Annotated in this window: 153 protein-coding genes, 1 tRNA gene, 1 pseudogene and 1 riboswitch (1 of these 156 cut by a window edge); of the genes and pseudogenes, 58 read left to right on the top strand and 97 right to left on the bottom strand. The window is 71.9% G+C overall.

Annotated elements, in window-relative coordinates; translation table 11 throughout:
- The 7 genes and pseudogenes from LRP67_RS15145 to LRP67_RS15115 all read right to left on the bottom strand — a co-directional run.
- Positions 1–415: pseudogene (locus LRP67_RS15145) on the bottom strand (HNH endonuclease); the annotation flags it as partial.
- Between the two features lie 358 nt (positions 416–773).
- Positions 774–1,352 carry a hypothetical protein gene (locus LRP67_RS15140; protein WP_231270988.1) on the bottom strand — a complete coding sequence of 193 codons (579 nt, stop codon included), beginning with the start codon at positions 1,350–1,352 and terminating at the stop codon, positions 774–776.
- A gap of 89 nt (positions 1,353–1,441) precedes the next feature.
- Positions 1,442–2,350, bottom strand: coding sequence for a universal stress protein (locus LRP67_RS15135; protein WP_231270986.1), 909 nt, complete (start codon positions 2,348–2,350; stop codon positions 1,442–1,444).
- A gap of 27 nt (positions 2,351–2,377) precedes the next feature.
- Entirely contained in the window at positions 2,378–5,695 is a 3,318-nt protein-coding gene (gene cydD / locus LRP67_RS15130) for a thiol reductant ABC exporter subunit CydD (protein WP_231270985.1), read from the bottom strand.
- Positions 5,692–6,711: a cytochrome d ubiquinol oxidase subunit II gene (cydB, locus tag LRP67_RS15125; protein WP_231270984.1), complete on the bottom strand. Its 1,020-nt coding sequence runs from the start codon at positions 6,709–6,711 to the stop codon at positions 5,692–5,694. The genes cydD and cydB overlap by 4 nt, the downstream gene beginning before the upstream one ends.
- Before the next feature lie 15 nt (positions 6,712–6,726).
- Entirely contained in the window at positions 6,727–8,178 is a 1,452-nt protein-coding gene (locus tag LRP67_RS15120; protein WP_231271003.1) for a cytochrome ubiquinol oxidase subunit I, read from the bottom strand.
- 125 nt (positions 8,179–8,303) lie between these two features.
- Entirely contained in the window at positions 8,304–9,266 is a 963-nt protein-coding gene (locus tag LRP67_RS15115) for a hypothetical protein (RefSeq protein WP_231270983.1), read from the bottom strand.
- Between the two features lie 139 nt (positions 9,267–9,405).
- On the opposite strand from LRP67_RS15115, the gene LRP67_RS15110 reads away from it, so the two are divergent.
- Both LRP67_RS15110 and LRP67_RS15105 read left to right on the top strand, forming a co-directional pair.
- Positions 9,406–10,065 (top strand): response regulator transcription factor, encoded by a 660-nt coding sequence (locus tag LRP67_RS15110; RefSeq protein ID WP_231270982.1) that lies wholly within the window; start codon positions 9,406–9,408, stop codon positions 10,063–10,065.
- Positions 10,066–10,097: 32 nt separating this feature from the next.
- A complete protein-coding gene (locus LRP67_RS15105; RefSeq protein ID WP_231270981.1) occupies positions 10,098–11,849 on the top strand; it encodes a GAF domain-containing protein in 1,752 nt (583 codons plus the stop codon).
- Between the two features lie 4 nt (positions 11,850–11,853).
- Here LRP67_RS15105 and LRP67_RS15100 read toward each other — a convergent pair whose 3' ends face one another.
- The 5 genes from LRP67_RS15100 to LRP67_RS15080 form a co-directional block, all read right to left on the bottom strand.
- On the bottom strand, positions 11,854–12,687 hold the full coding sequence (locus tag LRP67_RS15100) for a hypothetical protein (protein ID WP_231270980.1): 834 nt from the start codon (positions 12,685–12,687) through the stop codon (positions 11,854–11,856).
- Positions 12,688–12,740: 53 nt separating this feature from the next.
- Positions 12,741–14,192: an SDR family NAD(P)-dependent oxidoreductase gene (locus LRP67_RS15095; protein WP_231270979.1), complete on the bottom strand. Its 1,452-nt coding sequence runs from the start codon at positions 14,190–14,192 to the stop codon at positions 12,741–12,743.
- Positions 14,193–14,280: 88 nt separating this feature from the next.
- On the bottom strand, positions 14,281–15,276 hold the full coding sequence (locus LRP67_RS15090) for an SGNH/GDSL hydrolase family protein (protein WP_231270978.1): 996 nt from the start codon (positions 15,274–15,276) through the stop codon (positions 14,281–14,283).
- An 88-nt stretch (positions 15,277–15,364) separates the two neighbouring features.
- Positions 15,365–15,868, bottom strand: a complete 504-nt coding sequence (locus LRP67_RS15085; protein ID WP_231270977.1) for a cupin domain-containing protein — start codon at positions 15,866–15,868, stop codon at positions 15,365–15,367.
- Positions 15,869–15,877: 9 nt separating this feature from the next.
- A complete protein-coding gene (locus LRP67_RS15080) occupies positions 15,878–17,008 on the bottom strand; it encodes a glutamate--cysteine ligase (RefSeq protein ID WP_231270976.1) in 1,131 nt (376 codons plus the stop codon).
- A 69-nt stretch (positions 17,009–17,077) separates the two neighbouring features.
- On the opposite strand from LRP67_RS15080, the gene LRP67_RS21930 reads away from it, so the two are divergent.
- Positions 17,078–18,679 carry a phospholipase D-like domain-containing protein gene (locus tag LRP67_RS21930; protein ID WP_231270975.1) on the top strand — a complete coding sequence of 534 codons (1,602 nt, stop codon included), beginning with the start codon at positions 17,078–17,080 and terminating at the stop codon, positions 18,677–18,679.
- 219 nt (positions 18,680–18,898) lie between these two features.
- Here LRP67_RS21930 and LRP67_RS15070 read toward each other — a convergent pair whose 3' ends face one another.
- The 8 genes from LRP67_RS15070 to LRP67_RS15035 form a co-directional block, all read right to left on the bottom strand.
- Positions 18,899–19,684: a UbiA family prenyltransferase gene (locus LRP67_RS15070; RefSeq protein WP_231270974.1), complete on the bottom strand. Its 786-nt coding sequence runs from the start codon at positions 19,682–19,684 to the stop codon at positions 18,899–18,901.
- A complete protein-coding gene (idi, locus tag LRP67_RS15065; RefSeq protein WP_231270973.1) occupies positions 19,681–20,265 on the bottom strand; it encodes an isopentenyl-diphosphate Delta-isomerase in 585 nt (194 codons plus the stop codon). The genes LRP67_RS15070 and idi overlap by 4 nt, the downstream gene beginning before the upstream one ends.
- Positions 20,262–21,284 (bottom strand): NAD(P)/FAD-dependent oxidoreductase, encoded by a 1,023-nt coding sequence (locus tag LRP67_RS15060; protein ID WP_231270972.1) that lies wholly within the window; start codon positions 21,282–21,284, stop codon positions 20,262–20,264. The genes idi and LRP67_RS15060 overlap by 4 nt, the downstream gene beginning before the upstream one ends.
- Entirely contained in the window at positions 21,277–21,813 is a 537-nt protein-coding gene (locus tag LRP67_RS15055) for an isoprenylcysteine carboxyl methyltransferase family protein (protein ID WP_231270971.1), read from the bottom strand. The genes LRP67_RS15060 and LRP67_RS15055 overlap by 8 nt, the downstream gene beginning before the upstream one ends.
- On the bottom strand, positions 21,810–22,874 hold the full coding sequence (locus tag LRP67_RS15050; RefSeq protein WP_231270970.1) for a type III polyketide synthase: 1,065 nt from the start codon (positions 22,872–22,874) through the stop codon (positions 21,810–21,812). Before LRP67_RS15050 ends, LRP67_RS15055 begins: the two co-directional genes overlap by 4 nt.
- A gap of 75 nt (positions 22,875–22,949) precedes the next feature.
- On the bottom strand, positions 22,950–23,858 hold the full coding sequence (locus LRP67_RS15045; protein ID WP_231270969.1) for a sucrase ferredoxin: 909 nt from the start codon (positions 23,856–23,858) through the stop codon (positions 22,950–22,952).
- Positions 23,855–24,982, bottom strand: a complete 1,128-nt coding sequence (locus tag LRP67_RS15040; RefSeq protein ID WP_231270968.1) for a cupin domain-containing protein — start codon at positions 24,980–24,982, stop codon at positions 23,855–23,857. The genes LRP67_RS15045 and LRP67_RS15040 overlap by 4 nt, the downstream gene beginning before the upstream one ends.
- Positions 24,983–24,984: 2 nt before the next feature.
- Positions 24,985–25,161 (bottom strand): hypothetical protein, encoded by a 177-nt coding sequence (locus LRP67_RS15035; RefSeq protein ID WP_231270967.1) that lies wholly within the window; start codon positions 25,159–25,161, stop codon positions 24,985–24,987.
- 210 nt (positions 25,162–25,371) lie between these two features.
- Here LRP67_RS15035 and LRP67_RS15030 point away from each other — a divergent pair, with 210 nt between their 5' ends.
- The 6 genes from LRP67_RS15030 to LRP67_RS15005 all read left to right on the top strand — a co-directional run bounded on the left by LRP67_RS15030 (position 25,372) and on the right by LRP67_RS15005 (position 30,069).
- Positions 25,372–26,481 (top strand): alpha/beta fold hydrolase, encoded by a 1,110-nt coding sequence (locus LRP67_RS15030; RefSeq protein ID WP_231270966.1) that lies wholly within the window; start codon positions 25,372–25,374, stop codon positions 26,479–26,481.
- Positions 26,482–26,503: 22 nt separating this feature from the next.
- Complete coding sequence (locus LRP67_RS15025; RefSeq protein WP_231270965.1) at positions 26,504–27,280, top strand: IclR family transcriptional regulator C-terminal domain-containing protein; 777 nt, start codon at positions 26,504–26,506, stop codon at positions 27,278–27,280.
- Positions 27,281–27,347: 67 nt separating this feature from the next.
- Positions 27,348–28,529 (top strand): thiolase family protein, encoded by a 1,182-nt coding sequence (locus LRP67_RS15020; protein WP_231270964.1) that lies wholly within the window; start codon positions 27,348–27,350, stop codon positions 28,527–28,529.
- Complete coding sequence (locus LRP67_RS15015; protein WP_231270963.1) at positions 28,526–29,191, top strand: 3-oxoacid CoA-transferase subunit A; 666 nt, start codon at positions 28,526–28,528, stop codon at positions 29,189–29,191. The genes LRP67_RS15020 and LRP67_RS15015 overlap by 4 nt, the downstream gene beginning before the upstream one ends.
- Complete coding sequence (locus tag LRP67_RS15010; RefSeq protein WP_231270962.1) at positions 29,188–29,817, top strand: 3-oxoacid CoA-transferase subunit B; 630 nt, start codon at positions 29,188–29,190, stop codon at positions 29,815–29,817. Before LRP67_RS15015 ends, LRP67_RS15010 begins: the two co-directional genes overlap by 4 nt.
- A gap of 9 nt (positions 29,818–29,826) precedes the next feature.
- Complete coding sequence (locus tag LRP67_RS15005; protein ID WP_231244544.1) at positions 29,827–30,069, top strand: hypothetical protein; 243 nt, start codon at positions 29,827–29,829, stop codon at positions 30,067–30,069.
- Here the strand turns inward: LRP67_RS15005 and LRP67_RS15000 are convergent.
- A complete protein-coding gene (locus LRP67_RS15000) occupies positions 30,066–30,776 on the bottom strand; it encodes a hypothetical protein (protein WP_231270961.1) in 711 nt (236 codons plus the stop codon). The two genes, LRP67_RS15005 and LRP67_RS15000, sit on opposite strands and share 4 nt — an antisense overlap.
- Positions 30,773–31,150 (bottom strand): nuclear transport factor 2 family protein, encoded by a 378-nt coding sequence (locus LRP67_RS14995; protein WP_231270960.1) that lies wholly within the window; start codon positions 31,148–31,150, stop codon positions 30,773–30,775. Before LRP67_RS14995 ends, LRP67_RS15000 begins: the two co-directional genes overlap by 4 nt.
- Positions 31,151–31,200: 50 nt before the next feature.
- Between LRP67_RS14995 and LRP67_RS14990 the strand changes: the two genes are divergently transcribed.
- Positions 31,201–31,671 carry a GAF domain-containing protein gene (locus tag LRP67_RS14990; protein WP_231270959.1) on the top strand — a complete coding sequence of 157 codons (471 nt, stop codon included), beginning with the start codon at positions 31,201–31,203 and terminating at the stop codon, positions 31,669–31,671.
- A 6-nt stretch (positions 31,672–31,677) separates the two neighbouring features.
- Here the strand turns inward: LRP67_RS14990 and LRP67_RS14985 are convergent, their stop codons facing one another.
- A complete protein-coding gene (locus LRP67_RS14985) occupies positions 31,678–32,925 on the bottom strand; it encodes a DUF1501 domain-containing protein (protein WP_231270958.1) in 1,248 nt (415 codons plus the stop codon).
- Between the two features lie 7 nt (positions 32,926–32,932).
- Positions 32,933–34,507 (bottom strand): DUF1800 domain-containing protein, encoded by a 1,575-nt coding sequence (locus tag LRP67_RS14980; protein ID WP_231270957.1) that lies wholly within the window; start codon positions 34,505–34,507, stop codon positions 32,933–32,935.
- 231 nt (positions 34,508–34,738) lie between these two features.
- On the opposite strand from LRP67_RS14980, the gene LRP67_RS14975 reads away from it, so the two are divergent.
- From LRP67_RS14975 to LRP67_RS14915, 13 genes are all read left to right on the top strand, one after another.
- Positions 34,739–36,085 carry a hemolysin family protein gene (locus LRP67_RS14975; protein ID WP_231270956.1) on the top strand — a complete coding sequence of 449 codons (1,347 nt, stop codon included), beginning with the start codon at positions 34,739–34,741 and terminating at the stop codon, positions 36,083–36,085.
- Positions 36,082–37,143, top strand: coding sequence for a hemolysin family protein (locus tag LRP67_RS14970; RefSeq protein ID WP_231270955.1), 1,062 nt, complete (start codon positions 36,082–36,084; stop codon positions 37,141–37,143). Before LRP67_RS14975 ends, LRP67_RS14970 begins: the two co-directional genes overlap by 4 nt.
- A gap of 106 nt (positions 37,144–37,249) precedes the next feature.
- Positions 37,250–37,852, top strand: a complete 603-nt coding sequence (locus LRP67_RS14965; RefSeq protein WP_308189760.1) for a CDP-alcohol phosphatidyltransferase family protein — start codon at positions 37,250–37,252, stop codon at positions 37,850–37,852.
- Entirely contained in the window at positions 37,845–38,756 is a 912-nt protein-coding gene (locus LRP67_RS14960) for a DUF881 domain-containing protein (RefSeq protein WP_231270954.1), read from the top strand. Before LRP67_RS14965 ends, LRP67_RS14960 begins: the two co-directional genes overlap by 8 nt.
- Positions 38,753–39,085 carry a small basic family protein gene (locus LRP67_RS14955; protein ID WP_231244554.1) on the top strand — a complete coding sequence of 111 codons (333 nt, stop codon included), beginning with the start codon at positions 38,753–38,755 and terminating at the stop codon, positions 39,083–39,085. The genes LRP67_RS14960 and LRP67_RS14955 overlap by 4 nt, the downstream gene beginning before the upstream one ends.
- Entirely contained in the window at positions 39,078–39,815 is a 738-nt protein-coding gene (locus LRP67_RS14950) for a DUF881 domain-containing protein (RefSeq protein ID WP_231270953.1), read from the top strand. Before LRP67_RS14955 ends, LRP67_RS14950 begins: the two co-directional genes overlap by 8 nt.
- Before the next feature lie 69 nt (positions 39,816–39,884).
- Positions 39,885–40,271: a glycine cleavage system protein GcvH gene (gcvH, locus tag LRP67_RS14945; protein WP_231270952.1), complete on the top strand. Its 387-nt coding sequence runs from the start codon at positions 39,885–39,887 to the stop codon at positions 40,269–40,271.
- A 123-nt stretch (positions 40,272–40,394) separates the two neighbouring features.
- On the top strand, positions 40,395–40,940 hold the full coding sequence (locus LRP67_RS14940) for an FHA domain-containing protein (protein ID WP_231244557.1): 546 nt from the start codon (positions 40,395–40,397) through the stop codon (positions 40,938–40,940).
- 2 nt (positions 40,941–40,942) lie between these two features.
- Positions 40,943–41,692 (top strand): MerR family transcriptional regulator, encoded by a 750-nt coding sequence (locus LRP67_RS14935; RefSeq protein ID WP_308189759.1) that lies wholly within the window; start codon positions 40,943–40,945, stop codon positions 41,690–41,692.
- A gap of 62 nt (positions 41,693–41,754) precedes the next feature.
- Positions 41,755–42,231: a bifunctional nuclease family protein gene (locus LRP67_RS14930; protein WP_231270951.1), complete on the top strand. Its 477-nt coding sequence runs from the start codon at positions 41,755–41,757 to the stop codon at positions 42,229–42,231.
- 174 nt (positions 42,232–42,405) lie between these two features.
- Positions 42,406–43,008, top strand: coding sequence for a MerR family transcriptional regulator (locus LRP67_RS14925; RefSeq protein ID WP_231270950.1), 603 nt, complete (start codon positions 42,406–42,408; stop codon positions 43,006–43,008).
- A 233-nt stretch (positions 43,009–43,241) separates the two neighbouring features.
- Positions 43,242–43,394: riboswitch (glycine riboswitch) on the top strand.
- A gap of 85 nt (positions 43,395–43,479) precedes the next feature.
- Positions 43,480–46,347 carry an aminomethyl-transferring glycine dehydrogenase gene (gene gcvP, locus LRP67_RS14920; protein ID WP_231270949.1) on the top strand — a complete coding sequence of 956 codons (2,868 nt, stop codon included), beginning with the start codon at positions 43,480–43,482 and terminating at the stop codon, positions 46,345–46,347.
- Positions 46,344–47,609: a serine hydrolase gene (locus LRP67_RS14915; RefSeq protein WP_231270948.1), complete on the top strand. Its 1,266-nt coding sequence runs from the start codon at positions 46,344–46,346 to the stop codon at positions 47,607–47,609. The genes gcvP and LRP67_RS14915 overlap by 4 nt, the downstream gene beginning before the upstream one ends.
- A gap of 58 nt (positions 47,610–47,667) precedes the next feature.
- Here the strand turns inward: LRP67_RS14915 and LRP67_RS14910 are convergent, their stop codons facing one another.
- The 8 genes from LRP67_RS14910 to pepN form a co-directional block, all read right to left on the bottom strand.
- A complete protein-coding gene (locus LRP67_RS14910; protein ID WP_231270947.1) occupies positions 47,668–48,063 on the bottom strand; it encodes a hypothetical protein in 396 nt (131 codons plus the stop codon).
- A complete protein-coding gene (locus tag LRP67_RS14905) occupies positions 48,060–48,611 on the bottom strand; it encodes a hypothetical protein (RefSeq protein ID WP_231270946.1) in 552 nt (183 codons plus the stop codon). Before LRP67_RS14905 ends, LRP67_RS14910 begins: the two co-directional genes overlap by 4 nt.
- Positions 48,612–48,720: 109 nt before the next feature.
- Positions 48,721–50,115 (bottom strand): metallopeptidase TldD-related protein, encoded by a 1,395-nt coding sequence (locus LRP67_RS14900; RefSeq protein WP_231270945.1) that lies wholly within the window; start codon positions 50,113–50,115, stop codon positions 48,721–48,723.
- A complete protein-coding gene (locus tag LRP67_RS14895) occupies positions 50,115–51,674 on the bottom strand; it encodes a TldD/PmbA family protein (RefSeq protein ID WP_231270944.1) in 1,560 nt (519 codons plus the stop codon). Before LRP67_RS14895 ends, LRP67_RS14900 begins: the two co-directional genes overlap by 1 nt.
- A 180-nt stretch (positions 51,675–51,854) precedes the next feature.
- Entirely contained in the window at positions 51,855–54,689 is a 2,835-nt protein-coding gene (locus LRP67_RS14890; protein ID WP_231270943.1) for an AAA family ATPase, read from the bottom strand.
- A complete protein-coding gene (locus LRP67_RS21925; protein WP_231270942.1) occupies positions 54,689–55,861 on the bottom strand; it encodes an exonuclease SbcCD subunit D in 1,173 nt (390 codons plus the stop codon). Before LRP67_RS21925 ends, LRP67_RS14890 begins: the two co-directional genes overlap by 1 nt.
- Positions 55,862–55,930: 69 nt before the next feature.
- On the bottom strand, positions 55,931–56,764 hold the full coding sequence (locus tag LRP67_RS14880; RefSeq protein WP_231270941.1) for a formate dehydrogenase accessory sulfurtransferase FdhD: 834 nt from the start codon (positions 56,762–56,764) through the stop codon (positions 55,931–55,933).
- 1 nt (position 56,765) lies between these two features.
- Entirely contained in the window at positions 56,766–59,213 is a 2,448-nt protein-coding gene (gene pepN, locus LRP67_RS14875) for an aminopeptidase N (RefSeq protein WP_231270940.1), read from the bottom strand.
- 113 nt (positions 59,214–59,326) lie between these two features.
- On the opposite strand from pepN, the gene LRP67_RS14870 reads away from it, so the two are divergent.
- The gene (locus LRP67_RS14870) at positions 59,327–61,060 is read left to right on the top strand and encodes a SpoIVB peptidase S55 domain-containing protein (protein ID WP_231270939.1); all 1,734 of its coding nucleotides are present in this window, start codon (positions 59,327–59,329) and stop codon (positions 61,058–61,060) included.
- A gap of 177 nt (positions 61,061–61,237) precedes the next feature.
- Here LRP67_RS14870 and LRP67_RS14865 read toward each other — a convergent pair whose 3' ends face one another.
- Complete coding sequence (locus LRP67_RS14865; RefSeq protein ID WP_231270938.1) at positions 61,238–62,236, bottom strand: NADP-dependent oxidoreductase; 999 nt, start codon at positions 62,234–62,236, stop codon at positions 61,238–61,240.
- A 210-nt stretch (positions 62,237–62,446) separates the two neighbouring features.
- Here LRP67_RS14865 and LRP67_RS14860 point away from each other — a divergent pair, with 210 nt between their 5' ends.
- Both LRP67_RS14860 and LRP67_RS14855 read left to right on the top strand, forming a co-directional pair.
- On the top strand, positions 62,447–62,908 hold the full coding sequence (locus tag LRP67_RS14860) for an OsmC family protein (protein ID WP_231270937.1): 462 nt from the start codon (positions 62,447–62,449) through the stop codon (positions 62,906–62,908).
- Positions 62,908–63,795, top strand: coding sequence for an oxidoreductase (locus LRP67_RS14855; protein WP_231270936.1), 888 nt, complete (start codon positions 62,908–62,910; stop codon positions 63,793–63,795). The genes LRP67_RS14860 and LRP67_RS14855 overlap by 1 nt, the downstream gene beginning before the upstream one ends.
- A 117-nt stretch (positions 63,796–63,912) precedes the next feature.
- On the opposite strand, the gene LRP67_RS14850 is transcribed toward LRP67_RS14855, so the two are convergent.
- Positions 63,913–64,596 (bottom strand): peptidylprolyl isomerase, encoded by a 684-nt coding sequence (locus tag LRP67_RS14850; protein ID WP_231270935.1) that lies wholly within the window; start codon positions 64,594–64,596, stop codon positions 63,913–63,915.
- 74 nt (positions 64,597–64,670) lie between these two features.
- On the opposite strand from LRP67_RS14850, the gene LRP67_RS14845 reads away from it, so the two are divergent.
- Genes LRP67_RS14845 through chrA form a run of 3 tightly spaced genes read left to right on the top strand, consistent with a single transcriptional unit; the run spans position 64,671 to position 67,652 of the window.
- On the top strand, positions 64,671–65,540 hold the full coding sequence (locus LRP67_RS14845; protein WP_231270934.1) for an LLM class F420-dependent oxidoreductase: 870 nt from the start codon (positions 64,671–64,673) through the stop codon (positions 65,538–65,540).
- Between the two features lie 3 nt (positions 65,541–65,543).
- The gene (locus tag LRP67_RS14840; RefSeq protein ID WP_231270933.1) at positions 65,544–66,269 is read left to right on the top strand and encodes a sortase domain-bontaining protein; all 726 of its coding nucleotides are present in this window, start codon (positions 65,544–65,546) and stop codon (positions 66,267–66,269) included.
- A gap of 24 nt (positions 66,270–66,293) precedes the next feature.
- Positions 66,294–67,652: a chromate efflux transporter gene (gene chrA / locus LRP67_RS14835; protein WP_231270932.1), complete on the top strand. Its 1,359-nt coding sequence runs from the start codon at positions 66,294–66,296 to the stop codon at positions 67,650–67,652.
- Between the two features lie 66 nt (positions 67,653–67,718).
- Here the strand turns inward: chrA and LRP67_RS14830 are convergent, their stop codons facing one another.
- A complete protein-coding gene (locus LRP67_RS14830; RefSeq protein ID WP_231270931.1) occupies positions 67,719–69,872 on the bottom strand; it encodes an MMPL family transporter in 2,154 nt (717 codons plus the stop codon).
- A 190-nt stretch (positions 69,873–70,062) separates the two neighbouring features.
- Between LRP67_RS14830 and LRP67_RS14825 the strand changes: the two genes are divergently transcribed.
- On the top strand, positions 70,063–71,265 hold the full coding sequence (locus LRP67_RS14825) for a sensor histidine kinase (protein ID WP_231270930.1): 1,203 nt from the start codon (positions 70,063–70,065) through the stop codon (positions 71,263–71,265).
- Positions 71,262–71,969: a response regulator transcription factor gene (locus tag LRP67_RS14820; RefSeq protein WP_231270929.1), complete on the top strand. Its 708-nt coding sequence runs from the start codon at positions 71,262–71,264 to the stop codon at positions 71,967–71,969. The genes LRP67_RS14825 and LRP67_RS14820 overlap by 4 nt, the downstream gene beginning before the upstream one ends.
- A 337-nt stretch (positions 71,970–72,306) precedes the next feature.
- On the opposite strand, the gene LRP67_RS14815 is transcribed toward LRP67_RS14820, so the two are convergent.
- Entirely contained in the window at positions 72,307–73,281 is a 975-nt protein-coding gene (locus tag LRP67_RS14815) for an EcsC family protein (RefSeq protein ID WP_231270928.1), read from the bottom strand.
- Positions 73,282–74,491: 1,210 nt separating this feature from the next.
- On the opposite strand from LRP67_RS14815, the gene bsh reads away from it, so the two are divergent.
- On the top strand, positions 74,492–75,463 hold the full coding sequence (gene bsh / locus LRP67_RS14810) for a choloylglycine hydrolase (RefSeq protein ID WP_231270927.1): 972 nt from the start codon (positions 74,492–74,494) through the stop codon (positions 75,461–75,463).
- 31 nt (positions 75,464–75,494) lie between these two features.
- Here bsh and LRP67_RS14805 read toward each other — a convergent pair whose 3' ends face one another.
- From LRP67_RS14805 to LRP67_RS14780, 6 genes are read right to left on the bottom strand one after another with little or no spacing between them, the layout of a single operon-like run.
- Positions 75,495–76,448, bottom strand: coding sequence for a glycoside hydrolase family 130 protein (locus LRP67_RS14805; RefSeq protein ID WP_231270926.1), 954 nt, complete (start codon positions 76,446–76,448; stop codon positions 75,495–75,497).
- 43 nt (positions 76,449–76,491) lie between these two features.
- Positions 76,492–78,537, bottom strand: a complete 2,046-nt coding sequence (locus LRP67_RS14800) for a hypothetical protein (protein WP_231270925.1) — start codon at positions 78,535–78,537, stop codon at positions 76,492–76,494.
- Positions 78,538–78,571: 34 nt separating this feature from the next.
- Positions 78,572–79,456 (bottom strand): carbohydrate ABC transporter permease, encoded by an 885-nt coding sequence (locus tag LRP67_RS14795; protein ID WP_231270924.1) that lies wholly within the window; start codon positions 79,454–79,456, stop codon positions 78,572–78,574.
- 1 nt (position 79,457) lies between these two features.
- Positions 79,458–80,411 carry a carbohydrate ABC transporter permease gene (locus LRP67_RS14790; protein ID WP_231270923.1) on the bottom strand — a complete coding sequence of 318 codons (954 nt, stop codon included), beginning with the start codon at positions 80,409–80,411 and terminating at the stop codon, positions 79,458–79,460.
- A gap of 9 nt (positions 80,412–80,420) precedes the next feature.
- Entirely contained in the window at positions 80,421–81,701 is a 1,281-nt protein-coding gene (locus tag LRP67_RS14785) for an extracellular solute-binding protein (RefSeq protein WP_231270922.1), read from the bottom strand.
- Positions 81,698–82,750, bottom strand: coding sequence for a LacI family DNA-binding transcriptional regulator (locus tag LRP67_RS14780; RefSeq protein ID WP_231270921.1), 1,053 nt, complete (start codon positions 82,748–82,750; stop codon positions 81,698–81,700). The genes LRP67_RS14785 and LRP67_RS14780 overlap by 4 nt, the downstream gene beginning before the upstream one ends.
- A 110-nt stretch (positions 82,751–82,860) precedes the next feature.
- On the opposite strand from LRP67_RS14780, the gene LRP67_RS14775 reads away from it, so the two are divergent.
- Positions 82,861–83,589: a VOC family protein gene (locus LRP67_RS14775; protein WP_231270920.1), complete on the top strand. Its 729-nt coding sequence runs from the start codon at positions 82,861–82,863 to the stop codon at positions 83,587–83,589.
- 281 nt (positions 83,590–83,870) lie between these two features.
- On the opposite strand, the gene LRP67_RS14770 is transcribed toward LRP67_RS14775, so the two are convergent.
- Positions 83,871–86,228: an excinuclease ABC subunit UvrA gene (locus LRP67_RS14770; RefSeq protein WP_231270919.1), complete on the bottom strand. Its 2,358-nt coding sequence runs from the start codon at positions 86,226–86,228 to the stop codon at positions 83,871–83,873.
- A 168-nt stretch (positions 86,229–86,396) separates the two neighbouring features.
- Here LRP67_RS14770 and LRP67_RS14765 point away from each other — a divergent pair, with 168 nt between their 5' ends.
- Entirely contained in the window at positions 86,397–86,852 is a 456-nt protein-coding gene (locus tag LRP67_RS14765) for a VanZ family protein (RefSeq protein ID WP_231270918.1), read from the top strand.
- A gap of 12 nt (positions 86,853–86,864) precedes the next feature.
- Here the strand turns inward: LRP67_RS14765 and LRP67_RS14760 are convergent, their stop codons facing one another.
- On the bottom strand, positions 86,865–87,635 hold the full coding sequence (locus LRP67_RS14760) for a phospholipase A2 (protein WP_231270917.1): 771 nt from the start codon (positions 87,633–87,635) through the stop codon (positions 86,865–86,867).
- 397 nt (positions 87,636–88,032) lie between these two features.
- Entirely contained in the window at positions 88,033–89,049 is a 1,017-nt protein-coding gene (locus tag LRP67_RS14755) for a zinc-dependent alcohol dehydrogenase family protein (RefSeq protein WP_231270916.1), read from the bottom strand.
- Between the two features lie 93 nt (positions 89,050–89,142).
- Between LRP67_RS14755 and LRP67_RS14750 the strand changes: the two genes are divergently transcribed.
- On the top strand, positions 89,143–90,669 hold the full coding sequence (locus tag LRP67_RS14750; protein WP_231243451.1) for a UDP-N-acetylglucosamine 1-carboxyvinyltransferase: 1,527 nt from the start codon (positions 89,143–89,145) through the stop codon (positions 90,667–90,669).
- A gap of 202 nt (positions 90,670–90,871) precedes the next feature.
- Here the strand turns inward: LRP67_RS14750 and LRP67_RS14745 are convergent, their stop codons facing one another.
- Positions 90,872–91,135 carry a zf-TFIIB domain-containing protein gene (locus tag LRP67_RS14745; protein ID WP_231270915.1) on the bottom strand — a complete coding sequence of 88 codons (264 nt, stop codon included), beginning with the start codon at positions 91,133–91,135 and terminating at the stop codon, positions 90,872–90,874.
- 182 nt (positions 91,136–91,317) lie between these two features.
- Here LRP67_RS14745 and LRP67_RS14740 point away from each other — a divergent pair, with 182 nt between their 5' ends.
- The 3 genes from LRP67_RS14740 (at position 91,318) to LRP67_RS14730 (ending at position 94,072) form a co-directional block, all read left to right on the top strand.
- Positions 91,318–92,130: a glycerophosphodiester phosphodiesterase family protein gene (locus LRP67_RS14740; RefSeq protein ID WP_231270914.1), complete on the top strand. Its 813-nt coding sequence runs from the start codon at positions 91,318–91,320 to the stop codon at positions 92,128–92,130.
- Positions 92,127–93,482: an MFS transporter gene (locus LRP67_RS14735; RefSeq protein WP_231270913.1), complete on the top strand. Its 1,356-nt coding sequence runs from the start codon at positions 92,127–92,129 to the stop codon at positions 93,480–93,482. The genes LRP67_RS14740 and LRP67_RS14735 overlap by 4 nt, the downstream gene beginning before the upstream one ends.
- A gap of 203 nt (positions 93,483–93,685) precedes the next feature.
- The gene (locus LRP67_RS14730; protein ID WP_231243455.1) at positions 93,686–94,072 is read left to right on the top strand and encodes an RNA polymerase-binding protein RbpA; all 387 of its coding nucleotides are present in this window, start codon (positions 93,686–93,688) and stop codon (positions 94,070–94,072) included.
- A 76-nt stretch (positions 94,073–94,148) separates the two neighbouring features.
- Here the strand turns inward: LRP67_RS14730 and LRP67_RS14725 are convergent, their stop codons facing one another.
- The 7 genes from LRP67_RS14725 to LRP67_RS14695 all read right to left on the bottom strand — a co-directional run bounded on the left by LRP67_RS14725 (position 94,149) and on the right by LRP67_RS14695 (position 101,143).
- A complete protein-coding gene (locus LRP67_RS14725) occupies positions 94,149–94,664 on the bottom strand; it encodes an FxsA family protein (protein WP_231270912.1) in 516 nt (171 codons plus the stop codon).
- A complete protein-coding gene (locus LRP67_RS14720; RefSeq protein WP_231270911.1) occupies positions 94,661–95,428 on the bottom strand; it encodes a polyprenol monophosphomannose synthase in 768 nt (255 codons plus the stop codon). The genes LRP67_RS14725 and LRP67_RS14720 overlap by 4 nt, the downstream gene beginning before the upstream one ends.
- Positions 95,425–96,963, bottom strand: a complete 1,539-nt coding sequence (gene lnt, locus LRP67_RS14715; protein ID WP_231270910.1) for an apolipoprotein N-acyltransferase — start codon at positions 96,961–96,963, stop codon at positions 95,425–95,427. Before lnt ends, LRP67_RS14720 begins: the two co-directional genes overlap by 4 nt.
- A gap of 430 nt (positions 96,964–97,393) precedes the next feature.
- Positions 97,394–97,789 carry a hotdog domain-containing protein gene (locus LRP67_RS14710; protein ID WP_231270909.1) on the bottom strand — a complete coding sequence of 132 codons (396 nt, stop codon included), beginning with the start codon at positions 97,787–97,789 and terminating at the stop codon, positions 97,394–97,396.
- Positions 97,789–98,541 carry an OAM dimerization domain-containing protein gene (locus LRP67_RS21920; protein WP_231270908.1) on the bottom strand — a complete coding sequence of 251 codons (753 nt, stop codon included), beginning with the start codon at positions 98,539–98,541 and terminating at the stop codon, positions 97,789–97,791. Before LRP67_RS21920 ends, LRP67_RS14710 begins: the two co-directional genes overlap by 1 nt.
- Complete coding sequence (locus tag LRP67_RS14700) at positions 98,538–100,112, bottom strand: lysine 5,6-aminomutase subunit alpha (protein WP_231270907.1); 1,575 nt, start codon at positions 100,110–100,112, stop codon at positions 98,538–98,540. The genes LRP67_RS21920 and LRP67_RS14700 overlap by 4 nt, the downstream gene beginning before the upstream one ends.
- The gene (locus LRP67_RS14695; RefSeq protein WP_231270906.1) at positions 100,109–101,143 is read right to left on the bottom strand and encodes an L-erythro-3,5-diaminohexanoate dehydrogenase; all 1,035 of its coding nucleotides are present in this window, start codon (positions 101,141–101,143) and stop codon (positions 100,109–100,111) included. Before LRP67_RS14695 ends, LRP67_RS14700 begins: the two co-directional genes overlap by 4 nt.
- Before the next feature lie 143 nt (positions 101,144–101,286).
- Here LRP67_RS14695 and LRP67_RS14690 point away from each other — a divergent pair, with 143 nt between their 5' ends.
- Positions 101,287–102,741 carry a KamA family radical SAM protein gene (locus LRP67_RS14690; RefSeq protein ID WP_231270905.1) on the top strand — a complete coding sequence of 485 codons (1,455 nt, stop codon included), beginning with the start codon at positions 101,287–101,289 and terminating at the stop codon, positions 102,739–102,741.
- 118 nt (positions 102,742–102,859) lie between these two features.
- Here LRP67_RS14690 and LRP67_RS14685 read toward each other — a convergent pair whose 3' ends face one another.
- A complete protein-coding gene (locus LRP67_RS14685) occupies positions 102,860–103,315 on the bottom strand; it encodes an Lrp/AsnC family transcriptional regulator (protein ID WP_308189758.1) in 456 nt (151 codons plus the stop codon).
- Between the two features lie 68 nt (positions 103,316–103,383).
- Here LRP67_RS14685 and LRP67_RS14680 point away from each other — a divergent pair, with 68 nt between their 5' ends.
- Together LRP67_RS14680 and LRP67_RS14675 are read left to right on the top strand one after the other, a co-directional pair.
- The gene (locus tag LRP67_RS14680) at positions 103,384–104,286 is read left to right on the top strand and encodes a 5'-3' exonuclease (RefSeq protein ID WP_231271000.1); all 903 of its coding nucleotides are present in this window, start codon (positions 103,384–103,386) and stop codon (positions 104,284–104,286) included.
- A gap of 34 nt (positions 104,287–104,320) precedes the next feature.
- On the top strand, positions 104,321–104,980 hold the full coding sequence (locus LRP67_RS14675) for an NAD(P)H-binding protein (RefSeq protein ID WP_231270904.1): 660 nt from the start codon (positions 104,321–104,323) through the stop codon (positions 104,978–104,980).
- Between the two features lie 192 nt (positions 104,981–105,172).
- Here LRP67_RS14675 and LRP67_RS14670 read toward each other — a convergent pair whose 3' ends face one another.
- The 14 genes from LRP67_RS14670 to dop form a co-directional block, all read right to left on the bottom strand.
- Positions 105,173–107,995: an RNA helicase gene (locus tag LRP67_RS14670; protein ID WP_231270903.1), complete on the bottom strand. Its 2,823-nt coding sequence runs from the start codon at positions 107,993–107,995 to the stop codon at positions 105,173–105,175.
- Entirely contained in the window at positions 107,992–108,867 is an 876-nt protein-coding gene (locus tag LRP67_RS14665) for a diacylglycerol kinase (protein ID WP_231270902.1), read from the bottom strand. Before LRP67_RS14665 ends, LRP67_RS14670 begins: the two co-directional genes overlap by 4 nt.
- A gap of 27 nt (positions 108,868–108,894) precedes the next feature.
- Positions 108,895–109,305: a hypothetical protein gene (locus LRP67_RS14660; RefSeq protein ID WP_231270901.1), complete on the bottom strand. Its 411-nt coding sequence runs from the start codon at positions 109,303–109,305 to the stop codon at positions 108,895–108,897.
- Positions 109,302–110,138: a twin-arginine translocase subunit TatC gene (gene tatC, locus LRP67_RS14655; RefSeq protein ID WP_231270900.1), complete on the bottom strand. Its 837-nt coding sequence runs from the start codon at positions 110,136–110,138 to the stop codon at positions 109,302–109,304. The genes LRP67_RS14660 and tatC overlap by 4 nt, the downstream gene beginning before the upstream one ends.
- Positions 110,139–110,166: 28 nt before the next feature.
- Positions 110,167–110,460, bottom strand: a complete 294-nt coding sequence (locus tag LRP67_RS14650) for a Sec-independent protein translocase subunit TatA (protein WP_231270899.1) — start codon at positions 110,458–110,460, stop codon at positions 110,167–110,169.
- Positions 110,461–110,495: 35 nt separating this feature from the next.
- On the bottom strand, positions 110,496–111,482 hold the full coding sequence (locus LRP67_RS14645; RefSeq protein WP_231270898.1) for a YafY family protein: 987 nt from the start codon (positions 111,480–111,482) through the stop codon (positions 110,496–110,498).
- The gene (locus LRP67_RS14640; RefSeq protein ID WP_231270897.1) at positions 111,479–112,447 is read right to left on the bottom strand and encodes a YafY family protein; all 969 of its coding nucleotides are present in this window, start codon (positions 112,445–112,447) and stop codon (positions 111,479–111,481) included. The genes LRP67_RS14645 and LRP67_RS14640 overlap by 4 nt, the downstream gene beginning before the upstream one ends.
- 10 nt (positions 112,448–112,457) lie before the next feature.
- On the bottom strand, positions 112,458–113,390 hold the full coding sequence (locus LRP67_RS14635; protein ID WP_231270896.1) for an FKBP-type peptidyl-prolyl cis-trans isomerase: 933 nt from the start codon (positions 113,388–113,390) through the stop codon (positions 112,458–112,460).
- Between the two features lie 166 nt (positions 113,391–113,556).
- The gene (gene pafA / locus LRP67_RS14630; RefSeq protein ID WP_231270895.1) at positions 113,557–114,918 is read right to left on the bottom strand and encodes a Pup--protein ligase; all 1,362 of its coding nucleotides are present in this window, start codon (positions 114,916–114,918) and stop codon (positions 113,557–113,559) included.
- Between the two features lie 94 nt (positions 114,919–115,012).
- On the bottom strand, positions 115,013–116,020 hold the full coding sequence (locus LRP67_RS14625; protein WP_231270894.1) for a hypothetical protein: 1,008 nt from the start codon (positions 116,018–116,020) through the stop codon (positions 115,013–115,015).
- Between the two features lie 176 nt (positions 116,021–116,196).
- Positions 116,197–117,117 (bottom strand): proteasome subunit alpha, encoded by a 921-nt coding sequence (prcA, locus tag LRP67_RS14620; protein WP_231270893.1) that lies wholly within the window; start codon positions 117,115–117,117, stop codon positions 116,197–116,199.
- Entirely contained in the window at positions 117,114–117,968 is an 855-nt protein-coding gene (gene prcB / locus LRP67_RS14615; protein ID WP_231270892.1) for a proteasome subunit beta, read from the bottom strand. The genes prcA and prcB overlap by 4 nt, the downstream gene beginning before the upstream one ends.
- The gene (locus LRP67_RS14610; RefSeq protein ID WP_231270891.1) at positions 117,965–118,162 is read right to left on the bottom strand and encodes a ubiquitin-like protein Pup; all 198 of its coding nucleotides are present in this window, start codon (positions 118,160–118,162) and stop codon (positions 117,965–117,967) included. The genes prcB and LRP67_RS14610 overlap by 4 nt, the downstream gene beginning before the upstream one ends.
- A gap of 105 nt (positions 118,163–118,267) precedes the next feature.
- The gene (dop, locus tag LRP67_RS14605; RefSeq protein ID WP_231270890.1) at positions 118,268–119,776 is read right to left on the bottom strand and encodes a depupylase/deamidase Dop; all 1,509 of its coding nucleotides are present in this window, start codon (positions 119,774–119,776) and stop codon (positions 118,268–118,270) included.
- Positions 119,777–119,996: 220 nt separating this feature from the next.
- Here dop and LRP67_RS14600 point away from each other — a divergent pair, with 220 nt between their 5' ends.
- Positions 119,997–120,626: a class I SAM-dependent methyltransferase gene (locus tag LRP67_RS14600; protein WP_231270889.1), complete on the top strand. Its 630-nt coding sequence runs from the start codon at positions 119,997–119,999 to the stop codon at positions 120,624–120,626.
- Between the two features lie 95 nt (positions 120,627–120,721).
- Here LRP67_RS14600 and arc read toward each other — a convergent pair whose 3' ends face one another.
- From arc to LRP67_RS14580, 4 genes are all read right to left on the bottom strand, one after another.
- Positions 120,722–122,479, bottom strand: a complete 1,758-nt coding sequence (gene arc / locus LRP67_RS14595) for a proteasome ATPase (RefSeq protein WP_231270888.1) — start codon at positions 122,477–122,479, stop codon at positions 120,722–120,724.
- A 281-nt stretch (positions 122,480–122,760) separates the two neighbouring features.
- Complete coding sequence (locus LRP67_RS14590) at positions 122,761–123,492, bottom strand: glutamine amidotransferase (RefSeq protein ID WP_231270887.1); 732 nt, start codon at positions 123,490–123,492, stop codon at positions 122,761–122,763.
- Positions 123,489–124,472, bottom strand: coding sequence for a tRNA (adenine-N1)-methyltransferase (locus tag LRP67_RS14585; RefSeq protein WP_308189756.1), 984 nt, complete (start codon positions 124,470–124,472; stop codon positions 123,489–123,491). Before LRP67_RS14585 ends, LRP67_RS14590 begins: the two co-directional genes overlap by 4 nt.
- A 26-nt stretch (positions 124,473–124,498) precedes the next feature.
- Positions 124,499–125,632, bottom strand: a complete 1,134-nt coding sequence (locus LRP67_RS14580) for a site-2 protease family protein (RefSeq protein ID WP_231270886.1) — start codon at positions 125,630–125,632, stop codon at positions 124,499–124,501.
- A 99-nt stretch (positions 125,633–125,731) separates the two neighbouring features.
- On the opposite strand from LRP67_RS14580, the gene LRP67_RS14575 reads away from it, so the two are divergent.
- The gene (locus LRP67_RS14575; RefSeq protein WP_231270885.1) at positions 125,732–126,610 is read left to right on the top strand and encodes a PD-(D/E)XK nuclease family protein; all 879 of its coding nucleotides are present in this window, start codon (positions 125,732–125,734) and stop codon (positions 126,608–126,610) included.
- Here the strand turns inward: LRP67_RS14575 and LRP67_RS14570 are convergent.
- From LRP67_RS14570 to metH, 8 genes are all read right to left on the bottom strand, one after another.
- Positions 126,607–127,689 carry an ABC transporter ATP-binding protein gene (locus tag LRP67_RS14570; protein WP_374107424.1) on the bottom strand — a complete coding sequence of 361 codons (1,083 nt, stop codon included), beginning with the start codon at positions 127,687–127,689 and terminating at the stop codon, positions 126,607–126,609. The genes LRP67_RS14575 and LRP67_RS14570 overlap by 4 nt on opposite strands.
- 29 nt (positions 127,690–127,718) lie before the next feature.
- Positions 127,719–128,759 (bottom strand): ABC transporter ATP-binding protein, encoded by a 1,041-nt coding sequence (locus LRP67_RS14565; protein ID WP_231270883.1) that lies wholly within the window; start codon positions 128,757–128,759, stop codon positions 127,719–127,721.
- 4 nt (positions 128,760–128,763) lie between these two features.
- Entirely contained in the window at positions 128,764–129,723 is a 960-nt protein-coding gene (locus LRP67_RS14560) for an ABC transporter permease (RefSeq protein ID WP_231270882.1), read from the bottom strand.
- Positions 129,720–130,724: an ABC transporter permease gene (locus LRP67_RS14555; RefSeq protein ID WP_231270881.1), complete on the bottom strand. Its 1,005-nt coding sequence runs from the start codon at positions 130,722–130,724 to the stop codon at positions 129,720–129,722. The genes LRP67_RS14560 and LRP67_RS14555 overlap by 4 nt, the downstream gene beginning before the upstream one ends.
- 42 nt (positions 130,725–130,766) lie before the next feature.
- Positions 130,767–132,431, bottom strand: a complete 1,665-nt coding sequence (locus tag LRP67_RS14550) for an ABC transporter substrate-binding protein (RefSeq protein ID WP_231270880.1) — start codon at positions 132,429–132,431, stop codon at positions 130,767–130,769.
- A gap of 226 nt (positions 132,432–132,657) precedes the next feature.
- Positions 132,658–133,368 (bottom strand): HAD family phosphatase, encoded by a 711-nt coding sequence (locus tag LRP67_RS14545; RefSeq protein ID WP_231270879.1) that lies wholly within the window; start codon positions 133,366–133,368, stop codon positions 132,658–132,660.
- Between the two features lie 132 nt (positions 133,369–133,500).
- Positions 133,501–135,594, bottom strand: coding sequence for an MDR family MFS transporter (locus LRP67_RS14540; RefSeq protein WP_231270878.1), 2,094 nt, complete (start codon positions 135,592–135,594; stop codon positions 133,501–133,503).
- Positions 135,595–135,699: 105 nt separating this feature from the next.
- Positions 135,700–139,437, bottom strand: a complete 3,738-nt coding sequence (gene metH, locus LRP67_RS14535; protein WP_308189755.1) for a methionine synthase — start codon at positions 139,435–139,437, stop codon at positions 135,700–135,702.
- A 213-nt stretch (positions 139,438–139,650) separates the two neighbouring features.
- Between metH and LRP67_RS14530 the strand changes: the two genes are divergently transcribed.
- Complete coding sequence (locus tag LRP67_RS14530; protein ID WP_231270877.1) at positions 139,651–140,511, top strand: PAC2 family protein; 861 nt, start codon at positions 139,651–139,653, stop codon at positions 140,509–140,511.
- 112 nt (positions 140,512–140,623) lie between these two features.
- On the opposite strand, the gene mshC is transcribed toward LRP67_RS14530, so the two are convergent.
- Genes mshC through LRP67_RS14510 form a run of 4 tightly spaced genes read right to left on the bottom strand, consistent with a single transcriptional unit; the run spans position 140,624 to position 143,988 of the window.
- Complete coding sequence (gene mshC / locus LRP67_RS14525; protein WP_231270876.1) at positions 140,624–141,862, bottom strand: cysteine--1-D-myo-inosityl 2-amino-2-deoxy-alpha-D-glucopyranoside ligase; 1,239 nt, start codon at positions 141,860–141,862, stop codon at positions 140,624–140,626.
- Between the two features lie 23 nt (positions 141,863–141,885).
- A complete protein-coding gene (locus tag LRP67_RS14520) occupies positions 141,886–142,677 on the bottom strand; it encodes an SCO1664 family protein (protein WP_308189754.1) in 792 nt (263 codons plus the stop codon).
- Entirely contained in the window at positions 142,674–143,258 is a 585-nt protein-coding gene (locus LRP67_RS14515) for a DUF3090 domain-containing protein (RefSeq protein ID WP_231270875.1), read from the bottom strand. The genes LRP67_RS14520 and LRP67_RS14515 overlap by 4 nt, the downstream gene beginning before the upstream one ends.
- A 10-nt stretch (positions 143,259–143,268) precedes the next feature.
- Positions 143,269–143,988 carry a histidine phosphatase family protein gene (locus LRP67_RS14510; protein ID WP_231270874.1) on the bottom strand — a complete coding sequence of 240 codons (720 nt, stop codon included), beginning with the start codon at positions 143,986–143,988 and terminating at the stop codon, positions 143,269–143,271.
- Positions 143,989–144,021: 33 nt separating this feature from the next.
- Between LRP67_RS14510 and corA the strand changes: the two genes are divergently transcribed.
- A complete protein-coding gene (corA, locus tag LRP67_RS14505; RefSeq protein ID WP_231270873.1) occupies positions 144,022–145,002 on the top strand; it encodes a magnesium/cobalt transporter CorA in 981 nt (326 codons plus the stop codon).
- Positions 145,003–145,127: 125 nt separating this feature from the next.
- On the opposite strand, the gene LRP67_RS14500 is transcribed toward corA, so the two are convergent.
- On the bottom strand, positions 145,128–145,952 hold the full coding sequence (locus tag LRP67_RS14500) for an undecaprenyl-diphosphate phosphatase (protein ID WP_231270872.1): 825 nt from the start codon (positions 145,950–145,952) through the stop codon (positions 145,128–145,130).
- Between the two features lie 72 nt (positions 145,953–146,024).
- On the opposite strand from LRP67_RS14500, the gene LRP67_RS14495 reads away from it, so the two are divergent.
- Together LRP67_RS14495 and LRP67_RS14490 are read left to right on the top strand one after the other, a co-directional pair.
- Positions 146,025–146,975, top strand: a complete 951-nt coding sequence (locus LRP67_RS14495) for an aldo/keto reductase (RefSeq protein WP_231270871.1) — start codon at positions 146,025–146,027, stop codon at positions 146,973–146,975.
- Entirely contained in the window at positions 146,972–147,190 is a 219-nt protein-coding gene (locus tag LRP67_RS14490; protein WP_231270870.1) for a DUF5703 family protein, read from the top strand. The genes LRP67_RS14495 and LRP67_RS14490 overlap by 4 nt, the downstream gene beginning before the upstream one ends.
- A 111-nt stretch (positions 147,191–147,301) precedes the next feature.
- On the opposite strand, the gene LRP67_RS14485 is transcribed toward LRP67_RS14490, so the two are convergent.
- On the bottom strand, positions 147,302–147,697 hold the full coding sequence (locus tag LRP67_RS14485) for a tetratricopeptide repeat protein (protein ID WP_231270869.1): 396 nt from the start codon (positions 147,695–147,697) through the stop codon (positions 147,302–147,304).
- A 3-nt stretch (positions 147,698–147,700) separates the two neighbouring features.
- The gene (locus LRP67_RS14480) at positions 147,701–149,035 is read right to left on the bottom strand and encodes a M20/M25/M40 family metallo-hydrolase (RefSeq protein WP_231270868.1); all 1,335 of its coding nucleotides are present in this window, start codon (positions 149,033–149,035) and stop codon (positions 147,701–147,703) included.
- 77 nt (positions 149,036–149,112) lie between these two features.
- Here LRP67_RS14480 and LRP67_RS14475 point away from each other — a divergent pair.
- Positions 149,113–149,198 (top strand) — tRNA-Leu (locus LRP67_RS14475).
- Positions 149,199–149,316: 118 nt separating this feature from the next.
- Here the strand turns inward: LRP67_RS14475 and LRP67_RS14470 are convergent.
- A complete protein-coding gene (locus LRP67_RS14470) occupies positions 149,317–150,009 on the bottom strand; it encodes an NADPH-dependent F420 reductase (protein ID WP_231270867.1) in 693 nt (230 codons plus the stop codon).
- A complete protein-coding gene (locus LRP67_RS14465; RefSeq protein WP_231270866.1) occupies positions 150,006–150,614 on the bottom strand; it encodes a TetR/AcrR family transcriptional regulator in 609 nt (202 codons plus the stop codon). The genes LRP67_RS14470 and LRP67_RS14465 overlap by 4 nt, the downstream gene beginning before the upstream one ends.
- A 32-nt stretch (positions 150,615–150,646) precedes the next feature.
- Here LRP67_RS14465 and LRP67_RS14460 point away from each other — a divergent pair, with 32 nt between their 5' ends.
- Positions 150,647–151,417: an SDR family oxidoreductase gene (locus LRP67_RS14460; RefSeq protein WP_308189753.1), complete on the top strand. Its 771-nt coding sequence runs from the start codon at positions 150,647–150,649 to the stop codon at positions 151,415–151,417.
- 117 nt (positions 151,418–151,534) lie between these two features.
- Here the strand turns inward: LRP67_RS14460 and LRP67_RS14455 are convergent, their stop codons facing one another.
- Positions 151,535–152,062: a potassium channel family protein gene (locus LRP67_RS14455; RefSeq protein WP_231270864.1), complete on the bottom strand. Its 528-nt coding sequence runs from the start codon at positions 152,060–152,062 to the stop codon at positions 151,535–151,537.
- 274 nt (positions 152,063–152,336) lie between these two features.
- Here LRP67_RS14455 and LRP67_RS14450 point away from each other — a divergent pair, with 274 nt between their 5' ends.
- The 4 genes from LRP67_RS14450 to LRP67_RS14435 all read left to right on the top strand — a co-directional run bounded on the left by LRP67_RS14450 (position 152,337) and on the right by LRP67_RS14435 (position 155,037).
- Positions 152,337–152,579, top strand: coding sequence for a hypothetical protein (locus tag LRP67_RS14450; protein ID WP_231270863.1), 243 nt, complete (start codon positions 152,337–152,339; stop codon positions 152,577–152,579).
- Positions 152,580–152,752: 173 nt separating this feature from the next.
- Positions 152,753–153,169 (top strand): pyridoxamine 5'-phosphate oxidase family protein, encoded by a 417-nt coding sequence (locus LRP67_RS14445; protein WP_231270862.1) that lies wholly within the window; start codon positions 152,753–152,755, stop codon positions 153,167–153,169.
- Positions 153,170–153,235: 66 nt separating this feature from the next.
- On the top strand, positions 153,236–154,147 hold the full coding sequence (locus tag LRP67_RS14440) for a universal stress protein (protein ID WP_231270861.1): 912 nt from the start codon (positions 153,236–153,238) through the stop codon (positions 154,145–154,147).
- 110 nt (positions 154,148–154,257) lie between these two features.
- A complete protein-coding gene (locus LRP67_RS14435) occupies positions 154,258–155,037 on the top strand; it encodes an isocitrate lyase/phosphoenolpyruvate mutase family protein (RefSeq protein WP_231270860.1) in 780 nt (259 codons plus the stop codon).
- Positions 155,038–155,168: 131 nt separating this feature from the next.
- On the opposite strand, the gene LRP67_RS14430 is transcribed toward LRP67_RS14435, so the two are convergent.
- Positions 155,169–156,137, bottom strand: coding sequence for an NAD(P)H-binding protein (locus LRP67_RS14430; protein WP_231270859.1), 969 nt, complete (start codon positions 156,135–156,137; stop codon positions 155,169–155,171).
- Between the two features lie 76 nt (positions 156,138–156,213).
- Between LRP67_RS14430 and LRP67_RS14425 the strand changes: the two genes are divergently transcribed.
- Complete coding sequence (locus LRP67_RS14425; protein ID WP_231270858.1) at positions 156,214–156,798, top strand: LysR family substrate-binding domain-containing protein; 585 nt, start codon at positions 156,214–156,216, stop codon at positions 156,796–156,798.
- Positions 156,799–156,884: 86 nt separating this feature from the next.
- Here the strand turns inward: LRP67_RS14425 and LRP67_RS14420 are convergent, their stop codons facing one another.
- The gene (locus tag LRP67_RS14420; protein WP_231270857.1) at positions 156,885–158,324 is read right to left on the bottom strand and encodes a GuaB1 family IMP dehydrogenase-related protein; all 1,440 of its coding nucleotides are present in this window, start codon (positions 158,322–158,324) and stop codon (positions 156,885–156,887) included.
- A 22-nt stretch (positions 158,325–158,346) separates the two neighbouring features.
- Between LRP67_RS14420 and galK the strand changes: the two genes are divergently transcribed.
- On the top strand, positions 158,347–159,450 hold the full coding sequence (gene galK, locus LRP67_RS14415) for a galactokinase (RefSeq protein WP_231270856.1): 1,104 nt from the start codon (positions 158,347–158,349) through the stop codon (positions 159,448–159,450).
- Here galK and LRP67_RS14410 read toward each other — a convergent pair.
- Entirely contained in the window at positions 159,437–160,744 is a 1,308-nt protein-coding gene (locus LRP67_RS14410) for a DUF2252 domain-containing protein (protein ID WP_231270855.1), read from the bottom strand. The genes galK and LRP67_RS14410 overlap by 14 nt on opposite strands.
- A 115-nt stretch (positions 160,745–160,859) precedes the next feature.
- On the opposite strand from LRP67_RS14410, the gene LRP67_RS14405 reads away from it, so the two are divergent.
- Positions 160,860–161,150 carry a YiaA/YiaB family inner membrane protein gene (locus LRP67_RS14405; RefSeq protein ID WP_231270854.1) on the top strand — a complete coding sequence of 97 codons (291 nt, stop codon included), beginning with the start codon at positions 160,860–160,862 and terminating at the stop codon, positions 161,148–161,150.
- A gap of 606 nt (positions 161,151–161,756) precedes the next feature.
- Entirely contained in the window at positions 161,757–162,476 is a 720-nt protein-coding gene (locus tag LRP67_RS14400) for a hypothetical protein (protein ID WP_231270853.1), read from the top strand.
- Between the two features lie 69 nt (positions 162,477–162,545).
- On the opposite strand, the gene LRP67_RS14395 is transcribed toward LRP67_RS14400, so the two are convergent.
- Positions 162,546–163,763 carry an acyl-CoA dehydrogenase family protein gene (locus tag LRP67_RS14395; RefSeq protein WP_231270852.1) on the bottom strand — a complete coding sequence of 406 codons (1,218 nt, stop codon included), beginning with the start codon at positions 163,761–163,763 and terminating at the stop codon, positions 162,546–162,548.
- Positions 163,763–165,127 (bottom strand): acyl-CoA dehydrogenase family protein, encoded by a 1,365-nt coding sequence (locus LRP67_RS14390; RefSeq protein ID WP_231270851.1) that lies wholly within the window; start codon positions 165,125–165,127, stop codon positions 163,763–163,765. Before LRP67_RS14390 ends, LRP67_RS14395 begins: the two co-directional genes overlap by 1 nt.
- 149 nt (positions 165,128–165,276) lie before the next feature.
- On the opposite strand from LRP67_RS14390, the gene def reads away from it, so the two are divergent.
- A complete protein-coding gene (def, locus tag LRP67_RS14385; protein ID WP_231270850.1) occupies positions 165,277–165,798 on the top strand; it encodes a peptide deformylase in 522 nt (173 codons plus the stop codon).
- A gap of 132 nt (positions 165,799–165,930) precedes the next feature.
- Here the strand turns inward: def and LRP67_RS14380 are convergent, their stop codons facing one another.
- Complete coding sequence (locus LRP67_RS14380) at positions 165,931–166,734, bottom strand: RNA methyltransferase (protein WP_231270849.1); 804 nt, start codon at positions 166,732–166,734, stop codon at positions 165,931–165,933.
- 9 nt (positions 166,735–166,743) lie between these two features.
- Positions 166,744–167,471, bottom strand: partial view of a uroporphyrinogen-III C-methyltransferase gene (cobA, locus tag LRP67_RS14375; protein ID WP_231270848.1) — the 3' portion only. It continues 496 nt past the right edge of the window; only the last 728 of its 1,224 coding nucleotides appear in the window; its start codon lies off the right edge, out of view; the stop codon is at positions 166,744–166,746.

Genomic DNA, 167,471 nt, shown 5'->3' with positions numbered 1-167,471 from the left:
GCACATCGTCGGGGAGGGCGTCGACGGCCTCGACGACGACCTGGGCCTGGTCGGTGAGGATCACCCCTCCCGCGAGCGCGGCGGCGACGGTGTCGTGGCGCTCGAGGGCTTGGGCGAGCTTCATCGCTGCGGCGGTGGCACGTGGGGTCTGGCGGGTGGTGTTGGCCCAGTAGACCGCGGTCGAGGTCGCGCCGGTCTCGACGCCGACCCGGGTGGCGTCGGCGTGTGCGGCCAGGCGCAGCGTCAGCTCGTCGGCCTGCGCGCGCAGCCGGGTCGCGTCGGCCAGCGCCTGAGCGGTCTCGGTGGGGGTCATCGACCACACCGGGGTCTGGTTGAGGTCGGCGACCTGCTCCCGCAGCCGTGCCACTCCGGCGGCCACGGGGTGGCTCGCGGTGGGGGTGGCGGGGCTGCTCATAGGTCTACTCAAGCACCCGCCACCGACAGTGGCAGGGTCGAGAATCCCCTTTATGCACAGGGCATTCGCGAACATTCGGCACCTCGGTGGTCGAGGCCTTTCGGTGGTCGAGGTGCGAAGGCGCCCTGGCGCCTGAGCCTCGAGACCTGGTGACGTGACTGGCGACCTGACCGGGGTACTCGGGGCTGCTTGTCGGCTCACCGGGTCTCGAGGCTCGTCGCTAGCGCTCCTCGCACCTCGACCACCGAAGGGACGGGCTCGTCGCTGGCGCTCCTCGCACCTCGACCAACGAGAGTGGCGACGGTCGGGACGCAGAAGAGCCCGCCACCTCGAGGAGGTGGCGGGCCGGCGAGGGGGATCAGCGGAGGATGGGGTGCTTCTGGACGATGTCGGTCTTGTTCCAGACCTTGCCCAGTCCCCAGGTGGTGCCGGCGCCGAGGGCGGTCAGGGCGACCAGGGTGATGGCTCCGAGGATGTGCTCGTCAATGAGGGGGTTGGTCTCCGGAGGAAGGGCGACGGTCCACATCATCACGTAGAGCAGGGCGCCGGCCGCGCCGGCGGCGCGCATCCCAATCCCGAGGGTGAGGGCGAGGCCGATGCCGAGGAGGCCGAGCATGAAGCCCCAGTCGGCGAACCAGGTGCCGGCGATGGAGTTGTAGAAGCCCTTGAAGGGGCCGTCGGCGCCGAAGGTCAAGAAGCCCTCGGTGGGGCTGCCGCCGTTGATGAACGCCGCGTCACCGAAGCGGTCGAGCTGTCCGGCCTGGTCGTAGCCGGTGTGGAAGCCGAGGGCGAGCAGCTTGTCGAAGAAGGCCCACAGGAACGTGAAGCCGAAGCCGATGCGCAGGGCCGCCAGCGCCTTGCGGGCGAAGGGGGTCTGGACGACGTCGATCTCGGCCAGGACCTGGTGGTCGTGAGCCGGGCGGTGGATGGTGGTCATGGCACTGCTCCTTCTTGCTTTCCTTGAGTGGTCTGTTGTTGTTGTCTTCAGCCTGGTCGACCCGGGGGTCCCGCCGCGAGAGGCGATGGTCATCTGTGCCGCGGGACGTTGGTCCCAGCGAGGATCGGAGCCACGGGAACGACGGCCACGGGGCACGCCGCGTGCTCCACGACGTTGGCGGCGACCGAGCCCAACAGCAGGTTGCCGATCCGGGATCGGTCGTGTCGGCCCACGACGACGAGGTCCAGGTGGTCGGCCTCGGCGAGCAGGGACGCCGCGGGCTGGCCGCGGGAGATGACCTGCTCGACGTGGACGTCCGGGTAGCGCTCGGCGAAGCCCGCCAGCGACTCCGCGAGCCGCAGCCGGGCGTCCTCGCCGGCCGGGTGCGACTTCGGGAGTGCGTGCGAGCGGGTGGTGTCGACGATCGAGTCCCAGACACTGTGCAGGACGGTCAGCGGCAGGCGGTGGCCCGAGGCGAAGCGGAACGCCTGCTCCAGGACCGGCGCGGAGTCGGCGGTCCCGTCGTCGCCGACCAGCACGCCCCTACGGACGAGGCCGGGGTGGTGGGGCCGGACGACCACGACGGGACAGGCGGCCTCGCGGGCGAGGCCGACACTGACCGATCCGAGCAGCACGCTGCGCACCGGGCCGTGGCCGCGCGAGCCCACGACGAGCAGGGCGGCGCGCTCGGCGAGGTCCAGCATCGCCTGGCGGGGGTGGGCCGTGCGCAGCGCGGTGTGCACCGAGAGGTCGGGGTGCAGGGTCACCAGCCGGGTCCGTGTGGCCTCGACGAGCTCCCGACCGGCGACCTGGAGCTCGTGGATCACCGTGCCGGCGTAGGGGTCGACATCGAGGAGGATGCCGGTCCCGTGGGCGAGCACGAGCGGCCGCCCGGTCAGGTGCGCCTCGTGGGCGGCCCAGGCGACCGCCCGGTCGGAGTGGTCGGAGCCGTCCACTCCTACGACGACGGCGCCTGCGGGGAGCGAGTTGGTGTCCATGCCCTCGACCCTGGCTCCCCGCACGGGTCAGCGGGAGCGGCGGAGTACCCGACCCGGAGGGACCAAGGACCCGAGCTCGACGGTGCGGTCGACCAGGTCCAGACCCACCGGCTCATGGGTGATCCACAGGACGCTGCGACCGTCGGGCGCGCCCAGCACCTCCGCGGCCAGCTCGACGGCGGTGGCGTGGTCGAGGTGGGCCGTCGGCTCGTCGAGCACCAGCACCGGCTGGTCGGCCAGGATCGAGCGGGCGACCGCCAGCCGGGCCCGCTCGCCTCCGGAGACCTGGGCGTGTCCGTCGCCGAGCCAGGTGTCGAGCCCCTCGGGAAGGGCCTCCAGCCAGGGGCCGAGCCGGGCTCGGCGCAGCGCCACCTCGACCTCGTCGTCGGTGGCCGACGGTCGCGCGAGCCGGACGTTCTCCACCAGGGTCGTCGCAAAGAGGTGGGGATCGTCGTCGACCAGGCCGACGCGGCGGCGTACGTCGTCCAGCGCCAGGTGGTCGAGCGGCTCGCCGCCGAGTGCCACCTCGCCGCTCGACGGGTCGAGGAAGCGCAGCATCAGCGCGGCCAGGGTGCTCTTTCCGGAGCCGCTCGGGCCGGTCACGGCGACCCGGTCCCCGGGCGCGAGGTCGAAGGAGAGGCCCTCGACGCACGGCTCGGCGTCCCAGCCGACGCTCACCTCGCGGACCGTGACGGCCGACGACTCCGGCAGCCGGTGACCGACGGTGTCCCGGACCGCGGGAGTACGGCGGTCCAGGAGCCGCAGCCGGGCCGCCGCGGCGTCGGTGCGGGCGGAGAGTGCCCCCGCGTCGGCGACCATCGTGGCGGGCTCGGCGAGCGCCAGGGGGACGAGCACCAGGAGGGCGGCCATCGGTGCCGACAGCCGGCCCTCGGCGACCGCGGGGGTGGCGAGCCAGGCCATGGCGGCCACGCCGGCCCCCGAGGACACGAGGACGGCGCCGCGCGCCGCACCCAACCACCGAGCCGAGCGCACACCGGCGCCGGTGAGGCGCCCACCGATGCTCGAGACTCGGTCGACGGCGGCCTCGGCGGCGCCCCACATCACCAGCTCGGTGGCGACCTGGGCGCTCTCGACGACCGCGGCGGAGAGCTCCGCGCGCAGGCCGACGGCGGCCCGCTCCCGCCGGCCGGCGCCGAGCCGGGCCAGCGCGAACCCGGCGCCGGCGCCCACGAGCGCCGTGACCACGACGACCGGCACGGCCGCGGGGAGCACGATCGCGGTGACCAGCGTGGTGAGCACGACGACGCCCACGTAGCCCAGGATCGGCAGCCGCACGCGCAGCTCGCGGTCCACGACGCTGTCGACGTCGTCCACGATGGACGTCAGGACGTCACCGCGGCGGCGGCCGAGCCGACCGGGGACCAGCGGCACGATCGCGTCGTAGACCCGGACGCGACGCTCGGCCAGCATCCGCAGCGCGGTGTCGTGGGAGCGCAGGCGCTCGGCGTAGCGCAGCACCGGGCGCGCCAGGCCGAAGAGCCGGACCCCCACCACGGCCACGAGCAGGGTGAGCACGGGGGGTTGCGTGGAGGCCTGCACGATCAGCCAGCCTGCGGTCGCCGTCAGTGCGACGCCGGAGGTCGAGGCGAGCGAGCCGAGCGCGACGCTCGTCCAGAGTGCCGCCGGGCGCGCCGGCGTGACCTCGTCGTCCGCGGGCGCGAGCGCTGGCCGACGCCGTCGCTCGGCCCGGGCCGTCGCGGGTGCCGTCGCGGGTGCGGGGACTGGGCGTGCGAGCGTCAGCACGTGGTCGGCGAGCGACACGACGGCCGGCCGGTGCGCCACCACGAGGACCGCCGATGTGCGACCGAGAGCCACGATGGTGTCGGCGATGACCTGCTCGGTGAGCTCGTCCAGGTGGGCCGTCGGCTCGTCGAGGAGCACCCAGGGGCGGGCGGCGAGCACCACGCGCGCGAGGGTGAGGCGGGCGCGCTCGCCCGCGGAGAGGCTGCCGCCGTCCTCGGAGACCGGGGCGTCCAGGCCGCCGGGGAGCAGCCGCACGCGCTCGGCGAGCGCCACCTGCTCCAGCGCCGCCCACAGCGCGTCGTCCGAGGCGTCGGGCGCGGCCAGGCGCAGGTTGTCGGCCACGCTGCCGGCGAGCAGCACCGGGCGCTGGGGCAGCCACGCCACCTGGTCGCGCCAGCCCGGACCGACCGGCGTCCCGCCGACCGTGAGTGTGCCGTCGGCCGTGACCAGCCCGGCGACGGCGCCCAGCAGGGTGGACTTGCCGCATCCCGACGGCCCGGTGACGACCGTGACGCCGCGCGCGGGCACGACCGTGCTCAGCCCCGTCAGGGCCGGCTGCGTGCGTCCGGGGTAGGTGACGCTGAGGTCGCGGACGACCAGGTCGCCCTCGCCGTACGACGTGGACGGTGTCTCGTCGTGCGCGGAGGCGAGCAGCTCGGTCACCGCCTCGAAGGTCGCCACGCCCTCGGCGGCCGCGTGGAACTCCGCACCGACGCGCCGCAGGGGCCAGTACGCCTCGGGGGCGAGCAGCAGCACGAACAGGGCCGTCTCGAGGCCCACGTCGCCGTGCGCGAGCCGCACCCCGATCACCACGGCCACGAGCGCCACGCTGAGCGTGGCGACCAGCTCCAGCACGGCGGAGGAGGCGAAGGCGAGGCGCAGCGTCGCCTGCGAGGCGCGCCGGTACCGGTCGGTGACCCAGGCGATGCGCGCCGACTGGGCCCGCGCCCGTCGATGAGCGACCAGGGTCGGCAGCCCCTTGACGACGTCCACGAAGTGGCCTGACAGCGCGGCCATGGCGGCCCATTGCTCCTGAGCCCGGTCGCGGGTGGCCAGGCCGACCAGCGCGCCGAAGACCGGCACCAAGGGAAGCGTGAGCGCCACGATCAGGGCGCTCCACCGGTCCTGGGTGGCGATCACGACCAAGGTCAGCAGGGGGAGCACCATGGCGAGGACCGCCGCCGGCAGGTAGCGCGTCAGGTACGGCTCCGCTGCGGCCACACCGCGCGTGGCGAGCACGGAGAGCTCGCCCGAGGACCCCTCGCCGGTGATGGCGGCGTTGCGCTGGAGCACGACGCGGACGACCGACTCGCGCAGGTGGTCTCCGACCTGGGCGGCCGCGCGCGCGGAGAGCACGTCGGAGGACCAGGAGACCAGTGCCCGGGCGGCGAACAGCGCCAGCACGCTCACCGTCCACCGTGTCAGCGGCTCGTCGCGCACGACCGCCACGACCAGGCCGGTGACCGCCCAGGCCTGGGCGATCACCAGCACCGCACCCACGACGCCCGAGGCCACGACCCCGATCAGGGGCCGCCTCGCGGGCGCCAGGTACGGCCGCAGCCTCGGGTCGGTGGGCCTCACTGGCCGGTGGGGGTGGGCAGGGGAGCGGGGATGTGGTCGACCGAGATGCGCCGGCGGAACACCCAGTAGGTCCATGCCTGGTAGGCCAGGACCAGCGGCGTGAAGATCACCGCGACGACGGTCATGATCTTGAGCGTGTACGCCGTCGCGGCCGCGTTCGTGGTGGTCAGCCCGGTCCCGTCGGCGAGCGTCGTCGGCATCACGTCGGGGAAGAGGGCGAGGAACAGGCCGCCGACGCCCAGGCCGATGGCCAGGAAGGTGCCCACGAAGGACCACCCGTCGCGGCCCGACAGCACCGCCAGCAGCCCGAGGAGCAGGGCGACCGCGGCCGCCGCGAAGGCGACGGCCGACGCCACCGTGCCGGTGTCGAGCTGGGTCCAGCCCAGGAAGACGACGGTCACGACCGCGGCGGCCGCGCCCAGCCGGGTCGCCAGCCGGCGGGCGTGCTCACGCACCCGGCCGGACGTCTTCAGCGAGATGAAGACCGCTCCGTGCGTGAGGAACAGCAGCAGGGTGGCAGCCCCGCCGACGAGGGCGTAGGGGTTGAGCAGGTTGAAGAAGCCGCCGGTGTACTCCATGTCGGCGTCGATCGGCACGCCGCGCAGGATGTTGGCGAAGGCGACGCCCCACAGCACCGCGGGCACCGCCGAGCCGATGATGATCGCGAGGTCCCACCGGCGCTGCCACTGGGCGTCGTCGCGCTTGTGCCGGTACTCGAACGCGACGCCGCGCACGATCAGCGCTACCAGGATCAGCAGCAGGGGCAGGTAGAAGCCGCTGAACAGCGTCGCGTACCACTCCGGGAAGGCGGCGAAGGTCGCGCCGCCCGCGACGAGGAGCCACACCTCGTTGCCGTCCCAGACGGGACCGATGGTGTTGATGAGGACCCGGCGCTCGGCATTCGAGCGGCCGATGACGGGCAGCAGCATGCCGACTCCGAAGTCGAAGCCCTCGAGGACGAAGTAGCCGATCCACAGGATCGCGATCAGGCTGAACCAGACGGTGGTGAGCTCCATGACGTTCTCCGGGTCTCAGTAGGCGAAGGCGAGGGGGCGGTCGGGGTCGTTGTCCGGCCGCTCCGGCGGCAGGTCGTCGTCCTCGATCTTGTCCGCGCCGTGGCGCGCGTAGGTGAGCAGGAGCTTGACCTCCACGACCATGAGCGCGCCGTAGAGCAGGGTCAGCACGACCAGCGAGATCAGCGCCTCGGTCGGGGAGACGCTCGGCGACACCCCGTGCTGGGTCGTCATCAGGCCGAACACGACCCACGGCTGGCGACCCATCTCGGTGAAGATCCACCCGAAGGAGTTGGCGAACAGCGGCAGCAGCGGCAGCGCCACGGCCGACGCGAGCAGCCAGCGCCCACTATTGGGACTGCGCCCTCGGCGCGTGGCCCACAGGATCCAGGCCGCGATCCCGGCGGCGGCCATGCCGAGCCCCATCATCAGGCGGAAGCTCCAGTAGGTCAGCGGGATGATCGGCGTGTAGTCGCCGGGGGAGTAGTATTCCGCGCCCGGGTCGGACCCGTACTCCTCGGTGTACTGCGTGCGCAGCTCGTCGATGCCGACGACCTCGCCGTCGAAGGTGCCCGTGGCCAGGAAGGACAGCAGCCTGGGGATCTTGATCGAGAACTTCTCCTCGGAGCCGTCCAAGCTGCCGATGGTCAGCACCGAGAAGTCGGCCGGTTCCTCGGTCTCGTAGAGCCCCTCCGCGGCAGCCATCTTCATCGGCTGGACCTCGGTCATGATCTTGCCCTGGATGTCACCCGAGACGGCGACCCCGATGCCCGCCACCAGGACCACCCAGGCGCTGCTCCGCACGGCTGCGCGGTACATCGACCGGTCCTCCTCGTCGCGGGCCTTGCGTACGAGCTGCCAGAACGCGACACCGACCACGAAGGCGGCACCGGTCATGTAGGCCGCCAGCACCGTGTGCGGGAAGGTGACCAGCTGGACCTTGTTGAACATCACCGCGGCGAAATCGGTCATCTCGGCGCGGCCGGTCTCGGAGTTGTAGCTGTAGCCGACCGGGTGCTGCATGAAGGAGTTGGCGGCGAGGATGAAGTACGCCGAGAAGAGCGTGCCCAGGTGCACCAGCCACATGCACGCGGCGTGCAGCTTGGCCGGGAGCCGGTCCCACCCGAAGATCCACAACCCGAGGAACGTCGACTCCAGGAAGAAGGCCAGCAACCCCTCGATCGCCAGCGGGGCGCCGAAGACGTCCCCGACGAAGCGCGAGTAGGCGCTCCAGTTCATCCCGAACTGGAACTCCTGGACGATGCCGGTCACGACGCCGATGGCGAAGTTGATCAGGAACAGCTTGCCGAAGAACCGCGTGAGCCGCAGCCAGCGCGGGTTGCGCGTGCGCACCCAGGCCGTCTCGTAGCCGGCCACCATCGCCGAGAGGCCGATCGTGATCGGGACGAACAGGAAGTGGTAGACGGTCGTGATGCCGAACTGCCAACGAGCGATGTCCAGAGTGTCCAGATCCACGTGCTCTCCTGTGATGGTGGGGCGGGCACGCTCACGCTACGGACGCGTCTCGCCCTGCGGCACGGTCGCGGGTCCTGTCCCCTGGGGGACGAAGGTCCCGAGAAGCCGGGCGGCCCGGGTCAGGTGAGGAGGACCTCGTCGACCGGACGGCGAGGGGTGCGGGGCAGCTGGCTGCGGCCGATCTCCTGCCAGCCGATCCGCACGATGATCTGGGGGACGGTCATGCCGCCGAACACCTCGGTCTCCAGGGAGAAGCGGGTGCTGGCGACCTCGATCACCTGGCTCAGGGGCACGACGGACAGGCCCTCCACGGTCGCGGCGAGCCACAGCTCGCTGAGCGCCTCCCCGGCCTGGAGCCAGTCGCCCGGGGCATCGGTGTCGGTGCACAGCGCCAGCAGCCCGTCCGGGCCTTCGACGAGGTCGGGGGCGGCGGGGGCGGCGTGCCCTCGGGACGGAGGCTGCTGGGCGGCGAGCTCGGGGAGGGCGGCCGACGGCATGCCCTCGAGGGGGCTCCGGTCCACCCACGCCCGCTGCTCGGCGGCCAGGCGGGGGTCGTCCAGCTGCCTGTCGCGCGCGCGGTTGACCAGCAGCTCCACGCGGAACCGCAGGGAGGGCTCCACCAGCGGCAGCACCCGCACCCCGCTCCGCTTGACGGAGGCGGCCAGGCTCGCCAGCCGCTCCTCGGGCACCGGCCAGGATGTGAAGCGGCGACGGTCGGTGGCCCGGCGGCCCAGGGCGCTGAGGTGCTCGATCGCGTCCGGAGGACGGGGGCCGGGGCGCAGCTGCAGCGTCGCCAGGTGGTCCACGTCGAGCGGGTCGGGCATCCGCACCACCTCGGCGGGCATCCCGAGGGCGGTCGCGGCGACCCGCGCGTAGTGCAGCGCCGCGCCGCACGAGATGGTCAGGTTGCGCCCCGTCGGGTCGGAGAACGGCAGCTGCCGGCTGCGGTCGGCGTACAGGTCGATGCGTGAGCCGGAGACCCGCCACAGCCACGGCTGCGTGTTGTGCACGCTCGGGGCGCCGCAGGCGAGCTCGACGACGCGGCGCGACGCGCCGTCGGGCAGCGGGGGACGGGGATGCATTGCCCCAGACTGCGCGAGCGCACGTCGTTGCACCAGGGACCAAGGTCCCAGCCCTGCGGGCCATCGGGGTCGAAGCGGGACCAGGCGGGCCCCGGTGGGGCCCCCGGTGGAGGAAGGCAAAGACCTCTAGGCTGGGCACATGACCGACGACGCTGCCTCGCGCGAGCCGATCAGGGTGTTCCTCCTCGACGACCACGAGATCGTCCGGCGCGGGATCAAGGAGCTGCTCGAGAGCGAGCCGGACATCGTGGTCATCGGCGAGTCGAGCTCCGCTGTCGAGGCCGTCAGCCGGATCCCGGCACTGCACCCCGACGTGGCGATCCTGGACGGCCGGCTTCCGGACGGCAGCGGCATCGACGTGTGCCGCGACGTGCGCTCGGTCGATCCGAGCATCCACGCCCTGATCCTGACGTCCTACGACGACGACGAGGCGCTGTTCGCCTCGATCATGGCCGGCGCCGCCGGGTACGTCCTCAAGCAGGTGCGCGGCGGCGACCTCATCGACACCGTCCGCCGGGTGGCCGCAGGACAGTCGATGCTCGACCCGGCCGTCACCGCCCAGGTGCTGGAGCGGGTGCGCAACGGCCCCCGGGTGGACCCGAGCCTGCAGCAGCTCACGTCCCAGGAGCAGCGAATCCTCGAGCTGATCGGGGAGGGCATGACCAACCGGCAGATCGCCTCGACGCTCTTCCTGGCCGAGAAGACGATCAAGAACTACGTGTCCTCCCTGCTGGCCAAGCTGGGCCTGAGCAGCCGCACCCAGGCGGCGATCTTCGCCACCAAGCACCCTCACCCCTGACCGGCGACCGGACACCTCGATAGCGTCGGGCCATGAGCGACTTCGAGCGCCCTGCTCCCTCCCCTGATCCGAGCGCCGCAGCCGCGGCGGATCCGGCGGCCGCTCTGGCCGAGACCGGCTTCGATGACCTGCTGCGGGAGGTGCTGGGGCGGGTCCAAGGCGTCCTCGACGAGCAGGCCCGCTGGCAGCTGCTCCTGGACGCGGTCGTCACCATGGCCGCGGATCTCACCCTGGACGGGCTCCTGGCCCGGATCGTGCGCATCGCGAGCGACCTGGCGGGTGCGCAGTACGCCGCGCTGGGGGTGCTCGGCGACGGCCCGGACAAGCGGCTGCGGCTGTTCGTCACCCACGGGGTGGAGGAGGCCCAGATCCAGGAGATCGGCGACCTCCCGACCGGCCACGGACTGCTCGGCCTGATCATCGACCACCCCGAGCCGCTGCGTCTGCACGACATCAAGGAGCACCCGGCGTCGTTCGGCTTCCCCCCGAACCACCCGCCGATGTCGTCGTTCCTCGGCGTGCCCGTGCGGATCCGAGACACCGTCTTCGGCAACCTCTACCTCACGGGGAAGCTGGGTGGGGAGGACTTCACCGAGCAGGACGAGGCGATCGTGGTGGCCCTGGCCGCCGCCGCAGGCGTGGCCCTGGAGAACGCCCGCCTGCACGAGGAGGCCGGCCATCGTCAGCGCTGGCTGACCGCCTCCGCGGAGGTGGCCAGTCTGGTCGCTCGCTCGTCGGTCACGGCGGAGGCCATGCAGGTCATCGCCGATCGCGCGCGCGAGGTATCGGGGGCGGACCTGGCGTGGGTGGCCTCCGGCGCCGACGTCGAGAGCCTGCGGCTGCGGGCCGTGGCCGGTGCCCGGCCCGACGTGCACGCCATGGCCGAGGTCGCCCTCGAGCACTCGCTGTCCAGCGAGGTGCTGCGCACCGGTCAGCCCGTGGCGGTGGCCGACATCGTGACCGACCCCAGGGCGCTGGACATGGGTCGCCGCCTCGGCTGGCCGGTCGTCGGGCCGGCGCTCGCGGTGCCGCTGCACAGCTCCGAGGGGGCCGAGGGGGTCCTGGTGATGGCATGGGCACCCGAGCGCGCCGGTGCCTTCCATGCCGTCGATCCGACGCTTCCGGCCAGCTTCGCGGAGCAGTGCGCCCTGGCGCTGCAGGTCGCCGCCGGACGTGAGGACCAGCAGCGGCTGGTGCTGTTCGAGGACCGCGACCGGATCGGGCGCGACCTGCACGACCTGGTGATCCAGCGGCTGTTCGCCATCGGGCTCGGTCTCGAGAGCGTCTCGCGACAGGTCGACCGTCCGGCCGTGCGCGACCGGCTGAGCCAGGCCGTGGACGACCTCGACGCGACCATCAAGGACATCCGGCGCTCGATCTTCGCGCTCGGCTCGATGGAGGATGCGACCGATGTCCAGGCCGAGGTGACCCGGATCGTGGAGCGCGCAGGGGCGACCATGAAGTTCCGCCCGACCCTGCGCTTCACCGGCCCCGTCCGCACCAGGATCCCGGCCGCCGTCGTGCCCGACGTACTCGCGGTGCTGGGAGAGGCGCTGTCCAACGCCGCACGCCACGCCCAGGCCAGCGCGGTCGACGTCGAGCTGAGCGCGACCGACGACATCCGGCTCACGATCTGCGACGACGGGCGCGGTGTCCCCGAGGGTGTGCTGGAGAGCGGACTGTCCAACATGCGCCAGCGCGCCGACCGTCTCGGCGGGCAGTGCCTGATCCGCTCGGTGCCCGGCGAGGGGACCACCGTCGAGTGGTGGGTGCCGGCCGGCTGAGCATCTACGCGCAGTTGTCGCAGACCCCGGTCGCGGGCAGCTGCATGTAGCAGTTCGGGCAGGTCGGGATCTCGCGCTCCTGGTAGCGGAGCTTGCGCTCCCGGCCGCGCGCCGCGGCGAGCTTGGGCGTGAGGGCGGCGACGCCGCCTCCCGCCGGCAGGTCGGCGCCGTAGCGCTGGTGCGCCAGAAGCCGCTGCTGCGCCGCGTGCTCGTCGGCGTCCTCGGGGGCCGTCCCGGTCGCGGCCAGGACGGCGGGAGCGTACGAGGCCCCGACGCTGCCGTCGGCGTTGACGCAGAAGGCGGTCAGCATCGGCTCGTCCTCGCGGGCGCAGCGGGCGGCGACGCGGGTGAGCACGTCGCCCAGCCAGTAGTGGGTCTGCTGCTGGGTGCGGATGCCGGTGCGGTTCTGCACCTGCACGGCGAGCTCCTTGGTCGTCAGCACCCGGTGGTAATGCTCGGCGACCTCGAGCAGAGCGGCGTGCGCGGCCTGCGCCCACGCGTCGCGGGACTCGTCGAGCGCGAGGTCGGCGGCGTCGCGCCACTCACCACTCATGGGCTGGTCGACGAGTCCGGAGGCGTCCACCTGGGTCACGTCGAAGCCCAGGTGGGTGAGCAGGCGGCCCGCGCCGTCGAGGCTGCGGGCGAGGTGGGCCCGCGAGGCCGCCTTGCCGGTGGCGTACTTGTGGGCCACGCCCAGGACGGCGTTGGCGTCGTAGCTGTTGCCCTCGTGCCAGACCACGTAGTCCCGGCTCCCGCCGAACCCGTAGGTCCTCAGGAACGCCGCGCTGCCGCGCTCGTCGTACTCGGAAAGGGCGTCAAGGACGTGGTCTCGGGTCACTGCTGCAAAGTCGGGCACATGCTCGACCTTAGGCCCGACGGTCGAGAAACCCGTCACCAGGGACTGGGACGGTAGTCCTTGACGAAGCAGCCGTACAGGTCCTCGCCGGCCTCGCCGCGGACGATCGGGTCGTAGACGCGCGCAGCCCCGTCGACCAGATCCAGCGGTGCATGCCAGCCCTCCGCGGCGATCCGGAGCTTGTCCTGATGGGGTCTCTCGTCGGTGATCCAGCCGGTGTCGACCGCCGTCATGAGGATGCGGTCCGTGTCGAACATCTCACCGGCACTGGTGCGCGTGAGCATGTTCAGTGCGGCCTTGGCCATGTTGGTGTGCGGGTGGCCGGCGCCCTTGTAGCGCCGGGAGAACTGGCCCTCCATCGCCGACACGTTGACGACGTAGCGCCGCCGCGCCTGCGCCGCCCGCATCGCCGGGCGCAGCCGGGAGATCAGCAGGAACGGGGCGATGGAGTTGCACAGCTGCACCTCGAGCAGCTCCAGGGGGTCGACGTCATCGACCTTCTGCGTCCATGAGTTGACCGTCTGCAGGTCCGGGAGCAGCCCGCCGGCGTCGACCGCCGTACCGGCCAGGTGGGCCTCGAGCGAGGCGTGCCCGGCACTGAGCGCGAGGGCGGTCATCGAGGCGGCCGACTCTCCCAGGTGGTGGGCCACGGGGTGGTCGCGCAACGTGCCGGCGATGGAGGCGGGGTGCAGCTCGGAGACTCGGTCGAAGGTGACCATCTCGGGCAGGGCGAGGTCGGTCGGGAGCGGCGCGAGCTCGGCCTCGACGAGCGGGGCGTAGGCGCCGGGGGAGCGCCGCACGGTCTGGCAGGCGTTGTTGATCAGGATGTCGAGGGGCCCGGCGGCCGCGACCTCGTCGGCGAGCGAGATGACCTGGGTCGGGTCCCGCAGGTCGATGCCGACGACGACCAGCCGGTCGATCCAGTCGGCGGCGTCGGGCATCGCCGCGAACCGGCGTACGGCGTCCTTGGGGAAGCGGGTCGTGATCGTCGTGTGCGCGCCGTCGCGTAGGAGGCGCAGGGCGATGTACATCCCGATCTTGGCGCGCCCGCCGGTGAGCAGCGCGCGGCGCCCCGTCAGGTCGGTGCGCTGGTCGCGCTTGCCGTGCGAGAAGGCCGCGCAGGTGGAGCAGAGCCAGTGGTAGAACGCGTCGACCAGGGTGTAGTCGCTCTTGCAGATGTAGCACCCGCGGGGGTTGATCAGCTCGCCTGCGAAGGCGCCGAGCGCCCGTGAGACCAGCGCGATGCCCTCGGTCTCGTCGTCGATCCGCATCGCCGACCCGGTCGCGGTCAGCTCGGTCACCGCTCGGTCGGCGGCCAGCTCGGCCGCGCGCTTCGCCGCCCGCCGCTCGCGCTTGAGGGCCTTGTACATGTGCGAGGCCGCGCGCTTGACCGTCGTGAGGTCGGGGTCGTCGTCCGGCAGCTCGTGTAGCCGGCCCAGGACCCGTACCGTCGTCGCAAGTTCGTCTGGGTCGATGCCGGAGGTCACCGGCGAATGCTACGGGGGCCTCGGCGCGCACGAGGGCCGGCCCACCCGCGGAGGTGGACCGGCCCTCGTGGTCTCGTCGTCGGTCGGGTCAACCGGCCTGACGTGCTCCGGAGCCCACCGGCGGCTGCGCGAAGGCGTGGCCGGGGGCCGTGCCGCCTCCGGTCAGCTGGCGGTAGATCTCCTGGGCGGCCGCACGCATCCCGCGGCGGAACGGGTGGAAGTTGGCGGCGCGCACCGGCTTCAGCGTGCTGCCGTTGATCCAGGCCTCGCTGCCGGCACAGGCGTCGTGGCCGCGCGAGGCCGGGTACAGGTTGACGTACGTCGCCCCGTTGTTGGCCGCCGCCAGGCGCAGGGAGCGGTTCAGCCGACGCTCGACGCGGTCGCCCCAGCGGTAGTCGCCGGCGGCGAACTTCACGGCCTTGCAGGTGCCGCGCTCGGGGAGCAGGCGCGGGTAGCCCACGACGTACACCTCGGCACCGGGGGCGCGGCGGGCGACGGCGCGCAGGACCCGCCCGACGCTCTTCTGGATCCGCGTCGCATCGCGCATCTTGGTGTCGACGCCCTTGGCGTTGGTGAAGTGGCGACGGCAGGGCGCACCCCGGGGAGCGAGGTCGGCGACGGTCTCGCACACCTCGATCATCGAGCCGAACAAGGTGTAGTCGTTGCCGCCGATGCCCACCGTGACCAGGTCCGTCTCGTCGCTGAGGGCGTTGAGCTGAGGGGCCGGCTTCGGCCCGGGCAGGATCGTGGTCTGACGCCGTCGGTCGAGGTCGTCGGTCTCGGCGCCCGAGCAGGTCACGTCGCGGTAGGTGCGCACCCCGAAGTAGCCGGCGAGGTAGGCCGGGTAGTTGTTGGTCGAGCGCAGGCAGCCGAGCGGGTCGGCGCGCTGAGCCGGGATGAGCGGGCCGGCGCTGTAGGAGTCGCCCAGTGCGACGTAGTCGATCGGCTCGTCCCCGGTGACCACCTCGCTCGGAGCGCCGGCGCCGGCGGGAGCCGCTGTGCCGGGGGCGACGAGCGCCGTGAGCGCGAGGGCGGTCGCGGCCGCCAGCGCCGATCGGAGTCGACGGGGACGAGCAATGGTCATGGAGGCCTCCAGGGCATGGTGAGACGACGGCCGGCTGGCCGTACCGACGAGTAAGTACCCCGGTATTAGCCCGGTCACACCCGAGCTCTCAGACGTAGAGGTTGTCGTGTGCCTCCAGGAACGCCTGCAGCTCCTCGTGGGTGGGCTCCCACCGGCCCTCCGCCATGGCGACGAGCCCCTCGAAGTAGGCCTCGCGCGGGGCGCCGGGAGCGAACAGGATGAGCAGCGACGCCGGGACCCCCGACACGTTGCGGAAGCCGTGCACGCCACCCTCCGGCACATAGGCGAAGTCGCCGGGCGCCGCGTCGCGCCAGTCGCGGCCGTCGAAGAGCTGCAAGGCGCCGGACAGCACGAAGAACGACTCGCTGATCGTCCGGTGGAAGTGCGGCTGGGCGCCGGCGGGCTCGGCTCCCATGTCCCAGCGGTACAGCCCGAACCGGCCGTCGGTGGTCGCCCCGGTGGCGAGGTAGTGCGCGGCGCCGCTGCCTCGTGGCAGCTCCGGCGGGGTGTCGACCGAGCGGAACCGGGCGGTGACCTCGCCCCCCTCGCCCAGGTAGGTCTGGGGCGGGTAGGCCGGCGCGGGGAACGTCATGTGGGGACGCTACTCCTGCCAGGTCCGCTCGGTCCGGACGACGAGGTCGTCCACCACGCCCTCCACGCTGCCCGACCGCTCGTACGCCGTGCGCTGGCGGGCGGCACCGCCGCCCTGGAGGACCCGGTCCACCCCCTCGCGGACCAGGTCCAGGTCGCCGGACTCGTCGAGCACCCCGCTGAGGTGGTCGACGGTGTCGCGCAGGACGTCCTCGGCCTTGGTGAGGTGGCGCTCCACCGGATGCATCAGGGTGCCGCTCAGGCCGTAGCGGGCGGCGCGCCAGTGCGCGGCCCGCAGCAGCTCGGCCCGCCAGGGAGCGCGCTCCTCTCCACGCGACCAGGACCGGGCACCGGTCTCGACCAGGGCTCGCACCAGGGCTGCGACCAGCACCCCGTCGGCCGGGTCGGTGCAGACGTCGGCGACCCGGACCTCCACCGTCGGGTGCTCGGCGGCCAGGCGGGCGTCGAAGTAGAGCATCCCCGGGTCGCGGGCGGCACCGGACTCGATGAGGGCGCGCGACACCTCGCGGTAGGTCTCGAGGTCGCCGAAGGCCTCGGTCACCCCGGCGCTGGGCCAGCTCGACCACATCCGGGAGCGCCAGGACGCGTAGCCGGTATCGCGACCGTGGGCGATCGGGGAGTTCGCGCTCACGGCCAGCACCAGCGGCAGCCACGGGGCGAGCCGGTCGATGACCGCGACGCCCTCCTCGTCGGAGGAGATGGCGACGTGGACGTGCATCCCGCAGGTGCCGGCCGAGCGGGCGATCTCCCCGAAGGTCTGCACCATGTCCTCGTACCGGTCGTTGCGCGTCACCTGCGGCTCGGTCAGCGGAGTCGGCGACACCCCGGTCGCGACCACGGCCAGGTCCACATCACTCGCCGCCTCTCCTGCCGTACGCCGGGCCAGGCGCAGCTGCTGCAGGGTGTCGGCGAGGTCGGTGGCGGGATCAGTCCGGGTCTCGACCTGGTGACGGAACAGCTCCTGGTCCAGCTCGTCGGTCGCGGCACGCGGCAGAGTCCGCTGCCCCTTGCCGTGCTCGCGGAAGCGCTTGATGACCTGCTGGGAGCGCGGCGACGCCAGACGGGTCTCGGGGTCGACGAGGAGGAGCTCCTCCTCCATGCCGACGGTGCGTGGGCTCATGCGCCCAGGTACCCAACGGGTCGTGCCGCCCCTCTCCCCGGGAGGTGACGACCGTGGCAGGGTGGTCGCGTGGCTCTCTCGCGGACGGTCCGTCCCGCCGACTGGCTCCTCGACAAGGTCGAGCGTGGCAACCCCAGCACCCGTCTCGACGAGCCGCACCCCGGCGATCGGGCCTGGTCGCTGGGCAACCGGGTGCGGCCGCTCGTGCACGGCGCGACGTACTTCGCCGAGCTTTTCGAGCGGATCGAGGCCACGGCGGAGGGCGACCTGATCTTCTTCACCGACTGGCAGGGCGATGCCGACGAGCGGCTCACCGGGGAGCCGGGGAGCGAGGTGGCCGAGGTGCTCGGGCGCGCCGACGAGCGGGGTGTCGACGTGCGGGGCCTGGTCTGGCGCTCGCACAGCGCGCTGCTGGGCTTCACCGCTGGGGAGAACCTGCGCCTGGGTGAGGATCTCCAGCGTCGCGGCGCCGAGGCCCTGCTCGACATGCGCGTGCGCCACGGCGGCTCGCACCACCAGAAGATGCTGGTCATCCGGCACGGTGACGACCCCACCCGCGACGTCGCCTACGTCGGCGGGATCGACCTGTGCCACTCCCGGCGCGACGACGCCGAGCACCTGGGCGACCCGCAGGCGCTGGACTCCATGTCCGACGACTACGGGGAGACCCCGCCGTGGCACGACATGCAGGCCGCGATCAGCGGGCCGGCCGTGTACGACGTCGAGACGGTCTTCCGGGAGCGCTGGGAGGACCCGACGCCGCTCAGCCGCAGCCCGATCTTCTGGCTGCGGGACCGGATCCTGCGCCTCGACCTCAGCCCGGACCCGCTGCCCGAGCAGGCGCCGCCGCCTCCCTCGCCCGACGGCGGCACCCACGCGGTGCAGCTGCTGCGCACCTACCCCGACCTGCGCCTCAACCGCGACTACCCCTTCGCCCCGGGTGGCGAGCGCAGCGTCGCGCGTGGCTACACCAAGGCGCTGATGAAGGCGCGGCAGCTGGTCTACGTCGAGGACCAGTACCTGTGGGGAAACCACATCGGCGACGCGTTCGTGCAGGCGCTGAGCGCCCGCCCCGAGCTGCACGTCGTCGCGGTGCTCCCACGCGTCCCCGACCTGGACGGGCTCTCGCGGGTGCCTGAGCTGCTGGGACGGCGGCGCGCCATGGTGGAGATGATGCGCGTCGCCCCCGACCGGGTCGCGGTCTACGGGCTGGAGAACCGTGCCGGCACCCCCATCTACGTACACGCCAAGTGCTGCCTGATCGACGACACCTGGGCCACAATCGGCTCCGACAACTTCAACCGCCGCTCGTGGACCCACGACTCCGAGCTGTCCGCCGTGGTGATCGACACCGACCCGGATGACCCGCACCGCTATGCGCGCACGCTGCGCCTCGACCTGGCGCGCGAGCACCTGGACCGGGAGGACGACGACCCGATGGACGACTGCACCGACCCGGCCGGGATGTTCGCCGCGTTCGCACAGAGCGCCGCCCGCCTCGATGCCTGGTACGACGGCGGCCGGGTCGGCCCCAAGCCGGCCGGCCGGCTGCGGCGGCTGGCGCCACCGCGGCTCGGGCCGGTCGCGCGGGCGCTGGCCCTCGCGCCGTACCTGGTGATGCACGACCCGGACGGCCGTCCGCCCGCCCTGAGGCGAGTGGACGGCTTCTGACCGGCTGACCGGCTACTGAGCGGTGCCGCACCGGGCACGTCGGGTCGCTCTCCAGCAGGGAGCGGCCCCAGCTGTTGCCGGGTCCGGTCTCCGGGGTCACCTCGTCGAACGACGCAGGTCGCGGAAGCCGAGCGTCATCCGAATGCGCTCGTGGTCATCGCGCCCCCCCTGGGGGTGGTCGACGGGCCGGCCGGGCCTTGCGTCTTGCATCGGCGTGCCTCATCGAGCGGCGAGGAGCGCCACGGCATCGACCACCGCGATCGCGACGGCGGCGAGGAAGGGGGTCCGCCCGCGACCGACGAGCGCCACCCCGGCGAGGAGGGCCACGCAGCCCAGCGCGACGACCGAGGCGAGCGTGAACCGGGTGCCGACCGCCACCGCCACTGAGCCGGCGACCAGGACCGCGGTCGCCGCGGCCGGGAGCCGGCTCGTCCCGATCCGGTGCGGCAGGCCGTGAACGCCGGTCGCGGCGTCGTCGGCGAGGTCCGGGAGCACGTTGACCAGGTGGGCCCCGACACCGAGCAGGGCCGCCGCGATGGGCACCCAGGCCGGGGGCGCCTCCGGCGGCGCTCCCGCGAGCGCGACCACCACGGGCAGCAGGCCGAACGACACGGCGTACGGGAGCCACGACCAGGCCGTCGCCTTGAGCCCGAGGTTGTAGGTCCAGGCCGAGGCCACCAGGGCCAGGTGGGCGAGCCCCGAGGCGAGGCCGCACGCCAGCGAGAGCGGCAGCGTGGCCGCGAGGGCCAGGGCGCACGCGATCCGCACCGTCCGCGGCCGGAGCGCGCCCGACGCGAGCGGCTTGTCGGTGCGGCCCACGGCCCGGTCCCGACCGGCGTCGATCAGGTCGTTGGACCAGCCGACGCTCAGCTGGCCGGCCAGCACCGCGGCCCCCACGAGCAGGACCCGTCCGGGCTCCAGCCGCTCGGCCACCGCGAGCAGGACCGCCAGCAGCGTGACGGCACCGGCCGGTCCGGCGTGCGCCGCCCGGACCAGCGCCGTCACGGCCGGCGGGCGGCAGGCGGCAGGGCGGAGTCCCGCTCCGGCGCGGCGGTGAGCGGGTCCGCGGGCAACAGGGCCACCTGCTGCCGGCACCAGGGGCTGATCTCGCGGCTGCCGTCGAGCACGCTCGCCCGGAAGGCGGTCCAGTCGACCCACGTCACGTCGTCGACCTCCGCCGGGTCGGGGGCCAGCGGACCGTCGGCGGCGGCGACGAAGACCGGGCACATCTCGTTCTCCACGACCCCGTTGGGCATCACTGCGCGGTAGCGGAAGGCGGGCAGCATCAGCCGGACGTCGCGGGCCAGCACTCCGACCTCGTCGCGCACCCGGCGGCGTACGGCGTCGGCCACCGGCTCCCCGGGTCCCGGGTGGCCGCACACGCTGTTGGTCCAGGCCCCGGGCCAGGTGGGCTTGGACAGCGCGCGCCGGGTCATCAGGAGCCGGCCCTCGGGGTCGAACAGGTAGCAGGAGAAGGCGAGATGCAGGGGGGTCTCCCGGTGGTGGACGCCGAGCTTGGGGGTCGTGCCCGTCGCGTTGCCCGCCTCGTCCAGGAGCACCACCAGCTCCTCGGTGGTGGCGCTCATGCGGGTCTCGCGAGCTGGTCGACGGCTGCACCGAAGGCCCGGGGCCACGTGGCTGCCGCGGGCACCAGGTGCCGGCGCACGCGGCGGTGGCGCGTGGCCGCGAGCAGGCTCTGCGTGAGGAGCTCGTGGCGCCGGCCGATGCGGGCGGCGGCACGCGGGTACGCCGTCGGGTCCCCGCCGGCGAGGGCGGCCACGGCGGCCCTGGCCTGCGCCAGGCCCAGCGCGATCCCCTCGCCCGTCAGGGCATCGACGTACCCGGCCGCGTCGCCCACCAGGAGCACCCGACCGGCCGCGAGGCGGCGGGCGCGCTGGCGCAGCGGGCCGGCGCCGCGCACGGGACCGAGCGGCACGTCGGCCAGTCGCTCCGTCAGGGCCGGGAAGCCGCCGAGGAGGTCGGTGAACGATCGGCGCGCCTCCGAGAGCACCGCGACACCGACCCGGCCCTGCCCGACGGGGGTCACATAGGCCTCGGCTGCGTCGGACCAGTGCACCTCGACCAGCGAGGTCCAGGGAGCGAGGTCCACGTGGCAGCGCTGGCCGTAGCGGCGATGGCGCCGCGCGGGGGAGTCCAGGCCGAGCATGCGGCGGACGGGGGAGTGCAGCCCGTCGGCGGCCACGAGGTACCGAGTCGGCTCCCCGTCGACGAGCAGGTGGTCGCCGCAGTCGACGACCTCGCGGACGGCCCGGGGGTCGGTCCTCACCCCTGCCGCCAGCACCGCCGCGGACATCGCACGGTGCAGCCTCGTACGGCGCACGCCGCGGCCGGGCCCGTGGCGGAACTCCGCCTGCGCGCGTCGCGAGCCGTCGAGATAGCGGATGCCGGTGATCTCGGGGCCGTCGAGCGCCACCCCCAGGTCGCTCAGGGCGGCGACGGCGCCGGGCATGAGCCCCTCGCCGCAGGCCTTGTCGATCGCTCCCGCGCGAGGCTCGACGACGCCGACGTCAAGGCCGGCCCGGGCCGCGTAGAGCGCGGTGGCGAGCCCGACCGGGCCGCCGCCGGCGATCAGGAGGTCACGCACCGGCCGGCTCCCGCGGCAGGGTCCGCAGGGCGGCGTTCTCGGTGGAGATCCGGACCCGCAGCAGGGCCGCGTTGGCGAGGGTGAACACCAGGGCGGTGATCCAGGAGGCGTGCACCAGGGGGAGGGCCGCCCCCTCGACGACGACCGCCACGTAGTTGGGATGCCGCATGATCCGGTAGGGCCCCGAGGTGACCGCCGGGAGCCCGGGCACGACGATCACCCGGGTGTTCCACCGCCGCCCCAGCGTGGCGATGCACCACCAGCGCAGCGCCTGGGAGGCCACGACGAGCGCGAGCATGGACCAGGCGAGCGCCGCCGGCACTTCGGGGCGGCGGACCCAGGCCTCGACCAGCATCGCCACCAGGAAGCCACTGTGGAGCACCACCATGAACGGGTAGTGACCCTGGCCCGTCTCCCGACCGCCCCGCTCGAGGCTCCAGGCGGCGTTGCGCTGGGAAACGACGAGCTCGGCCACCCGCTCGAGCGCCACCAGCACGACCAGGACCGTGAACGCTGTCAGCGTGGTCATGCCGCCTCCCCCGTCGCTCGCACCAGCACCAGCTCGGAGCAGAAGCCGGGGCCCATGGCCAGGACGATGCCATACGACCCCGACGGCGGCGGGCGCTCGCGCAAGGTGTCCTCCAGGACGTGCAGCACCGAGGCCGACGACAGGTTGCCGACGCGGGCCAGTGAGTCCCAGGTCAGCTGGACGGCGGACCGCGGCACCTGCAGTGCCTCCTCCAGCGCCTCGATCACCTTCGGTCCTCCGGGGTGGCATACCCACCAGCCCATGTCGGCGCGGCTCAGGCCGAGGTCGGCGAGGAAGGCGTCGACGTCGCCGCGCAGGTGCTGCGCCACGAGGTCGGGCACCTGAGCGTCGAGCACGATGCGCAGCCCGCCGTCGCCCACGTCGAAGCCCATCGTGCGCTCGGAGTCCGGGTAGAGCCGGCTGCGGGTGCCGAGCACCTCCGCGCTGCCACCGCGACGCGAGCCACCGCGCGCGACGAGGGCCGCGCCCCCGTCGCCGAACAGGCCGCTGGCCACCAGGTTCGGCATGGACACGTCGTCGCGCTGCACCGTCAACGAGCAGAGTTCGACGGCCACCAGCACGGCGACGTCGGCAGGGTGTCCGATCAGGTAGTCGTGCAGGCGCGCGATCCCGGCCGCGCCGGCCACGCAGCCCAGGCCGACCAGCGGCAGGCGCTTGACGTCCGGCCGTAGGCCCACGACCGCGGCGATGCGGGCGTCGAGGCTCGGCACCGCAAGGCCGGTCACCGTCGCCGACACGATCAGGTCGACGTCCGAGGGCGTGAGGCCGGCCGCCTTCAGCGCGTCCACGACGGCCCGGGATCCCAGCTCCACGGCGTGCTCGAGGAACAGGTCGTTGGCCTGGCCGAAGCCGGTGAGCCCCCCGTACGACTCCAGCGGCAGGACCAGGCTGCGCTGCTCGACACCGGCGTTGGCGTGGAAGCGGCGCAGCAGCCGCTCGTCGAGGCCCCCGTGGGCGACCACCCGGGCGAAGGCATCGGTGATCTCGTGCTGGGGGTAGGCGTGCTCGGGCAGGACCCCGCGCACCGAGAGGATCTCCATGGCGCCACTCCTTCGTCACTGGCGGTGCCGTGGCGCCGCTGTGCCGCAGCCGGTACCCACGCCGGCCCGGAGCGATCAGTCCAGGCGGCGCAGACCGAGCAGCTCGTGCTGGGGGACCGGGTTGTCCCGCGCGGCCTTGCAGGTGAGCTGCAGCAGCTCGGCGCCGGGCGCGGTGCGCACCCGGACCTCCCAATGGTCGGCGCCCACGGCGAACACGGCGTCGGTGATCCCGTCCCTTATCTGCCGCGAGACCAGTCGCACGGCGGCGTCGCGGGTCTCGCCGAGAGAGCGACGCAGGGCGATCTCGGCGAACTGGACCGGCATCGCGTACGCCGATCTGCCGCGCAGGTGCTCCAGGTCGACGTGGCCGGCGGCGTGCCCGTCGGCCACCGCGAGCGCGGAGACCGCATCGAGGCGCCCGTAGTAGAGGCCCTGCGGCAGCACCAGCAGGTTGCCCGCGAACCGGTCGCCGCCGATGTGGGAGACCTCCCAGGTCTCCTCGGGGTGTGCGGCCGCGAGGGCGGCCACGACGGGGCGACCCCGCTCCGCGCAGCAGGCGTCGTGCCGGCCGTGGGTGCAGACGCACAGGAGCGGGGCGTCGTGCGGCGTGAGGCCGGGGGACCGGCCCGCGCCCAGGGCCGCCAGGTCGAGGTCCAGCAGCTGGTGCGGGTCGGCCAGGATGGTCGTCTCCACGAAGGAGCGGGTGGGATGCGCGAAGGCGGCGAAGACCCGCAGCCCGTCGTGATGGGTGCGCCGGTCGGGCCGCCGCACGAGCAGCGGGCGGACCAGGGCCGCGGCGGCCGCCCGGGCCACGGAGTCGCCGAGCCCGTCGGGCAACCGGGCGTCGCGCAGCGCGTCGACGCCCCAGGGGCCCGGGTGCTCGATCAGCAGGAAGGCGCGCACGGTGGAGGCGGTGCCGGCAGCCGGGTCGTTGCGGAGCGTGCTGGCCCTCGAGCAGCGGAACGCGGGGTCGCGTGAGGTCACGAGACGACCTCGAGCAGCCCTTCCCGGACGAGGCGTCGGCAGAGCACGAGCCGGCTCTGCGGGTCCAGGTCGCGCAGGTCGCCGGGTATCAGCTCGCGGCGGGCGCGGAGCTCGTCGAGGGCCGGTCGCAGCCAGGCCGGCATGTCGATGGAGCGGTCGCCGAGCAGCACCTCCATCCGGTCGCCGCGCGGGAGCACGACGCAGGGGTGGCCGGGGCGGCGGCGCAGTCGGGTCTCGTCGGAGATGTCGCGGGCCGCGAGCACGTCGCGCAGGCCACCGGCGAGGCGGGGGCTGCGGGTGGTGAGGAAGCGGCGTACCTCGGCCTCGACGGCCCTCGACGCGTCGAGCCCGCGGACCTCGGCGGCCAGGGCCTCCAGCCGGTGGTCGAGCTCGTCGGCCAGCGCGGCCGGGTCGTCCAGGTAGCCGGCGGGCAGGTGCTCGTCGGGCACGGCGGCCACGAGGGAGGCCAGGCTGCGCTCGACGAGTCCGCGCCACGTCAGCTGGTTGATGCCGAGGGTCACGTGCAGTGAGACGGTCTCCTGGGCGCGGGCCGCGTGGGGAGTCCCCGTGGGCAGGTACATCGACGCCCCCGGCCCGAGCAGCACGTCCTCGACCCCGTCGGGGCCGTGGACCTCCCACTGCTTGGACCCGGCGGTCTGGAGGACGAAGACGTCGTGGGCGTCGGAGTGCACCGCGAAGCCCTGGGCGCCCGGGGGCGTCAGGTAGGCGTTGGCCTGACACGGGTGCCCGAGCTCCAGCTCGAGCTCGGCGACCAGGCGCGTGATGGGCTCCCAGTAGCGATGCAGGCCCTGCAGCACGACGGTCGCCCCACCCTCGAAGAGTGCGAGCGCCCTGCGCGGGTCGACGAGCCCGGTCAGCGGGCGCCCGGCGAGCGTCGCGCCTCGCGTGTACGACGACTCGGGCAGCACGGCGCCGTCCTGCGCCAGCCGGACCGACGGGGTCCGGATGGCCGAGGACGTGAGCAGGGCGTCCACGTCGTCGAGCGACAGCAGGGCGACCAGCCGCTCGGGATCGGCGCGGTGCAGGTGCGCCCGGGACGCCCAGACCTTCGTCACGAAGGTCTGGGCGTCACCGCTGAGCAGGTCGAGCGCGGAGGCCGTCACAGTCAGGACGCGTCGCCGTCCGTGCCGTCGGAGTCGGTGCTGTCGGTGCCGTCGGAGTCGGTGCCGTCCGCGTCGCCGCCATCGGTGCCGTCGGCGTCGGTTCCGGGCGGGGTGGGGTCGCCCGCGGGGCTGGTGGTCATGTCGTCGTCGCCGAGCGGCTCTTCCGGGGTGGTCGTCATGCGTCCTCCTGTGTCCGAAGTGGCGAGCCGCCCCGACGGGGCGGCTCGGGTGCAGTCTGCTGCGGCCTCCCCCCGCCCGACAAGGCCGGTGGGCGCCACGGCGCGGCCCGGTACCCGGGGCCCGCCCCCCTCACTCAGCCCCGGCGGGGAGCCCCCGGGGTGCCCCGGGCAGGCTGGTCGGCGACGTCCGCACCCCAGCCAGGAGGCCCCATGATCCCCGCCGTCACCGCCGTTCGGATGAGCGGCGCCGCGCACCGCGCCGAGCTGCCGCTGCTCGTGCTCGGCCCCTCCCTGGGCACGACCGCCGCCACGTTGTGGGGCGAGGCGGCCACCCACCTCACCGACGCCTTCGACGTCCTGGCCTGGGACCTGCCCGGCCACGGGCACAACCGCCCGGTGCCCGAGGAGCCCTTCGACCTGGCCGCGCTCGCGGCCGGCGTGCTGTCGGTCGTCGACGAGGTTCTGCTCCAGCGCGACGAGGTGGGCGCGAGCTTCTCCTACGCCGGCGACTCGGTCGGCGGGGCCGTGGGGCTACAGCTCCTGCTCGACGCTCCCGGGCGGGTGCGCGACGCAGTGCTGCTCTGCACTGGCGCCCGGCTGGGGGAGCCCGCGATGTGGCGCGGCCGGGCCGCCCAGGTCTCGCTGTCCGGGACCCAGGTCCTGGTCGCCGGGTCGACGGAGCGCTGGTTCGCGCCCGGGTTCACGGACCGCCGCCCCGAGGTGGCCTCGGCCCTGCTGCGTGCGCTGTCCGAGACCCAGGACGAGGGCTACGCCGCGGTGTGCGGCGCGCTGGCGACCTACGACGTGCGCGACCGGCTGGGCGAGATCGCCGTGCCGGTCCTCGCCGTCGCCGGGTCGGCCGACCCGGCGACCCCGCCGGCCCTGCTGCGCGAAGTGGCGGAGGGCGTGCGCGACGGCCGGTTGGTGGTGCTCGACGATGTCGCCCACCAGGCGCCCGCCGAGGCACCGGAGCGGGTCGCCCGGCTGGTACGCGAGCACGCGCTGGGCGAGGCGCCGGCGTCGCCCGCCTTCACGCGTGCCTTCCAGGAGCTCCTGGGTGAGTCCGGCTGGGACGCCGTCTGGGCACGCCCGGGCCTGGACCGGCGCAGCCGCTCGCTGATCGCCCTGACGGCCCTCGTGGCGCGCGGGCATCACGAGCAGCTCGCAGAGCACGTGCGCGGCGCCCTGCGTGACGGGCTCACCGTCGGCGAGCTGGAGGAGCTCCTGGTCCAGACCGCGGTCTACTGCGGCGTGCCCGACGCCGACGCGGCGTTCCGGGTCGTGCAGCGGGTCCTGCTGGGGGAGGGCCACGAGCCGTAGGGGCCGGTCTAGGCTCGCGCCCATGACCGAGCAGCCGCCCGCGGGGGAGATGTTCGTGCGGTCACTGGCGCGGGGGCTCGAGGTCATCACCGCGTTCGACGCCGAGCACACCACGATGACGCTCAGCGAGGTCGCCGCCCGGACCGGGCTCAGCCGGGCGGCCGCCCGGCGCTTCCTGCACACCCTGCGCGCGCTCGGCTACGTGCGCCTCGACGGCGCGCACTTCGCGCTGACCCCGCAGGTGCTGCGGCTCGGGACGGCGTACCTCTCGGGGCTCGGCCTGCCGCAGGTCGTGCAGCCACACCTGGAGCGGCTGACCGGCGAGGTCGGGGAGTCGACGTCGGCGGCCGTGCTCGACGGCCCGGACATCGTCTACGTCGCCCGGGTCGCGACCCGGCGCATCATGACGGTCGGGATCACGGTCGGCACCCGCTTCCCGGCGTACGCCACCTCGATGGGCCGGGTCCTGCTCGCCGACCTTCCCGACGCTGACCTCGACGCCTACCTCGCCGCCACGCCGCTGGTGCCGTTGACCGAGCGGACCCTGGACCGGCCCGACGCGCTGCGCGCCGAGCTGCGCCAGGTCCGGGAGCAGGGCTGGGCGGCCGTCGACCAGGAGCTCGAGGCCGGGCTCTGCTCCGTGGCCGCGCCGGTCCGCGACGCGTCGGGTCGCGTGGTGGCGGCACTCAACATCTCCACCTCGGCGGTGCGCTCCGGGTCCCTGCCCGAGGCCTACGTCACCCGGGTGGTCGACACCGCCCGCGCGGTCTCCGACGACCTCGCCCACGCCGGCCGCTGACCCGGCTTCCGCTATTCTGTTCGCGAAGCGGACATGGGTTCGCCTGTCGAACAACCCGGGGAGACTCATGTCCGGCTCGTACCTGTACGCCGCCGCGCGTACGCCGTTCGGCCGCTTCGGTGGCGCGCTCGCCGACGTGCGGCCCGACGACCTGGCCGCGGTGGCTCTGCGCGGGGCGCTGGCAAGGACGCCCGGCCTCGACCCGGCCGCGATCGCGGACGTGGTGTGGGGCAACGCCAACGGCGCGGGGGAGGACAATCGCAACGTCGGCAGGATGGCGGTGCTGCTCGCCGGGCTGCCGGTCTCGGTGCCGGCCACGACCGTCAACCGGCTGTGCGGATCGTCGCTCGACGCCGCGATCATCGCCTCGCGCCAGGTCGAGTCCGGGGACGCGGAGGTCGTGGTCGCCGGAGGAGTCGAGTCGATGACCCGGGCCCCGTGGGTGCTGCCCAAGCCGTCGCGCGCCTACCCGGCCGGCAACCTCACCGCGGTGTCGACCACGCTGGGCTGGCGCCTCGTCAACGAGCGGATGCCGGCCGAGTGGACCGTCTCGCTGGGCGAGGCCAACGAGCAGCTGGCGGAGCGGTTCGGGATCGACCGCGACCGGCAGGACGAGTTCGCGGCCCGCTCCCACCGCCTGGCCGACGAGGCCTGGACGGCCGGCTTCTACGACGATCTGACGCTCGCCGTGCCCGGGGTCGAGCTGGCCCGGGACGAGAGCATCCGCGCCGGCTCCACCCCGGAGCGGCTCGCCGCCCTCACGCCGTCGTTCCGCCCGGACGGCACGATCACCGCCGGCAACGCCTCGCCTCTCAACGACGGCGCCGCGGCGCTCGTCATCGGCTCGGAGGCGGCCGCCGACACGATCGGCGCCGCGCCGCTCGCCCGGATCGCCGGACGGGGCGTCCACGCGCTGGAGCCGCAGGGCTTCGGCTTCGCCCCCGTCGAGGCCGCGCACCAGGCGCTCGCGCGCGCGGGCATCGCCTGGGAGGACGTGGCCGCGGTCGAGCTCAACGAGGCGTTCGCCGTGCAGTCGCTCGCCTGCATCGACGCATGGGGGATCGACCCGGAGATCGTCAACGCCAAGGGGGGTGCGATCGCGATCGGCCACCCGCTCGGCGCCTCCGGAGCCCGGATCCTCGGCACGCTGGCGCACCGGCTGCGCGAGACGGGCGACCGCTGGGGCGTGGCCGCCATCTGCATCGGTGTCGGCCAGGCGCTCGCGGTGGTCCTGGAGAGCCAGGCATGACGCTGCTCTTCGCGGGCCAGGCGGGCGCCGACGAGGCGGTCGCGGACGTGGCGGACGGCGCGACGGTCCTGATCGGCGGGTTCGGGATGGCCGGCATGCCCGTCGACCTCGTGGACGCGCTGATCCGTCAGGGCGCCACCGATCTGACCGTCGTCTCCAACAACGCGGGCAACGGCGACACCGGGTTGGCCGCGCTGCTCGCCCGGGGTCGGGTGCGCAAGGTGGTCTGCTCGTTCCCGCGGCAGCACGACTCCTGGGTCTTCGACGGCCTCTACCGCTCCGGCCGCATCGAGCTCGAGCTCGTGCCCCAGGGCAACCTCGCCGAGCGCCTGCGTGCAGCGGGTGCTGGGATCGGCGCCTTCTTCTGCCCGACCGGGGCCGGTACGCCGCTCGCGGAGGGCAAGGAGACGCGCGAGATCGGCGGGCGCACCCACGTGCTGGAGTACCCGATCAAGGGCGACGTCGCCCTCGTCGGCGCCCACCGCGCCGACCGCGCCGGCAACCTGGTCTACCGCAAGACGGCCCGCAACTTCGGGCCGGTCATGGCGACCGCCGCCACCACGGTGGTGGCGCAGGTCTCCGGCGTGGTGCCGACGGGCGCCCTCGACCCGGAGTCCGTCGTCACTCCCGGCATCTACGTGGACCGGGTGGTCGTGCGATGAGTCTCAGCAAGCGCGAGATGGCGCAGGTCGTGGCCCGCGACATCGCGCCGGGCTCGTTCGTCAACCTCGGCATCGGCCAGCCCACCATGGTCGCCGACCACCTCGCCCCGGACTCCGGAGTGGTGCTGCACACCGAGAACGGCATGCTCGGCATGGGTCCCGGGGCGACGGGCGACGACGTCGACCCCGACCTCACCAACGCCGGCAAGCTCCCGGTGACCGAGCTGCCCGGCGCCGCGTACTTCGACCAGGCCGACTCCTTCGCGATGATGCGCGGAGGTCACCTCGACGTCTGCGTGCTGGGTGCCTTCCAGGTGTCGGCGGCCGGCGACCTCGCCAACTGGCACACCGGCGCGCCGGACGCCATCCCGGCGGTGGGTGGCGCCATGGATCTCGCCGTCGGCGCGAAGCAGGTGCTCGTGATGATGACGCTGTTCGCCAAGGACGGCACCCCCAAGCTCGTGTCCGAGTGCACCTACCCGCTCACCGGCCTGCGCTGCGTCGACCGCGTCTACACCGACCTGGCGGTCTTCGACCTCACCGCGGACGGCGTCCGGGTGCGCGAGACGTTCGGCATCGGCCGCGAGGAGCTGGCCGCGCGCCTCGCCGTCCGGGTCGCGGAGTAGGTTCCTCGCATGAGTGAGCCCTCCGCGGACGAGTCCGCCGACGAGACCCGCATCGACCGGCGCGCGACGCTGCTCCCGGAGGAGCAGGACGCCGGCAGCGACGACCCGCACGCCCAGGCCGAGGCGATCCTGGCCGAGTCCGACGAGCGCACCAACGCTCCCGAGGAGACCCGCCACGAGTCGACCCAGACGCCCGACGACCCGCAGGCCACGCCCGGTCACCAGGCCGAGGCCGCCGCCGAGACGGACTAGCCGCCCGGCGGCGTCACGAAGAAGTACGTCGTCAGCGCGTAGCCCGCGGCGCTCAGCAGCTCGGCGAGCGGCTGGTCGGTCGGCCTCTGGGTCACCACCGAGACGGTCGCGCCCCGGCGGGCTGCGGACTGCTCGGCGTCGCGCAGTGCGTCCGCGCCGGCCACGGCGGTGATCAGCAGCACCGGGCCACCGGGATCGTGGACCGGGGGAGCGGGCACCAGCTGGGCCTCGGCGCCTGAGATGGACAGGCGCGGGTCCTCCGAGACCACGTTGAGCCCGGTGCCGGGCTCCAGGTCGCGGTGCCACCACATCTCGGCCGGCTCCAGGCCCAGATCGAGCGCGGCGTCGAGGCGCTCGCTCTCCATGGCCGGCACGACGAAGCGCACGGGCGCCAGGGCGGTCGCCGCGCGCAGGAGGGCCACCCCCTCCGTCGCCCAGCGCTCGACCGGGTCGACCACCATGTCGTCGACCATCAGGTGAGGTCCTGGGTGCAGCGCCACCAGGAAGCCGTGATCGCTGCGCAGGGTCAGCGTGGCGGCATCGTCGATCAGATGGGAGAGGAAGGCGCGGTGGCGCTCGACCGCGTCGGCGGCGGGCCGCCAGAACCGAGGGGCGTGCGGAGCCAGACGCGCCCGGCGGGCACGGGTGAGCTCGACCGCCCAGTCGAGGTCGTCCTGGGTGAGGGGTCGTACGTCGTCGGTGCTCACTCCTCGACGACGACGTCCTCGTCGGACCAGAAGGCGCGCATGCTGAGGATCCTGCCATCGTCGTCGAAGGTCATGACCTCCAGGGGTGCCAGGTGGTGGCGCTGCTGGCCGAGCTGGGTGACGATCTCGAAGTGGAACGCCGCCTGTCCGGCGCACGCGCGCAGCGTCACGAGCTCGGTCGTGAGGTCGAGTCCCTCGAGGCTGGCGTAGAGGGAGCCGATCTCCTCGTGCCCGCGCCGCACCGGCGACCCGACCGGGTCCTCCACGGTGGCGTCCTCGGCGTACAGGGCCAGGATCTCGGACGGCGTGCCCGTCGCCACCAGGTCGACGTAGCGCCGCACCATCGAGCGGATGTCTTCGTTGGAGGCCACCATGCGGGCATGTCTACAACAGGCTCCCGTCCGGCGCCACCTAGGCTTCGACGATGCAGGACCCCGGCGTCTTCCGCGCCCCGCTGCGCTCACGACGCGACGACGTCGACCACGCCTTGGCCGTGGACCACGCCTTGACGCTCGGGATCTGCGGTGTCGGCGGCGTTCTCGGCCAGAGGCCGGCCACCCTGGCGGACGCGCTCGTCGCCGTCGACGCGGCGTACGGCGAGCGGGTGGCACGCCGGCTGGAGCGCTTCGCGGCCGCCCCCGACGAGGCGCAGGTCTGGACCCGTCGGCCCGCCGGCCCCTTCCACCGGGGCTGGCTCACCGGTCCCTGGAGCTACGACGTCCGCCCGGCGGCGGCGACGCTGGACCTGCCCCACGTCCGGCCCTGCGACTGGGACCCCGAGCCGTGGGAGGAGCACCGGGTGCCGGCGTCCGTGGCCCACACCTTCCGCCGCGGCGGGCGCAACTTCCAGCGCATCCGCGCGGCGACCTACCAGCCGCCGGGGCGCAGCGGCTAGCTCCGGCTAGGTCGAGGTCATCAGCCCGACCGCGGTCGGGGTGAAGCCCGGGAAGACGGTCGTGGTCGACGAGCCGAAGCGGCTGGAGACGACCTCGCTGAGCACGCTGCGGTAGTCGGTCGTGACCCGCAGGTCGGCGTCGTCGTCGCGGGTGAGACCGGGCCAGGTGCCGTAGACCTTGCCGCCCTTGACCCCGGCGCCGGCCACGAACATCACGTTGCCGTAGCCGTGGTCGAGGCCGTAGTTGTCGTTCTCGACGGTCCGGCGCCCGAACTCGCTGAGCACCACGAGCGTCACCTTGGCCGCCTGGCTGCCCAGGTCGGCCAGGAACGCCGCGACGGAGCGGGCCAGGTCGTCGGTGTTGTCGATCATCCGGCCCCAGTCCAGCGTCCCGAGGTCGCTGTGCATGTCCCAGTCGCCCTGGTCGACCGTCAGCACCTCGACCCCGACGTCGCCCCGGATGATCCGGGCGACCGACGCGAGCGCGCGACCCAGGTCGCTGCGGGGGTACGACGCGCTGTTGTCCGCGGCGCGCACCACGGGCTGGAAGGCGCCCAGCGCCGAGAACGTCGAGCGCATCGCGGTGCCCAGCGGGCTGCGATCGGCGTCCCACATGGTGTGCAGGGAGCGCTTGCGCCCGTCGCGGACGACCCATTCGTCGTCGCCGGGGAGCACCATGTCCTTGACCGAGTCGCTCGACATCACCGGCTCGCCGCCGAACAGCGAGGCCGGAACCACCCCGGTGCCGATGCTGAACCCCTGCAGCGGCGAGGAGCCCGGACGGGTGCCGATCAGCCGGTTGAGCCAGCCGACTCGCTTGGTGCAGCCGGGATCGGCGTCCTCCACCTCCTCCATGGCCGCGAAGTGCGAGCGGTTGGGCGCGGGCAGCCCGGTGGCCTGGACGGCCGCGAGCCGACCGGAGGTCCACAGCGGCACCAGTGGGGCCAGCCCGGGGTGCAGCCCGAACATCTCGTCGGCGGCGAGCAGCTGCGCCTTGGGGATCGCCAGACGAGGACGGGCCTGGTAGTAGACCGGGTCGCCGTGGGGGACGACGAGGGAGAGGCCGTCGGCGGCACCGCGCAGCGAGAGCACCACGAGCACCGAGGAGGCGGTGGCCGCGGCCGCCGGGGCGGCCGTCACGACCGCGGAGCCGATGGCGGTCGAGGCGCCCGCGAGCGCGATCGCGCCGGAGAAGAGCCCCCGGCGCGAGACCGCCCGGAACTCCTCGCAGCAGGCGTCGCTCGGTTCGGTCATGGCCTCGTCACTTCCTGAGGTGGTAGGGCGAGTCGAGCAGGGTCGTCAGCAGTCGCGGCATGCTCCACCTCACCAGGTCGTGCTCGCGGGTGATGACCTCCCGGCGGCCGACCCCCACGGCCTCGCTGCAGGCCTTGAGCAGGGTGGCGGTGGAGCGGCGGCCGAGCAGCTGCTGGCAGAGGTGGTCGACCAGCACGTCGAAGCGGATCCGCCGACGGGGCAGCCACTGGCCGGGCCGCCGGTAGCCGGTGCCGGCCGTGGGCCACCAGCCGCCGCTCATCGTGTAGTGCAGCTCGAACGAGGCGATCATGCGCGAGGGCGAGGACCACGAGGCGCTGTCGACGGGCTGGCCGTCGGCGCGGGGCCACTCGAACGGTGTCGTCCCGAGGGCTGCGGTCTGCCACAGGATCGCGTTGGCGGCGTACTGCTCCCCGCGCTCGCCCTCAGGCGGCCGGGCGATCGCGACCCGCAGGGCGCGGTAGGTGGAGACGGCGTCCTCACCGGGGTCCTTCACCTTGAGCCCGGCCGACGCGCGGAACGCGCGGTGGGCGACCAGCGCGCGCAGGACCGGCTTGATGGCGGTGTCGTGGGCGAGATAGACCCCGGCCAGGTGGTCGACCAGCGACTGGGGCGGGTCGTCGCGCACGAACTTGCAGGCCAGCTTGCGCGCGATCCGTTGGGCGGTCGCGGGGTGGCGCGCGAGGTAGCGCAGGTAGCGGTGGGTGAGCTCGCGACCGTCAGCGGCGGCGTTGGCATCGTGGAACCCCATGACCCGGACGGGGCCCGTCCAGTGCTGCTCGGGCTGGTACGACGCCCTCCAGGTGCGCCACAGGTCGACACTCCAGCCCGTGAGGATGCGCGCCGAGGACTTCACGTCGTCCTCGGTGAACCTGCCGCGACCGACGGTGTGCAGCTCGAGCAGCTCGCGGGCGAGGTTCTCGTTGGGCCGCCGCTTCGTCGACACGGCCTGGTTGAGGTAGACGAGCATGGCCGGGTGGGTGATCGTCTCGCGCAGAAGGTCCTCGTAGGTGCCCAGCGCGTGGCGTCGCACCAGGTCGCCGTACGGCACCCGGTGGGTGAACTGGGCGTCGCCGTTGACCGGCACATGGAGGTGGTTCTCCCAGAACTCCGTCATCACCTCCAGCACCTGGTGTTGGCCGCGGGTCCGGCGCAGCAGCACGTATCGCTGGTAGTCCTCCATGACCGCCCAGCCGTACTCGATCTCGCTCGTCTGGCGCGACCACAGCTCCTGGGCGCCGCGGTCCAGGCCCGACCACCACGTGCGCAGCGAGCCGACGGCCGGGTCCGGGATTCGCCCGGGCGCCAGCTGCCACTCGAACCATCGGCGCGCACCGCCCCGGCGCCGCACCTGTGCCGCGAGTGCCGGGGTCAGCCCGTAGGAGAAGCGGCCGACCAGGTGCCGGTCGGGGGCGGCGAGGAGCTTGGCCCCCTTGAAGCGCGCGGGAGTCCAGGGCCCGGCGTGCGCCGGAGCGGCCACGGCGCCGCCGAGCGCTCCCGCGACGCCCAGCGCACCGGCACCGCCGAGCAGGCTGCGGCGGGTCGGGGCGGGCAACGAGCTCATCGACTCTCCTGGCTGCCCCGAACCGAGTGCGGGGACCGGCTCAGGATAGGCAGAGAGGCGACCACGGCGCGCCGACACGGCGAAGTCGCCCCGGGCAGCAGCGCCGACGCGCACGCGCGCCCGTCCTGCGTCTAGGATTATGCGCTCCCCGGCCCTCGACCCCTAAGGACCCTGAGCTCCCGCCATGGACGGCTCTCAAAGTAGCTCGCTCTCCTCCCACGGAGAGCGCCCGTGACCCCCCTGCTCCTGCTCGCGATCGCCCTGCTGCTGATCGTGATGTGCGGCATCTTCGTCGCCGCCGAGTTCGCCTTCGTGACCGTCGATCGTGGCCAGGTCGAGCGGCTGGCCGCCGAGGGCGACGCGAGCGCCCAAGGCCTGCTCAGCGGGTTGCGGTCGCTCTCCACCCAGCTCTCGGGCGCTCAGGTGGGCATCACCGTGACCAACCTCGGCGTCGGCTTCCTCGCCGAGCCGGCCATCGCCGACCTCATCGACGGTCCGCTGCACGACGTCGGCGTCCCCGACGGCGCGGTGAGCCCGGTCGCGATCGGCATCGGCCTGGTGACCGGCACCGTCCTGACCATGATCTTCGGGGAGCTGGTGCCCAAGAACCTGGCCATCGCGATGCCCCTGGCCACCGCCCGGGCCACCCAGCGGCCGATGCGCTGGTGGACGGCGGTCAACCACTACCCGATCAGGCTCCTCAACGGCTCGGCGAACGCCGTCGTGCGCCGCTTGGGCATGGAGCCTCAGGAGGAGCTGCGCTCGGCGCGGAGCTCCACCGAGCTCGCCTCGCTGATCCAGCGCTCCGCCGACATCGGGACCCTCGACGCCGACACCGCCGAGCTGATGGAGCGCTCGGTGGAGTTCGGGACCCGCACCGCGGGCGAGATCATGACCCCTCGCGTGCGCACCCGCAGCCTGGAGGCCAACGACCGGGCGAGCGCGGTGATCGAGCTGACCCGTCAGACCGGGCACAGCCGGTTCCCCGTGCTCGACGCCGACGACGCCGTCGTCGGCACCGTCCACGTCAAGAACGCTGTCGCCCTACCACTGCACGAGCGGGCCACCACCAAGGTCAAGCACCTGATGGCCAAGCCCATCGTCGTGCCCGACTCGCTGCGCCTGGACCCACTGCTGGCGCTGCTGCGCGAGGACGGCTTCCAGATGGCCGTGGTCCTGGACGAATACGGCGGCCACGCCGGGATCGTGACCCTGGAGGACGTGGTCGAGGAGATCGTGGGCGACATCGCCGACGAGCACGACCGCCTGGGCGCTCGTGCCCGGCAGCGTCGCGACGGCAGCTGGTCGCTCTCGGGGCTGCTGCGCCCCGACGAGGTGGAGGACCTCACCGGCGTCGCGCTGCCCTCGGACGAGGACTACGACACGATCGCCGGCCTGGTGCTCAAGGTCGTGGGCCGAGTGCCGGAGAACGGCGACATCGCCGAGGTGCCCGTCCCGGACCTGGGCGATCCAGACGAGCCGCGCGAGCAGCTCGCGGTGCTGACCGTGGAGCACATGGACGGCCTGCGGATCGACCGGGTCGGGCTGCGCGTGCTCGAGGGCGAGGACGAGTCATGAGCGACACCGCGGCCCTGCTGGTCGCCGTCCTGCTGCTCGCCGCCAACGCGTTCTTCGTCGGCGCCGAGTTCGCCATCATCTCCGCTCGCCGCACGCAGATCGAGCCGCGCGCCCACGCGGGGTCCCGCATGGCCCGCACGACCCTGCGCGCCATGGAGAACGTCTCGCTCATGATGGCCGGCGCCCAGCTCGGCATCACGATCTGCTCGCTCGGCCTCGGTGCCATCGGCGAGCCTGCGGTGGCGCACCTGCTGGAGCCGGCGTTCGAGGCCCTCGGCGTCCCGCACGACCTGCTGCACCCGGTCGCGTTCGTCCTGGCGCTCCTGATCGTGGTGTTCCTGCACGTCGTCCTCGGCGAGATGGTCCCGAAGAACATCGCGCTGGCCGGCCCCGACCGGGCGGCGCTGGTACTCGGTCCGCCGCTGGTCGGCATCGTCACGGTCCTGCGCCCGCTCATCGTCGGCCTCAACTGGATCGCCAACACGACGCTGCGGCTGATCCACGTGGAGCCGCGCGACGAGGTGACCTCGACTTTCACGCGGGAGGAGGTGGCCGCCCTCGTCGAGGAGTCGCGCGGGGAGGGACTGCTCGCTGAGGGGGAGTACGACCGGCTGTCCGGCGCGCTGGGCTTCACCGAGAAGACGGTCGCCACGGTCGTACTGTCTCCCGACACGCTGACCACCGTGCTGCGCGGGTCCACCCCGGCCGACGTGGAGGCGCTGTGCGCCAGCACCGGCTTCAGCCGGTTCCCGGTGGCGAGCGAGGCCGGTGAGCTGATCGGCTACCTGCACATCAAGGACGTGCTGGAGCCCGACGAGGCACGGCGCGAGGTGCCGATCGAGGACAAGTGGATCCGGCCGTTCGCTCCGGTCACGGCCGACGACCAGCTGCAGGACGCGCTCGAGACGCTGCAGCGTCGCGGCGCCCACATGGCACGGGTGGTCGACGCCGAGGGCACGACCCTCGGCCTGGCCACGCTCGAGGACGTGATCGAGGAGCTGGTCGGCGAGATCCGGGACGCGGCGCACCACGACGCGCCTCAGGAGACGGCCGGCTAGACCGGCGTCACGTCCGGGCCCAGCCCTCGACGGGGAGGGCGGGTCCGGCGGCTAAAGTGTCGGCCACCAGGCTTACTCAAGCACCTCGACAGGAATGCAGGCACCAGTGGCGGACGACTCGGCGCGCGAAGGCCGCGTCTGGACGGTTCCCAACCTGCTCAGCGCCATGCGGCTGGCGGGGGTGCCGGTCTTCCTGTGGCTGGTCCTCGGCCCGGAGGAGGACGGCTGGGCCTTGGCCCTGCTGATGGTCTCCGGCCTCACCGACTTCCTCGACGGCTGGCTGGCGCGACGGCTCAACCAGCAGTCGCTGGTCGGCCAGATCCTCGACCCGGTGGCCGACCGCCTCTACATCCTCGCCGTCGTCGTCGGCCTCGCGCTGCGCGACGTGATCCCGTGGTGGATGGCCATCTCGCTGCCGCTGCGCGACCTCCTCATGTGGGGGCTGGTGCCGTTGCTGCGGACCCGCGGCTACAGCGCCCTGCCCGTGCACTTCCTCGGCAAGGCGGCCACCTTCAACCTCCTCTACGCGTTCCCGCTGCTCCTGCTCGGCGACGGGGAGGGGACCGTCGCCGTCCTGGCCCAGGTGTGTGGGTGGGCGTTCGCCTTGTGGGGCATCGGCCTCTACTGGTGGGCCGGCGTCCTCTACGCATGGCAGGTGAGGAAGCTGCTGCTCACGACCGAGCGTCGTGAGGCGGTCCACGATGTCTGAGCCCTCCGAGCTGCCGCCGCGCGTGACCCTCCCGCTGCTGGACCTCATCCAGCGCCAGGCACTGGACGAGGACTACCTGCTCGCGGCCGAGCGGCGCGTCGCCCAGGCTGAGGAGGGCCGGCCCGCCGAGGGCGGCGCCGGGTCCCCCGCGACGACCGGAGCCACCCGAGCGCCGGGGCCGCGCCGCGTGGCCGCCGTCGCCGTGGCCGTGTTCGGGATCATGGCCGCGACCGCGGCGGTACAGACCCAGCGCAACGCCGGCGTACGCGACGAGGGGCGCGCCAGCCTGGTCGCGCGGATCGAGGACCAGAACGAGCGGGTCTCGCGCATGCAGGTGCGCATCGCGGACCTGCGCGAGGAGAACGCCGACACCGAGGACGAGCTGCGCCGCCTCGCCGAGCGCGAGCAGGCACTCACGCCACGGCTGCGCCGCCTCGGCGTACGCACCGGCTTCACCCCCACGCAGGGGGAGGGCATCCGGGTCACCGTCGAGGACGCCGAGACCGGCGACCTCGACGGCACGGTGCGCGACGAGGACCTCGCCCTCCTGGCCGACGGACTCTGGGCGGCCGGCGCCGAGGCCATCGCGATCAACGGACAGCGGCTGACCGCGCTCAGCGCCATCCGCACCTCGGGCGTGCCGATCGAGGTCAACGGGGTGGGCATCGCCTCTCCGTACACCGTCCTGGCGATCGGAGACCGCGGCAGCCTGCAGGCCACGCTGCTCGAGACCAGCAGCGGGATCGCGTTCGACAGCCTGTCGCGACGCTTCGGGTTCACCTACGACCTGCAGAATGAGGAGGACATGTCCCTGGCCCCCGGTCCCCGCTCCTTCCTGCTGCTCCGCTCGGCGGCCGAGGACACGGGCCAGGACCGCCCCCAGCCGAAGGAGTCACCCTCGTGATCGCCGTGCTCGGCCTGGCCGTGGGCATCCTCCTCGGCATCTACCTCAAGATCGACGTGCCGCTGGGCTTCGAGCAGTACCTGCCGATCGCGGTGGTGGCGGCGCTCGATGCGGTCTTCGGGGGGCTGCGCGCCTATCTCGACGGCATCTTCGACGACAAGGTGTTCGTCGTCTCGTTCGTCAGCAACGTGGTGATCGCCGCGGGGATCGTCTACGTCGGCGACCAGCTGGGCGTCGGTGGCCAGCTCTCGACCGGTGTGATCGTGGTCCTCGGCATCCGGATCTTCTCGAACGTCGCGGCCATCCGAAGGCACCTCTTCCATGCCTGAGCCGGACACCTCGCCGGGGCGTCAGCGGCTGTGGCAGGCGCTGACCACCGCGTCGCGCCGCCAGGTCGTGGTCGCGGTGCTGCTCGGCCTGGTGGGCTTCGGCGCGGTCACGCAGGTGCAGAGCAGGGGCGTGGACGACTCCTACTCCGCGCTGCGTCAGCAGGAGCTGATCGACCTCCTCAACAGCCTCGCCGGCACGACCCAGCGCGGTGAGGCCCAGATCGCCCGGCTGGAGGCGACGCGCGAGGACCTGCAGTCGGCGACCAGCCGGCGACAGGCCGCGCTGGAGCAGGCCGAGTCCGAGGTGGACACGCTCTCCATCCTCGCCGGGCGGGTCCCGGTCACCGGGCCCGGCATCCGGATCACCATCACCGAGGTCGACGGGCAGGTGCAGGTGGCCTCGCTGATCGACACGATCCAGGAGCTGCGCACCGTCGGTGCCGAGGCGATGCAGGTCAACGGCGAGGTGCGGCTCATCGCGCAGTCGTCCTTCACCGACGTGTCCGGCGGCATCGCCATCGACGGCGTGACCGTGGAGTCGCCCTACGTCGTCGACGTCATCGGCGATCCCGACGTGCTCGCCGGCGCGATCACGTTCCCTCTCGGGCCCCGCGCCAAGCTCAAGGCCGACGGCGCCGAGCCGGAGGTCGAGAAGCTGACCTCGCTGGACATCGAGTCGGTGGTGGAGCCGGTGCAACCGGAGTACGCCGAACCCGGCAACGGGCAGTAACCTGCAGCACGACCACCCAGGCTGTTTCCGCGCCCGAGGGCTCGGGCCTCGACCGGAGGAGATCCCGCTTTGTACCCCGATGACCTGAAGTACACCGTCGAGCACGAGTGGGTCCGGTCTCCCGGCGAGCACGAGGGCTCGGTGCGGATCGGCATCACCGACTTCGCGCAGGACGCCCTGGGCGACATCGTCTACGTCTCGCTGCCCGACGTCGGCGACACCATCGAGTCCGGCACCACCTGCGGTGAGCTGGAGTCGACCAAGTCGGTCAGCGACATCTACGCCCCCGTCACGGGCGAGGTCGTCGCGCGCAACGAGTCGCTCGACGCGACCCCCGAGCTGGTCAACAGCGATCCGTACGCCGGCGGCTGGCTGTTCGAGGTGGTCCCCTCGGACCCCGCGCAGCTCGACGACCTGCTCGAGGTCGACGCGTACGTCGCGACCCTCGACGGCTGATCCGCGGACCGGGACGGATCGACTTGATCCGCGCTCGCCGACTGATAGGTTCGTTGACCAACCGTCAACCTCAGCCCTGCCTTGAGGGTTATCTGGGTACGACGCCGACCGGAGGATGATTCGATGCCGTTCTGCACCGCGTGTGGCAGGCAGAACCCGGACGACGCCCGCTTCTGCGCGCAGTGCGGCACCAGGCTGGTGAGCGTGGACAGCAGCGGCGTGTCCACCGACTCCTTCCCGGGGCCCGGCGAGTCGGTGGGGGACTCCACCGCCACCATCCAGATCGGCACCGCAGGCGAGCGTGCCGAGACCTCCGACCGCCAGCTGAACCCCGTCGACGCCGCCGCGGTCGACGCGCTGCCGACCGGCCACGCGCTGCTCGTCGTGCAGAAGGGCCCGGGGTCGGGCAGCCGCTTCCTCCTGGACGCCGACGTGACACACGCCGGCCGGCACCCGGACAGCGAGATCTTCCTGGACGACGTCACGGTCTCGCGCCAGCACGCCGTCTTCGACCGGACCTCCGAGGGCTTCACGGTCAGCGACGTCGGCAGCCTCAACGGCACCTACGTCAACCGCGACCGGATCGAGAAGGTCCAGCTCAAGGACGGCGACGAGGTGCAGATCGGCAAGTACCGGCTGGTCTTCTTCTCCGGGCACGAGGACGCCTGAGCGTGTCTGCCTCCTCGGCGCCGGGCAGCGCGGCCGGTGGCTCGCGCGCGCGCATGAACATCGGGCAGGTGCTCGACCAGCTCCGCGCCGACTACCCCGGGATCACCATCCCCAAGATCCGCTTCCTGGAGGACAAGGGGTTGATCAAGCCCGAGCGCACCCCCTCGGGCTACCGGAAGTTCTCCGCCGACGACGTCGAGCGGCTGCGCTACGTGCTGCGCATGCAGCGCGACCACTACCTGCCGCTGAAGGTCATCGGCGAGCACCTCGACGCCATCGACCGCGGGCTGGAGCCGCCGCCGATCGAGGCGGTCGTCCCGACGGTGCCCACGGTCGCGCTCGCGGCCGACGGCCTGCCCAGCGCGGAGTCGTTCGCCCGCCGGGACTCACTGCGCCTCTCGCGCCGTGAGCTGGTCAAGATCGCGGGCATCACCGACGAGCTGCTGGTGCAGCTGGAGCAGTTCGGCCTGGTGAGTCCGCGCACCGGCACGGGACACTTCGACACCGACGCGCTGGTCATCGCCCAGACCGCCCGCGAGCTGGCCGAGTTCGGCTTCGAGCCCCGACACCTGCGCGCGTTCAAGACCTCCGCCGACCGCGAGGTCGGGCTCGTCGAGCAGGTCGTGGCTCCCCTCAAGAACGGCCGCGACGCCGCCGCGCGCGCCCGGGCAGACGACGCCGTCTCCGAGATCGCGGCCCTCTCCGTGCGGCTGCACGCGACGCTGGTCAAGGCCGGCCTGCGCTCGACCTGAGCGCCGTACCCCTGCCGGTGCTGGGCGTTCCGGCCTGTCCGGGGCGGGAGTAGGGTGGTCGTATGCGGGAAGTCGATGTCATGGGAGTCCGGGTGGAGATGCCCTCCAACCAGCCGATCGTCCTGCTGCGGGAGGTCTCGGGGGAGCGCTACCTGCCGATCTGGATCGGGGCCGTCGAGGCCACGGCGATCGCGTTCGCCCAGCAGGGCGTCGTACCTCCACGACCGCTGACGCACGACCTGATGAAGAACGTGCTCGAGGCCATCGGCACCGAGCTGACCGAGGTCCGCATCACCGACGTCAAGGACGGCGTCTTCTTCGCGACGCTGGTCTTCGCCACCGGCACCGAGGTCAGTGCCCGTCCCTCCGACTCGATCGCCCTCGCCCTGCGCACCGGCACCAAGATCGTGTGCGCCGAGGAGGTGCTCGACGAGGCCGGCCTCGCCGTCCCGGCCGAGCAGGAGGACGAGGTCGAGAAGTTCCGCGAGTTCCTGGACCAAGTCACGCCTGAGGACTTCGAGTCCACGCCGGAACAGTAAGTCTCAAGTAGAGGTTGAGGGTTGCGACACGCCGCGGTTGTCTTTGACCGGCCCGGCGTTCGGGCTTACCTTGGGATGTCTCTGTTGTAACTCCACCGTTGTGGTTGTGCCCTCCCGGGTCGGCCCGTCCTTCCCCGGAGCTACGTTCAACGGAGTAGACCCACGGAGGACCGTGTGAACGAGCACCAGCCTGAAGCCGGCACGAGCGCGGACGTAGTCGAGGCCGTCGAGGCCGCCGAGGAGCAAGGCCTCCTCTTCACCGACGACGTCTCGCCGCTGCCCAGCGACCTGGGCTATCGCGGTCCGACCGCGTGCAACGCCGCCGGCATCACCTATCGCCAGCTCGACTACTGGGCCCGCACCGGCCTGATCGAGCCCACCGTGCGCGGTGCCACCGGCTCCGGCTCGCAGCGGCTCTACTCCTTCCGCGACATCCTGATCCTCAAGGTCATCAAGCGCCTGCTCGACGCCGGCATCTCGCTGCAGCAGATCCGCACCGCGGTCTCGCACCTGCGCGAGCGCGGCACCGACGACCTGACCCGCGTCACGCTCATGAGCGACGGCGCCTCGGTCTACGAGTGCACCAGCAACGACGAGGTCATCGACCTGCTTCAGGGTGGCCAGGGCGTCTTCGGCATCGCCATCGGCGGGGTCTGGCGCGAGATCGAGGGCACCCTCGCCGAGCTCCCCAGCGAGCGCGCCGCCGACGACGCGGGCGCCACGCCGTCGGCCAACGACGAGCTCGCCGCCCGCCGCGCCGCCCGTCAGACCGGCTGACTCCTCCGTCCCAGCTCCGGCGGACTCGCCACCCTCGAGGTGGCGGGTCCGTCGTCATTTCACGCGCGTTCGCCGGCCGGTCGGCCTGCGGTTTGGTCACAAACCGCGCGAACCGGCGAGTAGGACGTGCGGATTGTGACCAAACCACGGGCCGGACCCCACCTCGCGCTCCCAGCACACGAGACGAGAAGTCCAGGTGGGGAGGGCCGGGTTGGTAGGCTGGTCCAGCTGACTGATCCCGCACGGGAGAGTCTTCGCTCGCCGGCCAGGCACCACCGCGTCACCCAGGCACCACCAGCACCGTCGTACGACGGCCGTCGGGAACGGAGCGCCGAAGGGGCAATTCCTCCCCGGAACCTCTCAGGCGCCAGGACCGTGCGGAGCAGGCAACTCTGAAGGGCGACGCCGTCCCGACAGAGGGGGAGGGCGCAGGTGCATGACGACCTCGACCCCGCTGCCTGAGGAGACCCCGTGTCCGACCACCCCAGCCTCACCGACCTCGACGGCGCCCTGCCGTTCGTGGAGCGGCACATCGGCCTGCGCCCCGCCGACGAGCGGGCGATGCTCGACCGCCTCGGGTTCGGCTCCCTCGAGGAGCTGATGGAGGCGGCGGTGCCGGGCGGGATCCGCGCGGCCGCCGAGCTGGATCTGCCTGCGGCGCTGAGCGAGGAGGCGGTGGGCAAGGAGCTGCGCAAGATCGCCGCCGCCAACCGGCCCGGCGAGGCGATGATCGGCCTGGGCTACCACGCCACGATCACCCCGCCGGTGGTCCGGCGCAACGTGCTCGAGGACCCGAGCTGGTACACCGCCTACACGCCGTACCAGCCGGAGATCTCGCAGGGGCGGCTCGAAGCGCTGCTCAACTTCCAGACCGTCGTGGGCGACCTCACCGGCCTGCCGACGGCCAACGCCAGCCTGCTCGACGAGGGCACCGCCGCCGCCGAGGCCATGACGCTGGTACGACGCGGCAACCGCAAGGCGGCCGGCCCGTTCGTGGTCGACGCCGACGCCCTGCCGCAGACCATCGACGTGGTCCGCACCCGCGCCGAGGGCATGGGCATCGAGGTCGTCGTCGCCGACCTCACCGGCGGGCTGCCCGAGGGCGAGCTCAGCGGGGTCCTGGTCCAGTACCCAGGCGCCTCCGGACGGATCCTCGACCCCAGACCCCTGATCGAGGCCGCGCACGAGCGCGGCGCGCTGGCCGTCGTGGCCGCCGACCTCCTCGCGCTCACGCTGCTCGAGGCGCCGGGCGCGATGGGCGCCGACGTGGTCGTCGGCTCCTCCCAGCGCTTCGGCGTCCCGCTCTTCTACGGCGGTCCGCACGCCGGCTTCATGGCCGTCGGCCAGGGCCTGGAGCGGCACCTGCCCGGCCGGCTGGTCGGGGTGTCGGTCGACGCCGAGGGCCGCCCCGCCTACCGCCTCGCCCTGCAGACCCGCGAGCAGCACATCCGCCGCGACAAGGCGACCTCCAACATCTGCACCGCCCAGGTGCTGCTGGCCGTCGTCGCATCGATGTACGCCGTCTACCACGGCCCCGAGGGCCTGCGCGCCATCGCGACCCGCGCCCACCGCTACGCCGCGGTGCTGGCTGCGGCGCTGCGTCAGGGCGGCCTCACGGTGGGCCACCAGGAGTTCTTCGACACCGTGACCGTCGTCGTGCCGAGGCGCGCCGCCGAGGTCCAGGCCGCCGCCCGCGCGCTGGGCATCTACGTCCGCCTGGTCGACGAGGACACGGTCGGCATCTCCACCTCCGAGTGCACCACGGGCTCCACGATCGGCAGCCTGCTCCGGGCCTTCGGGCTCGCCGTCGACATCGACGCGGTCGACCAGGCCACCGGTGACGCGCTGCCCGAGGCGCTGCGGCGTACGACGCCGTACCTCACGCACGAGGTGTTCTCGAGCCACCACAGCGAGACCCAGATGCTGCGCTACCTGCGCAGGCTCTCGGCACGCGACTACGCGCTGGACCGCGGCATGATCCCGCTGGGCTCGTGCACGATGAAGCTCAACGCCACCGCCGAGATGGAGCCGATCTCGTTGCCCGGCTTCGCCGACCTGCACCCGTTCGTGCCGGCCGAGGACGCGCTGGGCTACCGCAAGCTGGTCGACCAGCTCGAGGGCTACCTCGCCGAGGTCACGGGCTACGACCGGGTCTCGATCCAGCCCAACGCCGGCTCCCAGGGCGAGCTCGCCGGCCTACTCGCCATCCGCGGCTACCACCGCGCCCACGGTGAGGCGGCCCGCGACGTCTGCCTCATCCCGTCGTCGGCCCACGGCACCAACGCCGCCTCCGCGGTGATGGCCGGCATGCGGGTCGTCGTGGTCAAGGCCGCGGACGACGGCACCGTCGACCTCGACGACCTGCGCGCACAGTGCGAGCGGCATGCCGCCGATCTCGCCGCGATCATGGTCACCTACCCCTCGACCCACGGCGCCTACGAGGACACGATCACCGAGCTCTGCGAGATCGTGCACGCTCACGGCGGACAGGTGTACGTCGACGGCGCCAACCTCAACGCGCTCCTGGGCTACGCCAAGCCCGGCGAGTTCGGCGGCGACGTCTCCCACCTCAACCTGCACAAGACCTTCTGCATCCCGCACGGCGGCGGCGGCCCGGGCGTCGGCCCGGTCGCGGTGCGCGCGCATCTCGCGCCGTACCTGCCCTCCCACGCGATGCACCCCGAGGAGGACAAGCGCAGCGGCATCGGCCCGATCAGCGCGGCGCCGTACGGCTCGGCGGGCATCCTGCCCATCTCGTGGGCCTACATCCGGCTCATGGGCGGCGCCGGGCTCACCCGTGCCACCGCCAGCGCGGTGCTGTCGGCCAACTACGTCGCGGCGCGGCTGGGCGAGCACTTCCCGGTGCTCTACCGCGGCCACGGCGGGCTGGTCGCCCACGAGTGCATCCTCGACGTGCGCGGCCTGACCAAGCAGACCGGGGTCAGCGTCGACGACGTCGCCAAGCGCCTGGTCGACTACGGCTTCCACGCCCCGACGATGTCGTTCCCCGTCGCCGGCACGCTGATGGTCGAGCCCACCGAGTCCGAGGACCTCGCCGAGATCGACCGGTTCTGCGAGGCGATGATCGCCATCAAGGGCGAGATCGACCGGGTGGGAGCGGGGGAGTGGTCCCCCGAGGAGTCGCCGCTGCGAGGAGCACCGCACACCTCGCGTGCCCTCGTCGGCGACTGGGAGCGCCCGTACTCCCGCGAGCTCGCGGTCTTCCCCACCGGCATCGACCCGGACAAGTACTGGCCGCCGGTGGCCCGCATCGACCAGGCCTACGGCGACCGCAACCTGCAGTGCTCCTGCCCGCCGCTGGAGGCCTTCGCCGAGTGAGTGCCGACCGGCAGGCCCGGCTGGCCGCCGTGCAGGCGGCCGGCCGCCTGCCCACGGTCGTGGCCGGGGTGCTCCGGGAGGGCGAGCTCGCCTGGACCGGGACGGTCGGCGGGTCGCTCGCCGATCGCTACCGGATCGGGTCGGTCACCAAGACCCTCACCGCGGTGGCGGTCCTCCAGCTGCGCGACGAGGGGCTGCTGTCCCTCGACGACCCGATCGGGGCCGTGATCCCCGAGACCGGGTACGCCGCCGCGACGGTGCGCGAGCTCCTGGCGCACACGTCGGGCATGCAGAGCGAGCCGGTGGGCTCCTGGTGGGAGCGCTCACCCGGGGTGGACTTCGCGACCCTGGTCGCCGCCAACGACGGTTCGGGCGCCGTGCTGCCGCCTGGGGAGTTCCACTACTCCAACCTCGGCTACGGCCTGCTCGGCGAGGCGGTCGCCCGGCTGCGTGGCGAGCCCTGGTGGGACGTGGTGTCGCAGCGGGTCCTGGCGCCGCTGGGCATGACCGACACGACGTACGCCGACGAGGTGCCCGCCGCGCAGGGCTGGAGCGTGGACCACTTCGCCGGCACCCTGACGCCCGAGCCGCACCACGACACGGTGGCGATGGCGCCGGCCGGCCAGCTCTGGAGCACGGTCGCGGATCTCGCCGCGCTCGGCGCCTTCCTCGCCGCCGGCCACCCCGACGTGCTGGCCCCTGTCACGCTGCGCGAGATGGCCGAGCCCACCAGCCAGACCTACGGCCTGGGGCTGTGGCTGGCCGACCAGGACGGGCGTCGCTGGGTCGGGCACCCCGGGTCCATGCCCGGCTTCCAGGCCGGTCTGTTCGTGGACCCGGCTACCGGGGACGGAGTCGTGGCGCTGTCGTCCTCGACGACCGGGCTCGACGCGCGCCGGCTCCCGCACCTGCTGCTCGGTGAGGATCCGCTGCCCGACGCAGCGCGGTGGGTGCCCTCGAGAGCCGTACCCGACGTGGTCGGGGAGCTGCTCGGCCTGTGGTTCTGGGGCAACAGCGCCCAGGAGCTGCGCTGGCACAACGACACCCTGCACCTGCGCAGCCTGGCCGCCGGCGAGCTCACCGACGTGTTCGAGGTCCGCGACGACCGGATCGTCGGCGTCGCCGGCTACCACCGCGGGGAGACCGTCGAGGTGGTGCGGCGTCCGGACGGGTCCGTCTGCCATCTTGTGTGCGCGACGTTCGTCTACACCCGCACCCCCTACGACCCGCAGGCCCCGATCCCGGGCGCCCGGTCCGGCTGAGGAGTTCTCCCACGCCAGTACGCCGACCGACTGACCCGAGGGGCAAGAAGCGAGACCCTCAGGAGGATCGGAGTCCCTTCGGTGGCGGCGGTCGAGACCGGTCCCCGAGGGCGGCGACGACCGAGGCCAGGCCGAGGACGAGGGCGAGCGCGACCAGCACCCACGACCAGCGGTCCACGAGGTGGCCGGCGCGGGCCTGGGCGCCGACCAGACTGGCCAGCTGCACCGTCACGGCGACCACCCACGGCCACGGGGTTCGGCCGACGGCCAGTGCGGTCGCGGCGAGCACGACGGGCGAGAGCGGGACCCAGGCCAGCCAGGCCGCGTAGCCGGGGTGGCCGTGGCGGCGCAGCCACTGCGCCAGCTCGACCACGTCGGCTCCGCTGTCGAGGAGCGCGTACGCCGTCAGCGCGGCGATCGCCACGAAGGCCGCGGCGCTCAGCCGGAAGATCAATCGCCGTCCTCGCCGACCATCTGGCCGTCCTTGACCCCGGCGATGCAGGAGCGGCCGTCATCCTGCTCGACGAGCAGGACCAGGTCGAGCGTCCTGCCCTGCAGCGCCTCCTCATCGCTGGTGGCTCGCACCCGGAAGCTGCCGGTCGCGTCGCCTTCGACATGGCTGATCACGTAGTCCATGTCGGGGTCTTCTGTGCCGGCCTCCTGCTGGCCCTCGGCGATCAGGAACTCGAGCTGGGCGCGCTGATTCTTGGTCGGGGCCTTGCAGAGCAGGTCGATGCCGGCGCCTACATCGAGGTCCTCGGCGGCCTCGACCGCCTGGTCGGCGACTTCCTGGACGCTCGATGCCTCGCCGCCGGTGAAGGCGAAGACCGCACCGCCGATGCCCAGCATCAGCACGAGCACGCCGCCGGCGACGTACCAGCCGAGCCGCGAAGGCGACGACGGTGGGGGACCGGCCGGCGGTGGCCCGGCCGTCGGCGGCCCGGAAGGCGGGGGTGGCGGAGAGCCGGCGGGCGGCGGGCCGGGAGGCCGGGAGTCGGACATGTCCTGCATGGTGCCGTCTCCCGCCGCTCCTCAAACGTGCCGGCTCAGCGGTGAGCGTCCCAGAGCCGCTCGGCACGCGGCGGCCGGGGGGACGACGCGATCGGACGACCTACATCGCCTGGGAGACGCTCGACATGTTGAAGTCCGGGACCCGCAGGGCGGGCGTGGCGGTGCGGGAGAAGTAGTCGTCGCCCCACTCCCTGCTGAAGCTCGGGACGGTCGCGGAGGCCGCGGTGAAGCGCCGCAGCAGGTCGACCGGGCTCTCGTTGAAGCGGAAGTTGTTCACCGAGCCGGTGATCTCGCCCCCCTCCACCAGGTAGACCCCGTCGCGGGTCAGGCCGGTGAGCAGCAGGCTCTGCGGGTCGACCTCGCGGATGTACCACAGGCAGGTCAGCAGCAGGCCGCGCTCCGTGCCGGCCACCAGGTCCGCCACCGACCCCCGGCCGCCCTCCACATCGAGCACCAGGTTGTCGACGATCGGTGTGACGGGCTGGTGGGTCATGCCGGCGCTGTGGCGGGTCTGGAGCAGGGAGGTGAGCTCGCCGTCGCGCAGCCAGTCGGTGCGCGCGAGGGGCAGGCCGTTGTCGAAGACCGACGTCTCGTTGCCCGAGGAGGAGGCCACCACGAACGGCGCGCACTCCAGACCGCCGTACGCCGGGTCGGAGTAGAGGTGCACGCCGGGGGAGGTGAGGCGCTCGCCGATGCGGGTGCCGCCACCGCGCCTGCTGAAGACCGACTGGCCCTCCCACGCGACCCGGGCTCCGGCGGACCAGTAGGCGTCGATCATCAGGTCGGCCACGGCCGTGGGCGGCAGGATCGTGTCGTAGCGGCCGGCCGGCAGGTCCACCCGGCGCGAGCCCCAGGCCAGCCGGCGCTCGAGCTCGGCGTCGATCGCGAGCGCGTCCACGCCGGCGAAGTCCCGCGTGGCGCCGCCGACCCAGGCGCTCTCGGTGAGCGCGGCGTTCTTGCCTGTGCACCCGTAGTGGCCGGTCGGCTGCACGTGGCGCAGGCGCAGGCCGGTGGTGGAGCCGAGGTACGTCGTCGTCAGCTCGTGGTTGACGAACCCGTACAGCACGCGACCCGCCGCGGTCGCCCGCCCGAAGGCCTCGCCGAGGGCGGGGGCAAAGGTGTCGTAGACGTGGACGTCGGTCGGTACCGGCGCGTCCTCCCAGTCGGGGGAGGCGGCCCCGCGGACCAGGTCGGCGGCGTCCTCCGCGGGTGACGACGCGCGCGCGGCGGCGTCGGCCTTCTCGACCAGCGCCGTGACCTGGGCCTGGGTGCTGGCCGCCCCGCTGACCGACGCCGTCGCCACGCCATCCGGGGTGCGGATGAACGACACCACGGTGGCGGTGATGCCATGCATCACGCCGTTGGTGGTGAGCGTGTTGTTGGCCCAGCGCAGGTTGGCGCTGGTCGCGTCGCGGACGATGACGACGCAGTCGTCGGCGGTGGTGACCGCGAGTGCCTGCTCGACCAGGGACTGGGGGGTGGCGAGCGTGGTCATCAGTGGCCTGCCTCGTCGTTGGTGTTGAGGATCCGGACGCCGCGGAACAGCGACGTGGGGCAGCCGTGGCTCACCGCCGCCACCTGCCCGGGCTGGGCCTTGCCGCAGTTGAACGCGCCGTGCAGCTCCCAGGTCTGGGGACCGCCCACCGCCTCCATGGAGCCCCAGAAGTCGGTGGTCGTGGCCTGGTAGGCCACGTCGCGCACCTGGCCCACCAGCTCGCCGTCGGCGATCCGGTAGAAGCGCTGCCCGGTGAACTGGAAGTTGAAGCGCTGCATGTCGATCGACCAGGACTTGTCGCCGACGACGTACAGACCCCGCTCGACGCGGCCGATCAGCTCCTCGGTCGACGGGCCGTCGGCCGCGGGCTGCAGGGACACGTTGGCCATGCGTTGGATCGGGATGTGGCCGGGGGAGTCGGCGTAGGCGCAGCCGTTGGACCGGCCGCCGGGATGATCGGGGCCGGCGAGCTCCGGCTTCATGCGCGCCATGGCGCGGTCGAGCTGGTAGCCCACGAGCACACCGTCGCGGACCAGGTCCCAGGACCGGGTCTGCACGCCCTCGTCGTCGTAGCCGATGGTCGAGAGACCGTGCTCCACGGTGCGGTCGCCCGTGACGTGCATGACCGGGGACCCGTAGCGCAGGGTGCCGAGCTGGTCGTAGGTCGCGAACGAGGTGCCGGCGTAGTTGGCCTCGTACCCCAGGGCCCGGTCGAGCTCGGTCGCGTGACCGATCGACTCGTGGATGGTCAGCCACAGGTTGGACGGATGGATGACCAGGTCGTAGGTGCCCGCCTCGACGCTGGGCGCCTTGAGCTTCTCCGCCAGCAGCTCGGGCACCTGCTCGATCTCGGCGTCCCAGTCGTGGCTGCCGTCGGTGAGGTACTCGTAGCCGCGCCCCACCGGCGGGGCGATCGAGGCCATCGAGTCGAAGGTGTCCGCACCAGCGCCCATCGCCTCGAAGCCCGGCTGCAGCCGGATCCGCTGCTGCGTGGTACGGGTGCCGGCCAGGTCGGCGTAGTACTTGTTCTCCTGGACCTGCAGCAGGTACGCCGACGCGTGGTCCACCGCGGCGCCCGTGCGCAGGCGCTCGGTCCAGTCGACGAGCAGTGCTGCCTTCTCCGCCACCGGCACGTCGAGAGGGTTGGTGACGTAGGAGGACACCCAGGTGACGTCGTCGTACACGGGCTCGGGCGCCATCTCGACCGGCGCGGCGGTCATCGCCGCGGCCACGCGGGCCACGGCGACCGCGGTCTCGGCGACGGCCGCGGCCCCCGCCGGCGTCAGGTCGACACCGGAGGCGAAGCCCCACGCCCCCTGATGGATCACGCGGACCGCGAAGCCGAGGTCCTCGGTGTCGCTCGCGCCCTGCAAGGCCCCGTCGCGCACGCCGATGCGCTGGTAGCGCACGCGCTCGAAGCGGAAGTCGGCGTGCGCGACCCCCAGCTCGCGTGCGCGGCTGAGCGCCGCATCGCCGAGACTGCGATAGGGCAGGGAGCTGAAGGTCGGGTCGAGGCGGCCGGTGTCGCCGGCGTCTGCGATGCCGCTGGTGCCACTCATGGAGCGAACCTATCCGACCGCGCGACCGGTTTTCGCGCGCAGTGGTGGGGTACCGGCCGCTCCCACCGCCTGAGGAGATCCATGACCGAGGACGGTGACCAGCGGCGCCTGGTCGAGCTGACCGACGACATCCCGATCGCCATGGCTTTCGACGCCGACCACGCGACGGTCAGGACCTGATCACTTTCGCAGCGCGAGCGTGGAGCCGAGGCGCGACTTGCTGACGACGAGCTGGGTCGGGATGCGGTCGCGGAGCTCGGCCACGTGGCTGACGACGCCGACGACCCGGCCGCCGTCGCGCAGGGAGTCGAGGGTGTCCATCACGTCGTCGAGGGTGTCGGCGTCGAGGGAGCCGAAGCCCTCGTCGACGAAGAGGGTGTCCAGCGCCGCGCCTCCGGCCTCCTGGGTGATCACGTCCGCCAGACCGAGCGCCAGGGCAAGCGACACCACGAAGGTCTCGCCCCCCGAGAGGGTCGCCGGGTCGCGGCTCTCCCCGGACCAGTCGTCGCGCACCAGCAGGCTCAGGCCGCCGCGGGTCTCACCGGCGCCGCGGTCGCCGGTGTGGACCAGGGAGTAGCGCTGGTCGCTCATCCTCGACAGCCGCTCGTTGGCGGCGGCGACCACCTGGCCGAGCCGGTAGGCCAGGACGTAGGCCGACAGCCGCATGCGCAACCGGTTGTCGGGGGACTTCCCCTCGACGAACGCCGCCAACCGCGAGGTCAGCTCGTGCTCCGCGCGCAGCGGCGTCCATCGGTCGAGCGCCACCTCCAGATCGGCGCGCAGGGCCGTGAGGCGCTCGCGACGGCGCGACCACTGGTCGAGTCGCGCCCGGCCGCGCGCCAGCCTCGCCAGTGCGTCGGCGTGCGCGGCGGCGAGCGGCCCCAGGTCCGGCGCCTCGAGCGTCTCGAGCTCGTCGGCTCCCGGAGCGGCCAGCACCTCGGCCACGGCGGCGAGACGCCGGTCGTGAGCGGCCAGCGACGCTGCGAGCGCGTCGACGCGAGAGGGGTCCAGGAAGGCGGCGGCCGCGTCCGCAGGGGAGGCGAAGCCGGCGTCTTGCGCAGCCTCGTCGACCGCGCGCTGCGCCTCGCTGAAGGCGCACTCGGCCCGGTGCAGCGCTTCCAGCGTGGCCAGCGCCCGTCTCTCCTGCTCGGCGCGCGCGGTCTCCGCGGCCAGCAGCGCCTCGAGGTCGGCGCAGCCGCTGCCGGCCAGGACCAGGTCCAGGGCGTCGCGGAGCTCGTCGGTCTCGCGGACCAGCTGGTCGAGGCGGGCGCGCGCGTCGGCCAGCTCGGCCTCCAGCCGGCGTCGGTGCTCCTCCAGGTCGGTGCCCGGCCGGGCCGCGCCGGCGCCGTCGAGCTCGGCCAGCACGACGGCGCGGTCCGCGCGCAGGTCCGGGAGCGCCCGGTCGCCGGTCCGCGCCTCGAGCGCGGCCCGCCGGGTCGACAGGTCACGCAGCTCTACGTCGCGCAGGTGCTCGGTGGCCTTGGCGTCGTCGACCTCGCGCAGCGCGGCCTTCTCCGCGGCCGCATCGGGTGCTCCGGGAAGCGGTGCCGCCTTCAGAGGGTGCTCGGCCGACCCGCACACCGGACAGCAGGCGCCGACGGCCAGGGCGCCCGCGATCTCGCCGGCCATGCTCTCCAGCCGCGCCTCGCGCAGGGCGAGCAGCCGCTCCTGCAGGCCCAGAGCGGTCTCGCGGGCGGCGTTCCACGCCTCGTGAGCGACCAGGAGCTGCGCGGACACGGTGGCCAGCTCCTCGTGGACCGCGATCCGGGCGCTCACGTCGGCTAGCCGGAGGCGCGCGTCGACGAGCCCCAGCTCGCGGCGCAGCGCCGCGGCGTGCGGCTCCAGGCGCGCGGCCTCACGGGCCGCGGCGCGCAGGCGCAGCGAGGCAGGCTCCAATGCCCGCACCCGGGCCACCGACTCGACGGCCGCGTGGAGGCGCCGCGCCGCCTCGTCGGGGTCGCGCACCTCGAGCCGGGCCGCGGACTCCGCGGCCCGGTCGCGCTGCGTGCGCGCCTGGGCCGCCAGCCGCACCAGCGGCGCGACCGCGGCGGCCCGGCGTGCGGCGTCCAGACGCACCCGCGCCTCGGCCACCTCCTCGGCCCGCGCCTGCAGCGCAGCGCACTCCTCGCGGGCCGCCCGGTGGCGGGTGAGCCGTTCATGGGCCGCCCGGGCCGCCTCGACCGCACGCCGTCCGTCGGCCTCGGCAGCCGTCGCGGCGTCCGCCTCGGCGGCGGCCTCCACCGCCGCGCGCCTCGCCTCGCTCAGGAGGCCGTCGGCCCAGTCCGGCAGCGCCCCCTCGGCCGCGGAGTCGGTGAGGTCGCGGATGTCCCAGGCCTCGGGCAACGGGGTCCCCGCGGTCTCGCTGATCCGGCTCACGAGGTCCGCGACCCCCTGGTGGGCCTCGTCGCAGGCCCGTCGCAGCGCCACGCGTCGCTCGCGCAGCCAGCGCTCCGCGTCGGCGAACCGGCCGGTGCGGAAGAGCTGCTGCAGGACCGCGTGGCGCTCCTCGGAGCGCGCGCGCAGGAAGGTCTGGAAGCGACCTTGCGGGAGCATCGCGACCTGGGTGAACTGGGTGACGTTCATGCCCACCAGGCGGCCCACGAGGTGGCCGGTCTCGTCGAGACGCCCGGACAGGTGACGCCACTCGCCCCCGACCCGCTCGAAGAGGGCGACGCGGGACTGCTCGGTGGTGGTGCCGGTGCCGCGCTTCTTGGGGCGCTCCCACGCCGGCGAGCGGACGATCCGGAAGCGCCGGCCGGACAGGGTCGCCTCGAGCGTGACCTCCGGGGCCACCCCGGGGTCGGCCTGGTCGGAGCGGAGCCGGCGCGCAGCGTTGCGCTCGCCCGGGACGTCGCCGTAGAGCGCGAAGCAGACCGCGTCGAGGACGCTGGTCTTGCCGGCGCCGGTGGCTCCCGAGAGCAGGAACAGGCCCGCCTCGGAGAGGCTGTCGAAGTCGACCGAGACGGTGCCGGCGAAGGGGCCGAAGGCGGTGGCGCTGAGGTGGTGCAGCCGCATCAGCCCGCACCGTCCTCGCGCAGCAGGGCGTCGACGTCGGAGTCCTCGCAGCAGGCGTCGACCGCCTGGGAGAGCAGTGCCGCCTCGGCCGGGTCGGGTGGGCCTCCGCGCATGTCGACCATGAACTCCAGCGCGATGTCGCGGTCGGTGCGGGCATGGGTGGCCAGGGCGGGCAGCGCTCCCAGGGCGGGGGTCGCGGCGTCGAAGCGCAGCACGAGCGTGTGCGGGAAGCGTCGCTGCAGGCGCTCCATCGCCCGGCTGGGGCGCGCGTTGTCGGTGAGCGTGGCCTCGATCCAGGCGTGCTCGTGCTCGGCCAGCCGCGGGTCGGCCAGGAGGGTCTCGAGGTCGCCTCGCAGCCGCGTGACCCGCCGCGGCACCGGGGCCTCCAGGAAGTGGGCGCCGGCGAGACCCTGCGCGTCGAGCTCGACCAGCCATGATCCCTTGCGGTGGGCGGCCTCCGAGAACGAGTAGGCGAGGGGCGAGCCGCTGTAGCGGACCGAGTCGGTGAGGCTGTGCGCGCCGTGCAGGTGGCCCAGCGCCGCGTAGTCGACGCCGTCGAAGACGCTGGTGGGCACCAGGGACACCCCACCGACCGAGATGTCGCGCTCGGAGTCGCTCGGGGGGGCCCCGGCGACGAACGCGTGGGCCAGCACCACCGACCGCGTCCCCGCCGGCCGCGTGGAGAGGTCGGCTCGCACCCGCGCCATGGCATGGCCCAGCGCCGCCTCGTGGGAGCGTCGTGGCAGGCCCCATGGCTCCATCAGCGCCGTCGGGTCGAGGTAGGGCAGGCCGTAGACCGCGACCGGACCGTGCGCGTCGCCCAGCAGCACCGGGGCGGCGCACCTGGCCGCGTCGGTGCGGATGTGAACCCCGGCGGCGGCGATCAGGCGCGAGCTGAACCCGAGCCGCCGTGCCGAGTCGTGGTTGCCGCTGGTGAGGACGACGTGGGCGCGAGAGGCGGCCAGCCGGACCAGCGCGTCGTCGGCCAGCAGGACGGCATCGACACCGGGCAGCGCGCGGTCGTAGACGTCGCCGGAGACGACGACCACGTCGACCCGCTCGGACTCGACGACCTCGAGCAGGTGGTCGACGAAGCCGGCCTGGTGCGCGAGCATCCCCTCGCGGTGGAACGACCGGCCGAGGTGCCAGTCGGAGGTGTGGAGGAGGCGCACACGACGAACCTAGGCGGCGTCGCCGACACCTCGGCCGCCCCACGCCGCAGCGGGCGCGAGAGCCCGGTCTCACCCGGTGTAGCGCACCGCCCGCCTCTCGCTGGTGAAGCCGTACAGGAGCAGTCCCGCGCGCCGCGCCAGGGCGACCGACAGGCTGGTGGGCGCGCCGACCGAGACCAGCGACCCGACCCCCGCGCTGACCGCCTTCTGTACCAGCTCGAATCCCGCCCGCCCGCTCACCACAAGACACGCGGCGGAGGGGGAGGAGCCCGACAGGAGCCGGGCGCCGGCGGCCTTGTCGACGGCGTTGTGCCGCCCGACGTCCTCGCGCACGACCAGCGCCTGGCCGTCCGCGGTGAAGAGACCGGCCGCGTGCACCCCGCCGGTGCGGTCGAAGAGCGGCTGGTGGTCGCGCAGCAGGCCGGGCAGGCGGCGTACGACGTCGGGGGAGGGCAGCTCGCCGTCCCACGGCCGCCCCGCGGTCACCGCCAGCGCCTCGCTGACGCTGTCCTTTCCGCAGACCCCGCAGGCCGACGAGCCGGCCGAGCGCGCGTCGTGGCGGTGACCCGGGTCCGTGGACGGAGGGCTCGACAGGGTGACCGTGACGACGTTGAACTCCTGCTCGGCGGTGAGGTCGGTGTCGGTGCAGTAGGCGACCCCGGCCACCTGGCCCGGCCCCGCGAGCCCCTCGTGCAGCAGCCAACCCGCCGCGAGCTCGAAGTCGTGGCCGGGGGTCCTCATGGTCACCCACACCCGGCGCGCCGGAGCCCCCGGCCAGGCGAGCCGGATCTCGAGGGGCTCCTCGGTGGCGAGGCGGTCCTCGCGGCGGCGTACGGCGTCGGCGCTCAGCTCCTCCACGCGGGTGCGGGTGGTGGGGCCGGGACGCCGGGCGAGCTCGGACACGTCAGCTCCTCGGGTACGCCGCCCGGACGGCGAGCATCCGGCGCAGCTGGTCGGCCCGGTCGCTCAGGCGCCGCCGCAGGGACAGGTCCAGGTCGGCGCGCGAGAGCAGCGCCTCGGTGCGGGCGAGGGTGTCCTCGTCCAGGGCGCCCTCGGGGAAGAACGCGTCGCCGGCCTGGGCGAGGACCCAGCCGGCGCGCACCGCGACCGTGCCGGGAAGGTCGTCGAAGTAGCGCGCGACGTAGGGCGCCGTGAGCTGCTCCTGGCCCGCGCGCCACATACCCAGCCCGGCAGCCTCGAGCTCGTAGTTGGGGACGTCGACCTCGCCGGTGAAGCGCGACCAGGCGTACTCCTTGGCCTCCGCGGTCGGCAGGGAGGCCCGCGCCCGGGTGTGCTCGACGCGCGACACCGTCGTCGGCTCGTCGGCGAGGGCGGCGTCCAGGGTGGCGGCGTCGGTCGCTCCGAGGGCGGCCAGGCGCACCAGCACCCGCCACCGCAGGTCGAGGTCCGGCTCGATCCCCTCGGGCAGGCTGCCGGCGAGCCAGGTCTCCAGCCGCTGGGGGTCGGATCCGGAGGCGACCGCCGTACGCAAGGCGGCGAGCTGGATCTCCGAGCCCGCCGGTGAGGTCTCGAGACGGCGCAGAGCTGCCGCGTGGACACGGGCGAGCGCGTCGCCGCCGGCCAGCGGCACCACGGTCGAGAGCACCCAGGGCAGCGTGTGGCGCGCGGTGAGCTCGGTGTCCTCGACCGGGAGCCGAGCCTCCACCAGGTCCATGACGTCGGCGGGGTCGATCGCCGCGGTGTGGAGCGCGCTGCGCACGGCGTTCCACACGCCCGCGAGCAGGGCGCCGTCGGCGATCGAGGGGAGCAGGGTCTTGAGCGCTCCGACGGTCAGCCGGTCGGGCGGGAAGACGCCCCAGCTGTCCTCGTAGGGGTCGATGATCACCGGGTGGTCGCCGGCGTCGAACGGCGTCTCCGGACCTTCGATGCGGACCTCGGTGGTCCGCCACGTGCCCTTGTCGGCGCGGGCCACGCGCAGCACGTGGGCGCGGTCGGCGGGGTGCTCCGGCGGCGAGGTACGGCGCAGGGTCGCGGCGGGCCGGTCGAGCGCGACCGTGTCCGGGCCGGCGGTGCGCAGCCACCCGGTCGTGAAGGAGCCGAGGTCCGGTGCGCCCGCCTTCTCCCAGCTGGAGAAGAGGTCCTGCATCGTGGCGTTGTCGAACCGGTGCCGGTCGAGGTGGTCGATGACGCCGTCGAAGAACACCCGGTCGCCGAGCCGGGCGTTGAGCTGCTTGAGCACGCTGGAGCCCTTGGCGTAGGAGATCCCGTCGAAGTCCTGGAGCGCCGCGACCGCGTCGACGGCGCCGTTGCCGGCGACGGGGTGGGTGCTCGGGCGCTGGTCGGCGACCAGCCCCCACTGCCGCCGAGCCCAGGCCTGGTGCACCCAGGCGTCGTCGTACTGGGTGACGTCGGCGGTGACCCGGTTGCCCATGTACTCGGCGAAGGACTCGTTGAGCCACAGGTCGTCCCACCACTGGGGGGTCACGATGTTTCCGAACCACTGGTGCGCCATCTCGTGGGCCACCGTCGTCGCGCGCAGGACGCGCGCGCCGCGGGTGACGCGGGAGGTGAAGACCAGCTGGTCGCGCAGGGTGACGCAGCCGGGGTTCTCCATGGCCCCGGCGTTGAACTCCGGCACGAACGCCTGGTGGTAGTCGCCGAAGGGGTAGCGGATCCCGAACAGCCGGTGGAACTCGTCGAAGCACTGCCGGGTCATCGTGAAGAGCTCGTCGGCGTCCTTGTCGAGGTCGGCGGCGAGGCTCGCGCGGGCGCTGAGACCGAGCGGGATGCCGTCGTGCTCGTCGCGGAGCAGGTGGTAGGGGCCGGCGACGAGGGTGACGAAGTACGTCGACAGCGGCGGCGTGGTCGCCAGCTCCCAGACCCCGGGCTCGGGGTTGGTCGCCGGGGCGTTGCCGAGGACGACCCAGTCGTGCGGCGCCCGCACGTGGAAGGTGTAGGGCGCCTTCAGGTCCGGCTGGTCGAAGCAGGCGAAGATGCTGGGCGCGGCGTCCATGAAGGACATGCCGTAGACGTAGTGGCGTCCGTCGGCCGGGTCGACGCTGCGGTGCAGGCCCTCGCCGTCGTTGCGGAAGGGCATCACCGCGTCGACGACCAGCTCATGCTCTCCATCCTCGGTGTCGAGGGGCAGACGGCCCCGGTCGAGCAGCGCCGGGTCGACCCGGCGCCCGTCCAGGGTCACGGCCTTGACCCGGACCGGCTTCAGGTCCACGAACGTCGGCCCGCCGTGGCTGGTGAAGCGCACCGTCGTCACCGAACCGAACGTCTCCTCCTCGGAGGCGAGGTCGAGGCGGATGTCGTAGGAGGTCACGGAGAGCAGAGCCCGCCGCTCCTGGGCCTCGGTGCGCTGCAGGCTGCGGCTCTGGCTCGTCATCTCGACAGCCTATGTCCCACTTTCCAGCCCTCGGAGGGCAACCGGGGGCCGCGCGGAGGCGTCTTAGAGACAGGCGCGCGTGTGCGTGCCGTCCTCGGGAGGAAGGCCCCGCCATGTCACTACCCACCGTCCAGCGTCGAGGGGCCACCCTGGTCGCCTTCGCGTCCACCCTCGGGCTGCTCCTGGCCGCCCCGCTCACGACGTCCCCGGCGGCCTCGGTGCCGCCTGCCGGCGACTGCACCGCGGCGTTCCCGCTCGACGAGGTCGCGGCCGGCCAGGTCGTGCGAGGGCTCACCGTCGAGGCCGGCGTCACCCCCGAGCCGTTCGACGGCGAGGTGCTGGGCGTCCTCGACGACGGCATCGGCGCCGGCGTGGACATGATCATGATGAGCCTCGACTCGCCGGCGATCGACCGCGCGGGCGGCATCTGGCAGGGCATGTCCGGCTCACCCGTCTACGACGCTGCGGACGGCCGCCTCATCGGCGCCGTCGCCTACGGCCTCTCCTACGGCCCCTCGCCGATCGCCGGGATCACCCCCTTCGAGGACATGGACGACTACCTGGCCGCGCAGGCCCAGGCACCCGGTCGGGTGCGGATCGGCCCGGCGATGGCGAAGCGGATCGCTCAGCACAGCGACGTCACCGCCCGACAGGCCGCGCAGGGCGCGCGCCACCTGCCGATGCCGCTCGGCGTCTCCGGCGTGAGCGCGCAACGGCTCGCCGCGGCGAAGCAGCTGCCTTACGTCACCAAGGACGCCTACGTCGCCGGACGCGCGAGCTCGGCCGCCGTGCCCGCCGACATCGTCGCCGGTGGCAACATCGCGGCCTCGGTCGCCCACGGCGACGTCACCCTCGCCGGTGTCGGCACCGCGACCCAGGTATGCGATGGCCGCGTGGTCGGCTTCGGGCACCCGATGTACTTCAGTGGCCCGGCCTCGATGAGCATGCACCCGGCCGAGGCGATCTACGTGCAGCCCGACTCCCTGGGCGCGCCCTTCAAGGTCGCCAACCTGTCCGCGCCGGCGGGCACGATCACCGACGACCGGCTGACCGGCATCACCGGCACCTACGAGGTCCTTCCCGAGGCGACGACGGTCACCTCGGACCTCACCATGGGTGCTCGCCACCGCGTGGGGTCGACCGAGGTGACCGAGCGGCGCGCGGCGGCGGAGGCGACCTTCTACCAGCTGGTCGGCAACCACGACCGGGTCGTCGACGGGATCGTCGCGGGCACCGAGACCCAGTCGTGGAGGATCACCGGCCGCGACGCCTCCGGCAAGCCGTTCGGCATCACGGTCGGCGAGCGCTTCACCTCGCGCGAGGACATCACCTACGAGTCCAGCGTCGCGCTGGCCGACCTCGTCTACGCGTTCACCACGCTGCCCGACGTGACCGTGGACGCGGTCACCTCCACCGGTGTGGTCACGACCAGCACGGCGACGTACCGGCTCCGGGGCGTGCAGCAGCTGCGCAAGGGCACCTGGGTGCCCTTGGGCCGCAAGGAGCCGGCTCTCGCCAAGGCCGGTCGCAAGCTGTACCTGCGGGCGGTGCTGTCCGGGCCCGCCGGCCAGAAGCTGGTGCGCAGCACCTTCATCGTGCCCAAGCGCGCCGGCGGGATGCGCGGGGTGGTGATGTTCGAGGGTGGAGGCTCGACCTACTCCGAGGGCGTCTCCGCCGAGTCGCTGCCGGGGCTGCTGAAAGAGCTCAAGGGCGCGGTGCGCAACGACGAGGTGAAGGCCGCCCTGGGCCTGGCCGGCCGCGGCCCCGGGATCGAGCGCTCGCACGTGCTCGGGCCGGTCGACCTGGTGGTCGAGGGCTTCCGGCAGGTGCGGGTGATCGTGCGCTGACACAGCGCGCCTGACCCGCCGCGCCCGGGCCCGCCGTTCGGTGGGTCCGGGCGCGCGAGGTTTGGTCACAAACCGCATGCGCGGGGCAGTGGAGCCTGCGGTTTGGTCACAAACCCGCGGTACTGGGCAGTAGAACCTGCGGTTTGTGACCAAACCGCGCGGGCTCGGACCCGGGGACTACAGCCGCACGAGCATCTTGCCGACGTTCTCACCGGAGTACAGGCCGCGGAAGGCGTCGATCATCGAGTCCAGCCCGTCGAGGAACGTCTCGCGGTAGACGAGATCGCCGGCGGCCAGCCAGCCTCCGGCGTCGCGGTAGAAGTCCGAGGCGGCCTCCTGGTGGTCCGAGACGATGAAGCCGCGCAGGGTGAGGCGCTTGGCGACGACCATCATCAGGTTGCGGGGACCCGGCTCGGGAGCCTCGGCGTTGTAGCCGGCGATCGCCCCGCACGCCGCGATCCTGCCGAAGTCGGCCATGTGGAAGATCGCACCCTCGAGGTGCTCGCCACCGACGTTGTCGAAGTAGACGTCGATCGGCGCGTGCTGCGCCAGCTGCTTGGCCACCGGTCCGTCGTGGTAGTCGAACGCCGCGTCGAACCCGAGCTCGTCGACCAGCCAGGCGACCTTCTCCGGGGTCCCCGCCGACCCGACCACCTTCCCGGCGCCGAGCAGGCGCGCGACCTGCCCCGCCACCGAGCCGACGGCTCCGGCCGCACCGGAGACGAAGACGGTGTCGCCCTCGCGCATCTCGGCGATCCGGGTGAGCCCGACGTACGCCGTGAGGCCGGGCATGCCGAGGACACCGAGGTACGCCGACGCAGGGACCCGCTCGGTGTCCAGGCGTCGGGCGTGGGCGGCGGGCAGGACGGCGTGCTCGCGCCAGCCGGCCATGTGCAGGACGGTGTCACCGGGGTGGAGCCGCTCCGAGCTCGACTGCTCGACCACGCCGACGGCGCCGCCCTCGAGCGGGGCGTCCAGCGCGAAGGGTGGGGTGTAGGACTTCACGTCGTTCATGCGACCGCGCATGTAGGGGTCGACGGAGAGGAACGTGTTGCGCACCAGCACCTCGCCCTCCCCGGGGTCCGGCAGGTCGACCTCCACGATGGTGAAGTGCTCAGGCCCCGGAAGTCCGGAGGGGCGGGCCGACAGGTGGATCTCACGGGTGTGCGTGGGCATGGACTCGATCCTGCCAGGGCGGCGCAGGCCCCGGCTGGTGGCGGGGATGCCGCGGGCGCGCACGGCGTCGCGGTCCCGCGGCCTGCCTACGGTGTAGGGACAGGCCTGGGTCCCTGGCCGTGACCGAGGCCGCGCGACGTGGAGCGCCGCTCGGCGACGTTGAGGCCGGCCGCGGCCCCAGCGCCGCGGGGTTCTGGCAGGGTGGGCGTCATGACGACGCAGCCCACCCCGGAGACCGGCCCCGACACCCGGCGGGGGGTCGAGCTCACCCGCATCGGCGAGGGACGCTACAAGGCCACCAACGCCCGTGGGGGACTGGTGCCGATCGGCAGCGGCGGCGACGATCCCGACTTCACCCCGGTGGAGCTGCTCCTGGCCGCTCTCGCCGGGTGCGCGGCCGTCACCGTCGACGAGGTCACCAGTCGTCGCGCCCAGCCGCTGTCCTTCGACATGACCGCTGAGGGCCACAAGGTCCGTGACGACGACGGCCAGCACCTCGTGGGACTCAAGGTCACCTTCGACGTCACGTTCCCGGAGGGGGAGGCCGGCGATGCGGCACGTGCCTTCCTGCCGGTGGCCGTGCGACAGACGCACGAGCGCATCTGCACCGTCTCTCGCACCGTGGAGCTGGGTACGCCGGTGGCGTACACCCTCGCCGAGCCTCACGGCTGATGGCAGCTCCCCGGGTCCCTCCCTGGACCCAGGTGCCCCGCCAGGACGGCAGGCGCTTCGTCGTCACCGGGGCCAACAGCGGCATCGGCTTCGAGACCGCCAAGGCCCTGGCCGCGCGGGGCGCCAGCGTCGTCCTCGCCGTGCGCGATCGGGCGAAGGGGATGGGGGCCGCCGCGCGCATGACGGGCGACGTCGAGGTCCGCGACCTCGACGTCTCCGACCTGGGCTCGGTGCGTGCGTTCGCCGCCGACCTCGGCGAGGTGGACGTGCTGGTCAACAACGCCGGCATCCTCGGCGTCCCCTTCGGGCTGAGCCCCGACGGCGTCGAGCTGCACCTCGCGACCAACCACCTCGGCCACTTCGCGCTGGCCAACCTGCTGCTTCCCCGGCTGAGCGACCGGGTCGTGGTGGTGGGCTCCCTCTCGCACCGCTCCGGGGTGCTGGACCTCGAGGACCTGGACTGGCAGCGTCGCGGCTACGCGCCGTACGCCGCGTACGCGCAGTCCAAGCTCGCCAACCTGCTGTTCCTCGCCGAGCTCCAGCGCCGGCTGACGGCTGCCGGCTCGACGCGGCGGGCGACCGGCGCCCACCCCGGGTCGAGCGCCACCGCCATCACCGCCAGCACCGGCAACCGGCTCACGACCTGGGTCGGCTCATGGGGTCACGGCCTGGTCGGCATGCCGCCCTGGCGGGGAGCGCTGCCGGTCCTCTACGCCGCCGCCATGGACGTCCCCGGCAACACCTACCTCGGCCCGCACCGGCTCCGGGAGATGAGCGGTTGGCCGGTCAGCGTCGGGCGCAGCCGCAGCGCCACCGACCCCGACCTCGCCAAGGCCCTCTGGGAGGTCTCCGAGTCGCTCAGCGGGGTCACCTTCCCGCTGGCCTGACCCCGTGGTTTGGTCACAAACCGCATGTCCGGGCGGGCAGGACCCGCGGTTTGTGACCAAACCGCACGGCAGACCGCCGGGCCGCGGAGGCCGACGCCCCGCACGATCAGACGCGCATCACTCGACGGTGATGTCCTCGATGACGACGGGGACGACGGGCTGGCCTTCGGGGGCGCCGCCCGCCACCCCCTTCTCGGCGATGTCGGTGAGGATGTCGAGGTCGTCCTCGTCCACTTGGCCGAAGACCGTGTAGTCGCTGGGGATGGCCCAGCGGCCGTGGACGAAGAAGAACTGCGACCCGTTGGTGTCGGCTCCGGCGTTGGCCATCGCCATCGTGCCGGGCGGGTACTCCTCGTCGCCGCTCAGCTCGTCCGCGAAGCTGTATCCCGGCCCGCCGCTGCCGGTGCCGGTCGGGTCGCCGCACTGCAGCACCTCGACGGCCACGGCGTCCCCGACGGTCAGCCGGTGACAGGACGTGCCGTCGTAGTAGCCCTGCGCCGCCAGCGAGGTGAACGAGTTGACCGTGCACGGCGCCCGCTTCGCGTCGAGGGTCACGTGCAGGTCCCCGGCCGAGGTGACGATCGTCGTCTCGACCTCCCCGTCGTACGCCGCCTCGTCGGCCGGCAGGTCGACGGAGGACGACGCGCCGGGGGCAGGCTCGTAGGTGCACGGCGTGCCGTCGGCATTGGTCGGCTGCGTCGGGGAGTCGGAGGCGTTCTCGTTCCCCGTGTCGTCACCGCATCCGGCGAGGCCGGCCATCAGGACTGCGGCCGCGAGGGCAGCGAGGGGTCGCGTGAGCATGGGCACGATCGTAGGGGAGGGGTCCGGCGCCGCGATCTCCCCCGTTCGTTGGCATCCCGGCCTAGGTTGTGGGCATGCAGCTGGGAGTGCACTACGCCAACTTCAGCCACCCCGACTGGGAGCACCGGCTCGAGGACCGGCTCACCGAGACCGCCCGCGTGGCCGACCAGGGCGGGGTCTCGCTGTTCACCGTGATGGACCACTGGTTCCAGATGGAGCAGCTGGGCGGCCCGCCCGAGCCGATGCTCGAGGGCTACACCACGCTCGGCTACCTCGCCGCCGTGACCGAGCGGATCCGGCTGAGCCTGCTGGTCACCGGGGTCACCTACCGGCACCCGGGCCTGCTGGCCAAGACCGTCACCACGCTCGACCGGCTCTCGCGCGGCCGGGCCGTGCTCGGCATCGGCGCCGCCTGGTACCAGCGCGAGCACGACGGCCTCGGCGTGCCGTTCCCCAGCACGGGGGAGCGGTTCGAGCGCCTTGAGGAGACCCTGCAGATCTGCCGCCAGATGTGGGGCGACGACGACGGGGCCTACGACGGCACCCACTACCGCCTCGCGGAGACCGTGTGCGTCCCGCCGCCGGTGCGCCCCTCGGGCGTGCCGGTGCTGATCGGAGGCTCGGGGGAGCGCAAGACCCTCCGCCTGGTCGCGCGGTACGCCGACGCGTGCAACCTGTTCGGGGAGCCGCCGGAGGTCGTGCGCCACAAGCTGGACGTCCTGCGCCGCCACTGTGACGATGCCGGCCGCGACTACGACGCGATCGAGAAGACGATGGTCGCCACCGCCGACCCGGCCGGCGAGACCGACGACTTCCTCGCCGCCATGGAGGAGTACGCCGCCCTCGGGATCAGCCTGGTCACCATGGTCCCGGCCGCCGACGACCCGGTCGCCTGGACCAGCGAGGTCTGCGAGCGGGTCCTTCCCCGGCTGGCCGAGCTCTGAGCCATGCCGTCGCACCGGCTGAGCCTCGGTGGCGCGCTGCTGCTCGCCGCCCTGGTGGTGAGCGGGTGTGACGGCTCGCGCGGCGCCGAGGGTTCGCAGCCGCGCCGCACCAGCAGCCCAGGGGGCTCGCCCGCCCCTCCCACGAGCAGCGCCACGCCCACCCCCACCACGTCCGCGGACGAGCCCGAGCCGCCGTACCAGGTCAGCGACGGGCGCCCCCGGCGGGCGACGATGACCATCCCCGCACTGGGACTGCGCCAGCTCCGCGTGGTGCCCTACCGCGGCGCCACCGACGACGCGCCCGGCACCGAGATCCAGAACCGCGGACACGCCGCCAGCCCGTTCGGCCCGCGCGGGGGAGTGGGACCGGGCGGCGTCGGCAACTACCAGGTCACCGCGCACCGCACCTCGTCCACCCGGGCCTTCGAGCGCCTGCCCGAGGTCCGCCGCGGCGACCGCGTGGTCGTCCGCGCCGGAGGGGTCGACTACGTCTACCGGATCACCGGCACCCGGGAGACGTCGTTCCGCTCGCCGAGGTCGCTGCGCGAGCAGCGCGCCGCCGTGCCGGGGCGCCCGGGCCTCACCGCGACCCGGGCGATGATCACGCTGTCGACCTGCGCGACGCAGGAGGACCACGCCGTGGGGAACTACTGGGCCGACGAGTTCGACAACCCCGAGCACCGCATCGACAAGATCGGCGTCCTGGTGCAGAGCCGCCGCCCGGGGTGAGCGAGTGGCGCTAACGTGCCGCGCATGGCCCCGCGCCCCGGCGACGTCGTCCCGCTGCGCGAGGCGACCCGCGCCTGGTTCCTGATCTCGCTGCAGACCTTCGGCGGCCCGGCCGGCCAGATCGCGGTGATGCAGCGCACGCTGGTGGAGGAGCGCCGGTGGATCGGCCAGCAGCGGTTCCTGTTCGCACTGTCCTACTGCACCCTGCTGCCCGGCCCCGAGGCCCAGCAGCTCGCGACGTACGTCGGCTGGCTGCTCAACGGCGTCCGCGGGGCCCTGGTCGCCGGGGCCCTGTTCGTGCTGCCGGGCGTCGTCGCGCTGTTGGGCCTCTCGGCCATCTACGTGGCCTACGGCGACACCTCGGTCGTGGAGGCGGTGTTCCTCGGGCTGGCGCCCGCCGTCGTCGCCATCGTGCTGCAGGCGGTCTTCCGGCTCGGCTCCAAGGGGCTCACCCACCCGGCGCTCGCGGCCGTGGCGGTGCTGGCCTTCGTGGCCCTGACGGTCTTCGGCGTGCCGTTCCCGCTGGTCGTGCTCGCCGGCGCGGTCATCGGCTGGGTCCTGGGACGCGTCGTGCCCGGGGTCGGCACGCCCAGGCCGGTCGCCGCCGACGAGGGGCCGGCACCGCTCATCAGCGACGACGCACTGCACACCGAGCGCCCCTCCGGTCGGCGGTCCGCGGCCGTGCTCACCGCAGGTGTGGTCCTGTGGACGCTGCCGGTCCTCGTGGCCGGGCTCCTGGCGGGTCGCGAGAGCGTCTACGTCGACCAGGGGCTCTTCTTCTCCGGCGCCGCCGTCGTGACCTTCGGCGGCGCCTACGCGGTCCTGGCCTACGTCGCCCAGCAGGCCGTGAGCGTCCACGGCTGGCTGGCCCCCGGCGAGATGGTCAAGGGCCTGGCGCTGGCCGAGACCACGCCGGGCCCGCTGATCATGGTCGTGCAGTTCGTCGCCTTCGTGGGTGCCTACCGCGACCCCGGCGGGGTGGACCCGTGGGCGGCGGCCGTGCTGGCGTCGCTGCTCACCACGTGGGTGACGTTCGTGCCGTGCTTCGTCTTCATCCTGCTTGGCGCTCCGTACGTCGAGCGGCTGCGCGGCAACAGGTCGCTCTCCTCGGCACTGACCGGCATCACCGCCGCCGTGGTCGGCGTGATCGCCAGCCTGGCGGTCTACTTCGCGGTCCACACGCTGTTCGCGGACACACGACGCGAGACCTCCGGTCCGTTGGCCCTCGACCTGCCCGTCCTCGCGTCGCTTCAGTGGTCCGCGGTGGCCATCGCGGCGCTCGGCTGCGTCCTGGTGATCGGCCGCAGGTGGTCGGTGCTGCCGACGCTGGCGGTGTGCACGGCGGCCGGGCTGATGTGGAGCCTGGCCACCGGTCGCCTGTGACCGACCACCCGCGCCGCCCCGATGCTGGGTGAGGGCCGCCGCACCGGGTAGGTCGCCGGCCCCGGTTCAGCCGTGGCCGGCCGGCACCGGGCCTGGGCTGGGTGTGGACTCGGCAGCACCCTCGACGTCCAGCCGCGGGAGTGCCCGCTCGAGCCACCGCGGCAGCCACCATGCCCGCGCGCCGAGCAGGCGCATGGCGGCCGGGACAGCCAGGCAGCGGATCACGAGGGCGTCGAGCAGCACGGCGACGGCCATGGCCAGCCCCATCTCTTGCAGCATCCGGTCGGGAGACAGGACGAACGACCCGAACACCATGACCATGATCGCCGCAGCCGCCGTGATCACCCCTCCGGTGTGCGCGATCCCCTCTCGGACCGCCGCGCGGGCGTCACCGGTGCGCAGCCACTCCTCGCGCATCCGCGAGATCAGGAAGACCTCGTAGTCCATCGACAACCCGAACACGATCGCGAAGACGAAGACCGGGAGGAACGCCTCGATCGGCCCGGGCTGAGCACCGAGGCTGCCGTCCTGGAAGACGAGCTTGAGCACGCCGAACGCGGCCCCGATCGAGAGCACGTTGAACACGGCCGCCTTGACCGGGATCCAGACCGAGCGGAAGACCAGGACCAGCAGCAGCCCGGACAGCACGATCACGACACCGACGAAGATCGGGAACCGCTCGGCCATCTCCGCCGAGAAGTCCACGTACGTCGCGGTCGCTCCACCGACCAGGCGCCCGTCCCCGAGGTCGTCGCGCAGGGTCGTGACCAGCTCGGCAGTCGCCTCGTCCTGTGGCCCGGTGGTCGGCTCCGCCCAAGTCAGGAACAGCCCGTCGCCGACGGGGGCGGGCGGGCTGACCCGGTCGGCGACGATACCGGGCGCGCGGCGCAGCGCCTCGGCAGTCGCCTGCGCCCGCGCCTGCGTCCCTTCGGTCAGGACGAGCATCCGTCCGTTGGCGCCTGGCCCGAACTCCTTGCTGATCAGCTCGTACGCCGCGCGTGAGGTCGTGCCTTCCTCGTCGGTTCCGGCGTCGCTGAACCCGAGTTGCATGCCCACGGCGGGGACCGCGAGCGCCGCCAGGGCGGAGACCGCCGACGCGAGCGCCAGCCACGGTCGGCGCTGGACCAGTGCGGCCCACCGCCGCCAGGACCTGCCGGACTCGCGCTTGCCCTTCACTGCGTGCTTTCGGATGCGCCTCTCGATCCGCGCCCCGAACAGCCCGAGCAGCGCCGGCAAGAGCGTCAGCGAGGCGAGCATCGTCGTCAGCACGGTCAGGGCGACAGCGGTCACCGAGCCCTCGTAGGCGTCCACGCCCAGGGTGAACAGACCGCCGAGCGCGATCATCACGCTGGCTCCCGCGAACAGCACCGAGCGACCGGCGGTGTCCAGTGCCGTACGCGTGGCCTGCGCCGGGTCGGCGCCGCTCAGCAGCTCACTGCGGTAGCGGGTGAAGATCAGCAGTGCGTAGTCGATGCCCACACCCAGACCGACCAGGGCCAGCATTGCGGTGGAGAAGTCCGGGATCGTCAGCACGTGCGAGAGCAGCGCCGCCACGCCGAACATCGACCCGACCGCGAGCAGCGCCGTGATGAGCGGGAGGCAGGCGGCGAGGACCGAGCCGAACATGAGGACCAGGATCACCAGCGCCGCCAGCAGCCCGACGCCCTCCGCCATGCCGCCGCCTCCGCTCTCCACCTGGCGGATGCCGTTGCCCGAGAGCTCCACCAGGGTCTGTTCGCCACGATGGGTCTCGGCGACGTCGATGAGGTCCTCGAAGGTCGTCCGCGGGGTGTCGCCCTGCGCCCCCTCCAGTGCGACCTCCACCAGCGCGGTGGTGCCGTCCTCGGAGACGGTGCCCAGCCCGGCCTCCGGGCCGGTGACCTCCTCGACGTGGTCGACGGCGCTGAGGTCCCCGGTCAGCGCAGCCTGGTCGAGACCCGCGTCCCACCCCCGTCGGTCGTGCACCACGACGGTGACGGCGTCGCCGGAACGGGCAGGTGCGTTCTCCTCCAGCAGCTCGGCCATCTCCTGGGACTGGGTGCCGGGCAGGGTGAAGTCGTTGTCGTAGCTCGAGCCGACCGCCTGCCCGGCGAACGTGGTCGCCCCCAGCACGGCGACCCAGACGAGCAGCGCGCTCCAGCGGTGGCGTTGGGCGAAGCTCGCCAACCGCTCCATTGCGCTGGGGGAGGGGCGGTCGGCGGTGATGGGCCGGTCGGACATGGGGATGCCTTTCGTCGGTCGTCGAGATCATCGATCGTCGCCGCGGCTCGGCGACGGTGTCGTCGGCCGAGAGTCGGCCGGCGGCACGGCGCGGAGCGGCCTTGCCGCGCTGGCGGCCTACGCTCCTCGACGTAGCCGGCCACGCTCCTGGGCGGAGCCGCGATCGGCCGGGGCCCTCTAGAGTCGGCTCATGCCGGGCACCAGCGGGCTCCGCCTGCCGCCACGAGTCGGTGACCTGCTCCTCGCCGCGTTCGTCACCGTCATGCAGGTACAAGGGACGGTCGTGCGCAACGACGGGGAGCCGGTCCTGCGCTCGCTGAGCGACCTGGGCGGCCTCGGCTACGTGCTGCTCGTGGCGAGCGGCGTCGCCCTCGTCGTACGGCGCCGCTGGCCGGTCCCGGTGTTCGTCGGCACCGCGCTGGCCAGCCTGGGCTACTACGTCCTCGACTTCCCCGACGGACCGGGCTGGCTGGCGCTGTTCGTCGCGACCTACACGCTCACCGAGCGTGGTGACGGGAGCCGGTCCCTGGTCCTGGCCGGTGTCGGTGCCACGGTGCTGGCACCGGTGTGGCTGGTGGCGGCCGCCGACGTCGAGCCGCGAGCGACCATCGGCTGGGTGTTCTTCCGGATCGGGGCGCTCGGGATGAGCGCGGCGCTGGGGGAATCGGTGCGGTCGCGCCGGGTGATCGCGGCGGAGGCGCTCGAGCGGGCCGAGCTGGCCGAGCAGACCCGTGAGGAGGAGGCCCGGGCGCGGGTGGGCGAGGAGAGGCTGCGGATCGCGCGCGACGTCCACGACACTGTGGCGCACGCGATCGCGGTGATCAACGTGCAGGCCGGCGTGACCGCCTACGTCCTGGATCGGCGCCCGGAGCAGGCACGCGCGACGCTCGAGGCGATCGAGCGCACCAGCTCAAGCGCCCTGGAGGAGATGCGCACCATCCTCGGCGTGCTGCGCGAAGACGGCGGGCGGACGCCCCAGCCGGGGCTCGAGCAGCTCGGCGATCTCGCAGCGCGGGCTCGGGACGCGGGGCTCGACGTCGCCGTCCACACCGCAGCTTCGGCGCTCGAGGTGCCCAGTGCGGTCGGCGGTGCCGTCTACCGGATCGTCCAGGAGTCGATCACCAACGTGATCCGCCACGTCGGGCCGACCCGGGTGAGCGTCGAGGTTGCCTTCGATGCGGACGGCGTCGCGGTCCGAGTGAGTGACGAGGGCCCGATGGAGGAGCGGGCAGTGTCGCGCGCCGGTGCTGCGTCCGTCCCCGGCCGCGGCTTGGTGGGCATGCGTGAGCGCTGTCAGCTCCTCGGGGGCGACCTGACTGCGTCGAGGACGACGACCGGCTTCGAGGTGGCGGCGTGGCTGCCCCTGAGCCACGGCGAGCCGGCCCCGGCATGAGCCTCGCGCCGCCACCGTCACCGGGCCCGGTCCGGGTCCTGCTCGTCGACGACGAGGCGCTGGTCCGTTCCGGGTTCCGGCTGCTGCTCGAGCTCGAGGAGGACATCGAGGTCGTCGGCGAGGCGACCAACGGCGAGGAGGCGGTGGAGCGGGCCCGCGCGACGCGGCCCGACGTCGTCCTCATGGACATCCGGATGCCGAGGCTCGACGGGATCCAAGCGACCCGTGAGATCGCCTCAACACCGGGGCTGCAGCACGTCCGAGTGCTGATCTTGACGACCTACGACACCGATTCCTACGTGTTCGACGCCCTGCAGGCCGGGGCCAGTGGGTTCCTGCTCAAGGACACGGGCCCGGCCGAGCTGCTCCACGCGATTCGGGTGATCGCCGTGGGGGAGGCGCTGCTCGCGCCGCGGATCACGCGTCGACTGATCGCGCAGTTCGCGACGCAGCGCACCTCGGCGGCGCGGGCCGAGGAGCGGCTCGCGGTGCTGACCCACCGCGAGTGCGAGGTGCTGGCGCTGGTGGGTCGGGGGTTGACCAACGAGGAGATCGGCGCCGCCCTGTTCCTGAGCCCTGCCACCGCCCGTACGCATGTCAGCCACGCGATGGGCAAGCTCGGTGCGCGGGACCGGGCGCAGCTGGTCGTGATCGCGTACCAGACCGGCCTGGTCGAGCCAGGCGATGGAGGAGTGGACGTGTGAGCCGTCAGAGCCCTCTTCTTCGCTCTACTTGACATAATGTCAGTTATCGGCGGTATCTCGGGTGGAGTGGAGAGGGGCGTGGCGCGCTGGCCGATTCGCACACAGGCGCTCGGCGGCTCGGCGGCCCGAGACGCAACGCAGACCACGGCGACCCCGCCCAACCGAGGCACTCAGTCCTTGGTGTTCGTCGCCTCGTGGGCCGCTTCACAGTCGCAGGGTCCGTCATGGCCGGGTTCGCGGCGACAGAAGAACCAGTACGGCTGGCCGGTCAGGTGCGGCGGGTGGAACCGGCGGTCGCAGTAGGTCTCACTCCAGTGGTCAGTGCCACGCTTCGCCATCAGATCGTCTCCTCAGACGCCTGCACCAGGTTGCCGGGCATCGGGAGGCCGTACTTCTCCGACAAGTACACCGTCTGGCTGTACCGAAGCGAGGTTTTCGCCAGTGAGCCCAGCACCGTGCTGTTGATCCCTGCGGCCGTGACGACAGCGAGCCCAGGCAATTTCGACACGACCTTGTCGATCGGAACGTGCTTGCCGCCGCCGACCTGCTTCATCAGGTTCTCCAACGCCGCCGCGATCCGATGGTCCTGACGGAACTTCTGGCTCCATCGCACCCGTCCAGCGCCCTCTCGGAAGGCGTTGTGTGCGCTGTTGATGGTTCCCGACTTGGGGGCCTGCGTCAGCCACGCCTTTCGTAGCATCCGGTCGAGGTGATGACGCTCCTCGTCGCTCGTCGGGTCAATCCCGTACGCGTGGGCTGCCTTGGTCGCAATCGCGGTCGACAACGCGTGCATGACGACCAGGTCAGCGGGGATGGCGGCGACCGATCCTGCGACGGGGATGAACGTGAGCGCACCCATGGCACCGCCCTCGACGGCCCCGACGGTCCGCCACCGTAGCGCCAGCGTGCGGGTGTAGCGGTCCAGTTCCTTCATGTCGATCCGGCGGAGGTCTTCGAGGCACCCGACTTCGTGTCCCTTGGAACGGTGATACCCGAAGACACTCTCGACGTTGTTGGCCTCCTGGACCCAGTCGGTGACGAGTTCGAGAAGGCCGACCACCGCCTTCACCGTCGGTTCCAGCGCACGGTCCAGCACAACACCACCCGCGTCCTTGACGGGCTGGGGTGTCACATCACTGACGAAGTCGCCGGTGGCGGAGGCAGCGTTCTTGACCTTGGCCGAGGTCCTCTCCAAGGCCTTCTTCGCCTTGGGCGGGAGTTCGCGCCGCTCGGACTTCTTCGCCCAGTACTTCTGCAGGTCGGCCCAGGCCCTCGCCTCGTAGGACGACATCTCGGTGACACCGGTACTCATGACACACACAGAACCACACCCATCCGACTCTGAGGCGAGGTTCGTTCGCATCCGCTGCCTGAGCGGGGCCACCTGAGGCGCTATTCCACGTTCTCGCCAGTTAGGAAGCGCATCGGTGACCTGCGCCAATCGGACCTCCCGTCGGAATACCGGCACGTGAGCGGACCGGCCGCGCTTTAGAGCCCGCACCCGATTCACGCTCAGGTCGGTCGCCAAAATTCGTGTGGTCTCGTACCGCGTCACCAGCACCCCGTGTGGAAACGTCCGTGTCACCCGAAAGCGGGAAGCCGACCCGTGATGACGCCCGATCCCGGCGGCACTGGTGCCCGCCCCGTGCCGATGAGGGCGGCATCAGGGTCGGTCCACGTGGTCGGCACAGGCTGGTCAGCCAGCGCCTCGACCGTCGCCCGAGCCAGCCTCAGAGCGCTGGCAGGCACAGGCCCGTCGGAGAGGAGGTCGAGCTGATGCACGACGACTTCGACGGCCCAGACCGTGAGGAAGTCGCCGGCCGTGAACACCTGCCCTTGCCATAGGTATCGCCTGTCTTGGCACGTCATGCAGCTGGGCGGTCGCCAAGGACGGTCGCGCGTACGCCGCGCTTCGTCGGCGCTGGGACATCAGCGTTGGCACCGGGTCGTCCGTTGCGTACTGGGTCGCGAAGGCGGACCAGTAGGTCGCGGCGTCGACAGTTGGCTCTGATTCACCCACTGAGACCAGTCCACCGAGCATCTCCTGCCATCCGGCCAGCACGTGCACCGCCACGTCCAGGCGGGTCCGCCCGTGACATCGAGAGACGTCGAGGAGGTCGTACTCGCTGAACGCGTCGACCGCCCGCACGAACGCCTTGATGGACTCTGTGCAGGCGGTGCGACCCTCGTCGAGGGCAACGGTCAGTCCCACAGACGCACCTTAGCCGTCAGGCTGTCCGAGCACCTTCCGGTGTGCGCGCTGAAGACGTCCACCGCAGCGACGCCGTCGCCGCCGAGCGAGCCGACTGCGACGAGCGAGGCGACCGCCACCTCGCGCGTCCGTACGCCGCCGACCATCCTGGCCCCGAGGACCCGGGCCATTCGGCGCAGATGGCCCTGCTCGTCAGGGCCGAACTCCCCTGTCCGTGCCGAGGTGCGCGTCCTAGCGTCGACGTACGCCCACGCCGCATTCCGTCGTGGGCAGGACCAGCCGAGCCGGACGACAGCGTGGAGGCCGCACCGTGTGCACTGCAACGAACTACACCGCCAAGGACCACTACTTCGGGCGCAACCTCGACCTGGAGTTCTCCTACCACGAGTCGGTCACCATCACTCCGCGCAACTACGAGTTCCCGTTCCGTCAGGTCGACGACCTGACGACCCATCACGCCATCATCGGGATGACGACCGTCTCCGACGGCTATCCCCTGTACTACGACGCGACCAACGAGAAGGGGCTGAGCATGGCGGGGCTGAACTTCCCCGGCAACGCCGACTACAAGCCCGAGACGCCGGGGAAGAACAACGTCACGCCGTTCGAGTTCATCCCGTGGATCCTCGGGCAGTTCGAGACGGTCGCCCAGGCCAGAGAGGCTCTGGACGAGATGGTGCTGGTCGACATCCCCTTCAGCCCGGAGTTCCCGCTCTCCCCCCTGCACTGGATCATCTCCGACCGCGAGGAGTCGATCACGGTCGAATCGGTCAAGGACGGGCTACGGGTCTACGACAACCCGGTGAACCTGTTGACCAACAACCCGACCTTCGACATCCAGCTGTTCAACCTCAACAACTACGTGAGCATGTCAACCACCGAGCCGGAGAACCACTTCTCCAAGGAGCTGCACTTCGACACCTACAGCCGAGGCCTGGGGGCGGTCGGTCTGCCCGGTGACCTCTCCTCGATGTCTCGGTTCGTCAAGGCGGCGTTCACGGCGATGAACTCGGTGTCCGGTGAGACCGAGTCCGAGGCCATCAGCCAGTTCTTCCACATCCTCGGCTCGGTCGAGCAGCAGCGGGGCTGCGTGGCGCTCGGGGACAAGTACGAGATCACCATCTACTCCTCGTGCTGCAACACCGACAAGGGCGTCTATTACTACAAGACCTACGAGAACAGCCAAGTCACGGCGATCGACATGCACCGCATCGACCTCGACTCCGACGCCCTCGCGACGTATCCGCTGGTGACCGGGCAGCAGATCCTGGAGCAGAACTAGCGGCGCTCGGGCGGGTCAGGGATCAGGAGGGTCAGGGGCCGACAGCTGAGTACCGATCCCCCACGCGGTAGGTCGCCACGCCCAGCGTGGAGTCGCTCTGGCCGTAGTAGGCGAACCACGTGTCCTTGAAGTGGACGAGTCCCTCGACGAACGTCACGTTGGAGACCAGGCCGTGCCGGTCCTCGTACGTCGAGGGCTCCAGCCAGGGACGCTTCATCTCGGCGAGGATCGTCCCGGGATCGGCCGGATCGAGCAGCAGCTGGCCGGCGGTGTAGCGCACGGTGCCGTCGTCGAACGCCACCGCCGCGTTGTGGATCAGCAGGATCAGGCCGTTGTCGGTCACGATCGGCGGGGGCCCCACCTCCACGAGGAAGTCTCCGAACGTCCCGGCCGGCGTGGGGACCATCACCGGCTCGTCCTGAGAGCACGGCTCCCAGTGCAGCAGGTCCTCGGACCAGGCGTAGTAGATCGACCCCTCCCCGAAGTACATGAGGTAGCGCCCGTCCACCGGCTCGGCCAGGATCCCGCCGGCCTTGCTCCACGGACCGGGCACGCCGTTGCCCTGTGGCAGGAAGGTGTTGAAGTCGGCGAACATCGCGCCGTGCTTGGTCCAGGTCACCAGGTCCGTCGACGTCGCCAGGCATAACCGGGCGTTGATCCGGTCCCATCCGGTGTAGGTGAGGTAGTAGGTGCCGTCCACCTCGGTGACGCGCGGATCCTCGGCGCCGTAGCGGTCGTAGTCCTCGCTCGGCGAGAGCACGGGCTCGGGGTGCCGCTCGAAGTGGAGGCCGTCGTCGCTGGTCGCCAGGCCGACGTGGGAGACGATGTCCTCGGCGTGGGCGCGGTAGAGCAGCGCGACCCGGCCGTCGCGCACCACCGCCGCGGGGTTGTAGACGCTGGCGGACTCCCAGCCGTCCCCCTGGGGACGCAGGATCGGGTTGCGCTCGTACGGCGTGAACGGGCCGAGCGGGAAGTGCGTGCTCATGTCTCACCTCGCAGGTCGACGGTACGGCGGTCCGGCGGAGGGCTCAGCGCACGACCAGGGCGAATCCCCCGGCCGGTACGACGACCCGCACCGCCCGCGCCCGGGTCCACCGCAGGGCCACGAGCCCGCCGCGGCGGTCGTAGGAGCGCACCACCGCACGGCCGCGACCCGCCACGCGGACCACGACGCGCTCAGGGCGGCGCGAGACGCTGGACAACAGGGCGGTGCCGTGGGCCCGGCTGCGCAGCACCAGCCTGGACACGACCGGCACGACCATGACGGCGTCCAGCCTGGCGGGGGCGCCGTCGGTCGCCGTCCTGGCGGTCAGCCGGGTAGCGCCGGCGGACAGCAGGCGCGGCATGGTCACCGGCAGGAGCGCGCCGGGGGCCGGTGAGGCGCCCTGGCGTCCGACCCGGCCGGAGTGGGCCTTGCCGAGCACCGTCCGGCCGGCGCGAAGCGTGGTCACCGCGTCGCTACCGCGCCGCAGGTCGAGCACCGGCAGCACCAGCGACCGGCCGAGACGCCGTACGTCGAAGCGTGCCGTGCCGCCGTCGCCGAGCGCGGCGTAGCCCGTGCCACCGTAGAGCGACTCCCCGGTCCACAGTGACTCGGGGGTCCGCACCGTCGCGTCCCCCGTCAGTGACGCGTCCTCCGCCTCCAGCGTGCGAGTCCCGCGTCGCCCGGTGATCGTCGCGACCCGGGCGGCCGCCCGGATCCGCGGGTGCGCGTCGAGCGCGATCATCGACAGCAGGCCGTGGATCGTGGACTCGGCCCCGGAGTTGCGGTTGATCTCGCCGGTGGCCGAGATGCCGTCGAAGGTGCGCCCCGTGGCCGGGTCGTACATCCGCTCACCCGCCGGGTTGGCCCCGAAGTACCAGGCCGCGACGACGCCGGCCAGGTCGCCCGCGGCTCGCCGTCCGGTGGCGTCGCGCGTCGCGAGCAGCGACTGCAGTCGCGAGTCTGCTCCGTAGGCGATCTGGGAGGCGTCGCCGCGGGTGGGCATCCGCCCGTTGTCGGGGCCGCCGGAGGTGAGCAGCCAGGGGTCGAAGCCGAACGAGTCGGAGGCCGCGACCCTGGCGAGCCTCGGGTCTTCCAGCGCCCGAGAGGCACGGGCCAGGGCGGCCGGCATCTGGGAGCCCCAGGCGTGCCAGAGCGAGCGGGACAGCGCCCAGGGGCGGACGCCGCCGAACGGCCAGGTCCGGGCGTCTCCCCCGCGCAGCATGGCGACCCCCTCGGCGAGCTTGGCCAGGGCGGCGCGGGCGCGGCCCGCTCGGGCGCGTCCCACCGCCTCGACGTACGCCGCGAGCCCGAGCACGGCCTCGGCGCTGGCGTCGGCTCCGTCGGCGATCAGCCAGGCCGGGGCGCGCTGCCCGTCGACGACCAGGCGGTCGCCGTAGCGGTCGAGCACCTGACGCCGCACTGCGTCGACCGAGAGCAGCAGTCGTCGGCGCAGGAACGCCGCGAACGCACGGTCCTCGCCGGCGAAGGCGGCGTACCCCTCCCCCAGCGCCCAGATCGTCCGGGCCACCCAGTACGACGCGTCGCTGTCGGAGGGGTCCGGGAGCTCGACCGGCTCGGCGCTCGGGTTGAGGGTGCCGTCGGGCTGCATCCACAAGACGACGTTGCCGGCGTCGGGGCCGCTGGCGGTCTGCAGGTAGGTGAGGCCGCGCAGCATCGCGTAGGCACGGTCGCGGCTGTCGTCGTCGCCGGTCTGTCGCCAGTGGCGCAGGTAGACGACCGCTGCGCGGCTGACATCGTCGGCGTTGAACGCGCCCTGCCCCCAGGTGTCGGTGGCCGCGTCGTAGTCACCGCCGCCGACGTGGCGGTAGCCGCCGTCGCCGTTGGGCTCGGCGTAGGTCCACAGGACGCCGACCTCCGGCTCCTTTGCGAGGCGGTACGTCGTGTGTCGCGGCTGGGCGGGCGGCGCCACCTTCACGCTCAGCCAGTCGAGGTGGTCGAGGTTGGTCAGCCGCGTCGCCGCAGGCCGGGCGACGGGTGCCGCCTCGGCCGAGGCCGGCGGCACCGCAGCGAGGGTGGCCAGCGTGGCGATCGCCGCCAGGGCCGCGGAGGCCTTCGTCGGTGTGGTCATCGTGACTCCTCGCGGGTCGGTCGTGCGTCGGGGCTCACCCCTTGACCCCCGACCCGAGGTCGGAGGAGGTGAACCGCTTCTGGAAGGCGACGAACAGGGCGACCGCGGGTGCCGCCAACACGACGGAGCCGGCGAGGATCGCGCCGTAGGGGTTGGCCGCGCGGCCGGCGACGTTGCTGATGTAGTTGGCCAGGGACACCGCCAGCGGCTGCATGCCGGTGTCCTTGGTGACCAGGAACGGCCACAGGAACTCGTTCCAGGGGCCGATGAAGGTGAGCAGGACCGCCGTGACCAGGGCGGGCCGGACCAGCGGGAGGGCGACCGACCATAGGATGCGCAGCTCGCTGGCGCCGTCCAGGCGTGCCGCGGAGAACAGGTCCTCGGGCAGTTGGCGGAAGAACTGGCGGAAGATGAACACCGCGGTGGAGTTGATCGCGAACGGCAGGATCATCCCCAGGTAGCTGTCGGCCAGCCCGTAGTTGCGCACGATCATCACGTAGATCGGGATGATCAGCAGCTGGAACGGGATGATCTGCACCATGAGCATCGTCGCGAACAGCGTGCCCTGCCCGCGGAACTCGAGGCGGGCCAGGGCGTAGCCGGCCAGGACGCCGAACACGACCGTGCCGAGCAGCACCCCGCCGGTGAAGATGCCGGAGTTGACCAGCGACTGCACGAGGTCGACCCGCTCGTTGATCTGGGTGTAGTTGTCCAGGGTGAAGCCCCCGGTGGGGAACGCGCCCCCGAGCGAGGTGTCGGGCTCCTTCTGCAGGGACCCGACCACCATGTAGTAGAAGGGGAAGAGGAAGACCAGCGCGCCGGCGTAGAGGACCAGGTGGCGTAGGACCCTCCTCCCCCGGCTCCGCTCGCCGGTCGCCCCGGTGGCTCGAGTTGCGGACGGTACGTCTGCGTGGGCCACGTCAGTCCCTCTCCAGCAGGCGGCGGTTCACGAGCGAGATCACCAGCACGAGGATCACCAGGATCACGCCGATCGCGGCCGCCGTGTCCGGGTTGCCCTGCTCGATCCCGCGCTGGTACATCAGCAGCACCGGGGAGGTGGACGCCCCGTTGGGTCCGCCGCCGTTGGTGAGCAGGTAGGGCTCGGTGAAGAGGTTGGCGCCGGTGATCGTCGCCAGGATCACCACCAGCAGCGTGGCCGGCCGCACCCCCGGCACGGTGACGTGCAGGAACGAGCGGAACCTCGACGCGCCGTCGGTGGACGCCGACTCGTAGAGCTCCTTCGGGACGTTCTGCAGCGCGGCGAGGTAGAGCAGGATGAAGAACCCCAGCTGCTTCCAGGTGACGAAGAGCGCGATGACCGGCATCGCCAGCGTGCTGTTGACCAGCCAGGAGGGGTCCGGAGCCAGCGGCCCCAGAATCTGGTTGACCATCCCGTCGCTGCTGAACAGGAAGAGCCAGACCGCCACCAGCGCCACGCTGGCGGCGACGTAGGGGACGTAGTAGGCCACCCGCAGGAACGTGCGCCCCCGGATCGCGCCGTTGAGCGCGGTGGCGAGGACCAGCGCCAGCACCACCGTCAGCGGCACGTTGATGACCAGGAAGACGCCGACGTTGACCAGCGACTCGCGCACGTCCGGGTCGGAGAGCACCGTGCGGTAGTTGTCGAGACCGACGAACGGCCGCTCCACCTCGGCCCCCGGCGCGGCGAAGAAGTAGTCGTGGAAGCTGATCCACACCGCGAGGCACAGCGGCCAGGCGAAGACGAGGGCGAGGAACACGGCGTACGGCGCCGCCAGCACGATCCCCACGGGGTGGCGCCCCACGAGGCTGGCGACCCAGGAGGGCGCCGCCTTCGACGGACGCGTCGCCCTCGACGGGGGCGGTGCCTCGGGCGGCGCCTGCAGCGTGCTCACGCGGCTCGCCTAGCCCTGTCCGGCCAGGTCCGTGACCTCGCCGGCGGCTCCGCCCAGTGCGTCGTCGACCGGCTCCTCGGCGAAGATCACCGACGAGCTGTAGGCGTCTCGGAAGGCCTGCCAGATCTCAATGGAGTTGGGCACGTTCGGCACCTCGACGGTGCGGGATGCCTGGTCGGCGAAGGCCTCGTACTCGGGGTGCTCCGCGAAGTACTCCGGGTAGGTGCCGGCCAGGTCCTCGCGCATCGGCATCTGTCCGGTCGTCTCCAGGAGCGCCCCGTCCTGCTCCTCGCTGGTCGCGAACTCGAGCACGTCGTAGGCGGTGCCCTGGTTCTCGCAGGCCGAGTACAGGGCGATGTTCTTGGCGTCGGAGAACGTGTAGGTCTCCTCGGCGGGTGTGCCCTGGGAGGTCGGGACGGGCACGGCGCCCCAGTCCACCGACTCCCCGTAGACCGCGATGGCCCACGGCCCGACGATGGACATCGCGGCCTTGCCGTCCGCGAAAGCGTCGCCGTTGTAGACCTCCTGCTGGGCCAGCCCGTCCTCGTACATCGTGGCCCAGAAGTCGGCCACGGCCTGACCCTCCTCGGACTCGAAGGTGGCCTGGTCGTCCTCGACCAGCTGCGCGCCGCCGGTCTCGGCGGCGTAGAGCGGGTAGAAGTCGAACCACGACTGGAAGAACTCGCTCGTGGGTGCCGGCCAGATGGCCGCCTGGGCGGCGCCGCTTTCGACGATCTTCCTGCTGGTGGCGAGGAACTCGTCGTAGGTCGCGAGCGGCGGGTCCTCCGGGTCGACGCCCGCCTTCTTCATCAGGGCCTTGTTGTAGAAGATCATGACCGGGTTGGCCTTCCACGGGATCTGGTAGAACTGCCCGTCCGGCGACTGGTACTGCTCGGCGACCTCCCCCGACCGCTCCTCGACGTAGTCGGCTCCGCCGTCGAAGGCATCGAGTGCCACCAGCCCGCCCTGCTTCTGGAACTGCGGCACGGCCGCGGGCGAGGTGTTGAAGACCAGGCACGGCGCGTTGCCGGCGGTGATCGCGGCGCCGATGACCTCCTCGGAGCTCTGGCCGGCAGGGACCTCCTGGGCCTCGATCTCCTCGTCGGGGTGCGCGTCGTTCCAGGCCTTCACCATCGCCTCGCCCCAGGCGATCTCCTCGGGGTTGTTCGAGAGCCAGACCTTGATCGGGCCGCGGTCGTCGTTGCCCGAGGACCCCTCCCCGTCTCCCCCGCACGCCGCCACCGTGAGCGCCAGCGCACCGAGCGTCGCCGCCATCGTCTTCGTCTTCATGGTCTCTCCTTGGTCGAGCTGTCGGGTACGTCGTGCGGCGCCGGTCCGGTGGAGCCCCGCACCACCAGGCGGGGTGTGCTGAGGACGGGCTCGGTGGGCCGGCGCTGCTCGACCAGGTCGAGCAGCCGGGTGGCGGCCGCGCGGCCCCAGCCGGTGACGTCGGTCGTGACGGTCGTGAGGGGCGGTTGCAGGTAGGCGGCGAGCTCGGTGTCGTCGTACCCGGCGATCGAGAGCCGTCCGGGCACGTCGATGCCGCGGGCGACCGCCACGGCCAGGCCGGCCATCGCCATCAGGTCGTTGGCGTAGACCACCGCGGTGGGCGGCTCGGCGAGGTCCAGCAGGGACGTCGTCGCGGCGGCGCCGCCCTCGGCGGAGAAGTCCGACTCGACGAACGGCCCCGGAGCCAGGCCGGCGTCTGCGAGGGCGGCCGCCCACGCGTCGCGGCGGGACCGGCCGTGGACCATGACCGCGGGTCCGCCGACGTGGGCGATGTGCGTGTGGCCCAGCGACACCAGGTGCTCCACGACCGCTGCGATTCCGGGGCCGTCGTCGACCCCGACCGCGGGCCACAGCCCCTCCCCCAGGTCGGGGCCGACGACCACCGCCGGAAGATCCACCTCGGCGAGCAGCGCCGGGCGGGTGTCGTCGACGTGGAGGTCGGTGAGCAGGACGCCGTCGACGCGCCCCTGCTCGGCGAGGCGCCGGTAGGAGGCGTGGCCCTCGTCGTCCTCGGGGACCAGCTGCAGCAGCAGCGCGTAGCCGCTCTCGGCCAGCACGCTCTCCACCCCGGCGATGAAGGAGGGGAAGAACGGGTCCGCGCGCAGCGTCTCCGGGGGCCGGGCGATCACCATCCCCACCGCGAGCGCCCGGGACACCGAGAGCGCCCTCGCCCGCGAGCTCGGCGTCCAGCCCATCGCACGAGCGGTCTCCAGGATCCGCTCCCGGGTCTCCGGAGCGATCCCGGGGCGGTCGTTGAACGCGAACGACACCGCGCCCTTCGACACGCCGGCCTTGCGGGCGACGTCGTTGATGGTGGGACGAGGTGTCACGCACGTCACTAAACCGGTTTAGGACGGGCCGGTCAAGGGTGGACGGGGAGGCTTTGCCCCCACGGGAAATCGGCTTGTGCCGCCCGCCTGGGCCGCCTAGCGTCCACGAGATGACGCCAGAGTTGCATGCGCTCACCTTCGACGCCGACGACCCGGCGGCGCTGGCCACCTTCTGGGCCGCATTCCTCGGATGGGAGACCACCAACGATCCCGACGACCCCGAGGCGCTCGCGTTGCTGCCCGACGACGACACCGGCTTCCGCCTCCGCTTCCAGCCGGCCGACCGGCCCAAGTCCGTCCCCAACCAGATGCACTTCGACCTGACCAGCACGTCGCTCGAGGACCAGGACCGCACCGTGGCGCGCGCCCTCGCCCTCGGCGCCCGCCGCCTCGACATCGGGCAGGGCCCCGATGCCACGCATGTGGTGCTCGGCGACCCCGAGGGCAACGAGTTCGACGTGATCGAGCCGGGCAACAGCTTCCTCGCCGACGGCGGGTTCATCGGCGCGCTCGCCAGCGACGGCACCCAGGAGGTCGGCTACTTCTGGAGCCGGGCGCTGGACTGGCCGCTGGTCTGGGACCAGGACCAGGAGACCGCCATCCGCTCACCCCGGGGCGGCCCCAAGATCACCTGGGGCGGTCCCCCCATCGACCCGAGGCCCGGCAAGAACCGGCTGCACTTCGACCTGGTCCCGCCTCCCGGCGGTGACCAGCACGCGGCCGTCGACCGGCTGCTCTCGCTGGGTGCCACCCGCATCGACATAGGGCAGGGAGACGTCGACTGGGTGGTGATGGCCGATCCCGACGGCAACGAGTTCTGCGTCAAGGCGCCGCGCTGACAGGCCGCGGAGGTGCCGTCGAGGCGTCCGCCTGCGGCGCGGCGCCGCAGGGCCACGAAAGCCTGCGGTTTGGTCACAAACCGCAGGCTGGCACCCGTCGAACCTGTGGTTTGTGACCAAACCGCACGTTCCCGAAGGTCCGGTTACGCCGAACGGTGTCGCGGCACCCTCGTGGCGCTGCCCGAGCCCGGGCGCGGTCGTCTACCGCCGGGTGATGATCGACCGGCCGCTGGCCGCCACGCGGCCCCCCGGCTCGTCGAGACGGTGCTTGGCCCGCCGGCCTAGGCCCCGACGTACGCCGCCAGGTGCTCGCCGGTGAGCGTCGAGCGCCCGGCGACCAGGTCCACCGGGGCGCCCTCGAAGACGACCGTGCCCCCGTCGTGGCCCGCGCCGGGTCCCAGGTCGATGATCCAGTCTGCGTGCGCCATCACGGCCTGGTGGTGCTCGATCACGATCACCGACTTGCCGGAGTCGACGAGCCGGTCGAGCAGGCCGAGCAGGTTCGCGACGTCGGCGAGGTGCAGGCCGGTGGTGGGCTCGTCGAGGACGTAGACATCGCCCCTCTCGGCCATCTGCGTGGCCAGCTTCAGACGTTGCCGCTCGCCGCCGGAGAGGGTCGTGAGCGGCTGCCCGAGTTTGAGATAGCCCAGGCCGACGTCCTCGAGCCGCTCCAGGACCTTGTGGGCCGCCGGGGTCTTGGCCTCGCCGTCGGCGAAGAATTCCTCGGCCTCGGCCACCGACATCGCCAGGACGTCGGCGATGTTCCTCCCGCCCAGCGTGTACTCGAGCACGGCGGCCTGGAAGCGTCTGCCCTCGCACTCCTCGCATGGCGACTCGACGGTCGCCATGACGCCGAGCTCGGTGAAGATCACGCCGGCGCCGTTGCAGGTCTGGCAGGCGCCCTCGGAGTTGGAGCTGAAGAGGGCGGGCTTGACGCCGTTCGCCTTCGCGAAGGCCTTGCGGATCGGCTCCAGCAGTCCGGTGTACGTCGCCGGGTTGCTGCGACGTGAGCCCTTGATCGCGCCCTGGTCGATCACCACGACGCCCTCGCGCTGCGCGACCGAGCCGTGGATCAGCGAGCTCTTGCCCGACCCGGCGACGCCCGTGACCACGCACAGCACGCCGAGCGGCACGTCGACGTCGACGTCGCGCAGGTTGTGGGTGGCGGCACCCCGGACCTCCAGGGCCCCGGTGGGCTCACGCACCCCCTCCTTGAGCACTGCCCGGTCGTCCAGGTGCCGGCCGGTGACGGTGTCACTGGTCCGCAGTCCCTCCACGCTCCCTTCGAAGCACACCTCGCCGCCGCCGGAGCCTGCTCCCGGTCCCAGGTCGACGACGTGGTCGGCGATGGCGATCGTCTCCGGCTTGTGCTCGACCACGAGCACGGTGTTGCCCTTGTCGCGCAGCTGGAGCAGCAGCTGGTTCATCCGCTCGATGTCGTGGGGGTGCAGACCGATGGTCGGCTCGTCGAAGACGTAGGTGACGTCGGTGAGGGACGACCCGAGGTGCCGGATCATCTTGGTGCGCTGGGCCTCTCCCCCCGACAGCGTGCCGGCGGGCCGGTCGAGCGAGAGGTAGCCCAGCCCGATCTCGGTGAACGAGTCGAGCAGGTGGCGCAGCCCCTTCAGCAGCGGTGCGACCGACGGCTCGTCGAGCGCGCTTACCCAGGGGGCCAGGTCGCTGATCTGCATCCGGCAGAGGTCCGCGATGCTCTTGCCCTGGATCTTGGACCGCAACACCTCCTTGGTCAGCCGCGTGCCCTCGCACTCGGGGCAGGTCTGGAACGTGACGGCCCGCTCGACGAAGCGCCGCACGTGCGGCTGCATGGCCTCGGGGTCCTTGGACAGCATCGACTTCTGGATCCTGGGGATGATCCCCTCGTGGGTCAGGTTGACGCCCTCGACCTTGATCTTGGTCGGCTCGGCGTAGAGCAACGTGTCGAGCTGCTTCTTGGTGAACTTCACGATCGGCTTGTCCATCGGCAGCCCGGCGCCCTCGAAGAGGCGCCCGTACCACCCGTCCATCGAGTAGCCGGGGATCGTCAGTGCCCCCTGACTCAGCGACTGGGACTCGTCGTAGAGCGCGGTGAGGTCGATGTCGCTGACGTGGCCCATGCCCTCGCACCGAGGGCACATGCCGCCGAGGTAGACCTCGTCCTTGACGACGCTCTTCTCCACCCGTCCGCCCTTGTCCGTGCTCATCACCCCGCTGGCCTTGCGGGTCGGCACGTTGAACGAGTACGCCGTCGGCGGACCGACGTACGGCCTGCCCAGGCGGCTGAAAAGGATGCGCAGCATGGCGTTGGCGTCGGTCGCGGTGCCGACGGTGGAGCGGGGGTTGGCACCCATGCGCTCCTGGTCGACGATGATCGCCGTCGTCAGGCCCTCGAGCAGGTCGACCTCCGGGCGGGTCAGCGTCGGCATGAAGCCCTGCAGGAACGCGCTGTAGGTCTCGTTGATCATCCGCTGGGACTCGGCCGCGATGGTCGCGAACACCAGCGAGCTCTTGCCGGAGCCGGAGACACCGGTGAACACCGTCAGTCGGCGCTTGGGGAGCTCCACGCTGAGGTCACGCAGGTTGTTGACCCGCGCGCCCTCCACGCGGATGAGGTCGTGACGGTCGGCGGGGTGGGTGCTCATGGGTTCTCCCTCGGTCGTGCCGGCTCGGGCGCGGCGCCCAGACTAGGGCTGACCGGTGACCCCGGTCGTCCTCATCGCTGACGCGGCCAGGCGAGAGTGTGTGACATCGCACGCTCTCGCGCCGTACGTCGGACGGCGGTGTTCGCTCATCACCGGCACACTGGCGGGGTGCTGCACCGACACCCCTTCCTGAGCCTGCTGACCGGTGGCTACCTGGTCTTCGTCGCCTGGCTCACCCTGACGCCGCAGCCGATCGGCCCCGACGACCAGGATCTGATCATCCGGGCCCTCGAGGCGCTGCACCGGCGCGGCTACGCCGAGTCGATCGACTACAACCGGCTGGAGTTCCTGGCCAACATCGCCCTGTTCGTGCCGATCGGGATGTTCCTGCTGCTCCTGTTCGGCGCCGGGCAGTGGTGGCTGGCCGCCATCGGCGCGTTCCTGCTGACGTCGTTCATCGAGACGGTGCAGCAGCAGATCCCCGGCCGAGTCTCCGACGACCGCGACCTGATCGCCAACACCCTGGGCGGGCTGATCGGGATCGTGGTCGCCCTGGTGCTCACCCTGCCCGCCACGCTCCGGCGGCGCCGCGCACGACGCCGACGCGCCGCCGGGGTCGCGTGACGGGCGGGCGGCTCAGCAGCCCGGCCTGGCCGCGCTCAGCTCGTCGTTGAGCCCGTCGAAGCTGCCGAAGTCCTCGACGGCGCCGGCAGCCACGCAGCGAGTGCTGCCGCCGTAGCCCGGGTCCTCGTAGACGCGCCAGGCGCCGGGCTCGCGGTTCCAGACCGACTTCACGTTGTCGTTGAGGTCGCCGCCGGCGAAGTCGTGGAAGTCCGCCGAGCGCCGGGCGAGCTGGACGCGCCAGCCGCCGCGATCGTCGTCGTCGTACATGCAGAAGTAGCCGACGTCGCAGGTGTCGTCGTAGAACGCCGCCGCGCCGTTGTTGAGATCGTTGACGAAGTGGAAGTACGTCGCGACCGCAGCGCCGCAGCCGTTGGGGTCGCCCTGGTTGTCGCATTGGCGGTCCATGTCGGCGCGGAAGGCGGTGTTGATCCGCAGTCGCATCTGCTCCGAGGGCCGCAGCTGCAGGCCGTTGCCGTAGTTGCGGAAGCCGAAGTCGTGGCGCACGCAGGAGCGCCGGAAGTTGTCGGAGAACGGGTTGGGCGGCCCGCTGCAGCCGTCGTCGGTCCAGTCGAACTGCGTGTCGATGCCCGACTTGGCGGTGTTCTTGACGCGCATGAACTGCGCCAGCGTCATGTCGAACATCAGCGTGTTGGCGCGGGCGCGCAGCTGGGACTGGGTGTACGCCGCGGCGGGGGCCGGGCCGGCTGCCTGGACGGGCGCGGGCGGCCACGCGCCGGCCAGGCAGGTGAGGGCGGCCAGAGTGGTCAGCAGGAGACGCTTCATGGGGGGTCCTTCCGAGACATGACAGGACCGACGCCCCCCGAGCCGAATCCCTTGGGTGTGGTTGGACGCTAGTCCCACGGCCGCCTCGCCCCCGCCATGCCGACGGGCCATTTCCCCTAGTCATTTCGGACTAGCCCGCGCGAATCGGCCCCAGGCCCCGGCCGTCAGCACGTAGCGTCGTGGGCAACGACTTCACGGGGGCGACGACATCATGTGGGACACCGTTCCGAGCAGCACTCACCAGCTCAGCCACGACATGCCGTGCGCTCGGTGCGGGCACGCGAGGCACACCTTCCTCGCGTGCAGCGACTCCTGCGAGTGCGCGCCGCTCGCCGCGCCGCCCGCGCGCGCGCTCGCCCGAGCCTGAACCCTTGAGCCGAGGCCCGGCCGGGGCCGCTCAGGGCTCCAGCAGCACCTTGACGGCGCGACGCTCGTCCATCGCGCGGTAGCCGTCGGCCGCCTGCGCGAGCGGCAGGGTGAGGTCGAAGACCAGCCCGGGCTCCATCCGGCCGGCCAGCACGTGGTCGAGCATCTCGGGGAGGTAGCGCCGCACCGGCGCCATGCCGCCGCGCAGACCAACGTTCTTCTGGAACATCCGGCGCACGGGCAGCTCCACGCCGTGCGGGACGCCGACGAAGCCCACCGTCGCGCCCGGGCGGGCCACGGCGAAGGCAGTGCCCATCGCGTCGTCGGTGCCGACGCACTCCAGCACCGCGTCGGCCCCGATCCCGCTGGTGATCTCCTTGACCTCCGCCGCGCCCTCCCTGCCGCGCGCGGCGACCAGGTGGGTGGCGCCGAAGGCCGTGGCGATCTGCTGGCGCGACTCGTGGCGCGACATGGCGATGACCCTCTCGGCCCCCATGACCGACGCGGCCAGGACGCCGCACAGCCCGACGGCGCCGTCCCCCACGACGACGACCGTGCCGCCCTCGGGGACACCGGCGGCGACGGCCGCGTGCCACCCGGTGGGCATCACGTCGGAGAGCGCCAGCAGGGACGGCACGAGGGCCGGGTCGGGCTCGCCGTCGAGCTTGACCAGGCTGCCCTCCGCCTGGCCGACCAGCGCGTACTCCCCCTGGCCGCTCGTGGTCATGCTCAGGTTGCTGCAGGCCGACTGCACGCCGGCCTCGCAGTGAGCGCAGGTGTTGTCACAGTGGCAGAACGGGACGATGACGAAGTCGCCCGGACGGAAGGACGCCACCTCCGAGCCCACCTCCTCCACCACGCCGATGCACTCGTGGCCGATGGTGGCGCCGGGCGTGATGTCGTTCTCGCCGCGGTAGGGCCACAGGTCCGAGCCGCAGATGCAGCCCGCGGTGACCTTGACGATGGCGTCGGTGGGGCTGGTGAGGACCGGGTCGGGGACCTGCGAGACACGGATGTCACCGGGTCCGTGGATGGTGGTGGCGCGCATGTGTGCCATCCTCGCACTGGCCCGGGCCGGCCCCACGACCCGCCGTCGCGCCGGTGGTTTGCGTTATCTCACATGTGAGTTACCTTGGAAAACATGGCATTGGACTACAAGGGCCGGATCGGTCATCTGATCCGCGACGCACGCAAGCACCGCGGCCTCACCCAGCACCAGCTGGCCGCGCTGCTCAACACGAGCCAGAGCGCGATCAACCGGATCGAGAAGGGCCACCAGAACCTCTCCCTGGAGATGCTGGCCCGCATCGGCGAGGCCCTGGACTCCGAGATCGTGGCGCTCGGCGCCGGACCGACGCACCTGCGCGTGACGGGCCCGACCACCCTGTCGGGCAGCATCGACGTCAAGACCTCGAAGAACGCCGGCGTCGCGCTCCTGTGCGCCACGCTGCTCAACCGTGGCCGCACCACGCTGCGCAAGGTAGCGCGCATCGAGGAGGTGAACCGGCTGCTCGAGGTGCTCAACAGCCTGGGCGTGCAGACCAAGTGGCTCAACGACCAGAACGACCTCGAGATCATCCCGCCCAAGGAGCTCGACCTCGGTCACATCGACGAGGAGGCGGCCCGCCGTACCCGCTCGATCATCATGTTCCTCGGCCCGCTGCTGCACCGCTCCGACGCCTTCGACCTGCCGTACGCCGGCGGCTGCAACCTCGGCACCCGCACCGTCGAGCCGCACATGTCGGCGCTGCGGCCCTTCGGCCTCGAGGTCAAGGCGACCGAGGGCTCGTACCACGCCCAGGTCAACCGCGCCATCGAGCCGGGGCGACCGATCGTCCTCACCGAGCGTGGTGACACCGTCACCGAGAACGCGCTCATGGCCGCCGCGCTGCACCCCGGGACCACGATCATCCGCAACGCCTCGTCCAACTACATGGTCCAGGACCTGTGCTTCTACCTGCAGCGTCTCGGCGTCGAGGTCGAGGGCATCGGCACCACGACCCTCACCGTCACCGGCAAGTCCGTCATCGACGTCGACGTCGACTACTCCCCCAGCGAGGACCCGATCGAGGCGATGTCGCTCCTGGCCGCCGCGATCGTCACGAAGTCGTCGATCACGATCCGCCGCGTCCCGATCGAGTTCCTCGAGATCGAGCTGGCCCTGCTCGAGGAGATGGGGTTCAGCTACGAGCGGACCGAGGAGTACGTCGCGGCCAACGGCGCCACCCGGCTGGTCGACCTCACGACCCGGCCCTCTGAGCTGCACGCCCCGCTCGACAAGATCCACCCGATGCCCTTCCCGGGCCTCAACATCGACAACCTGCCGTTCTTCGCGGTCATCGCGGCCACCGCCGAGGGTCAGACCTACCTGCACGACTGGGTCTACGACAACCGCGCCATCTACCTCACCGACCTCAACAAGCTGGGCGGCCACGTCCAGCTGCTCGACCCGCACCGGGTCATGATCGAGGGCCCGACGCACTGGACCGGTGCCGAGCTCATGTGCCCTCCGGCCCTCCGGCCCGCCGTCGTGGTGCTCCTGGCGATGCTCGCCTCCCGCGGCACCTCTGTCCTGCGCGGCACCTACGTCATCCACCGCGGCTACGAGGACCTCGCCGAGCGCCTCAACCAGCTCGGCGCCTCCATCGACACCTTCCGCGACATCTGAGGCCTCTGCCGCGACGGTCTGCGGTTTGGTCACAAACCGCAGATCCCGGCCGGTCCGGACCGCGGTTTGTGACCAAACCACGTACCTCGGGGCGCGTGACGCCGTGCGGCCGGCTGAGTCGCGGTTTGGTCACAAACCGCAGATCCGAGCCGTCGCAGCCTGCGGTTTGTGACCAAACCACGGGCGCGACGCGCGCACCGACTCAGTCGAACAGCGTCTCGACCCACGCGCGGGCCGGCGGGCGGGAGGAGACGGGCGCCTGCGCCATGTCCGCCGTGATCCGCGGCAGCGGGGCGGTGTGCTGGCCGGCGTGCCGGTGCCAGTCGAGCTCGGACTCGGTCAGGGCGCCGAGGTCGGCACGCGAGAGGAAGACGCCGTGCCCGTCGGGGCACTGGCTCACCTCGCCGTCACCGAGCCCTCGCGACACCATCTCCGCACCGCAGCGAGGACAGCTCAAGGTCTCCATGCTCCGACGGTAGACCTGCGCCGGCATGGGTGGCGGACGCGCGCCGAGATACTGCCAGCTGGTCCCGACACCCACCTCCCCGCGGGGCCGGGGCGGAGCGGTCGGGCTCGGCGTACGGCGTGGCGGGGTCGGTGCGGCACGGGGCGCGGTGGATCGGGGTCGCGGGGTGGATACTGCACCCCGTGACGTCACCGCTGACGGGGTTCGCCTACCTCGACGAGCCTCAGGCGCAGCCGGGGTCCGTGCTGGCGTTCGCGCACCGCGGCGGCGCCTACCACCCGGAGATCGAGGGTCTCGAGAACACGGTCGCGGCCTTCCGGCACGCGGTGCAGCTCGGCTACGAGTACCTCGAGACCGACGTCCACGTCACCAGCGACGGCGTGCTGCTGGCCTTCCACGACGACGTGCTGGACCGGGTCACGGACCGGACCGGCAGCCTGGCGACCTCGACGTACGAGGAGGTACGGCGGGCGCGGGTCGGCGGCCGCGAGCAGGTGCCCACCCTGGAGATGCTCTTCGACGAGTTCCCCTCCGCCCGATTCAACATCGATCTCAAGTCCGACGGGGCGGTCACCGCCCTGGCCGACTTCCTCGCCGCGCGCGACGCCTGGGACCGGGTGCTGGTCGGGTCGTTCAAGGTACGTCGGCTGAGGCGGTTCCGGGCGCTGACCCGAGGTCGGGTCGCGACCTCCGCCCACCCGCTCGAGGTCGCGGCGTACCGGTTGCTGCCCAGCGGCCGCCTGGCGCGACTCCTGACGCGTGGGCGCCTCGCCGCCCTGCAGATCCCGCACCGGCGCGGCCGGCTGGTCGTCGCCACCCGCGGCCTCGTACGCCGAGCCCACGCGGCCGGCCACCACGTCCACGCGTGGACCATCGACGACCCCGAGGAGATGGACGAGCTGCTCGACCGCGGTGTCGACGGCCTGTTCACCGATCGCACCGACGTGCTCAAGACCGTGCTCCAGCGGCGCGGACAATGGAGGGAGACCACATGACGACCCAGCCCAGCGGTGTCGCCGATCTCGGACCGCTCAACAGGGCCCGGGAGCAGAAGGCCTGGTACTTCTACGACTGGGCCAACAGCGCGTTCGCCACCACGGTGGCCGGAGTGCTCTTCGGGCCCTACCTGATCGCGATCGCCGAGGAGGCCGCGGTCGACGACCGCGTCTCGCTGCTGGGCATCTCGGTGGACCCCGGAGCCCTGCCCGCCTACGTCATCACGGCCTCGACGCTCATCTCGGCGATCCTCCTGCCGCTGCTGGGAGCGGTGGCCGACCGCACCTCGCGCAAGAAGGACCTGCTCGCCGGCTTCGCCTGGGCCGGTGCCTTCTTCGCCGCACTGCTCTTCTTCATGACCGGCGACAACTGGCAGTTCGGCGCCATCACCTTCGTCATCGCCAACCTGTGCTTCGGTGCCTCCGCGGTGGTCAACGACTCCATCCTGCCGTTGATCTCCGACGAGTCCGAGCGCGACCGGGTCTCCTCCCGCGGCTGGGCCTACGGCTACGCCGGCGGCGGGCTGCTGCTCGCGCTGAACTTCGTGCTGGTCAGCTTCCACGACACCTTCGGTCTGACCGAGGGCATGGCCGTCCGGATCTCGCTGCTCTCGGCCGCCGTGTGGTGGGCGGCGTTCACATTCATCCCGTGGCGAGGTCTGCGCAACCACCCGCCCGCCGATGTCGAGCATGTCGAGGGCGGCGTCCTGCAGCGCAGCTTCGGGCAGCTCTGGCTCACGCTCAAGGACATGCGCAACTACCCCGTCGCGCTCACGTTCCTGTTGGCCTACCTGTTCTTCAACGACGGCATCCAGACGGTCATCAGCCAGGCCTCCGTCTACGGCGTGGAGGAGCTCGGCTTCGAGCAGGGGACGATGCTCGGGGTCTACCTGCTCGTGCAGTTCGTCGCGGTCGGCGGGGCGCTGCTGTTCGGTCGCATCGCCGCCACGAGAGGTGCGAAGAACACGATCCTGGGCGGCCTGGTGATCTGGATGCTGATCGTCACCGCCGGCCTGGTGATGCCGGATGAGTCCCTCCTCCCGCTCCTGGGCCTCGGGGCGGCCATCGGCCTGGTGCTCGGCGGGACCCAGGCGCTGGCGCGCTCGTACTTCTCGCTGCTGATCCCCCGGGGCAAGGAGGCGGAGTACTTCAGCTTCTACCACGCCATGGAGCGGGGTACGTCATGGTTCGGCACGCTCGTCTTCGGGCTCGTCTACACGTTCACCGGCTCCTACCGACCCGCCATCTTCGCCCTCATCCTGTTCTTCATCGTCGGCGGGCTACTGCTGATGCGTGTCGACACCGCGCGCGGCATCCGGGAGGCCGGCAACGACCTCCCGGGCGTCTACTGACGTCGCCTCGGCGGCGTGAGGGATCGCGCATCGATCTTTGCGACGAACCCGTGATTGCCGGAATCTTTGAGCGGCTCGCTAACGTTGAACGAGTACGGGGGTCCCAGCTCCCATCGGTCCAGACCGGTTTTGGTCAGGTGCCGATCGGGGTACTGCTCCCCTGACTGAATCCCACGGGGAAACACTAGTTTGGAGGTGCCTCAATGGCGGAGCGCACATTGCGTGGCGCACGGCTCGGAGGCCAGAGCTTCGAGGACGAGCGCGGGATCGAGTTCGCGGCCCGGCAGCAGGTGGGCTACCGCTGCCCGCAGGGCCACACGTTCGAGATCACGATGTCGGTCGAGGCGGACGTCCCGGCGATCTGGGAGTGCCCGCGCTGCGGTGCCGAGGGGCTCAGCACCGACGGAATCGAGAAGGTGGAGAAGGCCGAGAAGCCGGCGCGCACCCACTGGGACATGCTCCTGGAGCGGCGCTCGGAGAAGGAGCTCGAGGACATCCTCAAGGAGCGCCTCGACCTGCTCCGAGGTGGCGAGATCGGCCCCGCCCACCTGCACCGCGCCAACGCGAAGAAGCGCAAGGCCACGGCCTGAGCGCACCCGCACCACCACGCCCCGATCCGGTCTCGCCGGGTCGGGGCGTTCTCGTTGTCCCGGAAGGCGGAGCCGCTCAGCGCGGGGGTGGATCGATGACGTCGCCCTGGACGACGTCACCCGGACCGCCGGAACCGCCCGGGCCGCCGCCCGCGCTCCCCGGGCCTCGCGGAGCGGTGCCACCCGGCGGACGGCGCGTGGAGACGACCAAGACCCGCCGGGCGACGAACGCCGTCAGCAGGCGCCGGAAGACCGGCCTGGTGACGGGCAGGATCAGCAGGATGCCGAACGCGTCGGTGACGAATCCCGGGCTGAGCATCAGCGTGCCGCCGATGAGGATCAGCGCCCCGTCCGCCAGCTCCCGGGTGGGCATCGTGCCGGTGCCGATGGCGCCGTTGAGCGCACGCCAGGCCCGCGCTCCCTCGCGCCGGATCAGCCAGCCGCCGAGGATGCTGGCGGCCACTAACAGCAGGATCGTCCACCAGGCTCCGATCACCTGACCCACCTGGATCAGCACGTAGAGCTCCAGGAGCGGGACGACGACCAGGGCCAGCACCAGCACCCAGCCCAGGCGGCTGCGTCGGGGGCTCATCGCGGCGCCCCTCCGCGCCGCCGCACCGCGTGGCGTACCTGCTGGGCGCGCTCGTCCAAACCCCACCGGGTGATGCGCACGAGCGACTCCCGCGCGACCTCCGGGGTCATCTTGGAGTCGCCGCGCACCCGCTCCACGAACTCGATCGGCACCTCGCGCACCGTCAGTCCCGCGTGCAGGGTCCGGAACACCAGGTCGGTCTGGAAGACGTAGCCGGTCGAGCGGACCTGGCCGAGGTCGATCTTCTCCAGGGCGCTGCTGCGGAAGAGCCGGAAGCCGGAGGTCGCGTCGTGTACGTCGATCCCGAGCAGCACGCGCACGTAGAGGTTGCCGCCGCGAGACAGGGCCTGGCGCGAGCGTGGCCAGTTGACCACCGAGCCGCCGGGGATCCACCGGGACCCGATCACCAGGTCCGCCCCGACGATCGCGTCCAGGAGCCTGCCGAGCTCCTCGGGCTGGTGGGAGCCGTCGGCGTCCATCTCCCCGATGACGTCGTAGCCCTCCTGCAGTGCCCAGCGGAACCCCTCGACGTACGCCGCGCCGAGCCCCGCCTTCGCCCGGCGGTGCAGCACCCGCACCTGGGGGTCCTCGGCGGCGAGTTCGTCGGCGAGGGCGCCGGTCCCGTCGGGGGACGCGTCGTCCACCACGAGGATGTCGACCGCCGGCTGAGCACGGCGCAGCCGCTGCACGATCCAGGGCAGGTTGGCCGCCTCGTTGTACGTGGGCACGACCATCACCACGCGCCCGACGTCGGCGATGCTCATGTCAGTACCTCGTCACGCGCGGGCTCGGCCGGTGCCGGCTCGTGGCCCCCGGTCCTGGGCCTCCGACGATACGCGAGGGCACCCAGCACCAGCACCGCCGCGGTGGCCACCGCGCTGCCCCGACCGATCCACGGTGCGAGACGGACGCCGGGCGTCACCCCGCCCCTCAGCGCGACCTCCTCGACGAGTACCGCGCGGGTGCGGGGATCGGCGGTCGCCACGACCTCGCCGTCGGGCGAGATGACCCCGGAGATGCCGTTGGTCGAGGCGACCACCAGCCACTTGCCGGTCTCGACCGCGCGCAGCCGGGTCATCGCGAACTGCTGGTCGATCTGATCGGTGAAGATGAAGCTGGCGTTGCTGGTCTGCACGGTCAGGAGCTCGGCTCCCCGCGTGACCTGGTCGTAGATGCCGTCGTCGTAGGCGATGTCGAAGCAGATCGAGTCGGCGATCTCCACGCCGGCGACCCGCAGCGGGGTCTGTCGGGTTCCGCTGAGCATGTCGCGCGGGATGAGCGCGAGCTTGCCGAAGGTGCCCGAGAGGTACTTGCGGAACGGGATGTACTCGCCGTACGGCACCGGGTGGCGCTTGGTGTAGCGCTCCCCCGCGCCGGTCACGGGGTCCCACACGATGCCCTGGTTGAGGACGTGGTCGGGCCCGGAGTCGACGATCCCGCCCACGAGCACCGGCACTCCGATCGCCGCCACGGCCTCCCGGATCCCGGCATTGACGCTCGGGTCGGTGAACGGGTCGCTCGCCGTGGAGTTCTCCGGCCAGAGCACGAAGTCGGGGCGCGGCGCGGTGCCAGCCTCCACCTCGGCCGCGAGGTCCACCGTGGCATCGACGTGGTTGCGGGTGACCTGCTCGGCGTCGTAGAGGATGTCGTTGCCCGGGCCGGGCACGTCTCCTTGCACTGCGGCCACCGTCACTGTGCCGGTCTCCTCCAGGGAGTACGGCATCAGGGCCGGCAGCAGCGTGAGGGCTAGCAGACCGACCGCGACCCCGGCGGCGACGAGACGCTGACGAGCACTGGCCACCACCACCCACGCCAGCAGGCTCCCGAGGCCGGCGAGCAGCAGGCTGACGCCGACGGCGCCCACGTAGGCCAGGGCGGGCGCCACCGGCGTGTCGACGACCGCGAAGGAGAGCCGACCCCACGGCATCCCGCTGAACGGCCAGCCGCTGCGCACGACCTCCATCGTCACCCACGCCGTGGCCGTCCACAGCGGCCACAGCCGGCGGCGGTGGAGGGCGGCGGTCACCGAGCCGAGGAGGCCGTAGAACGCCGCCTCGATGCCGGCCAGGGCGCCCCAGGCGTCGACCCCGACCGAGTCGCGCATCCACCAGATGTGGGTGAAGTAGAAAGCGACGCCGAAGGCCAGTCCGGGCACCCAGCCCGAGCGGGCCCGCAGCCCGCGGGTGCTGAGGACGAACCCGGCCACCGCCACGGGGAGCACGACTGGCCAGGCCACGGGCTCGAACGCTGCGGAGAGCAGCAGGCCGGCGGCCAGCGCGAGAAGGATCCGCTGCAGCACACCATGAAAACTACCGGGTGCCGTCGACCGGCCACGATCCGCAGGTCCGGGAGGGCCCCAGGCCCCGTCGGCCATCCCGGGTCACGACAGGCTGCCGAGGTCGGGAAGTTGTCTAGGGGGCAAGGGGCCCTTCCGGGTCCGCTCTCGTGAGGGCGGACCGACCTCCGCGAACCACGTCGGACAGGTGAGTGGCGCCTTCACCCTCCGACCCGGCCACTCGGACGTCGGTACGCCGGCCACGATCTGCGTGAGCGGACGGCCCGACCTTCGTCCCCAGGCCCGGGACTGTCAACTGGCTGTTGACCTGCGCAAACGCGTGAAAGCGCAGGTCAGGACCGCGACTCGCTCGAGGAAAATTATTGGCAAATTCCCGGCCGTCGCGGCGTGTCGCCCGGCGGCACGCCGGACCGGATCGGGCCGCGCCCGTGACTCAGGGGACGACCACGGTGCCCGTGGCGGTGGTCGCGAGTACCGGGGGTTCCAGCAGGGCCGCGGCGCCGGGGCGATCGGGGGTGGCCGCGCCGCGGGCTACGACGAGGACGGCGAACTCCATCACCCGCGATCGGGTCCCCGCACCGACGAGCTCGCAGGTCACCTCGAGCACGTCGCCGGCGCGCACCGGCGCTCGGAACTGCACGTCGGAGTAGGAGGCGAACAGGCCCTCGTCGCCGTCGGTGCGGATGCACATCTCGGTGGCGACGTCGCCGAAGAGCCCCAGGCTGTAGCTCCCGTCGACGAGGTTGCCGGCGTAGTGCGCGTGCGCGTAGGGCACGTAGCGCCGGTGCACCACCCGGGTGCCGACGAGCCCGTCGTGGGGACCGGTCATCAGGAGGCCTTCCTCTGCGTGAGCTGGTGGACGAGGTACGACGCCACCTCGCCGGGCGTCGTTCCGCGGCCGAACACCCGGTCGACGCCGAGCTCCCCGGCCATCGCCTCGTCGAAGCGCGGGCCGCCCACGATCAGCAGCGGCCGCCGGTCCGAGGGGTAGGACTCCCGGAACGCCGCGGACATCTCGCGGGTGTTGAGCAGGTGCGCGTCGCGCTGGGTGACGACCTGGGAGACCAGGACGGCGTCGGCCCGCTCGGCCCGGGCGCGCTCGACCAGCTGCGGCACGGAGACCTGGGCGCCGAGGTTGAGCACCCTCAGCTCCCGGTAGTACTCCAGGCCCTTCTCACCGGCGAAGCCCTTGATGTTGAGGATCGCGTCGATGCCCACCGTGTGGGCGTCGGTGCCGATGCAGGCCCCGACGACGGTGAGGCGGCGCCGGAGCGCACGCTTGATCGCCGCGTTGGCCTCCTTGGGGGTGAGCAGCGGGTAGTCCCGCTCCACCACCACGACCTGGCTGGTGTCGACGAGGTGGTTGACCCGCCCGTAGACGACGAAGAACGTGAAGTCCGGCCCCATCGGCTTGGCGTGCACGACGAGCGCGGGGTCCATGCCCATCTTCTGGGCCAGCTGCGCCGCGGCGCCCTCGGCCACCTTGGAGTGGGCGAGCGGGAGGGTGAAGCTGAGCTGCACCATCCCGTCGCCGGTCGTGTCGCCGTACGGGCGCACGAGGTGCGGGGTCTGCTCGCTCACGCTTCCTCCAGGATCTCGGATGCGGGGTTGTAGTAGCCGCCCGACTTCGGCGCCACGCCGTCCAGCCCTCGCCCGGCGTCGGCGGGGCGCTTCATGAGCCCGAACGTGCCGTCGGCGATCGCGTCCAGGAGCCCGTGGTCGTGCTCGAGGATGCGGTCCATCAGCTCGATCGACTCCCCCAGGACCTGGCGCGCGCGCTGCACGATGAAGCCGTCGGGCTCGGGACGGAAGTCGCGGTGGAGCTCGCCGGCGGCGTTCATCACGTAGCGGACGTTCTGCAGGGCCAGATCGCGGTCGGAGAGCCAAGGGGTGACCACGGCCTCGGTCATCATGCCGACCAGCAGGATGCCCTGACCGGTCAGCGCGCCCACCAGGTTGAAGAACCCGTCGAGCAGGTAGCCGCGGAACACGTCGCCGGTCATGTGGCGCGTCGGCGGCATCCACTTCAGCGGCGCGTCGGGGAACAGCTCCCGTGCGAGCAGCGCGTGGGCCAGCTCCATGCGGAAGGAGTCGGGGGTCTCCGGGTCGATCTCGAAGGCGTGGCCCAGCCCCAGCTGCCAGTCCTCGAGACCGGCCTCCTTGGCGAAGTACTCGTTGAGCAGCTGGCTGGTCGTGACCGTGTGCGCGGCCTCGACCGCGTCGGCGGTGGTGAGGTAGTTGTCCTCGCCGGTGTTGATGATGATGCCGGCGCGCGCGTGGACCTGGCGGCTGAAGCGCTGGTCGACGAAGGTGCGCACCGGGTTGATGTCGCGAAACAGGATCCCGTACATCGAGTCGTTGAGCATCATGTCGAGCCGCTCCATGCCGGCCAGCGCCGCGATCTCGGGCATGCACAGGCCCGAGGCGTAGTTGGTCAGCCGGATGTAGCGCCCGAGCTCCTTGCCGGACTCGTCGAGCGCGGCGCGCATCAGGCGGAAGTTCTCCTGGGTCGCGTAGGTGCCGGCGAAGCCCTCGCGGGTCGCACCCTCGGGCACGTAGTCGAGCAGGCTCTGCCCGGTCGAGCGGATCACCGCGATGACGTCGGCGCCCTCGCGGGCGGCCTGCTGGGCCTGCGGGATGTCCTCGTAGATGTCCCCGGTCGCCACGATCAGGTAGATCCACGGCGTGCGTGGCGCGTCGCCCTGGCGTCGGATCATCCGCTCCCGCTCCGCCCGACGCTGGTCGATCCGCTTGATGCCGCGCGCGACCTGGCGCCGGCTCGCCGTACGCGCGCGCTGGGCGTCCTTGCCCTCGGGGAGGCGGAAGGTGACCGACCCGACCGACGCCTTCTGCGCCAGCGTGGGGAGGTCGTCGGCCTCGCCACGGACCAGCGCGTCCCAGACGGGCAGGGCGACGCCGTGCTCCAGCCCGGTGTCGGCGCGCACGACGTCCATGAGCCGGTTGACCCAGGGGGTGCCCTCGGCGTCGGCCCCCTCGAGCCCGGCCAGCCTCAGCGTGGCGCGCTCGACGGCGACGGTCGTGTGCTTCTTGGCGGTGGTGACGATCGGCCGCCCGACCTTGCGGGCCAGCGACCGGGCCTGTCGGACGGTGGCGGGATCCAGGTCGAGCTTGCCGCGAGGCCGGGGGCTCATCCGAGCCTGCTCTCGAAGAGGGCGCGTACGCCGTCGTGCTCGCGCAGCAGCTGCAGGGCGTAGGCGGCGTGGCCGGGCACGTAGCCGTTGCCGACGAGCATGGTCACGTCGGCAGCCAGGCCCTCGGCGCCGAGCGCCGCGGCGGAGAAGGAGGTGGCCATGGAGAAGAACACGACCGTGCCCCCCTCGGCGGTGGCGAGGATCGCGCCGCCCTCGCAGCCGGGGACGTCCACGCACACGACCGTGACGTCGGCCGGTCCCCCGGCCTTCTCGACGGCCTCACGCAGCGCGACCGGGTCGCGGGCGTCGGCGACGACGACCTCGTCGGCCAGCCCTGCCGCCCGCAGGCGCTGCGCCTCGGCCTCGTGGGGGACGACGCCGACCAGGTGACGGCCGCCGGCCGCGCGGGCCGCGGCGAGGCTCAGCGACCCGGACTTGCCGCCGCCGCCGATCACGACGACCGTGGCATCGGCGTACCCGGCGACGACCCTCGCGGTCAAGGCCGGTGCCCCGCAGACGTCCATCACCGACAGGCTCAGGGCGGTGGGCAGGTCGTCGGGCAGGACCGCGGCGATGGAGCGCCCGAAGAGGATCGCGTAGCCCTCGCACGGGACCTGCTCGCCGCGGCCGTCCCAGTCGGCCAGGCCGTCCTCGATGACGAGCGGGGTCAGGGTCAGGGAGACGAGCGTGGCGACCCGGTCGCCGACCGCCAGGCCCAGGGGGGAGGCCGGGCCCACCTCCTCGACGACGCCGACGAGCATCCCACCGGAGCCGGTGTCGGGGTTCTGCATCTTGCCGCGGCTCCGCACGATGTCGAGGACGGCGGCGCGGACGGCGTTGCCGTCGCCGGCGTGGGCGCGCTCGAGCTGGCGGTACGACGCGGCGTCGAGGTTGAGCCGCTGGACGCGTACCCGGACCTCGTCGGGCCAGAGCTCACGACGGGTGTCGAGGCGCTGCGCCGCCTGTGGGAGGACGACGACGTCGTCGAGGACCCGGTGCAGGCCGGTCGGGTCGGCGTCACGGACCGTCATTCGGGCTGTCCTCCGTCTTCACTGGGCAACTGCAGGAAATCATCCGGCGCGGCGGTGTGCGAACGGGATGATCTCCACGTAGTCTACGCAGGAGTGTGGCGTGGCCCACCCCGACTCGCCGCCGACGACCCCCGGGAGCACCCATGAGCATCGAGACCGCCATCGACCTGGAGTCGGGCCAGCCCTACCCCTACCAGCGGGTGGAGCTGGTGGAGCCCGACTGGACCCGCTTCCCGGGGTGGCACGAGGTCACCCCGATGGAGTGGGCCTCGGTGCAGTGGCAGCGGGCCCACTGCGTCAAGAACGTCCGCCAGCTGCGCGAGCTCATGGGCGACCTGGTCGACGAGCGGTTCTACGCCGACCTGGAGCGCGACCAGGGCGAGCGCGCGACCATGTCGATGCTGGTGCCGCCGCAGATGATGAACACGATGCTGCCCCACGCCGTGCCGGCCGGCCCGGGATCGCTCACCGAGGAGCTGTACGCCGACCCGGTGCGCCACTACATGATCCCCGTGTTCTCCGACCGCCGTACCGACTGGTCCTCGCACCCGCACGCGACGCGCGACTCGCTGCACGAGCACGACATGTGGGTCGCCGAGGGCCTCACCCACCGCTACCCGACCAAGGTGCTCGCCGAGCTGCTGCCGACGTGCCCGCAGTACTGCGGCCACTGCACCCGCATGGACCTGGTCGGCAACTCCACGCCGGTGATCGAGAAGCTGAAGTTCACGGCCAAGCCGGTGGACCGGCTGGACGCGATGATGGACTACCTGCGGCGTACCCCGTCGGTGCGCGACGTCGTGGTCTCCGGCGGCGACGTGGCCAACATGCCGTGGCCGCGCTTGGAGGACTTCCTCACGCGGCTGCTCGAGATCGACAACATCCGCGACATCCGGCTCGCCACCAAGGCCCTGGTCGGCCTGCCCCAGCACTGGCTGCAGGACGAGGTGCGCGCCGGCGTCGAGCGCGTCGCGGGCCTCGCGCGCTCGCGGGGGGTGTCGATCGCGATCCACACCCACGCCAACCACGCCAACTCGATCACCCCGCTGGTGGCCGAGGCCTCGCGCGCGATGCTCGAGGCCGGGGTGCGCGACGTGCGCAACCAGGGTGTGCTGCTCAACGGCGTCAACGCCGACCCGCACGCGCTGCTCGACCTGTGCTTCCGGTTGCTCGACGGGGCGCAGATCATGCCCTACTACTTCTACATGTGCGACATGATCCCGTACTCGGAGCACTGGCGGGTCTCGGTCGCCGACGCCCAGCGGCTGCAGCACCACATCATGGGCTACCTGCCCGGCTTCGCCACGCCACGGATCGTCTGCGACGTGCCGTTCGTCGGCAAGCGCTGGGTGCACCAGCTGGCGTCGTACGACGAGGTCCGGGGCATCTCGCACTGGACCAAGAACTACCGGACCTCCATCGAGGCCACCCAGGCCGAGGCCCTGTCGCGGACCTACGAGTACTACGACCCCATCCACACCCTTCCCGCCGAGGGCCAGGCCTGGTGGGCCCAGCACGCCGAGCTCGACTCCTCCGCGCTCAAGGCCGCCGAGGTCGCCGAGGCCTCCCGCCGCCTGGCCGCCCTCCAGGCGCACTGAGGCCGGCCGTCCCCGGGCGCTGCCGGGTCGCCGACCCCGCGGTTTGGTCACAAACCGCGCGAACCGGCGAGTAGGACCTGCGGTTTGTGACCAAACCGCGGCCCCCGCCGCGCGGGACTCAGCCGGTGACAGGCCGGTTGTCGTACGGCGTGGACAGCACGATCGTGGTCCGGGTGGAGACGTTGGCGGCCGCGCGGACGCGCGCGAGCAGGTCCTCCAGATCGGCCGGTGTGGGAACCCGGATCTTGAGGATGTAGGACTCCTCCCCCGCGACCGACCAGCAGCACTCGATCTCCGGGATGTCGCGCAGCCGCTCCGGCGAGTCGTCGGGCTGGGAGGGGTCGATCGGCCGGATCGAGATGAACGCCGTCAGCGGCAGGCCGATCTCGTCGTAGTTGATGGTCGCGCCGTAGCCGAGGATCAGTCGGCGCTGCTCCAGCCGTTTGACGCGCTGGTGCACCGCGGACGTCGAGAGACCCGTCGCCTTCCCGAGGTCGGTGAAGGACATCCGCCCGTCGCGGGCCAGGAGTTCGAGGATCTTGCGGTCGGTTGCCTCGAGGTCGGTCGCTGCCACGCGGCACAGACTAGACCCAGCGCCGTGGCAGGATGCGCGACGTGACCAGCCAGCAGAACGGCCGTTTGATGCTCCTCGACACCGCCTCGATGTACTTCCGGGCCTTCTACGGCGTCCCGGAGATCACCGGGCCCGACGGGACGCCGGTCAACGCCGTGCGCGGACTGATGGACTTCATCTCCCGGCTCGTGGACCAGTACCGCCCCACCGACCTGGTCTGCTGCTGGGACAACGACTGGCGCCCGCAGTGGCGGGTGGACCTGCTGCCGTCGTACAAGGGGCACCGCGTCGTGGAGGAGGTAGCCACGGCTCCGGACGTCGAGGAGGTGCCCGACCCTCTCCAGGTGCAGGTGCCGATCATCTTGGAGGTCCTCGAGGCGTTCGGGATCCGGGTGATCGGTGCCGACGGCTACGAGGCCGACGACGTCATCGGCACCCTTGCGACGGCTGCCGGGCAGCCGGTGGACATCGTGACCGGCGACCGGGACCTCTTCCAGCTGGTCGACGACGACGCGGACGTGCGGGTGCTCTACATCGCCCGCGGCGTGGGCAACCACGAGCGGGTCACCAACGACTGGGTGCGCTCGAAGTACGGCGTCGACGCCCGCCAGTACGCCGACTTCGCGACCATGCGTGGCGACGCCTCCGACGGGCTGCCGGGGGTCCCCGGGGTCGGCGAGAAGACGGCCGCGACCCTGCTCGGCCGGTTCGGCGACATGGACGGCATCATCGCGGCCGCCCAGGACCCCACCAGCGACATGGGTCCCGGTCCGCGCGGCAAGATCAAGGCGGCCGCGGAGTACCTCGCGGTCGCGCCTCAGGTGGTCGCCGTCGCCCGGGACCTGCACCTCGAGCGAGGCGGCTGGGCGCTCCCCGCAAGCGCCGCCGACCCGGAGCGGGTGGCCGCCCTGGCGGCCCGGTACGGGCTGGAGAGCCCCACTCAGCGGCTGCTGGCGGTCCTGGCCGGCTGAGAGCCGCGCTGGCTCGCCGCCGTACGGTGGGGACATGTCCCGCATCGCCATCGTCGGGGGCCACGGAGCCGTGGCCCGACACCTGCTGACCGTCCTGCGTCGTGCCGAGCACACACCGGTAGCGCTCGTGCGCCGCGAGGAGTACCGCGAGGAGCTCGAGGGCCGCGGCGCCGAGGTGCACCTGCTCGACATCGAGCAGCAGGGCGCCGAGGCGTTCGCGGAGGCCTTCGAGGGGTGTGACGCGGTGGTCTTCGCAGCGGGTGGCGGCCCGGACGGCAACGTCGAGCGCAAGCGCACCGTCGACCTCGAGGGGTCGCTGAAGTCGATCCAGGGCGCGAAGCAGGCCGGCATCTCCCGGTTCGTGCAGGTCTCCGCCATCGGCGTCGACGAGCCGCTCCCCGCCGACACCGCCGAGGTCTGGGCGGCGTACGTCGTCGCCAAGCGCGACGCCGACGCAGCGCTGCGCGACAGCGGGCTGGCGTGGACCATCCTGCGCCCCGGACGCCTCACCGACGACCCGGCCACCGGCCTGGTCGCCCTCGGCCCCGAGGTCCCCCGCGGTGACGTCACCCGCGCCGACGTCGCCGCCGTCATCGCGGCCGTGCTCGACCACGACGCCTCCATCGGACACCAGTGGGAGCTCGTCAACGGCTCCACGCCCGTCCACGACGCCCTCGCCGCCGCCACCCGCTGACCCGTCGGGTCGCGGTTTGGTCACAAACCGCAGACCGGGGTGCTCGTCGCCTGCGGTTGGTGACCAATCCGCACGCCGGTAGCCGACCTAGCGTGGTCGGGCGTGCAGACGCGGTTTGGTCACAAACCGCGCCCTTCGGAGGCCCGCGCCTGCGGTTTGTGACCAAACCGCACGCCTACGGGCGGGCCGACCTCACTCGGCGAGGCCGGAGTAGGCGACGACACCGCGACGGAGGGCCCGAACCAGGTCGCGGGAGGTGGCGCGGAGCGGGGAGTCACCGGCGGCGTCGGCGACCTGACCGGCCAGGTCGAGCAGCTGCTTCATCCACCGCACGAAGTCGCCGGCAGCGAGCTCGGAGCCGCCGAGGACCTCGTCGAGGTCGTCGCCCTCGGCCCACCGGTAGGCGATCCAGGCGAAGCCGAGGTCGGGCTGGCGCAGGAAGTCGAGCTTGTGGGCGCGCTCGAGCTCGTCGAGCTCGGCCCACAGCCGCACCATCTCCGCGACCACGTCCTTGACCACCCCACCAGGCAGCCGGGGCGCGCTGGCGTCGTCGGGCCGACGAGCCTCGAACACCAGGGTCGAGAGCACCGCCGCCAGCTGGGACGGCGAGAGGTCGTCCCAGAGGCCGCGCCGCAGCGCCTCGGCGGCGACCAGGTCCATGTCGGAGTACAGGCGACGCAGGTGCCGGCCGCGGGGCGTCACGTCGTCCCCCTCGAGGTAGCCGAGCGACGTGAGCACCTCGCACACCCGGTCGAACTGGCGCGCGACGGTGTTGGTGCGCTGCTCGACGCGCCGGCGCAGCGTGGCGGCGTCGCGGTGCAGCTTGAACCACCGCTCAGCCCACCGGGCGTGGTCCTCGCGCTCGGGACAGGCGTGGCAGGGGTGCGCCTTGAGCTCGGCCCGCAGCGTGTCGATCTCGTCGACCACCGCCGGCGGCAGTCCGCCCCCGGCGCGCCGTCCGGTCGCGGACGGCGGCGGCGCGGTCAGGTCGTGGGTGCGCGATCGCAGCGCCGAGGCCAGGTCGCGGCGCATCTGCGGGTTGCGGGGGTTGAAGCTCTTCGGCACCTTGAGCCGGGTCAGCGCCGACACCGGGACCGGGAAGTCGATCATCGCCAGCCGGCGGGCCTGGCGGTCGGCGGTCACGACGTACGGACGCGGGCCGTCGGGCGAGTAGCCGGGGTCGACGACGACCGCGAAGCCGGCGAACTTGCCGGCCGGCACCTGGATGACGTCGCCCACCTTGAGCTCCGCGAGCGAGGCCAGCGCCTCCTCGCGCCGGTCCGAGCGCCGGGCCCGGCTGGCGTTCTTCTCGGCGTCGCTGATGGCGCGACGCAGCCCGGCGTACTCCATGAAGTCGCCCAGGTGGCAGGTGGCCGCCTCGACGTACCCGTCCAGCGCCTCCTCGGCCTTGCGCAGCTGCCGGGCCAGCCCGACGACGGCCTTGTCGGCCTGGAACTGCGCGAACGACTGCTCCAACAGCTCCCGGCTGCGCTCGCGGCCGAACTGGTGGACCAGGTTGACCGCCATGTTGTACGACGGTCGGAACGAGGACCGCAGCGGGTAGGTCCGGGTCGACGCCAGGCCGGCGACCTCGCGCGGGTTCATCCCCGGCTGCCACAGCACGACGCCGTGCCCCTCGACGTCCAGGCCGCGGCGGCCGGCGCGACCGGTGAGCTGGGTGTACTCCCCCGGCGTGATGTCGGCGTGCGTCTCGCCGTTCCACTTCGAGAGCTTCTCGATCACGACGGTGCGCGCGGGCATGTTGATGCCCAGCGCGAGGGTCTCGGTCGCGAAGACCACCTTGCACAGCCCGCGGACGTAGAGCTCCTCGACGCACTGCTTGAACGCCGGCAGCATCCCGGCGTGGTGGGCGGCGACGCCACGCGTGAGTCCGTCGAGGAAGTCGTGGTAGCCCAGGACGTGCAGGTCGTCCTCGGGAAGGTCGCGGCAGCTCGCCTCGACGAAGGCGAAGATCTCGTCGCGCTCCTCGCTAGTGGTCAGGCGCACCCCCGCGTTCAGGCACTGGGTCACCGCGGCGTCACAGCCCACCCGGCTGAAGATGAACACGATGGCCGGGAGCAGCCCCTCGCGGTCGAGCCGGTCGATGACGTCGGGGCGGCTGGGGATCCACACGCGGCGCCCGTTGCCGACCTGCCGAGGCCCGCCGGTGCGGCCGCCGCGGCCCCGTGGCGTACGGCGGTCCTTCATCCGCGCCGACGCCCAGTCGTCACGGGCGATCCGGTTGAGCTCGTCGTTGACCGGCGCCCCCTCCTTGACGAACCCGGCTGCCGCGTCGACGTCGGAGGAGGCGAACAGGTCGAGCAGCCGCCGGCCGACCATGACGTGCTGGTACAGCGGCACGGGGCGCCGCTCCTCGACGATCGTGGTCGTCTCCCCGCGCACGGTCGCGAGCCACTCGCCGAACTCCTCCGCGTTGGACACCGTCGCGGACAGGGAGACCAGCGCCACCGACTCCGGCAGGTGGATGATCACCTCCTCCCAGACGGCGCCGCGGGCGCGGTCGGCGAGGTAGTGGACCTCGTCCATCACCACGAAACCGAGGCCCAGCAGCGTCCGGGAGCCGGCGTACAGCATGTTGCGCAGGACCTCGGTGGTCATCACGACGATCGGCGCCTCGCCGTTGACGGTGTTGTCGCCGGTGAGTAGGCCGACCTGCTCGGTGCCGTAGCGCGCCACCAGGTCGTGATACTTCTGGTTCGACAGCGCCTTGATCGGGGTGGTGTAGAACGCCTTGCGGCCCGTGGCCAGGGCCAGGTGGATCGCAAACTCGCCGACGATCGTCTTGCCCGACCCGGTCGGCGCGGCGACCAGGACGCCGCGACCGTCCTCGATCTCGCGACAGGCGCGGTCCTGGAAGTCGTCCAGCGGGAAGTCGTAGTGCGCGGCGAAGTCGCGCAGCACGGGGTGCCGGCGGTCCTTGCGCTGGGCCGCGTAGCGCTCCGCCGGGCCGGACTCGGCCGCGGGCTGGGTGCGCGAGTGATCGGAGGTGGTCATGACAGCAGGCTCAGGGCTCCTGGGACGCTTTCGATGGTGAGGGGCAGCGGACCGAACCGCTCCCCGTCGGCGTACCCCACGATGCCAGGTGCCGCAACCGTGACCCGGCGGGCCCGGTGCCGCTCGTACTGCGGGTGGCTCGTGTGAGTGCCGGTGAACAGTCTCGGGTACGTGCGGACCAGCTCCAGCCGGCTGATCGGCTTGATGACGATCACGTCGAGCAGGTCGTCGTCGAGCAGCGCGCCCTCCGCGATCCGCAGGCCGCCGCCGAACGACGGGCCGTTGCCGATCGCGACCAGCATGGCGGGCAGCCGCAGGACCGTGCCGTCCAGGTCGAGGGTGTAGTCGAGCGGCCGAAAGGTACGCAGCTCCGCGAGGGTGGCCACGTTGTAGCGCATCTGCCCCCGGGGCCAGGTCATGCGGTTGGCTCGCTCGTTGACCACGGCGTCGAACCCCGCGGCCATGACGGTGACGTAGTAGCGCCCCTGGCACTGCGCGAGGTCCATCGTCATGGTCCGGCCGGTCACGACGCGGTCGGCCGCCGCGACGGGGTCGGCGGGCAGGTCGCCGTAGCGGGCGACGTCGTTGCCGGTCCCCGCCGGGATGATCCCCAGCGGGGTGCCGGTGCCGGCGACCGCCTGGATCCCGAGATTCGCCATGCCGTCCCCGCCCACCACCACCAGCGCGTCGACGCCCTCGGCGACCATCGCGTGGGCCAGGTCGAGGGTTTCGTCGGCGTCGCGCCCCTGCGCGGCCCGGACGTCGTGGCCACGGCGGCGAAGCCGTTCGAGGGCCGCGGCGCTGTGGCGTGCGCCCTTGCCCCTGCCGGACGTGGGGTTGGTGAGGAGCGCGATCACCCGGGTGCCGGCCACCCTCGGGAGCCTAGTGCGTGCGCACGGCTAACGGTGGCCGATCCGCAGGTGCACGGCGTAGCGCTCCGGCGGTGCCCCGACCGCCATCGCCAGGCGGGCCAGCGCCTCCAGGACGAGGTCGGCGTCGAAGGAGGTGCCGGGGACCAGCAGGGTGAGGCGACCGTCGTACGTCGCCAGGTGCAGCTGCCCGTGGCGCCAGCTCTGGTGGGCTCGCGAGCGCAACGGGGTCTCGGTGACCGGCTGTGGGTAGGCCTCGTCGACCGCCAGCAGGTCGCAGGGGAGCACGGGCGCCGCCTCGGGGCCGCTGCCGGTGAGGCGCCCGGCGACGAGGTGGCCCGTGCGCAGTCCGACGTCGGAGGACCAGGTGACCTCCCCCTCCCCCAGCCAGTCCGGCAGGTCGAAGGGGTCGACGTCGAGGACCGTGACGGCCGCGCTCACAGGACCGACGCCTCGTCGGGTGACAGCCCGGCGTTGGGGTCGCTCCTGGCCCGGCGGCGGTCGTTGTAGCGGGCAATCTGCTCGGCGAGGAGAAACAGGAGCACCATCGGGACGGCCATGAACGTCATCGTGAAGGGGTCGGCCGAGGGGGTGGCCACCGCCGCGAACACGAACACCCCGACGATGATCCAGGGCCGGTGAGCACCCAGCCCCTTGCCAGTCACGACGCCGGCGAGGTTGAGCAGCACCACGAACAGCGGGATCTCGAAGGCGATGCCGAAGACCAGCAGGGTCCGGCTGAAGAACGTGAGGTACTCGTTGAACTCGACCAGGTTGGTCAGCCCGTCCGGGGTGAAGCCGATCAGGATCTCCAGGCCCTTCGGCAGCGTGACGTAGCCGAGCAGCACGCCGGCGATGAACAGCGGCCCGGCAATGGCCGCGAAGATACGCGACCAGCGCTTCTCCTTGTCGTGCAGCCCGGGCAGGATGAACGCCCAGATCTGGTACAGCCAGAACGGGCTGGTGGCGACGACGGCTGCGAGCCCGCAGAGCTTGAGGTAGAGCATCAGGCCACCGCCCGCGCCGTTGGTCGTGGCCTCGGTGGCTCCGTTGGGCAGCGACTTCTGCGCCTGCAGGTAGGGGTCGTAGACCAGCTCGAACAGCGGGTCGAAGTAGACCAGGGCGACCGCGAGTCCGAGCAGGACGACCAGCGTCATCTTTAGGATCCGCGCACGCAGCTCCCGCAGGTGGTCGGACAGGGCCATCCGGCCGTCGGGGCCGACCGGGTGGACCGGTTTGCCCACGAACCACTGGACGACGCCGGAGATGGACACGCGGTGATGCTCTCAGGCCGCCGCGCGCTCAGACGTTGCGGGTGTCGGACTGCTCGGTGCTGGGCGGCTGCGGCTGAGAGACCTGGGGGCCGGCGGGGGGCGGGACGGGAGGCAGCTCGGCCGACGGGGTCACCGGCGGCGTGGTCGGGTCCTGCGCGTCGTCCTCGCGCAGCCCCTTGGTCTCGGCCTTGAAGATGCGCAGCGACTGGCCGGTGCTCCGGGCCAGAGCGGGGAGCTTGGCCGCACCGAAGACCAGGATGACGATGGCCAGGATGATGAGCCACTCGGCTCCAGCCGGCATGCCAATCAGCGGGTAGGACATCGGGACCTCATTCGTCGGGGGCGTGCGTCACTAGCCTACGCCGGGGGTGGCAGGTACAGGCGGAGGGCGTCGCTGGCCTCCGCCCGGAACGCCTCGCCGTAGGCCGCGGGGGCGACGACCTCCGCGTGCGGGGCCAGGCGCAGCAGCAACCGGGTCAACCAGCGCTCGTCGGCCACCTGGAGGTCCACCTCGAGGCCGCCGTCGTCCTGGGGACGCACCGCCTCCATCGGGTAGTACTCGGTCACCCAGTGCGCCTCGGGCCGCAGTCGCAGCGTCACCGGCGTGGTGTCGGAGGAGGAGGTGAACAGCCCGTCACCGAGGTCGCGTGGCTCGGTGTCCGGGCGGGAGACGGGCGTCTCGAGGGTCTCCGCCTGAGCGATCCGGTCCAGACGGAACAGGCGCGGGGCCTCCGCGCTGTGGCACCAGGCGTCGAGGTAGGCGAGGCCGCGGTGGGTGATGACGCCGTGCGGGTCGACCACGCGCACGGACTCCTCGTCGCGGGCCGGCACGTAGTAGGTCAGGCGGACCTGACGACCGAGGTCGGCCGCGGCGCGCAGCCGTACGGCGAGCAGCGCCTGGTCGGCGTCGGCGGCGTTGACGCCGGGGTCGATCTGCAGGGACGCGGAGGCCTCGGCGGCGGCCGCCTCCAGCTTGGCCAGCGCGCGGTCGACGACCTCCCGGGTGTCGTCCTTGGCGCCGCTGCGCAGGGCGCGCAGCGCCACGATGATCGCGCTCGCCTCGGTGGGGGTGAGGCGAAGCGGGCGGGCGAGGTAGTCGGCGTTGGAGACCCGGATGACCCCCGCCTCGAGGGCGTCGAGGTCGACGTCGATGAGGTCGTCGGGGTAGCCGCCCGGCAGCCCGCACATGAGCAGCACCTTCAGGTCCTTGACCAGCTGCTCCTCGGGGACCCCGAGCGCCGCCGCGGCGGTGTCGATGCGGACCTGACCGTGGGTGTGCAGGAACGGCACCAGCGTGAGCAGCCGGGCGACCTGGTCCTTGGCGCCGGACGGGCTGATGCTCATGCGGCACCCCCGACTGCGCTCAGGCGCGACACGACCGCGTCGCGCAGCTCGGCCGGCTCCTCGACGTACACGTCGGCACCGTAGCCGAGCAGCTCGTCGGCCAGCCCGGTCGCGGTGCGGGTGAGGACCAGGCGGTCCCACGACGTGCGGTCGTCGGGTCCGGTGACGCCGGGGGTCACCTCGTCGGCCTCCCGCCGCAGCGGCAGGCCGGCGCCGGCACGCGCGAGGACCACAGCGCGCTCGTGGCGCGGTGCCGGGGCCAGTCGGCGCGCGACCTCGCTGACGTCGGTGCCGGGCGGGACCTCGTAGGCGATGGCGGGACCGACCTTGCGAGCGCGGCCGCGCACCCGGGAGAGCCGGAACAGGCGCTCGGCGTCCCGGTCGAGGTCGTGCCCGACGACGTACCAGCGACCGGCGTAGCGCGCGACGCCCCAGGGGTGCAGGCGTCGCCGGGAGACCTCGCTCTGGCCGGACCGGACGTAGTCGAACTCGACGGCGCTGCGCTCCTGCACGGCCTCGAAGAACACGTCGAACGACGGCTCGTCCGCGCTGAGCCGAGGCTGGACGATGTCGAGCGCGGAGACGTCGAGCGGCACGCCCAGGGCGGTGAGCTTGCGCACGACCTCCGTGGTCGCCTCGGCGAGTCGAGCGTGCTCCCACACCTTGGTGGCCAGGCCGATGATCGCGGCCTCGTCGGGCTCGAGGGCGATGTCGGGCAGCGCGAACTCGTCGGGACGGATGCGGTAGCCGGGCTCGTCGGCGAAGAAGGCGTCCATCTGGCCGACCTCGATCGGCACCCCCAGGCTGCGCAGCTCCTCCTTGTCGCGCTCGAACATCTTCTCGAACGCGTCCGTGCTGGAGTCCGGGTAGAGCAGGCTGCGGATGCGCTCCTTGGGCACGAAGTGACGCTGGACGAGCAGCATGATGAGCAGGTTCAGCAGTCGCTCGCTCTTGCGCTCGTTCACGACGGGCAGGCTACTTGGCCGAGATGATGTCGACCACGAAGTACAGGGTGCTGTTGGCCGGGATGTTGGCCTGCTCCTGAGGGCCGTACCCGAGGCTCGGGGGGATCGCGAGCAGCACGCGGCTGCCGACCTTCACCCCGTCCAGGCCCTGGGTCCAGCCGCCGATGACCTCGGTCAGCTTGAACGTCGCGGGCTCCTTGGAGAAGCTCTCGTCGAAGGGCTTGGCGCCCTCGTAGACCGAGCCCAGGTAGTCGACGGTGAGCTCCATGTCCTTGGTGACCGGCTTGCCGGTGCCCTGCTTGACGATGGTGCGCAGCAGGTTGCCGTCGACGGACGGCTTGTCGATGCCGGAGAAGTCGAACCCGGTCGGCTGCCCGTCCTTCTCGACCAGCGCGGGCTGGCGGGCCGCCGAGACGTCCTTGAGCTGCGGCGTCCGCGGCGGCTTCATCAGGTCGAGGATGAGCAGCACGGTGTCCTTGTTGCCGATGCCCAGGCCGGGGTTGCCCATCTCGCCGAAGGCGTCCTTCGCCGACGACGTCACGGCCACGCGGGAGCCGATGGTCTGGCCGAGGAGAGCGTCCTTGAACGCGGCGGTGACCTCGTCGGACACCGGCACCGTCTCCGGCGCGCCGCTGTCGTAGGTGCTGTACGTCTTCTGCTGGGTGAAGCCGTTGCCGACCCAGTAGTTGACCGACACCTCGTCGCCCTCGGCGACCTCGGCGCCGTCGCCCTCGCTGAGGACCTCCATCTCGACCTCGTCGGCGACCAGCTTGTCCTTCCAGGTCACCTCGGGCTCCTCGCCGTACTCGCCGGAGATCTCCACCGCGGCGAGCCCCTCGAGCCCGTCAGCATCCTCCGCGGAGTCATCACCACACGCGGCGAGGACGGACAGCAGGAGCGCGGAGACGGCCAGGGTCGCGGCACGACGACGACGTGAGAGCAAGAGATTCACCTTCTGGAGCGGAGCATGACAGCGCGGTCACCCTACAAGCCGCGGCTGAGAGAACCCCAAGCCCCGGGGTCGCACGGGTACGCGGTTTGGTCACAAACCGCAGGCCCCGGCCACCACATGGCGCGGTTTGTGACCAAACCGCGGCCGCGCGGACGGCTCACATGCCGTCGATCAGCCGCTGCACCCGCTCGTCGTAGGCGCGGAAGGGGTCCTTGCACAGCACGGTGCGCTGGGCCTGGTCGTTGAGCTTGAGGTGCACCCAGTCGACGGTGAAGTCACGCCGACGCTCCTGGGCCTTGCGGATGAAGTCGCCGCGCAGCCGGGCGCGGGTGGTCTGCGGCGGGAGCGACTTGGCCTCGAAGATGCGCAGGTCGGTGGAGACCCGGGCGACGGCGCCGCGCTTCTCCAGCAGGTAGTAGAGCCCGCGGCCGCGATGGATGTCGTGGTAGGCCAGGTCCAGCTGGGCGATCCTGGGGTGGCCGAGCGGGAGCCCGTGCTTGGCGCGGTAGCGCTCGATGAGCTTCCACTTGATGACCCAGTCGATCTCCCGGTCGACCAGCCCCAGGTCGTCGGACTCGACAGCCTTGAGACCCCGCTCCCACAGGTCGAGGGCGCGTTCGATCAAGGGGGTGCTGATCTGACGACGATCCACGAAGTCGCGCGCCTTGGAGAGGTACTCACCCTGGATTTCCAGGGCGCTCGCCTCCCGACCGTTGGCGAGGCGGACCTTCCGGCGACCCGTCACGTCATGGGAGATCTCACGGATGGCGCGGATCGGGTTCTCCATCGTGAGGTCCCGCATGACCACGCCCTCCTCGATCATGCGCAGGACGAGGTCACAGGTGGCGACCTTCAGCATCGTCGTGGTCTCGCTCATGTTGGAGTCGCCGACGATGACGTGCAGCCGCCGGTACTTCTCGGCGTCCGCGTGCGGCTCGTCCCGGGTGTTGATGATGGGACGGCTCCGGGTGGTGGCGCTGCTGACGCCCTCCCAGATGTGCTCGGCACGCTGGGAGATCGAGTACGACGCGCCGCGCGGCGTCTGGGTGATCTTGCCCGCCCCGACGATGATCTGCCTGGTCACCAGGAAGGGGATCAGGATGTCGGCCAGTCGGCTGAACTCACCGGCGCGCCCGACCAGGTAGTTCTCGTGGCAGCCGTAGGAGTTGCCGGCGGAGTCGGTGTTGTTCTTGAACAGGTAGATCTCGCCCTGGATGCCCTCGTCGTGCAGCCGCTGCTCGGCGTCCAACAGCAGGCCCTCCAGGACCCGTTCCCCCGCCTTGTCGTGGGTCACGAGCTCGGCGATGTCGTCGCACTCCGGTGTCGCGTACTCCGGGTGACTCCCGACATCGAGGTACAGCCGCGCCCCGTTGCGCAGGAAGACGTTGCTCGAGCGGCCCCAGCTCACGACCTTGCGGAACAGGTACCGGGCGACCTCGTCCGGGCTGAGGCGTCGTTGACCCTTGAACGTGCACGTGACGCCGTACTCGTTCTCGATGCCGAAGATCCGCCGGTCCACACCTAAACCCTACGGTGCCCCTGCGCAGACGTCCGCACGTCTCCGGTGCGGCGCGGCCGCGGTTTGTGACCAAACCACGATCTCGGCGACGCCCTCAGGCGACCCGGGACCAGTCGATCACGCCGGTCGCGCGCTGCCAGCGCAGGAGCAGCCGCCTTCGACACGACGCAAAGTACATCGAGTTCTCGACCAGGACGCGCCACCTGGTCAACCGTGAGCTCTGGTGTCCGCGTCCCAGGGTGCGGTCGATCTCGTGCATGGTTGCCGCCGGGTGATTCAGCAGGTCGTCCAGGGTGAAGCCTCGGCGCGTGTACGTCGGCGCGAGGCCGCGTTCGCGCCTCAGATCGGTGCGCTGCTGCACCTGGCCGCGGTGGTGCTCCCCGTCGTACTCGTGCACCAGGCGCGTGCCCGAGACGAGCAGGTCGACGCGCCCCAGGAATCGGCCCGACTCGTCGATGATCCGGACCTGCGGCTCGACGGGCACCCCGATCGCCCGGTGGAAGAGCTGAAGGATCGTCTCCCCTGCCGACTCCGCCCTGCGGTCGGCCAGCAACCAGGCCGTGCGCAACTGGCGCACCCCCGGGCGACGGCTGCGGAGAAGGGCCTCCATGCGGTCCGGGTCTATGTCGGCGAGGCGCAAGGCCGAGTTGATCATGATGACCAGGTCCAGGACGCCCAGGTCGCGGGCGGCCCGGAGCAGGATCTCCTCCGCGCCCTCCACAGGGAGCCCGTGCCTCACCTCGGCCGGCGAGTCACCCACCAGCCGTGCGCACAGGAGTCCCGGTCGTCGAGGGCGGCGTTGCCCCGTGCGCACCGCGGCGAACACGGGCAGGTCGTCGGGCAGTCGCGGCAGTGCCCACCCCCGGAGCATGGCCCCCGTCAGGTGCGTGAGGACCGCTCCTGCGGGCAGCACCAGCAGCCAGGCAGCCAGGTCGAGCAAGAGCTCCGTCCAGGCGTCGCTGTCGGTGCTCGGTCGCTGCAGGCCGTGGCTGACCCGGCGCATCCCGGCAAGTCGCACCTCGCCCCTCGACGCACCTGCGGCCTTGATGGCCGCCGCCGCCACCTGCTCCACCGCCGCGCCGTTCGCCTGCTTCTCCGACATACCCTCCAGCCTGGGTCGCTCGAGTCGGTCTGAAACTCGCGCCGCCCCGCCTGTGGACGAGCGCCTGAGCGGGTGACGGCGCGACGCACCCCCTCGCGGTTTGGTCACAAACCCCTTGAGAGAGGCGCCCGCAGCTGCGGTTGGTGACCAAACCGTGGGGCGCGGCCACGGCGAGGTCAGAGCGGCGAGTTGGGCCCCGGAGCGGGTGGCGCGACGGGCGGCTCGGGGTCTTGGTCGGCCCCTCCTCCACTGGCCGGCTCACCGGTGAGCGGATCCTCCAGCGGAGCGACGTGACCGCTCGACTGGTCGGTGGGGTCGGCGGGGTCGTCGGGGCTGGCGTCGTTCGATGCCGGCCCCGCCTGGGTGTCCTCTGGGGAGGGGGCCCCGGGAGAGGAGGGTCCGCGCTCGCCGAGGAGCCCCTGGAGGCGCCCTGGAGCGAGCCGCACGAACTTGCGGGGCTGCGTTCGGGTGCGGTCCAAGATCGCGACTTCGAGGTCCTCGACGTCGATGACCCGGTCCTGGTCGGCCGTGTGTCCCAGGGCAGCGACGGCCAGCCGAACGACGTCCTGCAGGCTCGAGTCGGTGACGTAGTGCTCCCGGATGTAGGCCGCGACCACGTCGGAGGCCCCGCCCATGACGGCGAAGCCCTGCTCGTCGGCGACCTGTCCGTCATAGGTGAGCCGGAAGATCTGGTCGTCGGCGGCTGTGTCGCCGACCTCGGCGACGAAGATCTCCACCTCGTAGGGCTTCTCGCCGCCGCTGGAGAAGATCGTCCCGAGGGTCTGGGCGTAGGCGTTGGCGAGGCCGCGACCGGTGACGTCACGACGGTCGTAGGCATACCCGCGCATGTCCGCCAGGCGGACGCCGGCGATGCGCAGGTTCTCGAACTCGTTGTAGCGACCTACCGCGGCGAACGCGATGCGGTCATAGATCTCCGAGACCTTGTGCAGTGCCTGCGAGGGGTTCTCGGAGGCGAACAGGATGCCCTCGGCGTACTGCACGGTCACGACGGAGCGCCCGCGGGCGATGCCCTTGCGGGCGAAGTCCGCCCGGTCCTTCATCAGCTGCTCGGGCGAGACGTAGAAGGGCATGCTCATCGCTGGCCCCCCGTCGTACCGCCGGTCAACGGGGCGCCCGGTCCATCGGGTCGGATCATGCGGCCGGCGATGACACGGTCGGCGATCTGGGCCACGTCGTCGTCTAGCAGGCGGCGACCGCCGTCAGCGGTGATCACCCGGACCACAGGGAAGATCCTCCGCGCCATGTCGGGGCCGCCGGTGGCGGAGTCGTCGTCGGCGGCGTCGTACAGGGCCTGGATCACCGCGGTCACGCACTCCGTCTCGTCGAGGTCCTCGCGGTAGAGCTTCTTCAGCGACCCCTTGGCGAACAGTGAGCCCGAGCCCACCGAGTAGAACGCGGTCTCCTCGTAGCGCCCACCGGTCACGTCGTAGCTGAAGATCCGGCCCTGGCTGTGCCGCAGGTCGAACCCGGCGAACAGGGGTACGACGGCCAACCCCTGCATGGCCATCCCGAGGTTGGCCCGGATCAGGGCAGCGAGACGGTTGGCCTTGCCGTCCATCGACAGCGTGGTGCCCTCGATCTTCTCGTAGTGCTCGAGCTCGGTCTGGAACAGGCGCACCATCTCGACCGCGAGACCGGCGGTCCCAGCGATTCCCACGGCGGAGAACTCGTCAGCCGGGAAGACCTTCTCGATGTCGCGCTGGGCGATGATGTTGCCCATCGTGGCGCGGCGGTCCCCAGCCATGACTACGCCTCCAGGGAACGTCGCGGCGACGATGGTGGTCCCGTGAGGAGCCAGCTCACCGGCCTGCCCCTGGGGTAGCGCACGGCGGCTCGGCAGCAGCTCGGGCGACTCCGCCGCGAGGAAGTCGCTGAAAGATGAGATACCGGGCTGGAGGTACGAGGCCGGCAGGCGCGGATCGTTCACTGGCCACCCTTCTGGATGAACGACTTCACGAAGTCCTCGGCGTTGGACTCCAGCACCTCGTCGATCTCGTCGAGGATGGCGTCCACGTCGTCGTCGAGCGCTTCCTTGCGTTCGGCCACGTCGGTCTCCGGGGCGACCTCCGTCGCCTCCTCGGTCTCCGATGACTTGCGCGGTTGCTTCTGCTCCTGGGCCATGACTCGACCTTATCCAGTAGCGCCAGCGACTTCGTGGTTTGGTCACAAACCGCAGGCTCCGGCGGTTCGCTGACGCGGTTTGTGACCAAACCACATCCCGCCGACTCAGCGCGTGAGCACAGCGAACAGCTGCTCGGCGGTCTCACACCGGTCCAGGAGCTCCCCGACGTGGGCGCGGCTGCCCCGGAGCGGGTCGATGGTGGGCACGCGCTGGAGGGACTCCCGGCCGGGAAGGTCGAAGATGACGGAATCCCAAGACGCCGCAGCCACATGGTCGGCGTACTGCTCCAGGCACCGACCGCGAAAGTAGGCCCGCGTGTCCTCGGGCGGGTCGTGCATGGCTCGGACGATGGTCTTCTCGTCCAGAAGGCGCTCCATCCGGCCCGAGGCGGCCAGGCGGTTGTAGAGCCCCTTGTCCGGTCGGATGTCGGAGTACTGCAGGTCGATCAACGCCAGCTTGGCGTCGTCCCAGTCCAGCCCGTCGCGCTCGCGGTACTGCTCGAGCAGCTTGAGCTTGGCGACCCAGTCCAGCTCGGTGGCGCATAGCATCGGGTCCCGCTCCAGCCGGTCGAGCACCGACTCCCAGCGGGCGAGTACGTCGAGCGTCTGTGGGTCCGCGTCGGCTCCCAGACGGTCTTCGACGTACTTCTTGGCCAGGTCCAGATACTCCAGCTGCAGCTGCACGGCCGTGATGGTGCGGCCGTCGGTGAGCGTCAGCGTCTGGCGGAGCGTGGGGTCGTGGGAGACCGAGCGCAGCGCGGCAACGGCGCCGTCCACGGTGAGGTCGGGGCCGATGAAGCGGTCCTCGATCATCGCCAGGACCAGCGAGGTGGTGCCGACCTTGAGGTAGGTCGACACCTCGGAGAGGTTCGCGTCGCCGATGATGACGTGCAGGCGTCGGTACTTCTCCGGGTCCGCGTGCGGCTCGTCGCGGGTGTTGATGATCGGTCGCTTCAGCGTGGTCTCGAGGCCCACTTCGACCTCGAAGAAGTCGGCGCGCTGGCTCACCTGGAAGCCGTGCTCACGCCCGTCCTGGCCGATGCCCACCCTGCCGGCGCCGCACACCACCTGCCGGCTGACGAAGAACGGCGTGAGGTGGCGCACGATGTCGCCGAAGGGCGTCGAGCGCCGCATCAGGTAGTTCTCGTGGGCACCGTAGGAGGCGCCCTTGTTGTCGGTGTTGTTCTTGTACAGCGCAATGGGGACGCCGTTGGGCAGGGCCCCGGCCCGCCGCTGGGCGTCGAGCATCACCTGCTCCCCCGCCTTGTCCCAACGCACGATGTCGAGGGGGTTGGTCACCTCGGGCGTGGAGTACTCCGGGTGGGCGTGGTCGACGTACAGCCGGGCCCCGTTGGTGAGGATGACGTTCGCCAACCCCATGTCCTCATCGGTCAGCTGCGAGGGGTCGGCGACCTGGCGCGCCATGTCGAACCCGCGCGCGTCGCGCAGCGGGGACTCCTCCTCGAAGTCCCAGCGAGCGCGCCTGGCCCGTACGGTCGCCGACGCGTAGGCGTTCACCACCTGCGAGGACGCCACCATCGGATTGGCCAGGGGCTGCCCCTGGACCGAGATGCCGTACTCGACCTCCGTCCCCATGACCCGCCGTACGCTCATGGAACGAGCCTACGCGGCCGGCCAGCGCCCGTTCTTCAGCGCTTGCGGAGCACCATTTGAGCGAGGTAGACGATGACGAGGACGACGACGATGATGACGAGGATCTTGATCATGAGTGGCTCCGGGGGTGCGGGCCGTCCGCGGTGGACGACGCAGAAGCCATGACTAGCACACCGCGGGCCGCGCTGTGCGGCTCCGACGCGCCGGTGGGGCCGTCGAGATGAGGTGGTGGGAGGAGCGCGTCGTCCCCAGGCTCGTCCAGGCGTCGCTGCGTGGGGAGGAGCTGGCCCCCCACCGCGACCGTGCCTGTGCCCAACTGAGCGGCGCGGTGCTGGAGCTGGGCTTCGGCAGTGGTCTCAATCTGGCCCACTGCCCGCCCGGCATCGTCCGGATCGACGCCGTGGAGCCCTCCGACCTGGCCTGGCGGCTCTCTCAGGACCGGCGCGCGGCCACCTCTGTGCCGGTCACGCGCGTGGGTCTCGACGGCCAGCGGGTCGACGCCGACGACGCGACCTACGACGCGGTGCTCTCGACGTTCACGTTCTGCACGATCCCCGACCCCATGCGCGCCTTGAGCGAGGTGCGGCGAGTGCTTCGTCCGGGGGGTGCCCTGTTCTTCCTCGAGCACGGTTTGGCGCCCACGGCGACGGTGCGGAGGTGGCAGCGCCGGTGCGAGCCCGTCCAGCGCCGCGTCGCCGGCGGCTGCCACCTCACCCGGGACCTGCCGGACCTGGTGACGGCCGCCGACTTCGACATCACCGACCTCGAGCAGGGCTACCTGCCCGGACCGCGTTTGACTCGGCCGTTCACGTACTGCTCCGCCGGCCGGGCCGTCGTCCGTACCGGCTAAGTGCGGGGGTTTCACTGCGCGGTTTGGTCACAAACCGCGCGTTCCGGGCGCGTGCTTCCACGGTTTGTGACCAAACCGCGCGCCAATGGACCGGGCTACAGGTACTGCCCCGTGTTGGCGACGGTGTCGATCGAACGTCCGGGCTCGGTGCCCTGCTTGCCGGTGATGAGGGTGCGGATGAAGACGATCCGCTCGCCCTTCTTGCCGGAGATGCGCGCCCAGTCGTCGGGGTTCGTGGTGTTGGGGAGGTCCTCGTTCTCCTTGAACTCGTCGACGCACGCCTGCAGCAGGTGCGAGACGCGCAGACCGCGCTGCTGGTGGTCGAGGAGGTCCTTGATCGCCATCTTCTTGGCCCGGTCGACGATGTTCTGGATCATGGCGCCGGAGTTGAAGTCCTTGAAGTACAGGACCTCCTTGTCTCCGTTGGCATAGGTGACCTCGAGGAAGCGGTTCTCCTCGGTCTCGGTGTACATCCGCTCCACCGTGGCGCGGATCATCCCGGCGACGCAGGCGTTCCGGTTGCCGCCGAACTCCTCCAGGTCATCCGCGTGAAGCGGCAGACTCGGCGTGAGGTACTTCGAGAAGATGTCGCGAGCCGCCTCGGCGTCGGGGCGCTCGATCTTGATCTTCACGTCCAGCCGGCCGGGGCGCAGGATCGCGGGATCGATCATGTCCTCGCGGTTGGACGCTCCGATGACCAGCACGTTCTCGAGCAGTTCGACACCGTCGATCTCACTGAGCAGCTGCGGCACGATCGTGTTCTCGACGTCGGAGGAGACGCCGGAGCCACGGGTCCGGAAGAGCGAGTCCATCTCGTCGAAGAAGACGATGACGGGGGTGCCTTCGCTGGCCTTCTCCCGCGCACGCTGGAACACCAGGCGGATGTGCCGCTCGGTCTCGCCGACGTACTTGTTGAGGAGCTCGGGGCCCTTGATGTTGAGGAAGTACGACTTCCCCTCCTGGCCGGTCTTGGCGGCGACCTTCTTGGCCAGCGAGTTGGCCACGGCCTTGGCGATCAGGGTCTTGCCGCATCCGGGAGGCCCGTACAGCAGGACCCCCTTGGGGGGTTTCAACTCGTGCTCGAGGAACAGCTCGGGGTGCAGGTAAGGCAGCTCCACTGCGTCGCGGATCTGCTCGATCTGCCCGAACAGGCCTCCGATGGACTCATAGTCGATGTCCGGTACCTCTTCGAGGACGAGCTCCTCGACCTCGGACTTGGGCACCTTCTCGTAGACATAGCCCGCGCGCGAGTCGAGCAGGAGGGAGTCGCCGGCCCGGATGGTGTCGCTGAGCAGCGGCTGCGCCAGGCGCACGACGCGCTCCTCGTCGGCATTGGCGATCACCAGGGCGCGCTCGCTGTCGGCAAGCAGCTCCTTGAACATCACCACCTCCCCGACCTTCTCGTAGTCGAAGGCGGCAACGACGTTCAGGGCCTCGTTGAGCATGACCTCCTGGCCGCGACGCAGGTCGTCGAGCTGCACCGACGGGCTGACGTTGACCCGCAGCTTGCGCCCCCCGGTGAAGACGTCCACGGAGTCGTCCTCGTTGCGAGCCAGGAAGGTTCCGAAGCCGGCGGGTGGCTGGGCGAGCCGGTCGACCTCTTCCTTCAGCTTCATGATCTGGTCGCGCGCCTCGCGCAGCGTCTCCGCGAGTCGCTCGTTCTGAGACGTGACAGCCGACAGCGAGCGCTGTGCGTCTGCCAGCCGCATCTCCACCCCATGCGAGTGCGTCGGCACCTCGTTGAGCCGGCGGCGCAGGTCGGTCACCTCGGACTCGAGGAAGCGCACCTGGCTCTCGAGCTCGTCGGGACTCCGACCGCTACCGCTGCTGGACACACCATCTGACATCGACATGAGGCCCACCTCCTGTACGTGCGACCCTACCCGGGCATCACACCAACGGAAGTCTCTGAGCCACGGTGTTGGTCACGATTTGGGACAGGGTCGGTCCCCCGGAGGGCCCGTGGTTTGGTCACAAACCGCACGTCGGAGGGGCGGCGGGTTGCGGGTTGTGTCCCAACCACCGGGGGGCCGCGTCCCCCCCGGGGGGTTCCCCACCCCCCGCGGGGGGGGGGGGGGGGCGTTGGGGGTTTCCCCCCCACACCACGGGTGGACGACGTCCGCCCGCGGGGGGGTCAGCGGGCGTAGCGGCGGGCGAAGTTGCGCAGGAGGGTGCCGGGATGGGAGACGGTGACGGCGCGGGCGGCGTCGCGCAGGCGGTCGGCGTCGGCGGGGTCGAAGTAGCCGTGCGTCGCGTAGACCGAGATGCGGGTCAGCAAGCCGGGCAGGTCGAGCTCGGGGTGGAACTGGGTGGCGTAGACGTGCTCACCCACCCGGAAGGCCTGGACCGGGCAGGCCCCGGACGTCGCCAGCAACGTGGCGTGGGCGGGCAGGAGCGACAGCGCCTCCTTGTGACCGCCGTACGCCGTGAAGTGGCGCGGGACGTCGGCGAACAGCGGGTCCGCGAGACCGGCGTCCGTGAGCGTCACCGACAGCGGGCCCACGGGCTCGGGGTGGTTGGTGTCGACCACCCCGCCCTGGTGGCTGCCCAGCGTGCCGATTCCGTAGCAGGCGCCCAGGAAGGGGAAGTCGGCCGCGACGACCGCGTCGAGCAGTACGGCGAGCTCGTCCTCGGTGCGGCGCTGGGCCTCCGACTTCAGCGGCTGGGGGTCCGACACGGTGAACGCGCCGCCGCCGAGCAGGATGCCGGACCAGTCATCGAGCGCCACGTCCCCCAGGGGGCCGGAAGCCAGGGACCGGGTGTGCAGCTCGGCCGGCGAGACCTCTAGGAATCGGCAGAATGCGTCGTACTCCTCCCGCGCCGCCGCCTCCTCGGCGCGGATGGACAGGAGCAGGAACGGCCTCACTCGCTCTCGGCCTCCCCGACCGCCTCACCGGACACGTCCTCGACGACCTCGGCGCGCGGCCCGGTGTAGTCGGGACCGTAGGCGCCAGGGGCGGGACGGCGGCGCTTGAGCGGAGCCCTCTGGCCGGGCGCCATGCGACGGGCGGTCACCAGGAAGGCCGTGTGCCCGATCATCTTGTGCCCGGGCCGTACGGCGAGCCCCTCGACGTGCCAGTCGCGCACCAGCGACTCCCACGCCTGCGGCTCGGTGAAGCCGCCATGTAGCCGCACGGTCTCCATGAAGCGCGACAGCTGCGTGGTGGTGGCGACGTACGCGCACACGATGCCGCCGGGCCGCAGCGCGTCGGCGGTGGCGTCGAGGCACTCCCAGGGCGCGAGCATGTCGAGGATGACTCGGTCGTAGCGCTCCCCGCTCGCCGGCAGCTCCTCGGCGAGGTCGCCCAGCCGCAGCGACCAGGCCGGGTGGGTCTCGCCGTCGGGCGCCCCGAAGAACTGGGTGACGTTCTTGCGCGCGACCTCGGCGAACTCCTCACGACGCTCGTACGACGTCACGCGCCCGAACGGGCCGACCGCCCGCAGCAACGAGCAGGTGAGGGCGCCGGAGCCGACCCCGGCCTCGACCACGTCGGCCCCGGGGAAGATGTCGGCCATGGCCACGATCTGGGCGGCGTCCTTGGGGTAGACGACCGCCGCCCCGCGAGGCATCGACACCACGAACTCCGAGAGCAACGGCCGGAAGACGAGGTACTCGCCGCCCGACGTCGAGGTGATCGTGAAGCCCTCCTCCCGCCCGATCAGGTCGTCGTGGGACATCCCGCCGCGATTGGTGTGGAAGGTCTTACCGGCCTCGAGGCAGATGTTGTGCTTGCGCCCCTTGGCGTCGACCAGTCGCACCCACTCGCCCTCGCGCAGGGGCCCGCGGTGGACACCGGACCAGGCCTGGGGGGCGACATCGTCGTCGTGCGGTTGGGTCGAGGACACCGCGGAACCTTACTGGGGCCGGGCACTCACTGGCGAAACGCTCGGTCGACGTCGGCGGTGGACAGCACGCCGTAGACGCTCCCGTCCTCCTCGACGAGCACGTACTCCGCCGCCGGAGTGCGGTTGATCGCCATGACCAGCTCCTCGCCGTCGATGCCGACCGGAAGCTGTAGACCCTCGTCGAGGGTGCGGGCGACGGTGGACACCGCGACCCACGGGCGCCGCTCCGGCGGAGTGGCCAGCAGCGCGGCCTCGTTGACCACGCCGACAGGGCGCCCCCCGGTGGTGACGGTGACGATGCTGCCCGCCTCTGCCTCCTGGGCACGGCGGACGGCCTCGGCCAGCGGAAGGTCGTCGGGCACGGCGAGGGTACGGCGGGCGAGCTCGCGGGCGCGCAGCGCGGGCAGTCGCGCGCGCAACCGGGCCGAGGCCATCGCGGCGGTGGCACCCGACCACAGGAAGGAAGCGATGACGATCGCGAGCACGAAGTCGATGACGTCGGGGGGCCGCCCGAGAACCTCTTCCTGGAAGAGCGGCCACAGCAGGACCAGCCCGGCCGTGATCCGGCCGCCCCAGCCTGCCGCGAGGGTGCCACGGTGCACGTTTCCGGTGGCGCGCCACACGGCGGCCTTCAGCACCCGACCTCCGTCGAGCGGCAGTCCCGGCACCAGGTTGAGGATCCCGACCAGAAGGTTCGCGCCGGCGAGGCCCTGCACGGCCATCAGCAGCAGCCCGTCGGGGGTGACGAACCACAGGCCCACCCCGACGGCACCGACCGCCAGCGAGGTCAACGGCCCCACGACGGCGATCCAGAACTCCTGGCGCGGCGTGCGTGCCTCCCCCTCGATCGAGGTCATGCCGCCGAGGAAGTGCAGTGTGATCGACTGCACCGTGAAGCCGTAGCGGCGCGCCATGAGCGCGTGCGAGGCCTCGTGGAGCAGGACCGACCCGTAGAGGATCACCGCGAACGCGAGGCCGGCGACGTACTTCCCGGCGCCCAGGCCCGGTTCCACCAGCTCGACCTGGGGGGCCATCAAGATGGCGATCAGTCCGGCGATGAGGAACCACGACGAGGACACGAGGACCTCGCTGCCCGCGATCGTGCCCAGCTTGAAGGTCCCGGGGGGCCGGGGAGCAGGGCGCGGGACGGGGTCGGACACACCTCGAACCTAGCCGACCCTCGTTCGCCGTCGGCGTGCGGCGTCGCCTTCCCGCGGGCTGTCGGCGCCCTCGCCTAGGGTCGAGCTCGTGAGGTCACGATGACGGTCCAGGCAGCGGCGGGCGCCTCCCCGGCGGAGCGGGTCTCCACCCCCGTGGACGGGGTGGACGTGCTCGGCGCGCTCTCCCCCAGCCGCGCCGGCGACTTCCTGACCTGTCCGCTGCTCTACCGCTACCGCACCATCGATCGGCTCCCCGAGCCCTACTCGGCTGACGCCGTGCGCGGCACGGTGGTCCATCGGGTCCTGGAGAACCTCTTCGACCTGCCGGCGCGCGAGCGCACCCCGGAGCGCGCGCGCGGACTGCTCATGCCGGCCTGGGACGAGCTGCTCGACGCCGAGCCCGGCGTGGCCGAGATGTTCGGCACCGAGGGCCCCGACGTGGCCGCGTGGCTGACCTCGTGCCGCACCGTCCTCGACCGCTACTTCTCCCTCGAGGACCCCCAGCGCATCGAGCCCGCCGAGCGAGAGCTGTACGTCGAGGCGCTGCTGGACTCCAAGCTGCTGCTGCGCGGCTTCGTGGACCGGATCGACGTCGCCCCCGACGGCGCGATCCGGGTGGTGGACTACAAGACGGGGCGCTCGCCGACCGAGGGGTTCGAGGCCAAGGCCCTGTTCCAGATGAAGTTCTACGCCCTCGTCATCTGGCGCACCCGCGGGGTCGTGCCCGCCATGCTTCAGCTGATCTACCTGGGCAACGGCGAGATCCTGCGCTACGTGCCCGACGAGCGGGACCTGCTCGCCACCGAGCGCAAGGTCGAGGCCGTGTGGCAGGCGATCCGCCACGCCACCGAGAGCCGCGACTGGCAGGCGCGCCGCAGCCGGCTGTGCGACTGGTGCGCCCACCAGGCCATCTGCCCCGAGTGGGGCGGCACTCCCCCGCCGCTGCCCACCCCCGACGACGGCGAGGACGCGCGCTAGGCGGGCAGCTCGGCCTCGGCCGCCTCGACGGACTCGGCCGTGACCTCGTGCGGCTTGATCCGACCGTCCCGGATGTCCTCGGCGTAGTGGCAGGCCACCAGGTGGTCCGCCCCGCCCAACAGCCGCAGCGGGGGCCGCTCGGTGTCGCAGCGGGTCTCCTGGCGAAACGGGCAGCGGGTGTGGAAGCGGCAGCCCGGGGGCGGCGCGGCCGGAGACGGCAGGTCACCGGCCAGGACGATCCGCTCGCGGCCTGCCTCGACCTTCGGGTCGGGCACGGGGACGGCCGACATCAGGGCCTTGGTGTAGGGATGCAGCGGCTCGGCGTACAGGTCGTCGCTCGAGGCCTGCTCCACGATGCCGCCGAGGTACATCACCGCGACCTCGTCGGAGACGTGTCGGACGACGGCGAGGTCGTGGGCGATGACCAGGTAGGTCAGGTTGAGCCGCTCCTGCAGCTCGTCGAGCAGGTTGAGCACCTGCGCCTGGATCGAGACGTCGAGCGCGGAGACCGGCTCGTCGGCGATCACGAAGCGGGGCTCGAGGGCGATCGCTCGGGCGATGCCGATGCGCTGCCGCTGCCCGCCGGAGAACTCGTGGGGGTACTTCAGCGCCGCCGAGGCAGGCAGGCCCACCTGGTCCAGCAGCTCGCGGACCCGGTCGCGGCGGTCGTAGGCGATCCCGTGCGCGCGCAGGGGCTCGGTGAGGATGGTCTCGACGCTCTGGCGGGGGTTGAGGCTGGCCAGCGGGTCCTGGAAGACCATCTGCATGTGCTGGCGCATGCGGCGCAGGCTCTCCCGGGGCAGGGCCGCGACGTCGGTGCCGTCGTAGATGACCCGGCCCTCGGTCACGGGCGCCAGTCTGAGCACCGCCTTGCCCAGCGTCGACTTGCCGCAGCCCGACTCACCGACCAGACCCAGCGTCCGGCCGGCGGGGATCGAGAGGTCGACGCCGTCCACGGCCTTGACGGCTCCCACCCGGCGGCCCAGCAGGGCGCCACTGCGGATCGGGAAGTGGACCTTGAGTCCTTCGATGCGCACCAGCGGCTCGGGCCGCTCGGCTGGCGGCAGGTCCTCGGGCATCTCCTGCGCCACCGCGCTGGGGCTCTCGCTCATCGCGTCTCACCTCTCGCCGGGCGGGATGTGTCCAGGGGGTTGTGGCAGCGCACGTGGCGCACGCCCTCGTCGGTCAGCTCGGGGGTCTGCGTGGTGCACACCTCGAGGACGTTCTGGCAGCGCGGAGCGAACGCACAGCCCTGCGGCCACGGCAGGACGTTGGTCGGCGAGCCTGGGATGGCGGTCAGCGGCTCCCCGCGCGGCGAGTCCAGTCGCGGGATGCTGCCGAGCAGGCCCCCGGTGTAGGGATGACGCGGCTCCTCGAAGAGCACGTCGCGGGTGGTCGACTCGACGATGCGGCCGGCGTACATCACGTTGACCCGGTCGCACAGGCCGGCGACGACGCCGAGGTCGTGGGTGATCATCAGCAGCGCCGCGCCGGTGTCGGCCACGAGCTCCTTCAGCACCTCCAGCACCTGGGCCTGGATCGTGACGTCGAGGGCCGTGGTCGGCTCGTCGGCGATCAGGAGCCGGGGTTGGCACGCGAGCGCGATCGCGATCAGCACCCGCTGGCGCATGCCCCCCGAGAGCTGGTGGGGGTACTCCTTGAGCCGGCGCACGGGGTCGGGGATCCCGACCTTGCGCAGGAGGTCGCCGGCGCGGTCCCGGGCCTCCTTGCGGGTGACGTCGTTGTGGCGGCTGATCACCTCGGCGATCTGGACGCCGACCGTGACCACCGGGTTGAGCGAGGTCATCGGGTCCTGGAAGACCATCGCGATGTCGCGCCCGCGCAGCTGGCTCATCTCGTTGCGGGACAGGGACATCAGGTCGACGTCGCCGTAGCGGATCTCCCCCGACGTGCGGACTCCGCGCCGCGGGAGCAGTCCCATGATCGCGAGCGAGGTCACCGACTTGCCGCTGCCCGACTCCCCCACCAGGCCGACGTGCTCGCCGGGCCGGATGTCGAAGGACACCCCGTCCACCGCGCTGGTACGGCGTTGTCCCCGCAGCCCGAACTCCACCCGGAGGTCGCGCACGGTGAGCAGTGGCTGGCGGCCCGGGTGGACGCTGACGGCGTCGTGCAGGGACATGGTCATGCCGTCACCTTCGAGATCGGGGGTCGAGGGCCTCGCGCAGCGCTTCACCGAAGAGCGTGAAGCCGAGTGCGGTGATGGCGATGGCGACGCCCGGGTAGATGGCGAGTCGCGGGTCGGCCTGGAAGCGGTCCTGGGCCGCGACGAGCATGCGTCCCCACTCCGCCACCGCCGGATCGGCCTCGCCCAGCCCGAGGAAGGACAGGGCAGCGACCTCGATGATGGCCGTGGCGAGGTTGAGGGTGGCCTGGACGATCGTGGGTCCCAGCGAGTTGGGCAGGATGTGGCTCATCACGATGCGCCGCTTGCGCAGGCCCAGGGACGAGGCGGCCAGCACGTAGTCAGAGCGGCCCTGCGACAACATCGACCCGCGCAGCAGCCGCGCGAAGATCGGCACCTGCACGACGCCGATGGCGATCATGATCGCGTAGGCGTTCTTGCCGAGGATCGCCGCGATGCTGACGGCCAGGAGCAGGCTCGGGATCGAGAGCATGATGTCGACCAGCCGCATGATGGCCGTGTCCACCCAGCGGCCGAACCGGCCGCCGACGCTGCCGAAACCGCCGGCCAGGAGCCCGAGCGTGGCGCCCACGGCGAGGCCGATGGCGGTGGAGACGATGCCGTAGATGAGCGACTGCCGGGCCCCGTAGAGCATCTGGGTCCACATGTCCGAGCCGAAGGAGTCCAGGCCCAGGAAGTGATCCTCGCTGGGGCCAGGCACCTTGCTGGGGGTGATCTGGCCGGCCCACTCCGGCGACGCCGGCTCGTAGGACGTCAGCAGCGGCGCGATGATCGCGATGACCACGAACGCCAGCACGATCAGGGCGCCGAGGATGGCCGAGGGGTTGCGGCGCAGTCGACGCATCGCCCCGCGCCACAGGCTCACCCCGTGCTCCTCCGGGGCGCCGCCCGTAGCCGGGTCCATGCCCGCCGGACCCGGCGCGGCCGGCATCAGCGGGATGCTCATGCGACCCTCAGCCTCGGGTCGATGACGCCGTAGAGAAGATCGACGGCGAGGTTGATCAGCGAGTAGATGATCGCGATGAAGATGATGTAGCCCTGCAGGACCGGGTAGTCACGGTTGGTGATCGCCTGGAACAGGTAGGAGCCGATGCCGTTGAAGCTGAAGACGGTCTCGGTGAGCACGGCACCGGAGAACAGCAGCCCGGTCTGGAGGCCGATCGTGGTCGCCACCGGCAGCATCGCGTTGGGCAGGACGTGACGGCGCGAGATGACGCTGCGGGCCAGGCCCTTGCTCTCGGCGGTGCGCACGTAGTCCTCCTGCATGACGTCGGCGACGGAGGCGCGGGTGATGCGCACGATGATCGCCAGCGGGATGGTGCCCAGCGCGACGGCCGGCAGCACCAGGTGGATCACGGCGTCCCACGAGGCGTCCCACTCCTGGGTCAGGAGTCCGTCGAGCACCGCGAAGCCGGTCACGTCGGTGGAGTCCATGCGCGGGTCCTGTCGCAGCGCGGTCGGGAACCAACCCAGCCAGTCCGCGAAGACCAGCTTGAGCAGGATCGCCAGGAAGAAGACCGGGGTCGTGACCCCGAGCAGGGAGCCGGAGACGACGAAGGTGTCGAGCAGGCGGCCCTGGTGGCGCGCGGCGAGGTAGCCGAGCGGGATGCCCAGGACCACGGCGAAGAGCAAGGCCGCGAGGGCCAGCTCGATCGTCGCGGGGAAGCGGCTCAGGAAGCTGTCCAGCACCGGCTGGCCGGTCTGGATGGAGTTCAGGAAGTCGCCCTGCAGGAGGCTCTTGAGGTACGTCAGGTACTGCTGCAGCACCGGCTCGTCGAAGCCGTAGGCCTCGGTGACGCGACGCAGGCTGTCCTCGTTGGCGCGCTCGCCGAGCAGCGCCCGGGCCGGGTCGCCCGGCAGGGCCCTCACCCACACGAAGAGGAGGATCGAGAGCCCTGCCAGGACCGGCACCATCTGCGCCAGGCGGCGGAGGGTGAGACGAAGCATCTCCCTACCGCCGCCCGGACGCTGACGCCCGGTGGGACCCGATCACTCGTTCGAGACGGTGATCAGGTTCCAGACCTCGTCCTGCACCGGACTCGGCTCGTAGCCCTCGACACCGGGCGCGAACCCGAGCGACGGCACCGGGTGCGCGATCGGCACGCCGGGCAGGTACTCCATGACCTGGCGGTTGATCTCCTCGTAGAGCGGGGTCTGCTCCTCGACCGTCGGGATCCCGCGGGCCTCGTCGAGGCCCTGGAAGATCTCGGCGTTCTTGAAGCCCCACTCGTTGGACTCCTGACCGAAGAAGACGCCGAGGAAGTTGTCGGTGTCGTTGTAGTCACCGGTCCAGCCGAGCAGGTGGATGCCGTGCTTGTCGGTGCCCTGGATCTTCTCCAGGTAGTCCGGGTCCCACTGGTCCGCGGTGGGCGTGATCTTCAGGCCGACGGCCTGGAGCTGGGTCCGGATGATGTTGAAGGTGCCCTCCGGGTCGGGCATGTACGGGCGCGAGACTCCGGTCGGGTAGTTGAACTCGATGGTGGCGCCGGCGGCGCCGGCGTCCTCCAGGAGGGACTTGGCCTTGGCCGGGTCGTAGTCGTAGGTGGTCACGTCGCTGGCGTAGCCGTTGACGACCTCGGGGATGAACTGCGTGGCCGCCTCGGTGCCCTCGGGCATCGAGGTGCTGATGACCTCCTCGAGGTTGATCGCGTGGGCGATCGCCTGGCGCACCCGCAGGTCGTCCAGCGGCTTCTGCTTCTGGTTCATGCCCAGGTAGAGCACGTTGAAGGCGGGCCGGTTCTCGATCTGCATGCCCGCATCCTCGAGGGGGCCAAGGTCGGCGGGGCCGACGAGGTCGAAGCCGTCGATCTCCTCGTTGGTCAGCGCGTCCGCGCGGGCCTTCGGGTCGTCGATCGCGACCACGACCGCCTTGTCGATCTTGGCCTTCTCGCCCCAGTAGTCGTCGTTGCGCGCGAGGGTGACGTTCTCCTCGCGGTTCCAGGCCTCGAAGACGAACGGGCCGGTGCCGGTCGGGTGCGCGGTGGAGTACTCGGTGTTGCGCGGGTTCTCGGCGGCGTCGTCTTGGAACTCCTCGAGGGCCGAGGGGCTCTGCATCGAGAAGGCAGGGAGCGACAGGGCCGCGATGAAGCCGGCGAAGGGCTTCTTCAGGACGATCGTCGCCGTCGCGTCGCCGTCGGCGGTGCACGAGTCGTAGACCGCGGCCTTGGAGTTCTCACCGGTGGCGAAGCCGCGGAACAGTGCCCCGTAGTAGTAGGTGAGGTCCTCGGTCTGCGCTGTCTCGGGCATGTTGTACCAACGGTCGAAGTTGGCGCACACCGCCTCGGCGTTGAAGTCGGTGCCGTCGTGGAACTTCACGCCGGTCTCGAGATCGAAGGTGTAGGAGAGACCGTCGTCGGACACCTCCCAGCTCTTGGCGAGCAGCGGGGCGGGGTCGGCCGTGCCGGGCACGGTGCCGACCAGACCCTCGAAGATCTGCCGCGCCACGCGGAAGCTCTCGCCGTCGGAGACGAAGAACGGGTCGAGCGCCACCGGCTCGGCCGACCCGGCGAACACGAACGTGCCCCCGGCCTCGCTGTCGCCGCCACCCCCGTCCCCGTTGTCGCGGTCGCTCTCCGCGCATCCGGCGAGGACGAGTGACCCCGCAACCAGGCCGGCGAGAGCGCCGGCTCGTAGACGATTCCTCTTGGTCCGCACGATTCACCTCATGGTCGACACGTTCTCGCAGAGCCCCGGATGCTGCCGTGCTCGTAGAGCGAACGCAGGGAACATACTCGGCCGCCGGGCCCGTGGCTACCGGACATCCCGCGGCCGATGGTCGCGATCTGGCAACGATCTGAACGCGAGACACCCTCTCGCGGGCAGCCTTACGCCACCACGACCTCGAGTCGATGGGCTCTCGTGGGTCGTAGGTGGCGGGAGGCTACCGGTGTGCTGAGCCCGCCAGACGCCACTCGTGCGACGGACGGCCGACCAGGTCGACCAGCGACGACAGGAATACCCGGGCTGGCCCAGGCGGCACCGCCACGTGGTGGGGGACGACCAGCACCGTGCAGCCGGCCGCCTCGGCGGACGTGGCCCCGGTGGCGGAGTCCTCGACGGCCAGACAGTCCTCGGCCTCGACGCCGAGCGCCGCGGCCGCCGTCAGGTAGGGCTCGGGGTGGGGCTTGCCGTGTCCGACCTGGTCGCCCGTGACCACGACATCGAACGTGTCGGCCGGCAGCTGGTCGAGGATGGGCTCGACGAATCGCGTGTAGGACATCGTGACGAGGGCGCAGGGCACGGCCTCGGCACGCAGCTCGGCGAGGAGCTCGCGCGCACCGGGACGCCACGGCACCTCACCGCGGACCCGGTCCACGACCCCGTCGAGCAACCGCTCCACGATCTCCTCCGCGGTGAGCGGCAGGCCGAGCTCCTCGCGCATGTAGCGCCCCGACGACAGCAGGTCGTTGCCCACGAGCCGCATCGCGTGCTCGTGGCTCCAGGTCGCCCCGAACTCTGCGGCGAGCGCGTACTCCGCGTCGATCCAGTACGGCTCGGTGTCGACCAGCGTCCCGTCCATGTCCCACAGCACGGCCTGGGGAAGCCAGCCGGTGACCTCGGGGGCCGCATCCGCTGCGACGGGCTGTTCCACGGTGCTCAGAATGCTCTCCCCATTCGGTGACTGCTGGTCGACGTCGGTCTCCAGTATCCGCCCTGCGGCGCGTGGTCGCACATCGGCGCGCGCGCTGACCTCGAAGCGGCAAGCGGCCCTGGCCGCGAGGCGCTACTGGTGGCCTCTCCGCGGCGATCCGGCTCGTCCGCCGGCTCGGTGGTCAGCGGCAGCCGCCGCGCTCGGCGGACCCGGCGGGGTCTCGGCACGCTCCACCACGATCCTCCGGGCCACCGACGCGACGGTGAGCCGGACCCCCTCCGGCGTCTGGTCGTCCATGCCCTCGAGATGCGCCAGGATCCACTCCGCCAGGTCGTCTCGCAGCCGGGCGACGGCCCGGAGGCCGTGGGCACTCAGCACGAGGTCGTCCATGTCGCCCTCGATGAGCCCCCGATCGGCCACCCGACGGAAGACCGGCTCCAGGACCGCGGGCGGGAGGCTCCGCGACGCACTTATCCGGGCGACGTCGGCGGTGTGGCCCGAGGCGGTCAGCCCGTAGACCTGGACCAGGGCCCAGATGCCCGCCGCGTCGAGGTCCGGCGTGCCGGCCTCGAGCACCTCGAGCACCCGATCGCCCTCGCGACCGTAGAGCAGGTTCCCGATCCGACGGGACAGGACCTCTTGGCTTGGCGGTGCCTCCGGCGCGCCGAAGCCCGCCCCGAGGTCGCTCGCCCCGTGCGCCAGGCTGTCGACCAGATGCACCTGCGGAAGCAGCAGTGCGAGGACGAACGCGACCATCGCCACGGGGGCGGCCCACAGGAACACCTGGCTGAGCGCGTCGGCGTACGCGTCGACGATCGGGGCGATGACGCTGTCCTTGAGCCTGTGGAGCGCGCTCGGGGTGGCCAGGTCGGCGGAGGTGACGCCGGGGCTCTTGGCGATGGCTGCGGGAAGCCGGTCACTGAGGAAGTTGGCGTAGAGAGTCCCGAAGATGGCGGCGCCGAAGGCACTGCCCATGGTGCGGAAGAAGGTGACGCCCGACGTCGCGACCCCGAGCTGGGCGTAGGACACCGAGCCCTGCACGATGATCGTGAGCACCTGCATGCTCAACCCGATGCCCAACCCGAGGACGAACAGGTAGAGCGACGACAGCGCCAGCGGGGTCGACGCATCCATGCGCGAGAGCAGGGCCAGCCCGAGCGCCATGACCAGGCTGCCCACCACCGGGAAGACCTTGTAGCGCCCGGTCTTGCTCACGATGTTGCCACTGATGATCGCCGTGAGGAGCAGACCGAGCACCAAGGGCAGCATCCGCATCCCGGAGTCGGTGGCCGAGACGCCCTCGACGTACTGGAAGAACGTCGGCAGGAACGTCATCGCGCCGAGCATCGTGAAGCCGACGACGAAGCTCAGGGCGCAACAGTCGGCGAACACCCGCGACCGGAACAGCCGCATGGGCAAAATGGGCTCCGTCGCGCGTCTCTCGATGAGCACGAACACTGCGAGCACCGCGACGCCGCCGACGAGCAGGCCCACGATCTGCCATGACCCCCAGCCGTAGGTGGTGCCGCCGAGGCTGGTCGCCAGCACGAGCATCGAGGCGCCGAGCGCGACGGTGGCCATGCCCGCGTAGTCGATGCGATGCCGGGCTCCGCCGGGGATGTGGGGAATGGTGAAGCGGGCCGCGACGATGACGACCGCGGCGAGCGGCACATTGACGTAGAAGCACCAGCGCCAGCTGGCGCTGTCGGTGAGCACCCCGCCCAGAAGCGGGCCGATGACCGTGGCGACCCCGAAGACCGCGCCGAGGGCTCCCTGGAACTTGCCGCGCTCACGAAGGGGGATGATGTCGGCGATCAGGGCGGTGGCGGTGACGGTGAGCCCTCCGGCCCCGATGCCCTGGACCGCGCGAGACGCGATGAGCCAGACCATGCCCTCCGAGAGCCCACAGAGCGCGGAGCCGAGGATGAACACGGTGACGCTGAGCTGGAACAGGAGCTTGCGCCCGAACTGGTCGCCGAACTTGCCGACAACCGCCGTCACCGCGGTCTGCGCCAGCAGGTAGGACGTCACCACCCAGGAGACGTGGTTCCCCCCGCCGAGGTCACCGACGATCGTCGGCAGGGCCGTGGAGACGATCGTCCCGTCCAGGGCGGCCAGCAGCATCCCCATGCCGATGGTCGCGAACGCCATGGTCCGGGCACGCCCGGTGAGGGCGACCGGCCGCGACGCAGTCTCCGGGTCGGTGGGAGCCGTGGCGACAGACATCGAGCCTCCTCGAGATGGCGACGCTCGAAGTCTTCACCTGCGCCGACACCGTGAGAAGGGTCCTTCGCCCCTGTCCGGCGACATCGCGCACCGTAGAGAGCTGGCTCAGTCCTCGGGGTCGTAGCCGAGGTTCGGAGAGAGCCAACGCTCGGCCTCCGCCAGGGTCCAGCCCTTGCGCGCGGCGTAGTCCGCGACCTGGTCGCGGCCGAGCCGGCCCACCACGAAGTACTGGGACTGCGGGTGGCTGAAGTACCAGCCGGAGACCGAGGCGCCCGGCCACATCGCCATGGACTCCGTCAGCGTGATGCCGGTGCTGGCCTCGACGTCGAGGAGCTCCCACAGCAGGGGCTTCTCGGTGTGGTCAGGGCACGCGGGGTAGCCGGGCGCGGGCCGGATGCCGTCGTACTTCTCGGCAATCAGGTCCTGGTTGGAGAGCTGCTCGTCGGCGACGTGTCCCCAGAACTCGGTGCGCACGCGCTGGTGCAGGCGCTCGGCGAACGCTTCCGCGAGGCGGTCCGCCAGGGCCTCCACCAGGATGGCGTTGTAGTCGTCGAGATCGTCGCGGAACGCCTTGACCCGCTCCGGCAGCCCGATCCCCGCCGTGACCGCGAAGCCGCCGATGTGGTCGGGCAGACCGGTGTCGACGGGGGCGACGTAGTCGGCGAGCGAGCGGTTGGGCACTCCCTCGCGGTGGTCACCCTGCTGGCGCAGGTGGTGCAGCACCGTCCGGCGCTGCTCGCGCGAGTCGTCGGTGTAGGTGATGACGTCGTCGCCGTCGGCGTTGGCCGGCAGGAAGCCGTAGACGCCGCGGGCGGTGATCCACCTCTCCGCGATGATCCGGTCCAGCATCTCGTTGGCGTCGTCGTAGAGCTTGCGCGCCGCCTCCCCCGAGGTGGGGTTGTTGAGGATGTCGGGGAACTTGCCCTTCATCTCCCAGGCGTTGAAGAACGGCTGCCAGTCGATGTACTCGCGGAGCTCGGCGATGTCGTAGTCGTCGAGGACGTGGACGCCGCTCTGCTTCGGGGACGGAGGGACGTAGCCCTCCCAGTCGATGGGCGTCGCGTTCGCCTTGGCGTCCGCGTAGGAGAGCAGCTTGCGCTCGCTCTTGCCCGCGTGGCGGGCGCGCAGCGCGTCGTAGTCCTCCTTGACGTCGGCCATCAGGGCCGTGCGGCGGTCGTCGTGCAGGAGCGCGGCGGCGGTGGGCACTGAGCGGGACGCGTCCTTGACCCAGACGACGGGACCGTCGTACTTGGGGTCGACCTTCACGGCCGTGTGGGCGCGCGAGGTCGTGGCGCCGCCGATGAGCAGCGGGATGGTGAGCCCCTGGCGCTGCATCTCGGTCGCGAGCGTCACCATCTCGTCGAGCGAGGGGGTGATCAGGCCCGACAGCCCGATGATGTCGGCGTCGTGCTCCTTGGCCGCGTCGAGGATCTTCTGCGGGGGGACCATCACGCCGAGGTCGATGACCTCGTAGTTGTTGCACTGCAGGACGACGCCGACGATGTTCTTGCCGATGTCGTGCACGTCGCCCTTGACCGTGGCCATGACGATGGTGCCGTTGGTCTCCTTGGCGGTGGCGTACTCGGGGTTGTCGAGCTTCTCCTGCTCGATGAACGGGATCAGGTAGGCCACGGCCTTCTTCATCACCCGCGCCGACTTCACGACCTGGGGCAGGAACATCTTGCCCGCCCCGAACAGGTCGCCGACGACGTTCATGCCGTCCATCAGCGGGCCCTCGATGACCTCGATCGGCCGGCCGCCGCGGTCCGCGATGAGCTGGCGGAGCTCCTCGGTGTCGGACTCGGCGTAGGCGTCGATGCCCTTCACGAGCGCATGGGTGATCCGTTCGCCGACGGGCAGAGAGCGCCACTCCTGGGCCGCGGTCTCCTCCTTCTCCCCCGCCTTGTTGTGCGCCTCCGCGATCTCGAGCAGCCGCTCCGCGGCGTCCGGTCGGCGGTTGAGCACGACGTCCTCGATGCGCTCACGCAGCTCCGGCTCCACCTGGTCGTAGACGACCAGGGCACCGGCGTTGACGATGCCCATGTCGAGACCGGCCTCGATCGCGTGGTACAGGAAGACGGCGTGGATCGCCTCGCGCACCGGGTTGTTGCCGCGGAAGGAGAAGGAGACGTTGGAGATGCCGCCGGAGACCTTGGCACCCGGCAGGTTCTGCTTGATCCAGCGGGTGGCCTCGATGAAGTCCAGGCCGTAGGACGCATGCTCCTCGATGCCCGTGGCGACGGCGAAGACGTTCGGGTCGAAGATGATGTCCTCGGGCGGGAAGTCGACCTCGTCGACCAGGATCCGGTAGGCGCGCTCGCAGATCTGCTTGCGCCGCTCCAGGTTGTCGGCCTGGCCGTCCTCGTCGAAGGCCATGACGACCGCGGCCGCGCCGTACTTCTTGCACAGGCGGGCGTGCTCGCGGAACCGGTCCTCGCCCTCCTTCATGGAGATCGAGTTGACGATCGGCTTGCCCTGCACACACTTGAGCCCGGCCTCGATCACCTCCCACTTGGAGGAGTCGACCATGATCGGGACCCGGCTGATGTCGGGCTCCGAGGCGATCAGCTTCAGGAAGCGGTCCATCGCCGCGACCCCGTCGATCATCCCCTCGTCCATGTTGACGTCGATGACCTGGGCGCCGTTCTCGACCTGCTGCAGGGCCACGGCAAGGGCAGCGTCGTAGTCGCCGTCCTTGATGAGGTTGCGGAACCGTGCCGAGCCGGTGATGTTGGTGCGCTCGCCGACGTTGACGAAGAGGCTGTCCTCGTCGATCGTGAACGGCTCCAGGCCGGACAGGCGCATGGCCGGACTGACCTGGACCGGCTCGCGCCGCGGCTTGCCCTCGACGGCCTGCGCGATGGCCGCGATGTGCGCCGGGGTGGTGCCGCAGCAGCCGCCGACCAGGTTGACGAAGCCGCTCTCGGCGAACTCCTCGACGATCGCGGCGGTCTCCTCCGGCGCCTCGTCGTACTCGCCGAACGCGTTGGGCAGGCCGGCGTTGGGGTAGCACGACACGAAGCTGTCGGCCAGGCGGGACATCTCGGCGATGTAGGGCCGCATCTCCTTGGCCCCGAGCGCGCAGTTGAGACCGACCGCCAGCGGGCGGGCGTGCCGGATCGAGTCCCAGAACGCCTCGGTCACCTGGCCGGAGAGGGTGCGCCCCGAGGCGTCGGTGATCGTGCCGGAGACGATGACGGGCCAACGGCGGCCGTACTCCTCGAACAGCGTCTCGACCGCGAAGATCGCGGCCTTGGCGTTGAGGGTGTCGAAGATGGTCTCGATGAAGAGCAGGTCCGAGCCGCCGTCGAGCAGTCCACGGCCGGCCTCCAGGTAGGCCTCGACCAGCTGGTCGTAGCTGACGTTGCGGGCGCCGGGGTCGTTGACGTCGGGCGAGATGGAGGCCGTGCGGGTGGTCGGACCGTACGCGCCGGCGACGTACCTGGGTCGATCCGGCGTCCGCGCGGTCATGGCGTCGGCCTCGCGGCGGGCCAGCCGGGCGGACTCGTAGTTGAGCTCGTAGGCGAGCTCCTGCATGCCGTAGTCGCCCAGGGAGATGGCGTTGGAGTTGAACGTGTTGGTCTCGACCAGGTCCGCGCCGGCCTCGAGGTACTCGCGGTGGATGCCGGCGATGATGTCCGGCTGGGTCAGCGTGAGGAGGTCGTTGTTGCCCTGGAGGTCGCTGGGCCAGTCCGCGAACCGCTCGCCCCGGTAGCCGGCCTCGTCCGGGCGGTCCCGCTGGATCGCCGTCCCCATCGCGCCGTCGATGACCATGATCCGCTCCCGCAGCGTCGCGGTGAGGAGGTCAGTGGCATCGGGTCGCAGGTCCTGAGGTCGGGACACGGGACTCCTCTCGGGCTCGTGCGGCGCCCAGGCGGCACCGCTTCTCCAGGGTAGGAAGCGTGTCCACCGGCTGGATTGGGTTTCCGAATGGTGACACCGGGCGTGGAGCGCGGTGAAATCCTCGTCGGTCCCAGCGCAGGTCGCTCAGCGGGCATCTCGCTCGGGAGTGCTGGTCGGCCGGAGCGCCTCGCGCCCGGCGACTAGGCTTTCGGAGTGATCGAGATCGAGGACGCCCCCGAGCTGGTGGACCCCATTGTGATCGCCGCCTTCGAGGGTTGGAACGACGCGGCGGACGCCGCGTCCGGGGTGGTGGACCACCTGATGTCCGTGTGGCACGCGCGGGTGGTGGGGGCCGTCGACCCGGAGGACTTCTACGACTTCCAGGTCAACCGCCCGCAGGTCGGCACCGACGAGCACGGCTACCGGCGCCTGACCTGGCCCAGCACCCAGATCGCCGTTGCCTCCCCGCCCGACCTCGACCGCGACGTGATCCTCATCCGTGGCATCGAGCCCAGCATGCGCTGGCGTCAGTTCTGCGCCGAGCTCCTGGCCGCGGTCGACGAGCTCGGCGGCGAGCTCGTCGTCACCCTCGGCGCCCTCCTCGCGGACTCGCCCCACACCCGACCGATCCCCGTCTCCGGGACCGCCACCGAGCCCGAGCTGGTCGACCGGCTCAAGTTGGAGCAGTCGACCTACGAGGGCCCGACCGGGATCGTCGGCGTCTTCCAGGACGCCTGCGCCAAGCTCGACGTCCCCGCGGTGTCGTACTGGGCGGCCGTCCCCCACTACGTCGCCCAGCCGCCGTGCCCGAAGGCCACGCTGGCCCTGCTCGGCCAGCTCGAGGACCTGCTCGAGATCAGCATCCCGCTCGGGGACCTGCCGGAGGACGCCCGCGCCTGGGAGCGCGGCGTAGACGAGCTCGCCGAGGAGGACGAGGACGTCGCCGACTACGTCCGCAGCCTCGAGGAGACCCGCGACACCGCCGACCTGCCCGAGGCGTCCGGCGAGGCCATCGCCCGCGAGTTCGAGCGCTACCTCAAGCGCCGCGGTGGTGACGACGCCGGTCCTGCCTGATCGCGCCGGCCGCGTGTCGCACCTGCGGTTTGGTCACAAACCGCAGGTTCTCGGCGCCCGGATCTGCGGTTTGTGACCAAACCGCGGCATCGGCGACCGCCGGCGCGGCCCCTCAGAGCGACAGACCGAGCGCGGCGTCGAGCAGCGCCAGCATGGTCATGGCGGCGCCCGGGTCGCTGGTGTCGGCCAGGCCGTCGGTGCCGAGGGTGGCGGCGGCCCAAGCGTCGACCGCGGCGGCGGCACGGGGCGCGTCGAGGTCGTCGGCGAGCGCCGCCAGGACCTCGGTCACGACCGGACCGGCGGGGGCCCCGGCGCCGAGCGAGATCGCCTTGCGCCAGGACGTGACCGTGTCGACGGAGTCCCAGAGCTCCGCGTCGGTCCACTCCCAGTCGGAGCGGTAGTGGTGGCGCAGCAGCGCGAGGCGGATGCCCATCGGGTCGACGTCGCTGTTGCGCAGCGCGGACACGAAGACCAGGTTGCCGAGCGACTTGGACATCTTCTCGCCGTCGTAGGCGACCATCCCGGCGTGGGCGTAGACCTGCGCGAAGGGCGTGCCGGGCACGGCGACCTGAGCGTGGCCGGCGCACATCTCGTGGTGCGGGAAGACCAGGTCGGAACCGCCGCCCTGGACGTCGAACGCACCGCCGAGGTGGTGCATGGCGATCGCGGCGCACTCGATGTGCCAGCCAGGACGCCCCGGCCCGAAGGGGCTCTCCCACTTGGGCTCACCGGGCCGCTCCCCGCGCCAGACGACGCAGTCGAGGGGGTCGCGCTTGCCCGCTCGCTCGGGGTCACCACCCCGCTCGCCGAAGATGCGAAGCATGGTCTCGCGGTCGTAGCCCGACTCCAGGCCGAAGGCCGGGTCGGCGGTCACGGAGAAGTAGACGTCGGTGTCGACGCGGTACGTCGCCCCGGCGGCCTCGAGGCGCTCGATGAGCTCCACCGCCAGGGGGATCGACTCCACCGCCCCCACCAGGTGGTCGGGCGGGAGGACGCGCAGGGCGGTCATGTCCTGGCGGAACAGCTCGGTCTCGCGCTCGGCGAGCTCGACCCAGTCGACGCCGACCTTCGTAGCCCGCTCCAGGAGCGGGTCGTCGACGTCTGTGACGTTCTCGACGAAGCTGACCTCGTGGCCGGCGTTGCGCCAGGCGCGGTTGAGCAGGTCGAACGCCACGTACGTCGCCGCGTGGCCCAGGTGGGTGGCGTCGTACGGCGTGATGCCGCAGACATAGAGACGGGCCTGCCCCTCCGGGGTGGTCGTGACCCGGGCCCCCGTGGCGGTGTCGTGCAGTGCCACGGGCGGACCCACCTCGGGCAGGGTCGGGACCTCGGGGGCGCTCCAGGCTCGCATGGCGGCCAGCCTAGTAGGGCTGGTCAGAAGGGCGGCCACGGGATGGCCGGCCAGTCGCTGCTCGACAGCGGGAGGTGCCCGGTGTTGACCAGGCGCCGGCACCGGCGGTCGAAGGCCTCGATCTCCTGGTCGGTCAGGTGCTGCGCCAGCGCCTCACCAAGACCGCTGCGGAGCTCGGCGCGCAGCCGGCGCACGACCCGGTCCTCCTCGTCGGTCAACGTCTCGCCCTGCCATCCCCACAGGACGGTGCGGAGCTTGTGCTCGTGATGGAAGGCGATGCCGTGGTCCACGCCGTAGCGGTGCCCGTCGCTCATCGCCAGCACGTGGCCGCCCTTGCGGTCGGCGTTGTTGATCACGACGTCGAACACCGCCATGCGCCGTAGCGCCGCGGTGTCCTCGTGGATCAGCGAGACCCCCTGCTCACGCCCGTCGAGCCCGTCGAAGACGTGGAGCCAGCCGTCCGGCACCTGACCTTCCGGGACCAGGGTGACCGCCTCCTGCTCCTCGTCCGGCTCCTGCCAGAGCTGGCACATGCCGAGACCGTGCGGCCCCTCGCGCAGCCAGGTGTGCGGCACGACGTCCCAGCCGGTGGCCTCGGAGACCAGGTACGCCGCCACCTCGCGGCCGGCCAGGTGGCCGTCGGGGAAGTCCCACAGGGGCCGCTCCCCCGCGATGGGCTTGTAGACGACGGTGGTCTCGCCGATCTGACCGAGGAAGGTGGCGTTGGAGGCCGGCATGATCCGGCCCTGCAGAGTGAGCTCACCGCCGGGCTCGAACGCCGGCCTGGGAGCCGGGTCGGGCACGGGCTGGGTCACGGGTCCCGCCTGCGGAAGCCGTTGGCGCGCACGCACAGGTGGCCGTCGGGGTCCATCGGGTTGCCGCAGAAGGGGCAGCTCGGGCGCCCGGCGTCGAGCACCTGAGCGGCCCGCTTGACGAACGCCCGGGCGTGACCGGCGTCGATCCGCACGACGAAGACCTCCTCCGGCTCGGGCTCCTCGAAGTCCACGTCCTCCTCCGCCTGGTCCGGGGTCACGACGGCGGCCTCGGAGAAGGGGAACACCTCGATCACGATCTTCTGGTCGGAGGGGTCCCAGGACAGGGTCATGGTGCCGGCGCGGAACTCCTCCTCGATCGGCTGCTCGAGGGGGTGGGTGTCCTCGAGGCCCAACGGAGCCACGGCCGGAATGACGCCCGCGGCCGTGTTACTGGCCATCACCTCGTCGAGCAGCTCGTCGACGCGCTCGGCGAGGGCGGCGACCTGCTGCTTCTCCAGCGCGATGCTGGTGAGTCGGACGCCGCTGCGCGCCTGGAGGAAGAAGGTGCGCGATCCGGGGGGCCCGACCGTGCCCGCGACGAAGCGCTCGGGCGGGTCGAATCCGTGCATGATCGGTGCCATGCCGACCACCCTATGACCGGGCCGAAGGGCCCGCGCCACCGCCAACGGGTGCGTCCTCCGCGGCCTTGCGGCGACGAGTCCGCTTGGCCGGCGGAGCCGCAAGCCAGGACAGGTCGCCGTCGTGGGTGTTGGTGGCGAGGACGTAGGGGCGAGTGCCGGTGTAGCGCACGATCGACACCGAGGCCGGGTCGACGTGCAGGCGCTGGAACAGGTCGAGGTGCATACCGAGGGCGTCGGCCAGGACCGACTTGATGATGTCGCCGTGGCTCACGGCCACCCAGACCGCCCCGGACCCGTGCTCGGCCTCGATCGCCGCATCATGGCGCCGTACGGCCTCGACCGAGCGGGCCTGCATCGCCTGGAGCGACTCCCCGCCGGGGAATGTCGCCGCGGACGGCTGGGTCTGCACGACGCCCCAGATCTTCTCCTTGGCGAGGTCCTTGAGCAGTCGGCCCTGCCACTCGCCGTAGTCGCACTCGGTGATGCCGCGCTCGCTGACGGTCCGGGGGGCGGCGGGATGGCCGGCGGTGATGATCTTCGCCGTCTGGCGGCAGCGCTCCAGGGGACTCGTGACCACGGCGGAGAGCGGGACCACGCCCAACCGCTCGGCCGCACGCCGCGCCTGTGCCGTCCCGGTCTCGTCGAGCTTGACGCCTGGCGTGCGCCCCGCGAGGGTGCCGCTGGCGTTCGCGCTAGTCCGGCCGTGTCGGACCAGGATCACAGTTGCCATGCCCGGGACTGTAGTGGGGCTACCGTGACTCACGTGATCATCGACAGTGCGGTGTACCGCCACGGCGCCCGGCTGCCGGTCGACTGCCCGCCGCAGGACTACGCGACGCTGCGCGCCCAGGCCAAGGAGCACGGGGACTTCGTGTGGGTGGGACTCCACGAGCCGGGCGAGGCCGAGCTCAAGCGGGTAGCCGACGCCTTCGGCCTGCACCGGCTGGCGGTGGACGACGCGGTCGCCGCGCACCAACGACCCAAGCTGGAGCGCTACGGCGATCACCTGTTCCTCATCCTCAAAACGCTCTGGTACATCGATGAGCAGGACGCCGTCGAGACCGGCGAGATCAGCATGTTCGTCGGCTCCGACTTCGTCATCACCGTGCGGCACGGGGAGGGCGGGGCGCTGCACTCGGCGCGTCACCACCTGGAGCAGCGCAGCCAGGTGCTCACCCATGGCCCCTCGGCCGTCGTCTACGCGGTCTGCGACTCGGTGGTCGACGCCTACGCCCAGGTCATCGAGGCGCTCCAGGAGGACGTCGACGAAGTGGAGGAGTCGGTCTTCTCCCCCACACGAAGCGACGACGCGGTGCGGATCTACACGCTCAAGCGAGAGATCGCCGAGGTTCGGCGTGCCGTGCTGCCCCTGCGCGAGCCGATGCGCCGCTTCGCCAGCGGCACGGTCCCGGGGATGGATGAGGGGGCGGCGCCGTTCTTCCGCGACGTGGCCGACCACCTCGCTCGGGACGCCGAGACCATCGACGGCCTGGACTCCCTGCTGTCCACCGCCTTCGACGCCTATATCGCCCGGATCTCGGTCCAGCAGAACGACGACATGCGCAAGATCTCCGCCGGCGTCGGCCTGGTCGCGGCCCCCACCTTGATCGCGGGGATCTACGGCATGAACTTCGAGCACATGGCCGGCCTGGACTGGTCCCTCGGATACCCCATCACGCTGCTGCTCATGGCGCTGTCGTCGGGCGTGCTGTGGGTGTTCTTCAAGAAGTCCGGGTGGCTGTAGGCCCGTGGTTTGGTCACAAACCGCAGGTCACGACCCCGAGAACCTGCGGTTTTTGTCCAAAACCCGCTGGCCCCCCCCCCCACACCGGGGGTTTTGCCACCAAACCGCAAGGCCCCGGCGAGCGCTCAGGCGCTGAGGACGCCGGTGGCGAGCAGCACCAGGACCGCCGTGCCGAGGGCGACGCGGTAGAGCACGAACGGCGTGTAGGAGCGGGTGGAGACGTAGCGCAGCAGCCAGGCGATGGCGGCGTACCCGACGGCGAACGAGATGACGGTGGCCACGATCGTCGGGCCCCAGCTGTAGGTGTTGTCGCCGTGCGGGATCTCCTTGAGCTCGTACAGGCCGGCGCCGACGACGGCGGGGATGGCCAGCAGGAAGGCGTAGCGGGTGGCCGCCTCCCGGTCGTAGCCGAGCAGCCGGCCCATGGAGAGTGTGGCGCCGGAGCGGGAGACGCCGGGGACCAGCGCCACCGCCTGAGCGGCGCCCATCAGGACGGCGTCGCGCAGGGTGATCTGCTTGATGCGCTTCGAAGTGCCTCCGAACCGGTCGGCCAGGCCCAGGACGAGGCCGAGGACGATCAGGGTCGTCCCGATGATCCACAGGTTGCGGAAGTCGCGCTCGATGACGTCCTTGAGCAGCACGCCGAGCACCACGATCGGCAGCGAGCCGATGATGATGAACCAGCCCATCCGCGCATCCAGGTGCCCGCGATACTCCGCCCGGAAGAGCGACTTGGTCCACATCGAGGCGATGCGCCAGATGTCCTCACGGAAGTAGATGAGCACGGCCAGCTCGGTGCCGATCTGGACGACCGCGGTGAACGCCGCCCCAGGGTCACCCCACCCGAACAGCTCCGGGTAGATGCGCAGGTGCGCGCTGCTGGAGATCGGAAGGAACTCCGTGAGGCCCTGGATGACGCCGAGGACAACGGCCTGGAGGTAGTCCCACACGAGCAGGAAGCCTAGGGGCACCCGGGCGAGCCGCCGCGCCGCCCCCAGGGTGTGCCCACTAGTTTTGTCGCCATGCAGCAGCGGTCAGTGGGCCACACCGGCCTCAAGGTGTCGCGCGTGGGCCTGGGCACCATGACGTGGGGCCGCGACACCGACGAGCACGAGGCCCGCGACCAGCTCATCGCGTTCGCCGAGGCGGGTGGCACGCTGGTCGACACGGCCGCCGGCTACACCGACGGCGACTCGGAGTCTCTCATCGGTCGCCTCATCGGCGACGTTGTGGCACGCGACGAGATCGTCCTGGCCACCAAGGCCGGCATCTCGCGGCGCTCCGGGGAGCGCGCCACCAACACCTCCCGCGGCAGTCTGCTCACCACGCTCGACGCGTCCCTGCGGCGCCTGGGAGTCGAGCATGTGGACCTCTGGCAAGTCCACATCTGGTCCGACGAGACCCCGCTCGAGGAGACCCTCACTGCCCTCGACCTGGCGGTGACCTCCGGCCGGGCGTCGTACGTCGGCATCTCCAACTACACCGGGTGGCAGACCGCCCAGGCCGCCACGTGGCAGCGCGCGGTCCCCGGGCGGGTGTGCCTGGCGTCCACCCAGGTCGAGTACTCCCTGCTCAACCGCGGTGTCGAGCGAGAGGTGCTCCCGGCCGCGCGGGCGCTCGGCCTCGGGGTACTGCCGTGGTCGCCGCTGGGCCGCGGCGTCCTCACCGGCAAGTACCGCACCGGCACCCCCTCGGACTCGCGAGGCGCCTCACCGGTGTTCTCCGGCTTCGTCGGCGCCTATCTCGACGAGCGCAGCGGGCGCATCGTGGAGGCGGTGGCCCGCGCCGCGGAGGGGCTCGGCTGGACACCGCTCGAGGTGGCCCTCGTGTGGGTGCGTGACCGTCCCGGCGTCTCCTCCCCCATCGTCGGTGCCCGCACCGCCGCCCAGCTCCGCGGAGCGCTCGCCCTCGAGGACAAGGAGCTCCCGCCCGAGATCGTCGCCGCCCTCGATGACGTCTCGGAGTCGACATGAGCCGGCACGAACGCCGGGCGCCGGGGCGCGGGGTGGAGTGGGAGTTCGACCGGGTGACCTTCCCCCGGGAGTTCCCGCGCAACGTCGTCACCAAGCTGCTCGTCGAGCGCGCCGAACACGGCGGCTGGGAGCTCGACCGGGTCCGCATGACCCCCGACGGGACTCGGCGGGTCGTGCTGCGCCGCAAGATCATCCGGGCAGTTCGCACCGCCTGAGCCCGCAGGGACGCCTACCGTGCCACCGGGCGGCTGCGGTTTGGTCACAAACCGCGTGCCGGCGGCCGGGAGACCTGCGGTTTGTGACCAAACCGTGCGGCTGGCGCGCAGTCACTCGCCGCGCAACGCCCGGAGGTTCTCCTCCGCGGTGAGCCGCGACGCCTCCGGGAGCGTGGGCAGCGCGAGCAGCCGCTCGAAGGTCTCGATGGCCTCCTGGCGACGCTCGAGGCGCTCCAGGGAGATTCCCATCGCGCCGAGCGCCACCGCCGCGGACTCGCCGTCCGGGTCGAGCTGCACCGCCCGCTCGTACCACTCCATGGCCTCATCGACGCGCTGCGACCTGAGATGCATCGTCGCGATGTTCGTGCTCGCCAGTGACCTGGCGTACGCCGGGACGTCGTCGAGGGCGAGCACGCTGAGGAACGTGCGATAGGCCTGCTCGGCGTCGCCGGCCTCGCTGGCACCCAGCGCCTGGACGAAGAGGTGCTCCCAGGGAGTCGTCGTCATGGCTCACGCCTCGCCGAGGAACCGGTCGAACACCCGAGCCCCGAACTCCAGCGCGTCGACGGGCACCCGCTCGTCGACGCCGTGGAAGAGCGCGGTGAAGTCCAGGTCGGCAGGCAGCCGCAGCGGCGCGAAGCCGTAGGAGGTCATGCCGAGCTTGTTGAAGTGTTTGGCGTCGGTGCCGCCGCTCATCAGGTACGGCGCCACGATCGCGTCGGGGTCCTCCGTCAGGAGGGCGCGGGTCATCGTGTCCACGATCGCGCCCTCGTAGGGCATCTCCCACGGCTGCTGCCTGGAGAGGTAGTCGATCGACACGTGCTCGCCACACAGCTCGGCCAGCGTCGCGAAGAACTCGTCCTCGTAGCCGGGCAGGAAGCGCCCGTCGACGTGCCCGGTCGCCTCGGTCGGGATGACGTTGACCTTGTAGCCCGCGCCCAGCATGGTGGGGTTGGTGGTGTTGCGGATGACCGCTCCCAGCATTCGGGCGGCACTGCCGAACTCCTCGATCAGGCTCTCGGCATTGTCCGGCGTCGCCTCCGTGCCGACCAGCTCCGCGACGGCCGCGAGCAGGGTCTGCATGGTCGGGGTCAACCGGACCGGCCACTCGTAGGCGCCGATGCGCGCCACGGCCGCGGCCAGGTCGGTGACGGCGTTCTCGGCGTTCATCATCGAGCCGTGACCGGCGCGACCGCGGGCCGTCAGGCGCATCCAGGCCATGCCCTTCTCGGCGGCCTCGATCAGGTACAGCCGCCGCCCGCGGACCGTGGTGCTGAAGCCGCCGACCTCGCCCACGGCCTCGGTGCAGCCCTCGAACTCCTCGGCATGGCTCTCGACGAGCACCTGAGCCCCGAGGTGCCCGCCTGCCTCCTCGTCGGCCGTGAAGGCGAGTACGACGGGCCGCTCCGGGACGACGCCGGCCCGGGCCCGCGCGCGCACCACCGAGAGCAGCATCGCGTCGAAGTCCTTCATGTCGACGGCGCCCCGGCCCCACACGTAGCCGTCCTGGACCTCGCCGGAGAACGGGTGGACCTGCCAGTCCTCGGCGGCGGCCGGGACCACGTCCAGGTGGGCGTGCAGCAGCAGCGCGCCCCGCTCGGGGACGCTGCCGTCCGCCGGACCGCCCCAGTGCGCGACGACGGAGGTGCGCCCCGGTGCCGCCTCGTACAGACGCGACTCGATGCCGACCTCGTCGAGCAGTCCGGCGACGTACTCGGCTGCCTTGCGCTCCCCCGGGCCGTCCTGGTCGCCATAGTTGCTCGTGTCGATCCGGATCAGCTCGCGACACAGCTCGACGACCTCGCCGGTGGGGTCGTAGGCCGTGGTCTCGCCCTGGGTGGTCATGACCCCATCAAAGCACTGCGGGCGGGCCACCCGATGCGGGGCCGGGGCGCCGCCTTTGCTACTGTTCCACAGCACTCGTCCGGGTGGCGGAATTGGCAGACGCGCTAGCTTGAGGTGCTAGTGCCCGTATTAGGGCGTGGGGGTTCAAGTCCCCCCTCGGACACTCAGAAGGCCCCGGCTCCACGGGGCCTTCTGTTCATTTCGGGCCTCGCGACGACCCACCGGGCCGGGCTCACCCGCCCGACCAGCACACGCGGCCGGCGAGCCGGACGCCTGCGTCCTCAGCCGGGGATGCGCTCGGCCCGCCGCAGGTTGCCGATGAGCTCTGCTGAGCTCTGCCCGTCGACGTGGTGGCGCCACATCGGCGTCCCGGGGCCGCTGCGCCACGACTCGCTCAGAGGGCTGTTGTCGACGGCGTCGAAGCCCAGGTCGTCGCAGAGCCGAGTCACCAGCTCGACAGCCTCGCGGTGGTCGCTCGAGACGACGAGCGCCTTCCGGTCGGGGTGCCCGCGGGGCCTCGACAGTCGGACGAGGCCCGGCAAGGCGTCCTCAGGACCGCGCATCGGGAGCCGCTCGTGGAACTGGACGTGCGTGAACGCCTTGACGACCTGGGAGGTCGGCAGCTGCTCCTGTCGGAGCTCGTGGACGGTCCTGCGCCCCGAGTCCACCTCAGGGTAGTTGCCGTCCCGCCACACCATGTAGTTGTTGTTGTCGATCACGACCTTGCCCGCCAGCTCGTCCACCGGCAGCGTGGCACCGGGCGCGTACGGGAAGGCGAGGATGGTGAAGTCCGACTCCGCGGCTGCTTGCGAGCTGGTGGCAGCTCGGGCCCGAGGACCGAGCTCGCGCACCAGGTCCTTCAGGGTCTCAGGCCCTCGCAAGTTGGCGATGATGATGTCGTAGCCCGCTTCCACCGCTACGCGGGCCATGACGCTGCCTGCCTGGCCGGAGCCGAGGATGCCGAACGTGCTCATGGTCGGTCTTCCTCCTGAGAGTGGTGCGATGGTGCAGTGCCGTGGGTCGACCCGGGGCGTGGGGGCAAGGCCGCCAGTGCGACCTCGGCGATGGCCAGGACGTCCTCGGCGCTTCCGCCGTCGCGGGCGCAGCCGGACATGCCACGCAGCACGGCCACGAGGAACACCGCCAAGCGGCCGGTGTCCGTCGTCGCCGGGAGATCGCCGTCCCGCACCCCCTGCTCGAGGCGGTCCTCAAGACGCTTGCGGAGAGCCTCCCGCTGTGCACCGAGCCGCGGCTCGGTCAGCATGAGACACCCCGGCGGGGTCGCGGACTCGGTGTGGGCGCGAGCGGCGTCGTCCAGGATCTGGGCGATCGCGTCGCGCGCCGTCGCCAGGGTGGCTGCGCGATCGACGGCCTCACACGTGCGCTGGAAGTAGGCGGCGGAGGCCTCCTCGAACAGGCGGTGCTTATCGCCGAATGCGGCGTACAGGCTCGGTGGCGTCACTCCCATCGCCGCGGTCAGCGTCGCGACGGACGTCTCGTCGTAGCCGGCGCGCCAGAACTGCTCTACCGCCACCGCCAGAGCGGCGTCTCGGTCGAAGCTTCGCGGTCGTCCAGCCATGAGGAGAAGCATACCGTAGTGATCGCTACGGTATGTGCTACGCTCCCCAGCCAATCCATAGTGATCACTACAGAATGAGGACCGTCATGAATCTCGAGGGGGCAGTGGTGCTGGTCACCGGCGCAAATCGCGGCATCGGAGCTGCGTTCGTCGACCAGCTCAAGCAGCGCGGTGCACGCAAGATCTACGCCGGAGCGCGAGACATCGAGGCCCTGGAGGCTCAGGGCGTGCACCCGCTCGAGCTCGACGTCACCGACGCCCGCCACATCGACGCCGCGGCCCGCGCGGCCGGCGACGTCCAGGTGCTCATCAACAACGCAGGGATCTCGACGGGCACGGCGTTGGTGACCGGAGCTGAAGCCAACATCCGGCGCGAGCTGGACACGAACTTCTACGGACCACTGTTGATGACTCGTGCGTTCGCCCCGGTCCTGGCCTCCAACGGAGGTGGCGCGATCCTCAATGTGATCTCCGCGCTCTCGTGGTTCACGGCACCGGGTGCCGGTGCCTACGCCGCGTCGAAGGCCGCGGCCTGGATGTTGACCGACAGCACGCGGCTGGAACTCGCAGCCCAGGGCACCCACGTCGTGGGAGTGCACATGGGGATGGTCGACACCGACATGGTCCGAGACATCCAGGGGCCGAAGGTCGCATCGGCGGACCTGGCCAGCGCCGGCCTCGACGCTATCGAATCGGGTGCCCAGGAAGTGCTCGGCGACGACTGGGCGAGGTTCGTGAAGTCCGGGCTCACGCTCGCTCCGGGCACGCGGTACGAACAGATCCTCGCCGCCCTGGCAGCCTGAGGCAGATCACGCGGTCGTCCGCGATCGTGCCACCGACGTGCTCACCTCGCCGGAGCAGACTCTCTCACCGAGGACCCGGGACCACGGTCCTCATGTGGATCCCGGGTCGTCGGGTGATCAGCGTCCCGGTCTGCCGGCGGCGCTCCGCACCAGCGACGTGACGACGACGACGCTGAACACGATCAGCCCGCACACCAACGCGCGGGCCAGCTGCCCCTCGGCGTGCACGTCCCCATAGCCGACCGTGGCCATGGTGCTGAGGGTGAAGTAGAGCGCGTCGGTGCGGGTGCTCAGGCCGTCGAACTGGCGAGGAGCGAGCAGCTCGACGAGGTAGAACGCCAACGAGAACGCCGCGACGAGTGCCACCTCCATGATCATCAGCACGCCGCCGGACCGCATCTCGGCGCCGCGGCGGACGTGGCGCAGCTCGAGCGCCATCGCTCCCCCGACCACGGCGAGGCCGGCCACCGTCAGCAGCAGGCTGGCCACGACGCCGGCGGTGGATCCGGCCCACTCGACGGGGAAGGCGAAGTAGGCGACGAGCACACCGGCGGACGCCCAGGCCGGGTGCTGCCAGCGCGCGACGCCGCGAGCACGACCGGCACCGTCCCGCTCGTCCGGCGGCGGAACGGACTCCTCGGCCATGGCGACTCCTGAGGCGGCAGGACTCCAGCCACGGCGACTGGAGGTCGTGCGGCGCGTCGTGCTCGCGCTGTTCCATCGTCGGGTACAGGCGAAGATGCGTCGAGCCTCGACCTGCGTCGGCGTAGTGGCGACGTCATGACTTGTCGGCCGCCCGAAGCCGCGCTCACAGGTATCTGGAACCTCCCGGTGGCTCCGACCTCGTGCCAGACTCTCCGGCACCGAAGCGAGCCCGGCGGGCTGCCCGCAGTTCGACCCTCACCCCCCTGGAGGAGACGTGTCCCTCGAGGAGCGCTACCGCAAGCTGTCGCCCGAGGCCATCGGGATCGTCGACCAGCTCGTCGACATCGCCCACGACGAGCCCGACCAGGAGGAGGGCATCGAGTGGTACCTCCCCGATGAGGAGCCGCCTCTGGTCGCGCTCGCCGAGCTCCAGGCCGCGGGCATCGCGAGGCACTACCGCGACGGCGAGTCCGTGATCGTGGAGCTCACCTCGGAGGGCCGGCGGCGTTACGTCTGAGGCGCCTCCCCCGTCCACGTGGGATCCGGACCCGCTCCACGAGCCTGGGGTACGTCTCGGACCTCATATGCGTGCAGCGCGCACGGGACCAAGGTCCCGGTTCAGTGGGTCCGCTGGTCCCTCGCCGTTCCGCCCCTGAAGGGTGAGACTGGCTGGACGAGGAGGTGACCCACGTGGACGCCAACCGGAGCGTAGGACGGCTCGCCGAGCTCACGCCGTACGACTGCTGGTCTCTACTCGAGGAGGTCGAGGTCGGGAGAGTGGCCTGGTGCACCCTCGACGGGCCGGCGGTGGTGCCGGTCAACGTCACGGTCGCCGACGGGGCACTGTGGTTCCGCACGGCGCCGTACTCCACCCTCGTCAACCACTGCCGGGGCGGCCGCGTCGCCGTCGAGATCGACAACCTGGATCCGACACGACGCGCCGGCTGGAGCGTGGTCGTCACCGGCATCGCCGAGATCGTCGACGGCGACGAGGTCCCCCGGGGCGTGCACCTGCTGGACACCTGGGCGCCGGGCAGCCGCACCGCCCACGTGCGCGTGGAGACTCAGCAGGTGACCGGTCGCCGGCTCACACCCCCCGCGCCCTGACTCCTCCGCCTCCCTTCCACCTGTCGCCCCCGACCCGCCCCGCCCCGCCCCGCCCCGAGGAGAACCATGACCGACGCCCCGCAGACCCCCCTCGACAGCATCTTCGTCGGCTTCGACGGCTCGGCACCGTCCGAGGCGGCGCTCGAGTGGGCCGCCGAGCAGGCGTCGCTGGAGGGCCGGTCCCTCGTGCTGGTCCATGCGGTGGCGCCGCTCAGCTCGGGAGCCGCCGCGTCTCTCGGCTCGCTCGGCATCGACACCCTGCGCCTGCGTGAGGACATCCTGGCCGATGCCGAGGCGCTGCTCGAGCGGGCACGAAAGCGTGCGACCGCCGGGCGCCCGGACCTCGAGGTGCACCAGATGGCGCGGATCGCCGACCCCCGCGAGACGCTGCTGTCGCTGGCGGGCAAGGACCGCCTCGTGGTCGTGGGCTCGCGCGGCATGGGCCCCGTCCGCAGCCTGCTGCTCGGCTCGGTCAGTCTGGCCCTGACCAAGCACGCGTCGGGCCCGGTGATCGTCGTCCGGCCGAACCAGGCGACCGAGGCTCGCGGGGACGTCCTCGTCGCGGTAGCCCTCGACGGGACCGACGGCCCCGTGCTGGACCTGGCCTTCCGGGTCGCCTCCGTCCGCGGGCAGTCGCTCACCGTGCTGCACTGCTTCTGGGACGCCAGCCAGGTCTCGAGCGGCTCCGCCGACGTGGCCGACGACGAGCCGGGCCTGGATGACCTGCGCGCGCAGATGAGCAAGCTGGTCGAGGCGTCGCAGGCGGCGTACCCGTCAGTGCCCGTGCACCTGCAGCTCGCCCGCGGCTTCGTCGACGCCCGGCTGCTGGAGGCGAGCCGTCACACCGGCCTCGTCGTGCTGGGCCACCAGCGCAAGCCCTTGCTCGGGGAGCTCGTCTACGGCTCCGTCGCACCTCAGGTCGTGGAGGCCAGCGCCTGCTCGGTGGCAGTGGTGGGTCTCGCCGAGCCGGAGGTGTGAGAAGGGGTCCGGCCTGACGCTGGCCTTGTCGCGTCGTGAGCGCGGGGTCGAGGCGGTGAGTCGCCTCGTACCCCCTCACGGCTGTCACCGGGTGGGTGCAAGATGGGCGCATGACCGACCGCCAGCACCGCGCCAGCGAGCTCCTGCGCCTTCACCAGGACCCGAGCCTCCTCACCGTCGTCAACGTCTGGGACGTGATCACGGCCAAGGTCGTGAGCGCCGTCGAGGGCACCACCGCCCTCGCCACCGCCAGCCACTCGATCGCCGCCTCCCGCGGCTACGAGGACGGCGAGAACATCCCGGTCGACGAGATGATCGCCGAGGTCGCGCGCATCGTCGCCGCAACCTCGTTGCCGGTCTCGGCCGACCTGGAGGGCGGGTACGGCGACGCGCCGGAGACCATCCGCAAGGCGATCGGCGTCGGCGTCGTCGGCGCCAACCTGGAGGACCAGATGAAGCCGCTGTCCGAGGCGGCCGCGCAGGTCGAGGCGGTCATGAAGGCCGCCGCCGCGGAGGGCGTCGCGGGCTTCGTGCTCAACGCCCGCACCGATGCCTTCCTCAAGGCCGGCGACCGCGACCCGGCCGACGTCCTCGCCGACGCGATCGCTCGCGGGCGCGCGTTTCTCGACGCCGGCGCCCCGGTGGTGTTCGTGCCTGGCCGACTGAACGAGGAGCAGGTCGTCGCGCTCGTGGACGCCCTCGGCCCCCAGCGCCTGACCCTCATCGGCATCCCCGGCATCCCGCCCTTGAGCCGCCTGGAGGAGCTCGGCGTCGCCCGCGTCTCCTACGGCCCGATGTCGCAGAACGTCGCCCTCACCGCCCTCGCAAAGCTGGTCGAGGACGTCCACGCCGGTGGCGGGGTGCCCGCCGACATGCGCATCCTGAACTAGCCGAGCCCCCGATTCGGCCCGCGGTTTGGTCACAAACCCCGCGTACCGGCGGGTAGAACGTGTGGTTTGGTCACAAACCGCGCGTACCAGCCGGTAGCCGACCGCGGTCGTCGAGCACACCGCGGGCGGCGTCAGCGCAGGGTGGTGCCGACCCAGGCAGGGTCGCTGTCCGCCTGTCCCTGGATGTCGCCATCGGACTCGGTGGCCTGGGTCTGGCCGGCCAGTGAGCGGACGATGGCCTCGTCGACCGACAGGAAGCTGTGGCCGGGGGCCAGGTCACGTCGTACGTCGTCCTCGGTGCAGACCATGTCGTGGGCCAGGCTCCGCACCAGCGCGCGGACGGTGGCGCGTGGCAGCCCCGACACCAGCGCGACGGCCTCCCCGACCAGACGCTCCGGCGCGATGGGCAGGACCAGCTGCGGCCGCTCCAGGTCGGCGAGCGTGGCGAACCGGTCCAGCAGCTCTCGGTAGGTGAGAACCTCGTCCCCGCCGATGTCGTAGGCCCGGTTGGCCGGGTCCGCGTCGAGCGCTCGCACCAGCAGGTAGACAACGTCCTCGACGGCGACCGGCTGGATGTCGCGCTGCATCCACGCCGGCACGGGCGTCACGGCGAGACGCTCACTGACCCGGCGCATCAGCTCGAAGGACGTCGAGCCGGCACCGATGACCATGGCCGCGCGCAGCACGGTGGTAGGTACGGCGCAGCCCAGCAGGATGTCCTCCACTTCCAGGCGCGAGCGAAGGTGCTCGGACAGACGGCCGGGCGGCACCAGGCCGGATAGGTAGACGATGCGCCCCACCTCGGCGTACTCGCACGCGTCGGCGACGTACTGGGCGGCCTCCCGGTCCCGCTTGAGGAACTCCCCCGATGCCATCGAGTGCACCAGGTAGAACAGTGCGTCGACCTCACGGACGGCGAGGTGGACCGACACGGTGTCCTCGACGTCGAGGTAGCGGCGCTCCACACGGTCCGACCAGGCGAAGCGGTCGAGAGCGTCCAGGTCACGCGCCCCGGCGACCACGTCGTGCCCCGCGGCGAGCAGCGACGGCACCAGCCGCGACCCGACGTACCCCGTCGCGCCCGTCACCAGCACCCGCATGTCCCATCCCTCCGTCGCTGCGCCCGGCGAGGCCCTCGACGCTCGCCAGTGCGTCCCACTACCCCATACTCGGGCGGTGGACACCCGCCCCTTCCGCGTCGGCTTCGTCACCGGCGCGACACCCGACAAGTGGGCCCGCGTGTGGCGCCTGCGCCACCCCCGCACCCCGCTCGAGCTGGTCCCGGTGACCCAGGCCGACCAGGAGCGCGGCCTGCGCGATGGGAGCCTGGACATGGCGCTGGTCAGGCTCCCCGTGAACCGAGACGGCCTGCACTGCATCCCGCTGTACGACGAGGTGCCGGTCGTGGTCGCCGGCCTCGAGCACCTGGTGGCCGCCGCCGACGAGGTCACGCTGGACGACCTGGCCGACGAGCAGCTGGTCGTCCCCCACGAGTCCGGCTGGACGCCGAGTGCCGAGCAGCTCGACTGGCCCGACATGAGCCTCAAGGACGCCGTCGAGGTCGTCGCCTCAGGCACCGGGATCCTGCTCGTGCCGAAGTCGGTCGCCCGGCTCCACCAGCGCAAGGACGTCGTCTACCGTCCCGTCACCGACCTGCCCACCACCAAGGTGGGCCTCGCGTGGCTCGTCGACAACGACGACGACCGGGTCCAGACCTTCATCGGCATCGTCCGCGGCCGCACCGAGCGGTCCTCGCGCTAGCGAACGGGCCCCGCACCGCCCGTGGTTTGGTCACAAACCGCAGATCGCCGAGCCGCGGAGATGCGGTTTGTGACCAAACCGCGTCCTCACCAGGACGTCGCGAGCGGCCGGCCCTCGTGGAAGCCCGCGGCCGACTGCACGCCGACGACGGCGCGGTCGTGCAGCTCGGCGAGGGTGGCGGCCCCGGCGTAGGTGCAGGCGGAGCGGACGCCGGAGCAGATCTCGTCGATGAGGTCCTCGACGCCGGGACGGGCGGGGTCCAGGTACATCCGCGACGAGGAGATGCCCTCCTCGTAGAGCCCCTTGCGGGCGCGGTCGTAGGCCGACTCAGTGGAGGTCCGGTTGGCGACGGCGCGGGCCGACGCCATGCCGAACGAGACCTTGTAGGCACGACCCTGGGAGTCCTCGAGCAGGTCGCCGGGCGACTCGTGCGTCCCGGCGAACCACGAGCCGACCATCACCGAGGACGCGCCCGCGGCGAGCGCGAGGGCCACGTCGCGGGGGTGGCGCACGCCGCCATCGGCCCAGACGTGACTGCCCAGCTCCCGGGCTGCGGCCGCGCACTCCAGCACCGCCGAGAACTGGGGGCGGCCCACACCGGTCATCATCCGGGTCGTGCACATGGCGCCAGGCCCGACGCCGACCTTGACGATGTCCGCGCCGGCCTCGACCAGGGCGCGGGTGCCCTCGGCCGACACGACGTTGCCGGCGGCGACAGGCACCTCCGGATCCAGGGCGCGTACGGCGCGCAGTGCGTCGAGCATCCGGTCCTGGTGGCCGTGGGCGGTGTCGACGACCAGGCAGTCGACCCCCGCGCCGAGCAGCTCGGAGGCCTTGCCCGCCACATCGCCGTTGACCCCCACCGCGGCAGCGACCCGCAGCCCGCCGGTGGCGTCGACGGCCGGGCGGTAGAGGGTGGCGCGCAGGGCGCCGGTGCGGGTCAGGACGCCCGCCAGCCGGCCGTCGCGGCGCACCGCCACGGCCAGGATCGCCCCCGCTTGGTCGATCGCGTCGAAGGCCGCGCGCGGGTCGGTGTCGTCGGGGATGAGCACCGGGCGCCGGCTCATCACCTGGCCGACCTGCGCGAACCGGTCGACCTCGGCGCAGTCGGACTCCGAGACCACCCCGAGCGGGCGCCCCAGCGCGTCGACGACGACCGCGGCCCGGTGCGCCCGCTTGGGGATGAGCGACAGGGCCTCGGCCACCGTCTGGTGCTCGGTCAGTTCGATCGGGGTGTCGAAGACCAGGTGCCGCGACTTCACGTCGGCCACCACCCGCTCGACCACCGCGAAGGGGATGTCCTGCGGGATCACCACGAGCCCGCCGCGCCGCGCCACCGTCTCGGCCATCCGCTTGCCCGCGATCGCGGTCATGTTGGAGACGACCAGCGGGATCGTGGCGCCGGTGCCGTCGGAGGTGGCGAGGTCCACGTCGTAGCGGCTGGCGACACCGCTGTGGCGCGGCACCATGAAGACGTCGTCGTAGGTCAGGTCGTGGGGCGGGGCGGTCTCGTGGAGGAAGTGCACAGCCAGAGCCTAGGGTCGGGGCATGACATCGTCCGTCGGCCGCTCCCCCGGCCGCGTCAATCTCATCGGCGAGCACACCGACTACAACCAGGGCCTGTGCCTGCCCCTGACCATCCCCTACGCCACGACGGTCACCGCGACCTCCCGCGAGGACGACGTGGTCACGGTGCGCAGCGACACGCAGGACGAGCCGTGGACCGGCACGCACGCCACCACCGGTCCCGGCGTCGCCGAGGGTTGGGCGACGTACGCCGTCGGCGTGCTCTGGGCCCTGCAGGAGGACGGCTGGGAGCTGCCCGGCGTCGACCTCGAGGTGCGCAGCACCGTGCCGATGGGCGCCGGGCTCTCGAGCTCGGCCGCGCTGGAGTGCGCGGTCGCGGTAGCCATGTGCGGGCTGACCGGCCGCGAGCTGACCGGAGACCTGCGCCACCAGCTGGTGACGGCCTGCCGCCGTGCCGAGAGCGAGGTGGCCGGAGCCCCGACCGGCGGCCTGGACCAGAGCGCGGTGCTCCTCTCCGCTCCCGGCGCCGGCCTGCTGATCGACTTCGAGGACGGCTCCACCCGCGACATCCCTCTTCCCTGGGACGAGGCCGGCCTCACGCTGCTGGTCGTCGACACCCGGGTCTCGCATGCGCTCACCGACGGCGGGTACGGCGCCCGCCGCAAGGACTGCGAGGCCGCCGCAGAGGCGCTCGGGTTGCCGTCGTTGCGCCGCGCGACGTTGCACGACGTCGCCGGGCTCGACGACCGCCGGCTGGAGGCCCGTGCCCGTCACGTGGTCACCGAGAACGCCCGAGTCGCCGACGCCGTCACCGCCGTCGAGGGCCGTGACTGGGCCGCCCTGGGGCAGGCGATGACCGCCTCCCACACCTCGCTGCGCGACGACTACGAGGTCTCGTGCGCCGAGCTCGACCTGGTCGTGGGCACCGCCCTGGAGACCGGGGCGCTGGGCGCGCGCATGACCGGCGGCGGCTTCGGTGGCTCAGCGATCGCCCTCGTCCCCACCGAGCGCGCCGAGGCGGTGCGCCGGGCGGTCGACGCCGCCTTCGCGGCCGCCGGCTTCGCCGCGCCGCGTCACCTGGACGCCGGCCCGAGCGGCCCGGCCCAGGTTCTCAGGTCGACGTGACTCCGACGCGCCCCTCGCGGAAGGCGTGCACGAAGAGCGCGTGGTCCTCGCGCACCCGGTCGGCGTAGGCCATCCCGAAGTCGCTCACCCACCTCACGAGCTCGCGGCGCCGCCCCTCCACACTCGCCGCGATCGCGTCCTCGACCTGGAAGTCGACCAGGTCCTGGTCGCTGTCCTCGTCGGAGGCGCAGTGGATCTTGGCCGTGGCGCGCCCGAGCAGGTCGACCACCTGGGCGATCTCCCCGGGCTCGGTGAGGTTCGACCAGTCGAGGTCGACCTCGTACGGCGAGACCTCGCTGACGACGTACCCCACGCCGTCCAGCTCGGTGTAGCCCAGCATCGGGTCGGTGTGCACCTGCAGGGCCCGCTGGCTCACGACCGTGCGATGCCCCTCGTGCTCGAAGTACCTCTCCACCTGCGCGGTGTCGACGAACCGGCTGATCGCGGGGATGTTGGCCTGCTTCATCGACAGCACCACGTCGTTGTCGAGGGCCTGGCTGTAACCCTCGACCAGCACGTTGTACGCCGGCAGCCCGGCGCTGCCGATGCCGAAGCCCGACTTGCCGACGACGTCGCGCAGCTCGTAGAAGAGGTCGCGATCGGAGCGGCGACGCTCCGGGATGGTCTCCAGGTAGGCCTCGAAGGCCTGGACCACCCGGGCGCGCTCCCGCTTGCCCAGATGGCGCACCCCGCGCCCCTCGCGGAAGAGCCGGATCCCCTCGATCTCCTCGGTGCTGGCATCGAGCAGCTCGGCGCGCCGCTGGTGCCGCGCCAGCACCAGCGCCTCCTGGACCGGCCCCTCGGTGTTGTCGAGGTGCAGCGCGAAGTCGTCCTCCTCGCTGTGGCGGTACTCGTCCACCTGCGAGAGGTACGCGCGCAGGTAGCGACCGATCAACCGCCGCACGTCCTCCTCGGGCAGCGCCTTCTGCCAGCCCACGAGCGCCAGCGACGCCGCGAAGCGCTGCAGGTCCCAGGTGAACCGCCCCAGGTAGGCCTCGTCGAAGTCGTTGATGTCGAAGACCAGGCGACCGTCGGAGTTAAGGTAGGTGCCGAAGTTCTCCACGTGCAGGTCGCCGTGCACCCAGATCCGGCCGCTGCGCTCGTCGGCGAACGGGTCGTCGGCGCCGGTCACGTCGGCGTAGAAGAGGCATGCGGTGCCGCGGTAGAACGCGTGCGGGTCCGACGACATGGTGCGGAACTTGCCCCGGAACGCCGCCGGGTCGGCCTCCATCAGCGGCGCGAAGGCGTCGCCCAGCGTCGACACGATCAGGTCGGTCCGCTCGTCACCGGTCACCCGGCAGAGACTGCCATGCTCCGCCTCGCCCATCCAGCGGTTGAGGGCGCGTACTCAGACGCAGCCGGGTACGCGGGCCGCTCCCCCAGCCCCGTACGACGGACAGGCTGGGGGCATGAGCACCCCAAACTCCTCCTCCAAGAACACCAACGCCTTCTTCGCGCAGGCCGCGATCTCGTTCGGCATCGCGCTGCTGACCATGATCTTCGCGATCCTCTACCTGCCGGTCGACCCGTGGATCCGGGCGTTCCTCGGCCTCGGGACAATGTTCCTGACCACCTCGTGCTTCACGCTCGCCAAGTGCGTGCGCGACGCGCAGGAGAACCAGTACGTCGTCTCCCGGCTCGACCAGGCGCGCGTCGACAAGATCCTCGCCGAGCACGACCCCTTCCGTAGCGTCTCCTGACGCTCGGCCCCGCCTCGCTCCCCCGTCCCAGGGCGGGCACACCGTCACCGACGGTGCGCCCGCCCTTCCGCATGCTGGTTGAATCGTCGGGAGACCGCGCCCGACGACGACAGGGAGTGCCCGTGGCAGCCATCGACCGGATCAAGAGCGCAGCGTCGGGGGTGGTGGTGATCGGCACCGCGCTCGGCGCGAGGGCGACCCGCACCGCGCGGCCGCTGCTCGACAGGGCCGTCCAGGCCGTACGCGACCGCACCGGCACGGGCACGCCGAGACCGGTGGCACCCAGTGCCCCACCCAGTGCCCCGCCCACGCCTGAGCGCCGTACCGCGCCGGCGACACAGCCGCCACCCGCGCCCGGGCTACCCACGCCCGCGGCGGTGGCGAGGAACATCGCACGGCACCCGCCCTCTCCGAGCCCCGCTAGGGCGAAGCCGGCCAGAGCCTCGGCGCCGGGCGCCAAGCTGCCGGTACGCCGGAGCGCCACCGACTGACCCCCCTCGGGCGCCCCGGCGCGCTCCGCTGGTGCCCAAGGTCACCCTGACCAACCGCGTCCCGGCTCGTTGGCTGGGTACAGGCATGACGAACGCATCGACGAAAGGACCTCCCGTGGCCCGCAAGAACCCGATCAAGACGATCACCGACGTCGCCCTCGGCACGGCGGAGACCGCCGCCAGCCTGACCGTCGAGACCGCCAAGGGTGGGGTCGGGCTGGGCAGGCTGGTCGCCGGCACCATGGCCGCCAAGGCCTCGGAGACCGTCACCGGGCTGCTGTCCGGTCGCAAGCCGGTCGCCACTACGCCGGCCGCGGCACCGCGGGCCGGGGCCCCGGAGAGCCTCCCCGCCGCGGTGCCAGCAGAGGTCTCGCGCAAGGTCCAGGGCGACGCCCTCGCTCCGCAAACTGCGGCGAAGGTGGCGCCGACGAAGGCCCCTGCCAAGAAGGCGCCCGCCACGAAGGCGCCCGCCAAGAAGGCCGCTGCGAAGAAGACGCCGGCCAAGAAGGCATCCGCCAAGAAGGCCGCCTCGCCGAAGGTCGAGGTCGACCCCAGGACGCCGGTCAACGTCACCCAGGAGCTGGGCCTGGACCCGTCTCCGGTCGCCACGAAGGCACCCGCCAAGAAGGCCGCCACCAAGAAGGCGCCGGCAAAGGCTCCCGCCAAGAAGTCCGCTGCGAAGAAGGCGCCCGCCAAGAAGGCACCCGCCAAGAAGGCCGCCACGCCCTCGCGGGAGCCGCTGACCGACATCGACAAGCAGGCAGACACCGAGCACGTGGACGTGACGCCCGCCGACATCGCGCCGGCGGTGGCGAAGAAGTCGGCCGACGGCTGAGCCTCACGACCATCGACGACGCGAGAAGGCGGCGGATCCCCATGGGTCCGCCGCCTTCGTCGTCCGGTGCTACTTCAGCTCGGCGCTCGAGAGCCCGAGCACGCGCCGGGCCACGATGAGCTGCTGGATCTGCTGGGTGCCCTCGAAGATGTCGAGGATCTTGGAGTCGCGGGCCCACTTCTCCAGCAGCTCGGTCTCGCTGTAGCCCACCGAGCCGGCCAGCTCGACGCAGCCGAGGGTGATGTCGGAGCCCACCCGGCCGGCCTTCGCCTTGGCCATCGAGGCCTCCAACGAGTTGGGCTTGCGGTTGTCGGCCATCCAGGCCGCCTGGAGGGTGAGCAGGTACGCCGCCTCCCAGTCCGCCTCCATCTGCAGCAGCCGGGCCGCGGCGGCCGACTGGATCTGGGCGGGGCGGTCGTAGTCGACGGTGACCCCCGCCTGCGCCAGCAGGTCGCAGGTGAGGTCGAGCGCGGCGCGGGCGCAGCCCACGGCCATCGACGCCACCAGCGGGCGGGTGTTGTCGAAGGTCGCCATCGCGCCGGCGAAGCCCTGCGACGTGTCGACCTCCGGCGAACCGAGGAGGTTCTCGGCGGGGACCCGGCAGTCCTCGAAGATGATGGTCGCGGTATCGGAGGCCCGGATGCCGAGTTTGTGCTCGAGCCGGTCGACACGCATGCCGGGCGTGCCCTTGGGCACCACGAACGACTTGATCGCGGCACGGCCCAGGCTCTTGTCGAGCGTGGCCCACACCACGATGTGGTCGGCCCGATCGCCGGAGGTGACGTAGATCTTCTCGCCGTTGAGCACGTAGTGGTCGCCGTCGAGGGTCGCCGTGGTCGAGATGTTGGCCGAGTCGGAGCCCACGCCGGGCTCGGTGATCGCCATGCCGGCCCACACCCCCGCGAAGCGTTGCTGCTGCTCCTCGTCGGCGACCGAGGCGATCGCGGAGTTGCCAAGCCCCTGGCGCGGCATGGACAGCAGCAGCCCTACGTCGCCCCAGCACATCTCGGCGATGGACATGACCGACGCGAGGTTGGTGCCGTTCCTGACCCCGGCGTCGGCACCATCGGCCTCCTCGCGGCGTACGCCGGCGGCCCCTGCCCCCTCGCTGGCGCCGGACTCGGCGAGCCCGTCGATCATCGCGGCGAGCATGTCGAGCTCCTTGGGATACGCGTGCTCGGCGCGGTCGTACTTGCGCGAGATCGGTCGCAGCATGTTCATCGCGACCTGGTGGGCCTGCCCGACCAGAGGACGCAGCTTCTTCGGGTCGTCGAGATTGATGGCCATCAGACGAGCACGCTTCCTTCCATGACGCCGACCGCGCGCAGGTCGCGGTACCAGCGTTCGACGGGATGTTCCTTGACGAAGCCGTGGCCCCCGAGCAGCTGGACGCCGTCGAGGCCGATCTGCATGCCCTTGTCGGCGCACAGGCGGCGGGCGAGCGCGACCTCGCGGGCGAAGTCCTTGCCGGCGGCGGCGCGGGCGGCGGCCTTGTAGGTCAGCAGGCGCATGGACTGCAGCTCGATCGCGATGTTGGCGACCATGAACGCCACCGACTGGCGGTGCGCGATCGGCTCGCCGAACGCGTGGCGCTCCTTGACGTACGGCGTGACGTAGTCGAGCACCGCCTGTCCGGTCCCGACAGCCAGTGCGCACCACGCGAGGCGCGAGAGTCGCACGCACTCGGCGTACGTCCTGCCGTCGGTGTCGCCGAGCACGGCGTCGGCCGGCACGGTCACACCGGTGAGCGTGAGCCGCGTCAGCGAGGCGGCGCGCACTCCCATCGCGGGGTCGCCCTCCACCGCGAGGCCGGGGGTGGAGGACTCGACGAGGAAGAGCACCGGTCGGCCCTCGAGCGAGGCGCCGACGACGAAGAGCTCGGCCTGCGCGCCACGCGGGACCAGGGTCTTGACGCCGTCGAGGACGTAGCCGTCGGCGGTGCGGGTCGCGGTCGTCGCAGGCCTGAGGACGTCGAAGAGCACCGTGGGCTCGTTGAGCGCGAGGGCCGCGGCCGGCACGTCGTCGCCCGTGAACGCGGGGAGGTAGGTCTGCTGCTGGGCCTCGGTGCCCCAGAGCCCGAGCGCAGTGGCGACCGAGCCGGGCGCGAGCGCCGCGACCGCCAGGCCAAGGTCGCCGTGGGCCAGCGCCTCGGCGACGAGGGTGCCGGCCATGGCCGAGCGCTCCTCGGAGATGCCGCCGAGGGACTCGGGAATGCCGAGGATCGGCAGCCCGATCTCCAGGCTCGCCTTCAGCAGCGCCTCCGGCGCCTCGCACGCCTCGTCGGCCTCGGCGGCCGCCGGGCGCACGACCTCCTCGGCGAACTCGGCCACGACGTCGACCAGCATCTGCTCGTCCTCGGTGGGCGTCAGATCGAAGACGCCCGGCGTCGGGGCGGGCATCGCGCGGACCCCCGGCTCACCCGCGCGCCCCGACACCGCGAAGGTCCGGCTCGCGGCGGTGAGGGTCTTGAAGCCGCCGCGCGTCACCGTGAAGACGGCCTGCTCGGCCGGCCTGCGCAGTCGCACGCGGTCGAGCACGTCACTCTGTGCCAGCCGGTTGAGGCCGGCGACGAGATAGCCGATGGGGTCGCGCGACTCGCCGCTCGGGACGCCGTGGCGGCCGCCGGGACGCAGGCTCTGGAGGAGGGACATGCCGATAATGTAACTCGGAGTTACACTCGCCGCTACACCATGCTGGGTGCGCCAGGTCACACCACTACGATGGCGGGGTGCCAGATCCGGAAGCCCCCAGCGTGCGCGCGCCCCACGGTCCTCTCCCCACGGGCGGCAAGGTCCGCCCGATGACCCGCTGGGGGGCGCCGGTGATGCACCGCCCCCAGGCTCTCGTGACGTCGTACGACGAGGAGCTGACGGCCCTGGCCGCGGACATGGTCGCGACGATGTACGCCGCCGACGGGGTGGGCCTGGCTGCGTGCCAGATCGGCGAGGACGTCGCGATGTTCGTCTTCGACTGCCCCGACGAGTCCGGGCAGCGCACGGTGGGCGTGGTGTGCAACCCCGTGCTGAGCCTGCCGGAGGGTCGCGACCGGGTGCTCGACGAGGACGACGAGGGCTGTCTGTCCTTCCCCGGGGCGTTCGTGGAGCTCGCGCGCCCGGACACCGCGACCGTGACCGGCACGGGCCTGGACGGCTCGCCGGTCACCTTCTCCGGCGACGGCCTGCTGGCGCGCTGCCTGCAGCACGAGACCGACCACACCCTCGGCACGGTCTTCGGCGACCGGCTGCCCACGAAGCTGCGCAAGCGTCTGCAGAAGCAGCACGACAAGGTCGCCGACGACTACCCCGAGACCTGGCCGGCCTGACCGGCTCCGGCAGCGAAGGCGCAGCCACCCCCGGCGGCGAGCGACTCGGCCACGATCCCCGGTTTGGTCACACACCGCAGGCGCCGGGCGCCGCAAGGTGCGGTTTGTGACCAAACCGCGCCCACGGCCACGTCAGCGGCGGGCGGTGACCCAGCAGGCGACGGCGGAGGCGGCGGCGACGTTGAGGGAGTCGATGCCCTCGCGCATCGGGATGACGGCGCGCCGGTCCGCCGACTGCTCCCAGCGCGAGGACAGCCCATGGCCCTCCGAGCCCAGCACCAGCGCGACCCGGTCCAGGCCGGCGACCGCCTCCTCGATCCCGACGGCGTCCTCGGCGAGGGTGAGCGCGACCGTGGTGAAGCCGCGGGCGGAGAGGTCGGGGAGCGCGTCGTACCAGTCGGGCAGCCGGGTCCAGGGCATCGTGAACACCGCCCCCATGCCCACCTTGATCGAGCGCCGGTACAGCGGGTCGGCGCAGCGCGGAGCGAGCAGCACCGCGTCGAAGCCCAGAGCAGCCCCGCTCCGGAACACGGCACCCACGTTGGTGTGGTCCACGAGGTCCTCCAGGACCAGGACCGAGCGGGCGCCCTCCAGCACCTCGTCGATCGAGCGCAAGGGCGGGCGGTGCAGCGAGGCGAGCGCGCCACGATGGACGTGGAAGCCGGTGACCTGCTCGGCCAGCCGCTCCTCGAGCACGAAGCACGGAGCGTCGGAGCGGTCCAGCACCTCGGCCAGCCCGTCCAGCCAGCGCGGCGCCATGAGGAAGGACCGGGGCTCGTAGCCCGCCTCGACCGCACGCCGTACGACCTTCTCGCCCTCGGCGAGGAACAGCCCGTGCTCCCCCTCGAGATGCTTGCGCAGCTCGACGTCGCGCAGGTCGCGGTAGTCGGCGAGCCGAGGGTCGTCGGGGTCGTCGATCGGGATCAGCTCGGCCATCGTGGCCTCTCAGGCGAAGCGCTCGGGATGGGCCACCGCAACGACCTCGCCGACGACGATGATTGCCGGGGGTAGGACCGCGTGGGCCGTGAGCTCCTCGGTCAGGGTGCCGAGCGTGGCGAGCACGGTGCGCTCCCCGGCCATGGTGCCGTCGGCGACGACGGCCACCGGGGTTCCCGCCGCGCGGCCACCGCGCACCAGCGCCTCGGCGATGGCCGGCGCGTTCTCCACCGCCATCATCAGGACCAGGGTCCCGTGGAGCGCCGAGACGGCGCCCCAGTTGGTCAACGACTCGGGGTGGCCGGGCGGCAGGTGGCCCGAGACCACGGTGAACTCGTGGGCGACGCCGCGGTGGGTGACCGGGATGCCCGCGACCGCAGGCACCGCGACCGGGCTGGTCAGGCCGGGGATCACGGTCACCGCGACCCCGGCCTCGCGGCAGGCCAGGACCTCCTCGTAGCCCCGGCCGAAGACGAAGCTGTCACCACCCTTGAACCGCACGACCCGCTGGCCCTGCAGCGCCCGGTCGACGATGACCCGGTTGATCTCCTCCTGCTGCGCGGACCGGCCGCGCGGGAGCTTGGCCACGTCCACCAGCTCGACGTCGGCGGGCAGCTGGCCGAGCAGCTCACGTGGAGCCAGCCGGTCGGCGACCACGACGTCGGCCTCCATGAGCGCCTTGCGGCCGGCGACCGAGATCAGGTCCGGGTCGCCCGGACCACCGCCGACCAGGGTGA

It is taken from the genome of Nocardioides sp. cx-169, assembly GCF_021083605.1.
Lineage (GTDB): Bacteria > Actinomycetota > Actinomycetes > Propionibacteriales > Nocardioidaceae > Nocardioides.
Note: the sequence above shows the minus strand (reverse complement) of the source record. Positions and strands in the feature narration are given on the sequence as shown.

What these genes read in the sequence shown, in the direction of transcription:
- LRP67_RS15140 (WP_231270988.1), bottom strand. Translation starts at nt 1,352, where the DNA reads ATGACCACCATCCACCGCCCGGCTCACGACCACCAGGTCCTGGCCGAG.
- LRP67_RS15135 (WP_231270986.1), bottom strand. Translation starts at nt 2,350, where the DNA reads ATGGACACCAACTCGCTCCCCGCAGGCGCCGTCGTCGTAGGAGTGGAC.
- cydB (WP_231270984.1), bottom strand. Translation starts at nt 6,711, where the DNA reads ATGGAGCTCACCACCGTCTGGTTCAGCCTGATCGCGATCCTGTGGATC.
- LRP67_RS15115 (WP_231270983.1), bottom strand. Translation starts at nt 9,266, where the DNA reads ATGCATCCCCGTCCCCCGCTGCCCGACGGCGCGTCGCGCCGCGTCGTC.
- LRP67_RS15110 (WP_231270982.1), top strand. Translation starts at nt 9,406, where the DNA reads ATGACCGACGACGCTGCCTCGCGCGAGCCGATCAGGGTGTTCCTCCTC.
- LRP67_RS15105 (WP_231270981.1), top strand. Translation starts at nt 10,098, where the DNA reads ATGAGCGACTTCGAGCGCCCTGCTCCCTCCCCTGATCCGAGCGCCGCA.
- LRP67_RS15090 (WP_231270978.1), bottom strand. Translation starts at nt 15,276, where the DNA reads ATGACCATTGCTCGTCCCCGTCGACTCCGATCGGCGCTGGCGGCCGCG.
- LRP67_RS15085 (WP_231270977.1), bottom strand. Translation starts at nt 15,868, where the DNA reads ATGACGTTCCCCGCGCCGGCCTACCCGCCCCAGACCTACCTGGGCGAG.
- LRP67_RS15080 (WP_231270976.1), bottom strand. Translation starts at nt 17,008, where the DNA reads ATGAGCCCACGCACCGTCGGCATGGAGGAGGAGCTCCTCCTCGTCGAC.
- idi (WP_231270973.1), bottom strand. Translation starts at nt 20,265, where the DNA reads ATGAGCGCCACCACCGAGGAGCTGGTGGTGCTCCTGGACGAGGCGGGC.
- LRP67_RS15055 (WP_231270971.1), bottom strand. Translation starts at nt 21,813, where the DNA reads ATGACCACGCTGACAGCGTTCACGGTCCTGGTCGTGCTGGTGGCGCTC.
- LRP67_RS15050 (WP_231270970.1), bottom strand. Translation starts at nt 22,874, where the DNA reads ATGGAGATCCTCTCGGTGCGCGGGGTCCTGCCCGAGCACGCCTACCCC.
- LRP67_RS15035 (WP_231270967.1), bottom strand. Translation starts at nt 25,161, where the DNA reads ATGACGACCACCCCGGAAGAGCCGCTCGGCGACGACGACATGACCACC.
- LRP67_RS15030 (WP_231270966.1), top strand. Translation starts at nt 25,372, where the DNA reads ATGATCCCCGCCGTCACCGCCGTTCGGATGAGCGGCGCCGCGCACCGC.
- LRP67_RS15025 (WP_231270965.1), top strand. Translation starts at nt 26,504, where the DNA reads ATGACCGAGCAGCCGCCCGCGGGGGAGATGTTCGTGCGGTCACTGGCG.
- LRP67_RS15020 (WP_231270964.1), top strand. Translation starts at nt 27,348, where the DNA reads ATGTCCGGCTCGTACCTGTACGCCGCCGCGCGTACGCCGTTCGGCCGC.
- LRP67_RS15015 (WP_231270963.1), top strand. Translation starts at nt 28,526, where the DNA reads ATGACGCTGCTCTTCGCGGGCCAGGCGGGCGCCGACGAGGCGGTCGCG.
- LRP67_RS15010 (WP_231270962.1), top strand. Translation starts at nt 29,188, where the DNA reads ATGAGTCTCAGCAAGCGCGAGATGGCGCAGGTCGTGGCCCGCGACATC.
- LRP67_RS15005 (WP_231244544.1), top strand. Translation starts at nt 29,827, where the DNA reads ATGAGTGAGCCCTCCGCGGACGAGTCCGCCGACGAGACCCGCATCGAC.
- LRP67_RS14995 (WP_231270960.1), bottom strand. Translation starts at nt 31,150, where the DNA reads ATGGTGGCCTCCAACGAAGACATCCGCTCGATGGTGCGGCGCTACGTC.
- LRP67_RS14990 (WP_231270959.1), top strand. Translation starts at nt 31,201, where the DNA reads ATGCAGGACCCCGGCGTCTTCCGCGCCCCGCTGCGCTCACGACGCGAC.
- LRP67_RS14985 (WP_231270958.1), bottom strand. Translation starts at nt 32,925, where the DNA reads ATGACCGAACCGAGCGACGCCTGCTGCGAGGAGTTCCGGGCGGTCTCG.
- LRP67_RS14980 (WP_231270957.1), bottom strand. Translation starts at nt 34,507, where the DNA reads ATGAGCTCGTTGCCCGCCCCGACCCGCCGCAGCCTGCTCGGCGGTGCC.
- LRP67_RS14970 (WP_231270955.1), top strand. Translation starts at nt 36,082, where the DNA reads ATGAGCGACACCGCGGCCCTGCTGGTCGCCGTCCTGCTGCTCGCCGCC.
- LRP67_RS14960 (WP_231270954.1), top strand. Translation starts at nt 37,845, where the DNA reads ATGTCTGAGCCCTCCGAGCTGCCGCCGCGCGTGACCCTCCCGCTGCTG.
- LRP67_RS14950 (WP_231270953.1), top strand. Translation starts at nt 39,078, where the DNA reads ATGCCTGAGCCGGACACCTCGCCGGGGCGTCAGCGGCTGTGGCAGGCG.
- LRP67_RS14940 (WP_231244557.1), top strand. Translation starts at nt 40,395, where the DNA reads ATGCCGTTCTGCACCGCGTGTGGCAGGCAGAACCCGGACGACGCCCGC.
- LRP67_RS14930 (WP_231270951.1), top strand. Translation starts at nt 41,755, where the DNA reads ATGCGGGAAGTCGATGTCATGGGAGTCCGGGTGGAGATGCCCTCCAAC.
- LRP67_RS14905 (WP_231270946.1), bottom strand. Translation starts at nt 48,611, where the DNA reads ATGTCCGACTCCCGGCCTCCCGGCCCGCCGCCCGCCGGCTCTCCGCCA.
- LRP67_RS14900 (WP_231270945.1), bottom strand. Translation starts at nt 50,115, where the DNA reads ATGACCACGCTCGCCACCCCCCAGTCCCTGGTCGAGCAGGCACTCGCG.
- LRP67_RS14895 (WP_231270944.1), bottom strand. Translation starts at nt 51,674, where the DNA reads ATGAGTGGCACCAGCGGCATCGCAGACGCCGGCGACACCGGCCGCCTC.
- LRP67_RS14890 (WP_231270943.1), bottom strand. Translation starts at nt 54,689, where the DNA reads ATGCGGCTGCACCACCTCAGCGCCACCGCCTTCGGCCCCTTCGCCGGC.
- pepN (WP_231270940.1), bottom strand. Translation starts at nt 59,213, where the DNA reads ATGACGAGCCAGAGCCGCAGCCTGCAGCGCACCGAGGCCCAGGAGCGG.
- LRP67_RS14870 (WP_231270939.1), top strand. Translation starts at nt 59,327, where the DNA reads ATGTCACTACCCACCGTCCAGCGTCGAGGGGCCACCCTGGTCGCCTTC.
- LRP67_RS14865 (WP_231270938.1), bottom strand. Translation starts at nt 62,236, where the DNA reads ATGCCCACGCACACCCGTGAGATCCACCTGTCGGCCCGCCCCTCCGGA.
- LRP67_RS14860 (WP_231270937.1), top strand. Translation starts at nt 62,447, where the DNA reads ATGACGACGCAGCCCACCCCGGAGACCGGCCCCGACACCCGGCGGGGG.
- LRP67_RS14855 (WP_231270936.1), top strand. Translation starts at nt 62,908, where the DNA reads ATGGCAGCTCCCCGGGTCCCTCCCTGGACCCAGGTGCCCCGCCAGGAC.
- LRP67_RS14850 (WP_231270935.1), bottom strand. Translation starts at nt 64,596, where the DNA reads ATGCTCACGCGACCCCTCGCTGCCCTCGCGGCCGCAGTCCTGATGGCC.
- LRP67_RS14845 (WP_231270934.1), top strand. Translation starts at nt 64,671, where the DNA reads ATGCAGCTGGGAGTGCACTACGCCAACTTCAGCCACCCCGACTGGGAG.
- LRP67_RS14840 (WP_231270933.1), top strand. Translation starts at nt 65,544, where the DNA reads ATGCCGTCGCACCGGCTGAGCCTCGGTGGCGCGCTGCTGCTCGCCGCC.
- chrA (WP_231270932.1), top strand. Translation starts at nt 66,294, where the DNA reads ATGGCCCCGCGCCCCGGCGACGTCGTCCCGCTGCGCGAGGCGACCCGC.
- LRP67_RS14830 (WP_231270931.1), bottom strand. Translation starts at nt 69,872, where the DNA reads ATGTCCGACCGGCCCATCACCGCCGACCGCCCCTCCCCCAGCGCAATG.
- LRP67_RS14825 (WP_231270930.1), top strand. Translation starts at nt 70,063, where the DNA reads ATGCCGGGCACCAGCGGGCTCCGCCTGCCGCCACGAGTCGGTGACCTG.
- LRP67_RS14820 (WP_231270929.1), top strand. Translation starts at nt 71,262, where the DNA reads ATGAGCCTCGCGCCGCCACCGTCACCGGGCCCGGTCCGGGTCCTGCTC.
- LRP67_RS14815 (WP_231270928.1), bottom strand. Translation starts at nt 73,281, where the DNA reads ATGAGTACCGGTGTCACCGAGATGTCGTCCTACGAGGCGAGGGCCTGG.
- LRP67_RS14805 (WP_231270926.1), bottom strand. Translation starts at nt 76,448, where the DNA reads ATGAGCACGCACTTCCCGCTCGGCCCGTTCACGCCGTACGAGCGCAAC.
- LRP67_RS14800 (WP_231270925.1), bottom strand. Translation starts at nt 78,537, where the DNA reads ATGACCACACCGACGAAGGCCTCCGCGGCCCTGGCGGCGATCGCCACG.
- LRP67_RS14785 (WP_231270922.1), bottom strand. Translation starts at nt 81,701, where the DNA reads ATGAAGACGAAGACGATGGCGGCGACGCTCGGTGCGCTGGCGCTCACG.
- LRP67_RS14775 (WP_231270920.1), top strand. Translation starts at nt 82,861, where the DNA reads ATGACGCCAGAGTTGCATGCGCTCACCTTCGACGCCGACGACCCGGCG.
- LRP67_RS14770 (WP_231270919.1), bottom strand. Translation starts at nt 86,228, where the DNA reads ATGAGCACCCACCCCGCCGACCGTCACGACCTCATCCGCGTGGAGGGC.
- LRP67_RS14760 (WP_231270917.1), bottom strand. Translation starts at nt 87,635, where the DNA reads ATGAAGCGTCTCCTGCTGACCACTCTGGCCGCCCTCACCTGCCTGGCC.
- LRP67_RS14755 (WP_231270916.1), bottom strand. Translation starts at nt 89,049, where the DNA reads ATGCGCGCCACCACCATCCACGGACCCGGTGACATCCGTGTCTCGCAG.
- LRP67_RS14750 (WP_231243451.1), top strand. Translation starts at nt 89,143, where the DNA reads ATGGCATTGGACTACAAGGGCCGGATCGGTCATCTGATCCGCGACGCA.
- LRP67_RS14745 (WP_231270915.1), bottom strand. Translation starts at nt 91,135, where the DNA reads ATGGAGACCTTGAGCTGTCCTCGCTGCGGTGCGGAGATGGTGTCGCGA.
- LRP67_RS14735 (WP_231270913.1), top strand. Translation starts at nt 92,127, where the DNA reads ATGACGACCCAGCCCAGCGGTGTCGCCGATCTCGGACCGCTCAACAGG.
- LRP67_RS14730 (WP_231243455.1), top strand. Translation starts at nt 93,686, where the DNA reads ATGGCGGAGCGCACATTGCGTGGCGCACGGCTCGGAGGCCAGAGCTTC.
- LRP67_RS14725 (WP_231270912.1), bottom strand. Translation starts at nt 94,664, where the DNA reads ATGAGCCCCCGACGCAGCCGCCTGGGCTGGGTGCTGGTGCTGGCCCTG.
- LRP67_RS14720 (WP_231270911.1), bottom strand. Translation starts at nt 95,428, where the DNA reads ATGAGCATCGCCGACGTCGGGCGCGTGGTGATGGTCGTGCCCACGTAC.
- LRP67_RS14710 (WP_231270909.1), bottom strand. Translation starts at nt 97,789, where the DNA reads ATGACCGGTCCCCACGACGGGCTCGTCGGCACCCGGGTGGTGCACCGG.
- LRP67_RS14700 (WP_231270907.1), bottom strand. Translation starts at nt 100,112, where the DNA reads ATGAGCCCCCGGCCTCGCGGCAAGCTCGACCTGGATCCCGCCACCGTC.
- LRP67_RS14695 (WP_231270906.1), bottom strand. Translation starts at nt 101,143, where the DNA reads ATGACGGTCCGTGACGCCGACCCGACCGGCCTGCACCGGGTCCTCGAC.
- LRP67_RS14690 (WP_231270905.1), top strand. Translation starts at nt 101,287, where the DNA reads ATGAGCATCGAGACCGCCATCGACCTGGAGTCGGGCCAGCCCTACCCC.
- LRP67_RS14680 (WP_231271000.1), top strand. Translation starts at nt 103,384, where the DNA reads ATGCTCCTCGACACCGCCTCGATGTACTTCCGGGCCTTCTACGGCGTC.
- LRP67_RS14675 (WP_231270904.1), top strand. Translation starts at nt 104,321, where the DNA reads ATGTCCCGCATCGCCATCGTCGGGGGCCACGGAGCCGTGGCCCGACAC.
- LRP67_RS14670 (WP_231270903.1), bottom strand. Translation starts at nt 107,995, where the DNA reads ATGACCACCTCCGATCACTCGCGCACCCAGCCCGCGGCCGAGTCCGGC.
- LRP67_RS14650 (WP_231270899.1), bottom strand. Translation starts at nt 110,460, where the DNA reads ATGTCCTACCCGCTGATTGGCATGCCGGCTGGAGCCGAGTGGCTCATC.
- LRP67_RS14645 (WP_231270898.1), bottom strand. Translation starts at nt 111,482, where the DNA reads ATGAGCATCAGCCCGTCCGGCGCCAAGGACCAGGTCGCCCGGCTGCTC.
- LRP67_RS14625 (WP_231270894.1), bottom strand. Translation starts at nt 116,020, where the DNA reads ATGTCGGAGAAGCAGGCGAACGGCGCGGCGGTGGAGCAGGTGGCGGCG.
- prcA (WP_231270893.1), bottom strand. Translation starts at nt 117,117, where the DNA reads ATGAGCATGCCCTTCTACGTCTCGCCCGAGCAGCTGATGAAGGACCGG.
- LRP67_RS14610 (WP_231270891.1), bottom strand. Translation starts at nt 118,162, where the DNA reads ATGGCCCAGGAGCAGAAGCAACCGCGCAAGTCATCGGAGACCGAGGAG.
- dop (WP_231270890.1), bottom strand. Translation starts at nt 119,776, where the DNA reads ATGAGCGTACGGCGGGTCATGGGGACGGAGGTCGAGTACGGCATCTCG.
- LRP67_RS14600 (WP_231270889.1), top strand. Translation starts at nt 119,997, where the DNA reads ATGAGGTGGTGGGAGGAGCGCGTCGTCCCCAGGCTCGTCCAGGCGTCG.
- arc (WP_231270888.1), bottom strand. Translation starts at nt 122,479, where the DNA reads ATGTCGATGTCAGATGGTGTGTCCAGCAGCGGTAGCGGTCGGAGTCCC.
- LRP67_RS14575 (WP_231270885.1), top strand. Translation starts at nt 125,732, where the DNA reads ATGACGGTCCAGGCAGCGGCGGGCGCCTCCCCGGCGGAGCGGGTCTCC.
- LRP67_RS14570 (WP_374107424.1), bottom strand. Translation starts at nt 127,689, where the DNA reads ATGCCCGAGGACCTGCCGCCAGCCGAGCGGCCCGAGCCGCTGGTGCGC.
- LRP67_RS14565 (WP_231270883.1), bottom strand. Translation starts at nt 128,759, where the DNA reads ATGACCATGTCCCTGCACGACGCCGTCAGCGTCCACCCGGGCCGCCAG.
- LRP67_RS14560 (WP_231270882.1), bottom strand. Translation starts at nt 129,723, where the DNA reads ATGAGCATCCCGCTGATGCCGGCCGCGCCGGGTCCGGCGGGCATGGAC.
- LRP67_RS14555 (WP_231270881.1), bottom strand. Translation starts at nt 130,724, where the DNA reads ATGCTTCGTCTCACCCTCCGCCGCCTGGCGCAGATGGTGCCGGTCCTG.
- LRP67_RS14540 (WP_231270878.1), bottom strand. Translation starts at nt 135,594, where the DNA reads ATGTCTGTCGCCACGGCTCCCACCGACCCGGAGACTGCGTCGCGGCCG.
- mshC (WP_231270876.1), bottom strand. Translation starts at nt 141,862, where the DNA reads ATGCGAGCCTGGAGCGCCCCCGAGGTCCCGACCCTGCCCGAGGTGGGT.
- LRP67_RS14515 (WP_231270875.1), bottom strand. Translation starts at nt 143,258, where the DNA reads ATGGCACCGATCATGCACGGATTCGACCCGCCCGAGCGCTTCGTCGCG.
- LRP67_RS14510 (WP_231270874.1), bottom strand. Translation starts at nt 143,988, where the DNA reads ATGGCAACTGTGATCCTGGTCCGACACGGCCGGACTAGCGCGAACGCC.
- LRP67_RS14495 (WP_231270871.1), top strand. Translation starts at nt 146,025, where the DNA reads ATGCAGCAGCGGTCAGTGGGCCACACCGGCCTCAAGGTGTCGCGCGTG.
- LRP67_RS14490 (WP_231270870.1), top strand. Translation starts at nt 146,972, where the DNA reads ATGAGCCGGCACGAACGCCGGGCGCCGGGGCGCGGGGTGGAGTGGGAG.
- LRP67_RS14485 (WP_231270869.1), bottom strand. Translation starts at nt 147,697, where the DNA reads ATGACGACGACTCCCTGGGAGCACCTCTTCGTCCAGGCGCTGGGTGCC.
- LRP67_RS14480 (WP_231270868.1), bottom strand. Translation starts at nt 149,035, where the DNA reads ATGACCACCCAGGGCGAGACCACGGCCTACGACCCCACCGGCGAGGTC.
- LRP67_RS14470 (WP_231270867.1), bottom strand. Translation starts at nt 150,009, where the DNA reads ATGAGCACGTTCGGCATCCTCGGCTCCGGCCAGGCAGGCAGCGTCATG.
- LRP67_RS14465 (WP_231270866.1), bottom strand. Translation starts at nt 150,614, where the DNA reads ATGGCTGGACGACCGCGAAGCTTCGACCGAGACGCCGCTCTGGCGGTG.
- LRP67_RS14460 (WP_308189753.1), top strand. Translation starts at nt 150,647, where the DNA reads ATGTGCTACGCTCCCCAGCCAATCCATAGTGATCACTACAGAATGAGG.
- LRP67_RS14455 (WP_231270864.1), bottom strand. Translation starts at nt 152,062, where the DNA reads ATGGCCGAGGAGTCCGTTCCGCCGCCGGACGAGCGGGACGGTGCCGGT.
- LRP67_RS14440 (WP_231270861.1), top strand. Translation starts at nt 153,236, where the DNA reads ATGACCGACGCCCCGCAGACCCCCCTCGACAGCATCTTCGTCGGCTTC.
- LRP67_RS14435 (WP_231270860.1), top strand. Translation starts at nt 154,258, where the DNA reads ATGACCGACCGCCAGCACCGCGCCAGCGAGCTCCTGCGCCTTCACCAG.
- LRP67_RS14430 (WP_231270859.1), bottom strand. Translation starts at nt 156,137, where the DNA reads ATGCGGGTGCTGGTGACGGGCGCGACGGGGTACGTCGGGTCGCGGCTG.
- galK (WP_231270856.1), top strand. Translation starts at nt 158,347, where the DNA reads ATGACATCGTCCGTCGGCCGCTCCCCCGGCCGCGTCAATCTCATCGGC.
- LRP67_RS14405 (WP_231270854.1), top strand. Translation starts at nt 160,860, where the DNA reads ATGAGCACCCCAAACTCCTCCTCCAAGAACACCAACGCCTTCTTCGCG.
- LRP67_RS14395 (WP_231270852.1), bottom strand. Translation starts at nt 163,763, where the DNA reads ATGGCCATCAATCTCGACGACCCGAAGAAGCTGCGTCCTCTGGTCGGG.
- LRP67_RS14390 (WP_231270851.1), bottom strand. Translation starts at nt 165,127, where the DNA reads ATGTCCCTCCTCCAGAGCCTGCGTCCCGGCGGCCGCCACGGCGTCCCG.
- def (WP_231270850.1), top strand. Translation starts at nt 165,277, where the DNA reads ATGACCCGCTGGGGGGCGCCGGTGATGCACCGCCCCCAGGCTCTCGTG.
- LRP67_RS14380 (WP_231270849.1), bottom strand. Translation starts at nt 166,734, where the DNA reads ATGGCCGAGCTGATCCCGATCGACGACCCCGACGACCCTCGGCTCGCC.